Genomic DNA, 230,686 nt, shown 5'->3' with positions numbered 1-230,686 from the left:
GTGGAGCGTCGAGTGTGTTTTGGTCGCCAGTGTAAGCGTGGATTGTTGTCATGAGACCTTCAACGATTCCGTACTGATCTTGAAGAACTTTAGCCATAGGCGCGAGACAGTTCGTAGTACATGAAGCACCAGAGATAACTGTTTCAGTTCCGTCAAGGATTTCGTGGTTCGTGTTGAAGACAACTGTTTTCATGTCGCCAGTAGCAGGTGCTGAGATAACGACTTTTTTAGCTCCAGCTTTCAAGTGAAGCTCAGCTTTTTCTTTGTCTGTGAAGAAACCAGTACATTCGAGAACGATGTCAACACCGAGCTCGCCCCATGGGAGTTCTTCTGGGTTGCGGTTAGCAAGTGTTTTGATTTCTTTACCGTTGACGAGGAAGTAACCATCGTGTACTTCAACTTCGCCGTCGAAACGACCTTGAGTCGTATCATATTTCAAGAGGTGTGCAAGCATTTTAGTGTCTGTAAGGTCATTGATTGCGACTACTTCGATTCCGTCAAACTGAAGAATTTGACGAAGTGCTAAACGTCCGATACGTCCAAATCCATTAATACCAACTTTTACTGCCATGATAATTTTCCTCCTTTTAATGTAAAGCGAGTTATCTATTATTCAAAAGGGGGCTACCCTTTCAAAATCGTTGTTGCTGCCCCTTCATCCGTAATCAGGATGATGTCCGGGGACTGTTTGACATACGCATTGATGGCTTCCGCCTTGGAATGTCCGCCGGCGACGACGATGACGTGTTCGACTTGTTTTAAGTCGTCGAGTTGAAGACCAACCGTCTTCACCCGGTGCACGATTTTCCCGTCCCGATCGAAGTAATACCCAAATGCTTCCGCAACTGCGTGCTCGGTTTCGAGCTGTTCCAGTAACTCCGTTGAAGCACGACGACGTTTTGCCATCGTTTTTGCCTCACCAATTCCATGTACCACGATTGACGCATCTCTAATCATTTGTAACACATTTTTTATGCTCGGCTCTTCCACCATCTTGACAAACGTTTCCTTACTGACCATGTCCGGGATGTGCAACAAGTGATAATCACTTTGTGCACGAGACGCCATCCGTGAGCAGACCGTGTTCGCTTGTAATTCCAGTGTTTCACCTAAGCCGCCACGTGCCGGTACAAAGGTCATCGGACGATTTTCCTTATCGGGCGACATCATCGCCGCGACGGAAGCCATCGTCGTTCCTCCTGTGACTGCAATCGTGTTGTGTACAGATGAAGAAAGTTCTCGTTTCAAACGTGCGACGGTCGCACGTCCCATATCGCGTTGTACCCAAAATGTCTGATCCGAGTCACCCGGTACGATGACGACATCCCGTACGCCGAGTTTTTCCTTCAAGGCTTTCGCCATATCGGAAATACCGGCCAGTTCTGCCATCACGCTGTGCATACTCCGTAAAACGGTCCGTCCTTCATCCGTTAAAGACATTCCCTGTGTCGCCACTTCGAGCAAGCCTTGCTCTTTTAGGAAGTCCACTTCCCGGCGCAACACCCGTTCCGTCAAGCCGAGGCTTGTCGCAAGTGTCCGTCGGCCGATCGGCTGCATGAGCCGGACATAATGAAGTATGTCGTAACGTGTCTGCATTTCTTCGATCAGATCAGGCACGATTCGTTTTTGGATCTGTACTAACTGCCGAATCATGTATTCCCGCTCCTCTCAAAATTGCTGGACACTTTACGTCCCGCGTGTCGTATCTCGTCCCACTTGGTACATTCTCACTATAACAGCCTCTGTTCGAGGTTTCAAGCCTCGCCCTTTAACTTTTTTCAAGTAAGCGGTTTCTTAGTGTGTCTGTCTCAAATTTGCCATAACTCCAAATTTCAGACTGATACATAACGACGGGAATTTCATATAAAAACCGTAAACTGAGCGCTGCATCTTCATCAATGTTGATTTCCTCGAACGTCCACTCCGGGAATTCGTCGAGTACGAAATCAAGTAAGACGGCGGCTTCCTCACATAGCGTACAACCCGGACGTGAATACAGTGTTAAGCTCTTGTGTTCTTTTGTTTGCATCAGTCATTCGCCTTTCGTTTCTTCATGATGTCGGACCGGGTCAAATCAAGGCTCGCCCGGTACTTCGCGACCGTCCGGCGTGCGACACAGATGCCGTCCGCCGCTAACCGGTCTGTGATGTGCTGATCCGACAACGGTGTCGTCGCTTCCCGAATCAATTGTGCGATTCGGACCTTGATCAAAAAGCTCGACGTCCCGTCCTTCGTCCGGGAAACAAAAAAGTTCTCGAGATTGTGTGTCCCGTGGATAGTCCGGATCGTTTTATGCGCAATCGCCCGACCAACCGTCGACGGATGATGTCCGGTTTGTTCCGCGATTTCCTTTTTCGTGAGGGGTTCCAGATGAAGTTCGCCTTGAAACCATCTCACCTGCCGTTTCATGATGACGTCCAAGATCGCCTGTAACGTGACGCGACGCCGTTCATAGGCGCTTAAAAAGGGTTTTGCTTCTTCGAGATTCGTCCAGGACGTGTCGAGCGGCAACTCGTACCACTCCACGTGAAGTTGATCGTCAACCATTCGAACTTCCGCTTCCGGCATCATAACGACGGTCGTTTCCGGTAAAAGAGGCGTTTTCGGCAGTCGATTGATCTGCTTCTTCACTCGTCGCTGCTCTTCGTCGTCAAGTCCGGCTAATACGTCCTGTAGTGATTGCCCGTCATGGAGTTCTGCCACCCGATCAATGAGTGTGGCATCTTCTAATTCCATGGCATGCAACAACCGACACTCCGTTTCCGAACGTGCCGCGATACCGGTCGGCTCGCATCGTTGAAGCAGTTCGCGGGCCTGCTTGATCAGCGTGGCTTCACTTTTTAAACTAGTGGCAAGTTGTGCATCCATCGTTCTGAGTAATCCATCCGCATCTAAGTACATGATGAGTTGTTCCGCCATATATCTTATTTCCTGTCTGACCGATTCTAAACGTATTTGCTTCAGAAGATCCGCTTCAAACGACTCGATCCGATTCGCGACTTGCTCGAGATCCGGATGAATCGTTTTTCTTCCATTATGTTTATGAGACGTAGCGCGACGAATCATTCGATAGAGATGTTCCTCAAGCTCGGCCCGTGATTCTTCCAAAATCGCCAACTGAAACAAATGCGATGCTGACATCACGAGACGTTGTGTCTGTTCCTGCCTCTGTTCCATCCCTTCACCTTCCGTTTCTCAGACTTGATCGGTACCTGTTTCTATTATAATCGACCGGTCGATTCTTGCCCGGATTCAAGCCATCTGTAAAAAAACAAGAAATTTCACAATCTAGTATTGCTTTCCTGAAAAAATGTCGGTATACTATTAATTGTTCAGTAAAAACATGCACCCGTAGCTCAGGGGATAGAGCACTGGTTTCCGGTACCAGGTGTCGGGAGTTCAAATCTCTCCGGGTGTACCATACTTGAATCTACAGGCAATGCCGTTATCGGTATTGCCTTTTTTCTATACTGATATGTTTAGCTCAATCCGTTTCAGGAAAAATACATAAAACCTACAGCGTATCTTTTGACCAATATTGACCAAAGGATTATGATAAGGACAAGTCGAATATGAGCTACATACCAACTATAAGGAGGCAAAGACTATGTTAATTCCAACAGTCATCGAACAAACCAACCGCGGGGAACGTGCTTACGATATCTATTCACGTTTGCTCAAGGACCGTATCATCCTTCTCGGGAGCGCGATTGACGACAACGTCGCCAACTCAGTCGTTGCCCAGTTGCTATTCCTAGCAGCCGAAGATCCAGATAAAGAAATCTCGCTTTACATCAACAGCCCAGGTGGTTCAATCACAGCGGGTATGGCGATTTACGATACGATGAACTTCATCAAACCACAAGTTTCAACAATCTGTATCGGAATGGCTGCCTCAATGGGTGCTTTCTTGCTTCAAGCCGGCGCTAAAGGAAAACGTTTTGCGCTTCCGAACGCTGAAATCATGATTCACCAACCACTTGGTGGAACACAAGGTCAAGCATCAGATATCAAAATCCACGCAGAACGTATCATCAAAATGCGTGAACACTTAAACAAAATCATGGCTGAAAACACAGGACAACCACTTGAAGTCATCGAGCGTGATACAGAGCGCGATAACTTCATGTCTGCTCAATCAGCAGCAGACTACGGTTTAATCGACCGTGTCATGGAACGTGCGTAAGCTGTTTCAGCAACCCGTCTTCACTTCATGTGAAGGCGGTTTTTTTTGTCGGTTTCTCCAGTAGAACAAAAAAAGACCGCCGTCTTGTACCTTTCCGTTAAGAAGGAAGTACGCAGACAACGGTCCTTGTTCATTAATCGATCATGTCCGTGATATCAGATACGATATCATGGTTTTCGCGGATCAGCGTGTAGATGCCGTTCGCATGTGGTGAAAGTTCTTCTTCTGCCTGTAATTGCTTCAGGAATAAAGAAGTCGCAAATGTCACGAGTGTACTTTTTGGAACCCCGATCGCTTTTGCTTTTTTCGTAAGCACTTCATCAAACTTCGCATCAACTGTCAGCGAAATACGTTTTTTCTCATTAGCCATTTCAAAAACTCCTTAATTCGAACATTTAGTTGCACCGACTATATATTATAGTAGACTATGGTTCATCTCGCAAGTTACTCCCTAAAGAGCCCCGGTCATCGATTCCCCGTTCCGGATTTTATCCGCGATTTGATCAATCTTGCGCAATCGATGATTGATACCTGATTTTGAGATGGAACCACTTTCGACCATCTCGCCTAACTCCTGTAATGTCACGTCTTGGTGCGTCACACGCAAGATCGCGATTTCTCTCAGTTTGTCCGGTAAGACATCGAGTCCGACCGTCCGTTCAAGAAACTTGATGTTCTCGACTTGCCGCAGCGCCGCTCCGACCGTCTTGTTGAGGTTCGCCGTTTCACAGTTAACGAGTCGGTTGACCGAATTGCGCATGTCCTTGAGGATGCGGACATCTTCAAAACGCAACATCGAATAGGTCGCTCCGACGAGCTTAAGAAAATCGGAAATCTTTTCACTTTCCTTGATGTAGAGGATATGCCCTTTTTTCCGTTCAATCGCTTTCGCATTGAGGTCAAACTGGTTCGTCAGACTCCGGAGCGCCGCATTGTGCTCCTCGTATAAACTGAAAATCTCAAGGTGATACGACGAGGTCGCCGGGTTATTCAAGGATCCGCCGGCTAAAAACGCACCGCGCAGATACGCCCGGGCACGGCGTTCATCGTTCAGAATCGAATCGCTGATCGAGCGGATCATCGTGAATCCTTCACCGAGGATGCCGAGGTCCTGCAGGATTTTATCCGCCTGTTGTTTGACGCGGACGATGTAGACGTTATTTTTTTTGAGCCGCATTTTCTTCCGGACCAATAAGTCGAGGTGGACGGCGTAAGCCCGTTTGAGCAACGAGTAGATCCGGCGGGCAATCGACGCATTTTCCGTTGAGATATCAAGCGTCAAGCCGCGTCCAAGACCAAATGAAATCGCTCCGTTCATCCGCGCAAGTGCGGCAAGCTCGGCCTTCATCTCGTGGTCGGTGATGGCGATTTGGGTTAATTCTTTTTTGACTTCTGAAGCAAAACTCACGTCAGTTCCTCCTTCCCTTCGAATTGACGGACACGCCGAATCGATAAGACCTTCCGCATGACAAGACTGGCGACGGCATCGGAGTCGTGGCGGATGAAATGGTGGTTGTAGTCCACGATATCATCGGCGAGCACTTCAATTCCGGCCTGTTCGAAACTCGTCTCATCATACGTCACGATATCGGCGTGATCCTTCTGGTATTTTCGTAAATAACTGATGTCGATCGATTCATTGTTGACGATGATCGTATCAATCACTCCTTTGCCAAGGAATCGTTCCAAGACATTCAGGTGATCGTTGGCCGTAAAGGCGGTCGTCTCACCCGGCTGCGTCATGACGTTACAGATATAGACGACCGGTGCCAACGATTGTTTGATCGCATCGCGGATTTCTTCAATCAGGACGTTCGGAATGACACTCGTATACAGACTGCCTGGTCCAAGGACGATGACATCGGCGTCAAGAATCGCTTGGATTGCTTCCGGAACCGGACGGACGTTTTCTTCTTCGAGGAAAATCCGTTCAATCACTTTCCCGACCTTTGGAATCAACGACTCCCCTTTGACGATCGTCCCGTCTTCAAACTCGGCACACAAGGTGATCGTCCGCTCCGTCGCCGGATAGACTTTCCCTTCGGCATTCAACAGTTGACCCATGACACCGATTGCTTCGACAAACGAGCCGTTACACAGCTGGGTCGCCGCCGTCAGCATCAAGTTCCCGAGCGAGTGACCATGCAACCCTTCTCCCGTTTCAAACCGGTACTGCATGATCCGGTCCATCAACGTCTCGGATTTCGAGAGCGAGACGATGACGTTTCGGATATCGCCCGGCGGCAACATATTAAATTCCGTCCGCAGGCGACCGGAACTGCCTCCGTCGTCGGCGACCGTCACGATGGCCGTGATATCAAGCGGATAGTGTTTCAGTCCGCGCAAAAGAGTCGATAGGCCCGTTCCTCCGCCGATGGCGACGACTTTTCGTTCCCATTTCATCACTTCTCCTCCTTCGCATGCACATAATCCCGGTGGTTCGTCACGATATGGTATTGATTCTTGAATTCTTTACTGATTGCTTCCGCAAACGTAATCGAGCGGTGTTTGCCGCCTGTACAGCCGAGTGCGACGACAAGTTGTGATTTCCCTTCCCGCTCGTACTGGGGAATCAGGAATTCAAGCATGTCGACAAGCTTTTTATAAAACAGTTTCGCTTCCGGCCACTGCATGACATACGACGAGACTTCGAGATCAAGTCCGGTCTTCGGCCGCAGTTCCGGAATGTAAAACGGGTTCGGTAAGAACCGTAAGTCAAAAACGAGATCAGCATCGAGCGGCAGACCGTGCTTGAATCCAAACGACATCACGTTGACGGTGAACGGAATCCGTTCGCCTTCCGTGAACTCTTTTAAAATCCGCTCCTTGAGAGCAAGCGGCTTGATGTCACTTGTATCCATCAACAGTTGCGCCTTGTCGCGGAATCCTTCGAGCAACGTCCGTTCGCGTTCAATCCCGATCAATGGAGACGCCGTCGGTGCGAGCGGATGGGAACGACGGGATTCCTTATACCGGCGGACGAGCACGTCATTGCGGGCGTCGAGATACAGCATCCGGATTTGCAGATTCGTTTTCTTTAAATCTTCGTAAACGACAAAGAAACTATCGATGAAATCACGAGCCCGTGTATCGATGGCGACGGCGATTTTCGGACGCACCTGCCCAATCACTTCAATCAATTGTGGTAGTAACGTCGGCGGTAAATTGTCGACACAAAAGTAGCCCAAGTCTTCAAAGCTATTCATCGCGACCGTTTTTCCGGCGCCACTCATTCCTGTGATGATGACCAGTTGCGGTTGATTCTGTTCCATCTCTTCGCCCTCCAGACAACAGTTCCGTGTGTATTTTTTACTCTGGTTTCAGTATAACATAAAAAAAGAGCCAGCTTGATGGAAGTGCCTCCAACCAAGCTGGTTCCTGAATTAGACTTGTGATGATTCTTTTAATTCTTCAAGCAACGCTTCGATATAGTGTTGCGCGTTTTGCGCCGCGATCGAACCGTCGTTTGTTGCTGTAACGACTTGACGAAGTGTTTTCTCACGGACATCACCGGCTGCAAAAATCCCTTTGATGTTCGTTTCCATGCCTTCATTCGTCACGACATATCCTTGATCGTTAAGGATGCCCAAGTCTTGCACATATCCTGTGATCGGGTTCATCCCGATGTAGATGAAGACACCATCAATCGGATACGTTGTCGTTGCCGCTGTTTTTGTATTGATCAATTCGATGCCACCGACTTTACCGTTATCTTCGTTGATCTGTTTGACCGTATGATTCCAGATGAAGTCGATTTTCGGATTGTCGAATGCTCGTTTTTGGAGAATTTTTTGTGCGCGTAATTCTTCGCGACGGTGAACGATCGTGACTTTTTTCGCGAATCGTGTCAGGTAGACCCCTTCTTCGACCGCTGAGTCGCCGCCACCAATGACGAACAATTCTTTTTCTTTAAAGAATGCGCCGTCACAGACCGCACAGTACGACACACCACGTCCGCCGAGTTCTTCTTCACCCGGGACGCCGATTTTCTTATACTGCGCACCAGAAGCGATAATGATCGCACGGGCGTAATAATCCTTGTTGTGTGCGTGGATCGTCTTATAAGCAGGACCGTCTTCGATGCTGCGAACGTCACCGTAAGCATATTCCGCTCCAAATGCTTTTGAGTGATCAAACATCTTTTGTGAAAGATCCGGTCCGAGAATGCTGTCATACCCCGGATAGTTTTCGATGTCTTCCGTGTTGGCCATTTGGCCGCCCGGAATACCACGTTCGATCATCAATGTTGAAAGGTTTGCACGTGATGCATAAAGCGCTGCCGTCATACCGGCAGGACCGGCACCAATAATGATGACGTCATAAATTTTTTGCTCAGTTTCTGTCATGATTCCACCCCATCTGTATTTTCGTTGTAATTTGAGTATAGGTGAGAATCGTACAAACGTCTAACACTTTGCACGGGCCGGGTTCAAAAGCCGTTGATATGACCGAATCGTCGCCGCCACTTCGTCGAACGAAACATGGACGAGCGTCGCGCAGTCTTCAATCAACATCCCTTCGCGGACATCGTGGAACAGATAAATCAAGGCAGCAGCAGACTGTTCGATCGATTCAAAAGTCTCCCCACTGAGGACGAGTCGGGCGAAACGTTCGTAAAAGTCGCCTTCAAGACTCATCCGTTCCTCGTCCGAGACATATCGTTCCGCGAGGCGAATTGTCATCAACGCACGATGAATGCGAGCATCGACGACCTCATGCTCTCCGTTCATTTCATGAAGGATCTGTTCTGTCAGCAATAAGACATCCGGATGATCCGTGACTTCCGGCATCATCGACAGGGCAAGTTTTGCTTCCCCGTCATTGAGCTTACCGAGCAGGAGTGCCGTAAAGATTCGCGAGACATCGTCTTCCGTCTTCAGTGCTTGAATCAAGGCTGAACGGAACTGCAGGTTATGCCGGATATCGTACGCTTCCTGTTCTTCCCGCATCCCTTTTGCTTCTTTGGACTGGAGAAAGGCAGCGGCTTCTTCGATATGACCGGTCTTGAACGCTGAAATCGACAACCAGTGTCCGAACAACGGATCCCCACGGTAACCGCGACGTTCGAGCAGCTTCAATTCTTCGTAAGCCAAGTCATGGCGACCGATGATTGCAAGCGTCGACGCGACTTTATAACGGGTCTCGAGGTTGACGGCCCGGACATGCTCGAGCTTTTGCGACAAGCGATGGGCTTCTTCATCCTGTCCCATCTCATGCAACAACACGAGTGTGTTGCAAAGCGCGTGCAGGTTTCCGGGATTGCCGTCAAGCACCTGTTCAAGTGAGGCAAAGGCACGATCGTTTTCACCGAGATAAAACTCGACGATGGCGAGATTGTTATAGGCCGGCCAAAACGTCGGATACTGGGTAATCAAGGACTCCAGTGTCTCCTGCGCCGCAAATAACATCCCTTTGTCGATTTGACGTTGTGCTTGAGCATGTAAACGAATCAATTCATCCTCATCGTCATCTTCCATCTCTTGTTCGAGATCAATCAGTTCCACGAGCGCGGCCGATGCCTCTGCGTGTTTACCGTTTGGTGCACAAGATAAATATTCAAGCGCATACGTCTTCGCTTCTTCATATAAAGAGACATGCGCATAGTTATTCGCTAGATAAAACAATGATTCGGTATTTGACTTGTCGAGTGTCCGGACTTGTTTCAACACATCATTGGCATGGTTGGTTTCACCTGTCTCGAACAGAACACGGGCGTACCGTAACAGATAACGGACATCTTCCGGTTGAAGCGTCGTGGCTTCATCGAGATGATAGACCGCCTCTTCAAGTCTCCCTTCCCGGTGCGCCTTCCGTCCGCGGAAATAAAAAAGTTCCGCTTGGCGCGTTGTAATCGCAAAGGGGTCTGCTTTGTATTCAGTTAATTCCATCATGATTCAAGCCCCCATAGATCTAAATCTGGTTTCGTAGTTGCAGAGACAAGAATAACCTATCTCGGAAGGCGTTGCAACAGAAAAAAACGCCAGGGTTTACCCCCAACGTTTCGCATAAATCGATTCCAGTTCCTTGTAATTCTCTAAGCATTTTTGTACGAAAGCATCCGCTTCTGGATTTTGTCCGTTCAGGCGTTCGACATCCTTTTCGTACGCGCGCCGTAAGCTGTCTGCGTACGGCGGAATCTCTCCGTCATACGCATAAACGACGCTTGGTGCGACCGTCACTTTTTCGTGCGGGTGTAAGGCGGGACGGACATGGAAGAGTGGCACGTCGACCTGATTCGGATTGTGCAGGTCCCCTTGGATCGGGTGTTTTTCAACCGCCAGAACTTCGACGACCAACCCTTGCGGACGTTCGGCAAATAATCTTCCGAAATACTTTCCTGTTTTGTACGTAAAGCGGACGTTACTCATCTCGTTTCCTCCTGTTCTCACATTTTCGTCACATTTCATGCCGGCGCAGCGGCTGACTCGATACCCGTTCATGTGGCTCGATGTCGCGATGGACGACCGAACCGGCGCCAATCACTGCACCGTCTCCGATCGTGACACCCGGTAAGATCGTGACATTGGCTCCGATCAACACATCGTTGCCGATCGTCACGTTACCAATCCGGTACTCCGTCGTCAAATATTCATGGCAGAGAATCGTCGTATTGAATCCGATGATCGTGTTGGAACCAATCGTAATCCGTTCCGGAAACATCGTATCCGGCATGACCATCAAGGCCAGTGCCGTCCGGTCGCCGATTTTCATCCGTAAACACGTCCGGTAGAGACCGTTCTTAAAACGGAGCGACGGCGAGAAGCGGCCGATCGTGATGATGACAAAACACCACATCACTTTCAAGAACGACACCGTCCGATACATATGCCAGAGCGGGTTCGTCGACCCGACGTGATAACGATCAGTCCGCCTTGGCATTTTCGGCCTCGATCCAGTCACCCAACTGTTCCATCGAATCAATGATCACATCCGGTTGCAACGCTTCAAGATACGGACGGCCTTTGATCGCCCACCCGACGGCAACGGTTTTCAGTCCCGCATTTTTCCCGCCGTGGATGTCCGTATCGTTGTCGCCGACCATGATGGTTTCCTCACGGGTCGCCCCGAGCAATGCCATCGCTTTTTCAAACGGTTCAACGGCCGGTTTTTCTTCCGTCACGTCATCCGCGGCGATGACCGCGTCAAACAAATGCGTTAAACCAAACAGTTCAATGCCTTGCAGCGCGACACGCCGACTTTTCGACGTCACGACCGCCATCTTGTACCCTTGTTGCTTCAATTGACGTAATCCGTCAAGCACACCCGGATACTCGAGGACAAGCGCGTCATGCATCGCAATGTTGTAGCTGCGGTAAAACGCGACCATCTCTTTCCATTGGTCGGCGTTCATTTCCGAAAACGACTTTTCGAGGGTCGGACCGATGAACGGAAGCAGCTCGGCTTGCGTAAACGTCCGGTCCGGATAGTAATAACTGAGTGTATGTTCAAAACTTTTCAGGATGAGCGGGTTCGTATCGATCAACGTCCCGTCGAGATCAAATAAAATCGTTTGAATCATCGGCTCATTTCGCCTCCCGTTTTGTTCCGTCCAAGTAACGGACGGCATTTTTCCGAAGGACCATCATGACGAGACCAAAAACGATCAAGGCAATCGACACGATTTGAGCGGTCCGTAACCCGTCGCCCATCATCAGGCTGTCCGTTCGTAAGCCTTCGATATAGAAACGACCAATCGAATACCAGACGAGGTAACCGAGGAAGATATATCCGCGACGCGGGTTAAACTTCATCCGCCAGACGATCAACAGGATGACCCCGATGATGTTCCAGATGCTTTCATACAGGAAGGTCGGAACGTAATAGACGCCATCGATATACATCTGATTAACGATCCAGTCCGGCAGGTGCAGCGTATCCTGCAGGAACGTCCACGTTGTTTCTCCGCCGTGGGCTTCCTGGTTAAAGAAGTTCCCCCAGCGTCCGACGGCTTGACCAAACAAAAGTGACGGGGCCAAGATGTCGGCAATCTGCCAGAACGAGATGTTTTTCTTCCGGGTATAGATCAAGACCGTCAAGATCGCCCCGATGATCGCCCCATGAATCGCGATCCCGCCTTGGCGGATGTTGATGATCTGATCTAAATTCTGACCATAATAATCCCATTCGAACGCCACGTAGTAAATACGGGCACAGATGATACTGATCGGAATCGACCAGATGACGACATCGACCGCATACTCTTCGTTAAATCCGATCCGTTTCGACTCAAAGATCGCAATCATCAGACCGACGACAGCGCCTAAGGCGATGACGATCCCGTACCAATAAATCGGAATCGGTCCCAGTTCGATTGCGATGCGATCAAACGTCGGTTGTACACTCGCTAATGTTCCCATCAAAGACCACCGTTCCCATCTTCAATCGCTTGCGCGAGACGCCCCGCAAACTCTTCTGCTGTATTGATGCCCATATTTTTCAGGCGGTAGTTCATCGCAGCCACCTCGATGATGACGGCTAAGTTACGCCCCGGACGGACCGGAATCGTCAAGAACGGAATTTCCGTATCGATGATTTGCAACGTTTCTTGATCCAGACCGACACGATCGTACACTTTGGTCTGATCCCAAATTTCTAAATTACAGACGAGGCTGATTTTTTTGTGCGAACGAACGGCACCGGCACCAAACAATGTCATCACGTCGATGATTCCGATTCCGCGGATCTCGAGCAGGTGTTGAATCAGTTTCGGTGCAGTCCCGACTAAAATCCCGTCGCCGGTTTGACGGATTTCGACCGAATCGTCGGCTACAAGGCGGTGTCCCCGTTTGACGAGTTCAAGTGCCGTTTCCGACTTCCCGACGCCGCTGGCTCCTTTGATGAAGACGCCGACGCCGTAAATGTCGACGAGCACACCGTGCATCGCCGTCGTCGGTGCGAGTTCTGCTTCGAGGAAGTTCGTAATTTGAGATTCGACCGATGTCGTATGTCCTTTTGTCGTCAAGAGCGGAACGTTCGTTTCGTCTGCTGCTTTGACGATCGCTTCCGGTACTTCAAACCCACGGGTGATCAAAATGCCCGGTGTCTCATCGGTACAGAGAACATTCGCCCGTTCGAGCTGTTCTTCGTACGTCAGATTATTAAAGAAGGTCAATTCGGTTTTTCCGAGAATCTGGAGTCGTTCTGCCGGATAATAGGCATAATACCCCGCCAGAACAAGACCTGGTCGACAAAGATCAGCCGTCAGAATCGGGCGGTGTAAGCCCTCTTCTCCGGTGACGATTTTTAAATTGAATTGCTTTACGATTTCAGCTGTTCGCACTTTTGGTTGCACGCTCAATCAGCCCCTTTCACTTGAAGTATTGTACCATATTTTTACGAAAATCAAGGAATTCGATTAGAAGTGGACAATCTTGGGAATGGATTACAGATAACATAAAAAGGAGGGATTTTATGATGGACGCTTCAGGCAGTGGTATCGGCCTTATCATCATCATGATTTTATTCGGGATTCTTGCCATCGTTGGGTTTGTGTACCTCATCATCGCACTGATTGACATGTGGAAAGCCTACTCACGCAATCAAGATCAAACGGCATTACTGTTCTTCATCATCTCGATCATCGGGATTTTCATCAGCGGTTCGTTCATTTCGTATATTCTAGCAATCATCTTCTATTGGAATCGCTCACGCCGCAAGAGCTGGCTTGGGATTGGGTTGATCGTTTTATCGATTATCCTCGGAATCATCGGTATCATTACCTTACTCGCGTTCGGCTATGACATGAACAATTTCGAAAACATGGATTTTAATGATCCGATGATGGATCAGGATTACGATTATTAAGATGCATCACACATCATCCGACTGCCCCTTTCGCGAGGAAGCAGTCGGATTTTTTGTCCAAAAAAATCCCTGCCTCCTTTGTTGAAGGGGCAGGGATTTGCTTATAATGCTTGTGGGCTGAGATGGACACCGTGTGTGACAGAAATCGTACCTGTCTTCGTATCGGCAGCAACCTCGATTTTCGGCGAACGACCACGACCGGATAGGAAATGCAGTTTCCGATTGACCACTTCTTTTTGATCGCGAATCAGTTCCATTTCATCCAAGTTGCAGTTCAATCCACCAAAGTTCGTTTCCAGTTCACCGTAGATTTCAGCACCGTGCGGCAACATCAAGGCGATGCTTCCGGCAAGTGACGAGGCTTGAATCTTCGCATCCTGAACCGTCTTCAGTTCACAACGGACGTTTCCGTTCGCCGTTTTCAGCTCAGACCGTTCAAAGACGCCGGTCGCGATGACTTGACCGTTAGCAGTTTTTGCCTTCAACGACTTGATTTCCGATTCTTCGATTTCAATCGAACCGTTTGCCGTTGATGTCTTCACTTCGTCGCTGAACAGGTCACGGACATGAATCCGTCCGTTTGCCGTCATCAGTTGCACCGTCGTCGCGTCAAGAGACGACAATGTGATTTCCCCGTTCAATGTCTGTAAGATCAACGACTCGTAATGACGGCGTGGAATCTTCAGATGAACGGTCGCCCGGACACGTTTGTCTTTCAGACGAATCGATAACGTGTTGGCAGAGACAGAGTGTTGCAGTGCAGCTTGCAGCTGTTCGAGTGCCTGTTCTTCGTTAACTTGACGGAGCGGACGACCGGTAACGGTCAGCTCACACTCGTCCAAATCACCCGGCTCGATGACGGCATTGGCATTAAAGAGATCCAAATGAATCGTCTCACCGCTGAATGGGAATTGTTTGACGTACGTGACGTTCGGTCCGGACGTTTGGTTCAGTGACAAATCACTTTCCTTAATCCGGTTGATGAGTCCGTCAAACGCTGACATGACCTTTGATGTAAGGGAGTCGACCGTATAATGGTCCACGCGGTCGTAATGTTCCGGTTCATCCACGTACTTATGCTCACTTGCCGTCGACTGTTGCTGATCGATTGCCTCAAGGCGTTCGAGTTTGTCGAGCGCTTCATCAATCGTCAGCTTTCCTTCTTTCACTTGTTCAAGTATCAGTTGGCGCATATCTTGCTTCATCAATAATTCCCTCCTCTGATCTGGCACACGTTAATCCATTCCACTTGCTTATTACTTTCGCTCTACTTCTCTTACTTCCCTTTTTACGATTCCTGAATCAAAAAAGTTTCATGATTCAATCCGTGCCGCGTCCCGTTCGAGAACTGGCGCCAAATAATGACCCGTATAGGATTCTTTGACCGCCGCGATTTCTTCCGGTGTTCCGGTCGCCACAATCTTCCCGCCGCCGTCGCCGCCTTCCGGACCCAGATCAATCAGGTAGTCGGCCGTCTTGATGACATCGAGGTTGTGTTCGATGACGAGGACGGTATCCCCGTTGTCGACGAGACGTTGCAAGACTTTCAGCAAACGCGCAATATCGTGGACGTGTAAACCGGTTGTCGGTTCATCGAGAATGTAGATCGTTTTTCCGGTCGAGCGTTTGTGGAGTTCAGACGCCAGCTTGACCCGTTGTGCTTCCCCGCCCGACAATTCGGTTGCCGGTTGTCCGAGACGCATATACGTCAATCCGACATCGGCAATCGTCTGTAACTTCCGACTGATCTTCGGAATCTTGTCAAAGAACGCTAACGCGTCTTCCACCGTCATCTCAAGGACGTCGGCAATCGTCTTGCCTTTATATTTCACTTCCAACGTTTCGCGGTTGTAGCGTTTACCGTGACAAACTTCACACGGAACATAGACGTCCGGCAGGAAGTGCATCTCGATCTTGATGATTCCGTCTCCGCGGCATGCTTCACACCGTCCACCTTTGATGTTGAAACTGAAGCGGCCTTTTTTGTAGCCGCGGAGCTTCGCTTCGTTCGTCGATGCGAAGACGTCCCTAATGTCATCAAAGACACCGGTATACGTTGCCGGGTTCGAACGTGGTGTCCGACCGATCGGCGACTGGTCGATATCGATGACTTTATCGATTTGATCGAGTCCGGAAATCCCTTTGTGCGCCCCCGGTTTTTCTTTCGCCCGGTTCATTTCGTGCGCAATCGTCTTGTAGAGGATCTCGTTGATCAACGTTGATTTCCCGGATCCGGATACACCAGTCACGGCAACGAACAAACCAAGCGGAATGTCGACATCGACGTTTTTCAGATTATTTTCTGAGGCTTTATGAATTTGTAATGACCGACCGTCCGGCTGTTTCCGTTCCGATGGGACCGGAATGAATTTTTTCCCGGACAAGTATTGCCCCGTCAACGAATTCGGATCCTGCATCAATTCTTCCGGACGTCCTGCCGCGGTCACGAACCCACCGTGGTCTCCCGCCCCGGGACCGATATCAATCAGGTAATCTGCTGCCATCATCGTATCTTCATCATGTTCGACGACGATCAGTGTATTCCCGAGGTCACGCATCGTCTTCAGCGTGTTGATCAACCGGTCATTATCCCGTTGGTGGAGTCCGATTGACGGCTCGTCAAGGACATAGAGGACACCCGTCAGACGGGAACCGATTTGGGTCGCGAGGCGAATCCGTTGTGCCTCGCCGCCGGACAATGTCCCGGCCGCTCGTGAAATCGTCAAATAATCGAGTCCGACATTTTCAAGGAACGACGACCGTTCGTGAATCTCGCGGACGATCATCCGGGAAATCGTCTGATCTTTCTCTGATAATTTGCTTGGCAACTCTTCAAACCAGACAACCGCCTGTTTGACGGACATCTTCGTCACGTCGCCGATGTGAATACCGGAGACTTTAACGGCCAGTGATTCCCGTTTCAAGCGATGCCCTTTACACGTTGGACACGCTTTTTTCGCCATATAGCCTTCCATCTGTTCGCGGATATAGTCAGATGACGTCTCTTTGAAGCGACGTTGGAGATTGTTTAAGACGCCTTCGAAGAACAACGTCGTATTGCGGACCATTCCGAAATCATTTTCATAGCGGAACTGAATTTCTTCTTTGCTGCTCCCGTTTAAGATGATGTCACGGTGTTCTTCCGACAATTGGTCGAACGGTGTATCCATATCAATTTTAAAATGACTGCAGACGGCAGCAAGCAGTTGCGGATAATATTGTGAACTGGTCGGTTCCCAAGCAACAATCGCCCCTTCGTTCAGCGACTTATCCGGATGCGGGACGACGAGATCAACATCGACCTCAAGCTTCGTTCCGAGTCCGTCACAAGACGCACAAGCGCCAAACGGCGAATTGAACGAGAACATCCGTGGTTCGAGTTCGCCGATCGAGAAACCGCAAATCGGACAGGCATGATGTTCACTGAACAACATCTCGTTGCCGTCCATCGTATCGACGATGACCCGGCCGTCAGCCAGACGTAATGCCGTTTCGAGCGAATCCGCGAGACGGGCTTCGACGTCCGGTCGCACGACCACCCGGTCCACGACGACTTCGATCGAATGTTTTTTGTTTTTCTCGAGTTCGATGTCATCCGTCAAATCAATCGTTTCTCCGTCGACTCGAACGCGGACAAACCCTTCTTTCTTCAAGTCTTCAAAGACTTTGACGTGTGCACCCTTACGTCCGGAAATGATCGGCGCCAAAATCTGCAGACGGCTGCGCTCCGGCAGTTCCATGACTTGGTCAACCATTTGACTGATCGTCTGGCTCGAAATCTCGATCCCGTGGTTCGGACAAATCGGTTTCCCGATGCGCGCATACAACAGACGGAGATAATCATAAATTTCCGTGACCGTCCCGACCGTCGAGCGGGGATTTTTACTGGTCGTCTTCTGATCGATCGAAATGGCCGGACTTAAGCCTTCAATCGCATCGACATCCGGTTTATCCATCTGACCGAGGAACTGGCGGGCATACGCCGACAGACTTTCGACATACCGGCGTTGCCCTTCTGCATAAATCGTATCAAACGCGAGTGACGATTTCCCTGACCCGGATAAGCCGGTCAGGACGACCAGCTGATCACGCGGAATTTCGACATCGATATTTTGTAAGTTATTGACGCGAGCGCCCTTGATGATGATCTTGTTCTTTTTTTCTGCCAACTTAGGCACCTGCTTTCAATTCTAAGATAAGGTCACGCAATTCTGCCGCACGCTCAAACTGCATGTCTTTCGCGGCTTGACGCATTTCTTGATCCAGCTGTTCGAGCAATGTTTCGCGCTCCGGTTTTTTGAGCTTGTTGAACTTCTCCAATTTTTCGACTGTGTCATCACTTTCAATCGTCGTGCTGATGACACCCCGAACGTCTTTTTGAATCGTTTTCGGCGTAATGCCGTGTTCTTTATTAAAGGCGATCTGGATGTTGCGACGCCGTTCTGTCTCGTCCATTGCGCGTTGCATCGAATCCGTGATCTTGTCAGCGAACAGGATGACGTGCCCTTCTGAGTTTCGGGCAGCCCGTCCAATTGTCTGAATCAAGGAACGCTCCGAGCGTAAGAAGCCTTCTTTATCGGCATCAAGAATCGTCACGAGCGAAACTTCCGGAATATCGAGTCCTTCTCGCAAGAGGTTGATCCCGACGAGGACATCGTATTTACCGAGCCGCAGATCGCGAATGATTTCAATCCGTTCCAGTGTCTTGATTTCCGAGTGCATATAGTTGACCTTGACGCCGTGTTCCTTGAGGTAATCCGTCAAATCCTCCGACATCTTCTTCGTCAGCGTCGTGACGAGGACCCGCTCATTTTTCGCGACCCGTTCGCGGATGTTGTCCATCAAATAATCGATTTGTCCGGTGATCGGATGAATCTCGATCGTCGGATCGACGAGTCCCGTCGGCCGGATGATTTGTTCGACCATCTCTTTGGAGTGCTCGAGTTCATACGGACCCGGTGTCGCGGAAATATAAATTGCCTGACTGACCTTCTCTTCGAACTCTTCAAACCGAAGCGGCCGGTTGTCTTTCGCCGACGGTAAACGGAACCCGTGGTCGACGAGGACTTGTTTTCGGGCTTGGTCACCGTTATACATCCCGCGGATTTGCGGTAATGTCACGTGCGATTCATCGGCGACGAGCAGGAAGTCTTTCGGGAAATAATCAATCAACGTATACGGAGTCGATCCCGGTGGCATCAAGTTCAAATGACGGGAATAGTTTTCGATTCCCGAGCAGTACCCCATCTCCCGCATCATCTCGAGATCGTAGTTCGTCCGCTGTTCAAGCCGTTGCGCTTCAAGCAGCATACCGTCTTCGCGCATCTTCGCCAGCTGCGTCTCGAGTTCGGTCTCGATGTTCGCGATGGCTTTCTGGAGCCGGGTATCCCCGGTCACGAAGTGGGACGCCGGGAAAATCGAGATGTGTTCCCGGTCGGCAATGATCTCACCGGTTAATGGATCCATGTCGCGAATCCGCTCAATTTCGTCTCCGAAAAATTCGACCCGGACACATTGTTCATCACGGGACGCCGGGAAAATCTCGACGACGTCTCCCCGGACACGGAACCGTCCGCGCTGAAAATCGATGTCATTGCGTTCATATTGAATATCAATCAGGCGGCGCAACATTTCGTTACGACCCATCTCGTTCCCGACACGCAGGGACAAGACGTGATTGTTGTATTCTTCCGGATTACCGAGACCGTAAATGCAGGAAACGGACGCGACAATCAAGACGTCTTCCCGTTCGAACAAAGCAGATGTCGCCGAGTGACGTAATTTATCGATCTCGTCATTAATCGAGGAATCCTTTTCGATAAATGTATCCGTCGACGGAACATACGCTTCCGGTTGGTAATAATCATAAAAGCTGACAAAATATTCGACTGCGTTATCCGGGAAGAACTCCTTGAACTCCGAATACAGTTGACCGGCCAGTGTCTTGTTGTGCGCGAGGACAAGTGTCGGTTTCTTGATCTCTTTGATGACGTTCGAGACGGTAAACGTTTTCCCTGTCCCGGTCGCTCCAAGCAACGTCTGATGCCGCTCGCCGTCCTTGACACCCGCCACCAGTTTTTCGATTGCCGCCGGCTGATCGCCACCCGGTTCAAATGGTGATACTAAATGAAAATCCATCGTATTCTTCCCCCTCATCCAGTAAAAAAATCTATTTTTATTGTACCACTTTACGAACAAACATTCGATTATGAAGTGCTCCTCTTAGCAAGTTACCCGTTTTTCGACAAAAGAAAAAGTCCAGCCGGATAGCTGAACTGATTTCTCTGCAGAAAAAGTAAGGCGTGAGACGTGATTTTATTGCAGTGTCCGGATTTTCGAGCGGGTATTGCCCGGTTCGCTGACGAACAGGATGCCGAGATCATGGTGATCCTGTTCATAAAACGCACGTTGCGCAAAGCGGACGTCCCCGTTGTGATTCATCACCTCAAGCCGCAAATACGGTTTGTGTTTTTGAATCGCTTCATAAAACGTCTTCTCGGACTCGACGAACTCTCCGTTGACCTTGTAGATCGCTTCCCCCGGGACGAGTCCCATCTCAGACGCCGGTTTTTCAGGCAGCGTTCCAAGGATGACGACACCACGCTTCCCATTCAAGAACAATGGTGTCTGTGAACGATTCCAGCGTTTTGTCCGCTGATGGAGAAGCAGATGGACGACAAGCAGCACAGGCAACCCGTACAACCATTCGTTTTGTCCGGTCAGGAAAGCCCCTGCCGTCAGCAGGACAGCCAGCAGGAACGTGATCAGACGTCCCTGGACGAGCGGTCGGATCAATTGCTCCGGTAATTGTCCGGTAAAGAGGAAACTGAAGCCGATCGGCAGGAATAAGACGATCGGAACAAACTCCGGAAACGACCATTGTGGAATCCACGCTTCCAGGCTGCTGCCCGGGACGAGGACGACAAGCGGAATCAACCAGAGCTTGTTGGCAGACAATCCGCCGATGTAACGTCCGCGCTTCGACAAGACAAGCGACGGGGATAACTTCTTTTTCCCGCGCCATGCGAGCAGGATCAGTTCCGCCGCCAAGGATAATGCCGCAAGCAACAGCAGATCCGTTGCCCCGACATCCTTCAGCCCTTCGACCCGGTCATCCGTCACGAACCAACCGATCCCGGCCAGAATGACGAGCGGCCAAAGCGGTAAGTTGAATCGAATGACACCCGTCAGTAAAATCAAACCGGTCAGTCCCATCAGACCAAGCAGGAACTCGGTCGAGATGGTCAGTCTTAAGCTGAGGCTGACGATCGAAAGTACGAGTCCGACCACCAGTCCCGGGACCAGCGTTTCAAATACATCGGTTCGTTTGCTGCGCGTCCGGGAACGGAACAGATTTCGTTCGCGTTTAACCCGTCGCATGCTGAGTACCAAACTAACCAGGATTGCTAACCACAAGATCGGACTAGCGAAGAGACTAATCGCTGTCCAACCGATTCCATCGAGTAATTCCACGCCCATTCAGACCTCTTTCTGTGAGTTATTGTGCGGCAACTTCAAGTGCCTTGATGCGTTGCACATCATTTTTAGGATCTTCTAATTTTTTCAACAAACGGGTTTCCATTTCCGATGCCGTCACTTGATCGATCTTGCCGGTTACCTCAAGTTTCGCATCCTTCTGCAAGCGTTCGACGGCCTGCTTCATCGTATCCCCGAAGTATCCTGTCTGTCCTTTTGGATCAAAGCCGATTGCTTCGAGAACGAGATGCGCGTTTTCGACCGGTTTTCCATAGTCGCCCGTGGCGAGGGTCTTGTCGTCCGTCAGAATCTTCGTGACGTTGAAGTAGTCGGGTTGCTTAACTTCGACGGTCGGCTTGACGCCTTTTTTATGGATCCAGTTTCCGTCCGGCGTCAACCATTTGTTCGTCGTCAGCTTTAAGTCACTGCCGTCTTTTAAGTCATACGCACTCTGAACGATCCCTTTTCCGAACGACTTCGTCCCGACGACCTCGGCACCGGCTCCTTCTTTGAGCCCGGCTGCCAGAATCTCAGATGCTGACGCGGAACCACTGTCTTCGAGGACAACAATCTTATAAGGTTTCTTCTCGTCCGCTTTCCCGAATTCCTGCGTCCGTTCGCCTTTGTTGTCTTCCACTTGGAAAATCGGCGTCTCTTTCGGAATGAACGGTGCAATCATTTCCGAGACTGCCGTCAGCAGACCACCGGGATTTCCGCGGACATCAATCACCAAGCCATCGATGTTCTTCTCTTCAAGTGCTGCCAGTTGTTCCTCGAACTCGCCGGCTGTCGGATCAGAGAATTGTGTCACCTGTAAGACGCCGATTGTTTTTCCGTCGATTTGTTCCGTCTCGGAATAGACGGTCTCAATCGGAATCGTATCGCGGACGATCGTGATTTTCATCGGATCTTGTCCTCCGCGCTGAATCGTCAGCACCACTTTCGTCCCTTTTTCACCACGAATCTTCTTGACCGCCTGATCCGTCTTTTGTCCTTTTGTTGATTTGCCGTCAATTTCCAAGATGACGTCCCCTGGTTTGATCCCTGCTTTTTCAGCCGGTGACCCTTTGATTGGCGAGACGATGACGATCGATTCCCCTTTTTGTTCAAGCGTCGCTCCGATTCCTTCAAACGAAGACGAGAGATTCGTGTTAAACGATGCCGTTTCCGACTCGTCCATATAGACCGAATACGGATCCTCGAGCACTTCCGTCATCCCCGTCAAGGCACCTTCGAGCAACTCCTGGTCCGTTACGTCTTCCAAGTAATTTTGTGAAATCATCTGTCGGACTTGATCAATCTTCTTCCAATCCCCCGTTGCATTCGACGAGGTACTTGTTGCTGTATCCGTTCCACCTGTCGCTAACATCCCGACAGCACCGGCTCCTAGACCGAGACCAAATGTACTGACCGCTATGACGGCCGTTGTCGATTTTTTCACGCGTGATTCCTCGTTTCTGGTGTAAACCTGCTATTTTTTTCAGTATAGCAAAAAAAGATAGGTTACCCTATCTTTTCGTCAGCTATGCTGTTGAAGTTACAAGATGTATGGGGCAGGATCAACCGCATTCGGTTGTCCGACCGCCCATTCGCCTTGATGAAGTTCAAAATGAAGATGTGGTCCGGTCGACCATCCGGTTGAACCCAGTGTCCCGACGGTTTCACCCGGCATCACCGTTTGACCGGCTGAGACAGCAATTGAATCCAAATGGGCATAAACCGTCGTCCAGACTTTCCCGTCGATCAAGTGTGTCATCATGACGACGTTCCCGTAACCGGTCGCACTACCGGCGCGAAGGACGATCCCTCCTGCCGCAGCTTTGATCGGTGTCCCTTTGGCGTTGACGAGATCGATGCCGGTATGAAGCTCCGGCTTCCCGGTCAACGGATTATTGCGGGGACCGAACGGGGACGAGACATACCCGGTGACCGGCAATTGGAACGGTTTCGCTCCAACTTCACCGGCATCACTGGAAACAGGCGCTTCCGTCGTCGCTTCCGGTACCGGAAGTGGTTCTTCTGTCTGATTTGACTTAGCTGCCTCTGATTTCGCCGTAGCTGACTTCGCTGCTGCAGCTCGCGCTGCGTCACGCGCAATTTGTTCCTGGGCCGCTTTTTCGGCTGCCGCTGCAGCTGCCGCCCGCTCCTTGGCTTGTTGCTTGGCGCGTAATTCGGCGGCTCGCAGATCACTGAGTTGTTGACTGATCAATCGTTTTTGATCCGCGAGAATCTCTGCTTCTTCGGCTTTCGTAAACTGTTCCTGCTGCAATTGTTTGACTTGACGATTCAATTGAACAACGAGCGTCCGTTTGATGTCGGACTCGGCAATGATCCGGGTCTGTAAGATCAACAGCTTCCGCTGTTCCTTTTTCAATTGACCGAGTACCAGTTCCTGTTCGGCTTTTTGCTCCGACAATTGTTTGACGTTTTCTTGATAGGCATTTAAAACTCCGTCATCTTGTTTGATGATTTCCCGAACCGTGCTGAACCGGGAGATCAAATCACCAAAATCTTTGGAATCGAGCAGGACTTCGATGTATTTGACATCCCCGTCCCGTTGAACCGACCGCAGACGATCACCAATCTTTTGTTCTTGCGCGTGGAGCTTGAATGTCGTCTGATCCACGGCTCGCGTCACGATGGCCAGTTCCTGTTTAGCGACAGAAACAGCCGTCTGTTGATCTGCAATCTGACTCGCTAAATCATCCAAACGGCTGTTGACTTCATCAAGGCGCGCCTGTGCTTCCTTGCGCTCCTGTTTCGTCAAGATTAACTTCTCAGATGTCTGATTCTGTGATCGCTCCGTCTCTTGCAGACGGGACTCGACCTCCTGTTGTTCCTTCAACAAATCTTCCTTGGACGTTGCGTGAACGGATACACTTGAACCTATTAATGCCAAGCTTAGGACGGCAGAACAGAATCGGACCTTCATGAGAAGCATCTCTCCTCTATCTTTTATTTGGTTGTTTTCCTTAAATCTTCAAGAATCGACCGAGTGACGTCGTTGATCCCCAGACACCGATGAAGGCACCTAATGCGAGCAGAATCAGTGCGACTTGCACGGACAGCTCACCTGGTGGAATCAAGGTGAAGATCGACGCATTCAGCGAGACAAGCTGCGGCTGAAGCGCGTTGTAGGTCACTTCATATCCGAAGTAGACGACAGCAATCGGAATCAACGCCCCGAGTACCCCCATCAAGAGCCCTTCAATAAAGAATGGTGCCCGGATGAAGCCGTTTTTCGCACCGACGAGTCGCATAATCTCGATTTCACGACGGCGTGAGAAAATCGTTACCTTGATTGTATTCGAAATCAGGAACATCGCCATGAATGTCAAACCGACAATCAGGATGATTCCGCCGATCCGAACCCCTTCAAGGAAGTTGAACATCTTTTCAACATAATCTTCACCATATTCGACGCTATCTATATTTTCCATTTTTTTGACTGTATTTGCAATAGTTTCTGTCTCATTTGGTGAAGTTGCTTTGACGATGTAGCGGTCATGAAGCGGGTTGTCTTTCTCAACCGACTGGTACGCTTGTGATCCTTCGCCAAGCTGTTCCTTGAAGCGATCCAGTTCTTCTTCTTTTGAGCTATAACGCACAGACTCGACGCCCGGCATCTGCTTTAACTTTTCTCCAACTGAGTCGATCTTTGCCTGATCGGATTCACGTTCGACGAACACTTGAATTTCGACGTCTTTTTCGACGTTATCGGAAATCTTGTTGACGTTGAACATGACCATTGCAAAAATTCCTACGAGTAACAAGGTCACGGTAACAGCACTGACGGAAGCAAATGTCATCCAGCCGTTTCGGACGAGACCTTTTGCCCCTTCCCGTAAATGACGGAATCCATTAAACTTCATAGCCGTACATTCCTTTCTCTTCGTCACGGACGATTTTTCCACCGTCAATCGCAAGGACGCGGTGACGCATCTTGTTGACGATATCTCGATTGTGGGTCGCCATTACGACCGTTGTCCCACGGCGATAAATTTCTTCGAACACTTCCATGATCTCCCATGCTGTATCCGGGTCGAGGTTTCCAGTCGGCTCATCGGCGATGACGAGTGACGGACGGTTGACAATGGCTCTCGCGATCGAGATCCGCTGTTGTTCTCCGCCGGATAATTCATCAGGATAGTTCCGTTCTTTATGCTTCAGTTTGACTAAGTCCAATACCTCAAGCACTTTTTTCCGGATCTGTGATTTGTCTTCACCGACGACTTCGAGGGCAAAGGCTACATTTTCATAAACCGTCAATGACGGGAGGAGTTTAAAATCTTGGAAGATGACGCCGATTTGGCGACGAAGTTCGGGGATTTGCCGATTTTTCAGCTTGCCGACTTCAATTCCTTTAAATAAAAATGAACCGCTTGTCGGTCGTTCTTCGCGGTACATCATTTTCATGAATGTCGATTTCCCAGCTCCAGACGGACCAACGATATAGACGAATTCGCCTTGATTGATCGTCAGGTTCACTTCACGAAGTGCCGTGACACCATTCGGATAGATTTTGCTGACTTGTTGCATCTTGATCACTTACTTCACATCCTTACTTGATTACTGGTTGGTGATCAGATAGGTCTTAACGCCTATCGAATCCCATTATAACAGGCAAAAAAAACGGTGCACATTACAATCAAATGTCATTTCCGGCGGTTTTAAAGGAAAAAAGGGACCAGTGATGACGAACACTTGTCATGTCCGTCATCTCTAGCCCCATATTATCACATAATTATTTTTTCTCAGCCAACCAATCAGCGACGGCAACGATTTCTTTATCGTCTTTCAGGATGCCTGCTGGCATTTGTCCTTTACCGTTTTTAATGATTTCTTGAATCTCTTCTGACGATAACTTCGCTCCGACTTTCGTTAAGTTCGGACCAACGTTTCCTTCCAGATTGTTCCCGTGACAAGAAGCACAGTTGTTAGCGAAGATTTTTTCCGCATCCACCGCTGTTTCTGTTTTCGACGAATCATCGTTCATCGTTGATTCTTCTTTCGTCGTATCTGACGATGTATCAGACGAACTGTCATCGCTTCCGCATGCCCCGAGTACAAGCGTTGCGCCAAGTCCTGCCGCAAGTAAAAGATTTTTGAGCTTCATCCGTATGTCCCCCTTATAAGTAACAAGCTGCGTCGTTATTTATTAGAGTATAACCGTTATCCAGACTTTTTAAGCATGATTTCACAAAAACTTCATCTTTTCCAAACAGTTACGGCACATTCCGGTAACGTTTGTCGTCGGAAAAACCCAGTCCCAGTACTTCATGGGCTTCGCTGACAACAAGAAACGCCGTTGGATCGATGTGTTTAACGATTTCTTTTAACGTCGTGATCTCTCCCTGCCGGACGACGACCATCAACATCGGTTTCCGGGTCCGGGTGAAGGCACCCGCCGCTTCGATTTCCGTCGCGCCCCGGTCAAGCGTTTGGAAGATCTCTTTGACGAGGGCTTCCCGTTGATCCGAGATGATATAGGCGAGCTTGTCGTTCGTGATTCCGAGCTGGACGATATCGATCATCTTGATCGTGATGAACAAGGCGACGAGCGCATACAAGCCGATTTCGAGTGAAAAGATGACGGCAGCACTGATGACGATCGTTCCGTCGAGCAACGCGATACAAAGGTGAAGCGGTAACTTCGTGAACCGGTGCAGCAGTTGGGCGATCAAGTCCATCCCGCCGGTCGAGGCGCGGGCTTTAAAAATTAATCCTAATCCGATTCCGACTCCGGCTCCGCCGAAAATCGCGGCCAGCATCGGATTCATCGTCGCTGCCGGTACCTCAAACCGTTCATAGACTAAAATGACGACCGGTAAAAAGATCGAGCCGACGAGCGACTTGACGCCGAACCCCATTCCGAGAATCATCCAGCCGATCGCAAGCAACACGACGTTTGCAATCAGCTGAAACAAGCCCGGTGAGATGCCAAACAAATCATTTAAGACGATCGAGAGCCCACTGACGCCTCCTGATGCCAATTGGTTTGGTGCCAAAAATAAACTGAAAGCACTGGCGACGAACAATGAACCGAGTAATAAATAAATATAGTCGCGAACGACTTCCTGACGTGTTGATGTCATAACGTTACATGTCCCCTTACTTAAGTTCTACAACCCGTTTTTCATTTTAGCGGAAAAGCCGGGAAGCGACTAGAAGGGCTGAGCAACTCGCAGTGGTCCCCTTATACCGTACTAAAGGGTTTGGAATAACGAACCGTCCCACTGATTCCCTTTAAGGCTTGGCGTTCGAGCGGCATGACGAGAAACACGTCCGTCGGCACCGGGAACGGGGCTTCGATGCCGTAGTCGACGGCGCGTTCAAATCCGAACTGCGGATAATAGCTGTCATGACCAAGCACGATGATATGCGACTCCCCCGCTTCCCGGGCATCTTCAATCACTTGACGGATCAGTTCCGAGCCGATGCCTTTGCGTTGCCAGAACGGTTTGACGCCGACCGGTGCCAAGGCAAGCGACGGAATGTCTTCAATGAACACGCGGCTCATTAAGACATGACCGACGATTTCCCCCTTGTCCGTCACAGCGACACGGCTGTAATGCGGCAATGATTCCTCATCTTCGCGCAAGGCGTCGACGAGATCGGCTTCCGTCCGTTGACCAAACGCGGCTTGATGAACGAGCCGAATTCCGGCGGCATCCTTGAATATTTCTGTACGAATCTGCATCTGTTTCGCCTCCTGGATCGATTGGTAAAAAAAACCGCCGACACGAAGGCCGACGGGGTGTTGACAACTTACATATTCATCAAACGGAGATAGGCATCGATGAAGCCCATGATGTCTCCATCCATTGCACCTTGCGTATTCCCGACTTCGTAGTTCGTCCGGTGATCCTTGACCATGCTGTATGGGTGGAAGACGTATGAACGAATTTGGCTGCCCCAGGCGATGTCTGATTTTTCGCCACGGATTTCGTCGAGTTTCTTTTGTTTCTCTTCGATTTCGCGTTGGTACAGTTTTGCTTTCAACATCTTCATCGCCGCTTCACGGTTCTTGATTTGTGACCGTTCCTGCTGACATGAAACGACAACGCCTGTCGGCACGTGCGTGATCCGAACGGCAGAGTCCGTCGTATTGATGTGCTGTCCACCGGCACCAGACGCACGGTACGTATCGACACGCAAGTCTTCCGTCCGGATTTCGATGTCGATGTCATCGTTGAATTCCGGCATGACGTCACATGAAACGAATGACGTGTGGCGGCGGCCTGACGAATCAAACGGCGAGATCCGGACGAGACGGTGAATCCCTTTTTCTGCTTTTAAGTACCCATAGGCATTGTGCCCCTGGATCCGCAGCGTGACCGATTTGACGCCGGCTTCGTCGCCCGGCTGATAGTCCATCGTTTCGACTTTCCAGCCCTGTTTGTCGCAGAAACGTTGGTACATCCGAAGCAACATCGACGCCCAGTCTTGGGACTCGGTTCCGCCGGCTCCCGGGTGTAATTCGAGGATTGCGTTGTTGGCATCGTATTCGCCGTTCAACAGAATCTGTAATTCAAACTCGTCAAACTTCCGCTTGATGTCACCAAGCTCCGACTCCAGTTCTTCCTGCAACTCGACGTCCGGTTCTTCTTTGATCAATTCATACGTTAAGACGATGTTTTCGTGACCGTCTGCGAGGTGTTGGTATTTATCGACCATCGCTTTGAGACCGTTCGACTCGTCGATGACTTTTTGCGCCGACTCTTGATTGTTCCAGAAGTCCGGGTATGTCATCTCGTTTTCAAGCTCTTCGATTCGTGAGATCTTCGTCTCAAGATCAAGTGATGCTTTGTATTCATCGAGCTTCTTTTCCATCCACTCGGCGGTATTGCGTATTTCTGCTAATTCCATTGTGTTCCACCTTCTCTTTCCGTCAAAAGAGGCAGGAATCTCCCGCCTCTTTCAGCCGCTTCGTCACTTATGCCTGACGGCCGTGACAGTTCTTATATTTTTTACCGGATCCGCACCAACAAGGATCGTTGCGTCCGATTTGTTCATTTGGATTTTTCCGGACCGGCGCCTTTTTGACCACCTTGTCTTCTTTTCCGGAAACGGCGACTTCGTCTTTGACGACTTTTTCGCGTTTCAGGTTCGGATCAAGATCCGCCCGGAGGACAAATTGCGTCACTTCTTCTGCAATCGCCGCGTTCATCGTATCAAACATCATCGAACCTTCCGACTGGTATTCACGGAGCGGGTCGTTTTGACCGTAAGCCCGTAAGTGAATCCCTTCGCGCAGTTGATCCATTTGATCGATATGGTTCATCCAGTGCTGATCGACCGCACGGAGAACGATGACCTTCTCAAACTCATCGAACGCTTCTGCCGGCACTTCTGAGCGTTTGTGCTCATAGTGAGCAAAGGCACGTTCTTGTAAGAGTTCGATGATTTCTTCGCGTTCTTTACCGAACAAGTCTTGCTCCGACACTTTTTCTTCGATCGCAAGCGTTTGGTTGGCCCAATCCGCAAGCGCACCGATGCTCCACTCTTCCGGTACGAACTCGACTGGTGTGTACTGATGGACACCAGATTCGATCGTCTGAATCATCATTGGACGCACGATGTCGGAAACCGACTGAGCATCAAGAATCGCTGCCCGGTCTGCGTACATGACTTTCCGTTGATCGGCCATGACGTTATCGTAGCCGAGAACTTGTTTCCGCGCATCAAAGTTATTTCCTTCGACCCGTTTTTGGGCCGACTCGACAGCACGTGAAACCATCCGACTTTCGATCGGTTGAGAATCGTCCATTCCGAGACGGTCCATCATCGATTGCAGAGAATCTGATCCGAAACGACGCATCAGTTCATCTTCGAGTGACAAGTAGAACTGGGACGCACCCGGGTCTCCTTGACGTCCTGCCCGACCACGGAGCTGGTTGTCGATCCGGCGTGATTCGTGACGTTCTGTTCCGAGGATGTAGAGACCACCCTTTTCGATGACGCCTTGTCCGAGCTTGATGTCGGTACCACGACCGGCCATGTTCGTCGCGATCGTCACCGCGTTCGGTTGTCCCGCGTTCTCGATGATTTCCGCTTCCCGCGCATGGTTCTTCGCGTTCAAGACTTCGTGGCGGATGCCGCGTTTCTTGAGGATGCTGCTGAGCAATTCCGACGTCTCGACGGCAACTGTCCCGACGAGAACCGGTTGTCCTTCGCGGTGGGCGCGTTCGATTTCATCCGCGACCGCAGCAAACTTCCCGTTCATTGTCTTGAAGATCAAGTCCGGCTGGTCGTCCCGAACGATCGGTTTGTTTGTCGGTACCGGTACGACGTGCATGTTGTAGATGTTACGGAATTCTTCTTCCTCGGTTTTCGCTGTTCCGGTCATACCGGCCAGTTTCGTGTACATCCGGAAGAAGTTTTGGTACGTGATCGTCGCAAGTGTCATCGATTCGCGTTGAATCTCGACGCCTTCTTTCGCTTCGATTGCTTGGTGCAGCCCTTCCGAGTAACGGCGGCCTTCCATGACACGTCCCGTGAATTGGTCGATGATCATGACTTCGTCTTCCCGAATCATGTAGTCGACGTCACGGTGCATGACGGAGTTGGCGCGGAGCGCGAGGCTCAAGTGGTGGTTGAGTGCGATATGCTCGAGACCAAACAGGTTGTCGATACCGAAATATTTCTCGGCGCGATCAATTCCTTGTTCCGTCAACAGGACACTTTTCGTCTTGATGTCGACCGTATAGTCTTCATCCGCTTTCATCATCTTCGCGAACATATCGGCCTGCGAGTACAGCGACGTTGATTTTTCGGCAGATCCCGAAATGATCAGCGGCGTCCGTGCTTCATCGACAAGAATCGAGTCGACTTCATCGACGACGGCAAAGGACAGTGGACGTTGCACACGGTCTTCTTTATAGAGCACCATGTTGTCACGCAAGTAATCGAATCCAAACTCGTTGTTTGTTCCGTACGTGATGTCACAGCTGTACGCTGCCTGTTTTTCCTGACGCGACATGCTTGAGAGGTTCAAGCCGACTGACAGTCCGAGTGCCGCGTAGAGCGGCTCCATGATGTCACGGTCACGTTTCGCCAAGTATTCGTTGACGGTGATGACGTGGACACCGTTTCCGGCGAGGGCATTCAAATAGACGGGAAGCGTCGCAACAAGCGTTTTCCCTTCCCCGGTTTTCATTTCGGCGATATCACCGTTATGCAGAACGTAGCCACCGATTAACTGGACACGGTAATGACGCATGCCTAAGACACGTGTCGATACTTCACGACAGACAGCGAACGCTTCCGGCAAGATATCATCGAGGTCTTCGCCATTCTCAAGACGCGTCCGGAATTCGACCGCTTTTCCTTCTAATTCTTGATCGGATAAGGCGCCTACTTGGGCCTCAAATGATTCAACGGCATCTGCCGCTTTCTCTGCTTTTTTCAGCACACGTTTGGTCGGTGCGAATAACTCTTTTAGAAAATTAGCCATGCCTTACAGTCCCCTTACTTCGAACGATTCTTAAAACGAACAGAATTCCGAGATTTTTCCTTTATTCAGTGTACCGAATACGCCGTCAAATTTCAACAAGCGGACCGACTGCTTCCTCTGAAATCCAACTTTAGACGGACATACCCTCTATCGATATATAGTTTTTTAGCATACCAAAAGGGGACCCGTTCCGTAGAACGAGTCCCCTGTAGATTCATTATTCTGGTTCAATCAAGCCGTAACGACCATCTTTCCGACGGTAGACGACGTTCGTGTTACCCGTTTCTGCGTCTGAGAAGACGAAGAACGTGTGACCGAGCATGTCCATTTGAAGAATCGCTTCTTCCGTGTCCATCGGCTTAAGTGTGAAACGTTTTGTTCGAACGAGTTCGAGTTCCGCTTCATCCTCTTCGTAGACAGGTGCGTCTGCCTCCGGTCCTTCGAGCGTTTTGAAGTACTCCCCAATACCGCCGTCTTTGGCACGGCCTCTCCGGTTGATCTTCGTTTTGTGTTTCCGGATTTGACGTTCGAGCTTATCGACGACGAGGTCGATTGCTGCGTACATGTCGCCATTGACATCCTCTGCGCGAAGCAAGAGGTTTGGCATTGGAATCGTCACTTCGACTTTTTGTTTCTCATTGTTGACTTTGAGATTGACATAAGCCGTTTGCGCTTCCGTAGGAGTTGTAAAATAACGAGTTAACTTTTCAAGCTTTTTCTCGACGTAATCCTTGAGAGCATCTGTGACGTCCAAGTTTTCACCGCGAATGTTGTAGATCATGTAAACTCCTCCTTAAGTAACCGGTTGAACCTATGAATTCGTCGTCTCTTCAGTCGTTTCCTTCTGAAAATTGCAAATTCTTTGGTTCGTAATTATTATACCACGATAAGCCCTTCAAGGAAATGAGAACGATGACATTCTGTTGAACATCTCCCTTGATTCCTAGCGTACTATAATAGTTGTTGCATGTTGATATTAGCGTATATACCCTTAACAAATTGAGATGAAACAAAAAAACCGCTTTTAGGGGGTTCCTAAAAACGGTGGTGGCTGCTAACGGGATTACAGTTTCGAGACGTTTGCTGCTTGAGGACCACGATCGCCTTCGACGATCTCGAATTCTACTTCTTCGCCTTCTTCAAGTGATTTGTAACCTTCTGCTTGAATCGCCGAGAAGTGGACGAAGACGTCTTTTGCATCTGATGTCTCGATGAAGCCGTAACCTTTTTCAGCATTGAACCATTTTACTTTACCTTGTTCCATTCGAATTCACGTTCCCTTCGCAAACTGGATAGCGAGAGCAAGCTCTCTACCGTCTATACTAGCAAAAGAAGCAATTATTGACAATTAAAAATTCTGATTAATTTGAATTCAATATCAAATCAAACCGAACGAAGCCACTTATTGCTCTATATTTCAAAAAATTACATTGTCATTACAGGTGTAGTATTGTATTATATCGTTAGTAATTACCTATTTTATCCATTGTCCTATCTAAGGAGGATGCAGTCGAATGCGACCATTCCATAATGACGAAAAGTATCGAATCACGAAACGGACCGTTGCGATTTTGCCCTGTTATGACATGATGAAACAATCCATCATCGTCTTAGAGGACGGGTCAACGATCATGACGCCGCTTCGTCCGTATCAACTCCTGCAGTTGTCCTGCAGACAGTACAACAGTTCCATCGAGGAACGGATTGTCACCGCTAAACGTGTCGCTTCCGTGAAAGGAAAAGTTCCGGTCGTCATCGAACCGACACTCGGTCTTGTCTTTTTCCCTACCAAATCACCAAAACGTGATGATTGCGAGTGGTATGCCTGGAGTCACATGTCCGAAGTCATCGAGGAAGCCGGACAGACTAAACTCAAAACTCGTAACGGCATGATCCTTCCCGTAAACGCCTCTCCTTACATCGTCCGCAACCAAATGAAAGCAACCGGCGAGCTGATGGCTCGTTACCAGCAATTGAACGCGATGACATTAGAGGACCGCTTTAATGCAATCAAATCGTAAAAAAAATGGGTTGGGCGATGAATTCGCTCAATCCTTTTTTGTTTGTGCCGATATATAATAAGATGAAGAATTTATCAAGAAAGGAGGTTCATCGATGAATATCCAGATGAATCCAACCAGTCCGACCCGTTCGGCTGCCCCGACCGCCTTGTCGGAAACAAAAACCTACAGCGGCACTGTCCTTGAAAAGACCGGTCCGAACACGGCACTCGTCCAAGTCGGTCGCGAGAAAGTCGAGATGACCTTCACGGGTGAAGTTCCGGAAGGCACCTTTCAATTTAAGGTCAAAGGCCAGACGGCGGAAGGTTATCTGATTGAACAGATCACCGACCAAGCAGACGTCCCGCCGACCGGTCCGGCCAAACCTGATTCGTCTGGTGTCGATGCGACCTTACTCGACGAACTCCCGCCGGAACTGAAACAAGCCGTCGCCCGGTTGCTCGCGACCGGTCAACTGCCGCAGACCCCGGAAACGGTTGCCAAGCTCGTCGCTGCACTCCAAGGGACATACAAGGACTTGGTCCTGCAACTCGTGACGCGGCCGTCTGACAGTGCTTTACCGGCAGAAGCCGATGCCTTGATTGCCCAGTTGCTCGGCTCGACCGATTCGTTGGTCGACGTCTTGCCGGAGCGCCAGGCCGTCCTCGAGAAACCGACGCTCAGCAACGTCATCGCGCTTGACGTCGCCCGGGTGACGCTGCCGACGCATCGTGACATCGATCAGGCGACACCGGTTGCCCTCCGCCAAATCGCAGCACACTTACCACCGGACGCCCAACCGGACATCCTCGCCCGGATCGACCGCGGCGAACTGACGCAAGTGCGCGAACAACTGCAGACGTATTTTCCGAGTGAACGCCTGGTGCTCGCGGAGCGACCGGCGCCAAGCAAACTCGATCAATTGACCGCCGTCATCACCCAAGCCCAGCAGCCGGTTTCAGAAAAAGCGGCACCACTCGCTCCACCCGTTCGCTCGAATCTGACGGTCATCGCCGAGGTGACGCCACGGCTCGCGGAAGTGACCAATGATTTCCGGAGCCAGCAGCGGACGATCGTTTCGCAACTGCGTCAGATTGAACCGCTGATCGAGGAACGCCCGCTCCAGATGGCGCAAGTCATCGAAAGCACGGCGAACCGCCTGCGCCAGACGTTCCAACAGACCGATGCGATGTTACATACAAGCATGCGCGATGAAAAACAATTGATTCAACTGTTATCGAAACTGGAACGGGGAACGGAACTGGCATTTCTCGGACGCGGTGCGGAAGCAAAAGCCGTCGTCCAGGACGTCCGTCAAGCACTGGAAGCCTTCCGCTTTGCTCCGACCAATGTCCGGACCGCCTATTTGCCGGAATTGAACACGATGCCGCGTCCTGTCGTCGCGAATACTACTCAGACACCGCCCCAAACGCCACAACGACCGATTCCGTATGAGCCGGGACAAAACAGTCCCCGTGTCTTACAGGAGACCGTCCAAAAAACGCTTCAGCTGCAGACAGCTGAATTAAAACTTGCGACACCGGCTACCAACCCGGAAGCCGCCAAACTACAGACGTTCCTGACGACGCAGCAACAGGTCAATAAACCGGACAACAACCAGCAACTGCAACAACTGTTGCTCGCCCTGCCCGTTCAACTCGTCGAAGGGACAGCCGGACTGCACGTCCACTTACAAAATAAACGACCGGATGAAGTGATCGACTGGGAAAACAACACACTGTATGTTCAGCTCGAGACCCCACGGCTCGGGGACATCGGCGTCCGTGTCGAGACCGTTAACCGGAAGATGCAGATTACGATTGAAAATGATTTCCCGCTCCTCGAGCGTCTGGCGACACCGTTCCTTGAACGGACGACCGATGCCCTGCAGGCGACGGGTTACCAGGACGTCAAGATTCGTTTTGACGCTTTTACGAAGGAACAGACCACCCCAACAGCCGTCAAACCGGATGAGACCCCAACCGGTTACGATTACCGGATTTAAGGAGGAGCCATGTATCAGAAAATTGATTTAAAACATCGCAAATCAGCGGCCGTCCTCCGGTACGACGAAGCGTCCGGCAATGCGCCGATCGTCGTCGCCCGGGCGACCGGTGCCGCAGCCGACCGGATTTTACAAGAAGCCCGGGCAAGCGGCGTCGCAATCGAACAAGACACGTCGCTACTCGGTCACCTGCTTGACCTTGACCTCGGAACTGCGATTCCCCCGCAACTCTATGACGTGATGGCGGAACTGTTACTGTTGATTGAAGAACTGGATCACACGAAAGGACGGAACTCATGACCGAACAAGAACTGTATCAGATGACACCACAACAATTGACGGAGACGATGTTAAAAGGACTTGTCCTGCAATATGAACAAGCAATCCTCAGTCGTGACGAACGACGGTTCGATGCCGTCAACAGCCGTCTGCAAAAAGCTTACCAACTGCTTGAGAAACTGCAGGCCGGACTGAATGACGAAGGCGGCATCATCGCAGCGCAACTCGATCAACTGTACTATTACTTAGCCGAACAGACGTTACAGGCTTATATCGAACCAACACGCTTGGAAGAATTGTTGCAACTAACGGAAGAATTGCTCGTCACCTGGCAAGCAGCCAGCCTAAAGAAAGACCGTCCCCTCGTTCGGGCGGCACATCATGAGCGTTACGAAGGGATGGACTATTAATGCGGATTTCAAATAATGTACAGGCTTTAAAAGCCTACCGAAACTTAAGCGCCAATCAGCTGAACGTCAAGACGACGATGGATAAACTGTCGAGCGGTCAAAAAATCAACCGCGGTGCTGATGATGCGGCGGGTCTCGCGATTTCGGAAAAGATGCGCAACCGTCTCAAAGCGCTTGATAAAGCGGAACAAAACGTTCTCGACGGCATCTCGATGGTCCAGACGGTCGAAGGTGGACTCAGCGAAACCCACAGCCTCCTGCAACGGATGCGGGAACTGGCTGTCCAAGCCGGTAACGGAACACTTGCAACGGAAGACCGAACGGCGATCCAGGAAGAAATCAATCAGCTGACGAATGAAGTCTCGCGAATTGCCGAAACGACGCAGTTTAACGGCAAAAAATTACTGACAGGTGGCTTCAGCACTGCTGATAACGCTGTCTTCATTCAGACGAATGCCGGCGCTAATGAAGGAATCGCCTTGACGATTGATGATATGCGCGCGCTCAATATTGGTATCAGTACGACCGCTAAACCGAATAACGATGCCAAGGCACTCGACTATCCAAGCGTGAATGCAACACCGGAATATGCGCTCAGCGTGATGACGGGCAGCGATGCCGATCAAGCAATCAGTCTCTATACGAAAGCCATCGATACGATTTCCCAGCAACGCTCGAAATTAGGAGCAATCCAAAACCGGTTCGAAGCAATGTCATCCGTCCTCAGCGTCAGCAAGGAAAATCTCACTGCATCCGAGTCCCGAATCCGTGATACCGATATGGCACGTGAGATGATGGAGTATGCGAAGTACAACATCCTCAACCAATCGGGGATGGCGATGATCGCGCAAGCGAACGCTTTGCCGCAGGGCGTTTTACAACTACTCAACTAACGAAAGGTGGAACCACCGATGGACATCCGGCGCATCCAAGAAACAAGCCGCCTGCAGACACCGAAGACCGGACCACGTGAGGTCGAAGCATCAACGACGTTTTCGGCCTTGATGCAAGATAAACGCGAGCACAGAGGGTATGAACGCCTCCAGCAAAAATTGATGCTCGTCGAAGAACATGGTCAATTACTGGCGGAAAGCCAAACAATCGAGCATCTTGAAGTCTACAAAGAGAAAATCAAGGACTTCCTGAAGGATGCTCTCGATCAATCACAACAACTCGAGGAAAAACGCGGTTTCAACCGCCGCGGTCGGACGAAAATCTATAAAGTCGTCGAACAAGTCGACGCCAAACTGCTCCAACTGACTAATAACGTCATTTCCGGTGAATCACGCCGTCTTGAGATTCTTGATCAAATCGGCGAAATCAAAGGGATGCTTGTCAACGTTTTTGTCTAAATTCATCTTGAGGAGCCACCCCGATGCCTGACCTCTATTTTAAAAAATGCCGCTGCCCCTATTGTCTCAAAGAAACGGAGACGAAACGGGTCTTGAGTCGCCATATCCGTGTCGATAAAACGGATCGTGACGGGATGATCCATTACAAAGGATCAAACGTTTATTACTATGAGCCGGTCCAGTGCACCCACTGCCGGTTCCTGTTTCACGATACGTTCGGCAAGCTGCCACCGGACGTCCGGGAGACGCTCTCAGTCAACATCTTGCCGACGTTACCAATCTTACCGTTTGCTGCGACCGAACGCTCGGCGGAACAAGCCCTGCAACTCTACAAACTTTGCCTCTATACAGCACAGATCACCCGGCAAAAAGACGCCATCCAAGCGATGCTTGGTGTGCGGATTGCCTGGCTCTATCGATTGCTCGACAACCATGCTCAAGAGTTACTCTGGATGGAGCGCTCCGTCCTGAAGTACGAAGCGTTGTATGCCGCTTACCTCGATCCAATTCAGGCTGGAATTCCAGAAGAAGCACTCTTGCTGCGACTCGCCGATCTATATGCCGTTCTCGAGCGAACGGCAGATGCCCGCAAGTGGTACAGCGTCATTTTTCAAAGCAAAACGGTTTCTGACCGCGTAAAAAAAGACGCTCGGCAACACTGGGAACTTTATCGTGAACAGCACGACCTCTAACCCTGTTCGTCTTCGATGTGTGAGATGAAACAGGGTTTTTCTCTCTTGTTGACGAAACAAAACAGTACGATATTTTTTTAGAAAGGAGGCGAACACATGACCCGCACCTTTGTCATCATTCTGTATGTACTGGTACTCTATACCGTCTTGTTTTTGACATTCAATCCGTCTGTGACACCAGTCATCGCTGGAATCAGTACGTTGATCGGCTTAAGTTACTGTGCACGGTCGGCATATGTTCAGTTCATCAGACCTCGACCGAGGCATCCGTACCGGCTGATTGGTCACGCGATTCTGTTGTTCTGGCTTGGTATTGTCCTGAACCTCGGCTTGGCGCTTTTACCGAGCCACTTGCATCCCGTCTGGTCTGATGCCTTAGCAAACGTGACGTTGACCCTGTTTTTGTTTTTGACCGCCCTCGTCTTGGCACGGCTGATTGACTGGTCGTCATTCCGACAAAACCGGTTACTGTATCTCGATGGCTTCATCTTGTTCGGCATGTCGTTCGCCTTCGGATATGTACTGATTCTACAAAATGTACCGGAATTTGCTCGGACACCGCTCGAACTGGTGGCGATGACGGTTTATGCCGTCTGTTTCTTGGCTCTCCTGTTCGCATTTTTGATTCTTTATACAACTGGCTTACGGGACACGACACGGCATCGTCTGTTACTGCAATCCGTCACCCTGTTTTGTGTGACGAACTTTGGCTACTATACGTTTCTCGTCCGCGATCAACTGGAGATCGCCGTCTTCTTTTTACCACTTTATCCAATCAGTTTAGCCGGCTTGATTGGTTATTTTCGGGATGTCCCGCCCGTCGTCGCCAGTCAGCGGACATTATCACGTCCCTATCTTCCGTATATCAGTCTCGCCTTGCTCTTGATCTGGATTACCTTTTTTGAAGTACCCGGCATCGTCTACATCTTAGCGATTACGGTCCTGTTTTCATTGTTTTTGATTCGTCAATTTTTCTCCGAACGTCGCAATCAACAACTGTTTCAAGAACATGAGATCGTCGAGCTGGATCTCGCCCGCCGCGTGAAAGAACAGACGTCACTGCTCGAGTTACGAAAGGAAGAGTACCGACGTCTGTTTCTTGACCATCCGGAACCGATTCTGCAGATCAATCGGACGGGTTCGTTGCACGCGATGAATCCAGCGGCAACCGAACGGTTCGGTCAAGACTTACCGGATCAGTTATTGCACCAGTTACGGCAAGAGGTCACAAGTCTCACGTCCAGCCGGAAACTGCTGTTGCAGGATGACAAGTTGACCTATGATACGACATTAATTCCGGTCCCGGAACATGACTATGTCTATATCCTTTTATCTGATATCACGGAGACGCTCGAGCAGGAACAGTGGTTGGAAAGCCTCGGCTACCACGATGCTTTGACGCGGTTGCCGAATCGACGTTATTTTGAAGAACAGCTGGAAAAGCAACTGACACAACTCGATATCGGCTCATTGTTGTTTATCGATCTCGACGGGTTTAAACAAGTCAACGACCAGTACGGTCATGACGCGGGGGACTATGTTCTCCAGGAGACAGCCAATCGACTTCGGCTCCATCTCCGGGACGACGAGGTCGCAGCGCGGCTCGGTGGTGACGAATTCATCGTCTTCTTGGTCCGCTCGAAGCCGGAGACGATTCAGTATACCGAAATGCTCATCGACCAGCTCAATCAACTGTTTTGGTTCAAAGGCACTGCGATGTCGATCACGCCGTCGATCGGGATTGCCCGATATCCGGACGACGGGACGACAACAAGCTTGCTATTGATCCGGGCCGATGAAGCGATGTACAGCGTCAAACAACACGAAAAAAATGCCTATCGGTTTAAATGAAAAGAGGACCTTCCACGGTGGAAAGGTCCTCTTTCGTTACAACGACTCACGTCGATATTTTTCTTCTTCATATGCATCCGGTAAATCGGAAATTGGACGTTCGGCTTCTTCCCAGGATTCCGACTCGACATCCGGTTCGATGAACTGATCGTACGAGCCGTCAGATCGATAAAATGGTTTGACGATCTTTCGTTTCTTGTCTTCACGTTTTGTCACGCGAGATCCCTCCCTAAGGCTAGAAAGTTACTGACGAGAATCAAAATACGGTGAAAAACTGCCTTCGACTTCTTCATACGGATCAACATACGATTTCCGACTCGTTTTCGTCTGACGCAATTGATTGATTTGTACCCCTAATTTAGCGGTTTCTGACGATAATTTCAAGTCGATTTTTTGACTGTCGGCGACAAGCTCCTGAATAACGGCTTGATTCGCACCGGCCAATAAATTCGAATGGGCAGCAATAAACGCTTCCCGTTCATTCAACAGGTTCTGAATCTTCAGCAACCACTCGTCGTAGACTTCTTCCTCCGGCGTCTGCTCCAGCAGTTCCATCAGATGTTTTGTCTTCAGACGGAGCGGGTCAAGCGGACTCATCGTTGACGCGCGAGCTTCATCGCTTCTTTCCACGTCTCACGAAACTCTTCCGCAAAACCAATCACTTCATCAATCGCCACGACGTCATTTTTAACGTTGGCATCAATTAGACGACCTTGCATATAGTCGTATAAATTATTCAAGTCCTTTGACAAGGCAATCGACTGGTTGAGCGTCAATTGTAACTCGAGAATGATTGCCTGGGCTTTTTGAATATTCATGTTTTTTTGTTCAATTAAGCCTTGTTCAATCGATCGTTTCGAAAGCATCGCAAACTTGATCAGTCCTTCATATAACATCAATGTCAAGTCTTGTGGTAAGGCAGTCGTAACAGAGTTTGTTTGATATGCTGCGTAGGGATTAGCCATATGAAGTCCTCCTTATTGTCCTAAGTATGAAGCGAGCGTCGCCGACTGGCTGTTCGCTTGGTTCATCGCCTGTTCCATCGCCGCAAAGCGACGGTAATAACTATTTTCTTTTGTTTTTAATTTATCTTCCCATGTCAACATGCTCTTGTCGATATCTGCAAGTGATTTCCCGAGTCGGTATGTCGTCGCAACAGCACCATCAAGTCCTGCGACTTTTGAGACCTTATCACGCATTGTCGTAGCAAAACCTTGGATTTGACGAACAAACCCGTCGATCCCATTTGTACTTGGAATGGGGTTTCCTTGGGCATCTTTTGCTGGTTCTGGCGCCGCAGCTGTAAAGAGTTTGTAGACGCCTTCCGGTTGCTCTTCAAGCATCTTCTTGAGTTTTGTTTCATCGATTCTCAGTTTCCCTCCATCACGAAAATCGCTGGTCGACGTGATTCCGATTTGTGACATGTAATTCAACTGGATTGTATCCGTTCCTGATGTATACGAATAGCCGGTATCAATCTTCGCTGAAATCGCACTTCGGAAAGATGTCATACCGTCACGCAGGAAACTATCGTTTTTCAAGACACCACTCATCGCCTTCTCTTCCCACTTCTTGACCTCATCTTCACTCAACTCTTTTCGCTGAGCATCCGTCAACGGCTGAAAATCACGATATTTTTCTTCTCGAACTTTTTTATTCATCTTGTCAATCAAGTCATTGTACTTATCAACAAACTTTTTGATCGAGTCAAAGTTTGCTTGGGTATCGAGTTTTGTATTGAGAGTGATTGCTGTATTTGAAGTACCGTTTAATGTGATTGTCAAACCATTTTGTGTAAAGGTGTTAGTTCGTTGTTCAAGTTCTTGACCACCTATTGTGTACTTCGCATTTTTTCCGTCTTGTCCAACACCATCGATTTGAGAATTTACCTTTTGTGTTCCTAGATTAGCATCTGTAATAGTGATGTCAGGACCATTCGGATTAAGTTTTCCAGTACTCGTTTTCGTTAACACTAGTTTGCCTGTAATATCATTATAAACCGCACTCATTCCAAGATTCGTTTTGCTATTGATTGCAGAAGTTAAATCAGCCAATGTTTGTGTCGAATCGAGTGACAGTGTTTCAGTAACAGCTGTACCGTCAGCAGAAAATGTATTGATTTGAACGTTTACTTTTCCACCAGTTGTGTCAAATAATCCACTGTCAGCAAGTGTTGTACTCGCTGATTTTCCAGCTGTTGTTGCCATCGCAACAGATGCTGATGATGCCAGTTGTCCAACTTTTTCAATGGTCACACTTCCGGCTGGAGCTGAAGGACTAGCTGTAACAGCAATTTTAGCATTATCTGAACTTACAACTGTTTTAGCTGTATAATTCTTTGAAAACAACATATCACTAGCTGCAGTTCTTAAATCAAGTAATCCTCTATTCATTTCACGGTAAGCGTCACGTTGCCATGTTAAGGTTTGTTTTTTTTGTGATAAACGATCAACCGGTGCACGTTCAACTTGCATTAATTGTTTAATCATCGTTTCTGTATCAATTCCACTTGCTAAACCACTAAGACGTATTCCTGCCATCCAATCAGTCCTTTCAAGTTAAATCCGCTTGTCAATTAGTTGATTAAATTCCATGAAAGCTGCAAAAAAATCCAATTCCTTTTTGCTTGGAATTTCTTGTACGACATGGTTATTCGTATCAACAATCTGAATATAAAATTCATTGAGCTTTTCATGTTTGACAAACTTTAATCCAGTTCTTTGAGTTTCTAACTGTAGGTTTGCTTTTTCAATAGCCACTTCAAGCTTCGTTACATGTTGTGGAGTTGGTAAGATAACGATTCCCTCTTGTGCCAATTCCTCTTGATTAGCTTCAACAAAAACATTTCGTGTCGCTTCGTAGGGTAAGACGTTTGCAGGCAAATGAAGCCGAATTTCCGTAGTGATGGAATTCATGAACAAACACTCCTTAATTATTCTCTATGTAGTATATCGGCATCTTCTATTAAGTTGTAATAGCTGATATCAAAATCAATAGAAAAAGGCCATGGAACAAGTCCATGACCTTAAGTAATAAATCTAATCAGTTATGATTAACGAAGTAATTGAAGAACGCCTTGCGGTTGTTGGTTTGCTTGCGCCAACATTGCTTGTGCAGCCTGTGCAAGGATTGAGTTTTTAGTTTGGTTCATCATTTCTTTAGCCATATCAACGTCACGAACGCGTGATTCAGCCGCTGTTAGGTTTTCAGAAGAAGTTTTAAGGTTGTTGATTGTGTGATCAAGACGGTTTTGGTAAGCACCGAGTTTCGAACGTTCTTTAGATACTTCAGTGATAGCACCTTCGATGTTTGTTACTGAAGCTTTAGCTGTTGCGTGAGTCGAAACATCTACACGTCCTGCAGTTGCGAGGTTTAATACGCCGTCTGTTTTCATGTTACGGATGTTCAAGCTCAAGTTTTGGTCTTCGTTAGCACCGATTTGGAATGTAACTGCTCCAGGATCTACAACAACGTTACCAACTGCGTCATCTGCAGTGTAACCAGCGTTTGTTTTGATCGAGATACCGAACTCAGAGAAGTTCAAGTCTTGAGCGCCAGCAGCGTTGCTGATTGTTTGCGTTTTAGTTCCGAATGTCATTGTCAATTCGCCAGCAGTTCCGCTAGTGATTGCATATGTTCCAGCAACCGCACCGTTAGTAGAAGCACCTGCTACACCTGTAACACCTAAAACTGTAGTAGTTGCAACATCTTGATCAACAGTTCCACCAAGTCCACCATTTAAAAGTGTCTGTTTGTTGAATTCTGTTGTTTCACCGATACGGTCGATTTCGCTCTTTAATGCTGTTAATTCTTCTTGAATAGCGTCGCGGTCTTGAGTAACGTTCGTATCGTTTGCACCCTGAACTGCTAATTCACGCATACGTTGAAGAATATCGTGTGTTTCGTTTAAGGCACCTTCAGCTGTTTGAATCATTGAGATTCCGTCTTGTGCGTTACGTGAAGCTTGGTCAAGTCCACGAACCTGTGCACGCATTTTTTCAGAAATCGCAAGACCAGCAGCGTCGTCGCCTGCTTTATTGATGCGAAGACCTGAAGCTAATTTCTCCATCGATTTACTTTGAGCAGAAGATGCGCTCGAAAGTTTGTTGTGTGTGTTAAGTGCTGTAATGTTGTGATTGATAATCATTGTAGTTTCCCTCCATAGGAATAATTTTTTTGTCTCTTTGAAGATCCTTCTTCTCCGAGATGCACTACTCTTGGGCCGGCCCAAGAGTAGTGCGGTGGTTGTAGTCATTGACTGCTTCCACTCTATATATCGTCGTCGCATCGAAATGTTTAACAGTTTCTCTCAAAAAAAATAAAAAACTTTAAAGAAAAAATCGCAGACAGTGATTTCGTCTGCGATTTCTGATTTACAGACGCGTTGCGCCTGTCTCTTCCTGTAATTGTTCGGCAACCGCAACTAACTCTTCCATTGCTCCATTAACTTCACCAAGTGATGCCGCTTGATGACTAGATGCCTGTAAAACTTGCTCGGCATGTTTCGACGCCTCTTCGACCATTGCAAGGATATTTGCCGTCGTCAACCCAACCTGATCAATTTCTTTGTCCGACTTGATAACAAGTTGATCGACCGATTGGACACGGGAATAGACACTTTCCGTTGACTGATGAATCTCTTCAAACGACGAGCCCGCTTGTTCGACCAGACCAACACCGGTCGCCACTTCTTTTTGAACGTCCGTCATCGCATTGGCTGTATCGTTGACAAGACGTTTGACACCGGAAATCAAATCAGTGATCTCTTTCGCAGACGTTGCTGTCTGCTCAGCCAGTTTCTTGACTTCGGCGGCAACAACGGCAAACCCACGTCCAGCGTCTCCGGCACGTGCCGCTTCAATCGAGGCATTCAGACTAAGTAAGTTTGTCTGCGCTGAAATATCACTAATGACATCGGTAATCCGTGAGATTTCACCTGTCATGTCTGTCAAGCGACCGTTCAATGTTGCTGATTGTTCCATCTTGCTTGAAATCATATGCATTGCTTCGACTGAATCTGTCGCCAGCGTCTTCCCGTTCTCGGCTTCTGTCTGCATAACGGTCGCTGATTTCAATGCTTCGTTCATCTCTTTTGCGACTTCATCCATCGTCCGTTTCACAGTACCGAGGGCGTCCATCGACAAGTAAGCTTGATCAACGTTTTCATTCATCTTTGTAGAGAGCTCTGCCATCGCCGAGCGGATGCTTTCGCCCGACGCATTGCCTTCTTGGACAGCAGCAGCGATTTCTTGCGCTGACGCTGTCAATTTATCGCTTGAATTGCCCATCTGTGTCGCTTGTTTGCGAATATGTAACACCATAACTTCAAGTTCATGCATCAATTGATCGACTTCGTCGCCGCGCTTCGCTTCTTCGAAATCGACGTTAAAGTTGCCGTTCGCGACTTCACGTGCCGTTTCCGTTGCCTTTTCAATCGCTTTGATTGGTTGACGGAGAATTAATTGGATCAACGATGAACCGATGATGGATAAAATCAAGCCGATTCCGGCACCAAACCAAATCGACGGACCGTCCGCAATTTCGAGTCCCCGGTGTAAGAACAACGTCAACTGTGCCGAAATTCCACCCGTGATGACCGAAATCGCCAATACCCAGACAAACAATCGCATTTTTAAATTTTTTCGTAATCTACTCATCTTCGAAACTCCCTTTCCTGTTTCAAATCTCATCACCTACTTTATCGGTCACTTCTGAGAACGCTTTAATAGAATTGACCTGATTTTGCAGTTCATGCTCCTCACGTTTTTGTCACATATGTAATAGACATAACAAAAAAAAACATCCAGTCAACGCCTTCTATAGAAGAAAGGCGTTGACTGGATGTCTAATGGTTTTACTTTACTTGCGGTCAATCTCGACATATTTGTAAGAAATATCTGTTCCGACATTATGACGGGCAAGGTTTTTGACTTCCGTGTTTTGAAGGAAGGCATTTTTCCGTTGATAGACCGGTGAAATCGCTTGATCGTCGAGCAACATCGTTTCCGCCTTGCTCAACAATTCCAAACGTTTGTCTTGATCAAGTTCGTTTTCCGCTTGTTTTAAGAGTTCATCGTACTGCTTGTTCGAGTAGTCCATCATGTTAAACGGATTGCCTGTCATGAATAGGTTCAAGTACGTTGTTGCATCCTGATAGTCTGGAGCCCAGCTCGCGAGTGACAAGTCGTAATCCCCTCGTCCTTCACGCGCCAATCGTTCTTTTTTCGGCAGTGACAACAGCTTAACATCGACGTTTTGTTGTTTCAGTGAACCTTGGATATACTCCCCGATTTTTTTCGAGACGTCATCATCTTCAATGATCATCGTCAATTCGAGGTTTTGATCGGCGAGTACTTGTTTTGCTTGTGTTGCGTCAAACGATGCTTCGATTTGACGGGTCTTGTCGTACTTCGGATCAAGTTCTTGCGGGACGATGTAATCAGCCGGCAATGATCCATTTCCAAGCAACGTTTCCGTCAAGGCTTTTTTATCGTAGGCAGCGTCAATCGCCTGACGTGTCTTCTGATCTTGTAATGCCTCCGTTTTTTGATTCATCCGGATGAAGAACATCCGAGAATCGCTGAACGTGTTGTACTCTTTTTGATCTTTGTACGTGACGACGTTTTCTGAGTTGAGTGGTGCAACGTCGAGTTCGCCTGTTTCAAACAAGTTGATCGCGAGCATCGGATCCTTGATGATTTTGACATCGACTTCGTCGATCTTGACGTTTTTCCGGTCCGCGTAATCAGCATTTTTCGCCAGCGTATAGCCTTGCTCAGCCTGGTATTTTTTGAATGTGAACGGTCCGTTGTAGACGTTTGTTTCCGGGTCTGTTCCGAACTTGTCACCCTGTGCTTTGACGATATCTTCCCGGACCGGCATATATGTGCCGAACGTCGTCATGCTGAGGAAGTACGGTGTCGGACGTTTCAGTTCGATTTGTAATGTCTCATCGTCGATGACTTTTGTTTCTTTAACCGGTTCTAACAAGTAAGAAAACGGTGAGTTCGTCTCGATTACCCGTCCATAGGCATAACGGAAGTTTTCCGCTGTGACCGGCTTGCCGTCCGACCATTTTGCGTTCTGATCGAGCTTAAACGTATAGACTTTTCCGTCTTCCGACACGCTGTGCGACTTCGCTGCTGCCGGAACGAGCTCATTGTTCGCATCAAACCGGTACAGTCCTTCGTAGATCTGGTTGAAGATGTTCGATGTGATGGCATCTGCCGGGTCGACCGACAAGAGATCATAACTTTCCATCGTGTGCAGGACTTTCTTTTCATTTTCGTTTGGTGCTGCCTTGTCTGTTTCCGTCGTCGAGCATCCTGCGAGTAGGAACGCCGTGCTTGCCGCCGCGATCAATGTCTTTTTCATCAAAAATTCCTCCTAAAGATAATGTGCGTTGGATGATTCGGCGTTCCTTGACGTAAAACAAAAGACGTCCTCTATGCCACAGCAAAAGCTGATGCATAGAGGACGCCTGTATCCGCGCGGTGCCACCTCTAGTTGAGATTAAAAATCTCCTCTTGTCGCTGGTCCAACAACCAGCTAGCCCGGTAACGGGGGCAACCGTCCTGTCTACTGAATCGTTCAACAGGCTCTCAGCGGTCCATTCCCTAATCAGCTTACCGCGTCAGGCTCTCACCTTTCCTGACTCGCTTTGTCGGCAGTGTTGACGGTACTTACTCCGCGTCGTTGATTTGTTTGATATGGCTTAACTTGTTGTTTACTTTACACGGCTTATTTTCAACTGTCAACGAAAAAGCTTAGAACGGATGATCCTCTTTGCGTTCCTGTTCTTTCCGGACCGGACGGGGACGGATTGGTTCAACGCGTTCCACATGCGTCCGCGTGATGATCCGGTTTCCGAATGCCGCATCCAGCAAGATCGTGATCGCGGCTGCCATGTGCAACAACATCCCGACGACCGGGATGACGCCGACTGTCGACGCAACGATGCCGACGATATTCCCTTTTGAGACCCGACCGGCTCGCGCCGTCAAGGCGACGACCACGATATGAAAGGCAAGCATAAACAATAAGGGCGTGTAGCCTGTGCCCATGATGAACAATCCACCCAACAACGGAATACCGAGTGCTGCCTCTAAACCACCTGATACCCACTTCAACGTCCGTAATGAATCTTGTCGACCGTCCATGACGTCGCCTCCTCTTTTTTTCCATATGTTTAGTATACGACAAAACATCGAGAAGGTTTCAGACTTCTTTTAGAATATGAACTTGTTTTTTTCCTGTTGTTTCCTTCACCACTTGCCACCCGTTTCCTAATAAGAAAGTTTCCGTCGTCCGGGCGCGACTCCTACGGCAAAAGGAAGGGCTTGTCCCTTCCATCAGGAACAGGCAAGACCCGGTCGTCCAAAAAGGACGATCGCGGCTTGCGTTCCGCCCGAGGAAAGCGCGCCAACGGACGACAGGAAACGAAAGATGTTTTTCATCAAGACCTATGGTCTACTAAAAAAGCCCACTCTCGTGGACTTTCCTTTAACACTCTTATAATCCGAGTACGTGGAACTGATAACCACGTCCAACCACGAATCCAGCCTCTTTATAGAGATCCAGCGCCCGTGCGTTATCCGTCTCGACATCCAGTTCAAGCTGCGTCCGACCTGTGCGGAACATCGCTTGGACCATCAGTTTCAACATCTTTTTGCCATAGCCGTTGCCTTGCGCTTCCGGACGAACGGCAAACGCATGGATGCTCGCTTGTGTCTCAGACGCCAAGTACGCCCGAATGACACCAACCGGCTTACCGTTTGCGACACCGATGAACGTGATGCGATCCTCCGACTCGATCGCCTGATAGATCGACTCCGCTTCATCGGCTGTGTTTCCGAACGATGAACCGAGCGTCTCGACGATGAACGGACGATCGTCCTTTGTTGCTTCCCGCAGTTCGAAATCCGGATCCGCTTTTAAGAACAACTGGGCTTTTTTCAAGACCATGTTGTATTCTGTCATCCGGTACTCCGCACCCAGCTGACCAAGGACAGCCTGACCTGATTTACTCGCATCATCAATGACGAACGTAAACGCTTCGACGCCTTGCGGACGGGCTGCTTCTTTCGCCGCTTCGACAAGCGTCTTGAAGACACCCTGCTTCCGGTAATCCGGATCGACGAAGACATTGATTTCCCATTCCGTCGGTAAGTACGCAAATGCTTGCAGATAACCAATCAATTTCATATCGTCATAAACAGCAAAATCGTTTTGCCCGACCCAATCCGCCGCTACTTTTAATTCAATGCCATCGTGATCATTAACACATTTCTCAAGTTGTAGAACTTCTGTTGTTTGTTTGACTTCTGATGCTGTCCATTCCATTTCACTTCACCTCAACCTTTACTATATCGAACCATCAAAAGAAGCACTAGCAAAAGCTGGTGCTCCTTGCAGTTTTCTCATTTTAATTTAAATGTCTTCATCATCGCCGGAACGTCACTTGTGATCAAGTTGGTAATTTTCTCTTTGCCGACTGCCCCTTTAACGGCTTCGGTCGGTTGGACGTAATAATATGTTTTGTTGCCTTTTGTACCGAGATACGTGCCGAATCCGACTTGTTTCTCAAATTGTTTTTTCGATAATTTCTTCGGTTCAAAGTTCAAGTTGACGAGCAACTGATCTTTCCCCTTTACCTTATAATAAAGCGAAAACGTTCCGCTGCGTGTCACGGTGCCGTATTTCGACTTCACGGTTTTGTTTTTGACGAGCTCGACTTTATCCTGCTTGATAGCCGTCTGCAATGCCGTCGTCGCCTTGACAGAATAACCGAACTCTTTGTTTTGAATCGTTCCTGTTTTGTACGTCACGTTACTTGCACCGAAAGCTGTCACTGGAATTAGACATGCTCCGATTAATACCCCTGTCATTCCTACTCGTTTCATGCTAACTCCCCCTTAACTCTTCGATAGTAGAAGAATTCCCTTTTGTGAAATAGGTAAACTCTATTCTTGAAAAAGATTTGACGGAATTGTCTAAATTTCTTACGATAGAACTAACGAAACGAAATGGGGTTAAACTGATGGCTGAACAAGAACAATTAACGCAAGAACAGCTCGATAATCTGCTGAAGAATTCGTTTGCGATGCAGGTGCCAATCCTCGAGAAGTTCATGAAAGATACACATGACCGCTACGCACTCGCGACGACATCATTCAAACGTGACATGGACACGATGAAAGAATCAGAGTGGCACCAGTTCTTCGCCGGTAAATTGTTACCGCATTTCTTCCTCGAGCACCTTGGGTTCGGGGCGTCGTTCCGCTTTAACGGACACGACAAAGAAGTTGATCTTCCGGAAAACGTCGTTCCTGTCCGAAATGATGCCGATGATCAAATCGCGAAAGTTGTCCTCGGTGTCGAAAAAGCGATGAAGGACATGCACATCAAAAACCATAACCTGGTCGCGAAATTCTACCAAGAAACACTTGAACTGGCTTGCCAGATGGGCAGCCGCGTCGGGATGAGTGATGAATTTTATACACTCGTCAAACCAAGCCTCGTCCAAGCAAACGATTCTGAATGAACACAATGTCCCGCCCTTCATCACGTATGAGGAGCGGGACGTTTTTCATTCTTTGAACCGGACATAAAAACAGGCGCCGCCGAGTTCACTGTCCCGGACGCCATACGTCAAGCCGTGACTGTCGAGAATCAACCGGCTGATCGCAAGCCCCAGTCCATGCCCGGAACCACCGGCTTGTTTGATGTAAAGGTCCCAAATCGTCGCCCGATCCGCCTCTGCGACACCACTTCCGGCATCGTCAACCGTCAGCTCGTTTGACATCAGCCGGACCCGGACTTCACTCCCACTTGGGGCAGCGACGTGCGCATTCATCAGGAAATTGACGAGAACCCGCTCGAACATCCGGCGATCAAGGAATCGTTGAACCGGTTCCGTTACAACCGTCAAACGGAGACCGTCTTTTTGGAACGTCGACTGCAGGCGTTCGACCGTCTCCTGCACCAGCCGATCAAGCTGTACTTCCGTTCGGTCAAGCGGCATCATCCCACCGGCCAGTTTCGAGTAGACCAGTGTCTCGTCAATCAAGAGACCTAATCGATCCGTCTCCTCGATGATGCTGTCCGTCACCTCCGGCAACTCTTCGACCGAAATCACACCTGCCGCAAGAGCTTCTGTTTCGTTGCGGATGATGGCAAGCGGTGTCCGTAAATCATGGGTAATACCGGCGATAAACGATTTCTGTAAGGCCTCTTTTTGTACCAATTGTTCCTGCATCTCGTCCACGGCACTGATCAATTCCCCGACTTCATCGTTTGGTCGGTCCGGTAACAAAACGCCTTTCTGTCCGTCGCCAATCTGCTTGGCAACGGCTCGTAAGTCAATGATCGGGCGAATGAACTGCCGTCCCATATAATAAGCAAGTCCTGCCGCGAGCAAAAGCGTCACGAGAAAGGCGACGCCAATCGCCACATAGACGCCGTCGAGCGCACTGCTCGCAAGCGGTGCTTCCCGAATCGTCGTGATGACCGTTCCCCCGTTTGTCACCTGATAGGTCAACAGACGATTGCCTTGGACTTCGATCACGTCCTCTTGGTGCAAATCCTCTAAAATCGGTAAGTCGACGACTTGCCGGCCACGCCCGCCAATCCGTTCTGTCACGCCGTTCGTTGTGATGAAGCCTTGAATTTCACGCGGGACCGGTCGATTTTCCGTCAGCGCTTCTTCGATAATATTCGCTTCCCGCGCCAGTTGACTGTAGCGTTCGTCTTCGGCAAACCGGTTGACGAGAAACGCCGTCAGACCAAAACTGAGCACCCCCATGATCAGTAACGGGGCGATGACGGCGAGTAAAAACTTTCGCATCAACTTACTCATTCGATCGCCTCCAACCGATATCCGACCCGATGCACCGTCTTCAACTGTTGTTTGACGGTCGGCAGCTTATCCCGCAGCTGTTTGACATGGGTATCAACCGTCCGTGTATCGCCGCCAAACGTATACCCCCAGACGTCATCGAGAATTTGATTGCGGCTCAGTGCCTCACCGAGGTGCTCCATAAAGTAGACGAGCAATTCAAATTCCATCTTCGCGAGACTGATTGTCTCCGCGCCACTTTTGACCTGACGTGCTTTTTCGTCAATCGTCACGTCCCCTAACTGTCGTCCGGCTGGCACACGTTGCTTCAACGCCCGCTCCAGTCGAATGATCAACTCCTTCAGAACAACCGGTTTGACGAGATAGTCGTCGGCGCCGAGTTCCAGTCCAAACACCCGGTCGTCCGCTTCCCCGCGTGACGTCAACATGAAGACGACCGGTGCCGGTTGACTGGTTTTGATCGACGGGACAAGTGACCACCCGTCCCCGTCCGGCAGGCGGACATCGACGAGCACGGCGTCAAACTGATCCGAACTTAAGCTCTTTTTTGCTTCCGCCAGTGCTCCCGCTATCGTGACGGCATAACCGTGATGCCGTAAAAAACGTTCCGTGACTTGGGCCAGTTTCAGTTCATCTTCAATCACTAAAATCTTCATCTTCATCCCTCCACTTGTAGTGTACCGCCTTTTTTAAGCGCTTGGTCTTTCTTCGCGATTTCTTTGCAACTTCCTCACAACTTTGATTCTCTCGCCCGCTAACATAAAAGGTGAAAGGAGTGATCACCCATGAAATTCAAAAAACAATGGATCACCGCACTGACCATCAGCGCTTTAACCGTAGGAGGAGCTTCGGCGTATGCCGCGACAAACGACAGCGATACGGCTACAAAATCCGAACGTCCGCATTTTGAAGGGATGAAACGACTCGACTTGACGTTATTACTCAAAAAACTCAATCTGACCGAACAGCAGGTCGAGACAGCCCGGGAAAAAGGGCAATCGATTGCTGATCTTGCCAAACAAAAAGGCATATCGTTTACGGACTATAAAAAAGCGGAGCTCGCCGCCGCCAAAGAACAACTCGCTTCGCTCGTCACATCGGGTGACTTAACGAAATCGCAGGCAGCCGATATGTTAAAACACCATACGGAACGATTCAGTGGTGTCTCAAGTTACGCCGAGTTGAAGGAACAGATGCCAAAAGGACATCACGGCGACAAAGGCGGTTTCTTCAATGAATCGTTGATCGCTGACGTCTTAAAAGCACTTGGTCTGAGCCAGGACAAGTTTGACGCTGCGAACCAATCTCTCGCCGCTTACGCGAAGGCTCAAGCAATCAAGTTCGCCGACTATAAAAAAGCTTTGCTTGCCGCTCAGACGACGCAACTCGATCAATTCGTCAAGGACGGAAAGATGACGAAAAAACAGGCGACGGACATCAAAGAACGGCTGACGGAGGAATTTTCCGATGCCAACAGTTACGACGACCTGCCGGAACGCGGACAGCACGGACCGGGTGAACACGGCGGACGCGGTCACGACGTGTTTGGCGATACAAGCTCTGCCATCCTCAAACGACTGAACCTCGATGAAACCAAGTTCAAAGCAGCCGATCAATCGTTACCGGAATTTGCGGAAGCAAATAACGTCTCGTTAGCAAAATTCGAACAGGCGGTGCTTGCGGAACAGACAAAAGCAATTGAGGCGAAAGTCAAGAGTGGTGCCATTACGAAAAAACAAGCAACAGCTATCAAGGAACGGATGCAAGATCGTGCCGATGAAGTCTCAAGCTATGACGACTTACAGCAAGGTCCCCGCGGCGGACACGGTCCGGGACGTCATCACGGCATGAACGAGTCCGAACCTGAGCAAGCGGATCCAAATGCCAGCGACACGTCTGTCGACTTAGCCATCTGATCATGTATTAAAATCACGACAAACCGAGTCCGCCTTCACACCAAGTGGAGCGTGATCAGGTTTGTCTTTTTGTCTTTTTTTATGTTATTTACGATTTATGAACTTATCTTCTCTTGTCGTCTTTTATATTTATTTTTTTATCTTTGCCTTTCAATCCGCGAATCACATAAGACGGTTGTGTCCACGTTCGAAGCTCGACTTCTACGGGAAAAGGAAGCTTTGCTTCCGTCAGGAACAAGGGAGACCCGGTCGACTGTCAAGACGACCGCGGCTTCCGTTCCGCCCGAGAAAAGCGAGCGAAAGAACGTGGACACAGTCGCCCCGCTCTCCCTTTTTGCTCATTCCCCAGAAAATGATTCGCTTTTTTTGAAAAATAAGTCTATCTGCCGAACTTTGATTGCAAATCAGGGACCGATACTCCGATACTAGAAAGAGAGCCAAAAATTCGAGTGAGGAGATTCAGCCATGACTTTTTTCAATGCGATGCAACGACTCAGTCGTTCGTCCACATCCCCCTTGTTGATCGGTGGATTAGAATTGTCACATCCGGAACGTGTGGAGCCGTTTTTTCAACAGACGACGGATGCTGTCTTTTTCTTCAATCACCTCGGTGAAATCATTTACTTTAACGAATATCTTCCACTGATGCTCGGTTATTCGGAAGATACTTTGTATGAGCACTTTGCCGTCTTCAATCCGCCGGAACAAATTGAGGCCGTGACTGCCTTCTTCAACCGTGCCCTTGCCGGGGAAACCGTCCATTATACGGCGCAAGGACTGCACGTCGATCAACATCGGCTGACATTGAAAATCACCAACATGCCGATTGAACAAGACGGTCAGATTGTCGGGGTCTATGGGGTTGCCCGCGATATCACCCGTGAAAAACAACTCGAAGATGATGTCGCGCAAATCCGTTCCCAGCTTGAACTGACGGAACAGATTCCGGAACTGGTCGTTTTCACATATGATCCATCGACGCGGACTATCGAGTATTCCCCGTCCTTGATTAACTACCTAGGTCTCGATCCGGCGAACCCCAAACACCTGTCAAATGAACAAGTGCACCAACGGATTCACCCGCGTGACTTCGACCCGCTCCGCTTCCAGATGATCCGGTTGCTGGATGGCGAAATCGAGACCTTTGAACAAGAGGTGTCGGTGCTGAACGCCAATCAAGAGTACCAACTCTTACGTTTAAAAGCGTTACGACGCGACGGTTTGAACGGTCCGATTTCCGTAATTCTGTACGATTTGTCGGAAGTCGATGACGTCCGGCGTCAACTGAAAATGGAACGGGAACAAACAAAAGAAATTTATGAGGCGCTCGAGGCAGCGATCTCGCAAATCGATTTATCGAACGGACGGTTGCTGTTTCATTCCAAAGGCTTCTTCCAGATTTTCGAGGAGTTGCCAAAAGACTTGATTCTCAGTCAAGACTGGCTGTTTGAGCGACTGGATCCGCGTGACAGACCGGCGATGAAACGATTCATCAAACGACTGACGTCCGGGAAATCCGGCACGATCCAGTATCGACTGCTGTTTCCGGACGGACGTCGCAAGTGGATTGAGGATCAACAGATTCCCGTCTTTCAACTCGATGGAACGATTGCCTATACGAACAGCATCATGCACGATATCACCTTGCAAAAAGAGTACGAGGAACGGTTGCAGCAACTCGCGATGCATGACTCGATCACCGGTTTGCCGAATCGGCTGTCGTTGACGGATACGATTCGCGACTGGATGCAACAAGGCATTAACTTTTCGATTCTCTCGATCTCGTTCAACCGGATCACGGATATCAACAACGCGTTTGGTCACACGACCGGCGATCAATGGATTCAGGCGACCAGCAGCCTGCTTTATTCATCGAAACCAAAGGAAATCTTTTTTGGTCATCTCGGCGGGGACGAGTACGCGATGCTGATTCCGTCAAGCTACAAGGAAGATGTCACCTCTTGTGCTGACATGTTACTGGGGTTATCCACCGAACCGATTTTAATCGAACCGTATGCCTTGTTTGCCCGCGTCTCGATCGGCGTCAGTCGCTTCCCTGACGACAGTGATGACCCGATTGAGCTGATGAAACATTCCTATACAGCACTGCGGCGCTCACGGCGTGAAAACCACAGCGCTTTGCATCATTACGCCTCGAATCTCGACATCGACTATTACCGCCGTTACCGGCTGGAACAAGACTTACACTATGCCATCGAACGGGAAGAGTTGTTTCTCGAGTATCAACCGAAAGTCGACAGTTGGACCGGAAAAATCATCGGTCTCGAAGCCTTGATCCGCTGGCAACACCCGGAATGGGGACGGATTCCACCAAATGATTTTATCCCGCTTGCGGAAGAAAGTGCGCTCCATGTCGCAATCGGTGACTGGGTCGTCGACACGGCCTGTAAAACGATGAAACAGTGGGCGCATGCCGGGGCACCTGCGATTCCGATTTCGGTCAACGTCTCACCGAAACGCTTTTTGATTCCCGGATTTGAACATCAAATCGAACAAGTCCTGACCAAATATAACTTATCGCCCCACTTGCTGGAACTTGAAATCACGGAAGCCGCCTTGATCATGGACGATCCGAACATCAGCCGGACACTCGAATATGTCAGCCAGATCGGTGTCCGGATTGCCCTCGATGATTTCGGTAAAGGCTATTCATCGATGGTGTATCTGCAACGGTATCCGATCAACGTCGTCAAGATTGACCGCCAGTTCGCGACGCATATCGCTGACGATGCCAAGGCACAGGCAATCGTCAAAAGCATTCTCTATATGGCAATGGAATTTAACCTATCCGTCGTTGCGGAAGGCATTGAGACACTGCGCCAGCTCGAGACGTTCCGGGCACTCAATTGTCCGAACATCCAAGGGTATCTGTTCAGCAAACCGGTCACTGCCTCTGTCATGGAAGGTTTCTTATTACGCGAAGTGTTGTATCCGATCGAAGCCTGCTCGCTTGCAGCCGACAGTGTGCCGAGCTTCTCGGTTCAAGGGAAAATCAAGATGCTGAAACACCAAAATCAAGCACTTGATTTAGGCTTTTCGGACATCAAGGCTCATCGCACCAGCACCCGTTTTCTGTACTTCACGACGGATATGCCACTCCCGTTGCAAAGCGCGACGTTTGAAGTGCGTCTGTTTGAAGGGATTCAACTTGTCTCCTGCACCTTGACGGTCACAGCGATCGAACAGGGACAGTACGTCGGCGAATACACGACGACACAGGAAGCAGAACTCGTCTTACGGTTTTTCCAGTCATTGCGCTACAAAGAATAAGCATCGCACTAAGGTCGTTCTCGCGCGCCTTAGTGCTTTTTTGTTATAGTAATGAAAAGTGCTGAAAAAGGGAGGGATTCGATGCCTGCGACTGAACAGGCCAAACGACACCGCCGGTCAACGAAATGGCAACTGGTACGCCGCCTGTTGTTATTGACGATTGGAGCGGTCATTTTTGCGATTGGATTAAAAGGGTTTCTTGTCCCGAACAGCATCATCGACGGCGGCATCGTCGGGATCTCGATCATCGGCTCCAAGCTGACGGATTCGACACTTGCCCTCTGGCTGTTTTTCCTCAATATTCCGTTCATCTTTTTTGGTTATAAACAAATCGGAAAAACCTTTGCTTTATCCACACTGTATGCCATTACGATCATGGCGGTCGCGACCAAATTACTTGAAGACATCGGTCCGATGACACGGGTCGATTTGCTTGCGACGGTGTTCGGAGGACTGATTCTCGGAATCGGTGTCGGCATCGTCATCCGGGCGAGCGGTTCGCTCGACGGGACGGAAATCTTAGCCGTCTCGTTCAGCCGATCGACACCCTTCTCCGTCGGTGAAATCGTCATGTTCTTTAACGTCTTCATTTTAGGGGCCGCCGGTTTCGTCTTCGGTTGGGATCGGGCGATGTATTCCTTGATTACTTACTTCATTGCCTTCAAGACGATCGATGTCGTCATTGACGGACTCGACCAATCGAAAAGTGTCTGGATCATCTCGGAAAATCATGAAGAAATTGGGCTTGCCATCATGGACCGGCTCGGTCGGACGATGACGTATTTAAACGGGGAAGGCGCCTTTTCCGGAGATGACAAAAAGATCATCTTTTGTGTCATCAGTCGCTTGGAAGAAACGAAATTAAAAGAAATCGTCCGTGACTTTGATGAAGGAGCCTTCATCGCCATCGGGAACATCCACGATGTCCACGGCGGACGCTTCAAGAAAAAAGATATCCACTAACCTACCGCTGTCGAAGAAAGGGAGGATTGTCGTGTCGTTGTTGAAGAAACACCGTAAGAAACTGATTGCCGGACTGATTGTCTTAATTGTCTTAGTCCTCGTTGCGATCGTCGGCATCTCGGCCTATGTCGGTTCGTCATTGACGGAGCCGGCAAAGGAACCGTTGACGACCAATCCAAAAAAAGCAGAAGGACTTGCTTATGAAAATGTATCGTTCCGCTCCGTTAAGGATCGGACACGTTTGTCCGGCTGGTGGATTCCAAGCGAAGATGCCAAGCTGACAATCGTGTTTGCCCATGGTTACGGGAAAAACCGGGAGCAAAACGACTTGCCGGTGCTCCAGTTATTCAAGAAATTTAATCAAGCCGGCTACAATGTGCTGACATTCGATTTTCGGGGATCCGGTGAATCGGACGGAAAACGGGTCACGGTCGGTGCCAAGGAACAGGATGATTTGTTGACGGCCGTGAATTATGCGAAGTCACGCGCCTCGGAACCGGTTGTCCTCTATGGTATTTCGATGGGAGCTGCGACTTCACTCGTCACGGCACCAAAAGCCGAAGTCGCCGGTGTCATCGCCGACAGCCCGTTCAGTGATTTGAAAAACTATCTCGAAACGAATCTCCCGGTCTGGAGCGGATTGCCGAACTTCCCGTTCACGCCAGTGATCTTACAAGTCACCCCGCCTTTGACCGGACTCAATCCGGAACGGGTCCAACCGATTGAAGCCATCCGCCGCATCGATTATCCGATTTTGATGATTCACGGGAAAGACGATGACGCGATTCCGGTCACGGAAAGCATGCGGTTACAAAAAGCAGCGCCCCGGTCGGAGCTCTATGTCACCGAAAACGATGGACATGTCCAATCCTATAAACATGACCGTCAAGCATACGAAGAAAAAGTCCTGTCCTACCTCGAAGATATCCGATAACGACAAAAAGGGAGACCCGGTTCCGTGTGAACGAGGTCTCCCTTTTGATGTATTTAGCGTTTTAAGACGGCACTTCCAACAATCTTCAAGACTTCCGGACGACTGAGTTTTTCTTTTCCACGGGCGAGCGCATCGAGCGTTCCGTGCGCCAAAGCCAGAGGAATCTTACAAAACTCGTAGATCGTCGTCTGTTTCGGAATCGACGCGAGGTAGGCATCCGCTTCTGCCAAATTGTCGCGCGCATAGTCAAACATCGTTTCCGTCGTCCAACCCGGTGGGAAATAACCGACACCCCGTTCGGCGTCTTCCTGTTGGTTCCGTAAGATGTTGACGGCTTGCAAGCCCCGACCGAAACCGATGGCTTGTTGTTTATCCGTGACGATACCGGCTTTCCAGTACCAGATATCGGACAACATGACGCCGACGAGTCCCGCAACGTAGTACGTGTATTCGTCAAGATCCGCAGCTGTCTTGACCGTCCAGTCACGCTCCGCCCAGACTGCCATGCCTTCCGCCATCTCAGCTGTCGATTCCAGCACTTTCGACCGGATTCCTTCCGGACAATAAGCGATCCATTCTGAAAGACGAAGCGTCACTTCCGGCAACTGGTCGGCGTACGGTGCAATCAACGCCCGATACGTCTCGTCCGAGAACGTTCCCCGCATCAATAATGCCGTTTCCCGCAATAGCGTAGTCTTGACGTCCGTCGGCAGTTCTTCGTGATCCTCGATCTCGTCGATCGCACGCATACATAAGTAGGCGGCTCCTACCGCCTCCTGCAATTCCTGTGACAGACGGCTGATCGGTATATAAAAGGTCCGGCTCGTCGCTTTTAATACACGATTCGCATCTTTCTTCAGCTGCTTCGTCTCATTCATCCCACTACACTCCCTCTTTAGTCAAAAAGGTTTCTTTTCTCTACATTACTATACACGATTCAAAAGAAATGAGCATTTTTTTCGTTGTGAATGAAAAAAAACTTCTTCTACTAGCGAACTAGCAAAAGAAGTGTCGGTCAAGTTTCCGTATCGGTCCGTTGCTTCAACAACTGACTCATCAAACCTGTACTTTGGGAAGCTTCAGCGTTCTCGTCTTGAATCGCCAGATAGATTTCCTTCCGGTGAATATCAATCTGCCGCGGGGCATGGATCCCCAATTTGACTTGGTCGCCCTCGATTGCGAGAATCGTCAATTCGATGTCATCACCGATTTGAATCGCCTCACCGGTTTTTCGTTTTAAGACGAGCATCAGCGTCCACCTACTTCAGTCAAACTTCCGATCATCCGTCGGTTCGCATACGTTTCATCGAGAATGATCTGTTTCGCTTGACGGCGTTTCGTCTCCATGACGAACGGTGCCCGCAGGTTCGTCGTCGATTCCTGGAATGGTTCCCGCAACGTGACGGTCGTATAGACCGCGACTTGTGCCGTTTCCTGAATCCCGAGCTGCTCCTTCGCCGACTCCGGCAACTCAAAGACGTATTCCGGGTCGATCCAAAACGGATTCGTCACGACAAAGGCACACTCGGTCTGATCAATCGATTGAAACGACCAGAACGGAATCCCTTCTCCGAACGGTAACAGAATAAAACGTCGTGCATCCGGAAAACCCGGTACTTCCGAAGCGAAGGTGATGATTTCACTTTCGTCTACTTGAACGGTGCCAAAAAAATCCGTGTTGATTTGCATATGATTATCCTTCCCCATCGAATATGCCGCCGACCGGCCACATATCCAGTTGATTTTGTTCCCGTAGATAAATTTCGACCGTACCTTCCGTGACGTTCAACTCCGGTCGGTTGATTTGTACCTCGATCCGTGGTTTCTCCGCCTTGTAGTCGATCCGGACTTCAGCCGGTGTGTAATTGATTTTGACTCGATCGAGACTACGCGGTATAAAGCCAAGTGTCGTTACTTCGGCAGGTGGCGTATCACGTGCTTTGGCGACGCGGGAAACTGCGTTGCCCCCCTGCTCAATCCGCATCAGTTGATCCCCTTCAGAGGCGGCACGTCCAATCGCTTGTTGTCCCATTTGTCGACCATACTCCGCATAACGCTGGACGGACTCAAAAGCTGGAATGCGTCCTGTTTCAATCATCGCCTGGGTCGAATCAATTTCAAGCCGGGCGGCAATTGTCTCCATCGACAGATTCCCCTTCGGCTGTTCAATCGATAACGTCCCCGGTGCCTGACGTTGCTCAAGCGTCGCCCGCGTCGTATTGATGCCGATCTTTGCAGACGTTTGACGCATCTCAAGATGTGGCAGATTCATCGCCCGTCACTCCCTTAACGTAAGAAATCGAGCAAGGTCGGTTGAATGATCCGTGCTCCTGCACTGAGTGCCGCGCGGTGTAATGTCTCGTATGACTTCAGTTCCATGATGACCTTTTCTGCCTCGATATCTTCATTGTCCGACATGACGGATTTTGCGATGATTTCTTGATCTTCAAGGCGTGACGCGTTCAATTCAAGACGATTGACCCGCGCTCCGAGATCGGCCCGCGTTTCAACTGTCTGATTGAGCATGCTATCAAGATCTTTCAACATCCCCGATAGTTCAGCTCCATTATTGGAACTGTCGACGGGACCTGCGTCCGAAGTACCACCTAAGGCATCATACACTTTTTTTAGCGTCATGAAAGTTTCTGTACTAAACACATTTGTTGGCGAAACATTGACTTGCACTTCAATGCCGGACGATATTTCATAGCGAATCACTTCATTCTCTTTTGTTACAGGGTTTCCATCGGTAAAGACGGTATCAACCGATTTACCCGATGTCGTTAAATAGTCCTTCAGATTTTCCATTGAAATGAAGGGTTGATCTGTTTTTGTCCCATTAAAAATCGCTTTTTCATTGTATTTCGTATTTGCGAGCGTACCAATATGCTCGATTAATTGACCAACTTCACTTTGGATGGCTTTACGCTGGGTCGCATCATATGTGTCTGTTGCGGCTTGTGTCGTCAATTCACGGACTCGGCTCATCGCGGATGTCACTTCATTGAGAGCGGAGTCAGTCAAATCCATCCAGCCTGTCGCCTCATTGACGTTTTTCTTGAACTGTTCAACTTCCCGGACTTCTGTCCGATAACGGATGCCTTGCATTGCGACGACCGGGTCTTCGGACGGACGCTGAATTTTTTTACCGCTGATCAGTTGCTCCTGCATCGAGCTCAGCTTTTGATAACTCGCTGATAAATGTCCGATATTCGTTTTTGTTAACATCGTTTGTGTTACTCTCATCTAATTATCACCGTCCTACGATTCCCATACCGTTGATGATTTTATCGAGCATTTCATCAACCGTCGTAATATTACGCGCTGCCGCGTTGTATGCATGTTGATACTGGATCATCATTGTCATCTCTTCATCAATCGACACGGCGGAGACGGACATACGGCGTTGTTCCGCACTTTCCATCAGAACTGCCGAACTCTGACCGAGCCGTGCGACTTGATCTGTTGCCACCGCCATATCTCCAATAACGTTTTGATAAAACGAACCGATCGTCGTCGTCGTATCCGATCGTTCAAAACGGATGCTTGCGGTCTTCATGTTGGCAAGTTTCAAGGCACCGGCACTATCACCAATGTTGCCGTCAGTCGAAGTTGCAATATTATCCAGACTTTTTTTTATATCCGTTCCAAGTGTAATTGAATTTGCTGTAATGGTCCCACCATTTGAAGAAACGAAAAATTCATTGGTACCTGCCGTCTTATCTTTTTTTACATTCGTAGCATGTGCCTCGTTAAAAGCAGTTGCAAATGTTGCCGCCATCTCATCAAGATGTCCTTGCATTTTGACATATTCGCCTGCTGCTTGACCATTTTCTACATGTCCGTACATCTCAATTAAACCAATCAGACGTCCTGATGAAAAACCACCAGCCGCGTCGAATGAAATCGTTTGTGAATCGGTTTTAAATCCTGTATACAAACCTTTGTCGTCCGTTGTGAACGTCAGCGTTCCTGCTTGTGGTAAATCTGAATCTACTGCCAGCAGTTTATCCCCGTTCGGGAGTTTGATACGGACGTCAATTCGGCCTTCAGCCGTTTTGACGGTGTTTCCAAGTGTTCCTTGTTGAATCGCATCGCCATCGACCGACACTTTTTCAAAGTCGACATACTCTGACAGTTCATCAAAATAGCGGTCGCGCTCATCGTACAAGGCATTTGGCAAAACACCAAGCGGCTCGACGGTATGAATCTCGGCATTGATGTTATGAATTTTTTTGAACAAGTCATTCACTTTTTTGGTTGAGACCTCGATTTCACTTTTCAAGTCCCCTTGTACTTGGTTAAGCGCCTTCGCCATATAGTTGAACGTCTGCGTCAACGTCTCTGCTTTTTGACGAACAACACTGCGGGCACCAGAGTCTTGCGGGTTCGTCGACAATGTCTGCAATGATTCCCAAAAACCATCAAACGCTTTTGACAACCCTGTATCTGATGGCTCATTAATAACATCTTCCATCCGGCTGAATGCCGCTTCTTTCGTGCCATAGTAAGACGTCTTCGTTGCTTCATCACGGTATTGTTTGTCGAGCATGACGTCACGGACCCGTTCGAGCATTTCACCTTTTACGCCGGTTCCGATTTGCCCCATCTTGCCAGTTCCGATGGCCATCGTAAGTTGTTCCGTCGTTGCCATCACCAACCGTTGCCGTGAAAATCCGACAGTACCGGCATTGGCGATATTGTTTCCCGTCGATTGGAGTGCCCACTGATTGGTCGTCAGTGCACGGCGTCCTGTTTCCAGTCCCATAAACGTTGATCCCATGTATTTCCCTCCTTAGGCGTTTCGATTGAAGTGGGCGCGATCAAGCGCCGATTGACCGTATGTAAAATCATCTGCTTCCGGCACTAATAGTTCAAGATGCCAGTTGAGGTATTGTAACGATTGTTCGAGCAAGTCGGCGTTCAATTCATTGATAATTTTGAGCTTACCGATTGCCTGAAGTAACTGGCGCATGGCCTCGACATCTTCCGGATGGACTTGAAGCCATTCCGTCATTGTCACCGCTCCCATGTGTTCGATTCGTTGCTGCTCCAACTGCTCCATCCGTTTCAGATAAACCAATTCTTCTTTGACGATTTGCGACAGGCGTGGCATATCGTTTTGAATCAGGACCTGTTTCTTTTCGTGTGCCAGTTCCAACAGATCCATATGCGTTGCTGTGAGCTGATTGATGAGTTCCACCGCCAGTTCCTCCTCTTCTATAGTATCCGTTCATATAAAAAGCGACCCGCGCATCCGTGCCCCGAGTCGCCTCTACTGTCTGAGTTAACCTTCTTACAAGTTCAAGAAACGTTCCGCGATTTTTTTCGCATCCGGTTTATAGGTTCCATCCTGAATGGCTTGACGAAGGGATTCAATCTTCTCGGTCCGGGATGTGCCCGTCTCACTGAAACGCATCCGCGCTTCGCTTGAGATCGTTACCTCGTCCGGCCGATTCGTACGTGTTGGTTCTGTTCCTTCTACTTTTTGATTTCTTTCGTACGTTTTAGGCATGTTAACCCATTTCGTAGAATCAATTCGCATGTGAACACCTGCTTTCTAGACTACAAGATTCTTAATTCAAGTTCGATACGTACGCGGTTTCGAAGAGTCAGCAGAATCTAGCATCGCTTGAGCGAGGTCACGTCGCAACTTTTCACGACATTCGGCACAAATCGTGCCATCACGGGAGGGCTTCCCGCAACTCTCACACATGATCTCCATCTGAGAAATTTCAGAAATCAACAATCGCCCTTCTTTAATGTATCGGAACACATTCTCTTTCTTCACTCCGATCGCCATCTCAACATCATTAGGTGAGGTTCGGACTTTTCGACGTTCTCGCAGGAACTCACGCACCTTCTCAAAATCAGTATGATCTTTTCTGATACAATCGACACACAGATCAGAAGATTGACGAACAAATAACTTCCCGCAAGATTTGCAGTTGAATACATCCATTTCCTTCACCTCATACTGAATATCGGCAGGAATGAAGATTTTTTAAACACTTCGAAATAAAGTTACGGCAGAAATTTCTTTTGCGCCGGCTTCCCGCAGTCGAGAAGCGGCTTGGCGTAAAGTGATTCCCGTCGTATAGACATCATCGACGAGCAAGATTGTTTTCCCGGCAACAGGCCCCGTCACATGAAACGGATTGTTCCGTTCGAGTCGTTGTTGCCTTGACAGATGGCTTAACGCCGGACCATCCGTCCGCTCGAGTACAAGGCGGATGCGCCCCCGCATCATCCGCCCGATCAGTTCCGCCTGATTAAACCGGCGGTCACGCAACCGTTCCGGACTCAGCGGAATCGGGACAATCCAATCCTGTTTGACTTTTACCTTCTTCAGCTCCATTTGAAACACGTTGAGCAATGCCGTGTCCCCGAGAAACTTATACCGCCTCATGAACGCTTTCGCCGGCGGATGATACAGAAAGAGAGGATGGGTCAAGAGCAGCTGTCCTTGTTGACGCCAATCGTTACAATCCTGACAAAGCAATTGACCCGGCTTGCCGCAATCCGTGCATTCCCCTCTTTTTACAAATTCTATTTTACAGGTCGGACACAGGGTTTGCCTAGTCCATACATTCGACAATGCCCAACTGGGTAAAAAGTCCTGACCGCATAACAAACACTTCATTGAAATCCCTCCCGATTCGCATGCTTGATTTGATGAACCGCTTGGTACATCGCATTCGACCGGTCGTTCGCAAAAAAGAGGATCTCGCCTTCCGGAAAATCAGCACTTCGTCCGACACGTCCGCTGATTTGAATCAACGCTGCGACACTGAACGATTGGTCGGCATCAAGAACTGCGACTTGCACGTCCGGCAATGTCACACCCCGCTCAAGAATCGTCGTCGTCAGCAGGATCCCCGTCGTCCGGCGAAACTGTTCGACTTTTTGAACGCGGTCCGGATCGGCCGCATGAACCGTTTCACTCGCCAGTCCCTGTTGCTGCAATACCATCTGCCACGTCTTGAGCGCTTCGACTCTTGGCACGAAGACAAGCCGGGGCTTCGCCGGATGTTGCTGAAGCCAGTGCAGGACATCGTTTGTCGTATAGGGGATGCGGAGCTCCGGGACGGGTAACGAAAAGCCGTGATAACGGCGCATCAGCCGGACGGTCGGCAGGAGCCGGTTCCGAAAAGACGGGGTCGCGCTGAGCAAGATCAGTGCCGCGTCCGGAGACATCGCTTGTCGGACATACCGGTGCAACGTCCGGTCGGCTTGGTACGGGAAGGCATCGACTTCATCGATGAAGACGACGTCAAAACAGGTCCGGTAATGAATCAATTGATGAGTCGTACTGATTGTAATCTCACCGAGTTTCAAGCGATCCGGTGAGCCCCCGAACAACGACACGATGTCTGCCTGCTGAAAGGCGCGTTTGAGATGCCCGGTCAATTCTCGGACGACATCGGCACGCGGTGTCGTGATCAAGACACGTTTGTTTGAACAGAGGGCCTGTTCGATGCCGGGAAACAGCATCGGTGTTTTCCCCGCCCCGCAGACAGCATGGACGAGCAGACGTTTTCGCTGCTCAATCGTCTGCGTGATGGCGTTCGCAATCTGTTGCTGATCGACCGTCAAATGCAGTTCACTGTGCCGGTCGGGTCGAACGGGATCAAGCGGGCGCGGATCCGTGACGAGGTGGTCACACGTCCTCAGCTTGCCAAACATCAAACAATGCCGGCAATAATAACAGCGTCGGCCACACGTACACGGACCACGTGTCGGTAATTTGCCGCACCGCTGGCACCGCCATGTCACGGCCGGTCTCGATTCGACCGGATGCTCAAAAGAAACATCCAACTGGTAATCCGGGATCCATCGTTTTCGTAAATCCATCTGCTTCACTCTCCCTGAACGAATGTAAGGAATCAGTTCGGCAAAACAGATGTTCTTCCTGCGCCGGTTGCTAATACGCGGCTAGTCTGTGATAACGGCACGAAAAAGACGTGCCTACTGGTGCAGGCACGCCGTATTCTTCGTATATGTCCTGCCGTTGTCGCAGGATTAGTTTTCTTGATACCAGGTGATACCGATCGCACCCGGTCCGAGATGGGTCCCGATGACCGGTCCGAACAAGCTCATCTCAATCCGTGCTTCCGGGAATCGTTCCTGTAAGACGGCGATTTCCGTTTCTGCTTTAGAGGAGTCTTCCGCGTGAATGACACCGATGACATAACCGGCACCGTTTCCACGGATCGTCTCTTCCATCATTTCTTCAATCCGTTTGACGGCCCGTTTAAACGTCCGGATTTTCTCAAACGGCACAATCTTTCCATCGACGAAGTGAAGGACCGGTTTGATCTTCAGGAACGAACCGACGACCGCTTGCGTCATGCTGAGACGTCCGCCGCGTTGCAGATGTTCCAAATCGTCTACAACAAAATAGGCACGGATGACTTCTTTTAATTCTTCGAGACGGGTGACGATTTCAGCGGCTGTTGCACCCGCATCGCGCATCCGGACCGCTTCCTTGACCAAAAAGGCTTGCGGCATACAGGAAATCCGGGAATCAATCGGATGTACCTGGACGTGTTCGACCATCATGTTGATCGTATGTAGTGCCTGGTACGTTCCACTGATTCCGCTTGAGAGTGTGATGCCGATGATGTCCGTCCCTGCAGGAAGGCGTTCAAAGGCATCGACGAGATCGCCGATGTTCGGCTGTGACGTCGTCGGCAGGCTTCCCGTCTGAATCCGTTCATAAAAGTCCGGTACGGAAATATCAATTCCTTCACGATACGCCTCTTCGTCGAAGATGACACTAAGCGGTGCGACATGGACATTGTTTTCTTCACAATAGGTAGTTGGCAGATAGGCAGTACTATCCGTTAAAATCACAATCTGGCTCATTCGTGAATTTCCTCGCTTTTAAGAGTTCCGTCGTGACATAAGGTATTCTGACAGGTCACAATCGCCTTTTATCATACCATATGTTGGTGTCTAAAAAAAAGAAAGACGGAGCCCGAATCGGCTTCCGTCCTGTCCTTATACGACGACGACCCAGCCCCGTCGAATGGCTTCGACGACGGCACCTGTCCGGTCGGGTACGTTCATCTTACGTAAAATGGATGAGACATGGTTCTTGACGGTTTTTTCGCTGATGAACAACGTATCGCTGATCGCCCGGTTCGAAAAACCGTCTGCGAGCAACTGTAACACTTCACATTCACGACGTGTCAGCACGTGAAGCGGTGCTTCCGCGACCCGTTTTTCGATTGGCTGCGAAGACATCGTCTGTTTCATCTTCATCAAACGGCGGTATTCCTGCAACAAGTTCGGTGTGACTTTCGGGTGGACGTAACCGCCTTCCCGGTAGACGGAACGAATGGCATTGACGAGCTCATCCGTCGCCATCTCTTTCAAGAGGTAACCGACTGCGCCGGCACCCAGCGCGTGCATGACGTATGTCTCGTCATCGTGAATCGATAAGATGATGACCCGGACTTCCGGGTGCACTTCCATCAAGCGTTTTGTTGCCTCGACACCGTTGACTTTCGGCATATTTATATCCATTAAGACGATATCAGGTTGGTGGGCTTCGACGAGTGGAATGACATCCGCTCCGCTTTCACCCTCCGCGACGACGATGAATTCTTCTTCGAAATCGAGAATCCGTTTGACGCCTTCACGGAATAGCTGATGATCGTCGATGATGACTACTTTTACTTGCTCGTTATTCACAGTGTTTCCCCTCTCGCTCCGGATTCCTCAACTGGAATCCTTACCTTGATGACTGTCCCTTTACCTGGCTGCGTCTCAATCTCAAACTCTCCATCAATCAATTCAATCCGTTCCCGCATTCCGATCAGTCCGAATGACTCATCACACGATTCGACGATTGAATTAAAATCAAATCCAACCCCATTATCTTTAACATGGATTCGGACGGAATGTTGATACTGTTCTATGATAATACGAATGTCCCCTGCTTTGGAATGCTTAACTGCATTTTGGACCGCTTCCTGGACAATCCGGAAGACGGCGACTTCGTATGTCGAATCGATCCGCTCCCCTCCCCCCAGGTAGTTGAAGTGAATGGGAATATTCGAAATTTCCTGCATATGACGCAGATATCGCTCGAGCGTCGGGACGAACCCGAGATCATCCAGCGTCATCGGTCGTAAATCATAAATGATGCGGCGTATGTCGGCCAGCCCGTCACGGATCAAGGTCCGCAGGCGGTGAATTTCTTCAAAAGCAGCTTCCGCACCGTTATGTTGATGAATTTTTTCAATCAAGTCGGCCCGGATCAAAACATGAGCAAGCGTTTGTGCAGGACCGTCATGCATATCACGGGACAGGCGCCGGCGTTCGTTTTCTGCCGATTGGAAGACTTTTAACCCCATCTCCTGTTTTTGCATCGCCTTCTCATACTTCTCATTCATCACCTGCATGTCGTCCGTCAAGAAGTTCAAGACAACCGAAACCCGGCTGATCAACATGTCGGCCCGCTCGATTGTTTCATCCAATTGGATCAGACGGCGTTCGAGCTCGTCCCGCCGTTTGCGGCAGTTCATCTCATCCCGTTGATTGATGAATGACTCGAGCTGAAGCGAGTTCGCCGTCTCATAAGCAGAACGAATATCTTGTTCCGAGTAGTTGTCGAAGTTTTTGCTCACGATGACGAGTCGCGCTTTCGAGTCCTTAATGTGTCGTTCTAGCCGTTCGGCTTCTTTAATGTAGTCGTGGACACGTGTCTTCAATTCCCGTAACTCCTGCTGAATTTCAGCATACTGTTCCCGCGAACTTTCCGTGATGCGGACGATTTCTTCCCGACTTTCTTCTACGACACCAATGATGTTCTGTACGATATCATTCAAGGACAGTCGCTCCCCCATCTCATTCGTCATACTACTCCCTCCGTTCCTTGCCAGTCCCCACGGTTGTCTCTCTCTCTAATCGTCGTTATGCTAGAAAGAACTAGTTAACGAGGAGGACATTTTTGATTATGACATTATTTAATTATTATACAGTAAAAGAAAACGGTTTCCATGAAATCATTATCCAAAAGTCACGATTTATTACATATTTGGCGCGCGCCACCTCAGAACAGGAGGCACAGAGCTTCATCGCGGACCTCAAGAAAAAACATCACGACGCCAATCATAACTGTTCCGCTTACGTCATCGGCGAACGAAACGAAATCCAAAAAGCCAATGACGACGGTGAACCGAGCGGGACGGCAGGTGTTCCGATGCTCGAAGTCCTGAAAAAGCGGAATCTCCGCAACACCGTCGTCGTCGTGACCCGTTATTTCGGCGGCATCAAGCTCGGTGGCGGCGGATTGATCCGGGCTTACGGCTCCAGTGTCTCGGAAGCGTTGAATGCTGTCGGAATCGTCGAACGTGTCGCGCACGATCTGGTCGAAATCACCGTCGATTATACGTGGCTCGGGAAGCTTGAGAATGAACTGCGGGCAACCCCGCACATCATCGATCAGATTCATTATCTGGATCAGGTCAAGATTGACGTTTGGGTGGAAGAGAGCGCCGTGCCCCTTTTCCTCGACTGGATGACGAACTTGACGAACGGTCAGGCCGTTCTTGAGAAAACCCATTCCCGCTACGTCGAACGTGACATTCAACCCTGACCTGCTATACTAATTATAAAGATTTAAAAGTTTTTTAATAATTCAGTAAAGTAAGGAGTAATGAACAGTGGATGATTCCAAACGATCCCGTTCTGCAAAACCAAAACGAAAGCGTCCCTGGTTTAAAATGTTCGTCATCGGATTCCTGGTGATCTTCATTACAGGCGGCGCCGCGTTCGCGTATGTCGCGAACAAGACGTTCCAAGCCGCCAAACAATCCGAGGTCGAATTGTCGCGTGGCGACAAATCAGACAAACGCGCAGCAGCCGTCGATTTAACAAAGGATCATTTCTCGGTCCTGCTCGTCGGGACGGATGAACGTCCCGGTGATACGTCTTCGCGGGCCGATACGATGATTGTCGCAACCTTCAACAAGACCGATAAAAAAGTCAATCTGCTCAGCATCCCCCGTGATTCCCTCGTCATGATCCCTTCTGTCGGGTATGAAGATAAAATCAACCATTCCTATGCGTTTGGCGGGATTGATTCGACGATTGAAACCGTCGAGACGTTGCTTGATATCCCGATCGATTATTACGGCTCCATCAACTTTAATGGTGTCGTCGCAATCGTCGATGCCGTCGGCGGCATTGAGGTCGATGTCAAGCTACCGATCGATACACTCGATTCCTCGGATCAAAAAAACGGGGTGAAGTTGGAGCCCGGTCTTCAACAGCTCAACGGAGAGGAAGCACTCGCCTATGCCCGCATGCGTTATCAGGATCCTGAAGGAGACATCGGACGAACAAAACGTCAACAGCAGGTCGTTCAGGCGATCATCGATCAGTCGACGTCCTTTGGATCCATTACGAAACTCAATAAATTGATGGATGCGACGGGCGACAACTTCACGACCAACATGTCGCTAACGGAAGCATTCCAGCTGCAACCGTTCGCGAAGTCACTGAATGCCGTGAACCGCATCGATTTAAAAGGAACCGATACGAAAATCAACGGGGCCTACTATTATCAACTGGATCCGGCTTCGTTATCGGACGCCAAAGCCACGTTAAAAGAACAACTGAATTTGCCGGAAACAACCGATGACTTAACGTCCACACCGGAGGTCACGGATGATTCGACGACTGGAAGCAACTGATTATCCGGCACTTCACCGGCTCCAACAGCGGGCTTATCAAGTCGAGGCGGATCTGATCGGTGTTTCCGACTTCCCGCCGCTGCAGCAAACGCCCGCACAACTCGTACACGAGCAGCCAAGCGGTTACGTCTATTGTCTGGATGAACAGCTCGTCGGTGCTTTGACGATCGAACAGGAGACGATCACACGTTTAGTCGTCGCACCGGATTATTTTCGTCAAGGGATTGCCAAACACATGCTTCGCCATGCCTTGGCGAAACACCGGCTCCACTTTGTCTCGACTGCCGCGGCCAATCTTCCGGCAATCGCGTTGTATCAGCAATTCGGATTTCGACAGGTTGATCAGGTCAGCCGTGATACGATTGCCCTCGTGACGCTTAAACGGGAGTGACGGCCAACTCACCGGGGTATTGCTTCAACAATTCATTCTAATCAAAAAAACGAACGCTTTCCTGTTTTAAACAGAAAAAGCGTTCGTTTTTTACATGCCGTTTACAATTCGCTTGAACCGGCTTCAAATCCAACTCATGACCGTTCCGATCACGGCACCGATGAGGACGATGCGCAGTGGTGACTGGTTGTAGAAGCGAAGTAAACAAAACAGTCCGAAGGCGACGAAAAAGTCGATTCCGGTTTTGACACTTGACGTAAAGATTGGATCATACAAGGCAGCAAGCAGAATGCCGACGACGGCTGCATTGACACCAATCAACATGCGGCTGACTTGTTTGTTGCCGCGGACACGGTCCCAAAACGGAAGCACCCCGATGACGAGCAGGAAACCGGGCAGGAAAATCGCGAGCGTCGCAAGAATTCCGCCGGTCACACCATGGATGACCGTTCCTAAGTAGGTCGCAAAAGTAAAGAGTGGTCCCGGAACGGCTTGTGCTGCCGCATATCCCGCCAGAAAACTATCGCCCGTCAAAAAGTCGGGGACGAGTGACTGCTGCAGAAACGGCAAGACGACATGTCCGCCGCCGAACACTAACGCTCCGGCACTGTACATGATGCTTGTCAATTGAATGTTCCCAGTCGCGACGTTCGCTAAAATCGGTGTCGCAACGAGCAGGACGGCAAACAGCACTAACGCGCTGATGCTGAGAAGCCGCGGCACACGGATGTTGAGTTGTCCGCCGCTTTTCGGTTCGTCGTCAAACAGGACCAAACCAAGCAATGCCGCGAGCACGAGCACACCGACTTGCGCCAATGGATGTGCGAGGAGCAACACTCCGGCCAGAGCGAGCAACATCAAAAACAGACGCTTCGGACCGACCGCAAGTTTCGTCCCCATACCAAGGACGGCATCCGCGACGATGGCGACGGCAACAAGTTTTAACCCATGAATGAAGCCGGCTTCCGCCAAATCATATTCCGTCGCAAGCACGGCAAACACGACCAAAAGAACACTCGATGGTAACGTAAAGCCGATGAATGAGACGATTGCACCGACGACGCCGCCTCGAACAAGACCGATTCCCATCCCGACCTGACTTGACGCCGGTCCCGGGAGGAATTGGCAGAGGGCGACGAGATCGGCATAAGCCTTCTCATCCACCCATTTCCTTCGTTTGACATATTCCTCGTAAAAGTATCCTAAATGGGCGACAGGTCCGCCAAAGGACGTCAACCCAAGCTTCAAGGACACGATAAAAATTTCGATCCATCTGTTCATATAACCACCTCCACCACTGATTATACGAAAAGTTTGTAAATTTTTTGTGACAGCCCGCACATTCTTGTCTGGTTATTTGCGACGTCCATAAGTGCCGGCACGCCAGACGGCTTCAACCGGACCTTGGGCATGTCGTCTTAAATACCAACGGGAAAAAACGACTTGTATCACTAAGAGTGCGATGACCGCTACCGTGCCTTGCCAAAGCGGGATCGTCCCGTAGGCGCCGGTCAAGAAAATCAACACTGTAAAGACGAGCGTATGCGACAGATAGTTCGTCAATGCCATCCGACCAAGCACCTGAAATCCATTTAAGGAACGCCCGGATCGGATCAGCAAGGCGATCGCCGCCGCATAAGTTACAGCAAGTGTCCGTCCGGATAACCAGACGAAAAAGAAGTTCGCCAAACCGTCCGGTACTTCGCCTTGATGAATCATCACGATCTGATAAAGTGCCGGCAGCGACAACAGCAGACTTACCGTGAGCAGCACGACGAGCGTTCGAGTCGTCGGCGGTCGGACCGTAAACCGTTCCATCAAATAGGCACCGATCAAGAACAAAGACAGGATTTCCGGGAAAATCGTCAGCGTGTTCGTCAACGCCATCGGGATTTCGATCGTGGCATGATGTGCTATGTAGTCAAGGACTTGACGGGACGCGATCAATTCCTGCACTGTTCCGTCCGGTTCGACGATCGATTGATCTCCTTCCGAGCGGGCGTACAGATAAATCGATAAGTAGAGGAAAAACGTATATACCTGCAAGGCAATCCCGACGAACAGCTTCGTCGTCGGCCGCGTTTTGACGAACAACAATAAAAAGAAGCCGCTTAACGCATAGGTCTGAAGTATATCCCCTTTCCAAAACAAGAGGTGGATCAGTCCGAATGCCAACAAAATCGTCAGCCGGCGGACGAAGATCCAAAGGGATTTGCCTTTCACGCGAAGGCGATCGATAAACAAAATAAAACCGGCTCCAAACAAGACACTGAATAGGGTATAGAATTTTGTCTGGATGAAGAGGTCAAACAGGAGTCGAAGCAGTTGATCGACCTGTCCCATCTCACTTGTCGTCCGTTCCCCGAGAAAACTCGGCATATTGACGAATAAAATGCCGCATAATGCAAAACCGCGTAACACATCCAAGTACACAATACGATTTGTTCTTTCGATCAGATTCACACGAAACACTCCTTAACCGCCAATCAGCCGCTCAAATCGTTTGAGCGGCTGATTGGTCATTTTGATGTAATGCGTTCCAACAAATTCAACAAGGGACGATATCGTTCTCCGAGCAATCCGAGTGATTCGACGAGGATATCAAGGACGAGCAAGAGCATCAGTAAGGACACAAGCGCACCAAGCGAATTCGTCTGGGAAAACAGAATCGCCGTCATACCAAAAATCGCACAAAGTCCATAGATGACGAGCACAGCTTGACGCATCGTAAATCCAAGATCGAGCAACCGGTGATGCAAATGCGCTTTATCCGGTGCAAACGGCGGTTTACCTTGCAAGACCCGGCGGACGATTGCAAACAGCGTGTCCGAAATCGGAATCCCGAGCAAGATGACGGGAACCGCCAGCGAGAACAAAGTGACGTTCTTAAACCCTAACAAGGACAAGACACCCAGCATGTAACCGAGGAACAAGGCACCGGTATCGCCCATGAAAATCTTCGCCGGATAAAAGTTGTGGAATAAGAATCCGAACGTACTCATCAAGAGCAGAATCGCGACAATCGTCACGTAGACGTTCCCTTGAATGACGGCCAGACTGATCAGCGTCAGCAGGACGATACTTGAGACACCGGCTGCAAGACCGTCGAGACCGTCAATCAAGTTGACAGCATTCGTGATCCCGATGACCCATAAAAACGTCAACGGAACACTCCACCAACCGAGAAACAGTTGTTGGTCAAACGGTAAGTTGATGAATTCGATCCGGATGCCGCCGTTTAAGACGACGACGGCCGCGACGATCTGCCCCATCAATTTCAAACGGGCATTTAATTGGAAACGGTCATCGAGTGCTCCTGTCAAAATCACGACAAAACCACCGACTAAAATATGAGTCGCATATGGACTCGAAGGTTGCAAAATGAAGTAGCCGATCATGAAGGCGATATAAATCGCCAGTCCCCCTAAACGCGGCATGATCCGCACGTGTACTTTTCGCGCGTCCGGACTGTCAACGGCACCGACTGCAATCGCAAAGCGTTTTACGACGGGTGTGATCAGTAAGGCCGCGATAAAACAGACAATGGACGCCGTCCATAACATAATAACATCACGCTCCTGCGCGAATTATATCATAAAAAAAAAGAGCCGACGAGCGGCTCACATGAAGATTGGAACTTCTGCAGATGGATCATATGTATAGATACCGCGTCCTACCTTTTTGATTGCAGGATTCGCTTGTTCGACTTTTGCCATCAATTGATAGATGTTGCTGATTTGATGCCGGTACCGTAATTCAAGTTCCATCTGAATGTCGCGTGCTGACATCGACTCGCGTTCACGCATCAGATCACTGATTTGATGCACATAGACTTCCAGTGGATAACGTTGATTCACGCGGCGTTGTTTTAACGGACGTTCTTGTGTGACGGCGATTTCTTTTGCCGAATCCCCTGTTCCCCGGCTCAGCTCCGCGATTAAATACTCGGCACGCCGTTGCAGACGACGGTATTCTTCTTCAATTTCCATCAGTTCTCGGTAGATATGTTCACTCGTTCCCATTTGTTGACCTACTTTCCTAAATTAAACATAAATATTTCAATTATGTTTCAATTGTATGTTTTTTGAAATATAAAGCACTACTTTTTGCCTCTTTAATATATAATTTAATTATATATTTAATTATTCTGTAATATTTTTATCTCATTGTCGATGTTTCAGCTACACTTCATATTACCAGAAAGGAGATGGAACGGAACATATAAATTATAAATTAAACTATTTTAAAAGTATTTAATTGACTATATAAGCTTTTGTACCTATTCATCTTACTTAAAAGGAGACTGGAAAATTAATGGACAAATTAACTAAAATCTTAGCATCGGCCTTAGTACTTTTGCTTCTAATCACCATCGCTTTTCCGTCCTCATTAGTATCGGCTGCAACCGGGACAACGTTTACGAAAACGACATATAAAACAACCGATCTGTTGAATCTCCGCTCTTCCAACTCGGTTTCATCCAACCGATTGACGACGATTCCGAAAAACACATCGCTCACTTCCAGTTACCGGTTGGGCGATTGGTACAAAGTCACCTATAACGGAAAGACTGGTTATGTCATCGGACAATATTTGACGAAAGTCGTCACCGGTACATCCTTTACCAAAACGACGTATCAAACGACAGATGCCCTGTCGTTACGTCAAGCGGCTTCGACCTCGTCGACACGCTTGCTGACGATCCCGACGAAAACCACACTCACATCGAGTTTCCGAAACGGCGATTGGTATCAGGTCACGTATAACAAAAAAACCGGTTTTGTCTCCGGCTCTTACTTAAAGAAAGTCACGACGTCTTCTTCGACGGCTTACACGACAACAGAACGATTGAACTTGCGAAGTGCACCAACAACATCAGGTGCCTTGCTGATGACGATTCCAACCAATCAAGTCGTCCAGTCATTATCCATCAGCTCGAACTGGCATAAAGTCACGTACGGTGGAAAAACAGGGTATGTCATGGGAACCTACTTAAAAAAGGGAATGGCTTCACCGGCTTCCACCCCTGCCGGAAAAGCGGATTACAGCGGCGCCAAGATGTTTGTCCTGACTGACTCCGGCAGCACGGTTGCCTTGCGTTCTGCAGCATCCGTCTTGAGCGGACAAATTGCTCGCGTCGGACGCGGAACACCGGTCATCGTCACAAATAGTCTGCATAAGACACGTGGTTTCGTCGCCGTCCAAACTGCAGACGGTCGTCGCGGATACATCGAAGCGACATATTTGACACTGTTCCAACCAAGTCCGTCCAACCGTCCGCTGATCGTCATCGATCCTGGTCACGGTGGGCACGATCCGGGTGCTGTCCGGTCCGGTCTCACAGAACGCGATATCGTCTTGTCCGTCGCCCGCCAAGTTGCGAGTTTGCTTGAAGGAAAAGTCGATCTGACCCTCACCCGCTACACAAACGATTATTATCCGACACTCGGTGACCGGAGTGCGATGTCGAATGCACACTCGACGTCCCGGTTCGTCAGTATCCACATCAATGCTTCGACTGCTCTCAGCGCGTCAGGAGCGGAAAGCTTTTATTACAAAGGATCGACTTCGGTCCAATTGGCTCAAGCGATCCAACAACGTTTGACAAGTTATGCCGGCATGCGGAACCGGAATATTCATTTTGCCAACTATGCCGTCATCCGTGGCACACAAGCACCGGCAGTCCTCGCCGAACTCGGTTTCTTGTCGAACAGCACCGATCGTGCGAAATTAGCGAGTCCGACCTATCAGGCCCGTTATGCCCAAGCGATTGCAGACGGTATTCTGGCGACGCTTTAATTCCATCCACTTCATTAAAAATCAGTCTCTACACAGACGAGGGCGGCAGATGATCATTCTGTCGCCCTCGTCTTGTTTATAAGGAATCACTCGCTTCACGCGACTCCGACAGGAAAAGCGTAAAGCGAGTGATTCCTTTTTAGGTGAATTCTTTTTGCATGACAAAAGGACCGCTCAGGGAAGCGGTCCTTTTATACTCACATGAAAAGAGATCAATCAGATGAAACTGTCAACCATCAGGGAATGGTCAAAAGTCATTAGCGACTAGCTAGAATTTGCTCAAGGGAAAGCAAATCCGTCGAATCGACACGATAGTCTGCCTCATGTAACGTCGTTTCCGGTCCGACTCCGACAGCATACATACCTGCTGCGTGAATCGCCGTGATACCTGCTGCTGCATCTTCTACACCGATACAACGTGCCGGTTCGACGCCAAGCGCCTCCGCTGCCCGTAAAAACACTTCAGGGTGTGGTTTCGACTGGGCTACGGTAGCGGCATCGACGATATCATCAAAATAGTGCCGAACTCCAAGTGCCTCAACGACGCTCAACGCATTTTTAGAAGCCGACGCCATTCCGATTTTCAGTCCAGCAGCACGGATTTCATCAAGGAACGCAATGATTCCCGGTAGAAGGTCCTGTTCTGAGATATGTTGGATCAACGTGACGTAATGGTCATTTTTTTTCGTCGCGAGCGCATTTTTTTCTTGTTCCGTGAAAGCATCCTGCTTTCCGCCAAGTGTTAAAATCCGCTCGAGCGAATCGGTCCGACTGACGCCTTTTAGTGTTTCATTAAAATCCCGGTCGAACGGAATATTCAACTCCTCACCCAGTTGTTTCCAAGCCAGATAATGATACTCGGCTGTATCGGTAATTACGCCGTCTAAATCAAAAATAACGGCTTCGATCGTTGGTGCCATCCGACATCCATCCTTTCATCCATCGTACATGAAAGACAAGAAATCGAATGATTTGCGCAAACGATTGCACTTGCCTCAAGAATTATTTTACCTGTTCACTCACCTCTTTGCAAGCGTTATCAAAAAACAAAAGAAAAACAATTATTCCTTTAAAAAGAAAACGTTTTCAATTTCAAGGGAATGTTTTACTTTTTTCGTTCTTTACTATTCGTTTTACAATTTTTAACTGTTATAATGAAGCCAGTCTGATAGTCGAACTAAAGGAGTGACCAACTATGTTTCAGCGTGTTAAACAATTAATAGATGAACAGAGCCGCAGAATGCGGCGTTATGAAAAAACCGTTTTATTAATTAACAGCTTAGAAGCAGAAATGGAACAAAAAACCGATGATGAATTGCGACAACTGACCCAATCCTTAAAAGACCGTCTACAAGCCGGTGAAAAAATCGAAGCGGTCACGGTCACCGCCTTTGCACTCGTGCGCGAGGCAAGCAAACGGACACTCGGATTACGTCATTACGATGTGCAGTTGTTAGGCGGGCTTTCGCTGCTTTCGGGTCATATTGCCGAAATGGCGACCGGTGAAGGGAAAACCTTGGTCGCTTCCCTCGCAAGCTTCACCCAGGCTTTACACGGTCACGGTGTCCACGTCATCACGGTCAACGAGTATCTCGCCCGACGTGATGCGGAACAGATTGGTCAAATTCACCGTTTCCTCGGCTTGACGGTCGGCATTAATTCAGCGGAACTGTCGTTTGAGGAAAAACAACAGGCTTACGCTTCTGACATTACATATGGCGTCGGAACCGAATTCGGCTTTGATTACTTGCGGGACCACCTCATCATGCGACCTGAGGAGCGTCTGCAGCGTCCACTTCGTTTCGCCTTGATTGATGAAGTCGACAGCGTATTGATTGACGAGGCGAAAACCCCGCTCATCATGGCGGAACGTGATACCGTCCACGAAGGATTACAACAGCTGATCCGTCACGTCGTGCAGGATTTTACGAATGAAACGGATTATACATTTGATGAAGAAATCAAAGCCGTTGCCTTGACCGATCAAGGGATCGAGACGATTGAACGGGTCTTCGGCATCGATCAATTGTTTGCTGCTGAACATGCCGTCTTGTTCCATTACGTCATCCAAGCGCTGCGCGCGCACGTCGTTTTGCAACGCGACGTTGATTATATCGTCAAGGACGACAAGATTGCTCTTGTTGATCTTTTCACGGGACGTTTGATGGAAGGACGCAGCTTGTCGGACGGTCTCCATCAAGCGCTGGAAGCAAAAGAACAGGTCAGTGTGACGGAAGAAAATCGAACGACGGCGCAAATTACGATTCAACATTACTTTCGGTTGTACCGGCATGTCTGCGGCATGACGGGAACCGCTGCGACTTCCCGGGATGAATTCCTGAAGACTTACCGGATGGACGTCGTCTCAATTCCGCCGAACCGACCGAAGATTCGCCATGACGACACAGACGTCCTGTTTTTGACGAGCCGGGAAAAGTATCTGGCGATCGCGGAAGCGACTGCGGCGACCCACGCAACCGGTCAACCGGTTCTGATCGGAACGACTTCGATCGAACAATCGTTGAAAGTCGCACAAGTCTTAGACGACAAAAACATTCCCTATGAAATTTTGAATGCCAAGACGGTCGATCAAGAAATCCGGATCATCGCCTCAGCAGGTCAATCCGGCCGAGTGACGATTGCGACGAACATGGCGGGTCGCGGCACCGATATCCTGCTTGACGACACCGCAAAAGAACAGGGTGGTTTGTTCGTCATCGGAACAGAACGCCACGAATCCGTCCGAATCGACAACCAGTTGCGCGGCCGCGCCGGTCGTCAGGGGGATCCCGGTTTGACACGTTTTTATCTCTCGCTTGAAGATGAGTTACCCCGCCGTTTTGCCCGCGATCGGCTGGTACGCGTCAAAAAGAAACTCGGTTCCGTCAGCGGTCCGATCGCGGCGAAAGAAGCCCAACAGCTGATGGCATATGCGCAGGAGACCTGTGAGTCCGTCAACCGAAGTGTTCGGGACGATCTCGTGCAACTCGAGGAAGTCATCAGTGAACAGCGGCTTGCCATCTATCGTTTGCGAAATCAAATCGTCGACTCGGCGACGCTTGATCAATTTGTGCACCCCTTCGCCCGCCAAACGATTTATTCCTATATCGAGCAGTATTTAACGGATGATCTCGTGCCGGAGGAATGGCCGATCGATTTATTGAAAACAGAACTCGAACAATTGCTCCACCAACCGGTCACATTAGTGCCGGCGGATTCGGTCGACACCGTCAAACAAGAGATCGAGCCCCTTGTGGAAACGATTGAGCAATTGATGGCTCGGCACCTCTCTGAACACGAGGAGACAGCACGCCGTTTCATGCTGCTGGCGCTTGACGAACAATGGACCAGTCACTTGACTGCCATGAACTCGCTGAAAGAAGGGATTCACCTCCGGAGTTACGGTCAGGAACAACCGGTCCGGATTTTTGAACGGGAAGGCATGGATTATTTCCGTTATGCCATCTTCAGCTTTGAAAAACAAGTCGTCTCAGGCTTTTGCCGTTTTGAAGAGACACCGATGCAAGGAGGACTCATTCATGCAACCGTCGACTGATTCTGTCTGGATTCAACCTGCGCTGTACTTTACCGAGGATATGCCGATTGTCAAAGAAGATGAATATGTATTTCGTTATGCGGTGAATCAGTTGCCAAAACTCGGACCGGGTCAACTGGCGATTCATCTGTTTCAGGTGTTACAAACAGATCCACTTCATGTCATCGCCCTGTTTCAAAATACACTCGACCAACAGTTCCAGCTCAATGATTTAGTTGTTCTGGTCCTGTCCGGCGACCAACTCGTCGCCCGAAAGACCTTTACGATCGAAGAAGTCCCCGTCCTGCTTCCGATGGCGACATTACCGCTCTGGCTCGAATTTTCAGAGGAAGAACGATTCGTCGACTTTGAAACGCTAGAGGCTCCTCTTGAACTCGTGTTCTCGAATGAGCATTTATCTGATCTCGTGATTGATGACACGTTTACTTTGTCGGAGCAACGATTGATTCGACAAGTCGCTTTTTCGCATCCAACTCCACCAACAGATGGTTGGTCGCTGTTGCCTGTCTCGATTTTCAAGCGGGAGCACACTGTCGAAGCCATCGTCCTAGTCCGCAATCCGAACGAACAGTCGCTTGAGCTGGATTCTCTCACGTTTGAGCTCGTATCGGGCGAGCAGACTGTATCGACTGCCGGGCACGGGTCCGTCCACGTCTCTGCTACGAGTGAGACGGCCATCCGACTCGTCTTTGACTACATGGCTCCGGCGGTGGATTCCCTTGCGTTACGGTATCTTCCTTAACGATTAAAAAAATGGACTTCTCGTCAGTGACGAAAAGTCCATTTTTGATTATCCTTTTAATAAACCGATGACGCGGACGTTGATCGCTTTTGGCTGGAATGCCAACATGTTTTCCATGTCTTGGGCGATGCGCTCCTGGACCTTGCCGGCTGTTTTGATGATTGACATCCCGTATTTGATATGCACGGACAGGCTGACCGTGATCGAACCGTCGACATCTTCGACCTTCACCAGTTTCACCATCTGTTTTTCCTGTAATTTTGAATCGTCCTGCGTAAAGGCAATACCTTCTGTTTCCTGAACTGCTACCCCGGCAATGACTTCAATGACTTGTTGCGAAACGTTTACGACACCATCCGCATTGTTTAAGTTATACGACATACTTTCCACGCCCTTCATCAATTAATCGCTCTACCTTAAATTGTATAGCATTTAACCTTTTTTTGAAAGGTCTTGTCGTTCTTCGACAATTGGACGAATATCAATTTCAATCAATGGTCGTAAGATCCGCACGACGAGCGGGTGAATGATGACCCCAACAATCAGTAACCCGACACCGGTGACGATCAGCAGCGCGAGCCACGGTTGCGGCACGAACGCTTCCGTCACGTATTGCCGCCATGCCATGACGAAGAAGACGTGGAGCAGATAGACGTATAAACTGAGTTCGCCGGCGCGTGTCACGAGCGGCAGACGGCGCATCGGGACAAGCATCATGAATCCAAGCGACGCCGTAATCGAGAGGAAATAGATCACGCCGTGCTTCAAGACACCGATCCAGGCATCACTGTCATACTGGACGACATACGGGAAGCGGTGCTTAAAGGCATTGGCGAGCGCGACGATTTCCTGTGGTGTATCCCGCCATGCTTCATATAATAGGAAGCCGACGACACTTGCAAACGCCAGCCCGCCGATCAACCGCACATTCATCCGCCGCTTAAAGTTTTTCGGCATTTCAAAAATCCGAATGAATTCATGCTCGGACAAGTAGTTTCCGAGAAGGAAGTAGGGATAAAACATGATCAATTTTCGTAGGGCTAAAAATCCTGTATTTTCGAGTTCAAAGCCGTATAACAAGGCAAAGGCCAGTCCGAACCAGACATACCCACGCAGATGGACGACATACGGTGTGACGATATACCAGACGACCATGACGAAGAGATACCAAAGGGCCCAGTATGGTCGTAACAGATGCGTTCCGATATTCTCGCCTGATAACAGCGGCAATCCTTCTCCAAACGTCGCCCATGATCCAATCAGGATTTGCCAGACACAATAAACGGCAAACAGTTGGATGACACGGAGATATTTATTTTCCCGGAAGAAGTAGCCACTTAAGATGATGAATAATGGCATGTGGAACGAATAAATGATCAGATACACCGTTTCAAGCAGTTTCCCGTCATAGTCAAACCGTAAATCGGTCAGCATGTGACCGATGACGACGAAAATGACGAGAAATCCTTTGATATTGTCGAACCATGGATTTCGATTCATGTTACACTACCCCTTATACTCCCTCGAAAGGAACGATTGTTTTATGAAAAAAGCTCTACTCATTCTCTCTGTTGTCGTAAACATCGTCCTCCTTGCCCTTCTGTTAGGACGGAAACCACTCGAGTTATTTGAAAGTGCCTTTCCTGCAACGAGTACGCAACCAGTGACGACATTCCAGTACACCAAAAATCCGAACTATGTTCGCTTGAATAGTCTCTTCCATACTTATCAATACCCAAAATCGCCGAATGCTGTCATGTTGGGTGATTCAATGACGAATTTTGCAGATTGGCGGATCTTGTTGAATGATCCGACGATCGTCAACTTCGGCATTCCGGGGGATACGACGGAAGGATTTTTGACCCGACTGGATCTCATCGTGGAGATGAAACCAAAACGTGTCTTTTTAATGGGCGGCATCAACGATATCCGGCATTTCACGCCGATTCCGACGATTACGGAAAACATGACGACGATTGTGACGACTCTTCGAAAAAATAACATCGATGTTGTCATCCAGTCAACGTTACCCGTTGCGCCTAAATATTCGGACTCCGTTCGAGTCAACCGGGATGTCGAAGCGTTAAACCGGAACTTGGAACAGCTGGCTCAATCCCTCGACGCCGAGTTCATCGACTTACGCCCAGGATTGACGAATCAACAAGGATATCTTCAAAACCGGATGACCTACGATGGTCTCCATCTGGTCGGCGGCGGTTATTTACGCTGGAGTGATGCGTTGAAACCTTTTGCTGAGAAAATCCAGATTACTGAAAACCAATAAATAAATCGTTAGCCGATCGTTAAACACCGATTCGATTTTTTGATCAAATTCAGGCATGACAAAAGGGAGATTCCGTAAACCGGAACCTCCCTTTTTTAAGGTCCATCTTAAAAATGAACCGCTCTTTGCTTAGTCTTCTTGGTTTTTGACACCCATGTATGCGGCGATGCTTGATGCTGAGAATACAGCGATTGCGACGACGCCAACTGCGATCCACACGACTTGATCCATCTTTTCTCCCCCTTATATGTAACCGTTCACTTTCTTTTTTTAGCGTACACGAAATTCGTCAAGAAAGAAACACATTTTCTATGTCTAAGGACTGGACGTTTCGGGAAAAAGTAACTATAGTAAAAGGACAACTATAAATTGTCAGAAAATTCGATTATTTAACAAGGAGGTGATTCTGATGGCTACTCCAATCCTTAAACCAAGAGTTATGATGCAGCAACGAAGTACAGTCAACTTTGGCTATTGGCTCGTCATCGGTCTCATTGGATGGACGATGCTCAGCTTTGTCACGGGACTCCGTGAAGTACTCGTAAACCTTCCTTTCTATGAAAGCATTCCACTTGCCCTGACCGTCGTCTTCCTGACAGGCGTCCTGTTAAAGATGGCACGCGATGAATGGTGGATCCGGTATCTCGACCGCCAAACCCAGTTTTACATCGGTCATGAAACCGTTCTGAGCTGGTGCCCCATCATCGACAGCATGTGGTTGATCCGCAAACCGATGCGCCGCGAACTCCGTCACCTCTACAAACACATCACGCAAACGAAAGCATCCCAAGAATCGATTGAAACACTCGCCACGCAACTCGTCGAACGCGGCGTCCTCATCGTCTATTCACGTCCTAAGAGCGATCATCCGGCTTAAACAAAAAGCATGGAATACCGGGACAACAGCTCCCTGGATTCCATGCTTTTTGTCTGTTATTTTTTAACTGCCAACCATTGTGCCGCCGCTTCGATCGTCGGCATGACGAGTTGGTGACCATGGTGAGACCAAGTCACGTCGACGTCTGCGCCGGCCTGTTCAAACAGTTGCGACAGCTCCTCGGTTTCTGAAGCCGGACAAATCGGATCATTGGTCCCTGCCCCGATGAAAACCCGGACCTGTGAGGAATCGGGCAACGTCAGACCGCGTCGCGGAACCATCGGATGAAGCAGGATCGCCTGTTCAAACAAACGTTTTTCAAACATCATGTTCGCTGCGATGTTGGCTCCGTTCGAATAGCCGACCGGTATGAGTTGATCAACAGCGAAACCGTGTGTTTCGCTCATTTCTTCCAAGAAGGTGATCAACCGCTCTGTCCGGAGCGCAAGGTCTGCTTCGTCAAATACACCTTCCGCCAATCGTTTAAAGAAGCGCGGCATTCCGTTTTCCGTTACCTCGCCCCGGACCGACAGATAGCCGGCTTCCGGATGTAACAGTGACACGAGCCCAATCAAATCCTGCTCCGTCCCGCCTGTTCCGTGTAACAAAAGAAAAATCGGTGCGTCCGGTTGTTTCGCCGGTTCAAATAGATGGATCATACAAGTCTCCCCTTTGGTAGTGTAATCGGTGCGACATGTCCTTCAATCGTCGCCCGGTGTGCTTCAAATTGCTCCGGTAACTTTAACTCTTCACCCAATGCTTCAAACGCTTCATCGACGGCAAAACCAGGGATATCGGTTGCGATTTCATGCAAAATCCGACCCCGGTCATGGAAGTAAATCGATGTGAAGTAATTGCGGTCTTTGACCTCTGTCGTCATCAGACCAAAGGCATTGATTTGTTTCATCCAATCGAGTTGATCCGCCTGATCGTTCGAGCGCCACGCGATATGGTGAACGGTTCCTGCTCCCGGTCGTCCGACAGGAACATTCGCATGCAGGACGTCAACCGTGTTTCCAAATTCACCGGCCGCTGCGTATCGGTCCATCGTTTCTGACCGTTTCGCAAGCGTCAATCCGAATGCTTCCGTCAAAAGACGTGCCGTATCCGTTGGATCGTGCGACAGCAACGTCGCTCCGGCAAACCCTTTGATGGCGACGTCGGTAGAAATCCCGTCGATTTCAAAACGGCTGTTTGGTCCCTCGGTTCGTTCGACCAGTTCGATTTGTAAGCCATGCGGATCCTTGAAGACCAACTGCTTTTCGCCGAACCGTTCCGCTTCTTCGAACATGACATCTTTTGCCGTCAAGCGGTTTTTCCAAAAATCGTATGCACCGGCTGGAATGGCATAAGCGGTCGTTCCGACTTGTCCGGCACCGACTTTGCCTTGCTGGATCCCTTCAAACGGGAAAAAGGTGATGATTGTTCCCGGCGCACCGGATTCATTGCCGAAATAAAAATGATACGTCCCCGGATCGTCAAAATTGACGGTTTTTTTTACAAAACGTAACCCGAGCACCGTTCCGTAAAAATCAAGATTTTCCTGTGGATTACCGACCATTGCGGTAATATGGTGAATTCCTTTTGTTTGCATACGCATGATCTCCCCCTTGTTCGTTCTCTTTAACACAATAATAGTAACTAATTTACTAAAAGTAAACCGATATGCTTGATTTGTTTCTTTTCTGGAACCTTTAACCATTTTTTCCGTAGGTGTAGAATGAATACAGTCTATCTAGTCACTTATTGATTCAGAAAAAGGAGGATCGATTCATGCTGGAAATCAAAAACATCACAAAACAGTTTGGAACATTCACAGCGGTCGACGAACTGTCCTTTCATGTACCGGAAGGACAAATTTTCGGTTTGCTCGGGGCGAATGGGGCCGGCAAGACGACGACGTTCCGGATGCTGCTCGGTTTATTGCAACCGACCGAAGGATCCATCACGTGGAAAGGACAACCGATTCCGCTCTCAAAGATCGGTTATCTCCCGGAAGAACGGGGATTGTATCCGAAAATCCGCGTCGATGAACAGTTGATCTTCTTAGCGGAACTACGTGAGATGAAACGAAAAGATGCAAAACAATCTTTGCAGGAGTGGCTGAACTATTTCCAGATTCCGCAGTATGAGAAGATGCGGGTCGAACAATTATCAAAAGGAAATCAACAAAAAATCCAACTGATTTCCGCCGTCTTACATAAACCGGACTTATTGATTTTAGATGAACCGTTCAGCGGACTGGATCCGGTCAACGTCGAACAGTTGAAAAAGGCCGTCCGTAAATTGACCGCAGACGGAACGACAATCGTTTTCTCGAGCCACCGGATGGACCATGTCGAAGAATTGTGTGAACATGTCGCAATCCTCGACCACGGAAAACCGGTCGTTGCCGGATATCTGCCTGATATCAAGGCAGGTTACGGAAAGACACGCGTCTTGTTGACGACAGATGCCCCGCCTCTGTTGTGGGACGCGCTTCCCGGTATCCTCCAGGTCGAATCAGACGGGACCGGTCATAACTTGCAAGTCGAATCCAAGGAAGCAGCCGATGCATTGTTACGTCATTTGATCACGGAAGGTTTCCATGTCGAACGATTCGTCTGGGACCAGCTGTCGCTTCAAGATATCTTCATCGAGGAGGTCGGAAAACGTTATGAACCGTAAATTCTTTACCTTGTATCGTTTCAGTCTCCTGCAAAAACTGCGGGCCAAAAGTTTTTTGATTTCGACGGTGTTAATGATTGTTTTCCTCGTCGGGTTCAGTAACATCGAGCGGATCATCGATTGGTTCTCGGGCGACGATCCGAAAATCGCCGTCGTCACTTCACTTGATACCGACATTCTTCCTGTCTTAAAAGAGGTCGGAATCAAAACAGATATTACCCAAAAAGACTACACGCTGAAACAGGCGCGACAAGTCGTCGACAAAGGTACGTATGATGCCGTCGCCTTATTGTCCGATGATCCATACCGGGTCACATTGATCAGTGCGAGTCCGGAGCAGGAGTTGCAGACACAGTTGTCAACGGCTCTGAAACAAGTCCGCGATCAGAACATCATCACGGAAGCAGAGGTCGATCCCGCTCTGCTCGCCTCTCTCGCTAATCCGATTGATGTGAAACAGGAATTGACGTCGACCGGCGGAAAAAGTGAAGATGAACTGTTCGCCGCTTCGGCTCTCGTTTATGTCCTGCTCTTTTTGATGTACTTCACGATTGCGATTTACGGCGGAATGATCGTCACGGAAATCGCCAACGAAAAATCATCACGTGTCATGGAACTGTTGATTTCTGCAGCCAGTCCGATTCAGCATATGCTCGCTAAAATCACTTCGATCGCGACCGTCAGTCTCATTCAGCTGTCGTTACTCGTCGGTGTCGGATACTATAGTGCGCAAAGCAGCAGCCTGTTTAATCAATTGTCACTCGATTCACTGAGCGTCAAGACGATTGTTTACCTGTTCGTCTTTTTCCTGCTCGGTTATCTGCTCTATGCGACGTTACTCGCCGCCCTCGGCTCACTCGTCAGCCGTGTTGAAGATGCCCAGCAAGTGACGTTGCCGGTCATCATGTTGATCGTCGCAGCGTTCACTGTCTCGATCTTCAGCTTGAATGCACCGACGAATCAAGCGGTCGTCGTCTTATCGTTTGTACCGTTCTTTACGCCGATGCTGATGTTCCTCCGGGTCATGTTGACGGAAGTACCGGTCTGGCAAGTTGCCTTATCCCTGATCCTGATGGGTCTCAGCATCGCTCTTGCCCTGTTTGTCGGAACAAAATTTTACCGGGGCGGTGTCCTGTTCTACGGCTCCAATCCGTTAAAACAATTACGCCGGATCTTAGGTGGACGGCAGTAGTGGTTTACAAGATGAATCGTTTCCGCTATCGTTAGGTGAGAAAAAGCCTTTAGGAGGAACTACGTTATGCGGTCTCGTTTTTGGGCAGCGATTTTATTTACTGCTGTCGCCATTGTCTCGTCCCTTGTCATGTTTACGAAATTCCCACAAGCAAGTGAGACATGGAAACTTGTCCTCGCCTACGGAGGGACGACATTCATCGTCAGTCTGTTTTATTGGTCCTTCGTTGCCGTCCGGATTCAATCTTCTCGTTTGTACGGCAGTTGGATCGGTGTTTTTATCGGCGGAACGACTGTATTGCTTGTCTGTGTCGCCCGCTTTTTACTTCGGGGAGACTTCATGATGATCTTCAAATGGCAGGCAATGCTCGGCAGCCTGACCTTAAACTTCGGTTATGTCGGTTGGGTGCTCGTCATCGCAAACGCGATCATCGGTTTCCTGATTGGACGTACCCGTCAAAAAGGACGCCGTGCGCCTCGTCCGGCTCCACAACGTTAATGAATTCAAAAACGCCGTCTCTGTCAAAGAGACGGCGTTTTTTCGTGTTATTTCCGGTGATACCGCGAGCGGTTGATCTGTTGACTATACTTTGAATAACAGGTCGTTTCCGAAACTTCCGCCTCTTCCGTCAGACGGTTGAGGTATTCATCCAACTGAAGCATCGTCGGTAATTTATCGGAAAACAATTCAAACGTTTCATTCGCTTTTTGTCGATTCAGTTCCCCGGCTTCCATGACCGCTTCGACCAGTTCATGAAAAATCCGTTGTTCCGTCGCATCCATCGTTTGTTCAATCCGTTTGACATCTTCGTCATACATCAAATCAAACAACCGCATCCGTTCCTCGAGTTGTTGCTCAATCAACGACTCATCCTGCCCCATCGTTTGCTCGTAGGCGAGCCGCATTTCTTCGAGCGGTGTTTTTTCCTGCATGACGAATTTTAATGACTCCCCGGTCCAAATATGCCGCGCCAAGTAACTCGGATCAATCTGTAATGCTTCGGCCAACGATTCGATGTAGGCTTTCGTCGGGTAGACTTCGCTCAGTTCCGTCCGGCGAATGAAATACGGTGCGACACCAAGACGTTTTGCCAACTCCTCAATCGAGATTCCGGCCCGTTCTCGCAGGATTCGGATCCGGTCCCCGTATCCCCGGTAAGGTGAATGATCCAGCATGTTATCCCTCCTCGCTATGCTTTTATCATACCCTTGAATCCGCCATTGGATACATCGAACTTTCGCACGATTTTTTAAGCAGGTGACGCGGATAACGAATCCAAAGCGGTAAGATGCTGATCAAGTAGAAGAAGGTGACGATTCCAATCCAAATCAAGGAGAGAGGGAGATACGGTCCAAGCTTCAGACCACCTTCCGACAAGATGACCTGAAAAAGTAACCAGGCGTGAAAAATCGAGATCAGATACGGGACCATCAAGACCGCTCCATACTTGACGAGCAAAAAGGTTCGGATGCTGCGCTTACTGAAACCAAGGGCAAACAATGTCTTCAAGCGTTTCTGTTCCTTCTCGGCCGTCATCTGCATCCAGACATGCAGGAAACTTGCATTGATGACGAACAACCAGATCGTCAGCAAGATGACGACGAATGAGACGAGACGAACAATCCGGATGCCGTCCAGTTCATCTTCCGTTTCATTGATCAATTGATAAGGTGCTTTTGCCTTTTCGGCCATATTCGATTTGGATTGGATGTTGCGAACGATCGACATCCAATCCTCCCAAGATTTTGTTCCATAGTCCGTGTACGACGGGGTATCAAACACACGGATCGTCGCAAGTGGACGCTTGAGTTGTGCAAATTCGCTGTCCGTGACGACGAACAAGGTCTCGATCCGATCATTGTATCCAAACAACAGTCCGTGGTCCGAAGCTTCCTCTAAACCGTAACCCGCTTCTTTCATCTCTGCTTGTGCTTGTTTCATAGTCGGTGTGACTTCCTTGATTTGGACCGGCCGCGCCGGAATCATAAAGGCTTCTCCGCTCGTTAAGGCGCGCGGCTCATAGCCGAGATGCTGCATCAATTGGTTGTAGTCCGATAACGGCAACACATAACGCGTGTCAAACGATTTTAAACGGACCTCCTGTTGATACTTATCCGGAAAGGTCTCCGTCATCATCTGTCGGATGGTGCCCAATCGCTTCGACGGTTGTGTCGACTCCTCATAATAAACGAGACCAAACTGGTTTTTCGACGAGACATCAAAACCAATCAGTTGAAACACAAAAACAAGCCCGACCGCCGTCAAGGCGCATGATGTCAAAATCGTCCCGAGCGCAACCAACGTACTGTTTGTCCGTAACTGGACCGCAATCTCGGAAATGATTAATTTACGTAACGACAAGCGCCGGGGACGGTACAGTTTCAGGAGTGTCGGAATGACATGCCGACAGAAAAAAAAGGAACCGATGAAAATGACCAACGGAAAGACAAGTAAAAAGTTCCCTTGTCTTGTGATTGCCAAATAATAACCGTAAAACAGCGTGAGTATCCCCAATCCCTGAACGGCCAGACTCAACCGGACCCGAAAACGGGACCGTGTCCGGACGGGACGATCGGGACGAAAGCGGTAGATGGCAAGAACAGTCGCTATCAGCAGGACCAACAAAGCACCTGCAATCAACACCAACGATGAAAGAACGGAGATTTCAGTCGACAGTTTTGGTAAAAACATGACCTTTTCAATTGACAGCAACATCAACTTCGTCAGCACGATCCCCAGTGTGATGCCCGCCATGATTGCGAGACCACCGACAATCAGAATTTCAATCAAAAAATATTTCAAAAAGTGCGAAAAACCGCTCCCGAGCGTCCGCATGATCCGCAGGTCATTTTTACGGTGCTCAAGCATCGTATACGTCGTCGAATAGATGAATAAAATACTGAAAAACAAGATGATGACTTCGGCGATGAACACGAAAATCATCGTCATTTCGATGACTTGATTCAACTGACTCAGTACTTTGGCGATATTCTGAAACGATTCACTGACGACAAGATTCCAGTAGCTGGTCGCAATCGTCATCGCGACGATGATCGTCAGGGCATACCCGTAGTACAGACGCTGGTACCGCTTGATGTTACGTAGGGCGTATTGCAGATAAGTGATGTTCATCCCCTCCTAATAACGAGAGCGATTCGATGACACGTTGGAAAAAGACACGCCGCGGCTCATCCCGGAACAGTTCGGTCTGAATACTGCCGTCTTTTAAAAACAACACATGATTACAATAGGACGCGACCGTCGGATCATGGGTGACGATGACCATCGTCATGCCGGCCTCATTTAGTTCAGCCAACAATTCCATGACGTGTTTCGTCGCTTGAAAATCAAGAGCACCGGTCGGCTCGTCCGCAAGCATCAAACGGGGCGCGTGGATCAAAGCCCGGCCAATCGCTGTCCGTTGCCGTTGTCCCCCCGACACTTCGTCGACCTGCTTATCGAGCAACTCGTCAATCTGGAGCCGCTTCGCGAGATGATGCATCTCTTCCCGTGCTGCTTTCGTCTTTTTACCGCCCAGCATCAGGGGGACAAGCATGTTTTCCGCGACCGTCAAGGAGTCGAGCAAATTGAATTCCTGAAAGATGATCCCGAGTGTCTCCCGCCGAAACCGGGTCGTTTCTTTCCGTTTGAATGTCGCCGTATCGATGCCTTGAATCAAAATCGATCCCCAACTCGGTTGATCGAGCGTCGCCAGTAAATTGATTAAGGTCGATTTCCCGCTTCCGGAAGGACCCATGACCGCGACCATCTCCCCTTCTTCGACCCGAAAGTTGATGTCGGTCAACGGCTGTTCAATCACTTTTCCCGGATAAACTTTTCCGACCTGTTTGACTTCAATCATCCTGTTTCCCTCCTACCAGTGTCAGACGACAAATCGTCCCCACCCCTTCTGTACTGTCGATTTCAACGGTATGCCCAAGCTTTTGACAGACTTGACCGACAAAGTAAAGGCCCATCCCGGTCGATTCGCCGTAACGCCGTCCGTTCTCTCCCGTAAAAAAGGCATTGAAGACACGCGGCAAATCACGTTTTGGAATCCCGACACCATCATCTTCAATCGTGACCGTCACTTGTCCCGCCTGTTCGACGGCGCGGATGACGACTTCCTGACCGTGACCCGCCGTATACTTGACGGCATTCGTGATCAGTTGAAGCAGTAAAAAGCGGAACCATTTGGCGTCCGTATACACATAAAGCTGACTTGAAAGTTCAAGCTTCGGATACACTTTATTTTTGACGAACAACCGTTTTTCCTGATTGATAATCCCTGTGACCAACGTCCGCAAATTCAATTGTTCCGCCTTCAGATCCGTTTCGATGGCTTCGAGGCGCGACGAGTACAACATTTGATCCAGACCAATCCGCATCCGGTCGACCTCATGCCGTAAATCGGTCTGAAACTGTTCACCGGGATGTTCCAGAATCAGTTCGATGACCGACAAGGGCGTCTTCATCTGGTGAATCCATTGATCGACATACCGGTGCCGTTCCTTTTCCTTTCGCCGTTCGGAGAACAGACTGTTGCGGAACAACGTTTGTTGCCGCTCCAGAAACTGTTCGACCGCAGCAGCAAGCGGTTCGTCACTATCCCTCCGAATCGGTTCCGCGACCGACTGAACCGGTGTCTGAAGCCGTTTGAGTAAGGGCAGCATGCTGAAAAAGCGGTAACTCAAATAGATGATCAAGGCAATCCCGTTCAGGAGCGCAATGTAAAAAAAGGCGGCCGGTCGGTATAAATCGTACAACCACAAGATGATGAACAAGGCAATCATCTGCCCGCTGAAAAACAGGATGCCGGGAATCGTATGCCTCAGAAACAGTTTCATCGGTCGAGCACCAGTTTGTAACCGACACCGCGGACCGTTTCGAGTCCGTCGACGCCAATCTCCGTCAATCGTTTTCGGACACGTGTGATGTTGACATTCAGCGTGTTTTCATCGACGAATGCTTCATCATCCCAAATACGTTCCAGTAAATCCCCCCGGCTGACGATTCGCGGACTGGCTGTCAGCAGCATCTCTAAAATCAATCCTTCTTTTTTCGACAGCTCGATCGACCGGTCCCCATGTTCGACGATGTAGCGATCCAAGTACAAGGTAATGCCCGCTTTGTTGACCGTCCGTTCGTCACTTTCATTGGATAACGTTCCGTAGGCGCGCCGAATCTGACTTTTGATCTTGGCGATGACGACGGCACCTTGAAACGGCTTGACGATATAATCATCCGCTCCATATTCGAGTGCCATCACCTGATCCATTTCTCCAACACGTGCCGAAATGAACAAAATCGGTGCCCGTGTTTTCATCCGCAGTTGGCGGCACCAGTAAAATCCGTCAAACTTCGGTAAATTGACGTCGAGCAAGATGACATCCGGTTGGGCTTCCTCGAATCGAGCGACGACGTCCCCGAACCCGTCTTCATGGATGACGTTAAAGTCATATCGTTCCAACAACTCTTTTAACAACAGCGCAATCTGTTGATCATCCTCTACTAATAAAATCGTTTCCATTTGCAGCTTCAACTCCTTCTTTCTCCATGATACCGAACAAAAAATGGACTGGAAACGATTATTCGTTTCCCGCCCATTTGAATTACATGACAATCCGGCGATATGCACGCACTGTCAGGAGATAATACAACAGATACACCAGCGTGTAACAACCGATGGCGATCGACATCGGCAAGATCAGATTATAGTCCAGCAATTTTTGCAGGACTTGCATCGCAAACAGACTGTGGACAAGTCCAAGGAGATACGGCAACGAGAACATGAAGCCGACCAACCGGCGGATGATTCCCGTCTGTTCCTGTTGATCCACGCCGATCTTTTGGATGATCGCAAAACGTTGTTTCGATTCCTCCGCTTCAGCGAGCATCTTAAAATAGATGATTGATCCTGTCGCCAGCAAGAAGACGAGTCCGAGGAAACCGGCGGCAAAGGCAAGCAGTCCTGTCGTCGCCGTCGTCATGGCATAGACGGGATAATAGGCCGCCATGTCGGTTTCTGCTTTTTTGCCATACAGTTGTTCCAGCTGGTTGATCAGTCCATCGTCCGACCGTTCATCCGAAAACTGATAGTTGGTCAGCATCGCTGCTTTTTCCGGCATCATCGCAAAGGCATCATCGGAAACAGCAAAGGCCAGACGTTTTTTCGCATACAGTTGAGTGAGTGGTAAATCCGTCGCACCGGTAATCCGAAAGGACGAATGGGTATCTTTGACGGAAACCCCAATCGGTGACTGAACGGTTTCTTTTATCAGATCATTTCCTTTGAAGGTCTCAAGGACAATCGCTTCGCCTGCACCCGGCTCCGGTAAAACGGTTTTTCCGCTGCCCTTCGCCAACTTTTCGTAGTCGGAATAGCTGATGTAACTGAACTGTCCGGGTTCTCCGTCAAACGCGTATGTCTGGTACGACGTCGTAAACGACAGCGGATTCGGCAACTCCTCGAGCGAATGATCGACGTTCTTGACGTTGACCATCGTCCGCGACTCGATCTTCTGATTCGACTGACGGATTAACGCTTCCGCTTCGTCGCGTTTGCTTGCAATCGACAAACTGTACGGCATCTGTTCTTCCACCGTCCGGTCGATGTAATAGTAGATCGAGGTTGCGGTTCCGACCGTCGTCAACGTCACGGCCGTGATGACGGTGATCGTCGACAACATGACGGCATTGGATTTGACGCGCGACAACAGCTGTCCGTGTAAAATCAAGTTCGTCCCTTGATAATGCCGCACCCGGTTACTGAGCAGGCGTAACAAGAAAATCGTGAAGTAACTCATCGTCCCGAACGTCCCGATGATGACACACAACATTAAGACCGGAGCAACAATCGTGAAGTGTTCCAGTAACGGTTTTCCGGTCAAGTAGTAGCCGATGCCAATCAACATCACGGATAACACGGCAAGAATCGGATGCACTTTCGGGACTGTCTCGACCTGTTGCTTGGCTTTGAACAGTTCAATCAACGTAAAACGGTAAATCGTCCGCGCCGAGCGGATGGCAATCAATAAAAAGATCGTCAAGAAGACAGCGACCGTCTGACCGATTGCGCCGGCATTGATCGAAAAGTCGGCTTCAATCGACATCCCCATCACGTACGCAAGCAACATGACAAAATACTTCGAAGCAATCGTTCCGAGCAACACACCAATCAAGAGACCGATGAGACCGTATCCCATCGTTTCGAGAAACAGCAGTTTAGCGATCTGTTGACGCTCAAGACCAAGCAACGCATACAGCCCGATTTCCTGTTTGCGGCGACGCAAGAAGAAGTCGCTTGAATACCAGATGAAGATGGCTGCGAACAACGCTAAAATCACACTCGATCCGGTAAAGACGGTGCCGAGTTTTCCATATAATTCATTGGCCTGCAGCATCGCTTCGTTCGACCGGATTGCTAAAAACGTGTAATAAATCAAAATGGCAAAAGTGACTGCGCCGAGGTACATCATGTTTTGACGAATATTTTTTAAATTACGAAAAGCCAACTTAAACAAGTTCACGCGCGGCACCTCCAAGTTCACGTTGCACTTCCATGATTTGCTCAAAAAACTCTTTCCGTGAGCCAAATTGATGAATCTCCCGGAATAGTTCGCCGTCTTTGACGAACACGACGCGCTCCGCATATGATGCCGTCATCGGATCATGCGTCACCATCAAAATCGTTGCTCCCTGCTCATTGAGACGAGCCATGGCTTCAAGCAATCCCGTCGCCGACTTCGAGTCGAGAGCGCCGGTCGGCTCATCCGCTAAAATCAACGACGGTTGATGAATGATCGCCCGGGCAGCGGCCGTCCGCTGTTTTTGACCACCTGACAGTTCAGCCGGTCGCTTCTTTAATAACTCCTTAATTCCGAGTTCGCCTGCCACCTGCTCGACCCGGACCAAGATGTCTGCTTTCGGCAGCTGTTGCAAAGCCAGCGGCAAGGCGATGTTTTCTTCAATCGTCATCGTGTCGAGCAGATTAAAATCCTGAAAAATGAAGCCGAGCTGTTCACGCCGAAACCGGGCCAACTGCTTTTCGCGCATCCCAGTCACGTCTTCCCCGTTGATATGAATCGTGCCGTCCGTCGGCTGATCGATCGTCGATAAGAGATTCAGCAACGTCGACTTTCCTGCTCCTGACGGTCCCATGATGCTGACGAATTCCGATTGGTGAATCGTTAACGTCGTCGGACGGAGCGCCTCATGCCGGGCGTTTTTGGTTTGGTAGACTTTCGTAATCTGCTCTGCGTGTAAAATCGATTTCATAATGTGTTTCCTCCCGTATTCTTTATGTTGCTGTTAGTGTAACGGGCAAACGCTCTCCGCAAGAATCGGTTAGACTTTCAAGCATCTTACAAAACAGTAAGCTCGGGATGGAGACGACAAAAAAGCTCCCTTGTCTAGGACAAGAGAGCGGTTGAGTGAAAGAATTATTTGTGTGTCGCTTTGAACAGTTCTGTTTCACCTGCGACAACAGATGTGCCTTCAGCCGGTACAGCTGAAAGTGTAAATTGATCGTGGTTCGTCACGATGATTGGTGTAATCGTTGAAGGTGCGTTTGCACGGATGAATTCGAGGTCGAACTCTACCAAGACATCGCCTGCTTTGACTTTATCGCCAGATTGAACGTGTGCCGTGAATCCTTCACCTTTGAGGTTGACTGTGTCTAATCCAACGTGGATCAACAATTCAAGACCATCTTCGCCTTTGAGACCGATGGCATGTTTCGTCGGGAAGATTGTTTCGACCGTCGCGTTGATCGGTGAAACGACTTTTCCTTCAGTCGGCTCGATTGCAATGCCGTCTCCCATCATTTTTTGTGAGAAGACTTGATCGGGTACGTTCTCGATGCTGACGATTTTACCTGTAAGGGCAGAAGCGATTTTTGTGTTTCCTGCGTCATTACCACCAAACAATTTTTTAAAGAATCCCATGATACTATCCCTCTACTTTCTCGATCGTTTTCTTCTTTCAGAAGATCCGATTTTTTTATAGGAGCCAGTTAATTGCAAACTCGCTCACGTTCTCACAAAAAGCATACGTTTGTAACTCTGGTTTTGCAAGTATTTTTGTGTGATAATAGTTAGAAATCACAAGGAGGCGCTTACATGTTAACATTTTCAGAACTTACATATGTCCGTCCTGACCTAAACGTCCTTGAAACTTCTATGCATGCCGCGATTAATCGGTTGCGTGAAGCAACAGACGTCGATGCAGCAAACAATGCCATCACTGAGATTAATACCCTCAGAAACCAATTTGAAACAGCCAGCCAGCTCGTTGAGATCCGGCATACGATCGATACACGCGATGGTTTTTACGAAACCGAGCAAGGTTTCTTTGACGAAGCCGGTCCGGTATACCAAGGCTACGTCTCAAGTTATTACCATGCCTTGACGGCTCATCCGCTCCGCGCTTCACTCGAATCGACGTGGGGCAAACAATTGTTTTTACTGGCGGAAGCGAGCTTAAAAACGTTCTCGGATGCCATCATCCCAAAACTTCAGGAAGAAAACCGACTGGCGAGTGAATATACAAAGTTGATGTCGGCTGCTCAAATCGAATTTGACGGCAAGACGTTGAACTTATCCCAGTTCGGCCCTTACCTCCAGTCATCTGACCGGAGCGTCCGAAAAGCGGCTTCTGAAGCACGCTACGGCTATTTGAAGGAACACGGGGACGCGATTGATACGATTTACGACAAACTGGTCCACGTTCGGACCGATATCGCCAAGACCCTCGGCTTCCCGTCGTTCGTCGAACTCGGGTATGCCCGGATGTTGCGTGTCGATTATGATCAATCGATGGTCGAAAACTACCGGGAGCAAATTCTCGAGACGATCGTACCGATTGCGACATCATTAAAAGAACGCCAGCAACGCCGGATCGGTGTCGATTCCCTTTATTATTACGATGAAGGATTCGCCTTTAAGTCCGGTAACGCGACACCACAAGGCGAAGAAGCTTTCATCATCGAAGGCGGCAAGAAAATGTACCGGGACATGTCTCCGGAGACGAATGAGTTCTTCGAGTACATGATTGATCGCGGTGCGCTTGATCTGACAGCGAAACCGGGTAAAGCAGGCGGCGGATACTGTACGTATATCGCCGATGAAAAACTCCCGTTCATCTTCTCGAACTTTAACGGAACAGCGGGCGATATCGACGTCTTGACACACGAAGTCGGACACGCTTTCCAAGTCTATGAGAGCCGTCACTTCACCGTGCCGGAATACGGGTTCCCGACGTATGAAGCGTGTGAGATTCATTCGATGTCGATGGAATACTTTGCGTATCCATGGATGGAGGAATTCTTCGGCGATCAGACGGCCAAATACAAATTCAGTCACCTTGCCGGTGGCGTTACCTTCCTGCCGTACGGTGTCGCGATCGATGAGTTCCAACATGTCATCTACAACCAGCCGGAACTGACGCCGGCGGAGCGTCGTGCGGCATGGCGTGCGATCGAACAGAAATATTTACCACACCGCAACTATGAAGAAAATGATTATCTCGATTCCGGTGCTTGGTGGCATCAACAGGGACACGTCTTCGGCAGTCCGTTCTACTACATCGATTACACGCTCGCACAAGTCTGTGCGTTCCAGTTCTATGCATGGATGGAGCAAGACCGGGAAGCGGCTTGGAAGTCCTACCTTGAGCTTTGTAAGGCGGGTGGATCGGAAAGTTTCCTTACGCTCGTGGAACGTGCCGGGTTAAAATCCCCGTTCGCTCCTGGTACGGTCAACGAAGCAGTTGCTCCGATCAAGGCGTACTTGGCGGAAACAGACGATCTCGCACTTGACCGTGTTTGATTGATTCACAGAGTTGCTTTGAATGGATTAGAGGCACGACTGCTTAAAGTAAACCAAACAACGAAACGATGGTCCCTTCGCAAGGGAATCCATCGTTTCGTTTTTTTGTCAAGAAAAGGTCAGACAGAAAGGAACGGACAAGGACGTTCGCTTTTCAATGAAACTAAAAAAGATGACCGCTTCCTCCATTTAATCGGAAGCGGTCATCTTTCATCTTCTGGCGAAACAATACGAACGCATCAACCAGATTGTTTAATTTTCTCTTGATACCGGTCATACCAAATTTCGAATTCATCCGCTGGAATCGGGCGTGAATAATAGAACCCTTGCCCATACTCACAATCGAGTTTTCGTAAATTCTCCCCTTGTTCCGCTTGTTCGATCCCTTCGGCGACGACGTCATACTTTAATGTATGCGCGAGTCGGATGATCGTTTCAATTAACGGGGCGTTCGAACAGGCATCCGCCCCACTGATAAAGGACCGGTCAATCTTCAAGCGTTGGATCGGCAAGCGGCTGAGATAGGACAACGATGAATAGCCTGTTCCAAAATCATCAATCGCTAACCGGTAGCCGATGCCGTGTAATGTCTGTAACGCATCAAAGACGCGTGTATCAGAAAATACACCAAATGATTCTGTAATCTCGAGCTCCATTCGTTGTTCAATCCCGGGATAGCGGTTTCTGACTTCCGTCAGAAATTCCACGATCCGACCGGAGACGAGTTCCTTGACGGACAAGTTGGCCGAGACACGCAAGGATGCAAGCGGTGTTCCTTCCCATCGTCTGACTTGCTGGACGGATTCTTGGACGACCCACATGCCAATCTCTTCAATCAGCATCGAGCGTTCGGCAATCGGAATGAAGACGGCTGGACTGATCATTCCCCGCTCCGGATGGAACCACCGCAACAAGGCTTCACAGCCATCCACTTCTTTCGTCTGTAAGTTGACTTGCGGCTGATAAAATAACTGCAGCTCGTTTCGGGCAATCGCTTCCCGCAACTCCGACTCCAGTACCACCGATTCCCGGTACTCCTCACTCATCCAAGACTCAAACCATACCGGTTCACCCGCTTGTTCCCGCTTCGCATGTTGCATCGCGATATCGACCGATGACAGCAAGGACGTCACCGCGACGGCATCATCCGGATAACGGACCATGCTCATGCTGATGCTGACGTCGATTTTTTCACCTTCGATGTGATAGGGACGTTCGATGATTGTTTTGAGGTCACGGTAGTCAACGATATCTTGCTGAAAGATCAAGACGGCAAACTCATCTCCCCCGATGCGGGCTGCGGCGCCTGTTCCGATGAAATGACGACGTAAGCGATTCGAGACTTCTTTTAAAATCTGATCACCGGCACTGTGGCCATAGATATCATTGATTCGTCTAAATTGGCGCACACCGATTGTGACCAGTTCACCCGGTTGTGGTGCGGCGAGTGCTTCTTCCATCTTTTGTTCAAATCCGTTTCGATTCAACAGTCCGGTCAAGACATCATACAGAGCCAGTTGTGTGATCCGTTCTTCCCGTTTGAACTGGTCTGTTTCGTCATGACACGTCAAGTAAAGGGCGGTGCCGCCATCACTTTTCGTTGGAACATGAATGATGTTGACGAACATGTTGCGAATGTCCTGCTTAAAAATCATCTGGCAGCGAATCGTCTGACTGTAGCCTTCAACCGCCCGGTTCAGCGCACGGCGGAAACGATTGAGATCTGCCGGATGAATCAATTCTTCGATTGTCAGTAGTTCAGACGTTTGAGCCAGCTGTTGAAAGCGGTCATTTCCGCTCAACAGCTCAAACTCTGCGGACAGTGCGATGATTGGATCTGTATTTTGTGAAAACAGGGACTCGATTTCTGCTTTTTTCTGTTTGATTTCGACGGTTTTTTTATCGTTATAATCCAGTAATCCGGAGATGATCGTCGTCATCGTCCGAAAGGCTTGCACGACGGGACGAAAATCATTGCGGTCCGGCACTTGATAATGCGACTGACGGGGACCGTCGGCAAAAAAGACAGCTTCCTCTTGGAGGATATGTAAATCTTTTCGAAAAGCACGTAACAACGATAACGTCAATAAAAGCAATGTCAAAATCACGAGACATGTCACGCCGAACATGAGCCAGGCATTGCGGATCAGGGTATTCCCTTTTTCCGTCATTTCGGACTGGACACGTTGAATTCCTTCATCAAACGAGCGGTACATACTCGCTTGATACCGTTCTGATATCTTATCGATTGTCCCGTATTGCGGATTGTCCGGTTGACTGAGTGTTGCGTCGAGCATCCGTAAATAGGCATACATTTGATTGCTCATCACCGAGATATCCCGTCTGCGTCCCGTATCTTCCGGTTGCATCGTTGCATACAACGATTGAATCAACGTGTTGTTGCGTAAATTGACATCTTGCCGAATTTGACGCATCCGCAACAGTTCAATCGCATCCAACCGGCTGTCTTGATCCGTACTTAAAAGAAACTGCCCGGCTCGTCCGAATTCCTCTTCCATCAAAATCAGATTAGAGAATAAAGAATAATAAGTTCCTGTTTCTCCGCTTAACGAAAGCTGATTAAACAAAATCTCGCTTTTGTACATGGTGGCTGCGGAAAAAAATTGATGTTCTGATTCAGGACCGTCTGTTTGAATCTGGTTAATTTCAGCAAGAAGATTCTTTTTCGCGGCATCCGCCGTTTGGGTCGCCTGGATCTGCTGTTTGAGCGTCGTTAATTCATCCTCAAGTGGTTTACTTGTTTCAGTGTCTCGGTTTGGATTACTACGGTCACTTAACATCTGATAATAACCACTCGTCAAATCCCGTTCGACTTGATTCAATGAATCAAAATTGTTCATCATCTCACTTGAGCGCTTAAACTGATACCCCTCTTCCAGATTTTTCATAAGTTGTTGCGTCGCGATTAATAACGCTAATAACCCAATGATTGAAATCATCCATGAGAACGTTTTGTAGTAGGAGCGTTTTCGGAATGCTTCTACGATGGAGACTGGTGATAAACGTCGCAACACATCGTCCTCCCTAATTGTCATTATGCTTCTATATCGTCTTGCGACAACGATTCGTGAAGTCGAAATGGGTCAATAAAAAGCACTCATCCTCACATTTCGTGAAAATAAGTGCTTTTAATACTAGATTTTAATATTCGACGTTTTCGCGGGCGACTTTTTTCGCAAAATAATCGATGATATCACGCCGGCGGATGATTCCGATGAAGTGTCTGCCGTCATCAATCACCGGTACGAAATTCTGATCGGTGATGACTTCAATCATCTCTTCCATCTGTGCCGTAATCGAAACCGGCTTGTACCGGACACGTTGTTTAATGTCCGTCAAACGTGTCTGCAAGACATGGTCATAATCCGCATGTTCCAGATTTTTTTCCAGTGCCCACAGGACATCCCCTTCCGTCAGGGTTCCTGCATATTTTCCTTTATCGTCAACGAGTGGGACCGATGTGAAACGATGATGTTTCATCTTTTCCAATGCTTGTCTGACCGTTGACTCCGGATCTAAGTATTTGACTTCGTCTTTTGGTAATAAGAAAAAAGCGATATTCATTTCTGGTTCCTCCCTAGCCACTCTGTGACACCTCTTCTATTTTATCATGAACTCTGGTTACGTTCAGTTCCCAAATCATGAAAATCTCCCCACAATTCCTTCATATTTAGTACTACCCTTCCGATAATCAGAATAGACAGATTTTAAAGACTATTTCAAAAGATAGGAGAATTACATATGCGCCTTCCGATTACACGTCGGCTCTTTATTGGACTTATTTTATTACCCGCTCTTACTTTAGGCGTCTCGACCTGGTTTTCGTATGATCAGACGAGTCAGACGGTCGAACGTCTCGTCGACTCGACGTCGCAGACAGCCTTAAAACAACTGGAACAATCATTTTCACGGATCATCGATGACACGAAAAAAGATACGACCTTACTCGCAGGTCTTCCCTTCAACCGTGCCAATGGGCAATTACCCAACTACATAAAACCAAGTGACGCACCCACATCGACCGAACTGCCTTCCCAAAAAGCAAAAGACATCTACAGCATCCTTGAAAAGTACGGTTCGTCTAAGATTGAGAACTCCTTTGTTCAATATGCGGACGTTGACGGTGGTTATCTGAACTGGCCGAAACAAGACGCGGCATCGGGTTATGATCCCCGCAAGGAAATCTGGTACACACAAGCACTCGAAAATTCAAGCACCGTCGCGATGAGCGAACCGTATTACGATGAAGCGACCAAATTATCGGTCATCGGGTTTTCCAAAGCGACGCTGGACGATCAAGCCAACATCAAAGGTGTATTATCCGTTTATAAAAGTGTTGATCGGCTGTCCGAAGACATGAAACGGATTGAGATCGGTCAAGACGGTTTCGTATTCAGTTACACGAAGGACGGCAAAATCGTTACCCACCCGAATAAAAATTACTTCTTCAAAAAAGTGGATCAACTGCGTGAAAACGGCAATGCCTACTTTGCAGCACCTAAACAAATGATCAGCCAAGAATCCGGTTCTGCCATCATGGACGTCAACGGCAAAAAATCTGTCGTCATCTGGCAACTGTCTTCCAAGACCGGCTTTAAATTAGCCGTCGTTCTCGACTATGCTTCGTTGTATGCACCAAAAGATGCGATGCTCACCCAGTCCTTGATTAATTTCGTCATTGCGATTGCACTGGCAACGCTGATCGCTTGGTTGATCGGTCGGTCGATTAACCGTCCATTATCCGGTCTTCGCAGCGAAGCACTGGCCATTGCGAACGGTGACTTACGAACGACAGTCCGTCCAAAACGTCTGATTCGTGATGAATTATCCGACCTCGGCGAAAACTTTGATGCGATGCGTCATAAGTTACGTCAAACGATTACGGCGATGACCCAATCTGCCGGAACCGTCCGCGATGCTTCGCAGGACTTATCGTCGAATGCGACTCACGTTCAAAATGCATCTGTTCAAATCGGACAAACGATGGAAGAAATCGCGGCTGCCGGTGAGACACAAACCAAACAGGCGGAACGTTCTTCTCATGCTGTCTATGGCGTGAAGGAACGATCCATCGCGATGCAGGCGGCGGCTTCTGAAACATTACTCGAGGTCGCTACAGTCGCAGATGCTGCGACACGCGGCAGTTCGTTGACGAAGCAAACCATCACGGACTTGTTGCAGCATTCCGATTCACTGGAACAAGAAATTCAAAATACCTCCGACTTCCTCGGGAAACGATCGGATGAAATCGGTAAAATCCTCGGAACCTTACAGGCCATTTCGAGTCAGACGAATCTGCTGGCATTAAATGCCGCGATCGAAGCTGCCCGTGTCGGTGAACAAGGACGTGGTTTCGCCGTCGTCGCAAGTGAAGTCCGGAAACTTGCGGAAGAAAGTGATCAATCAGCCAAACAAATCAAACAGTTGCTCGATAACATCCAGCACGAGACCCAAACGGCAATGGGTGCGATGAACGGTGTCATGGATGACTTAAAACAATCCCTTGAATCAGTCAAGACGACGGGAGTCGATTTTGAACAGATTGCCGGTTCTGTCCAACACGTCTCGAAACGGACGGAGTCGTTGACGGGCGATATCCGTGCCTTGACGACAGCGACGGAAGACGTTTCGGATGCCATGGGAACGATCCTCGCGTTGACGGAGGAGAACGCAGCCGGAATCGAGACGAGTGCCGCGAGCATCCAGGAAACGAATGCCACAATCGAAGCCGTCACGACGGCGGCATCCCATTTGGCACAGATCGCAACGGAACTCCACTCCTTGACGATTGACTTCCAAATGGATGAGACGACCGTTCCAGATGACAGCACACCACGCACTGAATCGGTTGAACCGGACGCGCTGGCTTACGAAGAAGCAGCCGTCGCATCACTCGATGAAGATGTGTCTCCCGCAACTGATTTTTCTGAAGACGACTTGACGGTGCAGCAGGAAACGCGCGCCGACGAAGATCAACCCGATCGTTAATTGATTGCAAACGAACAGACATCGACCTCTCCGATTCACGGGTAGTTGATGTCTGTTTTCATTTCCATTTAATCTTTGACGATTCATTCTTGCTATACAATCGACAAGACACGACGTAAACTGTAAGCAACACGTTTCTAGAGAAAGGAGGGATTGAAGTGCCGACTTTGCACCAGGAGGATTTAATCCAAACCGCAGAAAATCTGTACGGAACGACTGGTTTTTTCGTGTCGTATCAATCGTCGACAGGAGACGCCTTGCCGATTCGCCCTGCTGCGCCGGTTCATCCGAGCCAGCTTGCCATTGAACAGGAATGGCCGATACCGGACACGACGCCGTTGTTGTATACGTTAAAGGACGGAACGGCTTATTTGTTCATTCCTGTACTCGATCAAGGACAATACCGGATCGGTCCTGTTTTACTGCAGTCCGCGCTGTTTCGCGCACACATTCAGGACGAGACCTTCCATCAATTTTATAAATCATTGACGCGGACGACGGAAAATCGGCTGATCGATTGCGCCCACTTGGTCTATCGGTTGTTGACCGGTCAACAGTTGGTCGCGCGTGATATCCGGACGGAATCCGAAAGCGATGATCCGGAAATTCCGTTAGTCGCTGATGTACCGCCCCATACGGCGACAACCGCCTATATTAAAGCCTGGGAGCGGGAACAACAAATCATCGAATGGATTGCTTCCGGACAAAGTGAACGCTTGGCGACGACCTATTCCCTGCCGGCCTACGGAGAATTTGGTTCGCTGGCCCGTCATCAGCCGTTACGCGCCGAAAAAAACCTGTTGCTCGGTACCGTATTGTTAAGTGCCCGCGCCGCCATCACAGGTGGGCTTGAGCCGGATGAAGCCTTCATGCTCAGTGACCGGATGATTGAGTCGATCGAAGCTGCAACAAGTATTTCAGAACTGAGAAATCGTCATGTCCGGATCACCGTCAGTTTTGCGGAAGCCGTTAAACAAATTCAGGAACTCCGACATTCGCCGCATGTTTTAGCCGCCATCCGCTACATCCAGCAACATCTGTATGATCCCTTGTCCGTCTCATCGATCAGCCAAGCGATTCACGTCTCATCAAACTACTTGTCTGTCCTCTTTAAAGAAGAAACCGGTCTTCCGCTCGCCCGTTATGTGATTCGCGAACGGATTCGGGAAGCCAAACGGTTGCTCCGCTCGACGGATGATTCGTTACTGACGATCTCCAACAAGCTGCATTTCTCGAGTCAAAGCCACTTCAGCCAAGCCTTTAAACAGACGACGGGTGAGACGCCGACGCACTACAGACAACATCATTTTTAAGTTTACTTTTAGAAGGAGCCTCACATGACACAGTTACTTACGACAATTCGCCGCAAAAAAATTCATAAAGGATTACTGCTCTATCGTCTGTTTCAAAAACTGCCGATTCAAAAAAATCTGGTGTTGTTCGAAAGTTTTTTAGGACGCGGCTACTCCGACAATCCGAAAGCACTGTATCAAACGCTTAAGCGGCAACGTCCGGAACTGACACTCGTCTGGATTTTTGCGAAGGAGCCGACCGCTGATGTCAAAGCGGTCTGTCCGAACTGGGTTTTACGGAACAGTCCGAAATATTACTACTATATGGCACGCGCACAGTACTGGATCTTTAATACCCGTCAGCCGCTCAGCTTAAAAAAACGACGGGCGACGACGTACCTGCAGACGTGGCACGGGACACCTTTGAAACGACTCGGTCTTGATATGGAGGAAGTCCATATGGCAGGAACAACGACCGAACAATACAAAAAGAATTTTTATCAGCAGGCACAGGAGTGGGACTATCTGCTTTCACCGAATACCTACTCAAGTGAGATCTTCAAGCGTGCCTTCGGTTTCAGCGGCACGCTGCTAGAAAGCGGCTATCCGCGAAATGATCTCTTATACGCTCCTGACCGGAATCAACAGGCAGAGACAATCAAGCGGAAATTGGACGTACCGCCGAACAAAAAAGTCATTTTATATGCACCGACTTGGCGCGACGATGAGTTCGTGACGAAAGGCCAATACCGGTTTAATCTTCAACTTGATTTACAACAGATGCAGGAACGTCTCGGTCAGGACTATATCGTGTTGTTGCGGATGCATTATCTGATTGCTGAACATTTGGATCTCGATGCGTATGCCGGTTTTGCGTATGACGTCTCGTCATACGGCGACATCGCCGAGCTTTATCTGATCAGCGATCTTCTGATCACAGATTATTCCTCCGTATTCTTTGATTTTGCGCATTTGAATCGACCGATGCTGTTCTTTACGTATGATTTGGAGAAATATGCGTCCGTCCTACGCGGGTTCTACTTTGATTTTGAAGCGGTTGTTCCCGGCCCTTTGTTAAAAGAAAGTAATCAGGTCATCGACTATATCGAAGACATTGAAACACAATCCAAGCAGTACGCAGATAAATACAAAGTATTTCAAGAGCAATTCTGTGGCTTGGATGATGGAAAAGCGAGTCAGCGGGTGATCAAGACACTTTTTCCACCTAAAAATCGATAATTTATCTAGTTTCGAACAAAAAAATGAGAACATCTTATCCAAGAAGCGGACAAGATGTTCTCATTTTATTTTAGCTTAGTTTTCTTCACGTACGAACAAGGCAACACTCTCGACGTGCGTCGTGTGTGGGAACATATCAACTGGTGTGACTTCCATCAACTTGTAACCAAGCTCAGCAAGCAACTTCGCATCACGCGCTTGCGTCGAAGCGTTACATGAGACGTAGACGATCCGTTGTGGTGCAACTTCAGCCGCAGCACGCAAGAATTCTTCGTCACAGCCTTTACGTGGTGGGTCGACGACGATGACGTCCGGCTTGATGCCGCCTTTAACAAGTGCTGGCATGACCGTTTCTGCAGTTCCGTATTCAAACGATACGTTGTCGATGCCGTTTGCTTTTGCGTTCCGGCGTGCATCATCAATCGCTTGTGGAACCATCTCGATGCCGTAGACGTGTTTCGCCTGTTGGGCCAGTGATAACGAAATCGAACCGATACCGCAGTAGGCATCAACGACGATTTCATTGCCTGTCAATTGTGCGTACTCGAGTGCTTTTCCGTACAGTTTTTCCGTCTGTAACGGATTGACCTGGAAGAACGAGTGCGGTGAAATTTCATACGTCAATCCAGCGATTTGATCGCGGATGACAGCTGGTCCGTGCAGGACGATATTGCGTTTTCCTAAGATGACGTTCGTCTCATCCGGATTGATGTTGTGCTGGATCGATGTGACGTTCGGAACGGCTTTTAAGATGCCTTCGACGATTTTATCCACACCGCGCAATTGTTTGACTTTCGTTACAAGAACGATCATCAATTCGTTTGTATGGTATCCGTGGCGTGCCATGATGTGACGGATGACACCGGTGTTTTTCTTTTCGTCGTAAGCTGGAACCTTCAAGTCGGCCAATACTTTACGAACCGCTTGAATCGCTTCATCATTTTCTTTGTTTTGGATCAAGCAGTAATCCATGTCGATGATCCGGTGACTGCGTTTTTGATAAAAACCAGCCATCAGTTTGTTCGATTGGAAGGCAACCGGGACTTGTGCCTTGTTGCGGTAACCCCATGGGTCTTCCATGCCGATTGTTTCATGGACCGGAATTTCAAGACCAGCAAGACGGGCAAACGCGTCACGGACACGGTTGTGTTTGAACTTCAGTTCGGCTTCATACGAAAGGTGTTGCAGTTGGCAACCGCCGCACTGGTTGTAGACCGGGCAAGGTGGCTCAACGCGATCGACACTCTTCGTTTTTTGACGGATGATCCGTCCGAAACCGTACGATTTCGTCGTTTTCGTGATTTTCACTTTCACTTGTTCTGTCGGCAATGCACCGGGAATAAAGATCGTGTAGCCGTCAATCCGGGCGACACCTGAACCGTCGTGCGTCAAATCGACGATTTCGACGACGTGCTCATCATTTTTTTGTACTGGAATCATCTTGTTTCCTCCTAAAAACCCTGCGCTTTACGCGAGGTTTGTTTCTTCTTCTTCAGCTCGTAACTGTACATTGATCGCTTCCATCTCATCGATCCGGAACTTCGGTGTCATGACGTCGAAATGCGACCGAAGATTCGTCATCTCACCTTCACAGATTCCGCCGAATTCACCATCGATGTTCAAGCTCATTTCGGATGTATTTTTCATCCGGACGAATGACGTCGTCACGTGTTCGACACATGGATCAGAGAAATGATCGCCTTTTAAAGCCAAACGCATCACGCGAATCAACTCGACAAGATTACATTTTTTCAAAATGAATAAATCAAACCGTCCATCATTGAGGGAGGCATTGGGCGAGAGTTTCTCGAACCCGCCTACGGAATTGGTGTTCGATGTCAAAAAGAGCATGACTTCGCCTTTAAAGATCCCGCGTTCATGCTCAAGCTCAACGTACGTCGGACGGATTTGCGGAAGTTTTTCCATCCCTTTGACGTAATACGCCAATTGTCCGAGTGCTGTCTTCAGCTTTGACGGGACTTCGTAAGACAATTCCGTCATGATGCCACCACCTGCGATGTTGATGAAGTAATGGGTTCCGGTCGATCCTTCGATCTTACCGATATCGACCGGCATCGTATAACCGGTACAAATAACATCCATCGCCCCTTCAATCGTCAATGGAATCCGCATTGCCCGACCAAAATCATTGGTCGTCCCGACCGGTAAGACACCTAACTTCGGACGAACCGGGTAAGACGCCATCCCGCTGATTACTTCGTTTAACGTACCATCTCCACCTGCAGCAACGACAAGGTCAAATTCGGCTTCACAGGCCCGTGCTGCTTCATATGTCGCGTCACCGACCGCTTTCGTCGAATAGACGGAAGTCTCATAACCCGCTGCTTCCAGCCGGTCCAAGATATACGGCAGATTTCGCTTTACCATCTCTTTCCCGGAAGTCGGGTTATAAATCACTCGTGCTCTAGGTCTCATAAGATTTTCTCCTTTTTTACTCAACCGATCCATTTGATACATAACTGTTTTATTTTACATGAAGTCCCGGCACATTACAAAGGCAAAAAAAGAAACGCCTGCTTCTCCGCCTTGATGCAAGACGAGAAACAGCCGCTTCCAAATGGTTATTTTAATTTTTCCAATTCCTCATAGAAGAGTTGGTCGAGCAAGGCAGGATTCGCCATGCCTTTTGTTTTCTTCATGATTTGACCGATGACAAACCCTTTTTTCCGGTCGCGTCCGTTGACGAGTTCTTCAACAACCGCTGGATTTGCTTCGAACATCTCAACGACAAGTCCGCGAAGCAGTCCTTCATCCGAAATTTGAGCCAGTCCTTGTTCTTCGACGTAAGCGCGCGGCTCGACGCCTTGTTCGATGACTGCCGTGAAGACTTGTTTCGCGATTTTTGATGAAATCGTGCCGCCGGCGATCAATTCGATCATTTCCGCAAGGCGGACCGGTGTCAACTTGATCGTGTCAAACGTTTCCGTCGATTTGTTCAAGTGACCTTGGACTTCACCGACCGTCCAGTTCGCCGCTGCTTTCGGTTCCGCACCGGCTGCAATCGTCGCTTCGAAGTATTCCGCCATCTCACGTGTGACCGTCAGTTGTTTCGCGTCATACGCCGATAGACCAAGTGCTTCCTGATACCGGACACGACGGGCATCCGGTAATTCCGGGATACCGGCGCGAATCGCTTCTTTCCAGTCATGATCGAGGACCAACTTAACGAGATCCGGTTCAGGGAAGTAGCGGTAATCAGACGCGCCTTCTTTGACCCGCATCAAGACGGTTTGTTTTTTCGCTTCGTCAAAACGAAGTGTCTCCTGGCGCATGACACCGCCGGATAACAACAGCTTACGGTGGCGGTCTTCTTCAAACTCAAGACCTTTTAAGACGTTTCCGAATGAGTTCAAGTTCTTCAGCTCGGTTTTCGTACCGAACTTCTCTTGCCCGTAGGGACGCACAGAGATGTTACAGTCGCACCGCAACGAACCTTCTTCCATCTTAACGTCCGAGACGCCGGCATACTGCAACACTTCTTTGAGACGTTCGAGATACGCGACCGCTTCTTTTGGTGAGCGCATGTCCGCTTCACTGACGATTTCGATCAACGGTGCGCCGGTCCGGTTGAAGTCGACGACCGAATGGTTGGCACCGGTGTGGTTCATCTTCCCGGCATCTTCTTCAAGGTGTACGCGTTCGATCCGGAACCGTTTCGTTTCGCCGTCCACTTCAGCATCGATGTAGCCGTCAAAACCGATCGGCTGATCAAACTGCGAAATTTGATAGGCTTTTGGCGTATCCGGATAAAAATAGTTTTTCCGGTCAAATTTCGTTTGATCGGCAACGTGACAGTTCAACGCCATTGCCGCACGAACGGCGAGTTCGACCGCTTTTTCATTGATTTTCGGCAGGACACCGGGATGTCCGAGACAGATCGGGCACGTCTTCGTGTTCGTTTCCGCTCCGTATTCCCGGGCACAGCCACAAAACATCTTTGTATTCGTATTTAATTCGGCATGGACCTCAATACCGATGACTGTTTCAAAGTTCATAAGGCATTCTCCTTTATAACTTCGGAAGCGCGAATCCGCCGGTCGCAAGCTCAAATGCATGCGCAGCACGATAAATCGTCGCCTCGTCAAAGTGTTTTCCGATGATTTGCAGACCGACCGGTAATCCGTCGACGAGACCGGCTGGAACCGAAATTGCCGGTACCCCTGCCAAGTTAATTGGAATCGTCAAGATATCGTTGGCATACATCGTGACCGGATCATCGTTCTGTGCACCAAGTTCAAAGGCTGGAGTCGGTGCAGTTGGTCCGATGATGACATCGTATTTCGCAAGGACTTGGTCAAAATCTTGTTTGATTAACGTCCGGGCTTGTTGTGCTTTTTTATAGTATGCATCGTAATAACCTGAGCTGAGGGCATATGTGCCGAGCATGATCCGGCGTTTGACTTCGTCACCGAAACCTTGAGCGCGCGAATACTTGAAGACATCTTCGAGTGCATCGGCTTCCGCACGGACACCATAACGGATTCCGTCGAAACGGGCCAAGTTCGATGAAGCTTCTGAAGAAGCGAGTAAGTAATACGTCGCAAGCGCATATTTCGAGTTCGGAAGTGAAACTTCATCGACCGTCGCACCAAGCGACTCAAGTTTCTTGATGGCGGTCCGGATGTTCTCCTTGACGCCTTCACTGACACCTTCGCCGAAATATTCTTTCGGAACGGCAATCTTCAAGCCTTTAATGTCACCCGTCAATGCCTGTGTATAGTCGGTCGGATTCACGTTGGCCGACGTTGAATCCATGTCGCAGTGTCCGGCAATCGCACTCAATAAGTACGCATTGTCTTCGACAGTCCGTGTCACCGGGCCGATTTGATCAAGTGACGAAGCGAACGCGACGAGACCGAAACGCGAGACAAGACCGTATGTCGGTTTTAAACCGACGACACCACAATACGCAGCCGGTTGACGAATCGATCCACCCGTATCAGAACCAAGGCTGAACAAGACTTCTCCGGCTGCGACAGCTGCCGCTGAACCGCCTGACGAACCGCCCGGTACGTGTTTCGTGTCCCACGGGTTGCGAACCGGCTTATACGCCGAGTTTTCGTTTGATGATCCCATCGCGAATTCATCCATGTTCAACTTCCCGATTGTGACGGCACCTGCTTCATGCAGCCGTTCGACGACCGTCGCATCGTGAGCCGGTACGAAGTTTTCAAGGAACTTCGAACCACATGTCGTCGTCATTCCTTTTGTGACGATGTTGTCTTTGACACCAATCGGCAAACCGAATAACGGGCTTGCTTCGTGTTTTGCGATTTCGTCCATTCGTTTTGCTTGTTCGAAAGCCTCTTCATTCAGAGACAAAAAGGCTCCGATTTTTCCATCAACGCGGTCAATCCGGTCAAAGGATTCTTGGACAAGTTCAGATACTTTAACTTCCCCATCTTTGACGAGTGTGTGTAAGTTCTTTACACCATGTTCAAAAAGTGACATATCGGTGGTCTCCTCCTTATTCGAACACTGCCGGGACACGGACTTGTCCGTCTTCCCAATCAGGTGCGAGTCGTTCTACTTCCGTACGCGGAAGTGATGGGCGTACTTCGTCTTTACGCAAGACGTTTTTAAGATCGAGGACGTGTGTCGTCGGTTCGACTCCTGTCGTATCGAGCTCATTTAATTGTTCAGCAAACCCGAGAATCTTCTCGAGTTGAACGGTAAATTGTTGAACCTCTTCATCTGTTACGGCGAGACGTGCTAAATGCGCCACATGGCGGACTTGTTCTTCATTAATCTTTGCCATCTGATTCCACCTCCGGAACTTTTTCAATATATTTTACACTATTTCTAATCATAGCACTTTTTGTCCAGACAAAAAAGACGATGGTGCATCGGGGGGAGGTCCGCACCATCGTCCTTATAGGGGTAGCAAAGCTTCCGGGCAGAAAGCTTCTAGTTATGAATTACCCAAGCTGTCGAGAAGCAAAACAAAAAATCTGAATATTCAAAACAGCATTACCAAAAAAATGAGAGAGGTTCCCCTCTCCCATTCCTCTGTGCATCGTTACACTGCTTTCCGTTCTTGTTCCGCTCCTTTAAGCTGAGCTTGAACGGTATCAAATTCATCATAAATTGCCTGACTTGGCGCTTTCGTCAACAGACTGCCGACGACGAGCGCAACCGTCGACGCGAAGAACGCAGGAATCATTTCATACAGGTCGGCGATATACGATGGCAGACCACTGACGTTTTGAACCATCAAAATCCATCCGATGACGACGACTGTTCCTGTAATCATCGAGGCAAGAGCCCCATGTTTGTTCATTCGGCGCCATAATAAGCTGAACAGCACGACTGGTCCAAACGCAGCACCAAATCCGGCCCAGGCATATCCGACGAGTGTTAAAATTGATTTTTGAGCACCAAACGACAACAAAATCGCAAGGACAGCAACCACGAGGACCATCACACGACCGACGACCATCAGTTCCTTATCCGACGCATTCCGCTTCAAGAACCGTTGATAAAAATCATTTGTGGCGGCACTTGATGAAACAAGTAACTGCGTCGAAATCGTTGACATGATGGCAGCGAGTAACGCTGCCAGTAACAAACCGGTCACGAACCCCGGGAAGAGATCGCGCGACAATTGAATGAAGACGTTCTCCGGATTTTCGAGCGTCCCGCCTTGTTGCGTGAAGTAAGCGTATCCGAACAAGCCTGTCACCATCGCGCCGACAATCGAGAACGTCATCCAGATCATCCCGACACGACGTGCTGCTTTCATCTCGTGTAAGTTCCGAATCGCCATAAAACGGACGATGATGTGGGGTTGACCAAAGTAACCGAGTCCCCACGCGAGTAATGAAACGATTCCAACAACCGTCGTTCCTTTAAACAATTCCAGTTTCGATCCGTCCGTCGAACGGATCGTCTCAAGCGTCTCATTGATCCCGCCGCTGAGTGACAACGTGACGGCTGGGACGATTAATAAGGCAATGACCATGATCATCCCTTGCACGACATCCGTCCAACTGACGGCGAGGAATCCGCCGAGGAACACATAGGCGATGACGACTCCGGCTAAAATCCATAACCCGGTCGTATATTCCAATCCAAACACCGATTCAAACAAACGACCACCGGCTACAAAACCACTTGATGCGTACATTATAAAGAATATTAAGATAACTCCAGCTGAAACGGTACGCAGAACCCCACTTTTATCGTGGAATCGTTTTTCAAAGTAGTCCGGAATCGTGATTGCATCCCCGGCATGTGCCGTATACGCACGTAAACGTGGAGCGACAAGCAACCAGTTAGCATACGCACCGAGCAGTAATCCGATGACAATCCAACCACTGGACAGACCAGTTGCAAACATCGCCCCCGGTAATCCCATCAACAGCCACCCACTCATATCGCTTGCTCCTGCTGAGAGCGCAGTGACGACGGGACCAATCGTCCGACCTCCAAGCATATAATCATTCATGTTCTTCGTCCGATAATAGGCGATCACACCAAGCGCGACCATCAGGCCGAGATACAGCAGAATCGCAAACCACATTCCATTCATCCTTGCTCCCCCTTTTCCATGATGTAAAAAGAAAACGGGTATGCAGGTCGCATACCCGTTTCATCTATTAAACATCATTTTAGAACATTTCAGAAGTAGTTTTTGCTTGAAGGTGTAACGTCAAGTAATCCGGACCGCCTGCTTTTGAATCCGTTCCTGACATGTTGAAGCCGCCAAACGGTTGGTATCCAACGATTGCACCTGTGCAACCACGGTTGAAGTACAAGTTACCGACGTGGAAATTCGCACGTGCGTACTCTTGATTCGTCCGGTCTTGCGTGATGACAGCACCTGTCAAACCGTATTCCGTGTTGTTCGCGATATCGATCGCTTCTTTGAAGTCTTTTGCTTTCGTGAACGCCACGACCGGTCCGAAGATTTCTTCCTGCATCAGACGATCCGTCGGCTTTACATCCGCGACGATTGTCGGCGAGACGAAGTATCCTGTTGAATCGTCAGCCGTACCACCCGCTGCGATCCGGCCTTCTTGTTTCGCGACGTCGAAGTATGACGTGATTTTTTTGAAAGCAGCTGCATCGATGACCGGACCGACGTTGTTCGTCACATCAACCGGGTTCCCGATACTGAGTTTGTTCGTGTTCTCGACGACTTTCGCGAGCAACTCGTCGTAGACTGAATCGAGCGCAACGACACGTGAACACGCTGAACATTTTTGACCAGAGAAACCAAATGCGGCTTTTGTGATCATATCTGCTGCGTAGTCGAGATCGGCTGACTCATCGATGACCATCGTGTCTTTTCCGCCCATTTCAGCGATGACACGTTTAAGCCAGATTTGACCGTCATTCAATTTCGAAGCACGTTCGTTGATGCGGAGTCCGACATCACGTGAGCCCGTGAAGCTGATGAAACGTGTTTTCGGGTGATCGACGAGGTAGTCACCGACTTCTGCGCCTGGTCCTGGAATGAAGTTCAAGACGCCCGCCGGAAGACCTGCCTGTTCCATGACTTCAACGAATTTTGCAGCGACGACCGGTGTCGTCGATGCTGGTTTCAAGAGAATCGGGTTTCCTGCCACGATCGCAGCAACCGCTGTCCCTGCCATGATCGCAAGTGGGAAGTTCCATGGCGAGATGATGACACCGACACCAAGTGGAATGTAGTCGTACCGGTTGTATTCACCCGGACGGCTCTCGACTTTTTTACCTTCTTTTAAGACAAGCATCTGACGCGCATAGTACTCGAGGAAATCGATCGCTTCTGCTGTATCCGCATCCGCTTCGTTCCATGGTTTGCCCGCTTCTTTGACGAGATAAGCTGAGAATTCATGTTTCCGTTTCCGGATGATGTTCGCCGCTTTGAATAAGACGTCCGCACGAACACTCGGATTAACGAATTTCCACGTCTCAAATGCTTTGACTGCCGCTTGCATCGCATCTTCAGCATGCGCTTGTGTCGCTTTCGAAACGCGTCCGACGATTTCTTCTTTGTTTGCCGGATTGACAGAAACGATTTTGTCCTCTGTCGTCACGCGTTCTCCCCCGATGACGAGTGGATAATCTTTGCCAAGCTCTTTCGATACAAGAGTTAACGCCTCTTCGAACGCTTTCTTGTTTGCTTCCTGTGAGAAGTCCGTGAATGGTTCGTGTTTGTACGGAATCATCTCTATTCCCCCTTTATACTTGCTTTTAATCGCTTACATTCTCCATTGTACAGAAGCATGTCGCCGCTTACAATTATTCTAGCCAAAAAAATGAAGAAGACCGATTTGGCCCCCTTCATGTCCTGCTTATTGCTTCGCCTGTGAAAAGACGATTTCTTCGTTTTTGACGGATACTTGCACGTCTTGTCCCTGGAACAGCCAGTCATCTTGGTCGGAAACGACGAAATGAATTCCGTCTACGGTTTCTTCGACTGCCGCCCGGTCAACGGCCTCCATGTGGACTCCGACTGAGAACCCTTGTGTCAGATCAGTTGATCCGCCGTATTTGGCGAAAAATCGGATCGTGTCGCCTTCTTTTGCTTCCATCTCTTCTTTGAAGTATTGTAATGCTTCGTCTGTTACATGAATTTTCATCTTGAACCCACTCTCCTTTAGTTTAGTGTACCTATTCCCTACTCAAAAAAGCGAATTTCCTGTATGGTGAAGACACAAAGTATTGATGTTTTTCATTAGGAGGAACCAAAAATGAAACGATTGCTGACGATATTAGCGTCAACGAGTATCATCCTCGTCGGATGTGGAAACGATTCTGCTCCGTCTACTGATACTGAATCCCCGAAGTCAACGGAAACGAAACAAACCAAACAAGCGGATCAAGACGTTCTCGCTGTCTACAAGACGTACCAACAAACCGTCGGGCAGTCCGGTACGGCTGACGCCAAAGCCCTTGCCCGGATCGAATATACCGGAGAGGAACAATTACTCCGCCCTGCCATGCTTGGTGCTAAAAACTTAAAAATCAAACCGGGTAAGGTCGTCAAAAGCTTTCAAGAAGGGAATGTGGCTTACGTCATTCACGAGTTTAACGATGAAGACGGTTCCCCCCTCCCGAACCGGGCGTCCAAGCTGTTTTTGAAGCAGGAGGATGAATGGAAGGTCGTCATCGTCCCGACGACATTTGAGCCTGCAGTCTTTACGACACTCGCCTCGATGTTCGATTCCTTTAATGCCGACGAGTATGGGGTCAACGCGAAAGCCGCGGAAGCCGTCGGGAATACGAAGGAAGATCAACAAGACGAAGTCTTCACACGCGTCAATGCCCAGACAGACTATATGGCGCTTGAGATGAACAGCAACATCCTGATGATTTACGGTCAAGCCCTCGGCAATGAAGGAAATCCGGAGACACTGGTCGACTATTATGAAGATTACGCCGACTGGTACCGTGATGAACAAGCCTTGTTGCTGAAGACGGCAAAAGCCGGCACGGATTTCGAAAAATACTTGATTGCTCTTGACCCTTTAAAAGAAAGCCTGCAAAAGAAGCTTGAAAAATACGCCGACCAGTTAAACATGGAACTCGGCTGAGGAGGACTATTCATGAACAAACTCGATTTCACACTGCCTAATGCACAAGGAGACTTGATTTCGTTAAGTGATTACCGCGGCAAAAAAGTCATCCTCTACTTCTACCCCAAAGATTCCACACCGGGCTGTACGACAGAGGCCTGTGATTTCCGTGACGCAACGGAAGCTTTCGCTGCGAAAAATACCGTCATCCTTGGTATTTCGGCTGACAGTCAAAAACGGCACCAGAACTTTATTTCGAAATACGAACTTCCATTCGAGTTATTGTCCGATGTCGAGCATGCCGTCTGTGAACAGTATGGCGTCTGGCAACTTAAAAAGAATTACGGAAAGGAATATTATGGAATTGTTCGCTCGACGTTTTTAATTAACGAATCAGGTGAACTAATTCAGGAGTGGCGTTCTGTAAAAGTCAAAGACCATGTCGCAGAAGCACTTTCCTTTCTTGACCAACTCGATTGATCGACCCGAAAACACGCGACGTAATTCGCGTGTTTTCATTTTCAATTCCTATTTCCTTCCCAATATTATCCTCCCCCAAAAATTATTTTTACAAAAAAACGTTGATAACACATGAAATTTTAATGATTTTGAAATAATCTGAAAATAAGCTATTGATTTTTCTGAATATTGTATTTATTATTGGTAACAAGTTGATCCGGTGCTTTCCTTCAACAAATAAAAGGCGATGACCCCTCTTATTTTTTATAGGACACCGGATTGCTATTCTAATCGGTACTCATATTTCAATCATATATATTCATTCTTGGGAGGGAACTTATTATTATGAAGAAGAAAAAGACACTTGCACTCGTTGGTGCCCTGACAATCGCTGGATCAAGCCTTGCTGCTTGTAGTTCTACGGACGACTCAAAAGAGACATCAGGTTCTACGGATACGAAAAAAGCATCAGACAAACAAGTCCTTAACCTGACAAGCGGTTCAGATATCCCGGCACTCAGCCCAACTGTTGCAACGGACTCCGTTTCATTCACAGTCCTCAATAACGTTCAAGAAGGTCTGTTCCGCCTTGATGAGAAACAAGAAGCAACACCTGGTGTCGCTGAAAGTGTAGACGTCTCTGAAGATGGTCTTACATACACATTCAAATTACGTGATTCAAAGTGGTCGGACGGCAGTGACGTCACGGCGAAAGACTTCGAGTATGCCTGGAAACGCGTCCTTGATCCAAAAAGCGGATCGCAATATGCGTACATCATGTATATCATCGACGGTGCAGAAGCGTACAACACTGGAAAAGGAAAACCAGCTGATGTCGGCGTCAAAGCAGTGGACGACAAAACACTTGAAGTTAAGCTGACACAACCGGCTGAATACTTCAAAGCGTTGACGGGCTTCGGTTCGTTCATGCCGCTCAAACAAGAATTCGTCGAAGAAAAAGGAAAAGACTTTGCGACAAACCCGGAAAACTTCCTCTACAACGGACCGTTCCAACTCACGGACTGGAAAACAGAAGTCGGCTGGAGCTACAAGAAAAACGATCAGTACTGGGATGCCGACACGGTTAAACTTGAAGAAGTGAACTACAAAGTCGTCAAGGAAGTTTCGACTTCCGTCAACCTCTATGAAAAAGGTGACATCGACACAGTCGGTCTGACAAGTGAGTTCGTTGATCAGTATAAAGACAGTGATGAGTTCGACACACGTCTTGATGCTTCGATGTACTACATCCAAATGAACTTCAAAAATGAACTGCTCAAAAACAAAGACATCCGGAAAGCAATCGATTCTGGTTACGACAAAGAGCAGATGGCAGCAGTTCTTTTGAACAACGGATCAATCCCTGCCTACTACTATGTGCCTAAAGAATTCGCAAAAGGTCCGGACGGAAAAGACTTCCGTGACGGCAACGAAGGATTCGGCTCATTCGACGCTTCATCTGCAAAAGCTTCGTTCGAGAAAGGTCTGAAAGACGTCGGCAAGAAGACGGTCAAACTTGAACTTCTCTCGTATGATGACGACAACTCGAAGAAAATCTCTGAGTACCTCAAAGGCGAGTGGGAGAAAAACCTTCCAGGTCTTGAAGTTACAATCAAACAACAGCCGTTTAAAAACAAGCTGGAGCTTGAATCAAAAGGTGAGTTCGAACTTTCATTCGCTGGTTGGGGACCTGACTACCAAGATCCAATGACATTCCTCGATATGTGGATGACAGGTGGACCGTACAACCGCGGTGGCTACTCAAGCGACCAGTATGATTCACTCATCAAATCGGCAATGAAGGACACGGATGCCGAGAAACGTTGGCAGTCACTTAAAGACGCTGAGAAAATCTTACTTGAAGACGATCAAGCGATCTCAGTTATGTACCAACGCGGTGCTTCACTCTTACGTAAGCCTTACGTCAAGGGAATCGTTAACCACAAAGTGGGTGCGGATACTTCGTTCAAATGGACATACATCGAAGGAAAATAAGCAGGACTTCAGACCAGACCGCCATATGCGTGTCTGGTCTTTTTTTCCATATGAGTCAAATGAACTGTTTTTATATCATTCATTAAAAATTGATAACATTCTGTTTTCATTTGAATTACTTCCATTTATACTTAGCTGAAGAATGATTTTCACTTTATTTACAATATTTCACGGTAATTATTCATAATTAATGGAAAAGCGCCGATATATTCTATACAGAGGACTTTTGCCTCAACTATTACGATTGACTAGGAAGGAGGACTCACCCTTGAAACAACGTGTACTTACGAGTCAGCAAGCATGGACGGAGGAACAATTGGAAATGATCCAAGCCATCCAGGCATTGGGCGAGCTGATTCAAGACCGTCCCCGCCGGACGATTTACCGTCGCTACGCCATCGAACATGGTTGGCCACAGCCTGAGACCATCATCCGTCAGTTCGGTTCTTGGCCGGAAGCCTTATCCGCAGCCGGATACGAATGGCATATCGATCAGCAACCGGAAGAACTCGAGCGTGCTCCAAAATATACGAAAGATGAAATCTTAAAATCGTTTCATCGTTACGCTCAAGATGTCGGTTCGACGATCACATTAAAGAAGTATCAGATCTGGCGAAAATCGGTTCATCATGCCCCGAGTCATTATCATATCGTGAAGATGTTCGGATCATGGCATGATGCCTGTACGGCAGCCGGATTAGAAGCCAGTGTGACGTATTCAAAAGCAGAACTTGCCGCTTCACTTCGCCAAGCGATCGAAGAAGTCGGTTTCTCCCTCTCGTTCGAAGCATACCGCGAATGGGCAAAACGCAACAACAAACCATCGACCAAAGCGTTGCTGCACCGCTATGGTTCATGGTCGGCTGCAATTCATGCCATCGAAAGTGAAATCCGGATCAGTAAACAACAGGCTCAATAATCTTGCTTTTATTCTTTATTTTAACGATTCGACGAACACGCCTCGTTCTTTCATCAGAACGAGGCGTGTTTTATTTTCGTCGTCTTTCGACTGCCTTCTCCTCTCAACGACAAAAAAGAACCGCTGATCATTCAGCGGTTCTTGAGTCTCTTCATCAAACGACACGTTCTTTCCATTCCTGATACGATGCGACACGATCTCGTCCTTGGAACTTCGCACCAATGTACATCGCGCGGTCCGCATTCCGGATCAGGCTCGCTAAATCACCGAGCTCGTTTAATGTATCGATTCCGATGCTGGCTGTGATGTTTAATGTATGTTCCTCGATTTGAATCGGATTGGCATGGAGCGTCTCACGAATCCGTTCGGCGACGATTTGTGCGGAGTCAAGATCGGTATTCGGCAATAACACGACAAACTCTTCACCGCCATACCGGGCGACAAGATCCGTGATGCGTGTGGCCTGCATCAAGAGTTTGGCGACTTCGAACAACACGACGTCCCCTACCTCATGTCCGTACGTATCATTGATTTGCTTGAAGTGATCCAAATCAATCATTAAGGCCGAGAACGGGTAGAGGTCCCGTTGTCTGATCCGTCGATCGCCCCACTCCTGTAAGGCACGGTAGTTCGGCAATTTGGTCATCGCATCGGTCCGGCTGTCCGTCAAGAGGCGTTCCCGCTCCTGCGCCCGTTCGACGGCCCAAGACAGCACACGTAACGCCCGGTACAGTTCATAGCCAAAATCTTTTGTGAATTCACCGCTCGCCTCGGATGCCAAGAATAAGGAGCAGTTGATTTTTTCCGTTGCTTCCGGCTGAATGAATAAAATGGACTGGGTTTCTTCCGGAACACAATCATAGAGACGGATATCCCATTCTTGCTGCATGCCATATAACAGCACTTCTTCTTTTTCTTCGATGATTTCTTCGATGACAATCCCCCGGACATGATCGGCTTTTAATTTCCGCCCATCCTTCAACGAATAGTACACGGAATGACCATCACTGAAGTCAAACTTGATCCAGGCGATATCAGGACGAACAAAATGATTTAATTGCCGGAGATACCGCTCGATGATGAACTGAGCGTCGCCGTCTTTCCAGGCTGCTTCTTTTAAACGTTCAATTTGTTCCCAGTGTTCGATTCGATCACTGGCATGAACAGAACTACCAAGCGAACGTTTGATGATGAAGAGCGCAAAGGCGGTCATGACCAGACCACTGTTTCCGTTGTTTTGCACCATTAATGTACTGAAAACACCAAACAGTAACTCTGCCGCGATGACGACAGCTTCAAAACGTAATAACGGTAACATGACACTGTTCGGGATATTTTCACCGAGTAAAAAATTCGATAGTTTGTATTGGAACAATAAGACGCACCATAAAATCACGACCATGACGAGCAGTGGTCCAACATTCTGAATCAAGGTGAAGTCTTGCCCGTGTGTGCCGCCTAACGCATTGTAGGCAAGCCCAGCCGGCAGGATCAATAGTAATTCGAGCGTGACGTTAAACGGATAATTATGTAGCATACGTCTCCGTCCGATTGCCGTGTGAACAGTCCGTAATTGATAAATCAACATCGTTAATTGACCGACACAGACGGCTGATAATAAACCATATGTTAAAAAAGTAAAAAGAACGAATCCAAAATGAAAGGTAAAACTCATATGTCTTCTGCGAACCGGATCAATGACAAAAATCGTAGCCAAGACCACAACCAGCATGAATGTAAAAAAATCGATACTCGGACTGTAATCTCTTGTTTTCGCCAGTAGGTCTATCCCAATGACCACAAGAAAAAAGACAATCCAGCTTCGAAGGAGATATTGTTGAAAGCGACGCACGTTGACTTCCCCTTCCTAAAACATTTTTGTATATAAATGGAAAACACAATTTTATTATTCCTTACCTGAGCATGGAAGTCTATTCTGAACGCGCTAATTTGTTACACTGATAATAGAGGTGATCATTCAGTGACTAATCAATTTACAAAAGAAGCATTTAATGCGTTTCAAATCGATGGACTGGAACAACGGATGGAGGCGATTCGGGAACGGATACAGCCCGTCTTCAGACAGATCGGGCAAGACGTTTCTCCTGATTTAACCGTTCATCTTGCAGAAGATATGTATGTGCATATCGCACAGCATGCACGTCGAAAAGTAAATCCACCCAATGATACGTGGATGGCCTTTTCTCCTAACAAAAGAGGGTATAAAAAACATCCTCATTTTCAAGTCGGTCTGTTCGATGACCACTTATTCATCTGGTTAGCCTATATTTACGAGCTTCCGAACAAATCACAGTACGCGACCAAATTGTTGGAACAGCAGCAGCTCCTGCATGCGCTCCCGTCTGACTTCGTCATTTCCTATGACCATATGAAAAAAGACGCGCAGCCGATTGATGAGACGACGCTCGAGCAAGGTCTCGTCCGCTTCCGAGATGTAAAAAAGGCAGAGTTTTTAGTCGGTCGCCATGTCTCGGCAGATCAAGTCAGTGCGATGTCACATGATGACTTAGTCCAGATGATTCGAAATACCTACGAACAACTCGTCCCAATCTATAAAAAGATTAAATAAAAAGGATGGCCTAAAAGGTCATCCTTTGTTCGTTAGTTATATTTTACTAGAATTGACATGACTTGTGTACGGTCAGAATTTAAATTTAGATAAATGTTGACCTGTTTCGTCGAAACCGTCATGACATTAAACGTTTTATCGAGCTTGGCCGTTGAATAGGCTTTTTGAACTTCTTTGACAGAGACTGTTCGATCAACTGCTTTCGGGTTGTAGACGATTGCCGAAACTTTCGCTTTCCGATCCGGCACGCCGAATGTTGAACAATAATGAACGGCTTTGTTTGGTGTGACTAAGCCTTTCCCGCTTTGGCACCACGTCGAGTTTCTTTCCCCTTTATACGCGTTATGTACCTGAGCTAAAGTCGTCTGTTCGAGTTTCACTTTGTTGTCGGTCGATTTTGCTTGTGTCGCACTTGTTTTGATTTGTTTCAACCAATCGACGTCCGTCGGTTTGGCAGCTTCTGCAGATTCGTTATATGAAGGACCTGAGACAAGGCTCACGGTAAGTGCGGCAGTTAAGATAAGACCAAAAATTTGTTTCATGATGTACTCCCCCTTGAATTGCTTGATAAATATCTAATTCCCCCATTTTTAAAATACTATTCACTTTCAATACATTTTTTTAAAAAATATTTTAAAAAAAGTTGTCACCTTAAAAGGCGACAACTTTTCCTTGTTATTTCTTATGCATTTTAAACTCTAAAAATAGCTCGTTATAATGAGCCAACATTTCTTTACCGAGATTTTCATATACTTCTAGTGTATCCGTGACTTCTTTGTTCGGATAAAAACGTTCATCTTCCCGCACTTCTTTATCCAGTAATTTCAGAGCCGCTGCGTTCGGTGTCGAATAGCCGACATAATCGGCATTCTTCGCCGCATTCTCCGGCTCGAGCATGAAGTCGATGAACTGGTGCGCCCCGTCCACATTTTTCGCTGTTTTCGGAATGACGATATTATCGAACCAGACATTGGAACCTTCTTTCGGAATCACATAGTTTAAATTTTCATTTTCACTCATGATTTCATTGGCATCACCCGACCAGACAACTCCGATTCCGGCTTCTTCGTTTGCAAGCAACAATTTGATTTCATCACCGACAATCGCTTTGATGTTTGGCGTCAACTCCATCAAGTTGGCTTTTGCCGCCTGCAGCTTCGTTTCGTCCGTTTCGTTCAACGAATGACCGAGGCTGTTTAAGCTCATCCCCATCACTTCGCGTGCTCCGTCAGCCAGAAGAATTTGATTTTTTAAAGCCGGATCCCAAAGATCTTTCCAACTCGTTGGTTGTTTCCCGTCAATCAATTTCTCGTTATAGACGATACCTACCGTTCCCCAAAAGTAAGGGATCGAGTAGCGATTGCCCGGATCAAACGATAAATCCAAGAAACGTTCATCGATGTTTTTGAGATTCGGGATTTTCGTCTGATCAATCGGCAGGACCAACTCTTCATCGATCATCTTCGCGATCGCATAATCGGAAGGAACCGCAATATCATACGTTGTCCCGCCCTGTTCGACTTTCGTCAGCATCGCTTCGTTCGAATCAAACGTTTGATAAACGACTTTGATGCCCGACTCTTTTTCAAACTGGTCAATCAGTTCAGGATCGATATAATCGCCCCAGTTATAGATGTTCAAGACATTTTCACCCGAATACCCTTGTGTCGCGTTTAACCGGTTCAAAGCAAATAGAATGATCCCCGATATTAGAAAAATCGCGACGAACAATTGAATAAGTTTTTTCATCGGTTATTTCACCTCCGGTCGGGACAGCTTCATCGCAGCACGTTGGTTTAAGAAGTAGTAGCCGATGACAAGCAGGAACGTGAACAGGAAAATCACTGTCGATAAGGCATTGATTTTCATTGAAATTCCTTGTCGGGCAAGCGAATAGATTTCAACGGACAAGGTCGTAAATCCGTTCCCCGTCACAAAAAACGTCACGGCAAAATCATCAAGCGAATACGTCAGCGCCGTAAAGAATCCGGCAAAGATTCCCGGTGTGATGTACGGCAGGATGACCTTCGTCAAGACATCGAGTCGGCTTGCGCCCAAATCACGCGCCGCATCGACGAGCGTCGGACTCATCTCCTGCAGTTTCGGGAGAACCAAAATGACGACGATCGGGACGGAAAACGCAATATGCGATAACAATACCGACGTAAACCCGAGTTTAATCCCAAGCATCGTAAAGAAAATCAAGAACGATGCCCCGATGATGACGTCCGGACTGACGATTAAGATGCTGTTGAGCGTCAACAGCGACGTCTCAATCCGCTTGCGTCGGACCGCCTGAATTCCGATCGCCCCAAACACACCGATGATCGTGGAGATCGCTGCCGATAAGAGGGCAATGACCAAGGTGTTCAAGACGATAATCAAGAGCCGTGAATCCTGGAAAACTTCCTTGTACCAGTCCCAAGTGAAGGACTCGAAATTCGTCATGTTATCGGCACTGTTGAACGAGTAAAATGCCAAGTAAAGAATCGGTGCGTACAAGATGATGAAGACACCGATTAAATAGAGATTCGCTAGTTTCAGTCGTTTCATCACGTTGTCGCCCCTTTCTTCCGTTTTGTACTCGTCAAAGCAAGAATGATGGCCATTGCGATGATCAAGAAGACGGCGATCGTCGCACCCATGCCCCAGTTCTGCGTGACGAGGAATTGTTGCTCAATCGCTGTCCCCAGCGTGATGACACGGTTCCCGGCAATCAGACGTGTAATCATGAACAGCGACAGCGCCGGAATGAAGACGAGCTGACAGCCTGATTTGACGCCGTCAAGCGTCAACGGGAAGACAATCCGGCGGAACGTCATGAAATTTGAAGCCCCGAGATCACGTGCCGCGAAGACAAGCGATGGATTGAGTTTTTCAAGCGCATTAAAAATCGGCAGGATCATGAACGGAATGAAGATATAGACGGAAACGAACACAAAGCTGAAATCCGTGAACAAAATCTGTTGCCGACCGATGCCGATCGCTTCAAGCGTCTGGTTCGCCAGTCCGTACGTACTGAACAGACCGATGAAGGCATACGCTTTAAGCAATAAGTTGATCCATGTCGGTAAGATGATCAACAGTAACCAGAGTTGCTTATGTTTCGTTTTCGTCAGCAGATACGCCGTCGGATAACCGATAGCGAGTGAAAATACCGTGATTAAAAACGCATACCAAAATGAACTCAACGTCATCGTCAAATAGGTTGAGCTGAAGAACTTTTGATAGTTAATGAGCGAAAAGTTCCCTTCAAGATCCAAAAACGAATAATAGACGACAAGGACGATCGGCGCGATGACGAACAGCGCAATCCAAAAACTATACGGGATGAGGTACCAGTTGCGTGTTTTTTGCATCAGAGCACCCCGTCGTAGGATTCCAGACGTTTATCAAATTCCTCTTCCGTCTCATTCAGACGCATGACGTGGATCGCTTCCGGATCAAACGTCAGACCGATTTGTTCACCGACGGTCGCTTTTTTCGTACTGTGAACGAGCCACTCGTTTCCGACCTCGTCCATGCAGGCAATCTCATAATGAACGCCGCGGAATAACTGGGAATCGACCGTGACACGTAACTTCCCTTGCGCAACACCCGTAATCTCTAAATCTTCCGGACGGATGACGATTTCAACCGGTTCATTCAACTCAAGCCCCCGGTCAACACAATCAAATTCGTTTTCCGCGAACGATACGCGGTAATCCGACAGCATCCGGCCCGGGATGATGTTCGATTCGCCGATGAAGTCCGCGACGAAGCGGTTGATCGGTTCATCGTAAATATCCGTCGGTGTTCCCGACTGTTGAATCAGACCGTGGTTCAGGACAAAGATTTCATCCGACATCGCCAGTGCTTCCTCTTGGTCGTGCGTGACGAAGATGAATGTGATGCCGAGACGACGTTGTAAATCCCGTAGTTCATATTGCATCTCGGTCCGGAGTTTTAAATCGAGGGCCGATAACGGTTCATCCAGCAAGATGACTTCCGGCTCATTGACGATGGCCCGGGCAATCGCTACCCGTTGACGTTGTCCACCCGACATCTCCGTGATTTCCCGCGACTCATATCCGGACAAGTTGACGAACTTCAACGCATCAAGCACACGTGTCTTGATTTCTGCTTCCTTCATCTTCTTAATCCGCAGACCAAATGCGATGTTTTCAAAAACATTTAAATGCGGGAACAAGGCATAATCCTGAAAAACCGTATTGACCTGTCGTTTATTGGCAGGAACATCATTGATTCGTTTCCCGTTAAACAGAATATCGCCTTCCGTCGCTTCCGTGAATCCGGCAATCAGGCGTAAGACGGTGGTCTTTCCGCAACCCGATGGGCCAAGCAAGGTATAGAATTTCCCGCGTTCGATCTCAAAACTGACCCGATCGAGGACGGTCTGATCGTCAAACCGTTTTGTCACGTCTGTAAATTGAATGATTGTGTTGTCTGCCAAGTTCTGTTCCTCCTTATAGATACGAGTCCGTTGCCGTGACGAGTACCTTTGTCTTTGTATCCGACTCGTTTCGTAATTGATGAATTTCAGAAGCCTTATAGTATAATGTCTCGCCTTGGGCTGCAATATAGGATTGTCGTCCCAGCTGAAGTGTCACACGTCCTTCTAACACGTAGACAAACGTCTCGGCTCCTGACGGTTCGTATGTCTTGAACGCGCCTCCTGGCGCCAACTGAAGTAACACCGGTTCCATGTCTTTCTCGTTTGATTCCGGAATCAACCACGTCACATGATACCCTTGTTCTATATCTTCATAACTCGTGACATCATTTTGTGCATAAACGACTTTTTGATTTAATGTATCCTCATCGAAAAAATCTTTTGCGGAGATACCGAGTACTTCGAGCAGGCTGAACAAGGTCTCAATCGACGGTGAACTGATTTCACGTTCGATCTGCGAGATGTATCCTTTGCTCAAATCCGTTCTTTCACCCAGTTCTTCTTGTGTCAGTCCTTTTTGAAGACGCAGATTCTTGATTTTATTGCCGATCGTACGCAATCCGCGCCCTCCTTTCGATTCGTCAGTTTAGTATAAGACGACTTTAAGTTTACTAATCACGTACCGATTATAGCGTATTCAGTCAATTAATCAACTAAAATGTTTTAAATTTTCCGAGGTTCATTTGACAGCGATAACGCTTACACCTACAATTAATATCAGGTACTAAAACAAGGAGGAGACAGCATGAAAATTGCATGGATTACAGACAGTACAACCATTTTACCGGACTCAATCGCCGGCCGTGACGACCTGACCGTCGTCCCGCTTCTCGTCATGAAGGATGGCGAGAGTTTTGTCGACGGCGTCGACGTGCAAGCAGAAACCGTTTATGAATGGATTGGTGCCAAGCATAAGGTGACGACAAGCCAACCATCGATCGGAACGTTCACCGAACACTATGAACGCTTAAAAGAACAGTACGATATCGGCTTTGCCGTTCATCTATCCAGTGAACTGAGCGGTACGTACAATGCTTCGGTCCAAGGAGCAGAGATTGCCGGTTTTCGGTTGATTGCCATCGATTCCCGTTGCGGGATTTATCCGGCAGGTCAACTGTTGGCGGAAGCGATCGAAATGGCAGCAACAGGTGCTGCCGTCGAAGACATCGAACAATACATTCTGAACCGTCGACTCGATCATCATATTGAATTTACTGTCGCCAATTTGGATCAACTGCAGGCCGGCGGACGGATTTCTTCGACAAAGGCGTTTGTCGGTAACCTGCTCCAACTCCGTCCCCTGTTCCACTTTGAAGACGGAAAAATCGTACCTTATCAGACGGTCCGGACGTTCAAAAAAGCACATGGCATGATTTTTGATCACCTCGTCGAGATGCTCGAAAGCGGCACCGTGACCGATGTCTCGTTGTTTCATGCGACTGCGTACGACTTGGCACTCGAGTGGAAGACGGCGCTTGAGCAACGGTTTGACGTCACGGTCCGAATCGATAATCTGACGCCTGTCCTCGGTTCCCATACCGGTAATCCGGCAATCGGCATGTCCTTCCTCAATCCGACGAGCCGACGCTGATGTCTAGAAATTCCGGAATCCGGGTAAACCTCCTTTAGAGATTAAAGGAGGTTTTTGTTTTGAAAAACAAATGGATTTGGCTCAACTGGCTTGGTTTTGTCTTCACGATTGCCATCAATGCGTTAGACGGTGGAAAAACAGGTCGTATCTCGGATACGATTTCGACACTCTTCAAACCCGCAGGTTATGCGTTCTCGATTTGGGGATTGATTTATGCAATTTTACTCGTTTGGTTGATTTTACAGACGATTCCAAAGTTCAAGGAACATGAGATTGCGAAGAAAATTGGTCCATGGTTCTTAATCAGCTGTCTGTTTAACGCTGCCTGGATCGTCACGTTCTCATTCAAACTGTTCCCGTTGTCTGTCGTCGTCATCGTTGGTCTGTTGCTTTCGTTGATCGTCATCTATTCGAAAATCGATCGCGAGACAAAAGCATTACGCTTTAAGCTTCCATTTTCGCTCTACCTCGGTTGGGTGTCGGTCGCAACCATCGCCAACATCTTCCTGACACTCGATACAGAAAACATCAACTCCTTGCTTGGCATCGGGGATGCCGGTTGGACGATGATCATGCTGGGTGTCGGTGTCGTCGTCGCCTTATTGTTCATGTTCGCGAACCGCGATCCAATCTATCCGCTCGTCTTCGTCTGGGCCTATATCGCAATAAACTTCCAGTCAGATAACGGATTGGTCGATACGGTCGTCTTGGGCAGCGTCGTCGTTTTACTCGCCGGATATGTCTTCTTGCTTGTCCGGATGCGTCGCCAGGTACACGTGAGCAAGTAACGTTATTTTCCGTTCCGTTCGGCGTATACTAGTATCAAAGGAGTGAATGTCATGCATATCACATTTACAGAAGCTGCTCTTGGTCGCATCGACCAATTACGCGGCGATACGACAGGTCAATTGCATCTCTATTACGATACAGAAGGTTGTGGTTGCGGGAATTCCGGTATCTTCAGCATCCGGTTTGTCCCTGCCGCAACAGACGAAGATATGACGATCGACTCAAACGTTGGTCCCGTTCTCGTCAAACGTTGGTCGAGTCACTTTCTCGATCAAGAGATGACCCTCGACTACAACGCCGAGAAGAAATCACTGATTCTAAAAAGTGACGGTCAATATTTCAATACGAATGTTCTTGTCACGGATCAAACCGGCTGTCAGCTGACGGCTAACCGATGAATCAAAAAAGGCAGCTTCCTTTGCGGAAGCTGCCTTTGTAGTTAGATGGACAGACAGGAGCTGGGTTGATTACAGAGCGAGTCGTATCGTAAATGTACTGCGATTCTGTCTGCATCTTGCACGAGTCGAACAAATCCCTGCCCGGAATCTGTTCATGAAGCTGTTGCGTCCCCCATGATCACACGCATTGTACCCGCGTGCTTATCTAGTATACGTATAAAACAGTAAAACGGATTTCTTTTTTGACAGTTTCAGCCGACATTCAGAACCGTTCGTTCGATCGTCTGCTGGTCCAAATCCTTGACCTGAACCGGGCGGCTGTAATAATACCCTTGTCCATAATCACACCCCAGACGTTTGAGGAATTCATGTTGTTCGAGCGTCTCGACACCTTCCGCAACGACCTCAATCCCGAGACTCTTCGCTAGTTGAATGATCATCTCCGTGATCGCCGTCCCCCGCTCATCATGTGGGACTTCATCAATGAAGGATTTATCAATCTTCAGAATATCGATCGGCAGATGCTTCAAGTGCGTCAACGAAGATAAGCCGGTCCCGAAATCATCGAGCGCAATCGTTAAACTCAACTGCTTCAATTCTCCCAGCATCAAGAGGGCCCGTTCCAAATTCTCCATGACGGACGTTTCCGTGATTTCGAGTTGCAGTTGCAGCTCCCCGCCATTTTTCAGTGAGTGATGGACAATTTCCTTGATCATCAGGTTGTGTGATTCGGACCGGAAATGCATCGCCGACAGGTTGACCGAGACTTGCCGGATGAAGTGGTCTTCTTCCCGCCACACTTCCATCTGATTGACGGTTTCTTGAAGCACCCACTGCGTCAACCGGTGAATCAGACTGTACTTTTCCGCAAGCGGAATGAATTCTGCGGGTGAGATGAATCCAAACTTCGGATGATTCCAACGAATCAGGACTTCCGCCTGTTCCACTTTTCCTGTCGCTAATGCGATTTTCGGTTGATAGACCAGATTAAACTCTTTAAAGTCCGTCATCGCCCGACGTAACGAACCGACGATTTGCTGTTCCCGGCGGTCGGAGTGGAGCGCTTCATCGTAAATGACGAAACGGTCGCGCCCTTCATTTTTCCCGGCGCGTAAAGCACTTTCCATCTGACCAATCCGCATCTCCAGCGTATCTTCCGGATTCGGGACGATGATGCCCATCGTCGCGGTCAGATGAATCTCTTGTCCTTCCAGCGAAATCGGTTGCCGAATCGCTTCCAACACGTCAGTGAATGCTGGCTCGAGCTGATGCGGATCAATGTTTTGAATCAGGAAAAACTGGGTTCCGTTGTACCGGATACACGCTTCATCCTCTTGCAGTAACCCTTTAATCCGATCCGCAAATTGTCGAATGACGGCATCTCCTTGATCAAAACCAAACGTATCATTGATCCATTTGTAACCATCCAGATCAAGTAAGGCCATCGCCATATGTTGTTTGGTCCGGCTGTACTGGGCATCGACTTTATGCATGTGATGATCGAGCCACCGCCGGTTGTGAAGACCCGTCAAGTGATCGGTATACGCCATTACCTGCAAGGCCCGACGCTCGAGATGTATATACAGTCCAACAATCAGAATGATGATGATGAATACAGGAACGGCGACATTACTCAAAACATTTGATGTCACCGGACCTGTTGCGAGATCAACGTTTGAATTACTCGGAATACAAAACGTCGTTCCGAGCATACCGACATAATGCATCGTTGAAATACCAAATCCCATCACAATCGCGACGGGAATCAAAATCCGTTTTTTCTTGACATGACGTGTCACGTAGAGCAACAGCAGTGCCACATAGGCGACCGTAATCGCAATCAGGACCGATAAGATGAACAACGTTGCGTCATACCGGACATCGCCGCCGAACTGCATCGCGACCATCCCGAGATAATGCATCATCGCAATTCCGACGCCCATGAAGGTCCCGGCAACCATCACCTTTTTCCAGGTGAGCTCTGAATAATATAATAAATGAAAGGCAATCCAGGCGGCCGTCACGGCGGGTACGATCGACAAAAACATCAAGAACCAGTCATAGCTGACCGGGACTGCCAACTCAAATGCCCCCATCCCGACAAAGTGCATGCCCCAGATGGACAATCCCATTGTTAATGACGATAAAAACAGTGCGCGTTTTTTCAAAAAGGTTGCCTTGGCTAACCGGCGATTTAATTCAAGAGAAGCATAGGATCCGACGATGGCAACGATGACCGATAGGATGACCAATGTCTCTTCATAGTGTTTTGTTAAGATGATCCATTCATTCATGGTAAGTGCCTCTCTTTTTGACTGACATTCCTATTAGTATCGTCTACTTGCCGTCATTTCTTCAGTCTTCTTCCGAAATTTCATCAGAATCGATCTGCTTTTTCTAAAATGGACGGACAAACTCGAAAAAGGACAAAAAAAGGATGCCGGAATTCCGGCATCTCGTGTGAGCATTTTTTATAAAGCGACAGAAGCGACGATTTCACCGGTCGGTTTCTCTAAATCCGGTTCCGGTTCGACGGTGATGGCGACGGCATCAATCGTTCCGTCTCCTTTCAGCGGGAAGACCGCAGCAGCTTCCCCATCTTGTTCAATGACTCCGTTCGCGCGTGGGGTGTCCCCTTGAATCGTCCAGAGCTGATACAACTCCCCTTCTTTTAAAGGCGGTAAATCTTTTAGTTGAACGAGCATATATTCCTGATCATCTTTCGTGAAGATCATGCTTGATCCCTTGATGGAGGCGGTACTCTCAAAGTTGCCCATTCCTTTGACTTCGTCCATCGCGAACTCTTCCTCCGGCGAAGATTCGTCCTGTGAAAGGAAATACGCGTTGGCACCAAGTGACAGAATTAAGGCGGCCGCAATACTCATCAACCATCCGAGTGGGACGGAACGCTTTTTCTTTTTCTCGGCTTGAGCGGTTTCGAACTCGGAAACGTGTGGTGTTTCCTGACGAACGGGCTCGTTCGATGCCGACTCTACTGGTTCTTCAGTCGGACGGGCAGATCCAAGGACCTCTCCGAGAATTCTTGATTTCATGCCTGTTGGTACCGGTCGTGCCGGAAGCGATTCCGCGATGGGGAGCATCAAGTCTTGCATCTCTTGAAGCGCCTGCTTACAGTCATCACAAGTTGCCAAGTGTGCTTCGAACGCGTCGCGATCGCTAGCTGATAATGTGCCGTTGAAGTAGTCGATTAAGTCATGACAACGTTCTTCCATCAACGTTCCCTCCCGTCTATTATTTTCCGGAGTGATTGGATGGCACTCCTGATTCTCGTTTTTACCGTTCCGAGCGGTAAATTCAATTGATCTGAGATTTGTTGCTGGGTCAATCCTTTAAAGTAAACCAGTTCAATCAACTCCTGTTGATCCGGTTTTAATTCGCTGACGGCATCCCGGACTTCCGAAGCGGTCTCCCGTTCGATGACGGTGCGTTCGACGGGTTCATCATATCCACCGTCCCGTTCCTCGACTTCGATCGTCGGTTGTCGTTTTTCACGTCTTAAACAGTCAAGAGCGGCATTTCGGGTAATCGTTAATATCCAAGAGGAGAACTTTCCTTTATCGGTATTAAAATCAACGCGTCCGTTCCATATCTTCATCCAGACTTCTTGAATGACTTCTTCTGATAAACGATCGTTATTCGTAAAGCGATGAGCGAATGAGAACAAAAGCCTTTCGTACTTTTCGTAAAGTGCTTCCAGAGCCAGTTCATCTCCACTGCGCATCTCATGATAAAGCGATTCATCGGATTGAGTATGCATCCTTCTCCTCCTTGTGATCAGTCAGCCTTATCATATAGTATACGCAAGCTGACGCGAAATCGTTTTAGTTTTTTATCTTTTTTCATTTTTTTGTCCACCACATCCATATTCCCTATTCTACTAAAAAATATAGCTCAAAAAGCGGTTGGATTGACAGCAATACCATGATGGGCATAGCATAAAGGTATCGAATAGACGGGTTGCATCTTAGAATGGAGGAAAATGAATGGATTACGATCGGAAAATGAAGAATCGGGTCAGCCGCATCGAAGGACAACTTCGTGGTATCTTGCGCATGATGGAAGAAGGGCAGGATTGCCGCGATGTCATCACCCAATTGTCCGCTGCGCGTTCCGCGATCGACCGGACGATCGGTGTCGTCGTCAGCTCGAATCTCATCGAGTGTGTCAAGGAAGCGGAACAGTCCGGTGAAGGACAAACTGAAGAATTGGTCAAGGAAGCGGTCAACTTACTTGTCAAAAGTCGTTGATCGTCCCTTTGGATCGTTTACTTGCCCTGCTCCGCCTGAATGCGGAGCAGGGCATTTTTGATTCTCTTCATTTAGATGTTTTGCAATCAAGATAAAAAGGAACATTAAAAGGCATGCCTAAAGTGAATTGAATATGAGGAGGAATTGACCATGACCACGTATCAGCTCGATCAAGACCACAGCTCCATTTCATTCTCAGTCAAACATATGATGATTTCAAAAGTAAAAGGCGAATTCCGTGATTTTACGTTTGATGTCAGCGGGGAAGCGCATGATTTAGAACATGCCTCCGCTGTCGTGACGATTCCAGTCGCAACCATCGACACTCGCAGCAATGACCGCGATACGCATTTGAAATCTGCCGACTTTTTTGATGTCGAGCAATATCCGAACATTACTTACCGCGTGACCTCGTTTAAAAAACACTCCGGTGACGAATATGAAGTCACGGGTGATCTGACGATTAAAGACGTCACGCGGACGGAAACGTTTAAAGTCGAGTATGAAGGCAGCGGTGTTGATCCTTGGGGCAATACACGATCCGGTTTTGAAGTGGACGGTAAAATCAAACGCGAAGATTATAACCTGACATGGAATGTCGCGCTTGAAGCCGGTGGCGTCTTGGTCGGCAGTGATGTGAAATTCCAATTGCACCTCGAATTCATTCACGCTTAATCATTAATCAATTCACGTAACAGTATCTGTAGGGGGAAATGATATGACAGTGTCACTTTTTATTGATGTTTCTTGTAAGACCGGTGAATCACCGGTGTACGATGCCAAAACAAAACGATTTTATTTCGTCGATATTCCGGGTCAGCTTCTTTTCTCATATGATTTAACGACAGAAGCATTAAAACCGTATCAGTTGCCAAGCGCGATCACTTCGATCGCCTTGACGGACGCACCGGACTTCCTGCGCGTCACGTCGGCACACGGCTTCGGGACGTTCGACTTAAAAGAAGGACGCCTCTCACTGGAAACCCAGTTGACACTGCCTGAATCGGATCGGATGAACGACGGGAAACTCGATCCGTCCGGTCAATATGTAGCGGGCAGCATCAATGAAGAAGACGGTGAAACAGCGTCGCTGTATCGCTTGCGTCATGACGGTTCAGTCGATGTCTTGCTTGAAAACTTAACGAACTCAAACGGACTCGTTTGGTCGGAAGACGGGAAGACGCTTTACCACATCGATACGCCGACGAAAAAGGTCTATGCTTTTGATTATGCGGCGGATCAACCGTTGACGAACCGTCGTGTTGCCATCGATTTAGAAGACGAGGATGGTTTCCCGGACGGCATGACAAAAGATCGGGACGGTCACGTCTTCATCGCCCATTATGCCGGGTCGTGCTTAACGCGTTGGAATCTTGAAACAGGTGAAAAACTCGCCCATGTCGAGTTCCCTGTCTCGAATCCGACTTGTCCGATTTTGTATGAAGACCGTTTGCTCGTTACGACGGCCGCGGACGGCGACGACGCCGAACATGCCGGTGCCGTTTTCGAAGTCACGTATTGATGTTTAAGACTCCCTTTTGAGGGAGTTTTTTTGTGGACGCCTGTACTAAAACAGGCGATACTGAAAGAGAAGCGAATATTTTGACGAGGGAGTGTACCCGGATGCGTATTTCATCGATTGAACGGCTTCATCAACTGCAAACGACCCCGTCCTTTTTCCCGGTCAACTGTTACCTATTTGAAGAAGCAGACAGCCTTACCTTGATTGACACAGGAATCTCACTGAATGCCAAAGCCATCTATTCCGTCATCAAGTCTTTTGATAAACCGTTACAATCCATCATCTTGACCCACGCGCATGCCGATCATGTCGGTTCCCTTGATTTTTTAGCGAGTGCCTTCCCGCTCGCTGAAGTATCCATCAGTTATCGGGACGCTGCCCTGCTCAGTGGCGACGAATCGTTACGCGAAGGCGAAACGACACCTCTTAAAGGCGGCATTCCAAAAAACATCAAGACCCGTCCTGATCGGTTACTCGAAAGCGGTCAACAGATCGGCAGTTTAAGTGTCATTGCGTCACCCGGTCATACACCGGGCTCGATTTCCCTTTGGCATGAAGGCAGCCGGACGTTGATTGCCGGAGATGCGTTTCAAACACAAGGTGGACTAGCCGTATCCGGCGACACACGATGGCAATTCCCCTTCCCGTCCCTCGCTACGTGGGATAAGGAGGTGGCACTCCAGTCCGCGCATCAGTTGACGGAGTTGACACCGGACGTGCTGGCGGTTGGTCATGGTCCGCTTGTCGTCGCACCAAGCTTTGATATGCGTCAAGCGGTCGATCGATTCGAACAACTGTTATCCGCTAAAAAGCGAAACGGTTATACCTAAACGAATATACGAAAAAACACCGCCGTTTCTCCTGGTCGCATCGCGACAAAGAGGAACGGCGGTGTTTCATTCGTCCGGTTATTCTGTTTAATACTGGTACAAACGAGCTTCATACGGTGCCAACCGTTCCGGATCATGGGTTTCATGATTGGACAAAAGCAGTTGTTCTTCTCGCAAAGCGAGCGTCGTCGTAACGGCTTCGTCATGAAGATTCAAGACGATTCGCCATGTGACACCGTCCAGTTCCCGCTCGTAGACGTACAAGTACGGATCTTGAATCGCCAAATCGCGGTAGACGCCGTACACCATGACCGGATGTTTTTTCCGTAAGGCAATCAGTGTCCGGTAAAAGGCGAGGACGGAATGGGGATCTTGTTCCGCCGCCTCGACGTTAATCTCCAGATAATTCGGATTGACCGTCATCCAGGAGTGATCAGATTCCGTGAATCCTGCCAGTTGGCTTGTGTTCCATTGCATCGGGGTCCGGGAATTGTCCCGTGCCCGCATCTGCATCGATGACAGGACAGTCCCCGGTGATTCACCGGCTGCAACCCGTTCCGCGTATTGATTCCGGAAGGCGACGTCTTGATAGGCCTCCGGATCAGAAAACCGGATCCCGGTCATGCCGATTTCTTCGCCTTGATAGATATACGGGATGCCGGGTAACGTGTGTAACATCAAGCCAAGTAATTTCGCACTTTCGACCCGGTAGCGTTCGCTTCCGAACCGTGTCACCTGACGTGTATGATCATGGTTGTTCAGGAACTGGGACGCGACACCACGCGGATACAATGCGTCATACCACTGTTTTTGAATCTGCTTGAACCGCGGTAAGTCCATCGTCTCCATGTCATCCGCCACTTCAAAGTGAAACAGCGTCCGTAATTCATTGCGGTCTTCCCCGACGTACAGCAAACCATCTTCCGGACCGACGAACGGAATTTCTCCGACCGTAAATAAATCGGTTCCCGCGAGCACCTCGTCATGCATTTCTTGTAAAAAAGAGTGGATGCCCGGTTGATTGCCGAGATAGGACAGATCAAAGGGATCGGCAACATCCGCAAACGAGGCGCGTTTTTTGATCAGATTGATGACATCCATCCGGAATCCGTCGATGCCTTTGTCCGCCCACCACCGCATCATCGTATAGACGGCTTGTCGGACGGCTGGATGTTCCCAGTTCAAGTCCGGTTGCTCCGATGCAAACGAGTGGAAATAATACTGCTCGCGTGTCTCATCCCACGTCCACGGGCTCGGTGCGAAATAGGAGCGCCAGTTATTCGGAGGTGTTCCTTTTTCCCCATCCTGCCAAATGTACCAGTCCGCCTTTTCGCCCGTCTTGCCACGTCGCGATTCCTCGAACCAAGCGTGTTGATCACTCGTATGGTTGACGACGAGATCAAGAATCAGTTTTAAGCCCCGCTCATGGGCTGCCGCAATCAATTCCTCCAAATCGGACAGCGTTCCCGCCTTTTCCATGATCGTGTAATAGTCGGAAATATCATATCCGTTATCGACATCGGGTGATGTATAACAGGGGTTTAACCAGATGACATCCACACCAAGCGACGCGATGTAATCCAACTTTTCGATCACCCCCCGTAAATCTCCCATCCCGTCTCCGTTCGAGTCCTTAAAACTGCGCCAATACACTTGATAGACAACGGCTTCTTTCCACCAGGTTCGATTCATCCGATCATCTCCTTAGTTATCTAATCGTCTTCTTGTTCAGTGTATCAAAAACATGAAAGAGAGCGGCCGTTTTTCCCAATTATCAACAATTATGAAAAAACCCTTTTCTTTTGACTGAAAATTCGCTATCCTTGACGACAATACCTAACAAGGAGGAACACAGATGAAACATTTCGCCCCATCGATTGCGATTGATCGGCTGCCCGCTCCGGTCTTTGCTGAACTCGCTCAGCGGATTGGTGCCGTCAAAGCAGCCGGCCACGATGTCATCACGCTTGGTCAAGGAACACCGGACCAAACCACGCCCGTACATATTTTGGACGCCCTAAAAGAGGCCATCAATGACGCCGCCAATCTCCAATATCCTCCGTTTCGCGGACATGATTTTCTCAAACAGGCTGTAGCCGATTTTTATCAGTCCGAATTCGGTGTGACGATTGATCCTGCTTCTGAGGTCGCCATTTTGCTCGGCAGTAAAGCCGGCATCGTCGCCTTGCCGCAAACAATCGTCAATCCGGGTGAAGGTGTCATTGTTCCCGATCCCGGTTACCCCGACTATCTTTCCGGCGCGGCATTGGCAGGTGCTTACCCGATCACATTACCGCTCCTTGCGGAAAATGCTTTTTTACCTGACTACACGTTACTCGATACGACGGATGTCGAACGGGCCCGGATGTTGTTCCTCAACTATCCGAGCAATCCGACCGGCGCGACGGCGACGGCGGAAGCCTTTGAACAGTCGGTCGCTTTCGCTGACGCGAACGACATTTGTGTCGTCCATGACTTGGCGTACGGCGGTATCAGTTTTGATGGTCCGACCCGAAGTTTCCTCCAGACCGAAGGAGCGAAAGACGTCGGAATCGAACTCTTTTCATTATCCAAACGCTTCAACATGTCCGGCTTCCGCATCGCCTTTGCAATCGGGAATCCATCCGTCATCTCAAGTATCGAAACGTACCAGGAACACTTATACGTCAGTGCCTTTACACCCATCCAGCACGCAGCGACCGTCGCCCTGTCAAGCGACCAAACGTGTGTCCGTGAGCTGAGTGCGCTGTATGAAGCCCGTCGCGATGCCTTGTTCGGCAAATTACAAGACATCGGATGGGATGGACCGATCCCTGGTGGTTCCTTCTTCGTCTGGTTGCCGGTCCCGTCCGGCTTTACGTCACAAAGTTTTACCGACCACTTGCTGGACGAGGCGCATGTCGCCGTCACACCGGGACATTTCTTCGGTGAATATGGCGAAGGCTACGTCCGGATCAGTTTGATTGCCGACGCCGAACGATTGGTCGAAGCTGCCGAACGGATTGGTCAGCTCAATCTGTTTCAGCAAGCCGTTGCGGAATAATTCTGAAAAAACGTTTGACAGATGGGAATGATTTCCGTTAAAGTAAATCCCAACAGCATATCTACTTATCGCGAGCGACCGAGGGAATAGGCCCAACGACGTCCGGCAACCACCTTTAAGGAACGGTGCCACATCCTACAGAATGTTTCATTCTGAGAGATAAGTTACGAAATCTTACACTTCGTCGCTTTTTTCTGGTTGCTCTTAACTGGAAAAAGGCGATTTTTTTGTATAGGGAGGAAACAACAGATGATTGAATTCAAAGGCATCACCAAACGGTTCGTACGTGACCGGACACCGATTTTCGCCCTGCGTGACGTCAACTTAACGATTCAGCAAGGAGAAATTTTTGGCATCATCGGTGAATCCGGTGCCGGAAAAAGTACCTTGTTGCGTTTGATCAACGGACTCGAAACACCGACCCAAGGAACGGTCAAAGTATCCGGTATCAAACTGTCCGATTTATCCAAAGGCAGCCTAAGAGAGTTGCGCCTGAAGATCGGAATGATCTTTCAACATTTCCAATTGATTCAATCGCGGAATGTTTCCGACAACATCGCGTTCGCCTTAAAGGCAGCCGGCGTCAAACGCAGTGATTTCCCAAGCCGGATCAAAGAACTCGTTGCCCTGGTCGGACTTGAAGGATTTGAGACGAATTTCCCGAGCCAACTCAGCGGCGGACAAAAACAACGGGTCGGGATTGCCCGCGCCCTGGCGAATAATCCGAGTGTCCTGTTATGTGACGAGGCAACATCAGCTCTCGATCCGGTCACGACCCTGCAAATTCTGGAATTGCTGAAGGACTTGAATGAACGGCTCGGTCTGACGATCATCCTGATCACTCACGAGATTGATGTCGTCAAACAGATTTGTCACCGCGTCGCCGTCATGGCTCACGGTGAAGTCGTCGAAGTCGCCAACACCTACGACATATTCAGTCAACCGACCCATGACGTCACAAAACATTACGTCGATACAGCACTGCAAATCGAGTTGCCGGAACGGATACTTCGGACGACACCCGGGAAGATCATCCGTCTCCAATTCACGGGAGAAAAGACCGGTGAGAGTACGCTGTCAGAAGCGATCAAACAATTTGATATCTCGGTCAGCATCCTGCACGGAAAGGTTGATTATATTCAAAACGTCGCCTTCGGGGTGTTGATCGTCAGCCTGACCGGTCCAACGCTTCACGTCAACCGGGCCCTCACTTGGCTTGAGGAGCAACTCCATACGCTTGAGGTGATTCAGGATGTGGCTTGACCGGATTCAAACGATGTTACCGGAGTTGGCAAAAGCCTTAGGCGAAACGGCCTTGATGGTCGGGATTTCCCTTGGTTTTGCCCTCGTCGTCGGGATTCCGCTGGGAATTCTTTTATTCATCACCGACCGTGGATTGTTTTTCCAAAACGTCTTCGTTCGCAGTATTTTGGACTTTTTCGTTAATATCGTTCGTTCGTTACCGTTCATCATCTTGCTTGTCGCATTGATTCCACTGACACAATTGTTGCTCGACAATACGATCGGTCCGACAGCTGCTTCTGTCAGCTTAAGTGTTGCCGCTATTCCGTTTCTTGCCCGACTCGTCGAGACCTCACTCCGTGAGATTCCACCGGGCTTGATCGAAGCTGCTGAGGCGTGCGGCGCCACACCATTTCGCATCATCATCAGCGCCCTGTTACCGGAAGCCCTTCCCGGAATCATTCAAGCGGTGACGTTGACGACGATCAGCCTGATCGGCTTTTCTGCCATGGCCGGCATCGTCGGCGGCGGCGGTGTCGGTGACCTCGCCATCCGCTTCGGTTATTACCGGTACGATAACGTCGTCATGATCGTGACGATCATCGTACTCGTCGTCATCGTCCAAAGCATCCAAGGGCTCGGCAATCAACTTGCCCGTCGTGCTGATAAACGTTAAATCCAAAATAGAGACCACTAAGGGAGAGAATGACTATGAAAAAACGATACGCCTTTTTAGCAACAGGATTACTGGGAGCCGGGATTCTTGCCGGCTGTGGCGACAGCAGTGCGAAAGAAGAAACCAAGTCGATTAAGATTGGTGCGACGAGCGGTCCTTACAGTGACATGGTCAAAGAAGCGATTCAGCCTGGTCTTGAAAAGAAAGGCTATAAAGTCGAAATCGTTGAATTCAGCGATTACATCCAGCCGAACATTGCGCTCGGCAGCGGCGACATCGACGCGAACTTGTTCCAACACTCGATCTATCTGAAGACGTTCGCGAAGGAAAAAAATCTCGATCTTAAAGGGCTGATCACTGTTCCAACGGCACCGATGGGCTTATACAGTAAATCCTATAAGTCGCTTGATGACGTCAAGACAGGCGCAGAAGTCGCAACACCAAACGATCCGACCAACCAAGCCCGCGCATTGAACCTGCTCGCTGAACAAGGCTGGATTGAGTTGAAACCGGATGCTGATCCATTGACGGTTTCTGAAAAAGACATTGTCAAGAATCCAAAAAAACTCGTCATCAAACCACTGGAAGCAGCACAGTTGCCACGTGCCATCGAGAGTGTTGATATCTCTGCCGTCCCTGGAAACTTTGCGCTTGCTGCGAAATTCGATTTACTTGATGCGTTGGCACTCGAGAAAATGGACGAGCAGTACCGTAACTTAGTCGCTGCCAAAACAGCAGATGAAAAGAAACAGCTCGCGAAAGACTTGACGGCTGTCGTCGAATCAGATGACTTTAACGCTGTCATTGAAAAGTCCTTTAAAGGCTTCAGTAAACCCGAGTGGGCAAACTGACGTAACTCCTTTTGTGGATTCATTCATCTAAAGATGATATAAAACCCCTGAAACAGCTCCCTCCCCTTACAAAAAGGATACGGAACGGTTTCAGGGGTTTTCTATTGAATGATCACTCGTTAGAAGTCACGTCTTCCGCTCGACTTCTACGGGAAAAGGAAGCGCTGCTTCCGTCAGGAACAGGCGAGACCCGGTCATCAAACAGATGACAGCTAGCTTGCGTTCCGCCCGAGAAAAGCGAGTGGAGAAGACGGGACTTCGTCAATCGAACTCCCACTCTCATTTTTCAGGACAGGATTCAAATACAGATGGCGCGTCATCCACCTACAGATTGATCCACACAAAAGAACCCCAATCCTGCTTTCGCAAAATCGGGGTGATACGTACCCTTTAGTTGTAAATATTACTTTAAGGTGTCCGGAAGTTAATCGTGAAGTACGGCGAGTTTTCCCGGAAAGCCACACCGACATCCGCCTGTTTGAAATCATTGTTCATGATATTGTCGCGGTGTCCTTTTGAGTTCATCAATCCCCAGTGTGCCGCAAAGACGTTCGGGTAGCCCATCGAAAGATTTTCTCCGGCTGTCGAGAAGCGGATTCCTTTTTCTTTCATCCGTTCAAACGGATCGCGTCCTTGCGGATCGGTATGGGAGAAGAAATTGTTTTTCGCCATGTTCTCACTGTGGGCTCGTGTGACAGGTTTCAGCGCATTGTACGGAGTCAGTGCTCCGCGTTTGTACTCTGCCCGGTCCCAGTTCATCAGGCGCAACATCAATTTCTCATCCGTTGTCCGTAATGCACTCGATGCCGTTCCGTAGAATCCGCTTTTCTTCGCTTCCACGTCCTTCGGGATGGCAAGTGTCGCTTTGACCTTATTGCCGTCGTGCTGATCAAAGAAATACGTGACATAGCGGTCCTTTTTTTCATAAACGGCAGCGTGATCGAGGTTCAACAAATAATTCGTATTCCCTTTCCGGTACGACTTGACGGCTTTCCAGCCTTTTTTCGCAAGTGTCGCTTCCGTATCTTTGTTCAGGACGGCTCCTTGCGTCGTCACGCCGTTTTTCGAACGGTACTTCCCGTAATCTTTGCCGTCTTTCGTCAGCGCCACAAACTCTTCAGACGCTGTTCGCCTCACTTCCCAGTCATAACCCGGATATTCACTCGTATATCGATCAATCAGCGTTCCCCCGCTTTTCGGGTAGTCCGCCTCCGCCTGTTCCATGGGGGTGTTCTCGTAACTAAAGAAAGCGACCGCTGCTACTCCGAGCACTAACCACTTTTTCATGTGTCTTTCGCCTCCTCATTTGTTCCATTACCCTAATTTTAAAAGAAACTAGTCCGTTCGAACAGTCTAAGCTATTGTTTCAAGTGAAATCACACGATTCAGTATCTTCCTTCACATTTTTGACACATTTTGGACTTTATGCGCAAAAGAGGTCTGACGTCTTTATTCATCACATTCTCACATCATTATCATACATAAAATAAACTATTCTTTCCCTGTTGTTAAAATGTGTGAACATTCTTTTATTTTCATTCCTTTTAAATGTTGTTGCCGTTCCCGAAAAGCCTCGCTATCATTAGAACTCGTAAGGAAAAAATAAGGAAATTCTATATAATATCTACTTCCAAAGGAGTATGCCATGATCCTACTTTATTTTATTTACGAATCGATTACGTTTTTGCCGATCCAGCAGTATTTGTTTTCCGGATGGATGATTTTAGTCTTACTGACCGTTTCGTTCAGTATTGCCAATGCCCATGAAGAAGTCCATATCAGTCAGCGGTTTGGTTTTGAATTGCTTGTGCCCGGCGTCGGTCATTTATTAAGGAAACAATTCATTCCCGGTCTTTCCATTATCCTTCTGCTGATCATCATACACTTTACGTACATGTTCCGCGCTATCCCGCTCCACCTCGCTTTACTGCTCACTCTTTCCATCAGTCTGTTTTCTTTTCTCTCTCTATTTATCCGAACATACAAAAAAGCGGACGATTAAGTCCGCTTTTTTTAATGAGATTACTTAGTATTTAGTTGTTTCCTTTAATTTGTAACCGTTCGAGAGTTCAAGCCAGATCGTTTTCCCTTTTTTCGTCTTTACTTGAATATACGGACGACCTTGAGAAACACGTAATTCGAGTAGCTCACCTTGTTGATCGGCATGCGTTTCACTCGCTTTGTCCCATTTCCCGGCAAGTTTCCGTTCAATGAAGATATGTTTCCCTTTTTGGACAGCACGCCATTTTCCGATTTCTGCTTTCCCGTTGACAGCAACGGCACTTTCCATCCCTTGAATCGAGATGATGGCCGGATCATGGTCACTGGCACTGCCGTCTGCTTCCATGTAATCGGAGTTGATGTTGACGATATCAGACGACGTATATGGCTTCAGGTTTTTCGAAATCAAGACATGGTCAAGGACCTGGGCGTTTCCGTTGTAGATGTACGAATACCGTTCGGATTTCGGAAGATCATCCACTGTGTTCCAGAGGTTGTCCCCTTTGAGGATATCCAGCGTTTTCGAGAACTGGAAGTCGTTTAAGTCACCAAGTACAACGACGTTCGCATCTTTGACTTCTGTTTCCAGCTCACGGACGAAATCTTGTACGATCGTCGCGATGGCATGGCGTTGGACTTCACTTTTACGGACAGCCGGTTGGTTTTTACCAAAGTCCGCTCCATCGCCGCCTTTTGAATTAAAGTGGTTGGCGATGACGTGATACGATTCCCCTTTGAAGATGAACTCTCCGACGAGTGGCTTCCGTGAACTTGCAAAGTTCGGATCCGTCGGTTGAATCCGTCCCGGGTTGTTCGTCAATTTACCATTCTCGACAGCCACTGCTTCTGTCGCTGTTCCTTTTTCACCTGACGCAAGTGAGACACGTGCCGGGTTATACAAGAAACCGACACGGATGTTTCCACCCGGCTGTCCGCCGTCTTTTTTATCTTCCGGTGCGATATCGGTATACGCGTAACGGACACCTGTCTTCGCTTCGATTGCGGCAATCAATGTCTCGAACGATTTTGAAGCATCCACCGTGCCGCTGTCTGTCGCACCGTCATTATCCTGCATTTCCGTCAAACCGACGATATCCGGTGTTTTCAGGAACGTCGCGATCCCTTCGGAAACACGGTCCACCTTGCCGGCATCTGCCGTTGAAGCAAAGTTTTCGACGTTATACGAGGCGACCGTCAAACGTGAATCTCCTGTTTCGATGTTCGTCGGCTGACGATCCACTTCACTTGTGATTAACGTCGGTAAGTCAGCTGCTTTTGAAAGCACTTTGTAAGCCGAGTAGTTATAACTCATGACCCCTTCAATCGTTCCGTCAAAGCGGTCTCCGGATTTCGCCCGGTACGAGCTGCTGCCCATCTCAACGAACAGACGCTCCGGATTGACGTTATTTGCCGTTAAGATTGGTGTCCCGCGTTTTGTATAGTCTTTGTTTGCCGTTTGTGTCCGCACTGGAATCGTCCGGTTGGCCTGTGGACCTGTGACGACGGCGTTCGGAAGCGCGACACGCATTCCTTCGACACTCTCGTATAAATCGATGGCATCTTCAGCCGGATCAAATTCAGCAAACGAATCGTTGTCGACGACTTGTGTCGGAATCAAGACACCCTTCTCCCCGAGGACGATGCTTGCCGGTAATCCTGTATTCAATGCGCCTTTGACGAGGTTGACTGTACTGATCTCTGTGACCGCAAGATCCGTGTCAAACTTATCACTGTATCCGCCAAGTAACCATTCTTTGACGTAACCCGTCGTTGCGACGGTCTGACCAATTGCCGCACCGTGATTTTTAGCGTATACCAGCACACCTTCTGATGTTTTGCTGTTGTTATCCGGGTTCGGATCCTGCATGTAGAAGTTGTTTGCATCAACGATATACGTGACGACACCGGTCGTCCGGACGAGTTGATCCGCGTATGGTGACGTGTGGGCTACCCCTTGAATACTGCTGATTTTCGTGACGGGTGGTGCGATGTAATATTTGAACGTCGACACGGCAGATGTTTTACCGTCTTTAACCACAACCGCTTGGATCGTGACTTCGTCATTGATTGTAATCGGTCCGGAATAAACAGGGCTTTCTGCTGTCGGTGTCGAGCCGTCGACTGTAAAGTGAATCGTCCCTTCGCCCGTCAGTGTGACTTGATCGCCGCGTTCGACTTCTCCGACGGGTGATGCCGTTGGTGCGACCAAGATGTCTCCTGCTTCAGCAGCATGTGTACCGAGGTCCGTCAACGTATCGACCGGAAAACTTGTCCATTGCGACGGTTCATATGTTTTTGATCCTGCTGTGACGTTTGTCTTGCGGACAAGTGTCGTATCTTTCGCAAAGTCCGTGCTCGATCCGACGGGTCCGATGATATCAAGGACTTCATCCCCTTTTTTCAAGGCAACGGGATCATTTCCGTTGAAGTTCAGTGAACCGGTTGTTTGTTGCGCTTTTCCCTTGATGTCTGCATTCGCGCTTGAATTGGCGATCACAAACGTTTTTCCCGGCTCAATCGTGCCGGACAATGTGATTTTCGCTTCCGAAGGTCCACCGTTCGTATACTGTACAAGTGTATAATCGGCTAAATTAATGATTTGCCCCGAACCATTATAAATCTCAATCGCTTTATTGTTGCTTGATCCTTCTATGTACTCAGACAAGATGACGCCTTCGCCTTCTGCCCCGACCGTAATACCTGCTTGCGGAAGAATTCCTGCTGTTAATGCGCCGACCAATGCCCACTTCCCAAACGTACTGACGTTCTTCATGATGTTACCCCCTATGAATTTTCTGACACTTCTTTATATTATCAGATATATTTACGGATAGTGTATATTTTGTGTAAAAAAAGACCTTAATATTCGTAAAAGAATTAATTGTTAACGCTTACAAAAATTAATCATTCGTCTTTACGTTACAAAAAAACACGAAAGACAGACAATTGCTTAAAAAAGGGCATAAAAAAAACGCCTTTTCAGCGTGTCTGTTTTTAGGTGTCATGAGAATCGAGGATACAGGTGATCAAAACACCTGAAACGACGAAAGCCCTACCTCTCTTTCGTTGTTACGGCTCCTTGGCCGCGCCAGCTGAATCAAGCGTTTTAGCAAGAATCAAGTTACGCGTTGGGTTGCGTATTTACTGGGATTTTTAGAATTTCGCTCGGAATGAGCTGAAAAGTATCGAATGGAAGGTTTATCTTGCTGGGTCAACTTCTTCTAGTTGAACAGAAGAAGGACAAAATAAAAGCGATGACTTATGTCTGACTCATTTGTCAGTAAGGTCTAAAAATCCTGACCTGATTATTAAATTGTGTATTTAAGTGAAAGATTCTCACATGAGTGATCATCCCCGATTCATGACAAAATTCAATATAACACATTTTATTTTATAAAGTCAATTTTTTTCATCTTCCTATTTTAAAGGACTGAACGAACCGTTGATTCCCCCTTTCAAAATCGGTATCGTTAGGGAGATGACATTATTATAGAAGAAACGAGGTCAAAAGAGATGGCTACGAATCGATTGATCCATGAAAAGAGTCCTTATTTATTGCAACATGCCGAGAATCCTGTCGACTGGTATCCGTGGGGGGAAGAAGCATTCGCCATGGCCCGGGCAACCAATAAACCGATTTTCCTGTCGATCGGCTATTCGACGTGTCATTGGTGCCACGTCTTGGCGCACGAAAGCTTTGAGGATGAAGAGACCGCCCGTCTGCTGAACGACCGTTTCATCTCCATCAAAGTCGACCGGGAAGAACGTCCGGACATCGATCAAATTTATATGACGGCAGCCCAACTGATGAACGGTCAAGGGGGATGGCCGCTCAGCGTCTTCATGTCACCTGACCAAACCCCGTTTTACATCGGGACTTATTTTCCAAAAACGCCACAATTTAATCGTCCCAGTTTCCGGCAGGTCGTGCTGCAACTGGGTGAACATTACCGGACGGATCCCGAAAAAATTGAACGGGTCGGCACTGAAATCAATCAGGCCCTGTCAAACGTCCTTCATGGTGACACCTCGGGTCAACTTGACGAGTCACTCGTTCACGACACCTTTGACCAGGCGATGCGGCAATTTGACGTCAAAAACGGCGGGTTTGGTGAAGCACCAAAGTTCCCTTCTCCTTCCCTGCTGACTTTTTTGCTTGATTATCATCGCTTTGCGGAAGACGAGACCGCCTTACAGATGGTCATGCGGACGTTAACGGCGATGCGCGACGGCGGAATCACCGATCAAGTCGGCTATGGTCTTTACCGGTACACCGTCGACGCCCGTTGGGAAACGCCGCATTTTGAAAAGATGTTGTATGATAATGCCCTGTTTGCGACGGCTTGCATCGAAACGTTCCAAGCTTCCGGGCGCGAACGGTTCAAACAGTATGCGGAAGAAGTGTTTACGTATATCGAACGGGATTTGTTATCGCCGGAAGGAGGATTCTATTCGGCGGAAGACGCGGACAGTGAGGGACGGGAAGGACTGTTCTATACCTTCACCGCTGAGGAACTGACCACGTTCCTTGGGGAAGAGGCCTTGTTCCCGCTGTATTACCAGGCTACTCCTGGCGGTAATTTTGAGGGGCGGAATATTTTCCGACGGACCGACCACTCTCTGCAGGCGTTCGCCGCTGAACAAGACATGCCTGTTCGCGACGTCGTACGTCAACTCGAACAGGAACGACAAACGTTACTTCGGATCCGCAACATGCGGACCCGTCCGTTTCGGGACGATAAAGTCTTGACGTCTTGGAACGCTCTGATGATTTCCGCTTATGCCAAGGCCGGACGGGTTTTTGCCAATCCACATTACACGTCAGTCGCGGAACGTGCCTTAGCGTTCCTCGAGACCCGTCTGATCGATGGCGATACGGTTCGAGTCCGTTACCGTGAAGGTCACGTGCAAGGAAATGGATTTCTCGATGACTACAGCTTCTTGACGGAAGCTTATCTGGAACTGCATCATACGACACAAAAAAGTCAATACCTCCATGCTGCCCTCCGTCTGACGGAACGGATGCTCCGTGATTTTGGAGATTCCAACAGCAGCTTCTTCTTTACGTCTGTTAATGATGAAACCCTATTGGTTCGACCAAAAGATCTGTACGACGGCGTCACACCCGCCGGAAACAGTACAGCAGTCTCGAATCTGTTGCGTCTGTCCCAACTGACCGGTCGGACGAGTTATCGGGACGCGGCCCATCAGATTTTTGCATCCGTTGCGCTCGAAGTCAAGGCACAGCCGACCGGATTTGCCAGTCTGATGAGTGCCTATGTCCACACCTTGATGCAGCCAAAAGAACTGATCATTCTGACTGACACCCAGGAAGCAATCGAACCTTTTTTATCACAACTCCTGGCACAACGCATACCGGAATTGTCGTTGCTCGTCGGCAAAAAGACGGACTTGCTGTCCATCGCACCATTTCTGGCGGACTATGAACCAATCGATTCAGCTCCAACCGCTTATCTCTGTCACGATTTTCAATGTGACCGTCCGACAACAAACCTCGAATCGCTTCTTGAACAACTAAATTCCTGATGCCCTTCCCTTCTGTTTCCTAAAACAGAAGGGTTTTTTAAAAAACAAAACCCCTTTTTTCAAAAAAATTCTAAATATACTGTAGATAAATGTTTTATTGTCGATAGTAAGAATAGGCAAATTAATTTCACACCTTAGAATTGACATCCTAGAGCCCGATACGTCTTCGGACGAATTCTAACTAGGAGGATACGATCTTTGAACACGACACTATTCACGAAAACCTTGAAGATGCTGGTCAGCTTCATCCTGGTCCTCGGTATATTTGTTTCTTACAGTCCATCATTAGAGGCCGCAACGACGAAAGCAACGACCTACCGTCTGTCTACCGATACTTATCTGTACGACAAGACGACATCTTCACGGAAACGCCTGTTGACGATCAAGACCGGAACTATCGTTTCATCCACGTATGAGTCCACTTCTGGCTACTTCAGAAGAGTGTCATACAACGGAAAAACGGGATATGTCGCGTCAAAATATCTAGCAGCATACGACAAAAAAGAAACGATCAAGGGACAACGGTTCCTCGTTTCGAAAAAGACGGCGCTCCACACAGCGGCGTCAACGACAGCTCCTGTCATCACGACACTCAATGAACAGGATGCGTACTACAGTTCACAAAAAATCACGAATTCGGTCGGAGAAGTCTGGTACCGCGTCAAATATGACGGGAAGACCGGTTACGCCCGTTTTCTGAATGCACAACCGATCAGCTATACACGTTTAGCAAAAACAACGTTGAAGACGACAGACGGTTACATCCTGCGCCAGTATGCCGGCACAGCGTATCCGCGTCAGCTTGTCGTTCCAACGGGGACATCGCTCCAAACGACAGGACGGATCGGTGACTGGTATAACGTCACTTATGCAGGCAAATCCGGCTACATGCATAAAGCAGCCTTCGTCGGTTCATCCAAACAAGACGTGACGACGATTCCGGAAACGGCCTTCAAGACAAAAACCGCTCTCGCTTTATACGATGCGACGGACGGAACAAAACGTCCGCTCATCACGATCCCAAGCGGAACGATCGTCAAATCAACGGCACGGTCTGGTCTGTATCATCGTGTCACGTACAATGGGAAAACAGGTTACGCCTTAACTGCTTCTCTGACGGAATACACAGCCACCGTGAAATTAGCTTCATCCCGCTTCCTGTTATCAAACGCTGTTGCGATCAAAGCGTCTCCATCGTCATCGAGTACGACGATTGCCAGCTTACAAACCGGTAATGTCTACTACACGACGTCACTCGTGACGAATTCGATCGGTCAACAGTGGCACAAGGTCTCAAAAGATGGCAGGACCGGTTACGTTCAAGTCAACCAAGGAAAAGCCATCAAGTATTATACGGTCCACGATCTTTCGTTAAAAACGACGACGGCGACAGCACTTCACTCGTATGCCGGTCCTTCTTACGGAGTCGTCAAAACGATTCCAAGCGGTACTGTCATCAAGATTCAAGGCAAAATCGGCAACTGGTATAAAGTATCGTATGACGGGAAATCAGGTTATGCGTCAGGTGCAACCTTTACCGATCATGTGACGACACAATCGATTCCGACGACGGACTTCGAGCTTAAAACAGACGTCGCGGTGAAAGCTGCTCCAAAAGCAAGCGCGACGACCATCACGACGTTCAAAACGAACGATATTTATCAAACGAATCAACTCGTCACGAACGGTTCATCGAAATGGCACCGGGTGACGAAAGACGGTCAGACGGGATACCTTCCGGTTGACCAGGGCACACCGGTTTCCTATACATCGGAAAACATCGCGATGAAGACAACTGCAACGACAGCACTGCGTACATATGCAGGTAACTCGTATGCGACGACCGCAACGATTCCGAGCGGGACAAACGTACAGGTCATCGGAAAAATCCAAGACTGGTACAAAGTGTCGGCAAGCGGAAAAACAGGTTATGTGCCTGCTGATACGATGACGGAACTGATTACGAAAAAGACACTTTCGGCTTCCCGCTTCGTCTTATCGAAATCGGTCGACGTGAAGAAAACCCATCATTCGACAGCCGACACATTAACGACTTTGACGGCAAGTGACGTCTACTACACGACACAACTCGTCACGAACGGTCGTTCTGAACAATGGCACCGGATGAACATCAACGGTAAAACTGGTTACGTTCGCGTCAACCAAGGAACGCCGATTGCTTACAGTGCCGTCTCAGCAACAAAGTATAAAACATCCAGCTCGACACCACTTCGTTCATACGCCGGTCCTTCTTACGGGGCTGTCACGACGATTCCGAGCGGAACAATCGTCACGGTAACCGGACAAATCGGCACTTGGATGAAAATCACATATGCCGGCAAGAGCGGCTACGCGTCTGCTTCGACATTAAATGAATTTACCGAAACAAAGACAATCCCGGAAGCCCGTTTCTTGCTTGATGCATCCATCGCTGTCAAAAGTGATGCGAAAGATTCCGCAAGTACGATCGCTACCTTAAACAAAGGGAACGTCTACACGACAAAAACATTGGTTGTCACGTCTGCAAACGGTCAGTGGCACCAAGTCACTATTAATGGGAAAACCGGCTATATCAAACTGGGTCAACCGACTTCAGCCATCGGTTATGAACCGATTGAAAAATCGTTTGTCCGGGCAACAGGAACGACTTTACTCCGGTCCTATGTCGGAGATGCGTATCAGCCGGTTGCTTCCGTTTCACTCAACACCGTCTTGCCGGTAACAGGGAAAATCGGTAACTGGTATGAAGTTTCCTACGAAGGGAAGACGCTGTATGCGTACAACGGGACACTCGTCATGACGTCGTCCAAATTAAATATCTACAATTCAGTGGCAACACCGTTTACGTTTGACAGTTTCATCAGTGCGCAAATGAAATTGAACCCACCACCACAGACGGATCTGTACGCGTCGAAGCTGATGTACGTCAGCGCGGATTATGTCCGACTTGGCGGCGCACTGGATCCGGTCAATGGAACAATCGCAACGGTCACTGCGACGACACCACTCAACATCCGGTCCGGCGCAACGACAGCAAGTCACGTTTACGGTCAATTCAAACCGCAAGCGATGATCAAGGTGTATCAAAACGTCAGCGGATTCTACACGACATATCCGCGTATCTATACATCGACTACACGCTATTCGACGATTTATTGGTTAAATGCGCTGGAAGCAGATGTCCGTAACGCGGCAGATCCGCTGAAGGTGGATCGCCAGTCATCGGCTTACTATCAATTCCTTGATTTATCAAAATCAACGGGCGCTACAGCCGCGACACTCAACAAGATCCTTGCGACAAAAGGCATCTTCGGGAAGTGTTCAACCGGCAGTTGTGGACAAGCCTTCATCGATGCGGGCGCTAAATATTCGCTGAACGAAGCGTACTTGATCTCACACGCTTTACTTGAGACAGGCAACGGTTCTTCAAAATTAGCAACCGGCGTCAGCTGGAATGGACGGACCGTTTATAACATGTACGGCATTGGTGCATACGATTATGACGCCATCAACACAGGCGCAGCGTATGCTTACAGCCAAGGTTGGTTCACACCGGAAGCTGCAATCATCGGCGGTGCTGAATTCATCAGTACGAAGTATGTGCATAATCAATATGATCAAAACACCCTCTACAAAATGCGTTGGAGCCCGATGCGTCCTGGTGTTCATCAGTACGCGACGGATATGGGCTGGGCCGTTAAACAAACGACTCAGATCTATAACCTGTATCAACAGATGGAGAGCTACACGGCTGTCTTTGATATTCCGGTCTTCGCCCGTTAAACACAACAAAAACATCGAGGCATTGAATCGATCGATTCGTTGCCTCGATGTTTTTTTGTACTTCCATCGTCCCCGTCTGACGGAAGACATCTCCTGCATTTACGCGGAAGAGACATCCTGTCAGACTTGATCATCGGCGACGATTTGCAGATCGATGCCCCGGTTTTGACGCATGATCTGATTGACGATTGAGCCGCGCCGGATTTCCTGCCAGCGGGTCCGGGCGGATTGACCGAGTACGATTTGGGTGATGCGGTGATGCTTCGCGACCGCCGTGATGGTCGCGGCAATCGAGCGTTCTCCTTGAATCCGGATCAACACTTCGGCGTCGAATAAGGACCCGCTCTCACGCAACATGGCGAGGACTTCTGCTTGCCCTGCCGACAGCTTATTCTCCGGTCCCGATAAAATCGTCAGGATATAGAGATCTGCTTTCAGGCGACTCGCCATCCGGAATCCCCGGTAGATCAATTTCCGGGCATTTCCGTTTAACTGAACACAGACCAGAATTCGTTCCTGTAACAGCTTCGGATCTTTTTCAATCAACAACCGCGTCTGATAGACTTGATCATCGACCTCGTCCGCAACCTGCCGGAGCGACAGTTCACGCAGACTCGCCAAGTTTTGCAGTGAAAAAAACGAGTTCAAGCTTTGTTCGATTTTTTCTTTTCTGTAGATTTTCCCCTGTTCGAGCCGTTCGCGCAACGTCTGTGGTGTGACATCGACCAGTAAAATTTCGTCCGCTTCACCAAGGAACGGGTCCGGAATCCGTTCCCGGACCTCGACCCCCGTCACTTCCTTGACTTTAAACAGCAGACTCTCGAAATGTTGGATGTTGACGGCTGAATAGACATTGATGCCGGCGTCAAGCAGCGCCGAAACATCTTGATACCGTTTTTTGCGGATGGATCCCGGCGCATTCGTATGCGCCAATTCGTCAATCAAGACGATATCCGGTTGCCGGGCGATGATCGCGTCGACGTTTACTTCGAGAAACACCTTGTCCTTGTACAACACTTCCAACAACGGGACCTGCTCCAAGGAGCCGATCATCTCGGCTGTTTCACGTCGACCGTGTGTTTCAATTAATCCGAGAACGACATCCCGCCCTTCTTCGATGAGCATTCGGGCGTCGGCGAGCATTTTATACGTCTTTCCGACACCAGGAGCTGAGCCGATATACAGCTTCAGCTTTCCTCGTGTCATGACTGACTCCGATCAAGCGCCAGATTCAGCAACAGCACATTGACGTACGCATCATTTCCTGCTTCTTGCTCAATCAACCGCCGGACTTCGTCACGCGAGAGATCCCGTTCGGTTGCAATACGATTCACTTGTGCCCGTGCATAGTCGAGCGAGATGTGCGGATCGAAGCCAGAGCCGGATGTCACGCGGGCATCGTCCGGAAGCGAACGTCCGTCCTCTTTGGACTGTTCCTGCTGCTCGTTGATCTTCGTAGTGAGCTCCGGGTTGGATGCTGCTAGGTTATCCCCAGCAGATGCGCCCGCTAATTGATCGACTGCCGATGGACGTCCATGGAAATACTGCTTCGACGTGAAGGGTTGGGCGATCAATTCCGATCCAATGAATTTTCCGTTTTGTTGCAAGAGTGAACCTGCTGCTTTATCGGGTACGAGCAACTGACCAAACAGGGTCAGTAACGCGGGAAAGACGATCCCGCATAACGCTGTGATGAAGACCGTCACACGTATGGCTTGTTTCATTGTCCTTTTTCTCCTTATAGGATGCTTGCGAGCAAGACATCGATGATTTTAATGCCGATGAACGGGACGATGACCCCACCAAGACCGTAGATCAATAAGTTCCGTCCGAGCAGCTGATCTGCCGTCATCGGCTTATAGGAAACACCCTTCATCGCGAGCGGAATCAGCATCGGGATGATGATGGCGTTAAAGATCAAGGCCGAGAGAATCGCGGTCGTCGGTGAATCGAGTCGCATGATATTGAGCAACTCCATCTCCGGAATCGCGACCATGAACATCGCCGGGATGATCGCAAAATACTTCGCGACATCATTGGCAATCGAAAACGTCGTCAAGGCGCCACGCGTCATCAGCAACTGCTTACCGATTTCGACGACCTCGATGATTTTTGTCGGATTCGAATCGAGATCAATCATGTTCGCCGCTTCTTTCGCCGCTTGAGTCCCGCTGTTCATCGCAAGACCTACGTCCGCTTGCGCCAGCGCCGGTGCGTCATTCGTACCGTCTCCGGTCATTGCGACCAAATGTCCTGCCGCCTGCTCCTGCTTGATGACACGGATTTTATCTTCCGGTGTACATTCAGCGACGAAGTCATCGACACCGGCTTCCCGGGCAATCGTCGCTGCCGTCAGGGGATTATCACCGGTACACATGACCGTTTTGATGCCCATCTCACGCAGTCGGTCGAACCGTTCCCGCATTCCCGGTTTCACGGTATCCTTCAGATAAATGACACCTAAGATCGTCTGATCGATGGCGACGACGAGCGGTGTGCCGCCGAGACGGGCAATCTGATCGACCGTCGTTTGAAGGTTATCCGGAATCACACCACCCTGTTCCGTAACCCATTGTTGAATCGCCTGCCCCGCTCCTTTGCGGACGCGGCGTCCATCTGTTAAATCGAGTCCCGACATCCGGGTTTCTGCCCGGAACGGAATGATTTCCGCTCCTTGTAACTTATCCTGATCAATCGGCATGTTTCGCAATCCGGCCAGTTCGAGGACTGAACGTCCTTCCGGCGTTTCGTCTGCGAGCGAGGAGAGGATTGCGCCTTCAAACGCCGCTTCCTGCGTCACATCACCGACCGGTGTGATATCGGATGCCATCCGGTTCCCGAACGTGATCGTCCCGGTCTTATCAAGAATGATCGTTTGAATGTCCCCTGCTGCTTCAACGGCTTTCCCGCTCATCGCGATGACGTTGAATCGGGTCACCCGGTCCATCCCGGCAATCCCGATTGCGGATAATAATCCGCCGATCGTCGTCGGAATCAAACAGACCAGCAACGCAATCAAGATCGGACCGGACAATTCAAATCCCAGATAGTTCGTGAAGACGGGTAAGGTCATGACGACCAGTAAAAAAATCAGTGTCAAACTCGTCAGCAACGTCGACAACGCCAGCTCGTTCGGCGTTTTTTGACGACTCGCTCCTTCGACCAAGGCAATCATCTGATCGAGGAACGATTCCCCGGGATTGCTTGTGATCCGGACTTCGATTTCGTCACTGACGACGAGTGTTCCACCGATGACGGACGAGAAATCGCCGCCCGCTTCTTTAATGACCGGTGCGGACTCGCCGGTAATGGCGGATTCATCAATCGATGCCAGCCCTTTGATGATTTCCCCGTCCCCCGGCACGTATTCACCGGTCCGGACGAAGACGATGTCCCCTTTGCGCAATGTCGCGGATGAGACTTTCTCAATCATCTGACCAACCCGTTTGCGCGCCATTACATCGGCTTTTGATGCCTTCAGCGAATCCGCCTGTGCTTTCCCGCGTCCTTCCGCAATCGACTCTGCAAAATTCGCGAACAGCACCGTCAAGAACAGGATGATGCTGACCGCCAGATTGAAGCCACGCATCTCATCGATGAAAATCGTATACCCGATTGCCATCAAGCAACCGATCCAGACGACGAACATAATCGGTTGCTTCACCATATGCACCGGATTTAACTTTTGAAAGGCATCGCGTGTCGCTTGTTTCGCAATCGATGGATTGACGGCAGATTTGGATTCTCTTTCAGGAATGTTCGGTTCCTGCTCAGTTGGTTGGTATTTTACTTGTTCCATCATTTCTCATTAGCTCCTGTTCACATCGTCAGCCAATCCGCGACCGGTCCAAGTACGAGCACTGGCAAGAATGTCAGCGCACCGACGAGTACGACCGTACCGAGGAAAACTGTGCCGAAAAGTGGGGTATCTGTTTTAAACGAAAATTCATCTTGCGGAACGGCCGGTTTTGCCTTGAGTGATCCGGCAATCGCCAGCATCAGAATCAGCGGAATGTAGCGACCGAAGAATAAAGCAAACGACGTCGAGACATTCCAATACACGTTGGCATCGCCGAGCCCTTCAAAACCAGAGCCGTTGTTGGCCGTCGCGGATGTAAATTCGTATAAGATCTGCGACAGACCGTGATACCCGGGATTCGAAATCCCAGCTACTCCTGGTGGGACGTACATCGAGACCGCTGTCCCGACGAGAATGAGGAACGGTGGGACGAGCAAGGTGATGGCCATCAGTTTGACTTCAAATGTCTCCAGTTTCTTGCCGAGGAAAGTCGGTGTCCGACCAATCAACAGCCCCGTCAAGAAAACGGCAACGAACGCATACAACAGGACATTCAAGAAACCGGCACCCGTTCCGCCGTAAACGACGTTCAGCATCATGTTCCCGAGCTGAATCAATCCGGCCAGCGGATGGAGCGAATCATGCATCGCATTGACCGCACCGGTTTCGGCGGCCGTCGTAATCGAACTGTACAATGCTGTCCCAATTTGTCCGAAGCGAAGCTCCTGACCATGTGCAGTCGGATTTGCGAAGAGACTGCCGGCCATCCCGAACGTCATCATGACAAACAAGATCGTCATCACGCCGAGGAACAGGCGGCCCTGCTTGGCCGAACCGATGATTTTTCCGTAAGCGATCGGAAGTGACATCGGAATCAGCAGCATCAAGAACATCTGGATGAAGTTGACGTATTGGTTCGGGTTTTCAAACGGATGCGCTCCGTTGACACCGAAGAAACCACCACCGTTATTCCCGAGCTGTTTGATGACTTCAAACGCAGCGACCGGTCCACGGTAAATCAGTTGCTTTGCTCCTTCAAGCGTCGTGACGCTGACAGCACCGCTGAACGTCTGCGGCACACCAAACAGAATCATCGCCAGTCCAAACACAAACGAAATCGGCAACAGAATCCGGACGATGAAACGGACGAAATCGGCATAAAAATTACCGAGCGGCTTGTTCGCAAGTCCACGAATGACTGCCATACAAACGGTGAACGCCATCGTCGGTGCGACGAACAGCATCGTTCCGAGGACAAACGTCTGTGACAGATACGATAACGCTTCACCCGAATAATGTTGCTGGTCCGTATTCGTCATGAAGCTGATCGTCGTATGCAGGGCGGTCGACCAATCCAGATTGACAGCTCCGTTCGGATTCAGGGGTAAGCTTCCCTGGAAACGCAGTAGCAAGTACCCTCCGGCAAAAAATAACAAGTTGACGAGCAACAGACTTTTCGAATAACCGACCCACGACTGGTCTTGTTTTCGTTCATCAACACCGAGAACAAGCAAAAACCGCCGTTCGATTTTGCCGAACGAATCCATTTTCCGGTCTTCGACAGGTGCAAAGTAGGTTCCGATGTAACGCCCGAGCAAGACGGCTGCCCCGAGTGCGATGACGAGCAAAATCCAAAATTGGATTAAAAATTGAGTCCACATGATTTGTTTCTCCTATGCGATTAGAATTTTTCTGGATACATCAGACAATAACCAAGATACAAAAAGACGAGACAACCGGTAGCCAGTAAAAACCATGTCATTTCCGGTCACCTGCCCGCCACTGGACCCGTTCAATCCAATCAATCATCAGATACGAACTTCCGAAAAAGAAGATGAGTAACAATACACTCCACAGTTCACCCATTTTGAAATTACCTCCACATTATTCAATATTTTTACAATTAAACACGACAAAAAGACGATGTGAGGCAGTAACGGCCCCAGCATCGCCCTAAAAAATTGGCATCACTGAATAAGAGTCGTTCCCTCCTAAAACGCCTGCGAGGTTAGCTGTCGGATTCGGGCATACCTAGGATTTCGCCCTACTTCTCTGATCTGAGAAGATTCACCCCGTGTCACGTGTCGTGACGGTTGGGTCCCCCGCTTCAATCATGAACTCGGCGTACTTTGAGATCGAAGCATTAACATGTTAGTGTTCGTTGATGAGATGGATATTACTCCGATTATTTGAGGTTGTAAAGCGAATTTCAAAAAAAAATATAGTCAGACTTTTTGATGACTTCTTTTATAAAAATAGTGTTTTTGGAACATATGCTATAGAAGAAAAAAAACCGCAGCGACCGATTCCTTCATCTGAATGGAAAACATCCTTCAGCAAGAAATCAGGCTACGGTTTTTTTGAATAAACAAGGCTTATGGTTGCTCATTCAGTTTGGTCTGGACCGTCAAAGGAGCTAGCATCGTCACCCAAAGGGCAACCACTCCAGAAACAAGAATCACAATATCGCGTTCGAATCCGAGGGTCAGCAAGGCAACCGCACTTGCGACCAGGACCAGACAAAGCGTCGCGATCATGACAAAACGCGATTGTTTCAACATCTTTCTCATGTGGCATCTCTCCTTTCCTTCCAAAGTCTTTTGTAGTCTACCAAATTTTGCAGGATTTCGGGTGTGCTGACACTTGATTGTGAAAGGATTGTCATCTGACAGCCGTTTTCTGGGCGAAAGACCAACCGGTTTGGTACACTGATTTTAAGACTATAAGGGGGAATTTAGACATGTTACAAGAGCAGACTTTTCAACGGATTGACGGAACCGAAGCCACGCTTCAGGATTATCCGGGACAAGCTTGGCTGATCGTCAACACGGCAAGCAAATGCGGCTTGACGCCACAGTTCGAAGGACTCGAGCAACTCCATCAAGATTACCGGAAACAAGGACTCGTCGTCCTCGGTTTCCCTTGTAATCAGTTCGCCGCTCAAGATCCGGGAACTGATGAAGAAATTCAAAGTTTCTGCCAAATGAACTATGGCGTGACGTTCCCTGTCTTCTCAAAAATCGATGTCAATGGTGAAACGGCACATCCTTTGTTCACGGAGCTGAAAAAGCTCGCCCCGAACACGACAGGTGAAGAAGACGTGGAATGGAACTTCACGAAGTTTTTAGTAACACGTGACGGTGAGGTGACACGCTTCGCCCCAAAAACGAATCCGACTGATTTGGTCGCAGCAATCGAACGGATTCTCGTTGCTGTTTAAAACATCCCTAATGATCCATCAACAAAAAAAGTTCTGTTTCGACCGTACATCGAAGCAGAACTTTTTTTAATTTCCCACTGACTTAAACACTATTTTCCATACAGACCCGTCTCACTGATTTACAGTCAAGGTGTCCCCGGTTCCAAGTGTCCTTTAATCATCTCTTCCGTCAAGACTTTGACGTCCTCGACGTCACGCATCTCCGTAAACGGATGTCCCCAGACATCGAGCCATTCGATTTCTTCGATCGGTTGCGTCCGGAAACGTTCCCCTGTCGGTTCAAAAGAAGCGGCAGCCGTCGACTCGAATGCGGCATATTTCAGCAACCACGGTTTGTCGAGCAACAGCTTCATCGTCTGTTTCGGTTGCTTGAACATGACGTCACCGACCAAGACAACCGGATCAAATCGTTCATGTAATGGATGCGTGTACTGGACCGAAACGATCAGCGCATGGTTCAGGACTTTTTCATTTTGACGCGTATACGACCGCGTCAAAAAATGCGGCACCAATGATTCGGCACTGTCTTTTGTTTGATGGATGCTTAATCCGTGTTCCGTCTGGACGACGTCCGGTAACGTCGGCTCATAACCGCGGTTGGCAAGCTGTTGGTCAAGCTCTTTAAATAACAATAAGGTATGTTCGACGAGTGCCCGCACTTGTCGAAATGAGAGTTGAATCGACTGATTGATCATAAGGATGACCTGCCTTCCAATTGATAGAGTAGTATAATTTCTTTTACCCTAAGCAGCACCCCTTCATTCCTGTTCCATCCAACCATTTCCCTAAATTAAAGAAGTTTGTCCAGCTCTCCGCTTGATTTCGTCATGATCCGCTGGACGACTTGTTCCGCACGTCGTGCCAATCGTTTTTGGGTGATGACCGGATCCAGCGTCTTCACTTCATCCGGATCATGAATGGATTCACAAAACCAGGCCTGCTCCAGCCGTTCCGTGACCTCTCCTGCCAGCAGGATGGAAGGGACATGCGCACGATCCGACAAGGCAACGACCGTTGCCGGAAGTTTTCCCATCGCCGTTTGGCGATCAATCCGCCCTTCGCCTGTCCAGACATAATCCGCCGGACGGATCCGCTCTTTGATGCCAGTCTGTTGTAGAATGTATGCCGCCCCCGACTCGATTGACGCCCCCAGTGCGTAAGCCGCTCCTCCCAGTCCGCCGGCAGCACCGGCTCCCGCTACGTGTTCCACGCCAAGTTGTTGTCCGAGATGGCTTAACCGGGCGTCCAGTAACGTGATCTGTTGTGCCGTCAATCCTTTTTGCGGACCAAACACGTGTGCCGCACCTGTTGTTCCGGCATACACGGCGGTGACATCCGCTAAGACATGTAAGGAAACGATGGGTGACGGCAGTATGATCCGGTCGGTTTCAAGCAACGGATTGGTCTGCCACGCAATCGCGTTGCCGGTCTTCGTCAACAGGTGAGCGCCCAGTTCCTCCAACAGACCAAGCCCGCCGTCCGTCGTCCCGGTGCCCCCGAGTGCAAGGTACAAATCTGATACGCCGGTCGCCAAAATCTGTTTTGCGAGACGCCCGACACCCCGTGTATCAAGCAACAGCGCCTCATCCTCCGGTCGCTTCAAATGCAACCCGCAAATCGCCGCAACTTCAATCACGGCGACCCTCTCTTTTTGTACATACACCACTTCGATCGGACGTCCGACTAAATCCACCGTCGCAGCTGCTACGTGTTGGAATCCATTCGCGGTTAAAGCTTCAATCGTCCCTTCTCCCCCGTCCGCGACCGGACTCCAATCGATCGTCGCGTCCGGATCAGCACTCAAGATCCCGGCACGGATGGCACGCGCCGCGTCAGATGAACTCAAGCAGCCTTTGAAGCTGTCGATACAGATGAAATGATGCATGACGATCCCTCCCGTTTGTTGGTCTCAATTTTATCCATCCTAAAAAATCAAAATATGATATGATAATTGTCATGCACACGACACGTTTTGTTTGTTTTCGCCGTCGAAAACAAACGATTTTTTTATGAGGAGGTCCTATTCTGTGAGTCTTTCAAAGACACTACTACGGATGGCACGATTCGGAAATTCGATCTTGCCAAAACCGAAAAAAACAATTTCACGTCGCGCCAAGTTTAAACAAAGCTTGCAGCTCGACTCAACATTCCAAGAACAGACCCTTACAGGTCATCTGTCCGATTCAGCGGTGACGGTCGAATCGTTACTGATTCGTGACAGCCTGATGAATCAGGTCATCGAATTGCCGAATACCGCTACGACAGGAAACCAACACTTTTCCTTTTCGTTGCCGCACGACATTCTTCCTACGCTCGTCGACCGTGTTTTAGAAAACAACCGTCTTTCTGAACAGGAACAACCCGCGCTTGCCGAGGCCGCTGAAGATGCACTCGAGACGCTCGAATCAGATAACGAAGGCGAACTGGAAGCTGTATTGCCGTCCGGACGATTTTCGCTCTGGCTCAAATTCTCAAAAGACGTCGCTGATTTCCAACCGACGACGCTCGAAAAGTGGGAAGCAAACGGCTTGCCGAGTCGCGCGACGATTACAGATGACCGGTTCACACGGGAGATCATCTTCGGCCGGTTTGCGGAAACACGGATTCCCGCTCCACTGAAGCCGTTGATTGATTCAAATTTTGAACACAAGGCTCATCTCTATACGGATCTAAAAGGCAACCTGCGAATTTTGTTAAATAAAGAGCCTAAAGTCAAACCGAAGATGCAAATCGATTTGATTGATTCTCCTACCGCCGATCAAACGGAAATCAAAGGGAAAATCTTCACCCGGCACGCGTTCATCCAAAAAGGAACGTTACAACTCGTCCACCGGGAAACGGGTGAGCAGATTCCGGTACCAATCGACTGGGTGTATGACAATGCCCGAAGTGCCGACAAATTTGGTCTCTACCGGTATACGTACCGGACCGTCATCGACTGGACCCGTTTGCACCGCGAACATCAGGTTCTGCAGGAAGGAATCTATGACGCGTTTGTCGCGCTTGAGTATTATCACCGCACGGAGCCGACATTGCTTCGTCTCGGACGGGCGCGTTACATCACGCGTCAATTGACGCCGGAAACGCGGGGTCAGGGCGAGGCGACGACGATGCATATCATCCCGTACTTCACGGTGGGGCACCGGAATCTTTCGTTTGAAATGACCGAATTCACCAATGATAATTATACGTATTTGAATCATATGATGCGTTTTGCGCCCCTCTATCGTTTGTTTGCCGAAAAGAATACCTGGCTCGTCGGGGAACGTCCTTACAAAGCACAAGACAACGGGTATCATTTCTTCAAATACATGCGTGAGACCTATCCGGACCGACCGGTTTATTACGTCATCGATCCCGATTCGAACGAATACGAGCAAGTCGAACAACTTGGTCATGCGTTACCGTTCAAGTCCAAGGAACACATCTATCATGCCTTGATGGCGAAAAAAGTCATCGGGACACATCATGCGGAATACCTGTATCCCTTAAAATCCGAACCGTTCAAACGGAAGATGAAGGCGGATCGGATTTTCATTCAACATGGTGTCCTCGGTACCAAAAACATGGATGACCAGTACGGAAAATTTGCACCGGCCTTTGATACGGATCTATTCCTCGTCAGTTCAGAACGGGAAAAACGTCTGGTGACACAAGACATGGGCTACCCGGAACGCGAAGTCCGGATTACCGGTCTGTCCCGCTTCGATGCCTTGCTTCGAAAAGATGTCGAGGTCAAACGCCAGATGTTGATCATCCCGACATGGCGTTCATGGTTACAGACTCCACTCCAGTTCTTCGAGTCGGAATATTATCAACAGTATCAAACCCTGCTTTCGAGCGAACGGCTCCATCAGTTTGCGGAAGCCCATCAGTTGGAAATCGTCTTCTGCCTGCATCCAAATATGCAGCAGTACACGAACCACTTTGAAGACTTGCCGATTACGGTCATTCATCAAGGAGAACGCGATGTACAAGGTTTGATGAAAGAAAGCCTGCTGCTTGTGACCGATTATTCGAGCGTCGCGTTCGACTTCAGTTTCTTGAATCGTCCGGTTCATTACTTCCAGTTCGACCCGATCCGGTTCATCGGACCAAAAGGTTCTTATCTCGATCTGGAACAGGAGTTGCCTGGCCGGATTTCATCAACGCTTGATGAACTGTTTGAAGATCTTGAGGCGACCGCCGCCCGTTCATTTGCGATGGCACCTGAATATCAGGCACGTGCTGCAGCCTTCTTGCAACCGGTCGAATCGTCGTACTCGGAAAAAATTCTGCAGACAATCGTCGATTATAAAAAGAAACGGAATTGGATTGAACAGATTCAGACGGCGGAAGCGGCCAACATTCTTTTCCGCCTGTATCGCCGGAGCCGGTTCTACTTCCCGTCGATGAAATTTGCCTACCGGTTGATGCAACGATTGCCGGTCGACCCGAAACTCGTTGTCTTTGAGAGCGGACTCGGTAAACAATATTCCGACAGTCCACGTTATATCTATGAGGAACTGAAACGCCGGAACCTCGACTACAAAGTCGTCTGGGTTTATCATAAACGGCTTTATCTCGGGGACCCGAATGCCAAGGTCATCAAGCGGTTGTCACCGGCCTACTTCTATTACCTGGCGACGGCGAAGTTCTGGGTCAACAACCAAAACTTCCCGCATTACTTCCGACGCCGTGAAGAAACGACGTACATTCAGACCTGGCACGGCACACCGCTGAAGAAGATGTTGTTTGACTTGGATGAGATTCATGGACGAGACGAGGGGTATGTCGAACGGGTGACGAACTCGATCAAACAGTGGAGTGTCCTCTTGTCACCAAGTTCCTATGCGTCGACCATCTTCAAGAGTGCCTTCCGGTACGAGGGACCGATTTTCGAATCGGGTTATCCCCGGAATGATCTGTTCTTCTCGAACAATCAGCCGAAAACCATCGAGACGATTCGGACGAAACTGCAACTGTCGGATGACAAAAAGGTCATCTTATACGCGCCGACCTTCCGTGATCATCAGTCGCTCGGCAACGGGAAGTTCTTCTTTGATTATCCGTTTGATTTCGACCGCGTCGCGCAAGCGCTCGGAGACGAATATGTCTTCTTGATCCGGACACACGTCCTCGTGACGAAGAAGCCGAGCATTCCGGAAGAACACCGCGAACGCTTCATCGATGTCACCAGCTATCCGGATATTCAGGAACTGTACTTGATCACGGATCTGTTGATTACGGATTATTCGTCCGTCTTCTTTGATTTCGCGAACATGAACCGTCCGATGTTCTTTTATGCGTACGATCTCGATTTATACCGGGATACGTTACGTGGATTCTATCTTGACTACTACAAGGATTTACCGGGACCGATTCTCGAAACTGAGGACGCGTTCCTGAATGCCTTATCGGATATCCCACGCCTGACAAGCGACTATCAGTCGCAACTCGACACTTTCCGCGAAGCCTATTGCGCGATGGAAGACGGGTTGGCGGCATCACGTGTCGTCGATACGTTTTTTGCAGAGGACGCACTGGATGTAACCGAACAACCGGACGGCAGTTATTCCGTTTGAGTGGTTTCACACCACTAACCTGACAACAATAAGGACTGACGTAACAGTCAATCTCTATACAGAAGACAAGGGTGGCAGATGACAAGTCTGCCACCCTTGTCTCGTTCTAAGAGAATCACTCGTTTTACGCGTCAACCCGTCTGAATTCAAGAGTTTCAGTCAATTCGTTTTTGATTTGATTTCCAATTAATGTTATTCTGAATAGGATATTCAAAAATACGATTATTCTTAACCCATATACTCTTGATTTCGTTAGGAGGGCTTGTCAATGGAACGTTGTTCACTTTGCGGAACCCCTTTAGAAACAGACGAGACAGCGTGCTCCTACTGCAAACACCCTGTCCTCAATAAAATAAAAACACCGGACTCACCGGACCCCTCTCCGTCCAGTCGGCGCTTGTTATCCTTCATCATCGTATTCGTCATCGGTCTCGGATCTGTCGGCACCTGGTACGGAATGACACAAACGGACTCCACGCATACGACGCTTCCTCCGGCTGTTCAGGCTTCGCCGATAGCAGAATGGTCCGATGAAACATCCGCCTATAACCAAACCTATTCGTCGGAAAATCCACCGGCGTCTTACGACGTTCTGAAATTTGTCCGTCAGTATACGAAAACGGTGCCGGAAACCGCCACCTATTCCAAAACAACGGATACGCTCGAGACCTTCTCGGCGATTCAATTCGCGACGCTCGAGACGTTTCATTCGGAAGTCGCCGCCTTACGGACGATTCAAGCTGCGTCTGACAGTCCGATTCCTCCCCGTCTGCACACCGTTGACTTCGAACGGTTTGTTTCGAAGGGCGCATCGTTTCAAATCAAGACGGTCGAGACGTATCAGCTGACACGGTCAGCCGGTCAACATCTCGTCACATATGATGTTCGGTACAATGTCCGGTTACATACGGATCATCTGCAAATCACACACATCGTCCGCACGGAGGTGAAGGCATGAAACGAACGGTAATCATCCTCTTGTGTGTCCTGTTGGCCGGCTGTACAGAAGTACGACCATCCGGTGTCCAGTCCGAACTCGAACTCGGACAGTACACGCAAGCCGTCGATCAATCGGCACGTCAAGATACGATGCACGACCCTGCCAAGTTGATGGTGCAACTCGAAACGGCATTAGCGAGCTATCATTTTAAGGAAGTCGTCAAGATTGCCCGAAAAATCGATCAACTTGCCTTGGCGCAAGACAATCCGATCCGTCTCCGGGCAAACTCCCTTCAATTGAGTGCGGAAACGATGCTCGATCAACTGAAACAAGTCGAAGGCACCTATCAAATCGAACGAAGTACACTTGATACGGGTCTGAAAGAACGATCGTTTCCTGCGACCGGAAAAATTGAAGTCTCCTTCGCGAAACGCGATGGACTGGTGGCAACGATTGACTACCAGGACTTTGGAATGGTCGAGGCACCCCGCAATGATACGGAGTCGATTCGGTTTGAACCGGATTTGTCGGCCCGCCTTCCGTTATCAGAAGGACTGGTCAGTTACCTCTTCAACCAATCCGGTTTTACACTGACGTTCGAAGGTCCCGGCGGAAAATTGGTCTATCAATTGAAAAAAAATTAATAGAGCCGGATACAAAAAAACGAACGGTTTCCCTCATCTGATCGAGAGAAACCGTTCGTTTTTTGATGTTGTCCCGGAGGACCTATGCTTACAATTCGTCCAACCGTTTGACGACTTCCGCACAGAGTTCGTGCGTCGCCAGACTGTCTTCCCCTGTCACCGATGCCGACGGATGGCCATGGACGGTCTCGATGAACGCATCGACCATCTCGACGAAGCCGCGTCGGCGTAATGTCGGTTCCCAGTTATCGAGCGGCAACCGGAGCGTTCCACCCTTTGTCAGCTGTTCGACCGATGTGACGTCGGTTGCGACACGTTTTTCGTTTGGTCCCATCACTTCGACCCGTTCTTCCGTCACCCCGTTGTTCCGGTTCATGATGCCGATAGCCGTGATGCCGTTTGCTTCAAATTGAATCGTGACATGATGCAACAATCCATCTACTTTTTTACCGCGGACTTGCAGGTTCTCAATCTCACCGCGTCCTGTCAAGAAACGAAGCGTATCCGCGACGTGGACAAAATCGTCGAAGATAAACGTCTTCGCATCTTCAATGAACGATGTCCGATTTTTTTGCATGACAATCAAATTCGGCTCTTCGACTTCCAGTAAGCTTCGGTGCGCCGATGCGAACCGGCGGTTGAAGCCGGTAATGAAATGTAATCCTTTGGCTGTTGCCTGTTCCGTTAGTGACCGGACTTCCTCGACTTCGAGCGAGACCGGCTTATCGATGTAGACATGGATGCCGGCATTCAGCAACTGTTTGGCTTGCTCAGCATGGACCTTTGTCGCGGAATGAATCAGCGCGACTTGAATCCCGTTTGTGATTACGTCCTCGATTGAATCAAGCGTTCCGGCGAATCGATAAGCTGTCCGCAATCGCTCGGCTTTTTCCCGGTCCGTCGACACGAGATACACTTCTAAATCCGTTCGTTCAGCATAAACAGGCAAATACGCTTTTTGAGCGATATCCCCTAAACCAATCACTGCAATTTTCATCTGACTTCCTCCTTGAACACGTCTTTTGCTCTCATTCCCTATGTTACCGGGTTTTATGCTTCTCGTGTAGCCGAAGTATTTTTTTTGAAAAAGAAGATAATTTCCTTTTTTTGTTTTATGATAAGAACATATTTTGCAAAAGGAGGGAATGAGATTTTTATGAAGTCATTATTCAGGATTTGTTTGACACTCGTCCTACTCATCACATTATGTCTTCCGGCCTTACCTGCTCAAGCAGCCAGCTATCAGGTCATCGTCACCTCGACGATTGGTGCGAACATTCGGACGAAGCCCAGTACAAGTTCATCGGCAACGATTACCCGTCGTGCCCCGTACAAAGCTAAGTTTACTGCCGTTTCCTATTCAAACGGCTGGTACAAAATCAAGGACGGGAATGCTTACCGTTACCTGTCGAACCAAGTAGCGGCGAAACTAGGGACCAGCTCGGTCAAGACTTATAAAATCATCGTCTACTCGACAGCCGGTGCCAATGTCAGAACGTCTCCAAGTACGGCCTCATCTAAAAATATCAAACGGCATGCTACATACAAGTCAAAATTCAATGCCGTTTCCTATTCGAATGGTTGGTACAAAGTCAAAGGGAAAGTCAATTATTATTACGTCTCGAATCAAGTCGCCAGAAAGCTGACGACGAGCTCACCTGCTCCATCGAGCGGCAGTTATCCGGTTGCTTCGATGCGTTATTTCAAGCTTGGATCATCCGGCTACGAACTGACGAAAGAAAGTTTTGCCCGCCGTTATCCGGCGAGTACGACGAAGTTATTGACGGCACTCGTCGCTTATGACGCCGCTGCCAAAAAAGGAACACTCGATCAGACATTCACACTGACCTATTCGATGTTGTCCGTTCCTGCCGGCAGCAGCTCCGCTGGTTTCCGTTCGGGTGACAAAGTCACGATGCGCCAACTCTTGAACGGGATGCTCATCCGGTCCGGCAATGACGCGGCGAAAGCCATCGCGGTCCGCACAGGCGGTTCGGAATCGAACTTCGTTTCCATGATGAACAGCCGAGCGAAAGCGATCGGCATGTCCGCCAGTCATTTCATGAATCCGCATGGTTTTTATCACGCAAGCCACTATACGACGGCAGCTGATATGCAGAAGCTTGCCAATACGTATGCCAAGTACAGTTACTTGATGACGGTCAGCGGACGTAAATCGTACCAGACCGCCGTTAAAGGACCGTATGCACGGACATTGACGTGGTACCATACGAACACGTCACTTCCGGGAGACACGCGTGTCTACGCCAGCAAAACGGGGTATACACCGGAATCTGCTTATACACGTGTCTTCTTCATCAAAAAAGGCTCGACGCGTTACGGTCTTGTCACGTTAAAAGGAACGCTCCCACAAACGGAGACGACGTTACGCTCCGTCCTCAATCGGTAAGAACAGGCTCTCGGATTCGCTTTCTCCTGAAAGTGACATCCAGAGTCTTTTTTCTGTTGATTTCCCGCTCGAAAATTTACTTGCATTGGAAGCGAATTCATCATATGGTTAAGTTAACAATCAGACGTCTGACGTCTTAACGGAGGAATTCATGTGGGAAATGTAAGTTTGTTATTCGGGGGCGTTGCGCTCTTTTTAAATAGCCTGTCGTTGTTCGGGAAAGTTGATTTAAAAAGTGCCGGTCTGTTCAGTTTATTGACCGGTTTATTGCAGACCTTCATCGCGACGTGGCTCGTCATCGGCGCAGCCGGTGATCCGGCGTTGACGTTTGGTTATGCCAGCATCTACTTGTTTGCGTTTACGTATCTGTACGTCGGCATCACGTTTTTATTTGGACTCGACGGCAGTGGTGTCGGTTGGTTTTCATTATTCGTTGCCATCGCCGCTCTCTTCTATGCTGGTGTCAGCTTCAGTACAGGTGACTGGATTGGCGGCGCCACGTGGATTTTCTGGTTCGTTCTCTGGGGTCTGTTCTTCCTCGGGATGGGCTTAAACCTCAGCGTTGATCCCTTGACGGCACGGGTCGCCATCGTACTCAGTTGGCTGACGTTGATCGTTCCGGCGCTCGTCGGTCTCCGGTTCGGTACGACGGGTGCGAATTATCAACTCGTCTGGAGTGCAGCGGCCATCATGACGGTCTTGTATTTTGTCTATTCCGCGGTTAAATTCGTTCCCTTACGAACGCTCATCCGCTCGAAAAATTAAACACAAGCTGACGCGAACGTCGGTTTTATACAACGGAGGGAGGTGGATATCAAAATCCACCTCCCTCTTTTCATTTTAACAAATCATGTTCTGCACAAGACACCTTGCGCTGGCAGAGACGAACACTGGTAGTCACTGAAGCTCGTTCTGTAACGTTGTCTGAACTTGTTTCAGCGAGGCTGCCGTCGGATGCCAGTAGTAAATCTTATCTGATTCAATTCCTCCGCTTCCTTCAAGCGACAGCGTTTCGACATTTTGTAGACTGGCGCGGTAATCCGTCGCCAGTTTCCGCACGACCGGGAACGGGATATCGGTCTTGACGTTTTTCCCGACCGCCGTCAAGACGTCATTAAATCGCGTCAAGGAAAAATCAGCCGTCAATTTATCCGCAACTGCCTGAACGACTTGCCGTTGCCGGATCTGCCGTCCGAAGTCTCCCCGCGGATCGTCATACCGCATCCGGGCATACGCAAGTGCTTCTTTACCGTTCAGCGACAACTCGCCTTTCGGGAACTTCATCTCGTAATACGAGAAGTTGATATCGTTTGCGACCGTCACCCCGTCAACCGCATCGACCAGATCGGTAAAGCCGTCCAGATTGATTTCCGCAAAGTAGTCAATTTGCAGATCAAGCAGATGTTCGACCGTCTCACGCGCCATTTCCGGTCCACCGAACGCATAGGCATGGTTGATCTTATCATTCGAGCCGTTGCCGATGATTTCTGTCTTCAAGTCCCGCGGAATACTGAGCATCTTGCTCGAACCGGTTTCCGGATTGACCGTCACGACGATGATCGTATCACTCCGACCTGCTTCGTTGCCGCGTTGATCCACACCAAGCAGTAACAACGATATGGTTTCCGATTCTTTTTGTTTCCCGGCTTTTTTCTTCTGGTCTGCTTTTTTGGAGTCTGCTTTTTTTCCTTGTTCCGTTTGAGCTGTTTCCGTTGGTTGGACACTCGCTTCCACCGGTTCATCGACCAGCTGACTGTTTTGATGATAGACGTACCCACCTGATCCGAAGAAAACGAGTAATCCGATACCTAATGCCGTTAAGATCAGCCATCTCCATTCTTTCATCACGATTTCCCTCTCTCCTTCGAATCAAGTCGATTTACGATTGACGTTGGTTCAAGACGATCATCACGGCATTGCTCCAACTGCCGAATAAGGCTGTGATGACACCGATGCTTGGTGTATTCCGTCCCTCACTGAACTTTTGATAATGCGCAATCGTCAAGCCGTCACGTTCATCTGCTGCTTCTGCGAGAATACGTAACACTTCTTCTTCCGTCCAGCGTTTGCGGGGTTGTTCGATGCCGATGATTTCCAAGGCGTTGCTCCACGAACCGTACCGCCTCGCAATCGTCGCGACCGTCGGCCGGTTTTTCCCGGCTGCCCACTTCGTATACGTTTGACTCGTCAAAACGGGTAAGGTTTCCTGTGCTTCGAGCAGGGATTCAATGATACGTCGCTCCATCTCCTGCACCCGCTCCTTTAAGATTTCCGCTTCTGATAAGGCCTGCTGCCACGAGTTGAATTGATGGACGATATCGGTCAAGCTCGGCGCCTGATGTTGCTGAGCCCATTCACGGTACGTCGCACTCGTGAAGGGTTCCAGTTCCTCCTTCGCAGCGCGTAACGCTTCGATGATATCCGATTTGGTAAAAGCGACGCGAACGGTGCCGATACCGGCCCGTTCCAAAGCGATTTGCCAAGAACCGAATAAAATCAGGATTTCTGCGACACTTGGGTACTGGGTATTCAGTTGCCAACGAAAATAGGTATTGGCCGTCAGTTCATTTTTCCCGTTCGCAGCGAGACGGAGTGCTTCGATCGCTTCCTCCAAATCGCTCATCACGATGTCTCCCTCCCACACATTCATAGCTGCACATTTCGTCGAACGTCTGCAACGAGTCCTTGCCGAACCGAACGGATGACCAGTGCCTGCTCCGTAAACGTCATTTGTGAAGCAGACGGAAGGCAGATCCCTTCTTCAAACAGTCGACGGCTGACATCCTGCTCTTCACCTGTGATATACGGGACATCCCGGTAGACCGGTTGCAAGTGCATCGGTTTCCAGACCGGACGCGATTCAATGTTTTTCTGTTGCAACTGTTGAATCAGCAGATCCCGTTGTTCCGTGCCACCGGGAACCGTCATGGCCGTCAGCCACCGGTTGGCGCGACTGCCGCTGATTTCCTGTTGATAATGACGCGCATCAATCGTCTCGAATGCCCGGACATACCGTTGAAAAATCGTTCGGCGCGCCTCGACCCGGTCTTCGATCACTTCGAGCTGTCCTCGCCCGATACCGGCACAGACGTTACTCATCCGGTAGTTGAAGCCGACTTCCGTATGTTCATAATGCAGGACGGGTTGCCGGGCTTGGGTTGCGAGATAAAAGGCCCGTTCGATCAGACCAACATCATTCGAGACCAACATCCCGCCTCCTGATGTTGTGATGATTTTGTTGCCGTTAAACGAGTAGACGCCGAACGTACCGAACGTGCCCGTCATCCGTCCGTTGACCGTTGAACCAAGCGATTCCGCTGCATCTTCGATCAACGGAACATCATATTCTTCACAGATTGCCGCCAATTCTTCGATTTTAGCGACGACGCCGTACAGATGAACGACGATGACGGCTTTCGGTAACCGGCCGCGCGTCGCTGCCTGAATCATCGCCCGGCGCAGCGCGGTTGGTGACATGTTCCATGTATCGGATTCAGAATCAATCAAGACCGGTCGCGCACCGACGTACCGGATCGGGTTCGTCGAAGCAATGAAAGTCAACGACTGACAAAACACGTCATCCCCTGCCGTGACACCGAGTGTCGAAAGTGCCAAGTGAATCGCTGCCGTCCCGCTGCTCGTCGCAAGTGTCGCTTGTGTTCCACTGTAGACCCGCATACCGGCTTCAAAAGCTTCGACGTTCGGACCGAGCGGTGCGACCCAGTTCGTTTCGAGTGCTTCCGTGACGTATTTTATTTCGTGACCACTGAGGTGCGGGATGGATAACGGGATGTTTTTCATGATGATTCCTCCCCTCTTCGTGACAACTGACGAACCGGCGTCCGGTATAGTGGAAACCAATTCTGCGATGCAAGCACATGCTTTTTTACATGCTGTTCGGATAATTGATCGTAAATCAACGGGTTCAAAATGGAAGTCCCGAGCGCGTACTCGGTCTGTTGAGGACTGAAGGAACGTTTGTAGGCCAGTAAACTGTCGGCCTCGTCCCGCGTCGTTCCGCCTCCTAAATGAAGGGCGGTTTTCCCAAGCGCCTTGGCCCGGCGGATCATTTCGGCGAACAGCAGATGATTCGGACGGACGGCCAGTTGTTCGGGATCCGATGCGCCGAGATGATAATGGGCGAACTGTTGACCATAGAGGACGATGCAACCGGCGATGATGATGCCGTTTCGTTCGGCGACGAGCAACTCAGCTGGTAATCGTCCGTCTTGCAACTGTCGAAAGTACTGATCGCTGAAGTAATAGCGGGCATCCGCTTGATGTTTGTCCATCGTCAATCGGTACAGACGGATGAAGCTTGCATATTCTTCCGGCCGGGCAACCCGGACCGTCACCGCTTCCCGTCGCGCTTTTTTGATGTTCCGCCGCGTCATCGAGGAAAAACGTCCTTCAATTATGTCAATCGGATCGGTCAACGGCACCGTGACAGTTCGTTGGATCACTTGAGCACGATCACACCAGTCTTGACCGAGTTCACGATTCTGAAGGACCGGATGAAACCGGACCGTTTCCGTGATGATCCGTTCTGCATGACAGTACGCGAGAAAATGACGCCGCACCTCTTGCACCTGATCCGTCGACCACAAGCCGATGAAGACCGGTCCCCCGTATCCGTATGGGGTCGTGATGTCTTGAAAGGGGGTTCCGGCTATCGGTCGTTTCAAGTACGGATAGATCAAGATGCCGAACTCGGAAGGACAGATATACATTTCGGGTACGGCTGACGGCTCTTCCGCCAGTTCGAAGTATGCATACTCGTAATAACAATCCAGTCCGTAATGCGTCACGAGCGCATTCCATTCGCGCGAATCGTGAATCAATCGTTCAGCGCTTAACGACATCATGAGGGACACCCCCGTCCAACCCTTTGAATTCACCCATCCCGGTCTGATGATCGGTTGAGTTCCCTTCGGATAAAACGACGATCTTGACGGTCTTGAAGAGGATATACAGATCGAGTCGGAACGTGTGGTTTGCAGCGTACCACTGATCCTGTTCGAGCCGCTCCTGCCAGGTCGTCGCATTCCGTCCGTGAATCTGCGCCCAACCGGTCAAGCCGGGCAAGACGTCATGCCGTGTCATCTGTTCTTTCGTATAGTGGTTCAAGTAACTGACGAGCAACGGGCGGGGACCGACGAAACTCATCTGTCCGCGGAGGATGTTAAAAAATTGCGGGAATTCGTCCAGACTCAAGCGTCGGATCCATTCGACGGATTTCGGAATCCGCTCGGCGTCCGGCAAGAGGTTGCCTTCCGCATCGGTCTCGTTCGACATCGTCCGGAATTTATAAATCTTAAACAGTTCTCCTTTGTAGCCGGGACGGACCTGATTAAAGAAAATCGGGCGTCCGAGCTTCGTATAGATGAATAAGGCGACGAGGAGATAGACGGGCAACAGGACGAGAATAGCGAGTAGACTGACTGTGAAATCAAATGTCCGTTTCATGATGACGCCTCCTTTTCATAAGGTCGAAAAGAGATCGAGTTGCCGCTTGATGACATCTGCTTCGTTAAAGTGTTTCATGGCCCGTTCAAATCCGGCCCGACCCATCTCAGACGCGACGGCCGGCTGTTCGACGAGATCGAGCATCCGCCGGGCCAACTGCTGTTCATCCTGCACTTCGACCAGGTAACCGGTTTTGCCGTCGATGACTTCTTCGCGGCAGCCGCGGATATTTGTTGCGATGACGGGTTTCGCCGTCGCCATTGCTTCGATGATCGAGCGCGGCACCCCTTCGCGATGTGATGGCAGGACAAACGCATCGACTTGGTGCAACAGCGTCGGCACATCTTCGACGAAACCGAGATAATCGATGTTCGGGATTTCCCGGATCCGTTTCATGAACGTGTGTTTCGTCGTCTGATCCCGTTCACTCGCCATCATTTCACCGGCGATGACGAGCCGGACGTCTGGTTGAACCGCGACGACGTCTTCAAAGGCGTTCAACAATTCGAGAATGCCTTTTTCTTCGACGATCCGACCGATGAATAAAAACGTAAACCCGGCATCCGTCTGACGCGGACGGGGATAAAAGCGGGTCAAATCGATCCCGTTTCCGAGGTGCATCAGCCGGGTCGTGTTTTTGAACCGTTTCCGGTTCGCCAGTTCATAGTCTTCGGCGCTTTGAAGCAACAGGTAGTCCGTCGCGAACCGGGCGAGCCACTTCTCGACCGAGTAGGTCAGCTGATAGGTGACGCGTCCCATCTTTTCGTGAAAGTAAAAGCCGTGGGCGGTATAGACGATATGTTTCGTCCCGGCCCGCTTCGCAGCGACCCGGCCAAGGGCTGCTGCGACCGGCGTATGCACATGCACGGCATCGTATTGTCCGTCTTTTAGAATCTGGACGATCGAGCGAATCGTCTTCCAGTTGCTCGTCCAGTCGATTTTCCGTTCAATCGGAATGTCATGCATCGTGAAGCCTTGAGCGGCGAGCTTTTTCGCCGCCCCGGTATCTGCACAGGCAATTCCGACATCGTGTCCGGCTCCCTTCAAGGCGAGCAATAAAGGCTGAAGCATCGTTTCCGCCGTCGTATCGAGGGCACAGACTTGAAGGATTTTCAGAGTCGCCATAAATGCACCCCTTCCGGTTTTTCCGACGGTGTCAGCATGCCTTTGATGTCAATGACGATTCCCCGTCCGACTTTGAGCAAGTGTTGCGCAAGCAGCCAGTTACCTTCGACGTATTCTTCGTGGGAGACCGCGAAGATGACGACGTCTGCCGGTTTTAACTCCGCGAGATCGACTAAATCAATCCCGTATTCGCGTTTCGCATCTTCTTTTGCGACGAGACGATCCGCGACCTGGACTTCAATCCCGAACTCTTCGATTTCCTTGACGAGGTTCGCGACTTTCGAGTTTCGGATGTCACTGACGTTTTCCTTGAACGATAGGCCAAGGACAGTGACCCGGGCACCAAGGACCGGCATGTTTTGTTTGATCAGATTCTTGACGAGCGATGTTGCGATGAATCGTCCCATCGTGTCATTGATCCGCCGTCCGGCTAAGATGACTTCCGGATGATAACCGAGTGATTCGGCTTTCATCGTCAAGTAGAACGGGTCGACGCCGATACAATGTCCGCCGACGAGTCCCGGACGAAACGGCAGGAAGTTCCACTTCGTACCGGCGGCTTCGAGGACCTCGAGCGTGTCGATGTCCATCCGGTCAAAGATGATCGCCAGTTCGTTCATCAAGGCGATGTTCAAGTCCCGTTGTGTATTCTCGATGATTTTTGCGGCTTCTGCGACCTTGATCGACGATGCCCGGTGGACTCCGGCATCAACGACCGCTTCGTAGACTTCCGCGACGATATCGAGCGTTTCTTGATTTTGGGCCGAGACGATTTTTTTGATCGTCTTGAATGTGTGTTCATGATCGCCCGGATTGATCCGTTCCGGTGAGTAGCCGACGAAGAAGTCGACCCCTGCCTCCAGACCGGAAGCTTCTTCGAGGACCGGGATACAATCCTCTTCTGTCGCGCCCGGATAGACCGTCGACTCATAGACGACGATATCCCCTTTGTTCAGTTGGCGCCCGACGAGTTGCGAAGCCCGGAGGAGTGGTGTCAAATCCGGCTGATTCTGCGCATTGATCGGCGTCGGGACGGCGATGATGATGAAGTCGCTCGCGTGAAGGGCCGCTGCGTCCGTCACATAGGCGACGTCTGCATTTTTGAGAACGAATGGACTGAGTTCAAGCGTCGCATCGATACCTTCTTTCAGTTCGGCGACCCGTTGCTCCTTGATGTCAAAACCGACGACTTCCGTTTTTTCGCCAAAGGCGACGGCGACGGGAAGACCGACGTATCCGAGACCGACGACGGCAATCGAACGGTTGGCGATGGGGAGTGATCGAGTTTCGGCTGCTGTCGTATCTACGATGTGTTTGACTGCCTTATTCATGATGGATTCCTCCTATTTCATCGACTGTCTGACGATCAGTGTTTTCCCATTCGGTTCCTGCTTCATCTGCCGGACCGGCTCGAGCGTGACTTGCATCGAGGAACCGAGCAGCTTCTGCATCTCGCGTAATAAGATTTTTTCATGTTTCGGGACAAACCGTTGTTCGTCCGGAATGTACCGGAGCGTCACTTGATTTAATGCGTATTGTTCGACTTGCAGGCGTAAGACCGAGTTCGGTAATTCGCGGGCAATCGTCGTGATGTCTCCTTCAAACACTTTGCCGCGCTTCTCACTGACGATGTAACTTGTTCCGCGTCCGTCAATCGACTCAATGACCGGACCGTTTAAGCCGCAGTTGCATCGCTCGTCGCTGAGTGTCATTCGGTCGCCGATCCGGTAGCGGATCAGCGGTGTCCCGCGTGTCGTAAAACATGTGACGACGACCTCACCGCCCTCTCCATACGGTTCGATGATTCCCGTTTCGTGATGCAGATGGAGTTTCCGTTCCCGGCATTCGGAAATGATCGGTGCCCCTTCCGAGGAACCGTATTGGTCAAAGACCGGAGCTTGAAAAGCTTCTTCGAGCAGGTGCCGCATCTCCGGTGTCACCGTCTCCGATGTCGGAAAAATCGCGACCAACTGAAACTCAAGCCGAAGATTGTTTTTGAGTAAATATTGGGCGATTTCGAGCATCGCCGTTGGTGTCCCGTCAAGCGCTGCCGGTCGAAAACGATTCAGCTCCGCGATATAAGCGGGAAAGTTCTCTTCTTTCATGTGGAAGATTGACAATAACAATTGATTTAACGGTCGGTTCATCCGCCAGAAGATCGGTTTTTTCTGATCCACCGCCGTCAACGTCCGGCCGGTGAAACTCGCCCGGCGCATGCCGGAATAAAAGCCGTGCAGTTCCTTGAAGTAATCGAGATGTGCCATCCGTTCCTGCACGTCTTCGCGTACAAAAGCGACTTGGAGCGACTTCCCGCTCGTTCCGCCGGTTCGGCCGCGAACCGGCGCATCGATGTTCGACATGAACGCTTCATTTTGTTGCCTGAGCGTCTCTTTCTCAAGGATCGGGATCGTCTGCAGCTGTTCCAGTGAGGTGAAGGGTAACCGGATATCGTGTTCTTGAAACAGCTTTTGATAGTACGGCGTGTGTGCTTGGACGAACAGCAGAAATGCATTGAGACGTTCGAGCTGTTCGACCCGGTAATCCACCGTCCGGTCTTTCTCCCGCAGATCTTTCATCTTCGCTTCGTATTCGGGTCCATATCGTTCCTGCATCAGCTTTTTACCGTAAAGAGAAGTCAAAATATTCTGAATAAATATCGGAGATTTGTAGTAGATATCTTCTTTAAGCGCCATCTTGTACTTCCTCCTTCAGCTGATAATGACGTTCATACCAGTCGATGAATGCGTGAACCCCGTCTTCGATCGTCGTCTGTGGACGGTAGTTGATCGTTTCAAACAACGAGGTCACGTCAGCGAAACTTTCAGGAACGTCGCCTGCCTGGAGCGGCATCTCGTGTTTGATGGCTTTTTTGCCGAGTCGCTGTTCGATCAAAGCGACGAATTCATTCAGCCGGATTGGGCTGTGACTGCCGATGTTGAAGACCCGATACGGGACATTGCTACGGTCGGGTAAGGGATCTGCCTGATCAAATGCCGGATCGGCGACCGGTTCGGTCTGCATCAGCCGGTAAATGCTTTCAATGATGTCGTCGACATACGTGAAGTCGCGTCCCATCTCACCGTAGTTGTACAAATCGATCGGTTGACCATTCGCAATCGCTTCCGTGAACTTGAACAGTGCCATGTCCGGGCGTCCCCATGGTCCATAAACGCTGAAGAAGCGAAGACCGGTCGTTTTGATTCCGTAAAGACTGCTGTACGTATGGGCCATCAGCTCATTCGCTTTTTTCGAAGCGGCGTAAAGGCTGAGCGGATGGTCGACCGCATCCGTCGTCGCAAACGGCATCTTCGTATTCGAGCCGTAAACGGAACTGGAGGAAGCATAAATCAGTTGTTCGACCGGATGATGCCGACACGCTTCTAGGATCGAGAGGAAACCGACGATGTTTGAGGTGATATAGACATCCGGCCGATCGATACTGTACCGGACACCGGCTTGAGCAGCCAGGTGAAGCACGAGATCAATCTGCTCCGTCTCGAACACCGTGTGGACGGCTGCTGTATCTTCAAGGGAAATCCGGTAAAACGTGTAGCGACTTGGATCCAGTTCGATCAACCGGGCTTCCTTTAACGCCGGATCGTAATAATCATTGACTTCATCCAGTCCGACGACCCGGTACCCTTCTGCCAAAAAGCGACGTGCTGCATGAAATCCGATGAAGCCTGCAATCCCGGTAATCAAAATCGTTTTATTCTGCACGTTTCTCAACCTCCTCGAAGTGATGAAGCACCTGATAGCGGATGTAATGAATCGATGTATAGACAATCAACAGCATCGGGAACAATTTGTAGCGATGGCGAATCGCCGTCCCGACATTCCCGGTCCCGAGACCAAAAATCAAGGCGTTAACGACGAAGAGAATCAACATGAACAGAAGCACACTGCCGAACGGATGTTGTTTGAGGTATTTCAGATGCAGCATCGTCAGACCAAACAGCAGGAGATAAAAAACAGCGTCGGCGAAGAAAATCGCGATGTTCATTAAGCTCGACCATTGCCACGGGAACGGCGAGAACAGGAAGTAGATCATCCGGATCGGAGAATAGACGATCATATCGAGTGGTCCCGTCACCGTCAGTCCGTTCAGATAAGCCGATCCACCGCGGTCATAACTCATTCCGCTGAACAATTGCCCGTTTTGTGAGACATGGGTGAATTTCGCGAACAAGACGTCCTGAAAGCTGTAGACGATGAATCCGACGAGCACGACTTGGACGAGGAGCCGCTGGACCTTCGATGCTTCGAAATCCATCCGCTTCGTCTCGTGGTTGTAGAACGAGAAGTAGACGAGTAACACGAGAATGCCGATGGCGAGTCCCGAGTGGAACACGGTACTGACGAAGTAACCGGTATACGCGAGCGTCAGGCTGACTGCTGATTTTTCGACCGTCCAGCGCACCATGTAATAAAGCGTGTAGACCATGCCGAGTGCAACGATTTGGTCCCGCAGGAGAATCGGTGAGAGCAACAGCCCTTGGGCGAAGAAGGCGAAGATTCCGGTTGCGATCAAGACGTAATGCATCGGCAACTTCAGTAGCAACAGTGTTTTCGACAAGATGACGATTGAGACGACACCGAGGATGACGTTTAAATACTGAGCCAACATCCGCTCCGGTCCAAACGCGAGATAAAAGAGACCCAAAAACTTCGAGTAACTTCCCCGGACGACCTCGTTGAATGTCGTCGGATCGGTGTAGATCAGCAAGCCCTCCAGATGGAACGCCTCCGTATCATCCCCGCTGTGCGGCGGGAGCCGGAACAGTTCGAGATCGACCAGCATCAAGGTCAGTCGTACCAGAAACGCGGTGACGAAGATGAGAAAAAGCGGCGTCGTGTCCGCTTGTTTCAAGAGGTACCACATCAACAGGACCGAGTTGATGACCAGGAGTGTCGCGACGTATCCTTCAGAAGTCAAAAAGAGCGGTCGAACCAATTGGCTGAGCAAGGCTTCGATGGCAATGACAATCAGGATCGGCCGCATGCTTTCCCCCTCCTTCAGCTGCTTTGTTCGATGGCAAGTGCGAGTTTACGTGGATAGAGTGAACGATAGAGTGCGGGAATCAGTAATCCGATCTGGGTGACGGCACAGAGAGCGTAAGCGATCGTCGCCCCGTACAACCCGTACATCGGAATCAAGATGCTGCAGGCGACGATGTTGACGACGACACTGCCGAAAATCGAGATCGTCTGGACCCGGAACTGTTGAAATCCGGTTAACAATGCTTGGATGACGGTGGAATTGTAGAAAAAGAGTGAGGCGACCATCATCAGGACAAAAATCGTATGGTACTGAACGAAGGAGGCATTGTAGAAAATCGTCAGCCCCCACTTCCCAAAGAAGATGGATCCGATAATCAACAGGATACCGACTGCATTTGTCATCAGCAGCATCGAGCGGGTCAGCTTCCGCAGTTCCGGGAGACTTTGCCGTTCCCCGCTGTCAGACGAGAAGTTCGGTAACAAGACTGCGACGAGTGAGTGGATAAATAAACTGCCAAGGACCAGCAGGTAAGCAATACTTGCGTAATAGCCAAGTTCTTCCGTCCCGATGGCTTGACCGACGAACAAGCGGGGAATGTTGGCGTTCAAGGCAATCAGCAAGGCGACGAAGCCCAGTGGGACGGCTTTGATAAATAACTGTCGTCCCGTTTGATACCGCTCGCTCATCGTGTTGTTTTCAAAACCATGACCGATGCGCCGGACGGTCGGTAAGTCATACAGGACGAGCATGACCAAGTTCCCGGCGACGAGCGCGAGCACGAACCCGTGAATCGAATGGGTCGTAAACAAAATCAAGGCGGCTCCCGACACATTGACGAGACTGCGGAAGATTTTTGATAAGGCGACTTCCTTGAATGCCATATGACCTTGGAGGAATCCGTAAGCGAGATCAGCGAACGATTCCATGTATTTGTTCAAGTAGACGAGTAACGTCAGCCACAAGATGTCGGCTTCTCCGAAGAAGTAGTAGACGACGAGTAAGACGAAGACACCGACCGTCAGTAAGGAAAAACGGGTTTTGATGAAAAGACTGAAGTTCTTCAGCCCGGAACGTTCTGCCGTCAGAATCGTACTGGCATTGAGCCAACAAAACATGACGATGGGTGCCGTCAAAGCGAGCGCATAATTGAAATAACCGATGTTGAGCGGGGTGCTCCATTTGATCAACAGGGTCAGGATCATCCACTGGTGCAGCGAATACGCTGTATCGGCGACGAAGATGAGATTGAAGCGTGATAACTGCCGGGCTGATTTCATACCGTCTCCCCCCTTTATTCCCGGGCGACCCGAATCGCGGGTGGAATCGTTTCCGGAATCGGACCGGTTCGATTCGTCGCTTCGAGTAAATACGTCCGAAGTGCCTGTTCATCGTCAATCGCGAGCGCAATATCGCGGAGATACGGATCAATTGAACCGAACGGCCGGGTCTTTCCGACTAAAATCTTATCGAAGACCCGCTCTTCGTGAACCTCCTCGGTCGCCAGTAATTCTTCGTACAACTTTTCGCCTTTGCGGATACCGCTGTAGACGATCGGGATCTGTTCTTCCGTAAATCCACTCAAGTGAATCAAGTTGCGGGCGAGCGTCGTGATGTTGACCGGTTCCCCCATATCGAGGACAAATACTTCGCCCCCTTCAGCGAGGACACTCGCTTGGATGACAAGCCGGCTCGCTTCCGGGATCGTCATGAAGTAACGGGTCATCGCGGGGTCCGTCACGGTGATCGGTCCCCCGTTCGCGATCTGTTCCTTGAAGAGTGGGATGACCGAGCCGCGGCTGCCGAGGACGTTTCCGAAGCGGACGACGGCGAAGGTCGTTTCGCTGTTGCGGGCGATTTGCTGGATGACCATCTCGGCGATGCGTTTCGTCGCCCCCATCACACTTGTCGGATTGACCGCTTTATCGGTCGAAATCATCACAAACCGTTTGACGCCGGCTGCTTCCGCCGCCAAAGCAACGTTCCGCGTCCCGTAAACATTGTTTTTGACGGCTTCACTCGGATTATCTTCCATCAGCGGAACGTGTTTATGAGCCGCTGCGTGATAGACGAGATCCGGTTTGAAACGTTGCATCACGTCCATCATCCGGTCCGCATCCTGCACATCGGCGATGACGGAATGAAGGGTGATGCCGTCCGTCACGGCTTCCAGTTCCCGACGGATCAAGTAGATGCTGTTTTCACCATGACCGAGTAAAATCAGATGATCCGGTTTGAACTTCGCCAGCTGGCGGCAAATTTCAGAGCCGATTGATCCGCCGGCGCCGGTCACGAGCACCGTCGCCTGACTGACACTCCGTTCAATTTCCGTGATATCAAGTTCGACCGGTTCCCGTCCGAGCAAATCGGCGATCGAGACTTCCCGGATCTGATTGACGGACACTTTCCCGGATGCCAGTTCCACGAGCATCGGTAACGTATGCGCTTCGACTTTCGTCTGTTTGATCCGGTTCAGCAAAGCGACCCGGTCCGGATAGGACAAGGACGGGATGGCAAGCACGACGGCCTCGATTTTGTATTCCTCGATGATGCACTCGAGCTGTTCGATGGCTCCGACGACCGGGACACCATGGATCATCATCCCTTTCAGCTCCGTCAAATCATCGAGTAACCCGACGACGTTGAGGATGTGTGCTTTTTTCTGTTTCAGTTCTTTTGTAATCATCTGACCGGAGGCGCCGGCACCGATGATCAACGTCCGTTTTCCGAGTGTCCGCTCCCGTTTCAATTCAAGGTGACGTCCCCGGATCAACAGCCGGACGAACAAGATGCCGTTTAAGACAAGACCGGTTTGAAGAAAGACGGCCCGTTCGACCGCAAAGTCGAAGAGCGCATATTCGAGACCGAGTAAGACGAAGCTGCTGGCGACGACGACGACGAGTAAGACACCGAGGTCACGCAGACTGGCATAGCGCCAGATGATTTGATAAAAACGCATCCAGTGAGCGACGAGTGTCAAGGCCACCCATTGGATCAAAGCGATTTCGACTGCATCGACCAGTTCAAAGTTCGCGGTCAGATTCAGGGGATTGAAGAAATAGAATGTCACGACCGTCGCTGCGATGATGACCGCGGCGTCGATCAACCGCAAAAGACCGATTTTGAGATGCCTGCGGTACTGATGAAGTGGTGGGGCTTGCATGACGGCTCCTCCTTTCTCTGGTTATGAACGGCTAGGGCGGCTGACAGCTTGCGGGTAAGCCGGTTCTTTTGTTTCTTCAGCGACTGACTTTTTTCCAAGGGCCCGGGAGTAGACGATCAACAATCCGAACAAGAGACCGAGAATGCCACCGATTGCTGTGTTCATGAGGATGTTCGGTGAGACGGGTTTTGTCGGAATCCGTGCCGTCGAGAAGACTTCCGTGCTGCTCGTTTTGATCAATTGAGGTAAATAATCCTGAAAGACTTCCGTCATCGTGTTCGCTTGGATCGCTGCCTGTTCCGCCGATCGATCGGTGATGGATAAGGCGATGACTTGCGAATCCAAGTTACTGGAGACGGTCAGGCGGTCCGTTAAGTCAAAGATTCGTTTATCGGTCACGTCCATCTTTTGAGCGACCTGATCGATGACTTCCGGACTTCTCAGGATATCTTGATAGGTACTGACGAGTGTCGTCGTGGCTGTCGCTTCCGCATCTTGTTGCGGAACGACCAGGATGTAGGCAGTCGCCTCATAGGTCGGAGGAATCACGTAGGTGCTGACCGCATATCCTGCACCCGCAAAAAGAATTGCCAATATGCAGAGAATCCACCAGCCCTTCTTCAATGTCGTCAAATGATCACCGAATGTCTTTTTTTGATGGATGGAGCTCACGCTGTTCACCTCTTTCTCGTTACCTGACACGTTGGATGGACATTGGTTATGCTTACACCTTATTTCCAAACGGCTACCAAAACAATTAGAGCTTGGTGGAAATGATTATATTTTTTTGAGGAGTCATTATGCCCGCGTATCGTTAACTCACCGAAAAAGATTGATTCACGAAAAAAAGACGATTCACATAAAAATGATCGTCGTTTCATCAAAATCATCCCAATAAACTGCATGACTTTCATAAAATTAAGGGTAAATACCAATTTGATGATTAATAAGTGCGAAATTCGGTAATAAGTCCTATATGAAGGGTGGATAGAGATTAGTAATGATGTTAAAATCAGTCAATATACCTGAATCGATTGGCTTATTCATCCTAGCCCTTTGGGTAACGATCGATTTATGGACCCGTCCTTTATCTTTTACGGACGAAGTCCTGCCGCATCAGTGGAACGTCTGGATCGCCGTTGTCTATCTCGCTCTGTTCGTGACGTTTTATCTCATCACCCGTCCCTTGTATTTTCCACCACGTGCTTTGACGCAACGACTCGTCACCCTGTTTTTGATCTACCTCACCTTTCACACGCTTGTTTTTCTGTTTCGTCCAGCTACCGCTTCTTCGCTTTCGTTACTCCATCTGTTTACGACGTGGCTTTTTGTCATCATCGTCCTATCACTTACCGCTTGCCCATTCGTTCGCTGGTTTCAGTTGATGAACCTCATTCTCTTGTATCAGGCCTTATTTCTTGCAGCATATGCCTTACTCGTCTCATTTGGTCAACATTATGTACCAATCGATAACATTCAATCGTTACGACTTGGTCCCGTTTCCTTATCTCAGCTGTATGTCGGAGAACAAGGCAGCTTTCTCCGCTCGGCCAGCCTGACGAATAATCCAAACACCTTTGCCGCTTGGCTCGTTCCCGGTGGACTCATCGCCTGGATGTATGTCCTGCAGTCGCTTGCCCGGAACAGATGGCGTTCCTGTCTCTTGTTCGGAAGCTTCCTGTTGCTGATCATGATTGGGTTGGTCCTGAGTGCCTCCCAGACCGGGATTTACTCCTTTTTCCTGCTTGGCTTGCTGACAACCGTCTTACGGTTAAAACGGAAACGGCTTCGCTACCAAGTGACGGCGCTCTACTTGCTTGGCGCAGGTATCGTTCTTCTCTCGATGTCGTTTAACCAAGCCTTGTTTTCACAAGTGATCAGTCTCAATGGACGCAGTGCACTCTGGCAGGCAGGAATTGCGGCTTCCACCGACCGCCTTTGGTTTGGACACGGACTCGGTTCTTCTGCTGTTGGACTCGAAGAACAACTTGGTCCGAGCACGTTGTATACGTTCCACAGCACACCGATCCTCTATTTGTATGAATTGGGCGTCGTCGGTCTGTTGCTCTATCTCGTTTCGTTCCTCCTGATACTCGTTCGATTGATTCGGGATTACCGTTATGATGATTCCTTATCGATTGCCTTGCTCGTGCTCAGTCTTTGGTTGCTGTTTCTTCAGTTCACAGAAAGCGTACTCGTCCGACCGAGTGGATTTTACTTCATTTGGCTCAGTTTGCTGATTTATGCGACACGCCGTCGCACAACCTCACAAGAAAGTACCCACACCTAGACGAACACCTACATGAAAGGGGTATAACATCATGAAGAAATGGACAGAACAACAAGTAATCGACAGCTTAATCGAAGCCAGCATCGCTTATCCTGCCTTAGACGCCAAAACGTATGCCCGCTGGTCGACTGGAAAAGAAATTCCTTCCATCACGACGATCATCAACGTGTTCGGTTCATGGCGTGAAGCGTTACATGCTGCCGGACTGTCATCGATTCGGCCGTACTACTCGGATCAGGAAATCCTCGCTTTTATCAAGGAAGCATCGGAGCGGTTGCACCCATTCCACAGCAACAGCTACCGCGAATGGGCCAAAGCAAAGCACGGTCCTTCTTTAACCTTAATCAATCTGCGTTTCGGGTCATGGTCACGGGCCCTTGAGGAAGCACACATTGAGATGACGCGTTCAATCTGCATGACAGAAGAACGCATCATCAACGCGCTCCTCGAAGCATCGGACGTTCTTCCGCGCTTAACGACCCAGACCTACTCGATTTGGGCGCAGGAAAACGGACATCCGACGGTCGCGACGATTGCCCGAAAATATGGGTCGTGGGTCGATGCCCTCGCCTGTCTTGACATTGCCCCTCCTCGCCGGAAATGGGTCGAGGAAGACGTGCTCGAAGCTCTGACGCAGGCGCAGCGTGAGCTTCCGTCCCTCAGTATCATCCATTACCGGAAATGGGCGGAAGGACGGTCTGTTCCAAGTACCTCGACAATCAACGCTTTGTTCGGCAGTTGGACATCGGCTGTCCAGTGTTTAAAACGCTCCCGGATTTCGATTTCTTAATACCAATGTATTTCTGTATATAAAAAAGGCACTGATTCTGTAAAGAAATCGGTGCCTTTTTTGTATTAACGCTTCATTTGTTGTAACGCCGCTGCCGAGACCAGTGTCATCGTATCGTGCTTCAACATATACAAGTCGCTCGTATAGTTTCCGATGTGCGGCGGATTGATCTCGTGCTGAAGATTACGGAAGAGTTGTGCCGGAAAATTAACGCCGCATTCATAGGCATGGGGATAACCGCCGCCAAACCGTGGATTGATTTCCGAGAGATACAACGTACCATCGACATCAAACAAATCAAAATCCAGCGGACCGACCAGTCCAGAATGTTCAAGCACCTGTTCGACCAGTTCGAACACATCCTCCCGGACGACGGATCGACTTTTATCGGTCTCTCCAGCTCGCATCATCAATTTCTCCTTGATGAAGATGGACGTGACCTTGCCGGAAATCAAATCGACGTAGGCGTCCACCCCCAGTTCTTGACCGACCAACAGTTCCTGAACGATCAATCCGCTATTTTTCGCAAACAGTTGCTCGACTTCTGCAAGTGTCTCGACTCGTCTGACCTCGATGCTCGCACTGCCGCTACGCGGCTTGACGAAAACGGGCAACTTGATTTCGGACAGAGCCAGTGCTTCTCGGAACGATTCAATCGAATGATACGTCTGCGCATGAGCGATGCCTCGGCTGAGACAATATTCATACATGGCGTACTTGTCAAAGCAGAGCTGGCACGCTTCGTGAGAGGAGACGATGACCGTCACACCAATCGCCCGAAAACGTTCCGTCGCTTCTGCCAGTAACCCAAGTTCCGGATCAATCAAGGACAGGATGGCGGTCACTTCTTCGGTCTGACAAAGCCGAAGCAGATGATCGATATAGTCGACCTCATCTATTTTCGGCACGATATAGTGGTGCTCGGTCATGTACAATGCGGCTGCTAACGGATTACAATCAGCCGTACTGACACGACCGGTTGTCCAGTCTCTGACAAAATAGTCGACCAGTTTTGCGCGACGTCCGGCACTTGTAATCAATAGATGAGGTGTTTTCATACGATTCGCTCCTTTTAGTTAATGGTGTTAGCGTTAAGGATTCGACCTCAATCAAATAAAACCTGCTACCGTCAAAAAAACTAGGACCGAAGACTTACGTAGAACGAACCGGTTGATGGTTTGGTCGTTTTTTCCAAATCAACAGATAGAAGAGAATCCCGATTAATGCCCCTGTTCCATCGAGCAACACATCGTGGATCAATCCGGTCCGTCCACCGGTCAGAATCTGATGGAATTCGTCAAATACGGCAATCGTAATCGCTAACGTATAGGCAAATACAGCAGCTAGCGGGACAGGACGCACCAAGCGAATCGTTAAATCGATCAACGCGATACCAAGGACGATAAAAATCGAGACATGTGCCGACTTACGAATGAAAAACTCAACGAATCCCGACGCTCCAAGCGCCGCCACACTCACTTCCCCGTTGTAATCAAACGAGATGAATCGCAGTTGCTCCACAAAATCTAGATTAAAATAACGGGATAAACCCGGTTTGAGTGACTGTTCTTCATACGGCATCGAACTCGCTATAAACAAAATAATCAAGACGAGTAACGTCACATAACCCGACCAAGGAATTTTTTTCATCACAACTGAACCTCCATTACTATTTCTTTCACTAGAATAGCATGTTCTCCTTTCCTGTCATTCCTGAAATAGACAAAATTATGAAAGTTATCTGAATTTTAATTCCATCAAATACATAATAATGCAATTAATTTTTACGAAAAACTTTTTTTTACATCTCAAAGGTTTGCAATATAATAAAAATGGTTATTTAGTACTATGATGTACGGATGTAAGAATAGGAGTTGAGTACTGTGAATCGTGCTCTCGGAAAAAAAATTATGAAACTACGAAAACAACACCGGTATACCCAAAAACATTTAGCAGAACGATGTGGCGAAACCGTTACTTCCATCTCGGCCTATGAACGGGGACAACGAGTTCCCACGACACAGGTCCTGGAACGATTAGCTATGGCCTTGAACACGACGGTGATTGATCTCATTGATCCGAAGTATGTCCAACACCCTTCGTTGCAGGAGTTTATCGACCAGTCCCTCGAACCGACCCAGCCGCTCGATTTCAAGCCCATCTTAGAAGATATCCTTGTCCATTTGACACTATCGAATGAAGTGTACTTCAACGGCCGCTTACTCACACAAGAGGTTCGCGATCATATGGCGACGTCGGTCAATCAAGCCTTACAACAAGGACTACAGTCAATTAAAACCTAAAAAACACGATGAGACATGGATAGGAGAATTCCTGTCCACATCTCATCGTGTTTTTTCGTGCGTTAATCGGACTTCAAAACATGATGAATGTATAACTGGCCATCTTCATATGTCGCTTCCATCATCCGGCTAAAAAAGGGTGATTCCGATGTTTTTTCCGCTAAAAAGACCCGTTCAAAACGACTGTGTGCTTGAGTGACAAAACTGAGTTTCAACTCACGTGAAGCTGATTTGAACGTAATATGCGTTCCGGCATGTCCAAAGGCATCCGGAAGTGTCTGCTGTTCAACGAACTGAAAGGTTTCCTCTGGAAACAACGTTGTGATAAAGGATAAACAACTGGCTTGTCGTGCTTGTGTCGTCTTCTCATCCATAACGTTTACCTATCCTCCGATTTTCTTGATGACGTACATTCTTCTGACGATTAGGAACTGTTCTTTTTATTACCCCACCTTTAGACCTATTGAAACCAGTATAAAAAATATTTCTATTGATTTAAAGAGATATTTTGGATTTTAAAAAATTCTGCATCCAGTGGATACAGAATCGATTAATCTCAGCCTATTTTGTCGAGTTCAAGAATGCTGACGGTTTTTCCCGCATATAGTGTCCTGCCTGTATAACGTGATAGTTTCGCAAATTCAAATAAGGTGTCCGGCTCATACAGATATTCAATCGCATAACTGACCTTCTCATCATTACCCGATTTCAAATATAAATTAAAGATCAGACGGTTGCGGTCGACTTTTTGCCCGTAAAACAACGTACAACCTTGAATGCGTCGTGAGGCAATCGGTTGGACGTGTGTTTTTAAATAGGTCGCATTGTGGATGTTGACGAGCAATTGTCCCGCCGGCGTCAACAGTTGTCGGACGTTCCGGAAAAACAACAACAACTCTCCCCGTGAGTACCGCGCAATCGTCGTCCCTGGCAACACGATCTTATCAAACGCCCCGCTGCCCATCACATCAACCAACTCATTACTCAGTCCATAGACGCGGTCCATATAACGAGACGAGATGCCAGTGATCCGGTTCAGTTCCGGTTCGACCAAATACAGGTCATAGCCTTCTTGGCATAACGTATTAAACAGGTCAGGAGAAAACGTTCCATATAAAAGGACACGGTCTTCTTTTCGAAGATAACGACGGTGTAACATCAGTTCGTCGATTTCCGGTAAGGCAACAGTTTCTTGATACAAGGCGACGAAGCGGTCATCGGCAAACAAGTTATCGAGGACCTCAACACGGGAGTAACTCCCTTTTCTTGAGAATGGACCAAACAACGGTCTATCATCCATGATAAATCAACTCCTTATAAGTCTGAATGGCCGCTTCATAGTCTGCTCCCAGCCGTTCCGGCAAGATATCGAACCGTTCTTTTTGATCGGCCTCGAGGATCGCAAGAAAAATTTCATCCGTCTCAAACAATTGGTTCGTCGTCAGTTCAAATGCAAAACAGCCTTCCGTGTTTTGAATACCGACCATAGACAGCGGACCAATCTTCCCGTCCGTTCGTGGCAGTTCAAGATCACTGTACGGCGTTACGAACCGGCTCGTTCCTTTAAAAGCGGATGCCAATTGGAACAAGAGCGGATACAGCGTCAGTTGCGCAACCGGTGCAAGCGCCTCGAACTGTTCCCGTTGCCGTTCGCGCAACTGACAAACATTGACGGCAAACGAGTCACTGAGCTGAAGATGTTGCCCGTAATCCGCGAAAATCCCGCCTTTAAAGATAAACAAACGATGTGACACGGTCAGTCCGACAAGTGTCGCATAATCCATGATCCCCACACGGTGTTCCTCGTTCGAAATGATTCCTTTGTCATGCCACTGCTGAAATGCCAGCTGTAACGCCTGTCGATCAAATGCTGCCAGGCGTTCCTTGATCTCAAACGGCACCGTATCGGAAAACGCCAGCAAGACCGGTGTCCGACTCATCAATTCAATCACCGGCAAATCGTGACGGGTCGACTGATTGATGTAAAGCAGGCTGTTGATTGTCATCTGATCAAACAAGGACGGCTCAATCGAATCAAGTAATGCCGTCTCCTCGACATAGACATGACGTAACGGTTGCGGATGACGAGACGCTGCATCCGGATAGACACCTGTGAACAACGACATCAAGGCATCTTGTAAGGCAATCGGTTGCTTAGAAACGTAGGACGTTTCAAGCGGTAACTGCCCTCCGTTCAAGAAATATGGGTCCCCAAACAACACGTCGCCCCGTTCATTCATCAAGTGGAACTGGACATGTAACATCCGTTGTTGTAAATACGCGACGAGTCGCAGCGTCCGTTCACCCGGTCCGCGTAAGATAAATAAATAGTGTTCGAATTCTTGAAACTCCATATAATCGAGTAAATCCAAAAACGTATGCTGATCGTAATCATAGCGATCCATCGAAAAACGATGCTGTTCACAAAACGTGATGAGCTCAGGGGTCGGATCAAGTTGATGCAACCAACCTTGGCTTTCGGAAAGAATCGTTAATCCAATCATATGCCCACTCCTTTCACTTGATGATGAGATGATTTAAAAAAAGGCTTCAGACCAGTGACGGAATGAAGCCACGTCGAGAGACGTCGTTATGAAGTTTTTAATTCACGTTTCGCCGGTGGTTTGATCCGGTCCATTTCCCGACTTGCCAAGGGTGCGACCGAGACATGAGCAGCATTTAAGCACCAGCCCGAAGAAGTCATGGTTCGGCGCGATTCTTTAAAGGTGAGATTCATAGGAGTTACCCCTTTCTTTTCGTTTGAAATGGCAGACAACACGTTGACGAACTTTCGAAGTAAAAGATTGGTGTCTCATCAAATTCCCTTCTATAATGAAAAGGAAATCGTTTTCTCAAATCCACTGGACAGAAAGGACAGAACCCGATGGATCAATTCACGTCACCGCAGATTGGTCTCGCCCTTCGCCGTCTTCGTAAGAAACATAATCTGACCCAGAAGGATTTGGCGAACGGGATTTGCAGCCAAGCGGAAATCAGTAAGATTGAAAGCGGGACACATTCTCCGACGGTTGATTTGTTATATGCATTATCGATAAGACTACAAGTTCCCTTAACAATATTCTTGAATCAATCTAGCACGCTTGAAACAATCAAAATTATTGATGATGAACTATTAACAAAATTTCAGAATAAAAAGTACGACGAAATATTTCAAACATCCAAAAAACATATAGCTAGTTTAGATAAAAGTGAAGAACTTCGATCTTTGTATTCTTTTTATTTTCATCTTAGTGCATTCAGATTAAACAAAATTGATTATAGAACTTGTATTATTGAGTTGCAGCGTTTGTCAAATAACTACGTTAAACTATATTACTCACCTAAAATGTTGTTCCGTATAAAATCTTCAATCGCTACAATCTACCAAGAAAATAATAATTTTAGACATAGTTTAAAAACTTATGAGGACTTACTTTCACTAAGTTTTGATAGTGAAGAGCTGTTGGTAGAAAAAATTCGATTACTATATAATATTTCAAAAATACTAGTATCGTTAACTCAATACGAAAGAGCCCTAAATTATGTTGAAGAAGGTATTTATCTAAGCTTAAGATTTAAGGACATGTCTTTACTAGGACAACTCTTTTATCAAAAAGGATATGTGTTAGAAATGTCTAAATCCTCTTTGTATAAGATTAAAGATGCTTACCAAAAATCTTATACATTATTTGACATACTTGGAATGGAAGAATATAAAAATATTCTTACTACAAACAATAAAGTAAAAATACTCCCTTACGATAAAGAATAATTCATGACTTTTATATGTTTGTTTTAGATATTATGTTAATTTTTTTGCCTCTCGCTTTACAGAGTGTTCAGGTGGTAGAAGGTCTTTTGCCACTCGCTTCACAGCATGCTCAGGTGGTAGAAGATCTTTTGCTACTTGCTTCACAACATGCTCAGGTGGTAGAAGATCTTTTGCTACTTTCTTTACAACATGCTCAGGTGGTAAAAGGTCTTTTGCCACTTGCTTTACAGCATGTTCAGGTGGTAGAAGATCTTTTGCTACTAATGACGTATTTAAAGTTGCAGAAATTCCTAAACCTAATATAAGGAACGCACTTGTACTGGTCAAAATTAATTTCTTTTTTAAGTTCATGAGTAACAACCTCCTAATATTTTTGACTGGCTTTGTAACAACATCATATATCCTTAGACCCCCTTTGGATATTCGAATACGAATATTTGGTGTGATTTGCACATTATTTACACTTACCGATACTTTAGACTTGGGTCATATGTCCCTAAAGATGCGTAATTTTTACATTTTATCCGTCTTTATGTCGAAATCATGTATAAAAATAGATTTTTTAGAATATTCCTTCATTCTTAAATACTTTTGATCACACATAAATAAAGCCGTCTCGCTTGCCTGAAGCAAACGAAACGGCTTTGTTTTTATTTCGATGAATGACGTAGGGCAATGAAATAACCGATTCCGAGTAAGACGACTAGTCCAAGCAACACACTGCTGATCGTCGTTCGCGTCGGCGATTCCGGCACCCAAATCCCGATTGCAAGATTGATTGCTGCAATCAGCAATACGAGCCATACGATGGTTTTCGGTTTCATCTTTTTCTCCTTCAGTTTGACGTAGTCCAGTCTGTTATTTTTCGTGAAACAATACATGATCCCTCTTATTCGGCACGACCTGATATGATATGTTGACAGAAGACGATTTTAACAAGGGGGACCTATGGATGAAAAAACTTGCAGTGTTTTGTGGTTCAAAAGATGGAGCAACACCGATTTTCCGTCAGGCAGCAGCAACGCTTGGTACAGCGCTGGCACGTCATGACCTCGACCTTGTTTACGGCGGATCACGTGTCGGAACGATGGGTGCTGTCGCTGATGCAGTCCTTGCAGCCAATGGACAAGCCATCGGTGTCCTGCCGCACTTCTTACAAGAAAAAGAAATTGCACATCCGAATCTGACAGAGCTTCATCTCGTCGAATCGATGCACGATCGCAAAGCGAAGATGGCTGAACTGGCAGACGGATTCATCATCTTACCGGGTGGTCCGGGGACGATGGAAGAATTTTTTGAAGTCTTCACGTGGGCACAGCTTGGCTTACATGAAAAACCATGCGGCATCTTAAACATCGACGGCTACTATGATCCGCTCGTCACGTTGTTCCGGCAGATGGAGACACAAGGTTTCCTGATACCGGAACACGCCGCGATGCTCCTCGTCGAGTCTGATCCGGAACGGTTACTCGAACGTTTCCGCACGTATACGGCACCACGCGTCAAGACGTACATGAATAAGAAGCAGACCTGATCCAGGCAAAGCTCACCCGTGGGCTTTGCTTTTGTTGTTTAATCGGTCCAGCTTTCGACGTGCCGGCGAAGCAAGGCTTTGACATCGGCTTGAATTTCCGCGTCCTTTAAGGCAAAGGCAAGCGTCGTCTCGACATAGCCCATCTTCTCCCCGACATCAAACCGGTCACCGTCGATTTCATAACCATAGACGTCTTCCTGCCCATTTAACCGTTCAATCGCGTCCGTCAGCTGAATCTCGCCTCCTGACCCGACCTCTTGCTTGGCAAGAAACGCAAAGATCGCCGGCGTCAGGATGTACCGTCCGATGATTGCCATATTTGATGGTGCCGTACCTTGCACCGGTTTTTCGACGAACTGCCGGACGTGGTAACGACGGCCTTCTTGTTTCAGCGGATCAATGATGCCGTAACGGTCCGTGTCACTGGTCGGCACATGACGGACGCCGACGATCGAGGACTCCAGTTCCTCATACTGATCAATCAATTGTTTCAGACCCGGTTTTTCCGAGACGATGATGTCGTCACCGAGCAACACCGCGAACGGTTCGTCGCCGATGAAATGACGGGCACTCCAAATGGCGTGTCCGAGTCCCTTTGGTTCTTTTTGCCGGATGTAATGAATCTCGGCCATCGTCGTCGAAGCATCGACTTCTTTTAACAAGTCGAGCTTTCCTTTTTGCCGGAGGATGTTCTCAAGCTCCGGTGCGTGATCAAAGTGGTCTTCGATCGCCCGTTTGTTTCGTCCGGAGACGATGATGATCTGTTCGATGCCCGCTGCGACTGCTTCCTCGACGATGTATTGAATCGTCGGCTTCGTCAGAATCGGCAACATTTCTTTCGGCATTGCTTTTGTCGCCGGTAAGAAACGTGTCCCGAGTCCCGCTGCCGGGATAATGGCTTTTCTGATTTTTTTCATGACCGCCCTCCGCTCCTCTACTTACTTCTACTCTGTACTTATTTCTTTTTTCTCTCGTCTATTCCCTGTTTTCGTCAAAAAAAAGACCATGAACAAGAATGTCCATGGTCTGCAATCAAAATAGGTTGGAGAGTGCTTCCGCAAAGGTCGAGAAGGACGGCGTCTCATCGATGACCATCAAGGCGCCTGCCGCGACGGCAAGAAGGCTGATTCCGGATAAGATCCAACCGGGATGTTTGACGGTATCTTCCGCATCCACGTTTTGTTTCCCCGGTTTGGCCTGTTGCGCTTGTTCCTTCAACCGATCTTTCCGGTACTGGTGCTGCTCTTCTTTCGTCAGCTTTTTATAATCAGTCAGGAACTTCTTGTACTCCGGCACGACTTCTTTTGTCGTTCCGTCGAGCTTGACTTGTCCGTACTCGAGCCAGATGACGCGTTCACAGAAACTGCGGATCTGCGTCAAAGAGTGACTGACGAAGATGATCGTCTTGCCTTCGTTCTTGAACTCGTTCATCTTGTCGATACAGCGGTTATAAAACGTCTGGTCCCCGACGGATAAGGCTTCATCGACGATCAGGATGTCGGCGTCTACATTGACGGCGATCGCAAAACCAAGCCGCGACTTCATCCCGCTCGAATACTTTTTGATCGGTTGGTCGATAAAATCTCCGATGTCGGCGAAGTCGATGATGCTGGGCATCCGGCGTTCGATTTCCGCGTCATCCATCCCGAGCATCAAACATTTCAAGTGGATGTTTTCGCGTCCCGTCAGCACATTTTTTAAGCCTTGCGAGACGGCGATGATCGCAACTTCTCCGTTGATCGCGACGTCCCCTTCATTGGCGTAGATGATGCCGGAAATCAAGTTCGATAACGTCGATTTTCCGGATCCGTTGATGCCGACGAGACCGACGACTTCCCCGGAACCGATGTCGATTGAGACATCGCGGAGCGCCGTGAACGTCTTGACGTTTTTGCTTTGGTTCTTAAATAACAATTTGAATTTTTCTTTTGTAGTCGTAACCATATCAAACCGTTTCGTGACATGGTCGAGCTTTATCATAGACATGGCGATTTCCTTCCTTAAACGAGCTCGGTGAATGATTTACGGAACTTGATGTGCAAGAATGTCCCGGCTGTGAACAAGAGCAGCGTCACACTCCAGAAATAGAGTCCGGTCGGCCATTCCTGCCAGACCCAAGCGCCGCCGAGCAAGCTCGCGCGATAACCTTCTACGAGATAGAAGACCGGGTTCAGACGAAGCACCCCGTGTAAGACGTCCGGGAAACGTTCGATGTTCCAGAGGATCGGCGTCAAATAAAACAACATCCGCATCATCGATTGGAGGAACAATTGGATATCCTTTACGAGCGTAATCAATGTCGAGAAGCAGAGTGAGAAGGCATAGACGAAGATATACGTCGCTGCCATATAGTAAGGGAGTTGAAGCAGTTTCCACGTAATCGGAATTCCGTTCAGCATGATGACGATGAAGACAATCACGAGCATCGCGAAATGCTGATACATTCGTGACAAAATGACATAAGACGGAATCGCACTCATCGGGAAACGCATCTTCGTCACCATCGCGAGGCGGCTGTTGATCGAGTTCGATCCACGCAACAGGGCATCATTGATGAAGAACCAGACGACGATCCCACATAATAACCAGACGATGAACGGGATATCCCCGTCGACGTTTTTGTTTCCTTTCAGACCGACACCAAAGACGAACCAATAAATAAAGATCTGTAATCCGGGGTTCAACAGCTCCCATAACAAACCAAGCCGTTGCTCCGCGTGCGCCGATTTGATCTCATAACGAGCCAAACGACGGATTAGTGGGAAGTTCTCCACTTGTTCGCGGACGATACTTTTCATTTCTTTCCACATAATAAATTCCTTCCGATCTGTAAAGGTACATGTATTTTAGTTCAGTTGCATCCACTAAAAGAAAAAAGACGGACTCCGTTCGCGATTCTTCAAACGAACGATCGACCCGTGCGCAGGACAAATGGCCTGCATCGTTTTCTACTCCCCCCTTCTTCTCACGTCACTCGTTTCATATTAAAAAGCAGGCATCACATGCCATACACTTAATCAATTCTAGCCATCGTTAAAAATCGTGTCAATGTATTGGGCAAACCGACACCAAACTGTAGCTTTCTATTCGCTTAAAAAACCCGCTTCGATGATGTGGAAGACATCAATCAAAGCGGGCTTGGAATGGGATAGAAGTGGAAATTCAATCGTCGTCGGCGGAGAGGCCAATCCCCACAACAACAAAATACTCATTAAACATAAAATGACTAAAATCACAGTCCCTTGAACCGTTTCTTTCATCGTGTTTTCCGTCCTCCCTCCGCTGTTTTCCTCGTTTCTTCATCATACAGAACTCTTACCAGAAACACCACTGGCACATTCTCAAACAATGGAAATGTTTAACGAATCAGTCGAGGTTTTCGTTTCTTTTTTTAATAGGACAGATTATAATGAAAGCGTTATCATTTTATGGTTTTAGTTCGAATGCCCTAAGAACATTCCCTAAAACAAACGTCTCTACCGGGTTGTCATGTCGTCCGACCTAAGAATTTACGAAGTTTACAAAAGTTTTATCGCACCAGATACCTAGAACGACTTATAGTAGAAGAAGAGGTCAACGATCGCATTTCGACCTTGTATTCATACACCCACTTTGAAGGAGGATTTCTACGTATGTACAAATCAAAACCGCTTTACGCGGCAGCCGTTGCTGTCGCCCTGACGACATCGGCAATCGTGCCGGTTGCGCAGACTACCGTATCCGCAGCAACGCATGTCAAAGTCAAAACGGTCAAACTCAAGTCACTCGTCTTCACAAAAGGTGCCCCGGTCAAGTTACCTGCTACATACAAGGGCGAGAAAATTACGTGGAAAAGTTATGATCGTCATATCTTCAACCGTTATCAAACGGTCAAAGGAACGTATGGCAAGAAGAAATCGCCGATCGAAGTCAAAATCTTTATCCAAAACTATGCTGTGAAATTCGTCGAGAGCGTCCGCGAACAAACGATTTATGTCGGTGACAAACCGGAACTCCCAAAAACACTCGCCGTCCTCTATGCGACAGGCCGTGTCTATGACAAACCGGTCCGCTGGTCGAAAGTCGATACGAGCGAAGCCGGGACGAAATATGCCGTCGCCAGCTACACACGTCTCGGTAAGACGATCACACTCAAAGCAAAAATCAACGTGCTGGACGTCAACAAAGACGATTTCTCCATCGGCTTGATGCACACGAACGATACACACGCCAATCTCGATAAAGCACCAAAACGAGCAACGGTCATTAAAGAACTCCGTGCCGCGTACCGGGCGGAAGGCAAACCTTCCCTCCTACTCGATGCAGGGGACGTTTTCTCAGGCTCTCTTTACTTCAATAAGTTCCTGGGTCAAGCTGACCTTGAACTGATGAACTATATGAAATACGACATGATGACGTTCGGTAACCATGAGTTTGATCTCGGAGAGACGGAGAACAACATCGCACTCAAAAACTTCGTCACAAAAGCCAAATTCCCGTTCATCACGGCAAACGTGGACTTCAGCAAAAATGAAAGCTTCAACGGTCTACAGAAAAAAATCATCACAGCCGGTCCTGAAAAAGGTCAAATTTATCAAGGGATCATCAAAGAATACAAAGGTCAAAAAATCGGCTTCTTCGGTTTGACGACAGAAGAGACAGCGGATATCGCTAGTCCGGGAACAGTTGCATTTGCCAACTACATCACTAGCGCAAAAGCCGCTGTTAAAAAACTCGAAGACCGTGGTGTCAACAAGATCGTCGCTTTGACGCACATTGGTTTTGACGATAACGAAGCAGTCGACAACGATCAGTTGCTCGCACGTAACGTCGACGGCATCGATGTCATCGTCGGTGGTCACTCGCATACCAAGCTGGAAAAACCGGTTGTCGTCGATGAGACGATCATACCGGGTAAAACAGAACCAACGATCATCGCGCAAGCGTACCAATATGGTGATTTCCTCGGAAATCTGGATTTGACATTTGACTACAAAGGGAAATTGACAGAGTACAACGGTTCGTTGATCGATGTGGCAAAAGCTGCGGAAGATACACGTGCTGCTGAAATCCTGAAGCCATATGCGGATCAAATCACTGAGTTGAAAAATGAAGAAGTCGGCGCGAATATCGTCAACGAGCTCGTTAACCCACGTGGCGAAGTCAGTGTCCGAAACAGCGAAACGGCACTCGGAAACTTGATCACGGACGGTATGCTCAAAAAAGCAAAAGAGTATAACGCAGAAACGGTCATCGCGATGCAAAACGGTGGTGGGATTCGGGCTGCCATCAATGCCGGACCGCTCACAGTCGGCGAAGTCTTAACGACGCTTCCGTTCGGAAATACGCTCGCGACAGTGAAATTGACAGGTCAGGAAATCAAGGACCTGCTTGAAATCAGCGTGGGTGTGGCACCAATCGAAAACGGTGGATTCCTCCACGTATCGGGCATGAAGTTCGAATACAGCAGTAAACTCGCCAAAGGAAACCGTGTCACGAAGATGGAAGTCAACAACGGCGGCATGTTTGAAGCGATTGATCTAACAAAATCATACGTCATCGCAACGAATGCCTTCACAGCAAAAGGCGGCGATGGTCTGACACCGTTTGAAGTGGCTTACAAAGCGGGCCGCGTGACGGATCTTGGTCTCTCGGACTGGGAAAACCTCCGCGACTTCACGAAGTCGCTTGGCGAAGTCAACTACAACATCGAAGGTCGTATCATCGATACAAAAGTCGAAGCCAACTAATCAGCAAAAAGACGATTTCCCACTCAGGGAGATCGTCCTTTTTTTATAGCGTCTGCGTTTGATTTTGTTTCAATAAGACGATGATGTCCTCGAGCTCATACTCCTCTGCCATCATCAACGGCGTGTAGCCGTCCGCATTCTTCAGTGCCGGATCTGCCCCACGCTCGAGCAACAGTTTGACGGTCTCCTTGCCTTCGCCTTCGACCGCGTGATGAAGCGGCGTATACTCCTCATCATCTCGTTGGTTGATCGCTTCGCCGCGTTTCAGGTACAGCTCAACAAGTTCCTTGTTGTTGCTGTAGACCGCAGTGATGAACGGACGTTCTCCGAACTCATTGACAGCGTCGACGTCACTTCCGGCCGCCAGCAAGTCTTGGAAAACAGCCTCGAGCCCTTCGCTCGACTTCCGGTATCCGAGATAATGCAGGGCCGTATCTCCGTCCGCATCGACCGCCTTCATGTCACTCTCCGGAATCAGTTGGTTGATTTCATCAAGCGTTCCCTTTTGAATCGCGGCCATCAGTTTTGATTCACCTAAATCTTGTTTTGTATCATTTTGTTCTACAACGGGCTGTGTCCAGTCCGACACCTGTGGCATCTCAAGCTCCGTCGCGGTGAAGACAAGACCGGCGAGTGCCAGACAACTCAGACTGACAAGCAGACCGCTTGTCACACGCGCCAATCGGGGTGCCGTTGTCTTCAATCCAGCAACCGCCAAGCGCCGGTACACGGATGGCTGATGACGGAATAATTCACTCATACTTGTCGCGAGTGACGGCGCTTGTTGTTTTTGTTCTATGTAGTGCATGACATCCATTCGGCGCCATAACGCCGGACCGACAATCGAGCGGACGAGGGCTGGAATTCTCTCCTCTTCAGTCAGTTGCGCGAGCGCAAACCGATCAGCTGTCTCTTCACAAGCGCGTAAGTAAGCGGCACGCAAGAATGGGACCCAGCTCCCGATCAGTAACAACAGCTGTTTTTCTTCATGATTTTGTTTTAAATGGGCCAGTTCCCGCAGAATTTCAAACCGTGTCGTCTCATTTAAAAGATAATCTGCTGGCAACACCAGCATATACTTTTGGAACAAACCAATCGTCCGTGGTCGTGTCATCTTCGGATCCTGCGTCAACAGGATCTCTGGTGTTTTCCAGAATCCCATCCGTTCTGCATCACGACGAAGTTCCGCATAAACGAGTGGCTGCTGGGTCTCACTCAGGAAAACACCTTCCGTCCGAATCGTCATCACTCGGACCCATTGGCGAATCCAAATCGCGACGAGCAAACCGAGGACAAGCCCGAGTAAAGCGACACCAAGCGTTCCGAGCGCCAGCACTCCGACAATCAAAGCGCATCCTGTAATCAGTGTGCTCAGCAGGAGCAACCAGAAATAAAGCCGTTCCCGTTTGCCGATTCGCAGTTGAACCGCCTCTGTCTCATTGGTCATTCTTCCACCTCCCTTTCATCGAATTCTAGTTATCGTTTCATGTTCTATCATACTCATAATCCTATAACCATTCCAAGGAAATTACGAGTAAGGTAAATAGAGAAACTTTTAAGATATAACTTTAATAATTGATTTCAGAAAAATATCCTCCAAGACTAAAGACTTATTACATTTAAAATATTTTTCTGGTTTCATCAAATTTTTCTGAGGAAATGCATAAATACCAACATTTTTCGCAACATTTGAAACAATATATCTATGATTCATAAGAACTATAAATATTTTAATTCAGGGTGCGAGGAAGTCATCGAATTAAATTGCTAATTCCATCAAAATACCATATACTAACTACTAGAATGAAGAATATGGGAGTTGATATTTTGGGTTTTTTAGGAATGTTTAATAAAGAATATACCGTACAATATCAAGTCATTGAGCGTGATGAAGTCGTCGATACTGATCGATTGAACATCAAAGCAGGTGATCATGCAGCAGCTCGTAAAAAAGCCGATACAATGCTCCGTAAACAATTTGGTCGAACGCAGTATAAAATAGAGTGGGTTCAACGTTTTTGATCGCCAAAATACCCGGTCGCCTCAATCCTTTTGAGACGACCGGGTATTTTCGTATTCAGCCCGATTGCTGATATTCTGATTTGACGATACGATCCGCTTTGAGGAACAAGCGGATTCCGGTATACAGCAAGATGCCGAAGACGGCCCCGCTCCCATCAATGATGACATCTCCAACCAGTGGTGTCCGCCCGCCGGTCAGTTGTTGATGAAATTCATCCAAGACACCGACCGTGATTGCCGTCGTCGCGGCAAAAAAAGCGGCCGGCACAGAACGATAACCGCGCATGCGTAAGACATGGACGAGACTCGTTCCAAGGATGAAGAACAGTCCCGCATGCATCCCTTTCCGGATGAAGAACTCGAGGAACGCCGCTGGACCTAGCGCCGCGACACTGATCGGAACTTCATAATGAAACGAAACGAACGAAAAGGCATAGACCCACCCGAGTGGGATATGATTCGTCAGAAACGGAATCAGCGATTGTTGCTCATAACGCATCGAACTGAATCCGAACAGTAAAAGTAAGATGACTCCTGCTATGACGTAAGCAATGGGTAGACGACGCATCATCATCCCTCCTTCAATACTTGCCATCGTACCATGGATCATTCAACGAAACATACGGCAAAAGTCGTAGCCGGCATCAAAAAAAGACCTTACTTCCAGGAATAGAAGTAAGGTCTGTGTGCTTAAGAGACGGACGTTTTCGGTTCACGCAACAGATGCTTGATTTCGCCGAACGTCACAAACGTTTTATTTTTCGCATCATACAGCTTGTAGCGAAGCGACTTCAGACTCGAGAACAAGCCGATCGTCGTTGCTTTTTGAAGCGGTGGTGTCGCCGTATGCGCTTTTTCTAAGTTGTAGTTCGGTACACGCGGACTTAAGTGGTGCACGTGGTGGAAACCGATGTTCCCCGTCACCCACTGCAAGACTTTCGGCAATTCGTAATACGAGCTGCCTTCGATTGCAGCCTTGACGTAATCCCATTCGCTCTCATCCTCGAAATACGAGTCTTCAAACGTGTGCTGGACGTAGAACAACCAAATCCCGAGAACGCCTGCTGTGAACATCGTCGTGCCTTGAATGATCAGGAATGCCTGCCAACCGATAAAGTAAATCATGATGCCGTACAGGACGATCAACGACGCATTGATGACATGCGTATTCATACGTTCTTTTTTGCGAGCATCTTTCCGGTTGAAGCGGCTGACGACCAGAATCAACAAGAGTGGTCCAAGACCAAACATGACGAGCGGATTCCGGTACAGACGGTACTTCAGACGTGTCCATTTTGACGCTTCGACATATTCTTCAATCGTCATGACCCAGATGTCACCGACACCGCGTTTGTCCAAGTTTCCGCTTGAGGCATGGTGGATCGCGTGCTCACGTTTCCACTTTTCATACGGGAACAAGGTCAGGATGCCTGTGATCGTTCCGACGATTGCATTGGCTTTTTTGTTTTTAAAGAATGACCCGTGTGTACAGTCATGGAAGATGATGAACATCCGAACGACGAAACCGGCTGCGACGATTGCAAGCGGAACAGCGAGCCAAACGGAAATCTGTAAGGCTTGATAAGCCAGGAACCAGACGACGAGAAACGGCAAGATCGTGTTGATCATCTGCCGGACGCTGGATTTGACGTCTGCCTTCTCAAAAGGCGAAACGTGTTTGCGGAGCTGGGCGATTTTTTCTTTACTCATGTGTTGCTTCCTCCTCGAATTCGTACAGCGTTCACGACGCTACTATGAAATGAACTTGATATAAAACCTGTAAACGGCGTCCGTGACGGTGAATTCGTAACATCCACATGAAGATCGACCCGACCGATATAGTTAAACGCTTGAATATTTTTAATACCAGGTAATTATAGCACATCGAAAAAATAATAAAGTATTAAATTCTGATATCAGTAAAAATATTTACGGTCATCTGTTCGTAAAACTATTGAGTATCCAACAAACGAGAGTTTCAAGAGAATTATTCCACAAAAAAATCGCCTCTCGAAATCAGAGACGATCACTGCATCATTTTAGCTTCTTCAATGGCTTCACAGCCGGACCTTCGAGCACATTCCCCTCGTAATCGAAACGCGAGCCGTGACACGGACAATCCCATGACCGTTCTCCGTTGTTCCATTTGACGTCGCACCCCATATGCGTACACGTCGTCTTGACGAGATGGAGTTCACCGGCTGGATCGCGATATCCCCCGACCGTTTTCCCAGAATGACGGACTAGTCCCCCTTCATCGATTCCGAGGTCGTCTGCTGATTGACTGGCACGGGTCACTTTACCCTTCAGTAACTCGATTGCGACATCCGCATTGTTCTTCGCAAATTGTTTCGCATCCTGTTTATGCAGTTTCGACCGGTTCGGGTCAAACAATCCGCGGAAGCGGTTCGGCGTTCCGGTCAATAAATCAGACAAGAGCAGACCTGCCGCGATTCCATTTGTCATCCCCCACTTGGCAAAGCCGGTCGCAATCAAGATGTTCGGATCATCACTCGTCATCTGACCGATGTACGGCACTTTATCGAGTGAAATCAAATCCTGCGCTGACCAAAATTGATCAATTTCAGCTACACCAAACTCACTCTCGGCGAAATGACCCAACGCTTGATAGTTGGCTTTCGTATCCGTTTGATGACCGGATAGATGGTTCTCCCCACCGAATAGTCCGAGCCTTGTCCCATCAGCCAGATGCGTATGCCGAAGTGACCGGCTTGGTTTGTCAGCACTCATGAACATGCCGTCCGGGAACTCTTCCGGAACACGTCCCGACACGATATAAGAACGGTGGACTTCGAGTTTTGAGAAATAGAGTCCTTTAAAATCATTGAACGGAAAGTGGGTTGCGACGATGACTTTTTTCGCCTCAATCTGGTGACCGGATTCAAGCAACACGGTCGGCGTTCGTTTCGATTCGACAGACGTCGCCCGCGTCTGTTCGTACAATTTGCCGCCTTGTTGCGTAAAATACTGCGCGAGACCAAGTAAGTATTTGACGGGATGAAACTGAGCTTGATTGCGGATGACAAGGGCTTGTTCGACCGGATACGGTAACTTCCCTTTGACCTCATCCGTCGCGTCTCCACCATTGATCCCAAGCCGGCTGTAGGCATCTGCTTCCTTGATCAGTTGCTTGTGTTTCGGTCCACTCGACGCAACGTACAGGTACGCATCCTGTTCCTCGAGCTCACAGTCGATTGAAAGGCGTGTCGTCTGATCACGGAGGAAACGAATCGCTTCTTCATTCGCTTCGTGATAGAGCCGTGCTTTTTCTTCGCCGAACGTCTGAATCAGTTCGTCGTAAATCAAACCATGTTGCGATGAAACCTTTGCCGTCGTATAGCCGGTCGTCCCGCTTGCAATCCGGTCAGCTTCGATCAACGTCACATCATAACCTTGTTCAATCAGTTGCACGGCCGTGACGAGCCCGGCGATCCCGGCCCCGATGACGACAACGTCACTCGTCAGGTTTGCTTCGAGTTTCGGATACGCCGATGCTTCAATCGATGTGCGCCAGTACGATGTTGGAAATCCGTCCAGTTGCTTCATTTTCCCCGCCTCCGTAAATGTCAGTTTTTATTCACTTAGCTAACAGTTACAGTTACCCTTGTTCTTTTAAAAACATACATGAATAGTACATTTTAATTGGGTTCCGGTAGTTATTCAATCAAGTGGAAACACACTCTTCGCTTGTTCCATGAGACGCGTGATTTCCGGTTTATTCCGAGTAAGTATCTCTTGCTGCTCGTCGTACGGTTCAAGTAGTTCCAAACAATTGTTGACGTCAAGAAGATACCCCCTCACTCCTTCTTGAATCCAGACTTCGTACGTATCGTCCTGAAACAATTGTGGGTATACACCGACTGCCAATCCAGCTTGTTTATCAGCGATCATCAGTCTGCCTGTATAAGACAGATAACCAGGTGTCTCCACTGTATAGGAGACACCATCTTGCGTCAGACTGTGTACGCCATCAAAATCTGGTACAGCCGAAACGAACGGTTTGTACTGAACCGTCGTCACCCCGTACCAGATAAGGTCCAGCAGCAGGAAGCCGCCCATTAAACCGAGCGCAATGCACCATCCTTTTTTCTTTCGATTCATCCGAGTTCCACCAACCTGTTCCCCTGTTTTTTGATTGCTTCATCATGCGTGACGAGAATGACGGTCTTGCCGCTTGCATTCAACTCCTGCAAAATCGTCATGACCCGTTCGGCATTCGCTTGATCGAGTGAGCCGGTTGGTTCATCGGCGAGAATGATGTCACATTTCTTCAGCATCAGTCGGGCCAGTGCGACCCGCTGTTGTTCGCCCCCGGACAGCATATAGACTTTTTTATCGATCTTCTCTTCAAGACCGACGGCTGACAAGACCTCTTCAATCGTTTGGCCGGCGCGATAGCGCTTTTGGACAATCTCCAGATTTTGTCGGACTGTCTTATGGTCGACCAAGGCGAAGTTTTGAAATAAAAATCCAATCTTCGTCCGGAAATAGTCAAGTTGATTCCGTTTTTTCGTGATGTCCTGTCCATCGATAAGAATCTGCCCTGCATCAAGCGGTTCCAAGGCCCCCACCATATTTAACAACGTCGTTTTCCCGCATCCGCTCGGTCCGGAAAAGATGACGAAATCTCCGGCCTCAATCTGTAACGACAAATTTTCAAATAAGCTTTTGCCTTCAAATGTTTTTGACACGCCTTGAATCTGAATCATACATTTCCCCCCTTTAGGATCCGTTGGATGTTCGCCCGTTCGATCTTACGAATCAGTCCGACTAACACTATTCCTTCGAGTACGACCAACAGACCGCCTCCGCTCAGCAACCACAACGGATGACCGATTGCAAAGATGTACGCCGCAAGCGTCACGGTCACCGTGCTGAACGACGTAACACCAAGTGTATAGAGGACCAACCGTCGATTTTTTTGCCAGATGCTGTAGCCGATGACTTTTTTGACGGATAACTCAAGCGCGTTGACTTGGTACTCGAGTTTCAAGACAGTCACGATGATCAACAGTTCCAGACTAATGATCAGTGCGGCAAAAACCAGATTCATGTTCATCAACCGTTTGGCTGCTTCCCAGACACCGATGTACTTATCCCAGACATTCGTCCGGATGATCAGTTCATCCGTCATCGCCTGTTCCTCAACGAAACGATCAAACGTTGGTGGATCGACGTCGTACATGATGTCACTCAACAAAACAGAGGACAGCTGCTTCAGTTTCATCCGCGTCTTCGCATCATCATTCAAGACGATCAGCATCGGTTCGTCGACGAGCAGGCTGCCGTTCACGAGGTTTTGATCAATCGCCGTCAGTTGGAGTGGTGTCGTATAGCGGATCGTCTCATACTGCTGTTCGATGAACGGGCTTAATCCAAACGACTGCAGGGTATTGTCGAGCTCTTCTTTACTGGGCGGTGTTGCCTGCTCCGGTGCAATGATCGTCAGTTTATTCGCGAAAACGTCTGTTGCTTCCGGAAGTTGCTCTGCAATCTCTTCAAATGCTTGGCGGTTCAAGATCAAGGCCGTCTGATCACGCGTCGAAAAGTTCGCCAATGGTGTCACGATTGTCGCCGAGAAATCGGTTTGATAACGTCGGTACAGTTCGGTCTGAATCTGTTCCGACAGTGCGGGACTCTTCTCTTCCGAATAATTCGGCGAAGTATTTTTGTGACCAATATACGTATAGTCATAGGTCTGTTTCGTTTCAAAAAAGTCCCGTTGCTGATAAAGCGCGACGCCTTCCGTAATCACCGTGATACTGCTCGATAACATCAAGATCGTCAGCAACGCCGTGATGAACTTCAAGCCATACGTCATCGACAGGAGTGCCCGCGAACGATAACTGTTGGCAAACGCTTCTTTGATCTGCAAGCGACCAATCAGCAGATAGACGAGTTCATTACAGACCAGTAAGACAAGCACTAACAGCAAAAGTAATGGCAAATAAGGGCCAAGCGGCGTGACCTGACGCAACAGACCGAAGCTGAGAGCGAAAATACCAAGCACAATCACGGAATCGAAGGCAATGGACTTTCCAATCATTAGCGACAATCGTTCTCCCATCGATAAACGAACCAACAGCTCTTTACGGTTCATCGACAGTTCATAAAATGTCATCAAGACGGTGATGATGACGACGAGCGACCAGATGCCGAGGACACGATTCCGCTCCGCCTGTTCGTTATAACCCAGTTGCGGGTGATTTCCCGCATATGTATCAATCAAGTCCATCTTAAATGCTTTGACGGCAACGGAAGATCCGATCCCGTAAAAGTTCGGTGTATAGGCAAGACGCGGATGCTCGCGTAACGGTTTGAACGTGAAGGTGATGTCACCAAGGAAAACACTGTCGTATGTACCGCTTCGAATCTGCTGGTTCGCAAGGCGTTTCTCGACACCCGCCGTTCCGTAGATCGTCTTTGTACTCGAGAAATTGCCATTCGGTGTCTCTTCATACGTAAAGACCTCCACCTGATTTTTCTCGGCTGCGGCATAGATATCAGCAATCATCTGTTTCTCCGACTTTTTCGGATTCGGGTACAGGGTCGTCGTATCAAATGGCTCGGCGAATCCTTCCAGTGTCAGCATACGGCTTTCACCGATGATGAACAGACTTGTCGCGAGAATCAACGTCATCAGTAAGACTTTTAATGGTTTCATCGGCACTCCCCCGTAATTCTGCTGTAATCGCTCGGCAACTTTTATTTGTTTACCGTAGCATCTTCCTATGATTAACTTCTATATCTGACTTGAATACTGAGATAATTGGTATTTTAATAAACCATGAGTTTATTATATTGGATACTTTCTCCTGTATTTTGTTCAGTAAATGTCTTTAAACGTAATACATATCCATCAATTATTAAAAACTCAATTCCCTAATTATACAAATATATAATTTAAAAAATGAAAAAAATGTATAATTTGAAGGGTTCTATAATTAGAGAGATGGGGGAAATCATGAAAAAATTAATGTTAGCTTTAGTAGTATTGTTTATCTTTTCAGAAGCAAAAGCAGTCTCCGCAAACACTGGACAAGAGGACGTGGATACTGCAATCGAATATCAAATTGATGGTTCTAAAAGTATTACAATCAGTGGGATTAAGGCCGAGGATGATGAAGATGGTATTCCTGATTCATCAGACTATTACAAATTAGTTGTTACTCAACCCGGAAAAATGAAAATAGCAGTCGAAGGGAATGCTTTTTCCGACATTTCTGTTTTGGACGACAATCAACAAGTATTTGCGAATTTAGAGAGTGTACGCCAATACTCTCCCGAGGATATACTTTACGCTTTTTTAAAAAAAGGAACTTATTATATCCAAGTCGATTTGGATGATGAAAGCGAAGGAGAAGCTTACGATCTTAAAGTAACTCATGATGTAGACGGATATTTTGAAGCTGAGCCAAACAATGACCTCAAACAAGCCAATACTATTGAATTAGGTAAGACTTATCATGCCAGTAACCTCCAAGAATCACTTTCTTTGTATTTAAGTTCAGAAATAGATATCGACAGTTATAAGTTTAAATTGGAAAAGCCGAGTCGAATCAGTCTTGAAAGTTCAACCTTTTCTAACGATGTTCTTACTTTTACACTGAGACACAAAAATGGCTTGATCATTTGGGAAGACCTTTATAATACTTCCATCCAATCTTCAAAGTCGAAAACACAGTTTACAGAGTACCTTCCAGCTGGTGAATATGTCATTTCAGTCAGTTTAGATAACTTGGACGGAAACGGAATTGAAAACACGGAACTGCCGTATAGCTTTAAAGTGGATGCAACACCTGTCACCTATTCAGAAATACCAACTAACAAAATCGGAACACAAGTTTTATTCGGGAAAACATATACGGGTTCGCTTCTGCCTGGAACCGATGATAAAGATTTGGATGTTTTCATGACACGGATCCAAAAAAAGAAAGTCCGTATATCTAGTCAGTTAAAAATGTCTGGCAAAAGCAACTCTTCTTTCGAGTGGTCTTCTACTAATAGCTTTAAGGTAAATAAGTCACTTAATAAGTGGATTACACTAGAATCGAAAGATGTTTCACCAAACAAAGAATACAGACTCTCGTTACAAAAAGAAAATCAGTTTTATGGTCCGAACCCTTTACTGGATTACGAATTAAAAATCGTTGCTTTCCCTTATTGGGGTAAACACGTTTATGCTCCAGGTGTAGCCGGAAAAGCCACAACTAAACTAAAGAAAACACAATTATATAGAATGAAGAATGGAAAAATGATTAAATCAGGATCGCCCGTTGGTCCGAAAAAGGAATACATCGTCAAAAAAGCAGGTAAAACATATGTGGAGTTATCAGACGGAAGAATGCTCAAAGTAAAAGAAGTCACTTATCAAAAAGTCCCTAAAGAAGTTCAACAGGAATATTTGAAGCTAAACAATCTTCTTTAAGAAACAACGACAGAGCGAATGAGGTGAAGCTGACAGGCTTTGACTCATTCGTTCTTTTTGCTTCAAAAGAGACAATAGCGCGACAAAAGATAAACAAAATAATTTCCGAACACCCTCTCGGATAAGTAGAGTTATCCTAAATCGAGTGGCGGAAACAGGCGGTTTTTCAAGTAGTTTTTCGTGTTCAGTCGAAGAAATGACGGCAGTTGGCAATTGGAAAGTTTAGAAAACCGTTGGCATGATTCAAAAAAGACGATTTGAAGACAGAGGATAACTCTACTTATACTGAAACTACCGCGGAATACATAGATATGCATATCTCAGATTGGATTCTCTTATAATGAATGAAGCGTTAAAACAATGGATACCCCTCGTCAACTCTCTTCTCTCCCGTCTCTCGATTCACCCGAATGAACAGGATGAATGCCGCCAAGCCGCACTACTCCGACTCTGGAAATCCATCGAAGAAGGTAAGGTCATGACCGTCACTTTCGCCCGAATCCGTGCGAAAGGCGCGATGCTCGATTACTTGGCGACCCGCAACCGGACACTTGCCGGTGAAATCACAGTCGAGACATTGCCGGAACTCCCCCGCCAGCAGCAAGTCTCTTTCACTTACTTACTCGATCAACTGAAACAGGAACTGTCCCGCAAGGAATTCACAATCCTCCAAGCCCTGCTCCACGGAAACGAGGAGACACTCGGCTACTCTCCAGCCCGGCTGCGTTCACTCAAATCAGAACTGAAACGAAAGGTTCAGGAGATTCTCCTATGATGGCGTTTTATTTGGAACGGTTACTGGCAATCATCGAACAGTCACCGAGCTACAGTCCGCTGACGAAAAAAGCTTATCGTGCCGACGCCCGTCATTTCTGTACGCATGCGGAAACAATCGACATCCCTTCCCTCCACCGTTATATGAACCAGTTAAAACAGAATTATGCCCCGACAACCGTCGCCCGCCGGATCCATGCCTTGGCAACACTCTTCGATACACTCGTCACTGAACGGTCACTCGCTAAAAATCCTTTATCCCAGATCAAAAAACCGTCCCGTCCAATCCCGAAACACCGGACCACTTTCAGCTACACCGATGCCCGACGTGTCATCGAATTGATAAAAGACGAAACGACCTATGCCTTTTACTTCCTGCTGTTACATACCGGTCTGCGGTTTAATGAAGCCCGACAATTACGCCGGACTGATCTCGATCTGATCGAACACCAACTGTTTGTCCGTCACGGCAAAGGACAGAAAACACGCTACGTCCCGCTTCATGACGAGCTGATAACAGTCCTAACACGATATCTCGACGTTCAACCGAATGACGGTCACTTGTTTCAAAACGATACCGGACGTTTGCTTGATCCGAATCAAACACGGAAGCAACTCCGGCTCGCCAGTCAACAAATCCTCAAGCGGACACTCCGACCACACGACTTGCGGGTGACATTCGCGACGACGCTTTACCGGGACCATCACGTTGATTTACTGACCGTCATGCGTCTGCTTGGTCATAGTGATGCGAAGACGACGCAACAGTATATCCTGTCGTCGTCAGAAGTCGCCCGTTCTTCAATCAACCGTCTCATGCCGATAACGAATTGATGACATGCTGAAGCTTCGTGTCCTGACTCAGGATGTAATCTTCCGTCGTTCGCAAGCTGCTGTGACCAAGTAACCGTTGAATCTCAAGTAGTCTGCAATCTCCCGTCTGATAGAGATGTGTGGCAAAGGAAACACGTAAGTCATGTGGATGTAACGGTCTTCCACGTATAGCAAGTGACTGTTGATTTAACGCATCACGAGCCTGCTGTTCATTGATGGCTTGACCACGGACGGAACGAAACACGAGTCCTGTCGTCCGTCCTCCTAAAAACGCTTGTAGCTTATGCGCCAGTCTCTCCCCAATCGGAATCGTCCGTAGGCGTCGTCCTTTTCCGTGCCGTACGAGTAACGTCAACGTCGCAAACTGAAGATCCTCGATCGACAACAAACGGGCCTCCATGAAGCGGAGACCCGTTTGACTGATTAACTCAAAGAATAGACGATAGGTTGGGTCCGTGATTTGACGGATGGTTTGGATCGCTTCTTCGAGTGGATGATGCTCACGTTGTCGGATTTGCTGGTGGATAATCGGCCGGACTTGTTTCATCGGATTTTTCTTGAGCCGTTTTACTCGGACTAGTTCATTTCCAAGTGCCATCAACGCATGATATCGTCGCATCACTGTAGTTGGTTTATACTGTTGAATCAACTGATCAAAATATGCTTGAAGCGATTTAACTGACCATTCGACAAAAAACTTCTTCATTTGCCGAAGGTCACTGCGATAAGCTTTGATTGTCTGTTTGCTGTAAAGAAAATGTGTTTTTAAATAATGATTTAGGTAATCGAAATGAGTCATGAAAAGAACCTCCTATTAGAGAGTGTTTTCATCTCAAATTCCCCGTTCATTTTCTCTTCAACCCTTCAGATAAATATTAAAACATAACTACTTTATTGACACTCCCACGGCTAAAGCCGCAAGCTCACCCTTCAGGATGAGTGGGATTCTGAAGTGCTTGTGCGAGCGCAGTCCATTTATGTTTTGCTCAAGCCTTCAGATGAGGGTGTGCCATCACCCCTCCTGAGACAGACCCTAAAGGTTCTCAGGCTGATTGACTCTTACCATCAACCACAGGTGCATATCTAATATTCATCGCACCGACTAAATCTCTGTGTTTTTTGAATCCACATGGACAAAAATAGGTTCGATCTTTCGCTTTGTTTCTTTCACCGCAAGAAGGACATGTCTGAGACGTGTACGCAGGATTGACATACTCAACCTTGATTCCTTCCAAATTTGCTTTGTATTCGATGAATGTTGTTAGGCGATAGAACGACCATGTATGCAGATTCTTATTGTTTTTACGGCTTGTTCTTGCCGTCTGTCGGATGTTCGCCAGTCTTTCTAGGCGAATGACAGAAACGTTATTCTCTTTCGCAAATGAAACGATCGCACGACTTACCTTGTGATCTTTGTCTCTCATCCACCGTTGCTCTTGATGATTTAGTTTCTTGATTGCGTTCAGCTTCTTCTTTTGACCGAGCTCTTTCCGTCGCGCACGAAACTTGCGTTTCATGTATTTGTTCTCGCGTCCGTTCCCGAAGAACCTCGCCTTGTCGCCCTCATTCGTTGCGACTGCCGGGACTTTCAAACCCAGATCCACACCGAGAACCTTGGAGCCGGTCTTCTCGGTCGTGAGAAGCGTGACAGCGATCTGGGCAATCCATTTGTTCGACTTCTTCGTGATGCGTAGCGTTCCCACTTTATTGTTCAGGAGTGAGAAATTGCGATTGTGTTTATCGACCATTTCTGCTTTGATTGCTGTCTTCTGTGCCTTCCCGTCCATCAGAATCGGGAGAGAAATCGACTCGAAATCGAACGAATAGTTCTGGTTGTTCCATGTGCAGTAGGGTTTCTTGAGAATAGGGATGATTTTGAATTTGGATTTCTTGACTTTCTTGAAGAGGCTTTGGGCGTCTTTGATGACTTGGTTCTTGACGGCGCTAGGCAAATGAGACTGGACATTCTTGCTCGTCAGCTTAAGCATCGTTTCTGCCTCTACCATATCTGAGACCAGTTGGTTGGCCGTGTGGATATACATTCCCATCATACGCTTCAAAATAGATTGTTGTACTTTGGTAGGACGAAGTTTGATGTTCACCGTTAATGTCTGATTCAAGGTGTCACCCCCTTGTTTTTTGTTGCTCGACATAACGCTTGATTGTTTCGCTCGACACATTTCCCGCGGTCGAAACGAAGTAGGAACGCGTCCAAAGACTTGGCAAGTGTTGAAGATGAGGAAATTCCGCTCTTAATTTTTTAGATGTCACTCCTTTGATTTTCGCCATGATATCAGCAGGACTGAGTGTTGGTGGGGCATTGAGGAACAGACGTGTATGATCTTGATCGCATTCTAAGGCGATTGTATGGATTTCTAAGCTTTCACATATCTCATGCACCAATTCTTTGAAACGTCCTTCTACATCGTTTCGAAGGAATATTTTCCTTCTATATCGAGGGCAAAAAACGAAATGATAATGGATCAGAGAAACGGTGGTCTGGGTTCTTCGATAGTTGTTTTTCATATTGACAATGTATCATTTCAAACAACTTACTGCAACGCAAAAAATATTTTCGGATACATGAAGTGCCAGAACCGTCGGCTTCTTTGTGGGCACTCCGTATCCGACCGAGCTTTCATCCCACCCCTAAAGGAGTGGGATGAAAGCTCAAAAATGCTGTAATCAGTAGCTTCACTTCCAAACTACTTCTCAAAAGATTGATGTAAAAAAACTATTTCAGTGGATCAGCATACAGCAAACTATCGAGTCTTTAAGAATCGATTAAAAGACATGTGGATTCAAACCAATAAAGATCTTAGTTTATGTCATTCCTTACACGATTCTTCAATTGTGAAATTAACCCTTGTAATATATCTAAATTCGTTATGAAATTAATCTTTAATTTTTTTAGGACGTTCTAATCAAGTATTTATAAAACAAGTTAATAAAGTACTAGTATTCAAGAAATCCTGGGTAGAAAAGTCTTGATTATCTCTTTAATAAGATGCGCCAAAAGGTCTTGTTCCTAATATTGGAATTTTTGTTACAATCAAGTGGAAGAAAGTTTTAACTTTATCTTCAAAAAACTAATGCCATGTTTCATGAAGATGAATGACTTTCTATCTCAAAAGAGAAAGGAGGAATTCGGATGTCTGCAATGTTCGTGTCGTATCAGTTATCATTGGAAGAAAAGTTCTTTAACATGATCGAAAACAAATGGTTCTGGATGGTTTTTGCTCTAGTCCTTTTAGTTGGAATTTTTGCATATGCCTTTTATTGCACAAGCCGCGGCTACAGCTTTAACGGAAACGTGAAGCTCAATTGGCCAAAGGTTTGGCAAATGGGTATTGGCTGTAAAGCCTCGTAACGTACTTAATAAGCGGGGGCTCTTTGGGCTCCCGTTTTTCTCAGGAGGCGAGAAAATGATTGAAATCAAACAGTTAACGAAGTCGTTTAAAAAGAATCGTATTATTGATCAATTATCAACAACGTTTTCTAAAACCGGCGTCTCTGTGATCGTCGGGACAAATGGTAGTGGGAAAACGACATTACTAAATATGATGACAAACTTACTCGAAGCAGATCGTGGTGACATTTTGATTGATACGTTATCTCCGGGTAGCAAAGCATATAAGTCAAAGTTCTTCTATCTACCTTCAGATTTTTATTTGCCTGGATACATGACAGGTAAAGAATATGTACAGTTCGTTTTAAGTCGATACGAGACAAGTGAGTATGAGAAAGCACCCATCTTAATCGAACTACTCGATTTAGCGGATGGACAACATAAAACCATCGAGTCGTATTCCTTTGGAATGAAAAAGAAAATTCAAATTGTTGCAGCACTTGCTGCCAATACTGAGTATATAATTGCGGATGAAATTTTCGGCGGACTGGATTTCGATACTTCCCTTTTGGTACAAGAGCTGTTCGCAGCAGTTGGTGTAACTAAGAAAATCATCATCGTATCGCATGAACGTAACACGATTGATCGCTTTCCCGATGATGTCAGACTGATGCGTCATGGTTCCCTGGTACACTTCGAGGGGTCTCCCGAAGAATTGACACAAGTCATAAAACAAGAGGAGGTCTTGCGTGAGAAGCTCGCCATCGTTCAAAAACATTTTATGTCTTCTGAAGTTCTTCTATAACGACACGTTTCATGGTTTGTTCAACCGTCCCTTTTTTCGCAGCCGGTTGAATCGTTATGGGTTATTTTTACTGCTGACGGCAGCTTATCTCGGATACTTTTATTTGAATATGGTTCAACTTTCGACGTTGACGACTAACGCAAAAGAAGCTGATCCGGTGACGCTCTTGTTAGCAGGAAAAATGACGTTGAGCAGTTACTTCAATGTCGTTTTCATTTTAGGAACGTTCATGTTCATTCTGTTGAACGCAACAGTCTCGTTGAATCGAAACTCTTTATTTTTCGCCAAGACACTTCCTTTTTCTGAACGGGAAGTCAATGTCAGCCAACGCTTGTTTAAACTGAGTGTCGCACTTGTCTTTTTTGAGTTATTGATGATTATCGTGGCACCTGCACTGAAGTTGATTCCGATGCAATGGGGAACTGCGCTTCTTGTGCTCTTGACGCTACATACTGTATTTATCGCAAGCTTTTGGATTCTTGATTTTTTGTACGCAGCCTTATTACAAAACATCTCCGGACTGAAGCGTATCCTATTAGGATTCGTGCTCGATTTATGTCTGATCGGCTTGGTGACCTTTCACTTAATCAAAACACGTTTTCAAATCGATGTCTGGGTCAGCACGCTGCCGTACTCTATTCTTACGCTAACACTACTCGTACTAGCAGGAAGTCTCTTGATTGGCGGAGGTGCGTATCTCCTGCAAACCCTATTCTTCTCCCGCAATCACCTTTACGTGCGTCAGAGTTACTTTAAATTGGGCTTACCTGCTTTTAATATCGGACTGGCAACAACGATGCCGGCCATTATTCGAAGTAAGAACTTCCTTTACTTCTGGGCATTATTAGCTGTCATGTCAGCCGGGGCGCTCTATCAAGTGGGTCTGGGGGGGACGATGCAACTGTGGTTATTCCTTTTACCGATTTTAGGAATCGTAACGATCACTTATGCAGATGCGACTTTAGCGGTACGCAAACTGTATCGATTATACCGCATCCATCCGTTAATGGAGCTTGGTTCTCTACTCGGAGTGTCGATCATTCTAATGGCTCCTGCCTTATACGTCGGGATTGTGGAGACAAGTAGTTTAAACCCCTATCTATACGGGATCAATATCTTTTTTGCGGCAACAATCGCAGGGTTTTTGTTTCCGAAATCACAAAGTAATATCAATGAGACGATTGCTTCCGTCTTGACGATTATCTTAATTATTCTTTTATCCGTACTTGTCAGCATAGACGGCGCACTATACCCTGCATTATTGTTCTTGCTCGGTGTATTGTATCTCATACTAAAGAAAGAATACGAGGTGGCAAAATGAAGATCACAAAATTGATTGGTGTAGGAACTGTAATCTGGGCGGTCATCTTTTTGATTGATTATATTTATGAGCTTTTCCAAATCAATGAAACCAGTGTTGTGACAACGATGACTGGTCTGAAAATTTCTACTGTGATGACGAAAGAAGAACTGAATACGCATTTCTCACTGACATTACAGGCGCTCCTCATGTATCTCGCCTTTATCGTACTGTTCACTTTATTTGGATTATTCATGCAGACACGACGGACTTCTGCTCGACATGACAGCTGAGACACTGCTGCTCCTGATCAGTTATGTACTGTTAATTGGTGTAGTCGTGACTATTCATGAAAGTATCCATTGGTGTTTTGCGCTTCTCTTCCGACGTCAGCCACGCGTGACATTCGATCGTTTTCTGACTCCGACGGTCCGATATCATAATACTCATGTAGACTGGCAAAATCTGATTATTTCAGGTTCAGCACCATTACTTCTTTTCTCTTTTGGTATATGGGTCGAAGGGGACGGCGGCGCTTGGGTAGTGGTGAAAATACTTTGTTTAGCAAATATATTTAACTTTTTCCCGGTCACGACAGACGGACAGATGATATTTTTATCACTCGTTAAAATGATTCAAAAACAGCGACGATGTAAAACAACAAAGAAGCTGACTCAAAAGTCGGCTTCTCTTCAAAATCAAAAAAAATAAAACCCCGTCTTTTTGAACTATTCAAAAAGATATCGCTCAATTCAATGTACCAAAAAAGCTGGACTGAATTATTTATTAAGAGATTTTCAAGACCTGGATCCAATATTTTGTTGGACTCAGGCTTTTTAAATCGTTTTTTCAGGCGCTAATCGCTACCCTGACACAATATCTCGATGTCCAGACCAACGACAGTTACTTGTTTCAAAACGACACCAGGCGTTTACTGGAGCCGAATCAAACGCAGAAACAACTTCGATTCGCCAGTCAATAGATCCTTAATTGCATGCTCCGCTCATATGACTTACGAGTGACGTTCGCGACAAAAATTTATCAGGAACATCACGCTGATTTACTGATAATATTACATTTGCTTGGGCATAGTAACGCAAGACGGCGTAACAGTACACCTTGCCGTCGTCAGAAGTCGCTGGTCCTCGATTAACCGACTCAAGCCAACAACGCATCGATAATTTGATGGAGCTTAGTTTCCTTACTGAGAATATAACCTTCCACTGTTCCTGAGTTACAATGACCAAGCCCCATGGATCTCCAACAGTTTAATTTCCCCGCCTGATCCAAGTACGTCGCAAAGGAGACACTTAGGCCTGAGGATGTAGTGCTCGCCCTCGAACAGCAACTGACTGCCTTCTCAACTTATCAAAACTAGCTGCTTATTAATTACTTGATCACGAATGGAACGAAGCACGAGTCCTGTCTCTCGTACCACTAAAAACGTTTGTAGTTTATCGACAAGCCTACACTAAGACAAATCGTTCGCAGAAGTCTTCTTTTCCCGTTTCGCACTAGTAACGCCAAGGTTTTAAATTGGATATTTTCATTTTCTATCGACAATAAACGGGCCTCCATGAAGCGGAGGCCCGTTTGGCTGATCAATTCAAGCAATAGACAATATATCGGTGATCGATTTGGCGAACCGTTTGAACTACCTCATCAAGTGGATAATTCTTGCGTCGTTGAATATAATGGTGAACGATTGTAAGAACGAGTTCATTTCCTAATGCCGTCTCGTCTCATCGCTGATATAGGCTTGTAGTATTGAATCAGATAATCAAAATACGCTTGAGGAGACTTAACCGACCATTCGCCACAAAATTTCTTTATCTGCCGTAGATTACTAAGATAAGCTTTGATTGTCTGTCTGCTGAAAATAAAATGCGTAAGAAAATAACGGGCTAATTATTCGTAATGAACCATAAAAAGACTCTCCTTTTAGAAATCATTAAAAATTTCCCATTTCGTACTTTTCTAAAAATCAGACACTAATTTCATCAATAGATAAAGCTAGTTCTCTTTTTAATATTTCTACAATTTTTTGAGCTGAAGTTCCATCTCCGTAAGGGTTATTTGCCAAGGACATTTTTTGGTGCTCCAAAGAATTAGATAACAACAAATCAGTCGCATCAAAAATATTTTCTTCACTAGTACCTACCAACTTTAAAGTACCAGCTTCAACTCCTTCCGGTCTTTCCGTAGTATCTCTTAATACAAGAACCGGAACTCCTAAAGACGGAGCTTCTTCTTGCACACCACCAGAATCAGTTAAGATCAGATATGATTTTGAAGCGAAGTTATGAAAATCAAATACCTCTAAAGGATTAATCAAATGAACTCTATTCAATCCAGACAATTCACTTTGGGCTAGCTCTTGTACAATAGGGTTCATATGTACAGGATAAACAAACTCTATATCTTCGTACTTTTCGTGTAATCTTTTTACTGCTCTAAAAATATTTTTCATAGGCTCACCTAAATTCTCTCTCCGGTGTGCAGTAAGAAGAATCAACCGATTTTTACGTCCAACTATAGAACTCAATAAAGGATTATTATAGTCTTCAGAAACTGTTGATTTCAGAGCATCGATAGCAGTATTTCCGGTAACATAGACTTTTGTTGCATCTTTACCTTCTTGAATTAAATAGTTTGCAGAAGTTTCTGTAGGAGCAAAGTGGAAGTCAGTTATTCCACCTGTTAATTGGCGATTCATCTCTTCTGGATACGGCGAATATTTATCATATGTTCTAAGACCAGCTTCTACATGTCCTACTTTAACCTGATTGTAAAAGGCTGCTAGAGAAGAAGCAAACGTTGTAGTAGTATCTCCATGAACTAATACAATATCCGGTTTTACAGAAGAGATAACTTCATTCATTTTTTCTAAAACTAATGCCGTAATACTTACAAGCGTTTGATTTTTAGTCATTATATCTAAATCAAAGTTAGGGACAATTTCAAAGTGATCCAATACTTGATCTAGCATTTGCCGATGTTGTGCTGTGACAACCACAATTGATTCGATTTCTTTATGTTTATCTAATTCAAGAACTAAGGGAGCCATCTTTATTGCTTCCGGACGTGTTCCGAATACAGTCATTATTTTTAGTTTCAAACTTATCCCCAACTGTCTTAAGAAATTTTAATCTCTACTGTATAAATCACGCGTATACACTTTATCTTCAACATCGCTCAACTCAGGATGCATCCGATTCGAAAGAATCACATCCGACTCTTGTTTGAACGCTTCAAGATCACGGATGACACGAGAATTGTAGAATGTATCTTCCTTCAAGACAGGCTCAAAGACTGTCACTTCGATTCCTTTTGCCTTGATCCGTTTCATGATACCTTGAATCGACGAAGCACGGAAGTTGTCTGAATCTGTTTTCATCGTCAAACGATACACCCCAACGACTTTCGGGTTTTGTTTGATAATGGTATCCGCAATGTAGTCTTTCCGTGTCCGGTTCGCTTCAACTATCGCACCGATGATATTGTTTGGTACTTCATCATAGTTCGCCAACAGCTGCTTCGTATCTTTCGGAAGACAATAGCCACCATATCCAAACGATGGATTGTTGTAGTGGTTTCCGATCCGGCTATCGAGCCCAACACCTTCAATGATTTGTTTTGTATCAAGATTACGGACTTCTGCATACGTATCGAGTTCGTTAAAGAACGCGACACGCATCGCAAGATACGTATTGGAGAACAATTTGATGGCTTCAGCTTCTGTTGAGTCGGTCAAAAGAATCGGTACATCCTTTTTAATCGCTCCTTGAAGTAAAAGATCGGCAAATTGTTGTGCCCGTTCTGACTGTTCACCGACGACGATACGTGATGGATAGAGATTGTCATGCAGTGCCTGCCCTTCACGTAAGAACTCTGGTGAGAAGATAATGTTTGGTGTATCGAATTTCTCTTTTAGCTCTTGTGTGTAGCCAACCGGTACTGTCGACTTGATGACCATCGTCGCATCCGGATTGATGGCAAGGACTGTTGCGATGACGCTCTCGACGGTCCGAGTGTTGAAGTAGTTTCGTGTTGGATCGTAATCCGTCGGAGTCGCAATAATGACGAACTCAGCATCTTTGTATGCTTCAAAATTATCGGTTGTCGCATGCAGATTCAATTCTTTGTTTTGTAAAAAGTTTTCGATTTCAGCATCCACGATTGGTGATTTCCGATCATTAACAAGCTCGACACGTTCTTTAATGATATCAATCGATGTGACTTCATTATGCTGTGCGAGTAAGACCGCCATCGAAAGGCCAACGTATCCTGTTCCTGCTACTGTGATTTTCATTTTAAGTCTCTCCTTTCTTATAATTTGACGTTGTAGTACTCTTTGTACCAGTCAACGAATTTTCCAAGGCCGTCTTCAATACTTGTGCTTGGTTTAAAGTCAATATCACGCTCGAGTTCGGAGACATCTGCGTAGGTGCGAAGAACATCACCTGGCTGCATCTCCATGTACTGTTTATTCGCTTCTTTACCGATTTTTTCTTCCAACACATTAATGAATTTCATTAATGGGACAGGACTATTATTGCCAATGTTATAAACACGGTAAGGGGCAAAACTTGCACCCAGTTCGTCGATACTTTCATCCCAATTCGGATTCTTTTCTGGTGCAAGTGGAATGAGTTTGACGATTCCTTCTACAATGTCATCGATGTAGGTGAAGTCACGCTCCATTTTTCCATGATTAAACACTTTAATCGGATTCCCCTCAAGGATATCTTTCGTAAAGGAGAAGTAGGCCATATCTGGACGTCCCCATGGACCATATACCGTAAAGAATCGAAGTCCTGTCGTTGGGATATTGTAGAGATGACTGTATGTATGTGCCATCAATTCATTCGATTTTTTAGTCGCAGCATAAAGACTGACTGGATGATCAACATTATGATTGGTCGAGAACGGAGCGACCTTATTCCCTCCGTATACAGAACTAGAAGAAGCATACAGTAAATGATCGACTGGATAATTCCGACAAGCCTCTAAGATATTAAGGAATCCTGTTAGATTGGAATCTAAATAGGCATAAGGATTCTCAATCGAGTACCGGACTCCTGCTTGAGCTGCTAAATTAATGACAACTGCCGGTCGATGTTCTTCAAAAATTTTATTAATATGCTCTCGATCCGTTAAATCACATTCAACAAACGTAAAATTTCTATTATCGTTGAGCTGAGCTAGACGGTCTTTTTTTAAATTTAAGTCGTAGTAAGTATTCATATTATCCAAACCTATTACACTATAACCATGATTCGTTAACTGATTTGATAAATGCACACCAATAAAACCAGCGGCACCTGTAACTAAAATTTTCGCAGTGACATTCACTATTTTCACACCTTATTTTCTAGAGTTTTTTCTTTAAATCTTGTTAAAGAATTTTTCCATGTTGGCACTGTATAATTCAACTTGCTTATAGAGAGTAGGCTGAGGATTGAATTTTGTGGACGTTCTGCTTTTTGTGGAAAAGCATCTGAATTACATGGATTCACTGTTGTAGTGGTGTCTACTAGAATTTCTGTTGCAAATTCATACCACGAACAGGATTCGTCATTAGAAAAGTGATAGACTCCACCTGAAATTTTTGAATCTCCAACAAGATATAACATAAATCGTACCAAGTCTTCTGAAAACGTCGGCCGGCCAAATTGATCCGCAACTACATTAAGTTCAGAGCGTGTCTGAGCTAATTTCATCATTGTGTAAACAAAATTATTACCATGAACACCGAATACCCATGAAGTTCTTACAATATATCCGTCGTTTTCTAAAATACGTTGTACAGCTTGTTCTCCAGCCAACTTAGCTTTGCCGTACTCGTTCAATGGGTTAACTTGATCTGTCACTTCATACTCTGTTGATTTCGTGCCATCGAATACATAGTCTGTACTGACGTAAATCATTTTTGCTCCAACTTGCTTGGCTGCTTTCGCTACATTTTCTGTACCTGTCGCATTAACAAGCCAATTCATTTCCTTCCCTTCACCTTCGGCTGCTTCAACATTGGTGTAAGCAGCTGCATGTAGAATCCAGTCCGGTTTAATTCGTTGAATTGTTTCTTCAACAACTGGATAATCCGTAATATCTAAACCCTGCTTCGTAAAAGCAACGACTTCATACAATGAGGAGTCTACTAAACGAACTAAATCTGTACCTAATTGTCCGTTGGCACCTGTAATCAAGATAGTTTTTTTCATTTCACGAGTTCTGCTTTTTCTTTAAGTGGACGCCACCAAGCTTCGTTTGCTAAGTACCAGTCAATTGTTTCAACAATACCTGTATCAAACGTATATTTTGGTTTCCATCCTAGTTCTGTCTCTAACTTGATTGGATCAATTGCATAACGGCGATCGTGCCCTAAACGATCTTCAACATATGTTACCAAGTCTTTCGAAACATCTAAGCGGTCAACAATTAAATCAACGATTTGATTGTTCGTTCTTTCGTTATGTCCGCCTACATTGTAAACTTCACCAGATTTACCTTTGTGGAAAACTAAATCAATTGCCGCACAATGATCGGTTACATGAAGCCAGTCACGAATATTTTCACCATCTCCATAAATCGGGAGATTCTTTTGATCCATTGCATTCGTAATCATTAAAGGAATTAATTTTTCCGGGAAATGATACGGTCCATAGTTATTTGAACAGCGCGTAATATTCACATCCATACCGTATGTTTCAAAATATGAACGGACTAACATATCTGCGCCGGCTTTAGAAGCTGAATATGGGCTGTTTGGTGCAAGCGGTGTATCTTCCGTGAAGTATCCTTCAGCTCCAAGCGAACCGTATACTTCATCTGTTGAGACTTGAACATACTTCTTCAACTTGTGCTTACGAGCAGCGTCTAACAATGCCAGTGTTCCTTGAATATTTGTTTCGACGAAGACTTCTGGATTCAAGATACTGCGATCCACGTGCGACTCAGCAGCAAAGTTAATGATGCCGCCTACTTTATAATCTGTAATCAGTTGATCCAACAAATCACGATCTGTGATGTTTCCTTCTACAAAAACATGTTTAGGATTATCGATTAAATCAGCCAAACTCTCTTTGTTTCCTGCATAGGTTAGTAAATCAAGGTTGATGATTGTATATTCAGGATATGTATTAAGCATATGACGGACAAAGTTACTTCCAATAAAACCAGCACCACCAGTAACGATTAAATTCATAATCATTCACTCCATTTAAAATTATTTTCTGTATCTTTCAACATTGGATGTTTTGTATCTTTTTCTGATAGAATCGGGTTTGTCACTGGCCACTTAATATCTAATTCAGGGTCATTCCACTGAATGCCACGATCATGTTCAGCCGAATACAATTCATCTACTTTATAAAGAACATTGACATCCTCAGTCAATGTACAAAAGCCATGCGCAAAGCCTTTTGGAACAAGCAACTGACGTTTATTATATTCGCTTAAAATGAATCCTTCCCATTCTCCATAGGTCGGTGAACCAACCCGCATATCAACCACTACGTCATAGATTGCCCCTGATCCCACTCGAACGAGTTTTGTTTGTACTTTTGGTTCCAACTGATAATGCATACCGCGTAGCACACCAGCTTCTTTAGAAAGTGAATGATTATCTTGAATGAACTCATGTGTAATGCCTAAGTCATGAAAAACTTGGCGATTGTAGCTTTCCATGAAAAAACCACGATGATCTCCAAAAACATTAGGTTCTAGCAAAAGAACGCCTTCTAATTTACTTTTTATTACTTTCATAAAGTAAGACCTGCTTTCTTTTCAGAAGTATCTTTCACTGTTTTCGCAACATGAAGTAGGTACTGACCATAAGCGTTTTTTTGTAATGATTGTGCCAATTCAATCAACTGTCCTTTAGAAATGTACCCCATCCGATATGAGATTTCTTCAAGACAAGCGATTTTTAGTTTCTGACGTCTTTCAATCGTTTCGATAAACGTCGATGCTTCAAGCAACGATTCATGTGTTCCTGTATCGAGCCATGCAAATCCACGACCGAGTAACTCGACACGCAAGGAATTGTCTTCAAGGTAGCATTTGTTTAGATCTGTAATTTCGAGTTCTCCTCTTGAAGAAGGTTTTAACGATTTAGCAAAATCAACGACTCGATTATCATAAAAATAAAGTCCAGTAATAGCGTAGTTACTCTTAGCGACTTCAGGTTTTTCTTCGATTGAAATCACGTTTTGTTCATCGTCAAATTCAACAACGCCAAAACGTTCTGGATCGTGAACATGATAACCAAAAACAGTTGATCCTTCTTTTAAAGAAGCTGCTTTTTGAAGTAAATCTGTGAACCCGTGACCGTAATAGATGTTATCGCCAAGCACAAGAGCAACAGAATCCTCTCCGATAAACTCTTCTCCTATTAAAAATGCTTGAGCAAGACCATCAGGAGATTCTTGAACTTGGTATGACAATGAAAGTCCAAGTTCTTTTCCATTACCAAGCAGTTGTTCAAAGCGTGGTGTGTCCTCTGGAGTGGAAATGATTAATATTTCTTTAATTCCAGCTAACATTAAAGTCGACATCGGATAATAAATCATCGGTTTATCATAAACCGGTAGTAATTGTTTGGAAATCGATTTAGTAAGTGGATACAACCTTGTCCCACTTCCACCAGCTAAAATTATACCTTTCATAAAAACATCCCCTTAGTTCAAGCGTGTTTATTTTTAATAAATATTGATAAAATTAAATTGAGAAATAAAATGAGAAACATGACTAAAAAAGAATGGCTAAAGCTTAGTTGATTATTAATTAAAATAAAAATTATTATAAGAAGTGTGTCTTTAAATAAAGAACGTGAAATTTTAACCGAGATTTCTTTAGCAATCACAAC

The 230,686-nt window shown here is 48.2% G+C and carries 216 protein-coding genes, 1 tRNA gene, 1 pseudogene, 2 riboswitches and 1 other annotated feature (1 of these 221 cut by a window edge); of the genes and pseudogenes, 71 read left to right on the top strand and 147 right to left on the bottom strand.

Features of this window, described 5'->3' with window-relative positions; all coding sequences use genetic code 11:
- From gap to D3D03_RS11470, 4 genes are all read right to left on the bottom strand, one after another.
- Positions 1 to 571 carry the 5' portion of a type I glyceraldehyde-3-phosphate dehydrogenase gene (gene gap, locus D3D03_RS11485; RefSeq protein ID WP_026832173.1) on the bottom strand. Its footprint begins 437 nt before the window's first position, so the window shows 571 of its 1,008 coding nt (coding positions 1-571); the start codon lies at positions 569 to 571; its stop codon lies off the left edge, out of view.
- Positions 572 to 624: 53 nt separating this feature from the next.
- The gene (locus tag D3D03_RS11480; RefSeq protein WP_081775999.1) at positions 625 to 1,653 is read right to left on the bottom strand and encodes a sugar-binding transcriptional regulator; all 1,029 of its coding nucleotides are present in this window, start codon (positions 1,651 to 1,653) and stop codon (positions 625 to 627) included.
- 115 nt (positions 1,654 to 1,768) lie between these two features.
- Complete coding sequence (locus D3D03_RS11475) at positions 1,769 to 2,029, bottom strand: glutaredoxin family protein (protein ID WP_035387574.1); 261 nt, start codon at positions 2,027 to 2,029, stop codon at positions 1,769 to 1,771.
- Complete coding sequence (locus D3D03_RS11470) at positions 2,029 to 3,177, bottom strand: RNA polymerase factor sigma-54 (RefSeq protein ID WP_119923639.1); 1,149 nt, start codon at positions 3,175 to 3,177, stop codon at positions 2,029 to 2,031. The genes D3D03_RS11475 and D3D03_RS11470 overlap by 1 nt, the downstream gene beginning before the upstream one ends.
- A 168-nt stretch (positions 3,178 to 3,345) precedes the next feature.
- Between D3D03_RS11470 and D3D03_RS11465 the strand changes: the two genes are divergently transcribed.
- Together D3D03_RS11465 and clpP are read left to right on the top strand one after the other, a co-directional pair.
- Positions 3,346 to 3,421, top strand: a tRNA-Arg gene (locus D3D03_RS11465).
- Between the two features lie 180 nt (positions 3,422 to 3,601).
- Positions 3,602 to 4,186, top strand: a pseudogene (clpP, locus tag D3D03_RS11460) (ATP-dependent Clp endopeptidase proteolytic subunit ClpP); the annotation flags it as partial.
- Positions 4,187 to 4,319: 133 nt separating this feature from the next.
- Here the strand turns inward: clpP and D3D03_RS11455 are convergent.
- The 11 genes from D3D03_RS11455 to hprK form a co-directional block, all read right to left on the bottom strand.
- Positions 4,320 to 4,556 carry a hypothetical protein gene (locus tag D3D03_RS11455; protein ID WP_026832169.1) on the bottom strand — a complete coding sequence of 79 codons (237 nt, stop codon included), beginning with the start codon at positions 4,554 to 4,556 and terminating at the stop codon, positions 4,320 to 4,322.
- An 81-nt stretch (positions 4,557 to 4,637) separates the two neighbouring features.
- Complete coding sequence (gene whiA, locus D3D03_RS11450; RefSeq protein ID WP_026832168.1) at positions 4,638 to 5,594, bottom strand: DNA-binding protein WhiA; 957 nt, start codon at positions 5,592 to 5,594, stop codon at positions 4,638 to 4,640.
- Entirely contained in the window at positions 5,591 to 6,589 is a 999-nt protein-coding gene (locus D3D03_RS11445; protein ID WP_119923638.1) for a gluconeogenesis factor YvcK family protein, read from the bottom strand. The genes whiA and D3D03_RS11445 overlap by 4 nt, the downstream gene beginning before the upstream one ends.
- On the bottom strand, positions 6,589 to 7,458 hold the full coding sequence (gene rapZ / locus D3D03_RS11440; RefSeq protein ID WP_012371271.1) for an RNase adapter RapZ: 870 nt from the start codon (positions 7,456 to 7,458) through the stop codon (positions 6,589 to 6,591). The genes D3D03_RS11445 and rapZ overlap by 1 nt, the downstream gene beginning before the upstream one ends.
- A 111-nt stretch (positions 7,459 to 7,569) precedes the next feature.
- On the bottom strand, positions 7,570 to 8,532 hold the full coding sequence (trxB, locus tag D3D03_RS11435; protein ID WP_026832166.1) for a thioredoxin-disulfide reductase: 963 nt from the start codon (positions 8,530 to 8,532) through the stop codon (positions 7,570 to 7,572).
- A gap of 60 nt (positions 8,533 to 8,592) precedes the next feature.
- Positions 8,593 to 10,077 carry a tetratricopeptide repeat protein gene (locus D3D03_RS11430; protein WP_119923637.1) on the bottom strand — a complete coding sequence of 495 codons (1,485 nt, stop codon included), beginning with the start codon at positions 10,075 to 10,077 and terminating at the stop codon, positions 8,593 to 8,595.
- Between the two features lie 96 nt (positions 10,078 to 10,173).
- Positions 10,174 to 10,554: a sporulation phosphorelay system protein KapB gene (gene kapB, locus D3D03_RS11425; RefSeq protein ID WP_026832164.1), complete on the bottom strand. Its 381-nt coding sequence runs from the start codon at positions 10,552 to 10,554 to the stop codon at positions 10,174 to 10,176.
- Between the two features lie 28 nt (positions 10,555 to 10,582).
- On the bottom strand, positions 10,583 to 11,065 hold the full coding sequence (locus D3D03_RS11420) for an acyltransferase (RefSeq protein ID WP_026832163.1): 483 nt from the start codon (positions 11,063 to 11,065) through the stop codon (positions 10,583 to 10,585).
- Complete coding sequence (ppaX, locus tag D3D03_RS11415; protein WP_026832162.1) at positions 11,049 to 11,705, bottom strand: pyrophosphatase PpaX; 657 nt, start codon at positions 11,703 to 11,705, stop codon at positions 11,049 to 11,051. Before ppaX ends, D3D03_RS11420 begins: the two co-directional genes overlap by 17 nt.
- A gap of 4 nt (positions 11,706 to 11,709) precedes the next feature.
- Positions 11,710 to 12,543 carry a prolipoprotein diacylglyceryl transferase gene (gene lgt, locus D3D03_RS11410; RefSeq protein WP_026832161.1) on the bottom strand — a complete coding sequence of 278 codons (834 nt, stop codon included), beginning with the start codon at positions 12,541 to 12,543 and terminating at the stop codon, positions 11,710 to 11,712.
- The gene (gene hprK, locus D3D03_RS11405; RefSeq protein WP_026832160.1) at positions 12,543 to 13,478 is read right to left on the bottom strand and encodes an HPr(Ser) kinase/phosphatase; all 936 of its coding nucleotides are present in this window, start codon (positions 13,476 to 13,478) and stop codon (positions 12,543 to 12,545) included. Before hprK ends, lgt begins: the two co-directional genes overlap by 1 nt.
- Before the next feature lie 119 nt (positions 13,479 to 13,597).
- Here hprK and D3D03_RS11400 point away from each other — a divergent pair, with 119 nt between their 5' ends.
- Positions 13,598 to 13,990, top strand: a complete 393-nt coding sequence (locus tag D3D03_RS11400; RefSeq protein WP_119923636.1) for a hypothetical protein — start codon at positions 13,598 to 13,600, stop codon at positions 13,988 to 13,990.
- A 101-nt stretch (positions 13,991 to 14,091) separates the two neighbouring features.
- Here the strand turns inward: D3D03_RS11400 and D3D03_RS11395 are convergent, their stop codons facing one another.
- The 15 genes from D3D03_RS11395 to D3D03_RS11325 form a co-directional block, all read right to left on the bottom strand.
- A complete protein-coding gene (locus D3D03_RS11395; RefSeq protein ID WP_119923635.1) occupies positions 14,092 to 15,195 on the bottom strand; it encodes a DUF4097 family beta strand repeat-containing protein in 1,104 nt (367 codons plus the stop codon).
- 108 nt (positions 15,196 to 15,303) lie between these two features.
- Positions 15,304 to 18,159, bottom strand: a complete 2,856-nt coding sequence (gene uvrA, locus D3D03_RS11390; protein WP_026832157.1) for an excinuclease ABC subunit UvrA — start codon at positions 18,157 to 18,159, stop codon at positions 15,304 to 15,306.
- Position 18,160: 1 nt separating this feature from the next.
- Positions 18,161 to 20,128: an excinuclease ABC subunit UvrB gene (gene uvrB, locus D3D03_RS11385; protein ID WP_369877603.1), complete on the bottom strand. Its 1,968-nt coding sequence runs from the start codon at positions 20,126 to 20,128 to the stop codon at positions 18,161 to 18,163.
- 177 nt (positions 20,129 to 20,305) lie between these two features.
- Positions 20,306 to 21,469 carry a PDZ domain-containing protein gene (locus tag D3D03_RS11380; RefSeq protein WP_028105769.1) on the bottom strand — a complete coding sequence of 388 codons (1,164 nt, stop codon included), beginning with the start codon at positions 21,467 to 21,469 and terminating at the stop codon, positions 20,306 to 20,308.
- A gap of 19 nt (positions 21,470 to 21,488) precedes the next feature.
- Positions 21,489 to 22,907, bottom strand: a complete 1,419-nt coding sequence (locus tag D3D03_RS11375; RefSeq protein WP_028105768.1) for a S41 family peptidase — start codon at positions 22,905 to 22,907, stop codon at positions 21,489 to 21,491.
- 96 nt (positions 22,908 to 23,003) lie between these two features.
- Positions 23,004 to 24,398: a M23 family metallopeptidase gene (locus D3D03_RS11370; protein WP_119923633.1), complete on the bottom strand. Its 1,395-nt coding sequence runs from the start codon at positions 24,396 to 24,398 to the stop codon at positions 23,004 to 23,006.
- Between the two features lie 40 nt (positions 24,399 to 24,438).
- Positions 24,439 to 25,338, bottom strand: coding sequence for a permease-like cell division protein FtsX (gene ftsX / locus D3D03_RS11365; protein ID WP_026832152.1), 900 nt, complete (start codon positions 25,336 to 25,338; stop codon positions 24,439 to 24,441).
- Complete coding sequence (ftsE, locus tag D3D03_RS11360; protein ID WP_012371287.1) at positions 25,328 to 26,014, bottom strand: cell division ATP-binding protein FtsE; 687 nt, start codon at positions 26,012 to 26,014, stop codon at positions 25,328 to 25,330. Before ftsE ends, ftsX begins: the two co-directional genes overlap by 11 nt.
- A 196-nt stretch (positions 26,015 to 26,210) precedes the next feature.
- Positions 26,211 to 26,582: a cytochrome c551 gene (gene cccB, locus D3D03_RS11355; RefSeq protein WP_026832151.1), complete on the bottom strand. Its 372-nt coding sequence runs from the start codon at positions 26,580 to 26,582 to the stop codon at positions 26,211 to 26,213.
- 109 nt (positions 26,583 to 26,691) lie between these two features.
- On the bottom strand, positions 26,692 to 27,561 hold the full coding sequence (locus tag D3D03_RS11350; RefSeq protein ID WP_026832150.1) for a YitT family protein: 870 nt from the start codon (positions 27,559 to 27,561) through the stop codon (positions 26,692 to 26,694).
- Positions 27,562 to 27,662: 101 nt separating this feature from the next.
- Complete coding sequence (locus D3D03_RS11345) at positions 27,663 to 28,166, bottom strand: GNAT family N-acetyltransferase (RefSeq protein WP_119923632.1); 504 nt, start codon at positions 28,164 to 28,166, stop codon at positions 27,663 to 27,665.
- A gap of 68 nt (positions 28,167 to 28,234) precedes the next feature.
- Positions 28,235 to 29,335 (bottom strand): peptide chain release factor 2, encoded by a 1,101-nt coding sequence (gene prfB, locus D3D03_RS11340; protein ID WP_035387573.1) that lies wholly within the window; start codon positions 29,333 to 29,335, stop codon positions 28,235 to 28,237.
- Positions 29,336 to 29,402: 67 nt separating this feature from the next.
- A complete protein-coding gene (gene secA / locus D3D03_RS11335; RefSeq protein ID WP_026832147.1) occupies positions 29,403 to 31,922 on the bottom strand; it encodes a preprotein translocase subunit SecA in 2,520 nt (839 codons plus the stop codon).
- Between the two features lie 217 nt (positions 31,923 to 32,139).
- Entirely contained in the window at positions 32,140 to 32,703 is a 564-nt protein-coding gene (gene hpf, locus D3D03_RS11330; RefSeq protein ID WP_026832146.1) for a ribosome hibernation-promoting factor, HPF/YfiA family, read from the bottom strand.
- Positions 32,704 to 32,985: 282 nt separating this feature from the next.
- Positions 32,986 to 33,186: a cold-shock protein gene (locus D3D03_RS11325; protein WP_026832145.1), complete on the bottom strand. Its 201-nt coding sequence runs from the start codon at positions 33,184 to 33,186 to the stop codon at positions 32,986 to 32,988.
- Positions 33,187 to 33,436: 250 nt separating this feature from the next.
- Here D3D03_RS11325 and D3D03_RS11320 point away from each other — a divergent pair, with 250 nt between their 5' ends.
- From D3D03_RS11320 to D3D03_RS11285, 8 genes are all read left to right on the top strand, one after another.
- Positions 33,437 to 33,943, top strand: coding sequence for a competence protein ComK (locus D3D03_RS11320; RefSeq protein WP_119923631.1), 507 nt, complete (start codon positions 33,437 to 33,439; stop codon positions 33,941 to 33,943).
- A 94-nt stretch (positions 33,944 to 34,037) separates the two neighbouring features.
- Complete coding sequence (locus D3D03_RS11315) at positions 34,038 to 35,927, top strand: hypothetical protein (RefSeq protein WP_119923630.1); 1,890 nt, start codon at positions 34,038 to 34,040, stop codon at positions 35,925 to 35,927.
- A gap of 9 nt (positions 35,928 to 35,936) precedes the next feature.
- Complete coding sequence (locus tag D3D03_RS11310) at positions 35,937 to 36,227, top strand: EscU/YscU/HrcU family type III secretion system export apparatus switch protein (RefSeq protein WP_119923629.1); 291 nt, start codon at positions 35,937 to 35,939, stop codon at positions 36,225 to 36,227.
- Positions 36,224 to 36,616 carry a flagellar export chaperone FliS gene (locus D3D03_RS11305; RefSeq protein ID WP_026832143.1) on the top strand — a complete coding sequence of 131 codons (393 nt, stop codon included), beginning with the start codon at positions 36,224 to 36,226 and terminating at the stop codon, positions 36,614 to 36,616. Before D3D03_RS11310 ends, D3D03_RS11305 begins: the two co-directional genes overlap by 4 nt.
- Positions 36,616 to 37,509: a flagellin N-terminal helical domain-containing protein gene (locus D3D03_RS11300; RefSeq protein WP_119923628.1), complete on the top strand. Its 894-nt coding sequence runs from the start codon at positions 36,616 to 36,618 to the stop codon at positions 37,507 to 37,509. The genes D3D03_RS11305 and D3D03_RS11300 overlap by 1 nt, the downstream gene beginning before the upstream one ends.
- Positions 37,510 to 37,527: 18 nt before the next feature.
- Positions 37,528 to 37,968, top strand: coding sequence for a YaaR family protein (locus D3D03_RS11295; protein WP_119923627.1), 441 nt, complete (start codon positions 37,528 to 37,530; stop codon positions 37,966 to 37,968).
- Positions 37,969 to 37,991: 23 nt separating this feature from the next.
- Positions 37,992 to 38,660, top strand: coding sequence for a DUF2225 domain-containing protein (locus D3D03_RS11290; protein WP_119923626.1), 669 nt, complete (start codon positions 37,992 to 37,994; stop codon positions 38,658 to 38,660).
- A 96-nt stretch (positions 38,661 to 38,756) separates the two neighbouring features.
- Entirely contained in the window at positions 38,757 to 40,511 is a 1,755-nt protein-coding gene (locus D3D03_RS11285) for a GGDEF domain-containing protein (protein WP_119923625.1), read from the top strand.
- A 36-nt stretch (positions 40,512 to 40,547) separates the two neighbouring features.
- On the opposite strand, the gene D3D03_RS11280 is transcribed toward D3D03_RS11285, so the two are convergent.
- From D3D03_RS11280 to D3D03_RS11230, 11 genes are all read right to left on the bottom strand, one after another.
- Positions 40,548 to 40,727 carry a hypothetical protein gene (locus D3D03_RS11280; RefSeq protein WP_026832138.1) on the bottom strand — a complete coding sequence of 60 codons (180 nt, stop codon included), beginning with the start codon at positions 40,725 to 40,727 and terminating at the stop codon, positions 40,548 to 40,550.
- A gap of 27 nt (positions 40,728 to 40,754) precedes the next feature.
- Entirely contained in the window at positions 40,755 to 41,141 is a 387-nt protein-coding gene (locus tag D3D03_RS11275; RefSeq protein ID WP_233550693.1) for a hypothetical protein, read from the bottom strand.
- Complete coding sequence (gene fliS, locus D3D03_RS11270) at positions 41,105 to 41,476, bottom strand: flagellar export chaperone FliS (RefSeq protein ID WP_026832136.1); 372 nt, start codon at positions 41,474 to 41,476, stop codon at positions 41,105 to 41,107. The genes D3D03_RS11275 and fliS overlap by 37 nt, the downstream gene beginning before the upstream one ends.
- A gap of 12 nt (positions 41,477 to 41,488) precedes the next feature.
- On the bottom strand, positions 41,489 to 43,051 hold the full coding sequence (fliD, locus tag D3D03_RS11265; RefSeq protein ID WP_119923624.1) for a flagellar filament capping protein FliD: 1,563 nt from the start codon (positions 43,049 to 43,051) through the stop codon (positions 41,489 to 41,491).
- An 18-nt stretch (positions 43,052 to 43,069) separates the two neighbouring features.
- Complete coding sequence (locus D3D03_RS11260; protein WP_026832134.1) at positions 43,070 to 43,426, bottom strand: flagellar protein FlaG; 357 nt, start codon at positions 43,424 to 43,426, stop codon at positions 43,070 to 43,072.
- 137 nt (positions 43,427 to 43,563) lie between these two features.
- Positions 43,564 to 44,658 carry a flagellin N-terminal helical domain-containing protein gene (locus tag D3D03_RS11255; RefSeq protein WP_119923623.1) on the bottom strand — a complete coding sequence of 365 codons (1,095 nt, stop codon included), beginning with the start codon at positions 44,656 to 44,658 and terminating at the stop codon, positions 43,564 to 43,566.
- Between the two features lie 226 nt (positions 44,659 to 44,884).
- Positions 44,885 to 46,168, bottom strand: a complete 1,284-nt coding sequence (locus D3D03_RS11250) for a methyl-accepting chemotaxis protein (protein WP_119923622.1) — start codon at positions 46,166 to 46,168, stop codon at positions 44,885 to 44,887.
- Positions 46,169 to 46,370: 202 nt separating this feature from the next.
- Positions 46,371 to 47,885, bottom strand: coding sequence for a peptide ABC transporter substrate-binding protein (locus D3D03_RS11245; protein ID WP_119923621.1), 1,515 nt, complete (start codon positions 47,883 to 47,885; stop codon positions 46,371 to 46,373).
- Between the two features lie 95 nt (positions 47,886 to 47,980).
- Positions 47,981 to 48,216 (bottom strand) — a binding site (T-box leader).
- Positions 48,217 to 48,277: 61 nt separating this feature from the next.
- A complete protein-coding gene (locus D3D03_RS11240; RefSeq protein WP_028105752.1) occupies positions 48,278 to 48,670 on the bottom strand; it encodes a hypothetical protein in 393 nt (130 codons plus the stop codon).
- A gap of 352 nt (positions 48,671 to 49,022) precedes the next feature.
- The gene (locus D3D03_RS11235) at positions 49,023 to 49,853 is read right to left on the bottom strand and encodes a GNAT family N-acetyltransferase (protein WP_119923620.1); all 831 of its coding nucleotides are present in this window, start codon (positions 49,851 to 49,853) and stop codon (positions 49,023 to 49,025) included.
- Positions 49,854 to 49,930: 77 nt separating this feature from the next.
- Complete coding sequence (locus tag D3D03_RS11230) at positions 49,931 to 50,413, bottom strand: hypothetical protein (protein ID WP_119923619.1); 483 nt, start codon at positions 50,411 to 50,413, stop codon at positions 49,931 to 49,933.
- A gap of 137 nt (positions 50,414 to 50,550) precedes the next feature.
- Here D3D03_RS11230 and D3D03_RS11225 point away from each other — a divergent pair, with 137 nt between their 5' ends.
- On the top strand, positions 50,551 to 51,054 hold the full coding sequence (locus D3D03_RS11225) for a hypothetical protein (protein WP_026832127.1): 504 nt from the start codon (positions 50,551 to 50,553) through the stop codon (positions 51,052 to 51,054).
- Positions 51,055 to 51,099: 45 nt separating this feature from the next.
- On the opposite strand, the gene D3D03_RS11220 is transcribed toward D3D03_RS11225, so the two are convergent.
- Positions 51,100 to 52,368, bottom strand: coding sequence for a HAMP domain-containing sensor histidine kinase (locus D3D03_RS11220; protein WP_119923618.1), 1,269 nt, complete (start codon positions 52,366 to 52,368; stop codon positions 51,100 to 51,102).
- Positions 52,365 to 53,024 carry a response regulator transcription factor gene (locus D3D03_RS11215; protein ID WP_119923617.1) on the bottom strand — a complete coding sequence of 220 codons (660 nt, stop codon included), beginning with the start codon at positions 53,022 to 53,024 and terminating at the stop codon, positions 52,365 to 52,367. Before D3D03_RS11215 ends, D3D03_RS11220 begins: the two co-directional genes overlap by 4 nt.
- 129 nt (positions 53,025 to 53,153) lie before the next feature.
- Here D3D03_RS11215 and D3D03_RS11210 point away from each other — a divergent pair, with 129 nt between their 5' ends.
- The 4 genes from D3D03_RS11210 (at position 53,154) to D3D03_RS11195 (ending at position 59,472) form a co-directional block, all read left to right on the top strand.
- A complete protein-coding gene (locus tag D3D03_RS11210) occupies positions 53,154 to 54,284 on the top strand; it encodes a hypothetical protein (RefSeq protein WP_119923616.1) in 1,131 nt (376 codons plus the stop codon).
- Positions 54,285 to 54,749: 465 nt separating this feature from the next.
- Positions 54,750 to 57,575, top strand: coding sequence for a sensor domain-containing protein (locus D3D03_RS11205; RefSeq protein WP_119923615.1), 2,826 nt, complete (start codon positions 54,750 to 54,752; stop codon positions 57,573 to 57,575).
- Between the two features lie 81 nt (positions 57,576 to 57,656).
- Positions 57,657 to 58,538 carry a YitT family protein gene (locus D3D03_RS11200; protein ID WP_026832122.1) on the top strand — a complete coding sequence of 294 codons (882 nt, stop codon included), beginning with the start codon at positions 57,657 to 57,659 and terminating at the stop codon, positions 58,536 to 58,538.
- A gap of 31 nt (positions 58,539 to 58,569) precedes the next feature.
- On the top strand, positions 58,570 to 59,472 hold the full coding sequence (locus D3D03_RS11195; RefSeq protein ID WP_119923614.1) for an alpha/beta hydrolase: 903 nt from the start codon (positions 58,570 to 58,572) through the stop codon (positions 59,470 to 59,472).
- Between the two features lie 53 nt (positions 59,473 to 59,525).
- Here the strand turns inward: D3D03_RS11195 and D3D03_RS11190 are convergent, their stop codons facing one another.
- The 14 genes from D3D03_RS11190 to D3D03_RS11125 all read right to left on the bottom strand — a co-directional run bounded on the left by D3D03_RS11190 (position 59,526) and on the right by D3D03_RS11125 (position 70,340).
- Positions 59,526 to 60,350, bottom strand: a complete 825-nt coding sequence (locus D3D03_RS11190; protein WP_026832120.1) for a squalene/phytoene synthase family protein — start codon at positions 60,348 to 60,350, stop codon at positions 59,526 to 59,528.
- A 137-nt stretch (positions 60,351 to 60,487) separates the two neighbouring features.
- Complete coding sequence (csrA, locus tag D3D03_RS11185; protein WP_026832119.1) at positions 60,488 to 60,721, bottom strand: carbon storage regulator CsrA; 234 nt, start codon at positions 60,719 to 60,721, stop codon at positions 60,488 to 60,490.
- Entirely contained in the window at positions 60,721 to 61,161 is a 441-nt protein-coding gene (fliW, locus tag D3D03_RS11180) for a flagellar assembly protein FliW (protein ID WP_026832118.1), read from the bottom strand. Before fliW ends, csrA begins: the two co-directional genes overlap by 1 nt.
- A gap of 4 nt (positions 61,162 to 61,165) precedes the next feature.
- The gene (locus D3D03_RS11175; RefSeq protein ID WP_119923613.1) at positions 61,166 to 61,744 is read right to left on the bottom strand and encodes a DUF6470 family protein; all 579 of its coding nucleotides are present in this window, start codon (positions 61,742 to 61,744) and stop codon (positions 61,166 to 61,168) included.
- Positions 61,745 to 61,758: 14 nt separating this feature from the next.
- The gene (flgL, locus tag D3D03_RS11170; RefSeq protein WP_119923612.1) at positions 61,759 to 62,718 is read right to left on the bottom strand and encodes a flagellar hook-associated protein FlgL; all 960 of its coding nucleotides are present in this window, start codon (positions 62,716 to 62,718) and stop codon (positions 61,759 to 61,761) included.
- 7 nt (positions 62,719 to 62,725) lie between these two features.
- Entirely contained in the window at positions 62,726 to 64,255 is a 1,530-nt protein-coding gene (gene flgK / locus D3D03_RS11165) for a flagellar hook-associated protein FlgK (RefSeq protein WP_026832115.1), read from the bottom strand.
- Between the two features lie 12 nt (positions 64,256 to 64,267).
- The gene (locus tag D3D03_RS11160) at positions 64,268 to 64,675 is read right to left on the bottom strand and encodes a flagellar protein FlgN (protein ID WP_026832114.1); all 408 of its coding nucleotides are present in this window, start codon (positions 64,673 to 64,675) and stop codon (positions 64,268 to 64,270) included.
- 93 nt (positions 64,676 to 64,768) lie between these two features.
- A complete protein-coding gene (gene flgM / locus D3D03_RS11155) occupies positions 64,769 to 65,017 on the bottom strand; it encodes a flagellar biosynthesis anti-sigma factor FlgM (protein WP_026832113.1) in 249 nt (82 codons plus the stop codon).
- 36 nt (positions 65,018 to 65,053) lie between these two features.
- The gene (locus tag D3D03_RS11150) at positions 65,054 to 65,434 is read right to left on the bottom strand and encodes a hypothetical protein (RefSeq protein ID WP_026832112.1); all 381 of its coding nucleotides are present in this window, start codon (positions 65,432 to 65,434) and stop codon (positions 65,054 to 65,056) included.
- Between the two features lie 42 nt (positions 65,435 to 65,476).
- Positions 65,477 to 65,926, bottom strand: coding sequence for a ComF family protein (locus tag D3D03_RS11145; protein ID WP_233550692.1), 450 nt, complete (start codon positions 65,924 to 65,926; stop codon positions 65,477 to 65,479).
- Positions 65,927 to 66,111: 185 nt separating this feature from the next.
- Entirely contained in the window at positions 66,112 to 67,326 is a 1,215-nt protein-coding gene (locus D3D03_RS11140) for a helicase-related protein (protein WP_119923610.1), read from the bottom strand.
- A 168-nt stretch (positions 67,327 to 67,494) separates the two neighbouring features.
- Complete coding sequence (locus tag D3D03_RS11135) at positions 67,495 to 68,340, bottom strand: DegV family protein (RefSeq protein WP_119923609.1); 846 nt, start codon at positions 68,338 to 68,340, stop codon at positions 67,495 to 67,497.
- A 135-nt stretch (positions 68,341 to 68,475) separates the two neighbouring features.
- Positions 68,476 to 69,171 (bottom strand): response regulator, encoded by a 696-nt coding sequence (locus D3D03_RS11130; protein WP_026832108.1) that lies wholly within the window; start codon positions 69,169 to 69,171, stop codon positions 68,476 to 68,478.
- The gene (locus D3D03_RS11125; RefSeq protein ID WP_026832107.1) at positions 69,168 to 70,340 is read right to left on the bottom strand and encodes a sensor histidine kinase; all 1,173 of its coding nucleotides are present in this window, start codon (positions 70,338 to 70,340) and stop codon (positions 69,168 to 69,170) included. Before D3D03_RS11125 ends, D3D03_RS11130 begins: the two co-directional genes overlap by 4 nt.
- A gap of 98 nt (positions 70,341 to 70,438) precedes the next feature.
- Here D3D03_RS11125 and D3D03_RS11120 point away from each other — a divergent pair, with 98 nt between their 5' ends.
- The 3 genes from D3D03_RS11120 (at position 70,439) to D3D03_RS11110 (ending at position 72,570) form a co-directional block, all read left to right on the top strand.
- A complete protein-coding gene (locus tag D3D03_RS11120) occupies positions 70,439 to 71,080 on the top strand; it encodes a YigZ family protein (protein ID WP_026832106.1) in 642 nt (213 codons plus the stop codon).
- 67 nt (positions 71,081 to 71,147) lie between these two features.
- Positions 71,148 to 72,179 (top strand): LCP family glycopolymer transferase, encoded by a 1,032-nt coding sequence (locus D3D03_RS11115; RefSeq protein ID WP_026832105.1) that lies wholly within the window; start codon positions 71,148 to 71,150, stop codon positions 72,177 to 72,179.
- Positions 72,154 to 72,570 carry a GNAT family N-acetyltransferase gene (locus tag D3D03_RS11110; RefSeq protein WP_026832104.1) on the top strand — a complete coding sequence of 139 codons (417 nt, stop codon included), beginning with the start codon at positions 72,154 to 72,156 and terminating at the stop codon, positions 72,568 to 72,570. Before D3D03_RS11115 ends, D3D03_RS11110 begins: the two co-directional genes overlap by 26 nt.
- Positions 72,571 to 72,693: 123 nt before the next feature.
- Here the strand turns inward: D3D03_RS11110 and chrA are convergent, their stop codons facing one another.
- From chrA to D3D03_RS11090, 4 genes are all read right to left on the bottom strand, one after another.
- Positions 72,694 to 73,851 carry a chromate efflux transporter gene (chrA, locus tag D3D03_RS11105; RefSeq protein WP_119923608.1) on the bottom strand — a complete coding sequence of 386 codons (1,158 nt, stop codon included), beginning with the start codon at positions 73,849 to 73,851 and terminating at the stop codon, positions 72,694 to 72,696.
- 72 nt (positions 73,852 to 73,923) lie between these two features.
- Entirely contained in the window at positions 73,924 to 75,033 is a 1,110-nt protein-coding gene (locus D3D03_RS11100; protein WP_119923607.1) for a DUF418 domain-containing protein, read from the bottom strand.
- Positions 75,034 to 75,089: 56 nt separating this feature from the next.
- Positions 75,090 to 76,133 (bottom strand): glycosyltransferase family 4 protein, encoded by a 1,044-nt coding sequence (locus D3D03_RS11095; RefSeq protein WP_026832101.1) that lies wholly within the window; start codon positions 76,131 to 76,133, stop codon positions 75,090 to 75,092.
- Positions 76,134 to 76,190: 57 nt separating this feature from the next.
- On the bottom strand, positions 76,191 to 76,592 hold the full coding sequence (locus tag D3D03_RS11090; RefSeq protein ID WP_014971241.1) for a Rok-like winged helix domain-containing protein: 402 nt from the start codon (positions 76,590 to 76,592) through the stop codon (positions 76,191 to 76,193).
- Positions 76,593 to 76,884: 292 nt separating this feature from the next.
- On the opposite strand from D3D03_RS11090, the gene D3D03_RS11085 reads away from it, so the two are divergent.
- Positions 76,885 to 78,369 (top strand): N-acetylmuramoyl-L-alanine amidase, encoded by a 1,485-nt coding sequence (locus D3D03_RS11085; protein WP_119923606.1) that lies wholly within the window; start codon positions 76,885 to 76,887, stop codon positions 78,367 to 78,369.
- Positions 78,370 to 78,626: 257 nt separating this feature from the next.
- On the opposite strand, the gene pgmB is transcribed toward D3D03_RS11085, so the two are convergent.
- Positions 78,627 to 79,289, bottom strand: a complete 663-nt coding sequence (gene pgmB, locus D3D03_RS11080) for a beta-phosphoglucomutase (RefSeq protein ID WP_119923605.1) — start codon at positions 79,287 to 79,289, stop codon at positions 78,627 to 78,629.
- Positions 79,290 to 79,564: 275 nt separating this feature from the next.
- Here pgmB and secA2 point away from each other — a divergent pair, with 275 nt between their 5' ends.
- On the top strand, positions 79,565 to 81,925 hold the full coding sequence (gene secA2 / locus D3D03_RS11075) for an accessory Sec system translocase SecA2 (RefSeq protein ID WP_119923604.1): 2,361 nt from the start codon (positions 79,565 to 79,567) through the stop codon (positions 81,923 to 81,925).
- Entirely contained in the window at positions 81,909 to 82,667 is a 759-nt protein-coding gene (locus D3D03_RS11070) for an SLAP domain-containing protein (protein WP_119923603.1), read from the top strand. The genes secA2 and D3D03_RS11070 overlap by 17 nt, the downstream gene beginning before the upstream one ends.
- Positions 82,668 to 82,715: 48 nt before the next feature.
- On the opposite strand, the gene D3D03_RS11065 is transcribed toward D3D03_RS11070, so the two are convergent.
- Together D3D03_RS11065 and D3D03_RS11060 are read right to left on the bottom strand one after the other, a co-directional pair.
- Positions 82,716 to 83,048 (bottom strand): Asp23/Gls24 family envelope stress response protein, encoded by a 333-nt coding sequence (locus D3D03_RS11065; RefSeq protein ID WP_233550691.1) that lies wholly within the window; start codon positions 83,046 to 83,048, stop codon positions 82,716 to 82,718.
- A 51-nt stretch (positions 83,049 to 83,099) separates the two neighbouring features.
- Complete coding sequence (locus D3D03_RS11060; protein WP_026832095.1) at positions 83,100 to 84,167, bottom strand: acyltransferase family protein; 1,068 nt, start codon at positions 84,165 to 84,167, stop codon at positions 83,100 to 83,102.
- Positions 84,168 to 84,210: 43 nt separating this feature from the next.
- Between D3D03_RS11060 and D3D03_RS11055 the strand changes: the two genes are divergently transcribed.
- A complete protein-coding gene (locus D3D03_RS11055) occupies positions 84,211 to 84,951 on the top strand; it encodes an SGNH/GDSL hydrolase family protein (protein ID WP_119923602.1) in 741 nt (246 codons plus the stop codon).
- Positions 84,952 to 85,360: 409 nt separating this feature from the next.
- Positions 85,361 to 85,828 (top strand): hypothetical protein, encoded by a 468-nt coding sequence (locus tag D3D03_RS11050; RefSeq protein ID WP_026832093.1) that lies wholly within the window; start codon positions 85,361 to 85,363, stop codon positions 85,826 to 85,828.
- A gap of 56 nt (positions 85,829 to 85,884) precedes the next feature.
- Here D3D03_RS11050 and D3D03_RS11045 read toward each other — a convergent pair whose 3' ends face one another.
- Both D3D03_RS11045 and D3D03_RS11040 read right to left on the bottom strand, forming a co-directional pair.
- A complete protein-coding gene (locus tag D3D03_RS11045) occupies positions 85,885 to 86,487 on the bottom strand; it encodes an alpha/beta hydrolase (protein ID WP_119923601.1) in 603 nt (200 codons plus the stop codon).
- On the bottom strand, positions 86,484 to 87,428 hold the full coding sequence (locus D3D03_RS11040) for a ring-cleaving dioxygenase (protein WP_199700016.1): 945 nt from the start codon (positions 87,426 to 87,428) through the stop codon (positions 86,484 to 86,486). Before D3D03_RS11040 ends, D3D03_RS11045 begins: the two co-directional genes overlap by 4 nt.
- Before the next feature lie 173 nt (positions 87,429 to 87,601).
- Here D3D03_RS11040 and D3D03_RS11035 point away from each other — a divergent pair, with 173 nt between their 5' ends.
- The 3 genes from D3D03_RS11035 (at position 87,602) to D3D03_RS11025 (ending at position 90,185) form a co-directional block, all read left to right on the top strand.
- Positions 87,602 to 88,495, top strand: coding sequence for an ABC transporter ATP-binding protein (locus tag D3D03_RS11035; protein WP_026832090.1), 894 nt, complete (start codon positions 87,602 to 87,604; stop codon positions 88,493 to 88,495).
- The gene (locus D3D03_RS11030) at positions 88,485 to 89,687 is read left to right on the top strand and encodes an ABC transporter permease (protein WP_119923599.1); all 1,203 of its coding nucleotides are present in this window, start codon (positions 88,485 to 88,487) and stop codon (positions 89,685 to 89,687) included. The genes D3D03_RS11035 and D3D03_RS11030 overlap by 11 nt, the downstream gene beginning before the upstream one ends.
- Positions 89,688 to 89,753: 66 nt before the next feature.
- Positions 89,754 to 90,185, top strand: a complete 432-nt coding sequence (locus D3D03_RS11025) for a hypothetical protein (protein WP_026832088.1) — start codon at positions 89,754 to 89,756, stop codon at positions 90,183 to 90,185.
- Between the two features lie 47 nt (positions 90,186 to 90,232).
- On the opposite strand, the gene D3D03_RS11020 is transcribed toward D3D03_RS11025, so the two are convergent.
- From D3D03_RS11020 to D3D03_RS10985, 8 genes are all read right to left on the bottom strand, one after another.
- Positions 90,233 to 90,862: a helix-turn-helix domain-containing protein gene (locus tag D3D03_RS11020; protein WP_119923598.1), complete on the bottom strand. Its 630-nt coding sequence runs from the start codon at positions 90,860 to 90,862 to the stop codon at positions 90,233 to 90,235.
- A gap of 25 nt (positions 90,863 to 90,887) precedes the next feature.
- Positions 90,888 to 92,819: an ABC transporter permease gene (locus D3D03_RS11015; RefSeq protein WP_119923597.1), complete on the bottom strand. Its 1,932-nt coding sequence runs from the start codon at positions 92,817 to 92,819 to the stop codon at positions 90,888 to 90,890.
- A complete protein-coding gene (locus D3D03_RS11010; RefSeq protein ID WP_119923596.1) occupies positions 92,785 to 93,549 on the bottom strand; it encodes an ABC transporter ATP-binding protein in 765 nt (254 codons plus the stop codon). The genes D3D03_RS11015 and D3D03_RS11010 overlap by 35 nt, the downstream gene beginning before the upstream one ends.
- Positions 93,542 to 94,534 (bottom strand): sensor histidine kinase, encoded by a 993-nt coding sequence (locus D3D03_RS11005; RefSeq protein WP_119923595.1) that lies wholly within the window; start codon positions 94,532 to 94,534, stop codon positions 93,542 to 93,544. Before D3D03_RS11005 ends, D3D03_RS11010 begins: the two co-directional genes overlap by 8 nt.
- Entirely contained in the window at positions 94,531 to 95,217 is a 687-nt protein-coding gene (locus tag D3D03_RS11000) for a response regulator transcription factor (protein ID WP_119923594.1), read from the bottom strand. The genes D3D03_RS11005 and D3D03_RS11000 overlap by 4 nt, the downstream gene beginning before the upstream one ends.
- Positions 95,218 to 95,299: 82 nt before the next feature.
- A complete protein-coding gene (locus D3D03_RS10995) occupies positions 95,300 to 97,216 on the bottom strand; it encodes an ABC transporter permease (protein WP_119923593.1) in 1,917 nt (638 codons plus the stop codon).
- Entirely contained in the window at positions 97,203 to 97,964 is a 762-nt protein-coding gene (locus D3D03_RS10990) for an ABC transporter ATP-binding protein (RefSeq protein WP_119923592.1), read from the bottom strand. Before D3D03_RS10990 ends, D3D03_RS10995 begins: the two co-directional genes overlap by 14 nt.
- A 164-nt stretch (positions 97,965 to 98,128) precedes the next feature.
- Complete coding sequence (locus tag D3D03_RS10985) at positions 98,129 to 98,632, bottom strand: PTS sugar transporter subunit IIA (protein ID WP_012371363.1); 504 nt, start codon at positions 98,630 to 98,632, stop codon at positions 98,129 to 98,131.
- 174 nt (positions 98,633 to 98,806) lie between these two features.
- On the opposite strand from D3D03_RS10985, the gene D3D03_RS10980 reads away from it, so the two are divergent.
- A complete protein-coding gene (locus D3D03_RS10980) occupies positions 98,807 to 100,513 on the top strand; it encodes a M3 family oligoendopeptidase (RefSeq protein ID WP_119923591.1) in 1,707 nt (568 codons plus the stop codon).
- Positions 100,514 to 100,752: 239 nt separating this feature from the next.
- On the opposite strand, the gene D3D03_RS10975 is transcribed toward D3D03_RS10980, so the two are convergent.
- Positions 100,753 to 103,548 (bottom strand): putative bifunctional diguanylate cyclase/phosphodiesterase, encoded by a 2,796-nt coding sequence (locus D3D03_RS10975; RefSeq protein ID WP_119923590.1) that lies wholly within the window; start codon positions 103,546 to 103,548, stop codon positions 100,753 to 100,755.
- 127 nt (positions 103,549 to 103,675) lie between these two features.
- A complete protein-coding gene (locus D3D03_RS10970; RefSeq protein ID WP_026832078.1) occupies positions 103,676 to 104,098 on the bottom strand; it encodes a CBS domain-containing protein in 423 nt (140 codons plus the stop codon).
- 177 nt (positions 104,099 to 104,275) lie between these two features.
- Between D3D03_RS10970 and D3D03_RS10965 the strand changes: the two genes are divergently transcribed.
- From D3D03_RS10965 to D3D03_RS10955, 3 genes are all read left to right on the top strand, one after another.
- Positions 104,276 to 106,522 (top strand): methyl-accepting chemotaxis protein, encoded by a 2,247-nt coding sequence (locus tag D3D03_RS10965; protein WP_233550690.1) that lies wholly within the window; start codon positions 104,276 to 104,278, stop codon positions 106,520 to 106,522.
- A 158-nt stretch (positions 106,523 to 106,680) separates the two neighbouring features.
- On the top strand, positions 106,681 to 107,835 hold the full coding sequence (locus D3D03_RS10960) for a helix-turn-helix domain-containing protein (RefSeq protein WP_119923589.1): 1,155 nt from the start codon (positions 106,681 to 106,683) through the stop codon (positions 107,833 to 107,835).
- 24 nt (positions 107,836 to 107,859) lie between these two features.
- Entirely contained in the window at positions 107,860 to 109,053 is a 1,194-nt protein-coding gene (locus D3D03_RS10955; protein ID WP_119923588.1) for a CDP-glycerol glycerophosphotransferase family protein, read from the top strand.
- Between the two features lie 75 nt (positions 109,054 to 109,128).
- Here D3D03_RS10955 and rlmD read toward each other — a convergent pair whose 3' ends face one another.
- From rlmD to D3D03_RS10915, 8 genes are all read right to left on the bottom strand, one after another.
- On the bottom strand, positions 109,129 to 110,493 hold the full coding sequence (gene rlmD, locus D3D03_RS10950; RefSeq protein ID WP_119923587.1) for a 23S rRNA (uracil(1939)-C(5))-methyltransferase RlmD: 1,365 nt from the start codon (positions 110,491 to 110,493) through the stop codon (positions 109,129 to 109,131).
- A 27-nt stretch (positions 110,494 to 110,520) separates the two neighbouring features.
- Complete coding sequence (locus D3D03_RS10945) at positions 110,521 to 111,489, bottom strand: diacylglycerol kinase (protein WP_119923586.1); 969 nt, start codon at positions 111,487 to 111,489, stop codon at positions 110,521 to 110,523.
- A gap of 146 nt (positions 111,490 to 111,635) precedes the next feature.
- On the bottom strand, positions 111,636 to 113,069 hold the full coding sequence (gene gatB / locus D3D03_RS10940) for an Asp-tRNA(Asn)/Glu-tRNA(Gln) amidotransferase subunit GatB (RefSeq protein WP_026832072.1): 1,434 nt from the start codon (positions 113,067 to 113,069) through the stop codon (positions 111,636 to 111,638).
- Positions 113,070 to 113,082: 13 nt separating this feature from the next.
- Positions 113,083 to 114,525, bottom strand: coding sequence for an Asp-tRNA(Asn)/Glu-tRNA(Gln) amidotransferase subunit GatA (gene gatA / locus D3D03_RS10935; RefSeq protein ID WP_119923585.1), 1,443 nt, complete (start codon positions 114,523 to 114,525; stop codon positions 113,083 to 113,085).
- Between the two features lie 16 nt (positions 114,526 to 114,541).
- A complete protein-coding gene (gene gatC / locus D3D03_RS10930; RefSeq protein ID WP_014971273.1) occupies positions 114,542 to 114,832 on the bottom strand; it encodes an Asp-tRNA(Asn)/Glu-tRNA(Gln) amidotransferase subunit GatC in 291 nt (96 codons plus the stop codon).
- Positions 114,833 to 115,093: 261 nt separating this feature from the next.
- Positions 115,094 to 116,605: a sodium/proline symporter PutP gene (gene putP, locus D3D03_RS10925; RefSeq protein ID WP_119923584.1), complete on the bottom strand. Its 1,512-nt coding sequence runs from the start codon at positions 116,603 to 116,605 to the stop codon at positions 115,094 to 115,096.
- Positions 116,606 to 116,684: 79 nt separating this feature from the next.
- On the bottom strand, positions 116,685 to 118,229 hold the full coding sequence (gene pruA, locus D3D03_RS10920; protein WP_028105707.1) for an L-glutamate gamma-semialdehyde dehydrogenase: 1,545 nt from the start codon (positions 118,227 to 118,229) through the stop codon (positions 116,685 to 116,687).
- Between the two features lie 126 nt (positions 118,230 to 118,355).
- The gene (locus D3D03_RS10915) at positions 118,356 to 118,643 is read right to left on the bottom strand and encodes a HesB/YadR/YfhF family protein (protein WP_026832068.1); all 288 of its coding nucleotides are present in this window, start codon (positions 118,641 to 118,643) and stop codon (positions 118,356 to 118,358) included.
- A gap of 111 nt (positions 118,644 to 118,754) precedes the next feature.
- Between D3D03_RS10915 and D3D03_RS10910 the strand changes: the two genes are divergently transcribed.
- The 4 genes from D3D03_RS10910 to D3D03_RS10895 all read left to right on the top strand — a co-directional run bounded on the left by D3D03_RS10910 (position 118,755) and on the right by D3D03_RS10895 (position 122,952).
- Complete coding sequence (locus tag D3D03_RS10910) at positions 118,755 to 119,597, top strand: hypothetical protein (RefSeq protein WP_119923583.1); 843 nt, start codon at positions 118,755 to 118,757, stop codon at positions 119,595 to 119,597.
- Positions 119,598 to 119,609: 12 nt separating this feature from the next.
- A complete protein-coding gene (gene bcp, locus D3D03_RS10905) occupies positions 119,610 to 120,059 on the top strand; it encodes a thioredoxin-dependent thiol peroxidase (protein WP_119923582.1) in 450 nt (149 codons plus the stop codon).
- A gap of 324 nt (positions 120,060 to 120,383) precedes the next feature.
- Positions 120,384 to 122,033 carry a peptide ABC transporter substrate-binding protein gene (locus tag D3D03_RS10900; protein ID WP_119923581.1) on the top strand — a complete coding sequence of 550 codons (1,650 nt, stop codon included), beginning with the start codon at positions 120,384 to 120,386 and terminating at the stop codon, positions 122,031 to 122,033.
- Positions 122,034 to 122,301: 268 nt separating this feature from the next.
- Positions 122,302 to 122,952, top strand: a complete 651-nt coding sequence (locus D3D03_RS10895) for a homing endonuclease associated repeat-containing protein (protein ID WP_028105704.1) — start codon at positions 122,302 to 122,304, stop codon at positions 122,950 to 122,952.
- A gap of 154 nt (positions 122,953 to 123,106) precedes the next feature.
- Here D3D03_RS10895 and D3D03_RS10890 read toward each other — a convergent pair whose 3' ends face one another.
- On the bottom strand, positions 123,107 to 124,804 hold the full coding sequence (locus D3D03_RS10890; protein ID WP_119923580.1) for a GGDEF domain-containing protein: 1,698 nt from the start codon (positions 124,802 to 124,804) through the stop codon (positions 123,107 to 123,109).
- A gap of 129 nt (positions 124,805 to 124,933) precedes the next feature.
- Between D3D03_RS10890 and D3D03_RS10885 the strand changes: the two genes are divergently transcribed.
- Complete coding sequence (locus tag D3D03_RS10885; protein ID WP_026832062.1) at positions 124,934 to 125,542, top strand: YktB family protein; 609 nt, start codon at positions 124,934 to 124,936, stop codon at positions 125,540 to 125,542.
- Between the two features lie 32 nt (positions 125,543 to 125,574).
- On the opposite strand, the gene D3D03_RS10880 is transcribed toward D3D03_RS10885, so the two are convergent.
- The 6 genes from D3D03_RS10880 to D3D03_RS10855 all read right to left on the bottom strand — a co-directional run bounded on the left by D3D03_RS10880 (position 125,575) and on the right by D3D03_RS10855 (position 130,554).
- Positions 125,575 to 126,084 carry a hypothetical protein gene (locus D3D03_RS10880; RefSeq protein ID WP_026832061.1) on the bottom strand — a complete coding sequence of 170 codons (510 nt, stop codon included), beginning with the start codon at positions 126,082 to 126,084 and terminating at the stop codon, positions 125,575 to 125,577.
- A 133-nt stretch (positions 126,085 to 126,217) separates the two neighbouring features.
- Positions 126,218 to 127,291 carry an ABC transporter substrate-binding protein gene (locus D3D03_RS10875; protein ID WP_028105702.1) on the bottom strand — a complete coding sequence of 358 codons (1,074 nt, stop codon included), beginning with the start codon at positions 127,289 to 127,291 and terminating at the stop codon, positions 126,218 to 126,220.
- A gap of 3 nt (positions 127,292 to 127,294) precedes the next feature.
- Positions 127,295 to 128,095, bottom strand: coding sequence for an ABC transporter permease (locus tag D3D03_RS10870; protein WP_251135606.1), 801 nt, complete (start codon positions 128,093 to 128,095; stop codon positions 127,295 to 127,297).
- Positions 128,095 to 128,901, bottom strand: a complete 807-nt coding sequence (locus D3D03_RS10865) for an ABC transporter permease (protein WP_028105700.1) — start codon at positions 128,899 to 128,901, stop codon at positions 128,095 to 128,097. Before D3D03_RS10865 ends, D3D03_RS10870 begins: the two co-directional genes overlap by 1 nt.
- A complete protein-coding gene (locus tag D3D03_RS10860; RefSeq protein WP_026832057.1) occupies positions 128,901 to 129,995 on the bottom strand; it encodes an ABC transporter ATP-binding protein in 1,095 nt (364 codons plus the stop codon). The genes D3D03_RS10865 and D3D03_RS10860 overlap by 1 nt, the downstream gene beginning before the upstream one ends.
- Positions 129,996 to 130,008: 13 nt before the next feature.
- Positions 130,009 to 130,554, bottom strand: a complete 546-nt coding sequence (locus D3D03_RS10855) for a helix-turn-helix domain-containing protein (protein WP_026832056.1) — start codon at positions 130,552 to 130,554, stop codon at positions 130,009 to 130,011.
- Positions 130,555 to 130,740: 186 nt separating this feature from the next.
- Here D3D03_RS10855 and D3D03_RS10850 point away from each other — a divergent pair, with 186 nt between their 5' ends.
- Genes D3D03_RS10850 through D3D03_RS10840 form a run of 3 tightly spaced genes read left to right on the top strand, consistent with a single transcriptional unit; the run spans position 130,741 to position 132,773 of the window.
- The gene (locus tag D3D03_RS10850; RefSeq protein ID WP_119923579.1) at positions 130,741 to 131,586 is read left to right on the top strand and encodes a DegV family protein; all 846 of its coding nucleotides are present in this window, start codon (positions 130,741 to 130,743) and stop codon (positions 131,584 to 131,586) included.
- 59 nt (positions 131,587 to 131,645) lie between these two features.
- Positions 131,646 to 132,374 (top strand): TspO/MBR family protein, encoded by a 729-nt coding sequence (locus tag D3D03_RS10845; protein ID WP_026832054.1) that lies wholly within the window; start codon positions 131,646 to 131,648, stop codon positions 132,372 to 132,374.
- 51 nt (positions 132,375 to 132,425) lie between these two features.
- Positions 132,426 to 132,773, top strand: coding sequence for an iron-sulfur cluster biosynthesis family protein (locus D3D03_RS10840; RefSeq protein WP_026832053.1), 348 nt, complete (start codon positions 132,426 to 132,428; stop codon positions 132,771 to 132,773).
- 251 nt (positions 132,774 to 133,024) lie between these two features.
- Here the strand turns inward: D3D03_RS10840 and D3D03_RS10835 are convergent, their stop codons facing one another.
- The 3 genes from D3D03_RS10835 to D3D03_RS10825 form a co-directional block, all read right to left on the bottom strand.
- Positions 133,025 to 135,067, bottom strand: a complete 2,043-nt coding sequence (locus D3D03_RS10835; RefSeq protein ID WP_119923578.1) for a putative bifunctional diguanylate cyclase/phosphodiesterase — start codon at positions 135,065 to 135,067, stop codon at positions 133,025 to 133,027.
- Positions 135,068 to 135,244: 177 nt separating this feature from the next.
- On the bottom strand, positions 135,245 to 136,006 hold the full coding sequence (locus D3D03_RS10830; protein WP_119923577.1) for an anti-sigma factor: 762 nt from the start codon (positions 136,004 to 136,006) through the stop codon (positions 135,245 to 135,247).
- Positions 136,006 to 136,551 (bottom strand): RNA polymerase sigma factor, encoded by a 546-nt coding sequence (locus D3D03_RS10825; RefSeq protein ID WP_119923576.1) that lies wholly within the window; start codon positions 136,549 to 136,551, stop codon positions 136,006 to 136,008. Before D3D03_RS10825 ends, D3D03_RS10830 begins: the two co-directional genes overlap by 1 nt.
- A gap of 226 nt (positions 136,552 to 136,777) precedes the next feature.
- Here D3D03_RS10825 and D3D03_RS10820 point away from each other — a divergent pair, with 226 nt between their 5' ends.
- The 4 genes from D3D03_RS10820 (at position 136,778) to D3D03_RS10805 (ending at position 139,393) form a co-directional block, all read left to right on the top strand.
- Positions 136,778 to 137,041, top strand: a complete 264-nt coding sequence (locus D3D03_RS10820) for a metal-sensitive transcriptional regulator (protein ID WP_012371399.1) — start codon at positions 136,778 to 136,780, stop codon at positions 137,039 to 137,041.
- Between the two features lie 150 nt (positions 137,042 to 137,191).
- Positions 137,192 to 137,716 carry a YceI family protein gene (locus D3D03_RS10815; RefSeq protein WP_026832049.1) on the top strand — a complete coding sequence of 175 codons (525 nt, stop codon included), beginning with the start codon at positions 137,192 to 137,194 and terminating at the stop codon, positions 137,714 to 137,716.
- Between the two features lie 43 nt (positions 137,717 to 137,759).
- Positions 137,760 to 138,563 carry an SMP-30/gluconolactonase/LRE family protein gene (locus tag D3D03_RS10810; RefSeq protein ID WP_026832048.1) on the top strand — a complete coding sequence of 268 codons (804 nt, stop codon included), beginning with the start codon at positions 137,760 to 137,762 and terminating at the stop codon, positions 138,561 to 138,563.
- A gap of 101 nt (positions 138,564 to 138,664) precedes the next feature.
- A complete protein-coding gene (locus D3D03_RS10805) occupies positions 138,665 to 139,393 on the top strand; it encodes an MBL fold metallo-hydrolase (RefSeq protein ID WP_026832047.1) in 729 nt (242 codons plus the stop codon).
- An 87-nt stretch (positions 139,394 to 139,480) separates the two neighbouring features.
- On the opposite strand, the gene D3D03_RS10800 is transcribed toward D3D03_RS10805, so the two are convergent.
- The gene (locus tag D3D03_RS10800; protein ID WP_119923575.1) at positions 139,481 to 141,085 is read right to left on the bottom strand and encodes an alpha-glucosidase; all 1,605 of its coding nucleotides are present in this window, start codon (positions 141,083 to 141,085) and stop codon (positions 139,481 to 139,483) included.
- 163 nt (positions 141,086 to 141,248) lie between these two features.
- Between D3D03_RS10800 and D3D03_RS10795 the strand changes: the two genes are divergently transcribed.
- The 4 genes from D3D03_RS10795 to D3D03_RS10780 all read left to right on the top strand — a co-directional run bounded on the left by D3D03_RS10795 (position 141,249) and on the right by D3D03_RS10780 (position 145,205).
- Positions 141,249 to 142,436, top strand: a complete 1,188-nt coding sequence (locus D3D03_RS10795) for an aminotransferase class I/II-fold pyridoxal phosphate-dependent enzyme (protein WP_119923574.1) — start codon at positions 141,249 to 141,251, stop codon at positions 142,434 to 142,436.
- Positions 142,437 to 142,498: 62 nt separating this feature from the next.
- A riboswitch (SAM riboswitch) is annotated at positions 142,499 to 142,602 on the top strand.
- 83 nt (positions 142,603 to 142,685) lie between these two features.
- Entirely contained in the window at positions 142,686 to 143,699 is a 1,014-nt protein-coding gene (locus tag D3D03_RS10790; protein ID WP_026832044.1) for a methionine ABC transporter ATP-binding protein, read from the top strand.
- Positions 143,689 to 144,354, top strand: a complete 666-nt coding sequence (locus tag D3D03_RS10785) for a methionine ABC transporter permease (protein ID WP_026832043.1) — start codon at positions 143,689 to 143,691, stop codon at positions 144,352 to 144,354. Before D3D03_RS10790 ends, D3D03_RS10785 begins: the two co-directional genes overlap by 11 nt.
- 35 nt (positions 144,355 to 144,389) lie before the next feature.
- Entirely contained in the window at positions 144,390 to 145,205 is an 816-nt protein-coding gene (locus tag D3D03_RS10780) for a MetQ/NlpA family ABC transporter substrate-binding protein (protein WP_119923573.1), read from the top strand.
- 408 nt (positions 145,206 to 145,613) lie between these two features.
- Here D3D03_RS10780 and D3D03_RS10775 read toward each other — a convergent pair whose 3' ends face one another.
- Positions 145,614 to 146,492, bottom strand: a complete 879-nt coding sequence (locus tag D3D03_RS10775) for a CAP domain-containing protein (RefSeq protein ID WP_119923572.1) — start codon at positions 146,490 to 146,492, stop codon at positions 145,614 to 145,616.
- Between the two features lie 358 nt (positions 146,493 to 146,850).
- Between D3D03_RS10775 and D3D03_RS10770 the strand changes: the two genes are divergently transcribed.
- On the top strand, positions 146,851 to 147,207 hold the full coding sequence (locus D3D03_RS10770) for a hypothetical protein (protein WP_119923571.1): 357 nt from the start codon (positions 146,851 to 146,853) through the stop codon (positions 147,205 to 147,207).
- Between the two features lie 24 nt (positions 147,208 to 147,231).
- Here the strand turns inward: D3D03_RS10770 and D3D03_RS10765 are convergent, their stop codons facing one another.
- On the bottom strand, positions 147,232 to 149,979 hold the full coding sequence (locus tag D3D03_RS10765; protein WP_026832039.1) for a chitobiase/beta-hexosaminidase C-terminal domain-containing protein: 2,748 nt from the start codon (positions 149,977 to 149,979) through the stop codon (positions 147,232 to 147,234).
- 740 nt (positions 149,980 to 150,719) lie between these two features.
- On the opposite strand from D3D03_RS10765, the gene D3D03_RS10760 reads away from it, so the two are divergent.
- Both D3D03_RS10760 and D3D03_RS10755 read left to right on the top strand, forming a co-directional pair.
- Entirely contained in the window at positions 150,720 to 152,753 is a 2,034-nt protein-coding gene (locus D3D03_RS10760; protein WP_119923570.1) for a thioredoxin domain-containing protein, read from the top strand.
- Positions 152,754 to 152,951: 198 nt separating this feature from the next.
- Positions 152,952 to 156,536: an SH3 domain-containing protein gene (locus D3D03_RS10755; protein WP_119923569.1), complete on the top strand. Its 3,585-nt coding sequence runs from the start codon at positions 152,952 to 152,954 to the stop codon at positions 156,534 to 156,536.
- 120 nt (positions 156,537 to 156,656) lie between these two features.
- On the opposite strand, the gene D3D03_RS10750 is transcribed toward D3D03_RS10755, so the two are convergent.
- The 5 genes from D3D03_RS10750 to D3D03_RS10725 all read right to left on the bottom strand — a co-directional run bounded on the left by D3D03_RS10750 (position 156,657) and on the right by D3D03_RS10725 (position 162,905).
- Complete coding sequence (locus tag D3D03_RS10750) at positions 156,657 to 157,742, bottom strand: universal stress protein (protein WP_119923568.1); 1,086 nt, start codon at positions 157,740 to 157,742, stop codon at positions 156,657 to 156,659.
- A complete protein-coding gene (locus D3D03_RS10745) occupies positions 157,739 to 158,260 on the bottom strand; it encodes a potassium-transporting ATPase subunit C (RefSeq protein WP_119923567.1) in 522 nt (173 codons plus the stop codon). The genes D3D03_RS10750 and D3D03_RS10745 overlap by 4 nt, the downstream gene beginning before the upstream one ends.
- A gap of 14 nt (positions 158,261 to 158,274) precedes the next feature.
- Positions 158,275 to 160,338, bottom strand: coding sequence for a potassium-transporting ATPase subunit KdpB (kdpB, locus tag D3D03_RS10740; protein WP_119923566.1), 2,064 nt, complete (start codon positions 160,336 to 160,338; stop codon positions 158,275 to 158,277).
- 17 nt (positions 160,339 to 160,355) lie between these two features.
- The gene (gene kdpA / locus D3D03_RS10735; protein ID WP_119923565.1) at positions 160,356 to 161,996 is read right to left on the bottom strand and encodes a potassium-transporting ATPase subunit KdpA; all 1,641 of its coding nucleotides are present in this window, start codon (positions 161,994 to 161,996) and stop codon (positions 160,356 to 160,358) included.
- A gap of 321 nt (positions 161,997 to 162,317) precedes the next feature.
- A riboswitch (cyclic di-AMP (ydaO/yuaA leader) is annotated at positions 162,318 to 162,470 on the bottom strand.
- Between the two features lie 240 nt (positions 162,471 to 162,710).
- On the bottom strand, positions 162,711 to 162,905 hold the full coding sequence (locus D3D03_RS10725; protein ID WP_026832032.1) for a hypothetical protein: 195 nt from the start codon (positions 162,903 to 162,905) through the stop codon (positions 162,711 to 162,713).
- 170 nt (positions 162,906 to 163,075) lie between these two features.
- On the opposite strand from D3D03_RS10725, the gene D3D03_RS10720 reads away from it, so the two are divergent.
- Positions 163,076 to 163,555, top strand: a complete 480-nt coding sequence (locus D3D03_RS10720; RefSeq protein WP_119923564.1) for a glutathione peroxidase — start codon at positions 163,076 to 163,078, stop codon at positions 163,553 to 163,555.
- 125 nt (positions 163,556 to 163,680) lie between these two features.
- On the opposite strand, the gene D3D03_RS10715 is transcribed toward D3D03_RS10720, so the two are convergent.
- Both D3D03_RS10715 and D3D03_RS10710 read right to left on the bottom strand, forming a co-directional pair.
- Positions 163,681 to 164,250, bottom strand: a complete 570-nt coding sequence (locus D3D03_RS10715) for a hypothetical protein (protein ID WP_026832030.1) — start codon at positions 164,248 to 164,250, stop codon at positions 163,681 to 163,683.
- Positions 164,251 to 164,345: 95 nt separating this feature from the next.
- The gene (locus tag D3D03_RS10710; RefSeq protein ID WP_119923563.1) at positions 164,346 to 165,440 is read right to left on the bottom strand and encodes a glycerate kinase; all 1,095 of its coding nucleotides are present in this window, start codon (positions 165,438 to 165,440) and stop codon (positions 164,346 to 164,348) included.
- Positions 165,441 to 165,582: 142 nt separating this feature from the next.
- Between D3D03_RS10710 and D3D03_RS10705 the strand changes: the two genes are divergently transcribed.
- From D3D03_RS10705 to D3D03_RS10695, 3 genes are all read left to right on the top strand, one after another.
- Positions 165,583 to 169,119, top strand: a complete 3,537-nt coding sequence (locus tag D3D03_RS10705; RefSeq protein WP_119923562.1) for a CDP-glycerol glycerophosphotransferase family protein — start codon at positions 165,583 to 165,585, stop codon at positions 169,117 to 169,119.
- 268 nt (positions 169,120 to 169,387) lie between these two features.
- Positions 169,388 to 170,077, top strand: a complete 690-nt coding sequence (locus tag D3D03_RS10700; protein ID WP_119923561.1) for a zinc ribbon domain-containing protein — start codon at positions 169,388 to 169,390, stop codon at positions 170,075 to 170,077.
- Positions 170,074 to 170,703, top strand: coding sequence for a hypothetical protein (locus D3D03_RS10695; RefSeq protein WP_119923560.1), 630 nt, complete (start codon positions 170,074 to 170,076; stop codon positions 170,701 to 170,703). Before D3D03_RS10700 ends, D3D03_RS10695 begins: the two co-directional genes overlap by 4 nt.
- Positions 170,704 to 170,791: 88 nt before the next feature.
- Here D3D03_RS10695 and D3D03_RS10690 read toward each other — a convergent pair whose 3' ends face one another.
- Positions 170,792 to 171,700, bottom strand: coding sequence for a Gfo/Idh/MocA family protein (locus D3D03_RS10690; protein WP_119923559.1), 909 nt, complete (start codon positions 171,698 to 171,700; stop codon positions 170,792 to 170,794).
- A gap of 159 nt (positions 171,701 to 171,859) precedes the next feature.
- Between D3D03_RS10690 and D3D03_RS10685 the strand changes: the two genes are divergently transcribed.
- Positions 171,860 to 173,113: a serine hydrolase gene (locus D3D03_RS10685; RefSeq protein ID WP_119923558.1), complete on the top strand. Its 1,254-nt coding sequence runs from the start codon at positions 171,860 to 171,862 to the stop codon at positions 173,111 to 173,113.
- A gap of 153 nt (positions 173,114 to 173,266) precedes the next feature.
- Complete coding sequence (locus D3D03_RS10680) at positions 173,267 to 173,878, top strand: AmiS/UreI family transporter (protein ID WP_119923557.1); 612 nt, start codon at positions 173,267 to 173,269, stop codon at positions 173,876 to 173,878.
- A 132-nt stretch (positions 173,879 to 174,010) separates the two neighbouring features.
- Here D3D03_RS10680 and D3D03_RS10675 read toward each other — a convergent pair whose 3' ends face one another.
- The 13 genes from D3D03_RS10675 to D3D03_RS10615 are packed head-to-tail and all read right to left on the bottom strand — an operon-like array spanning position 174,011 to position 188,538.
- A complete protein-coding gene (locus tag D3D03_RS10675; protein ID WP_119923556.1) occupies positions 174,011 to 174,958 on the bottom strand; it encodes an LCP family glycopolymer transferase in 948 nt (315 codons plus the stop codon).
- Between the two features lie 34 nt (positions 174,959 to 174,992).
- Positions 174,993 to 175,736, bottom strand: coding sequence for a hypothetical protein (locus D3D03_RS10670; RefSeq protein WP_035387569.1), 744 nt, complete (start codon positions 175,734 to 175,736; stop codon positions 174,993 to 174,995).
- Between the two features lie 23 nt (positions 175,737 to 175,759).
- The gene (locus D3D03_RS10665) at positions 175,760 to 176,914 is read right to left on the bottom strand and encodes an aminotransferase class I/II-fold pyridoxal phosphate-dependent enzyme (RefSeq protein WP_119923555.1); all 1,155 of its coding nucleotides are present in this window, start codon (positions 176,912 to 176,914) and stop codon (positions 175,760 to 175,762) included.
- The gene (locus D3D03_RS10660; protein WP_119923554.1) at positions 176,911 to 177,978 is read right to left on the bottom strand and encodes a lipid II:glycine glycyltransferase FemX; all 1,068 of its coding nucleotides are present in this window, start codon (positions 177,976 to 177,978) and stop codon (positions 176,911 to 176,913) included. Before D3D03_RS10660 ends, D3D03_RS10665 begins: the two co-directional genes overlap by 4 nt.
- Positions 177,959 to 178,579, bottom strand: coding sequence for a sugar transferase (locus D3D03_RS10655; RefSeq protein WP_026832018.1), 621 nt, complete (start codon positions 178,577 to 178,579; stop codon positions 177,959 to 177,961). The genes D3D03_RS10660 and D3D03_RS10655 overlap by 20 nt, the downstream gene beginning before the upstream one ends.
- 15 nt (positions 178,580 to 178,594) lie before the next feature.
- Positions 178,595 to 179,704 (bottom strand): glycosyltransferase family 4 protein, encoded by a 1,110-nt coding sequence (locus tag D3D03_RS10650; protein WP_119923553.1) that lies wholly within the window; start codon positions 179,702 to 179,704, stop codon positions 178,595 to 178,597.
- The gene (locus D3D03_RS10645; RefSeq protein WP_026832016.1) at positions 179,692 to 181,035 is read right to left on the bottom strand and encodes a nucleotide sugar dehydrogenase; all 1,344 of its coding nucleotides are present in this window, start codon (positions 181,033 to 181,035) and stop codon (positions 179,692 to 179,694) included. The genes D3D03_RS10650 and D3D03_RS10645 overlap by 13 nt, the downstream gene beginning before the upstream one ends.
- Before the next feature lie 12 nt (positions 181,036 to 181,047).
- A complete protein-coding gene (locus D3D03_RS10640) occupies positions 181,048 to 182,397 on the bottom strand; it encodes a phenylacetate--CoA ligase family protein (protein ID WP_026832015.1) in 1,350 nt (449 codons plus the stop codon).
- Entirely contained in the window at positions 182,387 to 183,424 is a 1,038-nt protein-coding gene (locus D3D03_RS10635; protein ID WP_119923552.1) for an NAD-dependent epimerase, read from the bottom strand. The genes D3D03_RS10640 and D3D03_RS10635 overlap by 11 nt, the downstream gene beginning before the upstream one ends.
- Entirely contained in the window at positions 183,414 to 184,706 is a 1,293-nt protein-coding gene (locus tag D3D03_RS10630) for a hypothetical protein (RefSeq protein ID WP_119923551.1), read from the bottom strand. The genes D3D03_RS10635 and D3D03_RS10630 overlap by 11 nt, the downstream gene beginning before the upstream one ends.
- Positions 184,707 to 184,720: 14 nt before the next feature.
- A complete protein-coding gene (locus D3D03_RS10625; RefSeq protein ID WP_119923550.1) occupies positions 184,721 to 185,983 on the bottom strand; it encodes an oligosaccharide flippase family protein in 1,263 nt (420 codons plus the stop codon).
- Positions 185,984 to 185,997: 14 nt separating this feature from the next.
- Positions 185,998 to 187,866, bottom strand: coding sequence for a polysaccharide biosynthesis protein (locus D3D03_RS10620; RefSeq protein ID WP_026832011.1), 1,869 nt, complete (start codon positions 187,864 to 187,866; stop codon positions 185,998 to 186,000).
- A gap of 21 nt (positions 187,867 to 187,887) precedes the next feature.
- Positions 187,888 to 188,538, bottom strand: coding sequence for a YveK family protein (locus tag D3D03_RS10615; protein WP_026832010.1), 651 nt, complete (start codon positions 188,536 to 188,538; stop codon positions 187,888 to 187,890).
- Between the two features lie 328 nt (positions 188,539 to 188,866).
- On the opposite strand from D3D03_RS10615, the gene D3D03_RS10610 reads away from it, so the two are divergent.
- Positions 188,867 to 190,156: an O-antigen ligase family protein gene (locus D3D03_RS10610; protein ID WP_233550689.1), complete on the top strand. Its 1,290-nt coding sequence runs from the start codon at positions 188,867 to 188,869 to the stop codon at positions 190,154 to 190,156.
- Positions 190,157 to 190,187: 31 nt separating this feature from the next.
- Positions 190,188 to 190,946, top strand: a complete 759-nt coding sequence (locus D3D03_RS10605; RefSeq protein WP_026832008.1) for a hypothetical protein — start codon at positions 190,188 to 190,190, stop codon at positions 190,944 to 190,946.
- Positions 190,947 to 191,011: 65 nt separating this feature from the next.
- On the opposite strand, the gene D3D03_RS10600 is transcribed toward D3D03_RS10605, so the two are convergent.
- Both D3D03_RS10600 and D3D03_RS10595 read right to left on the bottom strand, forming a co-directional pair.
- Complete coding sequence (locus D3D03_RS10600; RefSeq protein WP_119923549.1) at positions 191,012 to 192,004, bottom strand: ATP-grasp domain-containing protein; 993 nt, start codon at positions 192,002 to 192,004, stop codon at positions 191,012 to 191,014.
- Positions 192,005 to 192,098: 94 nt separating this feature from the next.
- Entirely contained in the window at positions 192,099 to 192,596 is a 498-nt protein-coding gene (locus D3D03_RS10595) for a VanZ family protein (protein WP_233550694.1), read from the bottom strand.
- 233 nt (positions 192,597 to 192,829) lie between these two features.
- Between D3D03_RS10595 and D3D03_RS10590 the strand changes: the two genes are divergently transcribed.
- Positions 192,830 to 193,249: a helix-turn-helix domain-containing protein gene (locus tag D3D03_RS10590; RefSeq protein ID WP_119923547.1), complete on the top strand. Its 420-nt coding sequence runs from the start codon at positions 192,830 to 192,832 to the stop codon at positions 193,247 to 193,249.
- A gap of 62 nt (positions 193,250 to 193,311) precedes the next feature.
- On the opposite strand, the gene D3D03_RS10585 is transcribed toward D3D03_RS10590, so the two are convergent.
- From D3D03_RS10585 to D3D03_RS10575, 3 genes are all read right to left on the bottom strand, one after another.
- Positions 193,312 to 193,623: a hypothetical protein gene (locus D3D03_RS10585; RefSeq protein ID WP_119923546.1), complete on the bottom strand. Its 312-nt coding sequence runs from the start codon at positions 193,621 to 193,623 to the stop codon at positions 193,312 to 193,314.
- Positions 193,624 to 193,805: 182 nt separating this feature from the next.
- Entirely contained in the window at positions 193,806 to 194,549 is a 744-nt protein-coding gene (locus D3D03_RS10580; RefSeq protein WP_119923545.1) for a hypothetical protein, read from the bottom strand.
- Positions 194,542 to 195,753, bottom strand: a complete 1,212-nt coding sequence (locus D3D03_RS10575; protein ID WP_119923544.1) for a hypothetical protein — start codon at positions 195,751 to 195,753, stop codon at positions 194,542 to 194,544. The genes D3D03_RS10580 and D3D03_RS10575 overlap by 8 nt, the downstream gene beginning before the upstream one ends.
- Positions 195,754 to 196,133: 380 nt before the next feature.
- Here D3D03_RS10575 and D3D03_RS10570 point away from each other — a divergent pair, with 380 nt between their 5' ends.
- Positions 196,134 to 197,021 (top strand): helix-turn-helix domain-containing protein, encoded by an 888-nt coding sequence (locus D3D03_RS10570; RefSeq protein WP_119923543.1) that lies wholly within the window; start codon positions 196,134 to 196,136, stop codon positions 197,019 to 197,021.
- A 30-nt stretch (positions 197,022 to 197,051) separates the two neighbouring features.
- On the opposite strand, the gene D3D03_RS10565 is transcribed toward D3D03_RS10570, so the two are convergent.
- Together D3D03_RS10565 and D3D03_RS16815 are read right to left on the bottom strand one after the other, a co-directional pair.
- Complete coding sequence (locus D3D03_RS10565; protein ID WP_119923542.1) at positions 197,052 to 197,372, bottom strand: hypothetical protein; 321 nt, start codon at positions 197,370 to 197,372, stop codon at positions 197,052 to 197,054.
- A gap of 299 nt (positions 197,373 to 197,671) precedes the next feature.
- A complete protein-coding gene (locus D3D03_RS16815) occupies positions 197,672 to 197,845 on the bottom strand; it encodes a hypothetical protein (RefSeq protein ID WP_167331054.1) in 174 nt (57 codons plus the stop codon).
- A 128-nt stretch (positions 197,846 to 197,973) separates the two neighbouring features.
- Between D3D03_RS16815 and D3D03_RS10555 the strand changes: the two genes are divergently transcribed.
- Positions 197,974 to 198,555, top strand: a complete 582-nt coding sequence (locus tag D3D03_RS10555; RefSeq protein WP_119923540.1) for an LOG family protein — start codon at positions 197,974 to 197,976, stop codon at positions 198,553 to 198,555.
- A gap of 38 nt (positions 198,556 to 198,593) precedes the next feature.
- Here the strand turns inward: D3D03_RS10555 and galU are convergent, their stop codons facing one another.
- The 4 genes from galU to D3D03_RS16810 all read right to left on the bottom strand — a co-directional run bounded on the left by galU (position 198,594) and on the right by D3D03_RS16810 (position 201,815).
- Positions 198,594 to 199,472 carry a UTP--glucose-1-phosphate uridylyltransferase GalU gene (galU, locus tag D3D03_RS10550; protein ID WP_119923539.1) on the bottom strand — a complete coding sequence of 293 codons (879 nt, stop codon included), beginning with the start codon at positions 199,470 to 199,472 and terminating at the stop codon, positions 198,594 to 198,596.
- Between the two features lie 115 nt (positions 199,473 to 199,587).
- Complete coding sequence (locus tag D3D03_RS10545) at positions 199,588 to 200,541, bottom strand: ABC transporter ATP-binding protein (RefSeq protein ID WP_119923538.1); 954 nt, start codon at positions 200,539 to 200,541, stop codon at positions 199,588 to 199,590.
- A gap of 14 nt (positions 200,542 to 200,555) precedes the next feature.
- Positions 200,556 to 201,365, bottom strand: a complete 810-nt coding sequence (locus D3D03_RS10540) for an ABC transporter permease (RefSeq protein WP_028105643.1) — start codon at positions 201,363 to 201,365, stop codon at positions 200,556 to 200,558.
- 273 nt (positions 201,366 to 201,638) lie between these two features.
- Complete coding sequence (locus D3D03_RS16810) at positions 201,639 to 201,815, bottom strand: hypothetical protein (protein ID WP_199700015.1); 177 nt, start codon at positions 201,813 to 201,815, stop codon at positions 201,639 to 201,641.
- A 372-nt stretch (positions 201,816 to 202,187) separates the two neighbouring features.
- Here D3D03_RS16810 and D3D03_RS10535 point away from each other — a divergent pair, with 372 nt between their 5' ends.
- On the top strand, positions 202,188 to 204,284 hold the full coding sequence (locus D3D03_RS10535) for a 5'-nucleotidase C-terminal domain-containing protein (protein WP_119923537.1): 2,097 nt from the start codon (positions 202,188 to 202,190) through the stop codon (positions 204,282 to 204,284).
- 43 nt (positions 204,285 to 204,327) lie between these two features.
- Here D3D03_RS10535 and D3D03_RS10530 read toward each other — a convergent pair whose 3' ends face one another.
- Positions 204,328 to 205,731, bottom strand: coding sequence for an ankyrin repeat domain-containing protein (locus tag D3D03_RS10530; protein WP_119923536.1), 1,404 nt, complete (start codon positions 205,729 to 205,731; stop codon positions 204,328 to 204,330).
- A gap of 365 nt (positions 205,732 to 206,096) precedes the next feature.
- Here D3D03_RS10530 and D3D03_RS10525 point away from each other — a divergent pair, with 365 nt between their 5' ends.
- On the top strand, positions 206,097 to 206,306 hold the full coding sequence (locus D3D03_RS10525) for a hypothetical protein (RefSeq protein ID WP_119923535.1): 210 nt from the start codon (positions 206,097 to 206,099) through the stop codon (positions 206,304 to 206,306).
- Between the two features lie 55 nt (positions 206,307 to 206,361).
- Here D3D03_RS10525 and D3D03_RS10520 read toward each other — a convergent pair whose 3' ends face one another.
- From D3D03_RS10520 to D3D03_RS10495, 6 genes are all read right to left on the bottom strand, one after another.
- Positions 206,362 to 206,874, bottom strand: a complete 513-nt coding sequence (locus tag D3D03_RS10520) for a VanZ family protein (protein ID WP_119923534.1) — start codon at positions 206,872 to 206,874, stop codon at positions 206,362 to 206,364.
- A gap of 122 nt (positions 206,875 to 206,996) precedes the next feature.
- Positions 206,997 to 208,016: a Delta(5) desaturase DesA gene (gene desA / locus D3D03_RS10515; protein ID WP_119923533.1), complete on the bottom strand. Its 1,020-nt coding sequence runs from the start codon at positions 208,014 to 208,016 to the stop codon at positions 206,997 to 206,999.
- 324 nt (positions 208,017 to 208,340) lie between these two features.
- Positions 208,341 to 209,873 (bottom strand): FAD-dependent oxidoreductase, encoded by a 1,533-nt coding sequence (locus tag D3D03_RS10510; RefSeq protein ID WP_119923532.1) that lies wholly within the window; start codon positions 209,871 to 209,873, stop codon positions 208,341 to 208,343.
- Positions 209,874 to 209,987: 114 nt separating this feature from the next.
- Positions 209,988 to 210,428, bottom strand: a complete 441-nt coding sequence (locus D3D03_RS10505) for a hypothetical protein (protein ID WP_119923531.1) — start codon at positions 210,426 to 210,428, stop codon at positions 209,988 to 209,990.
- Positions 210,425 to 211,036, bottom strand: coding sequence for an ABC transporter ATP-binding protein (locus D3D03_RS10500; protein WP_119923530.1), 612 nt, complete (start codon positions 211,034 to 211,036; stop codon positions 210,425 to 210,427). Before D3D03_RS10500 ends, D3D03_RS10505 begins: the two co-directional genes overlap by 4 nt.
- Positions 211,033 to 212,991 (bottom strand): DUF1430 domain-containing protein, encoded by a 1,959-nt coding sequence (locus D3D03_RS10495; protein WP_119923529.1) that lies wholly within the window; start codon positions 212,989 to 212,991, stop codon positions 211,033 to 211,035. The genes D3D03_RS10500 and D3D03_RS10495 overlap by 4 nt, the downstream gene beginning before the upstream one ends.
- 300 nt (positions 212,992 to 213,291) lie before the next feature.
- Between D3D03_RS10495 and D3D03_RS10490 the strand changes: the two genes are divergently transcribed.
- From D3D03_RS10490 to D3D03_RS10480, 3 genes are all read left to right on the top strand, one after another.
- A complete protein-coding gene (locus tag D3D03_RS10490) occupies positions 213,292 to 214,755 on the top strand; it encodes a PPC domain-containing protein (RefSeq protein WP_158583698.1) in 1,464 nt (487 codons plus the stop codon).
- Positions 214,756 to 215,095: 340 nt separating this feature from the next.
- Positions 215,096 to 215,530, top strand: a complete 435-nt coding sequence (locus D3D03_RS10485) for a sigma factor (protein WP_119923527.1) — start codon at positions 215,096 to 215,098, stop codon at positions 215,528 to 215,530.
- Complete coding sequence (locus tag D3D03_RS10480) at positions 215,527 to 216,363, top strand: tyrosine-type recombinase/integrase (protein ID WP_119923526.1); 837 nt, start codon at positions 215,527 to 215,529, stop codon at positions 216,361 to 216,363. Before D3D03_RS10485 ends, D3D03_RS10480 begins: the two co-directional genes overlap by 4 nt.
- Here D3D03_RS10480 and D3D03_RS10475 read toward each other — a convergent pair.
- From D3D03_RS10475 to tnpA, 3 genes are all read right to left on the bottom strand, one after another.
- Positions 216,344 to 217,162 (bottom strand): tyrosine-type recombinase/integrase, encoded by an 819-nt coding sequence (locus tag D3D03_RS10475; protein ID WP_119923525.1) that lies wholly within the window; start codon positions 217,160 to 217,162, stop codon positions 216,344 to 216,346. The genes D3D03_RS10480 and D3D03_RS10475 overlap by 20 nt on opposite strands.
- A 244-nt stretch (positions 217,163 to 217,406) precedes the next feature.
- Positions 217,407 to 218,483 carry an RNA-guided endonuclease InsQ/TnpB family protein gene (locus tag D3D03_RS10470; protein WP_119923524.1) on the bottom strand — a complete coding sequence of 359 codons (1,077 nt, stop codon included), beginning with the start codon at positions 218,481 to 218,483 and terminating at the stop codon, positions 217,407 to 217,409.
- Positions 218,484 to 218,487: 4 nt separating this feature from the next.
- The gene (gene tnpA / locus D3D03_RS10465) at positions 218,488 to 218,889 is read right to left on the bottom strand and encodes an IS200/IS605 family transposase (RefSeq protein ID WP_119923523.1); all 402 of its coding nucleotides are present in this window, start codon (positions 218,887 to 218,889) and stop codon (positions 218,488 to 218,490) included.
- A gap of 625 nt (positions 218,890 to 219,514) precedes the next feature.
- On the opposite strand from tnpA, the gene D3D03_RS10460 reads away from it, so the two are divergent.
- Genes D3D03_RS10460 through D3D03_RS10440 form a run of 5 tightly spaced genes read left to right on the top strand, consistent with a single transcriptional unit; the run spans position 219,515 to position 222,528 of the window.
- Positions 219,515 to 219,733: a hypothetical protein gene (locus D3D03_RS10460; RefSeq protein WP_119923522.1), complete on the top strand. Its 219-nt coding sequence runs from the start codon at positions 219,515 to 219,517 to the stop codon at positions 219,731 to 219,733.
- Positions 219,734 to 219,788: 55 nt separating this feature from the next.
- Positions 219,789 to 220,517 (top strand): ATP-binding cassette domain-containing protein, encoded by a 729-nt coding sequence (locus D3D03_RS10455; RefSeq protein ID WP_119923521.1) that lies wholly within the window; start codon positions 219,789 to 219,791, stop codon positions 220,515 to 220,517.
- Complete coding sequence (locus D3D03_RS10450) at positions 220,462 to 221,838, top strand: hypothetical protein (RefSeq protein WP_119923520.1); 1,377 nt, start codon at positions 220,462 to 220,464, stop codon at positions 221,836 to 221,838. The genes D3D03_RS10455 and D3D03_RS10450 overlap by 56 nt, the downstream gene beginning before the upstream one ends.
- Positions 221,835 to 222,110, top strand: a complete 276-nt coding sequence (locus D3D03_RS10445; RefSeq protein ID WP_119923519.1) for a hypothetical protein — start codon at positions 221,835 to 221,837, stop codon at positions 222,108 to 222,110. Before D3D03_RS10450 ends, D3D03_RS10445 begins: the two co-directional genes overlap by 4 nt.
- On the top strand, positions 222,100 to 222,528 hold the full coding sequence (locus tag D3D03_RS10440; RefSeq protein ID WP_119923518.1) for a metalloprotease family protein: 429 nt from the start codon (positions 222,100 to 222,102) through the stop codon (positions 222,526 to 222,528). Before D3D03_RS10445 ends, D3D03_RS10440 begins: the two co-directional genes overlap by 11 nt.
- 1,273 nt (positions 222,529 to 223,801) lie before the next feature.
- Here the strand turns inward: D3D03_RS10440 and wecB are convergent.
- From wecB to D3D03_RS16915, 8 genes are all read right to left on the bottom strand, one after another.
- Complete coding sequence (gene wecB, locus D3D03_RS10430; protein WP_119923648.1) at positions 223,802 to 224,941, bottom strand: non-hydrolyzing UDP-N-acetylglucosamine 2-epimerase; 1,140 nt, start codon at positions 224,939 to 224,941, stop codon at positions 223,802 to 223,804.
- A 21-nt stretch (positions 224,942 to 224,962) separates the two neighbouring features.
- Positions 224,963 to 226,129 (bottom strand): nucleotide sugar dehydrogenase, encoded by a 1,167-nt coding sequence (locus D3D03_RS10425; protein ID WP_119923517.1) that lies wholly within the window; start codon positions 226,127 to 226,129, stop codon positions 224,963 to 224,965.
- A 17-nt stretch (positions 226,130 to 226,146) separates the two neighbouring features.
- Positions 226,147 to 227,172 carry an NAD-dependent epimerase gene (locus D3D03_RS10420; RefSeq protein ID WP_119923516.1) on the bottom strand — a complete coding sequence of 342 codons (1,026 nt, stop codon included), beginning with the start codon at positions 227,170 to 227,172 and terminating at the stop codon, positions 226,147 to 226,149.
- A 5-nt stretch (positions 227,173 to 227,177) separates the two neighbouring features.
- Positions 227,178 to 228,041, bottom strand: coding sequence for a dTDP-4-dehydrorhamnose reductase (gene rfbD, locus D3D03_RS10415; protein WP_119923515.1), 864 nt, complete (start codon positions 228,039 to 228,041; stop codon positions 227,178 to 227,180).
- Entirely contained in the window at positions 228,038 to 229,024 is a 987-nt protein-coding gene (gene rfbB, locus D3D03_RS10410) for a dTDP-glucose 4,6-dehydratase (protein WP_119923514.1), read from the bottom strand. Before rfbB ends, rfbD begins: the two co-directional genes overlap by 4 nt.
- Before the next feature lie 2 nt (positions 229,025 to 229,026).
- Positions 229,027 to 229,584: a dTDP-4-dehydrorhamnose 3,5-epimerase gene (rfbC, locus tag D3D03_RS10405; protein ID WP_119923513.1), complete on the bottom strand. Its 558-nt coding sequence runs from the start codon at positions 229,582 to 229,584 to the stop codon at positions 229,027 to 229,029.
- On the bottom strand, positions 229,581 to 230,486 hold the full coding sequence (gene rfbA / locus D3D03_RS10400; protein WP_119923512.1) for a glucose-1-phosphate thymidylyltransferase RfbA: 906 nt from the start codon (positions 230,484 to 230,486) through the stop codon (positions 229,581 to 229,583). The genes rfbC and rfbA overlap by 4 nt, the downstream gene beginning before the upstream one ends.
- A gap of 17 nt (positions 230,487 to 230,503) precedes the next feature.
- On the bottom strand, positions 230,504 to 230,686 hold a 183-nt coding region (locus tag D3D03_RS16915; RefSeq protein WP_233550687.1), incomplete at its 5' end, for a hypothetical protein.

Origin of the sequence: Exiguobacterium sp. RIT452 (assembly GCF_003598705.1) — a bacterium.
Classification (GTDB): domain Bacteria; phylum Bacillota; class Bacilli; order Exiguobacteriales; family Exiguobacteriaceae; genus Exiguobacterium_A; species Exiguobacterium_A undae.
This window is presented reverse-complemented; position numbering and strand designations above follow the sequence as displayed.

Coding starts and splice junctions, on each gene's coding strand:
- D3D03_RS11480 (WP_081775999.1), bottom strand. CDS start 1,653: ATGATTCGGCAGTTAGTACAGATCCAAAAACGAATCGTGCCTGATCTG.
- D3D03_RS11475 (WP_035387574.1), bottom strand. CDS start 2,029: ATGCAAACAAAAGAACACAAGAGCTTAACACTGTATTCACGTCCGGGT.
- D3D03_RS11470 (WP_119923639.1), bottom strand. CDS start 3,177: ATGGAACAGAGGCAGGAACAGACACAACGTCTCGTGATGTCAGCATCG.
- D3D03_RS11455 (WP_026832169.1), bottom strand. CDS start 4,556: ATGGCTAATGAGAAAAAACGTATTTCGCTGACAGTTGATGCGAAGTTT.
- D3D03_RS11445 (WP_119923638.1), bottom strand. CDS start 6,589: ATGAAATGGGAACGAAAAGTCGTCGCCATCGGCGGAGGAACGGGCCTA.
- rapZ (WP_012371271.1), bottom strand. CDS start 7,458: ATGGAACAGAATCAACCGCAACTGGTCATCATCACAGGAATGAGTGGC.
- trxB (WP_026832166.1), bottom strand. CDS start 8,532: ATGACAGAAACTGAGCAAAAAATTTATGACGTCATCATTATTGGTGCC.
- D3D03_RS11430 (WP_119923637.1), bottom strand. CDS start 10,077: ATGATGGAATTAACTGAATACAAAGCAGACCCCTTTGCGATTACAACG.
- kapB (WP_026832164.1), bottom strand. CDS start 10,554: ATGAGTAACGTCCGCTTTACGTACAAAACAGGAAAGTATTTCGGAAGA.
- D3D03_RS11420 (WP_026832163.1), bottom strand. CDS start 11,065: ATGCCAAGGCGGACTGATCGTTATCACGTCGGGTCGACGAACCCGCTC.
- ppaX (WP_026832162.1), bottom strand. CDS start 11,705: ATGATTCAAACGATTTTATTTGATCTCGACGGGACGTTGATCGATACG.
- lgt (WP_026832161.1), bottom strand. CDS start 12,543: ATGGGAACATTAGCGAGTGTACAACCGACGTTTGATCGCATCGCAATC.
- D3D03_RS11400 (WP_119923636.1), top strand. CDS start 13,598: ATGATGGACGCTTCAGGCAGTGGTATCGGCCTTATCATCATCATGATT.
- D3D03_RS11395 (WP_119923635.1), bottom strand. CDS start 15,195: ATGAAGCAAGATATGCGCCAACTGATACTTGAACAAGTGAAAGAAGGA.
- uvrB (WP_369877603.1), bottom strand. CDS start 20,128: ATGGATTTTCATTTAGTATCACCATTTGAACCGGGTGGCGATCAGCCG.
- D3D03_RS11380 (WP_028105769.1), bottom strand. CDS start 21,469: ATGGGCGTGGAATTACTCGATGGAATCGGTTGGACAGCGATTAGTCTC.
- D3D03_RS11370 (WP_119923633.1), bottom strand. CDS start 24,398: ATGAAGGTCCGATTCTGTTCTGCCGTCCTAAGCTTGGCATTAATAGGT.
- ftsX (WP_026832152.1), bottom strand. CDS start 25,338: ATGAAGTTTAATGGATTCCGTCATTTACGGGAAGGGGCAAAAGGTCTC.
- cccB (WP_026832151.1), bottom strand. CDS start 26,582: ATGAAGCTCAAAAATCTTTTACTTGCGGCAGGACTTGGCGCAACGCTT.
- D3D03_RS11350 (WP_026832150.1), bottom strand. CDS start 27,561: ATGACATCAACACGTCAGGAAGTCGTTCGCGACTATATTTATTTATTA.
- D3D03_RS11345 (WP_119923632.1), bottom strand. CDS start 28,166: ATGCAGATTCGTACAGAAATATTCAAGGATGCCGCCGGAATTCGGCTC.
- prfB (WP_035387573.1), bottom strand. CDS start 29,335: ATGGAATTAGCAGAAATACGCAATACCGCCGAGTGGATGGAAAAGAAG.
- secA (WP_026832147.1), bottom strand. CDS start 31,922: ATGGCTAATTTTCTAAAAGAGTTATTCGCACCGACCAAACGTGTGCTG.
- hpf (WP_026832146.1), bottom strand. CDS start 32,703: ATGATCTACAACATTCGCGGTGAAAACTTGGACGTCACAGATGCTCTC.
- D3D03_RS11325 (WP_026832145.1), bottom strand. CDS start 33,186: ATGGAACAAGGTAAAGTAAAATGGTTCAATGCTGAAAAAGGTTACGGC.
- D3D03_RS11320 (WP_119923631.1), top strand. CDS start 33,437: ATGCGACCATTCCATAATGACGAAAAGTATCGAATCACGAAACGGACC.
- D3D03_RS11315 (WP_119923630.1), top strand. CDS start 34,038: ATGAATATCCAGATGAATCCAACCAGTCCGACCCGTTCGGCTGCCCCG.
- D3D03_RS11310 (WP_119923629.1), top strand. CDS start 35,937: ATGTATCAGAAAATTGATTTAAAACATCGCAAATCAGCGGCCGTCCTC.
- D3D03_RS11305 (WP_026832143.1), top strand. CDS start 36,224: ATGACCGAACAAGAACTGTATCAGATGACACCACAACAATTGACGGAG.
- D3D03_RS11300 (WP_119923628.1), top strand. CDS start 36,616: ATGCGGATTTCAAATAATGTACAGGCTTTAAAAGCCTACCGAAACTTA.
- D3D03_RS11295 (WP_119923627.1), top strand. CDS start 37,528: ATGGACATCCGGCGCATCCAAGAAACAAGCCGCCTGCAGACACCGAAG.
- D3D03_RS11290 (WP_119923626.1), top strand. CDS start 37,992: ATGCCTGACCTCTATTTTAAAAAATGCCGCTGCCCCTATTGTCTCAAA.
- D3D03_RS11285 (WP_119923625.1), top strand. CDS start 38,757: ATGACCCGCACCTTTGTCATCATTCTGTATGTACTGGTACTCTATACC.
- fliS (WP_026832136.1), bottom strand. CDS start 41,476: ATGGCTAATCCCTACGCAGCATATCAAACAAACTCTGTTACGACTGCC.
- fliD (WP_119923624.1), bottom strand. CDS start 43,051: ATGGCAGGAATACGTCTTAGTGGTTTAGCAAGTGGAATTGATACAGAA.
- D3D03_RS11260 (WP_026832134.1), bottom strand. CDS start 43,426: ATGAATTCCATCACTACGGAAATTCGGCTTCATTTGCCTGCAAACGTC.
- D3D03_RS11255 (WP_119923623.1), bottom strand. CDS start 44,658: ATGATTATCAATCACAACATTACAGCACTTAACACACACAACAAACTT.
- D3D03_RS11250 (WP_119923622.1), bottom strand. CDS start 46,168: ATGAGTAGATTACGAAAAAATTTAAAAATGCGATTGTTTGTCTGGGTA.
- D3D03_RS11245 (WP_119923621.1), bottom strand. CDS start 47,885: ATGAAAAAGACATTGATCGCGGCGGCAAGCACGGCGTTCCTACTCGCA.
- D3D03_RS11240 (WP_028105752.1), bottom strand. CDS start 48,670: ATGGACGGTCGACAAGATTCATTACGGACGTTGAAGTGGGTATCAGGT.
- D3D03_RS11235 (WP_119923620.1), bottom strand. CDS start 49,853: ATGGAATGGACAGCATCAGAAGTCAAACAAACAACAGAAGTTCTACAA.
- D3D03_RS11230 (WP_119923619.1), bottom strand. CDS start 50,413: ATGAAACGAGTAGGAATGACAGGGGTATTAATCGGAGCATGTCTAATT.
- D3D03_RS11225 (WP_026832127.1), top strand. CDS start 50,551: ATGGCTGAACAAGAACAATTAACGCAAGAACAGCTCGATAATCTGCTG.
- D3D03_RS11220 (WP_119923618.1), bottom strand. CDS start 52,368: ATGAGTAAGTTGATGCGAAAGTTTTTACTCGCCGTCATCGCCCCGTTA.
- D3D03_RS11215 (WP_119923617.1), bottom strand. CDS start 53,024: ATGAAGATTTTAGTGATTGAAGATGAACTGAAACTGGCCCAAGTCACG.
- D3D03_RS11210 (WP_119923616.1), top strand. CDS start 53,154: ATGAAATTCAAAAAACAATGGATCACCGCACTGACCATCAGCGCTTTA.
- D3D03_RS11205 (WP_119923615.1), top strand. CDS start 54,750: ATGACTTTTTTCAATGCGATGCAACGACTCAGTCGTTCGTCCACATCC.
- D3D03_RS11200 (WP_026832122.1), top strand. CDS start 57,657: ATGCCTGCGACTGAACAGGCCAAACGACACCGCCGGTCAACGAAATGG.
- D3D03_RS11190 (WP_026832120.1), bottom strand. CDS start 60,350: ATGAATGAGACGAAGCAGCTGAAGAAAGATGCGAATCGTGTATTAAAA.
- csrA (WP_026832119.1), bottom strand. CDS start 60,721: ATGCTCGTCTTAAAACGAAAAACCGGTGAGGCGATTCAAATCGGTGAT.
- fliW (WP_026832118.1), bottom strand. CDS start 61,161: ATGCAAATCAACACGGATTTTTTTGGCACCGTTCAAGTAGACGAAAGT.
- D3D03_RS11175 (WP_119923613.1), bottom strand. CDS start 61,744: ATGAATCTGCCACATCTTGAGATGCGTCAAACGTCTGCAAAGATCGGC.
- flgL (WP_119923612.1), bottom strand. CDS start 62,718: ATGAGAGTAACACAAACGATGTTAACAAAAACGAATATCGGACATTTA.
- flgK (WP_026832115.1), bottom strand. CDS start 64,255: ATGGGATCAACGTTTATGGGACTGGAAACAGGACGCCGTGCACTGACG.
- flgM (WP_026832113.1), bottom strand. CDS start 65,017: ATGCGAATTGATTCTACGAAATGGGTTAACATGCCTAAAACGTACGAA.
- D3D03_RS11150 (WP_026832112.1), bottom strand. CDS start 65,434: ATGGATGTATTCAACTGCAAATCTTGCGGGAAGTTATTTGTTCGTCAA.
- D3D03_RS11140 (WP_119923610.1), bottom strand. CDS start 67,326: ATGGATTTACGAAAACGATGGATCCCGGATTACCAGTTGGATGTTTCT.
- D3D03_RS11135 (WP_119923609.1), bottom strand. CDS start 68,340: ATGAGCCAGATTGTGATTTTAACGGATAGTACTGCCTATCTGCCAACT.
- D3D03_RS11125 (WP_026832107.1), bottom strand. CDS start 70,340: ATGACGAATGAGATGGGGGAGCGACTGTCCTTGAATGATATCGTACAG.
- D3D03_RS11120 (WP_026832106.1), top strand. CDS start 70,439: ATGACATTATTTAATTATTATACAGTAAAAGAAAACGGTTTCCATGAA.
- D3D03_RS11110 (WP_026832104.1), top strand. CDS start 72,154: ATGATTCGACGACTGGAAGCAACTGATTATCCGGCACTTCACCGGCTC.
- chrA (WP_119923608.1), bottom strand. CDS start 73,851: ATGAACAGATGGATCGAAATTTTTATCGTGTCCTTGAAGCTTGGGTTG.
- D3D03_RS11095 (WP_026832101.1), bottom strand. CDS start 76,133: ATGTTATGGACGGCGTCCATTGTCTGTTTTATCGCGGCCTTACTGATC.
- D3D03_RS11090 (WP_014971241.1), bottom strand. CDS start 76,592: ATGGGAACGAGTGAACATATCTACCGAGAACTGATGGAAATTGAAGAA.
- D3D03_RS11085 (WP_119923606.1), top strand. CDS start 76,885: ATGGACAAATTAACTAAAATCTTAGCATCGGCCTTAGTACTTTTGCTT.
- pgmB (WP_119923605.1), bottom strand. CDS start 79,289: ATGGCACCAACGATCGAAGCCGTTATTTTTGATTTAGACGGCGTAATT.
- secA2 (WP_119923604.1), top strand. CDS start 79,565: ATGTTTCAGCGTGTTAAACAATTAATAGATGAACAGAGCCGCAGAATG.
- D3D03_RS11070 (WP_119923603.1), top strand. CDS start 81,909: ATGCAACCGTCGACTGATTCTGTCTGGATTCAACCTGCGCTGTACTTT.
- D3D03_RS11065 (WP_233550691.1), bottom strand. CDS start 83,048: ATGTCGTATAACTTAAACAATGCGGATGGTGTCGTAAACGTTTCGCAA.
- D3D03_RS11060 (WP_026832095.1), bottom strand. CDS start 84,167: ATGAATCGAAATCCATGGTTCGACAATATCAAAGGATTTCTCGTCATT.
- D3D03_RS11055 (WP_119923602.1), top strand. CDS start 84,211: ATGAAAAAAGCTCTACTCATTCTCTCTGTTGTCGTAAACATCGTCCTC.
- D3D03_RS11050 (WP_026832093.1), top strand. CDS start 85,361: ATGGCTACTCCAATCCTTAAACCAAGAGTTATGATGCAGCAACGAAGT.
- D3D03_RS11045 (WP_119923601.1), bottom strand. CDS start 86,487: ATGATCCATCTATTTGAACCGGCGAAACAACCGGACGCACCGATTTTT.
- D3D03_RS11040 (WP_199700016.1), bottom strand. CDS start 87,428: ATGCGTATGCAAACAAAAGGAATTCACCATATTACCGCAATGGTCGGT.
- D3D03_RS11035 (WP_026832090.1), top strand. CDS start 87,602: ATGCTGGAAATCAAAAACATCACAAAACAGTTTGGAACATTCACAGCG.
- D3D03_RS11030 (WP_119923599.1), top strand. CDS start 88,485: ATGAACCGTAAATTCTTTACCTTGTATCGTTTCAGTCTCCTGCAAAAA.
- D3D03_RS11025 (WP_026832088.1), top strand. CDS start 89,754: ATGCGGTCTCGTTTTTGGGCAGCGATTTTATTTACTGCTGTCGCCATT.
- D3D03_RS11020 (WP_119923598.1), bottom strand. CDS start 90,862: ATGCTGGATCATTCACCTTACCGGGGATACGGGGACCGGATCCGAATC.
- D3D03_RS11015 (WP_119923597.1), bottom strand. CDS start 92,819: ATGAACATCACTTATCTGCAATACGCCCTACGTAACATCAAGCGGTAC.
- D3D03_RS11010 (WP_119923596.1), bottom strand. CDS start 93,549: ATGATTGAAGTCAAACAGGTCGGAAAAGTTTATCCGGGAAAAGTGATT.
- D3D03_RS11005 (WP_119923595.1), bottom strand. CDS start 94,534: ATGAAACTGTTTCTGAGGCATACGATTCCCGGCATCCTGTTTTTCAGC.
- D3D03_RS11000 (WP_119923594.1), bottom strand. CDS start 95,217: ATGGAAACGATTTTATTAGTAGAGGATGATCAACAGATTGCGCTGTTG.
- D3D03_RS10990 (WP_119923592.1), bottom strand. CDS start 97,964: ATGAAATCGATTTTACACGCAGAGCAGATTACGAAAGTCTACCAAACC.
- D3D03_RS10985 (WP_012371363.1), bottom strand. CDS start 98,632: ATGGGATTCTTTAAAAAATTGTTTGGTGGTAATGACGCAGGAAACACA.
- D3D03_RS10980 (WP_119923591.1), top strand. CDS start 98,807: ATGTTAACATTTTCAGAACTTACATATGTCCGTCCTGACCTAAACGTC.
- D3D03_RS10970 (WP_026832078.1), bottom strand. CDS start 104,098: ATGAATATCGCTTTTTTCTTATTACCAAAAGACGAAGTCAAATACTTA.
- D3D03_RS10965 (WP_233550690.1), top strand. CDS start 104,276: ATGCGCCTTCCGATTACACGTCGGCTCTTTATTGGACTTATTTTATTA.
- D3D03_RS10955 (WP_119923588.1), top strand. CDS start 107,860: ATGACACAGTTACTTACGACAATTCGCCGCAAAAAAATTCATAAAGGA.
- rlmD (WP_119923587.1), bottom strand. CDS start 110,493: ATGATTCCAGTACAAAAAAATGATGAGCACGTCGTCGAAATCGTCGAT.
- D3D03_RS10945 (WP_119923586.1), bottom strand. CDS start 111,489: ATGAGACCTAGAGCACGAGTGATTTATAACCCGACTTCCGGGAAAGAG.
- gatB (WP_026832072.1), bottom strand. CDS start 113,069: ATGAACTTTGAAACAGTCATCGGTATTGAGGTCCATGCCGAATTAAAT.
- gatA (WP_119923585.1), bottom strand. CDS start 114,525: ATGTCACTTTTTGAACATGGTGTAAAGAACTTACACACACTCGTCAAA.
- gatC (WP_014971273.1), bottom strand. CDS start 114,832: ATGGCAAAGATTAATGAAGAACAAGTCCGCCATGTGGCGCATTTAGCA.
- putP (WP_119923584.1), bottom strand. CDS start 116,605: ATGAATGGAATGTGGTTTGCGATTCTGCTGTATCTCGGCCTGATGGTC.
- pruA (WP_028105707.1), bottom strand. CDS start 118,229: ATGATTCCGTACAAACACGAACCATTCACGGACTTCTCACAGGAAGCA.
- D3D03_RS10915 (WP_026832068.1), bottom strand. CDS start 118,643: ATGAAAATTCATGTAACAGACGAAGCATTACAATACTTCAAAGAAGAG.
- D3D03_RS10910 (WP_119923583.1), top strand. CDS start 118,755: ATGAAACGATTGCTGACGATATTAGCGTCAACGAGTATCATCCTCGTC.
- bcp (WP_119923582.1), top strand. CDS start 119,610: ATGAACAAACTCGATTTCACACTGCCTAATGCACAAGGAGACTTGATT.
- D3D03_RS10900 (WP_119923581.1), top strand. CDS start 120,384: ATGAAGAAGAAAAAGACACTTGCACTCGTTGGTGCCCTGACAATCGCT.
- D3D03_RS10880 (WP_026832061.1), bottom strand. CDS start 126,084: ATGAAACAAATTTTTGGTCTTATCTTAACTGCCGCACTTACCGTGAGC.
- D3D03_RS10875 (WP_028105702.1), bottom strand. CDS start 127,291: ATGAAAAAACTTATTCAATTGTTCGTCGCGATTTTTCTAATATCGGGG.
- D3D03_RS10870 (WP_251135606.1), bottom strand. CDS start 128,095: ATGAAACGACTGAAACTAGCGAATCTCTATTTAATCGGTGTCTTCATC.
- D3D03_RS10865 (WP_028105700.1), bottom strand. CDS start 128,901: ATGCAAAAAACACGCAACTGGTACCTCATCCCGTATAGTTTTTGGATT.
- D3D03_RS10850 (WP_119923579.1), top strand. CDS start 130,741: ATGAAAATTGCATGGATTACAGACAGTACAACCATTTTACCGGACTCA.
- D3D03_RS10840 (WP_026832053.1), top strand. CDS start 132,426: ATGCATATCACATTTACAGAAGCTGCTCTTGGTCGCATCGACCAATTA.
- D3D03_RS10835 (WP_119923578.1), bottom strand. CDS start 135,067: ATGAATGAATGGATCATCTTAACAAAACACTATGAAGAGACATTGGTC.
- D3D03_RS10830 (WP_119923577.1), bottom strand. CDS start 136,006: ATGGAAGAACGTTGTCATGACTTAATCGACTACTTCAACGGCACATTA.
- D3D03_RS10825 (WP_119923576.1), bottom strand. CDS start 136,551: ATGCATACTCAATCCGATGAATCGCTTTATCATGAGATGCGCAGTGGA.
- D3D03_RS10820 (WP_012371399.1), top strand. CDS start 136,778: ATGGATTACGATCGGAAAATGAAGAATCGGGTCAGCCGCATCGAAGGA.
- D3D03_RS10815 (WP_026832049.1), top strand. CDS start 137,192: ATGACCACGTATCAGCTCGATCAAGACCACAGCTCCATTTCATTCTCA.
- D3D03_RS10810 (WP_026832048.1), top strand. CDS start 137,760: ATGACAGTGTCACTTTTTATTGATGTTTCTTGTAAGACCGGTGAATCA.
- D3D03_RS10805 (WP_026832047.1), top strand. CDS start 138,665: ATGCGTATTTCATCGATTGAACGGCTTCATCAACTGCAAACGACCCCG.
- D3D03_RS10800 (WP_119923575.1), bottom strand. CDS start 141,085: ATGAATCGAACCTGGTGGAAAGAAGCCGTTGTCTATCAAGTGTATTGG.
- D3D03_RS10795 (WP_119923574.1), top strand. CDS start 141,249: ATGAAACATTTCGCCCCATCGATTGCGATTGATCGGCTGCCCGCTCCG.
- D3D03_RS10790 (WP_026832044.1), top strand. CDS start 142,686: ATGATTGAATTCAAAGGCATCACCAAACGGTTCGTACGTGACCGGACA.
- D3D03_RS10785 (WP_026832043.1), top strand. CDS start 143,689: ATGTGGCTTGACCGGATTCAAACGATGTTACCGGAGTTGGCAAAAGCC.
- D3D03_RS10780 (WP_119923573.1), top strand. CDS start 144,390: ATGAAAAAACGATACGCCTTTTTAGCAACAGGATTACTGGGAGCCGGG.
- D3D03_RS10775 (WP_119923572.1), bottom strand. CDS start 146,492: ATGAAAAAGTGGTTAGTGCTCGGAGTAGCAGCGGTCGCTTTCTTTAGT.
- D3D03_RS10770 (WP_119923571.1), top strand. CDS start 146,851: ATGATCCTACTTTATTTTATTTACGAATCGATTACGTTTTTGCCGATC.
- D3D03_RS10765 (WP_026832039.1), bottom strand. CDS start 149,979: ATGAAGAACGTCAGTACGTTTGGGAAGTGGGCATTGGTCGGCGCATTA.
- D3D03_RS10760 (WP_119923570.1), top strand. CDS start 150,720: ATGGCTACGAATCGATTGATCCATGAAAAGAGTCCTTATTTATTGCAA.
- D3D03_RS10750 (WP_119923568.1), bottom strand. CDS start 157,742: ATGACACGAGGAAAGCTGAAGCTGTATATCGGCTCAGCTCCTGGTGTC.
- D3D03_RS10745 (WP_119923567.1), bottom strand. CDS start 158,260: ATGAAACAAGCCATACGTGTGACGGTCTTCATCACAGCGTTATGCGGG.
- kdpB (WP_119923566.1), bottom strand. CDS start 160,338: ATGATGGAACAAGTAAAATACCAACCAACTGAGCAGGAACCGAACATT.
- kdpA (WP_119923565.1), bottom strand. CDS start 161,996: ATGTGGACTCAATTTTTAATCCAATTTTGGATTTTGCTCGTCATCGCA.
- D3D03_RS10725 (WP_026832032.1), bottom strand. CDS start 162,905: ATGAGAAAGATGTTGAAACAATCGCGTTTTGTCATGATCGCGACGCTT.
- D3D03_RS10720 (WP_119923564.1), top strand. CDS start 163,076: ATGTTACAAGAGCAGACTTTTCAACGGATTGACGGAACCGAAGCCACG.
- D3D03_RS10715 (WP_026832030.1), bottom strand. CDS start 164,250: ATGATCAATCAGTCGATTCAACTCTCATTTCGACAAGTGCGGGCACTC.
- D3D03_RS10710 (WP_119923563.1), bottom strand. CDS start 165,440: ATGCATCATTTCATCTGTATCGACAGCTTCAAAGGCTGCTTGAGTTCA.
- D3D03_RS10700 (WP_119923561.1), top strand. CDS start 169,388: ATGGAACGTTGTTCACTTTGCGGAACCCCTTTAGAAACAGACGAGACA.
- D3D03_RS10695 (WP_119923560.1), top strand. CDS start 170,074: ATGAAACGAACGGTAATCATCCTCTTGTGTGTCCTGTTGGCCGGCTGT.
- D3D03_RS10690 (WP_119923559.1), bottom strand. CDS start 171,700: ATGAAAATTGCAGTGATTGGTTTAGGGGATATCGCTCAAAAAGCGTAT.
- D3D03_RS10685 (WP_119923558.1), top strand. CDS start 171,860: ATGAAGTCATTATTCAGGATTTGTTTGACACTCGTCCTACTCATCACA.
- D3D03_RS10675 (WP_119923556.1), bottom strand. CDS start 174,958: ATGAAAGAATGGAGATGGCTGATCTTAACGGCATTAGGTATCGGATTA.
- D3D03_RS10670 (WP_035387569.1), bottom strand. CDS start 175,736: ATGAGCGATTTGGAGGAAGCGATCGAAGCACTCCGTCTCGCTGCGAAC.
- D3D03_RS10665 (WP_119923555.1), bottom strand. CDS start 176,914: ATGAAAAACATCCCGTTATCCATCCCGCACCTCAGTGGTCACGAAATA.
- D3D03_RS10660 (WP_119923554.1), bottom strand. CDS start 177,978: ATGATGTCGTTAAGCGCTGAACGATTGATTCACGATTCGCGCGAATGG.
- D3D03_RS10655 (WP_026832018.1), bottom strand. CDS start 178,579: ATGAAACGGACATTTGATTTCACAGTCAGTCTACTCGCTATTCTCGTC.
- D3D03_RS10650 (WP_119923553.1), bottom strand. CDS start 179,704: ATGGCGACTCTGAAAATCCTTCAAGTCTGTGCCCTCGATACGACGGCG.
- D3D03_RS10645 (WP_026832016.1), bottom strand. CDS start 181,035: ATGAATAAGGCAGTCAAACACATCGTAGATACGACAGCAGCCGAAACT.
- D3D03_RS10640 (WP_026832015.1), bottom strand. CDS start 182,397: ATGGCGCTTAAAGAAGATATCTACTACAAATCTCCGATATTTATTCAG.
- D3D03_RS10630 (WP_119923551.1), bottom strand. CDS start 184,706: ATGCGGCCGATCCTGATTGTCATTGCCATCGAAGCCTTGCTCAGCCAA.
- D3D03_RS10625 (WP_119923550.1), bottom strand. CDS start 185,983: ATGAAATCAGCCCGGCAGTTATCACGCTTCAATCTCATCTTCGTCGCC.
- D3D03_RS10620 (WP_026832011.1), bottom strand. CDS start 187,866: ATGCAAGCCCCACCACTTCATCAGTACCGCAGGCATCTCAAAATCGGT.
- D3D03_RS10610 (WP_233550689.1), top strand. CDS start 188,867: ATGATGTTAAAATCAGTCAATATACCTGAATCGATTGGCTTATTCATC.
- D3D03_RS10605 (WP_026832008.1), top strand. CDS start 190,188: ATGAAGAAATGGACAGAACAACAAGTAATCGACAGCTTAATCGAAGCC.
- D3D03_RS10600 (WP_119923549.1), bottom strand. CDS start 192,004: ATGAAAACACCTCATCTATTGATTACAAGTGCCGGACGTCGCGCAAAA.
- D3D03_RS10595 (WP_233550694.1), bottom strand. CDS start 192,596: ATGAAAAAAATTCCTTGGTCGGGTTATGTGACGTTACTCGTCTTGATT.
- D3D03_RS10585 (WP_119923546.1), bottom strand. CDS start 193,623: ATGGATGAGAAGACGACACAAGCACGACAAGCCAGTTGTTTATCCTTT.
- D3D03_RS10580 (WP_119923545.1), bottom strand. CDS start 194,549: ATGGATGATAGACCGTTGTTTGGTCCATTCTCAAGAAAAGGGAGTTAC.
- D3D03_RS10575 (WP_119923544.1), bottom strand. CDS start 195,753: ATGATTGGATTAACGATTCTTTCCGAAAGCCAAGGTTGGTTGCATCAA.
- D3D03_RS10570 (WP_119923543.1), top strand. CDS start 196,134: ATGGATCAATTCACGTCACCGCAGATTGGTCTCGCCCTTCGCCGTCTT.
- D3D03_RS10565 (WP_119923542.1), bottom strand. CDS start 197,372: ATGAACTTAAAAAAGAAATTAATTTTGACCAGTACAAGTGCGTTCCTT.
- D3D03_RS16815 (WP_167331054.1), bottom strand. CDS start 197,845: ATGAAACCGAAAACCATCGTATGGCTCGTATTGCTGATTGCAGCAATC.
- D3D03_RS10555 (WP_119923540.1), top strand. CDS start 197,974: ATGAAAAAACTTGCAGTGTTTTGTGGTTCAAAAGATGGAGCAACACCG.
- galU (WP_119923539.1), bottom strand. CDS start 199,472: ATGAAAAAAATCAGAAAAGCCATTATCCCGGCAGCGGGACTCGGGACA.
- D3D03_RS10545 (WP_119923538.1), bottom strand. CDS start 200,541: ATGTCTATGATAAAGCTCGACCATGTCACGAAACGGTTTGATATGGTT.
- D3D03_RS10540 (WP_028105643.1), bottom strand. CDS start 201,365: ATGTGGAAAGAAATGAAAAGTATCGTCCGCGAACAAGTGGAGAACTTC.
- D3D03_RS16810 (WP_199700015.1), bottom strand. CDS start 201,815: ATGAAAGAAACGGTTCAAGGGACTGTGATTTTAGTCATTTTATGTTTA.
- D3D03_RS10535 (WP_119923537.1), top strand. CDS start 202,188: ATGTACAAATCAAAACCGCTTTACGCGGCAGCCGTTGCTGTCGCCCTG.
- D3D03_RS10530 (WP_119923536.1), bottom strand. CDS start 205,731: ATGACCAATGAGACAGAGGCGGTTCAACTGCGAATCGGCAAACGGGAA.
- D3D03_RS10525 (WP_119923535.1), top strand. CDS start 206,097: ATGGGAGTTGATATTTTGGGTTTTTTAGGAATGTTTAATAAAGAATAT.
- D3D03_RS10520 (WP_119923534.1), bottom strand. CDS start 206,874: ATGCGTCGTCTACCCATTGCTTACGTCATAGCAGGAGTCATCTTACTT.
- desA (WP_119923533.1), bottom strand. CDS start 208,016: ATGAGTAAAGAAAAAATCGCCCAGCTCCGCAAACACGTTTCGCCTTTT.
- D3D03_RS10510 (WP_119923532.1), bottom strand. CDS start 209,873: ATGAAGCAACTGGACGGATTTCCAACATCGTACTGGCGCACATCGATT.
- D3D03_RS10505 (WP_119923531.1), bottom strand. CDS start 210,428: ATGAATCGAAAGAAAAAAGGATGGTGCATTGCGCTCGGTTTAATGGGC.
- D3D03_RS10500 (WP_119923530.1), bottom strand. CDS start 211,036: ATGATTCAGATTCAAGGCGTGTCAAAAACATTTGAAGGCAAAAGCTTA.
- D3D03_RS10495 (WP_119923529.1), bottom strand. CDS start 212,991: ATGAAACCATTAAAAGTCTTACTGATGACGTTGATTCTCGCGACAAGT.
- D3D03_RS10490 (WP_158583698.1), top strand. CDS start 213,292: ATGAAAAAATTAATGTTAGCTTTAGTAGTATTGTTTATCTTTTCAGAA.
- D3D03_RS10485 (WP_119923527.1), top strand. CDS start 215,096: ATGAATGAAGCGTTAAAACAATGGATACCCCTCGTCAACTCTCTTCTC.
- D3D03_RS10480 (WP_119923526.1), top strand. CDS start 215,527: ATGATGGCGTTTTATTTGGAACGGTTACTGGCAATCATCGAACAGTCA.
- D3D03_RS10475 (WP_119923525.1), bottom strand. CDS start 217,162: ATGACTCATTTCGATTACCTAAATCATTATTTAAAAACACATTTTCTT.
- tnpA (WP_119923523.1), bottom strand. CDS start 218,889: ATGAAAAACAACTATCGAAGAACCCAGACCACCGTTTCTCTGATCCAT.
- D3D03_RS10460 (WP_119923522.1), top strand. CDS start 219,515: ATGTCTGCAATGTTCGTGTCGTATCAGTTATCATTGGAAGAAAAGTTC.
- D3D03_RS10455 (WP_119923521.1), top strand. CDS start 219,789: ATGATTGAAATCAAACAGTTAACGAAGTCGTTTAAAAAGAATCGTATT.
- D3D03_RS10445 (WP_119923519.1), top strand. CDS start 221,835: ATGAAGATCACAAAATTGATTGGTGTAGGAACTGTAATCTGGGCGGTC.
- D3D03_RS10440 (WP_119923518.1), top strand. CDS start 222,100: ATGACAGCTGAGACACTGCTGCTCCTGATCAGTTATGTACTGTTAATT.
- D3D03_RS10425 (WP_119923517.1), bottom strand. CDS start 226,129: ATGAAAATCACAGTAGCAGGAACAGGATACGTTGGCCTTTCGATGGCG.
- rfbD (WP_119923515.1), bottom strand. CDS start 228,041: ATGAAAAAAACTATCTTGATTACAGGTGCCAACGGACAATTAGGTACA.
- rfbB (WP_119923514.1), bottom strand. CDS start 229,024: ATGAATTTAATCGTTACTGGTGGTGCTGGTTTTATTGGAAGTAACTTT.
- rfbC (WP_119923513.1), bottom strand. CDS start 229,584: ATGAAAGTAATAAAAAGTAAATTAGAAGGCGTTCTTTTGCTAGAACCT.
- rfbA (WP_119923512.1), bottom strand. CDS start 230,486: ATGAAAGGTATAATTTTAGCTGGTGGAAGTGGGACAAGGTTGTATCCA.